Here is a 230,686-nt window from a genome sequence, read left to right as displayed (position 1 = left end):
CCGTGGTATTAGGTGCTTCACCTAACCCGGCAAGATACAGCAACATGGCCGTAACAAGGCTCACCGCCAAAGGACACCCGGTAGTAGCTATCGGCAAACGCGCTGCCAGCATCGGCGATACGCCGGTGATCACGGAACATCCGGCACTGGAAAACGTAGATACCGTTACCCTTTACCTGAATCCTGTATTGCAGCAGGAGTATTACGATTATATCCTTCAGCTGCATCCCCGCCGCATAATCTTCAATCCCGGAACGGAAAATGAAGAACTGGCAGCAATGGCCACGCAGCATAATATTCAGCCGGTAGAAGCCTGTACGCTGGTAATGCTGAGCACAGGACAGTTCTAGCTGATCATCTCTCTCAAAAAAATTAATTAAATTATAATAAAAGCTGTTAGTTATGGCTAACAGCTTTTTCGTATATTCGAAGAATACATACCCGTTGTTCTTACCCAATGGATCCATTCCATTTTGTTGATCCGTAACTAGCTTGGCATTACTTCATTCGGCTGGCAATATCATCTGACGCATTCGCATGTTCACTATTTAATTATGCTCTTTATGCAATGGAGAAGATTTAATGGAGAGGCCATCCACCTTCCGGTCAAGGAAGAAGTGCGACAAGCCATTATTCGCGAAACAGGCCTGGGCTATCGCCTGAAAGTGTGCATTGGCACCGATTCCCAGGTAAAGGGAGTGGATACTGAATTTGCTACAGTAATCGTTTTCCTGCGGGAAGGTCACGGCGGATTTATGTTTATCCACAATGAAAAAACCAAAGACTGCTATTCCATCAAAGAACGTATGCTGGTGGAAGTAGCCAAGAGTATTGAAATTGCGTATGAACTGTGTGACCTGTTTACCGAATACGATGTAGACATGGAAGTACACGCAGATATCAATACGAATCCGCAATTCAAAAGTAACCTGGCCCTGCGTGAAGCCATGGGTTACATCCTCGGTATGGGCTTCGCTTTCAAAGCCAAACCCGAAGCTTTTGCCAGTAGCAGCTGCGCTGATAAGGTGGTAAATTAAACCAGCCGAACGCACCTGTAATATTGTACCTCTCTTTACTTTTATGATGTGATTTCTCACGTCAGGTGATTCCCTCTCCCCTATCCGGCCTCCTTTCTAGCTATTCCTGTAACATTTCCTTTTCTCCTTACACTTTATATACGGTTTGTACTTTATGCCAATAAAAAAGGTCTAACGTGTATGTGTACACGTTAGACCTTTTTATATAGACGGAACCCTTACTCAGGCAATGGCCCTGAACTGTGCATTCAGTTCATCAATATAAGTGAGGATGGCATCTCTGCCGGTTTTCTTTACGGTAGAAGTAACGAAATTAGGTGGCAGGAACTGCCAGGTTTCGCGCATCTTGTTTAAGAAAGTTTTTACGTTGCGGCTTACTTCTGCCTGCGTGCTTTTATCGGCTTTTGTAAATACCAGGCTGAAAGGAATATTCCAGGCACCCAGCTGGTTCACAAACTCCAGATCTATTTTCTGCGGGGCATGACGACTGTCGATGAGCACAAAAACACTGACCAGGTTGGGACGTTTGCGCAGGTAGTTTTCGATCATTTGTTCCCATTGCCGGCGCTGAGACAAACTTCTTTTAGCAAATCCGTAGCCGGGCAGATCTACCAGGTACCACAACTGGTTTATAACAAAATGGTTTATCAGCTGCGTTTTACCGGGTGTTCCGGACGTTTTAGCCAGTTTCTCGTTGTTAGCCAATATATTGATCAGCGAAGACTTCCCTACGTTGGAACGGCCTATAAAGGCATATTCCGGCATATTGGGGGTGGGACATTTCTCCCAATCCGGGCTGCTGATAAGATATTCTGCTGACTTAATAATCATAATGATATTACTTTGTTCCATTAAAAATCCCGCTTCTCCTGATTTGCTGTCCGCCATATGCCTACATTTTCTTTAACTTTGCGGCCTATGTCAGAAAATGCAAATGTTCAGAAGATCGTTCCCTTTGAAGGGTCAAAATTAAGCAAGAAGGAGCAGATAGCATCCATGTTTGATGATATTGCTTTCCGTTACGACTTTCTTAACCATTTTATGTCGCTCGGAATCGACGTTATCTGGCGTAAAAAGGCGCTTTCCTATTTAAAGTCCCTTCAGCCCAAACAGATGCTGGATGTGGCTACCGGCACCGGCGACTTCGCCATCATGGCCGAAAAGCGCCTCCGTCCTGACAGCATTGTGGGCATCGATATATCTGAAGGAATGCTTTCCCATGGCCGCGAAAAGATCAAAAAACTGGGGCTGGACAACAAAATTACCCTGCAACTGGGCGATAGCGAAACAATAAGTTTTCCGGAACAGACGTTTGATGCCATAACAGTAGCCTTTGGTGTGCGCAATTTTGAGAATCTGGAAAAAGGGCTGTCTGAAATGAGGCGGGTACTGAAACCGGCGGGCAAATTGGTGATCCTTGAATTTTCCAATCCAACAGTTTTCCCCATTAAACAATTATATAATTTGTATTTTCGTTATATCACGCCCCTGATCGGGAAATGGATCGCCAAAAGTGAAGCTGCTTACAGTTATCTGCCGGAATCAGTGAAAGCATTTCCGCAGGGTGAAGCGATGAAAACAATATTAATTAACACAGGTTTCCAGGCCGTTACATGCAAAACGCTATCCTTCGGCATATGTTCCATCTACTGCGCTACGCGCTGATATTCCTGTTAGCAACGATTGTGCTGCCGGCAAAAGCACAATCAAACCTGAATATGGAGGAACACGATGCAAAGCCCTACTACTTTGGAATTACACTGGCTGCCAACCAGTCCTATTTCAAACTTACGCACAGCACGGCCTTCCTGGCTGATGACTCCATTATGGTGGCCGAGCCCCTGAAAACAATGGGCTTCAACCTGGGATTACTGGCCAATGCACGCCTGAGCGAGCATTTTGACCTGCGTTTTAATCCGCAGCTCTTCTTCGCTTCCAAAAACCTCTACTACCGCGATACCTATCCCAAACCACAGGATACCGAGAAAAAGATTGAATCCATCCTGCTGAGCTTCCCGCTACAAGTAAAGTTTAAGTCAGACCGCATCAACAACATGCGCGTATATGTGATCGGTGGCCTGAAATATGACTACGATCTGGCCTCCAATGCACGCGCACGCAGAGCAGAGGACCTCATCAAGATCAAAAAAAGCGACTACGGCTATGAAGCCGGCGCCGGCTTTGAATTTTACTTCGAAAGCTTCATCTTTTCGCCTGAGTTCAAGATCAGCAACGGTCTTGGCAATGTACTCGTGAAAGATCCTCACCTTCGCTATGCAAATGTTATCGAAAAGCTGCAATCAAGAATGATCGTGTTTTCGATTCACCTTGAAGGGTAAATCGGAATTATCTATTTTTGTTGTATGCAAAATTATCTCATCAGAAATATATCGGTAGTAAATGAAGGGCGTACTACGGTACAGGATGTGTTGATCAGCAACAACCGCATTGAAAAAATAGCCTCCAACATAACTGCCAGTGGAAATTACACAGAAATTAACGGAGAAGGAAAACATCTGCTGCCGGGCGTTATAGACGACCAGGTGCATTTCCGGGAGCCGGGCCTGACAGAAAAAGCCACTATTTATACAGAAGCACGCGCAGCCGTGGCCGGTGGCACTACCAGCTTCATGGAAATGCCCAACACCAAACCCGCAGCCCTTACCCAGGAATTACTGGAAGATAAATATGTCATCGGAAAACAACATTCCCTGGCTAACTACTCTTTTTTCATGGGCGTTTCCAACGATAATGTGGAAGAAGTCCTGAAAACGAATAGCAAAAAAGACAGTGTTTGCGGTGTGAAAATATTTATGGGTTCTTCCACCGGTAATATGCTGGTAGATAATTATCTCACCCTGGAAAAAATATTTTCCGGTACTGAACTCCTGATTGCCACACACTGTGAAGATGAAAAAATCATCCGTGCCAATATGGAACAGTTCCAACGCGAAAAAGGCGACCAGCTCACCGCTGCCGACCATCCGCTCATACGCAATGTGGAAGCCTGTTTCGAGTCGTCATGGACGGCCGTTCAATTTGCCAAAAAACATGATGCCCGCCTGCACATCCTGCATATCTCCACCGCCAAAGAATTACAACTCTTCAGCAATATGATGCCGCTGGCAGACAAACGCATCACCGCCGAAGTGTGTGTACATCACCTGCACTTCACCGCAGATGATTATGCACAATACGGTAATCTCATCAAATGCAACCCGGCTATCAAAGCACCGGAAAACAAAACCGCCCTGTGGCAGGGACTCCTGGACGACCGCCTTGATATCATTGCTACAGACCATGCGCCGCATACCTGGGCAGAAAAACAACAACCCTATCTGCAAGCGCCATCCGGTGTGCCATTAGTGCAACACAGCTTGCTCCTCATGCTGGAATATGCCAGACAAGGTGCTATCTCCATAGAAAAAGTAGTGGAAAAAATGAGCCATGCGCCGGCTATCTGCTTCAACATAAAAGAAAGAGGATTTTTACGCGAAGGATATTTTGCAGACTGTGTAATCGTAGACCTGCAAGGCAATACATCCGTGAACAAACAAAATATTTATTATAAATGCGGCTGGAGCCCATTTGATGGTCATACCTTCCCCGCAGCCATCACACACACTTTTGTAAGCGGCCACCTGGCTTATAACAATGGTAAATTTGATGAATCTGTAAAAGGGAAACGACTGGCGTTCAATTCCTAATCCGATTTGGGGATTTACGGATTGTGGAATTTTTCATTTCTGGCATCTATCTGCATATATTAACCAAAATGTCGTTGCATGCAATTGGACAAAACATCCTATAACGACCTGTCTATTTTCAACAGGGATGAAGAATATTCCCTTTTTAACCGGCTGAACTTCACGACCACCGCAGGTGGACGCGAATACCTCCGTCAACTGTTCAGCTCTCCCCTTCAGAACATTGCAACCATTGAAAGCAGACAGAAAGCACTGAAATATATACTGGAACAGGAAAGTAACTGGCCCTCCATTATTTCCAACGGTACTATTGTGGTGGTGGAAAATTATATGGAAGCGCAGATAGAGCCCATTTCAAATACGGAAGGTGTTGCACTTCATATTCAGGCTGCAATTAATAAAACCATGTATGCCCCTGATTTCGGGTACATAAAATTCTCTTTTACACAACTGGTAAATCTGCTGCGTGGTTTCCGCACTTTTGTAAGCGTATTCAATTCAGACGAGACACCAAAAGTGCTAAAAACCTTGCTGGACAGGGCGGAGCAGCTACTGCACCGGCAGGATTTCAGTGATATTTTACAGGCAGAAGAAGAAGGTAAGCTGAACTATGTACAGATCATGCGCTATGATAATTATGTCAGGAGAAGACATAGAAAAGTAGTGGAAGAACTGGTTACTTTATATCATCAGTTAGATGCCTTCTATGGCATGGCCAAAGCCATGAAGCATTATAACCTGCACTTCCCTATGTTTTCCGGCAGTACGCAGCCGCTGATAAAAGCATCGCAGCTCTATCATATTATTTTGCCTGAACCGATAGCCTATGATCTTTCGCTGGATGAAACCAATCACTTCATGTTCCTCACCGGCGCTAATATGGCCGGCAAAACAACATTTATCAGGGCAGTAGGTATTGCAGTGTTCATGGCGCATATAGGCATGGGCGTGCCTGCGGAGCAAATGGAGCTGAGCTTTTTCCATGGTATTTCCAGCAACATACAGGTGCAGGATAATATCTTTAAAGGTGAAAGTTATTTTTACAGCGAAGTATTACGGATTAAAAATACCATCATACAGATCAATAACGGCAAAAACTGGCTGGTACTGATAGATGAAATGTTTAAAGGCACGAATGTAGAAGACGCTAAAAACTGTTCCCTGGCGGTTATCCGCGGATTGCTGCGCAGTACTAACTGTCTTTTTATTTTATCTACCCATCTCTATGAAATAGCGGATGAACTGCGTGATGAAAAAAGAATTCTCTTCAAATATTTTGAGTCTGAAGTGTTTGATGATAACCTGCATTTTACTTATTTGTTGAAAGATGGTATTGCAAAAGAGAAAATCGGTTATTTAATATTGAAGCGGGAGAAAGTGCTGGATCTGCTGAACCAGATTGGCTGACGATAATTTATTCCTATATTAGTAGCTGTTAACCCAGCTCCATATGATTGTTAAAACCTTTGGCAGCGCCATTCAGGGCGTAGATGCCATTACCATCACGATTGAAGTAAATGTTGCTTCACAAGGAAACAAGTTATTTATTGTAGGGCTCCCGGATAATGCCGTAAAGGAGAGTGAGCGGCGTATTGAGTCGGCCATCAATAACCTGGGGTATCCGATGCCAAGAACCAGGACTGTTGTGAATATGGCGCCAGCAGATATACGTAAGGCCGGCGCGGCTTACGACCTGCCGATAGCAGTTGGTATGTTGGGGGCTTCCGGTCATGTAAGCGCCACTACTTTCGGGGATTACCTCATGATGGGGGAACTATCGCTGGATGGCACTTTGTTGCCCATCAAAGGTGCATTACCCATGGCGATACAGGCCCGCAAAGAAGGGTTCCGCGGATTCATCGTACCTGCACAGAATGCCCGTGAGGCAGCCATGGTGAGCCAATTGGAAGTATATGGCATTTCACATCTCGCCGATGTGTTGCGCTTCTTTGATCATCCGGGCAGCCTGCCGCCGGAAAGCATAGATGCGCGGGACGATTTCTTCTCCGCACAAGGCGCATTCGATGTTGATTTCAGCGATGTAAAAGGGCAACACAATATCAAGCGTGCGCTGGAAATAGCCGCTGCCGGCGGGCATAATGCCATATTGATCGGACCACCCGGTGCGGGCAAAACCATGCTGGCGAAAAGATTACCCACCATACTCCCTCCCCTCACTTTGCAGGAAGCACTGGAAACCACCAAAATCCATTCTGTTGCCGGTAAACTACCAGAGCATGCGTCGCTGATTGCACGCAGGCCCTTCCGGTCGCCACACCATACCATCAGCGACACCGCACTGGTAGGCGGTGGCAGCATTCCACAGCCCGGTGAAATTTCACTGGCGCATAACGGGGTGCTTTTCCTGGACGAGTTACCTGAGTTTAAACGCAAAGTACTGGAAGTGATGCGGCAGCCAATTGAAGAACGGAGAGTTACGATTTCACGGGCCCGCACCGCCATTGACTTCCCTGCCGGCTTCATGTTGCTGGCATCCATGAATCCCTGCCCCTGCGGCTATTTCAACCATCCTGAAAAAGAATGTACCTGTGCCGCCGGGATGGTGCAGAAATACCTCAACAAAGTTTCCGGCCCGCTGCTGGACCGCATTGATCTTCATGTGGAAGTAACACCGGTATCTTTTTCATCATTATCAGCTCCACATAAAAGTGAGCCAAGTGCGTATATCCGCGACCGTGTTATCGCCGCGCGTGCGGTACAGGCAGCCAGGTTTGCTGCTTCACCGGGCATTTACAACAATGCGCAGATGAATAGTCAGCAACTGGCAACCGTATGCGTGGTGAGTGATGCCTGCAATACACTATTGAAAAATGCGATCAATAAACTAAAGCTCTCTGCCCGCGCGTATGACAGGATATTGAAAGTCAGCAGAACCATTGCCGACCTGGCAGCAAGTGAAACCGTGGAAGTAGCGCATATGGCAGAAGCAATACAGTACCGGAGCCTGGATAGAGCGGGATGGGGGAATTAAAATAAATTATGCTGCCTCCGTCTTTTGGTACTCGTCACTTAGTTTTTTCTGTAGCTCCGGTGGTACCGGCGCATACTCTGCGAATTGCGATTTGATCTTTGCTTTACCCTGGGTTACGTTGCGAAGTGCGGAGAAGAGTTTATCCAGTTCTGCCTGTGGGATGCGCGCTTTTATGACCTGGTACCCGTTTAGTGTATCCATGCCCGTTATGATGCTCCTGCGGCTTTGTAATTCACTCATAATATCGCCCATCATAACATCGGGAGCGGTTGCCTCCAGGTCAAAGACGGGCTCCAGCAGCTGAGGAGCAGCCTGGTGGAAAGCTTCCCGAAAAGCCATCATACCGGCTATTTTGAAGGAAATATCGTTACTGTCTACCGGGTGCATTTTACCATCGTATACGCTTACCCGTATATCACGTACATACGATCCCGTTAGTGGGCCTTCCTGCATTTTTTCCATCACACCTTTGAGGATGGATGGCAGGAAGCGGTTGTCTATAGCACCGCCTACAATACAATTATTAAAAACGAGCTTGCCGCCCCATTGCAGCGGCACTTCTTCCGTATCACGAACGGTATAATCTTTAAAGGGAGGCATCCCTTCATACCAGGGTTCTATCTTCAGAAATACTTCTCCAAACTGTCCTGCACCACCGGATTGCTTTTTATGCCGGTAAGATGCCAGCGCCGGTTTACGGATGGTTTCACGGTAAGGTATTTTTGCTGCGTGGAAGTCTACCTGCATCTTATAGATATTTTCCAGCCGCCATTTTGTAATGAGCAGGTGCAGGTCGCCCTGGCCATGGAGAATCACCTGTTTCAGTTCGCGGTTGAATTCCACTTCCAGGGTAGGATCTTCCATGTGAATTTCTGCCAGTACTTCGCTCAGTTTCTCATCATCTCCCTTATTCTTTGCTTCAATGGCCACACGTGCTTTGGGAGAAGGGAAGCGGATGGGATCTATTTGTTGCGCACCAAAACTTTTATCGCACAGGGTTTGATTAGTCAGCGTATTTTTCAGCTTCAGGGTACACCCGATATCTCCGGCACGGAGGGATTCCACGTTGTTACGGTTCCTGCCATCAGCAATAAACAGCTGGCTGATACGTTCGGTGGTATTCCCTTTTTCATTGATCAGCTCCATGCCGGGCCTGACTTCGCCGGACATCACTTTAAAAAAAGAGAGACGACCGATATGCGGTTCCTGTAATGTTTTGAATATAAATAAACAGGCGGGTCCGGCAGGATTGCAGGGCACTTCCTTACCTGCTTCCGTCATTTCCGGTGGCATTTCCACCGCAGACGGCGCTACATTATCTATAAAGCCCATTAACCGGCCACTGCCCATGTTGTTTTTGGCAGATAAACAAAACACCGGGAAAACCTGGTGTTTCAGCATCCCTATTTTGATGCCCTGTCGTAGTTCGTCTTCATCGAGACTGCCTTTCTCGAAATACAGCTCCATGAGGGTGTCGTCATTTTCTGCGGCCTTTTCCACGAGTGCGTTATGCAGTTGTTCCGCCCTTTCCTTTTCATCGGCGGGGATGGGTAGTTTTTCCGGTTTGCCGCCATTTTCCGGGAAGCGGTAGAGGGTCATTTTCAGGAGATCTATGATGGCATTGAATCCTGGGCCCTGGTTTACCGGGTATTGCATAACGGTTACTGCATTTCCCAGGATGCGGGTGGCATCTTCCACGGTTTTATTGAAATTGGCCTGTTCGGTATCCAGCTGGTTGACGGCCAGGATGGTGGGTTTACGGTATTTATCCACATAATCCCAGATCAGTTCCGTACCTACTTCCACTCCGTACTGGGCATTGAGTAGCAATACAGCGGTATCGCATACACGAATGGCCGCAATTACTTCACCGATGAAGTCTTCCAGGCCGGGGGTATCTATTATATTGATCTTATAATCTCTCCATTCCGTATGCATACAGGTAGCATATACGGAATTGCTGCGTTCGTGTTCTATGTCGTGGTAATCAGATATGGTGTTTTTTTCTTCTACAGTTCCGCGTTTACTGATAATACCGGCTTCAAACAGCATGGTTTCGGAGAGGGTGGTTTTGCCGCTTTTGGGTGCGCCTAGCAATACGATGTTTTTAATATGTTTCTCATCATATGTTTTCATATGTGGAGGTTTAATAAAGTAATCGTTAATCACCGTGCCCTATGAAAGAACTTACTACTATTAAGTTACCATTTTTTGCGTAAAAATTGACGAGACTTTTACTCTGAATATGTTGCAACATACAGTAACTTTGTCCACCAGGAAATCTGATATATGAAATTATTACTACATTATTTAAAGAACTATAAAGGACTTATTGCGCTGGCCTTGCTGCTGGCTACTGTTAACCAGTTGTTTTCCTTAATGGACCCTTACATTTTCGGTAAGATCATTGACCAGTTTGCCTCTCATCCGCATGCCATCGGGGATATTGCCCGTGGGGAGAGCAGTTATCTGAAAGGAGTATTACTATTGCTGGGCGCTGCTATCGGCGTAGCCATGGTATCCAGGATAGCGAAGGCTTTCCAGGATTATTTTGTGAATGTGATTGTGCAGAAATTTGGCGCGCAGGTATATACAGACGGGTTAAAACACTCACTACGCCTGCCTTACCAGCAGTTTGAAGATCAGCGCAGCGGGGAAACGCTGGCTATCCTCCAGAAAGTAAGAACAGATTGTGAGAAATTTATCACCTCTTTTGTAAACGTGCTGTTTGTGGCCATGATAGGGGTCATTTTTGTGATGGTGTATGCTATCAGTGTGCATTGGACCCTGGTGCTGGTATACCTGGGAGGTTCTGTTTTGCTGGGTTTGCTGATGAATGTACTGAGCAGAAAGATAAAGGTGATACAGAAAACAATTGTAAAGGAAACCACCGCGCTGGCGGGTTCCACCACGGAATCCCTGCGAAATATTGAGCTGGTAAAAAGTCTTGGGCTGACCCAGCAGGAGATCAGACGGCTGAACTCTACTACGCTGAAGATCCTGATGCTGGAACTGAAAAAGGTACGCAGCATCCGTAGTATCAGTTTTGTGCAGGGTACTTTTGTAAACCTGATGCGGCAGGCCATTCTGTTTCTGCTGTTGTTTTATATCTATCGTGATATTGTTTCCATTGGTCAGCTGATGACCTTACAACTCTACTCCTTCTTCATTTTCGGACCTTTGCAGGAGCTGGGTAACATCATCCTGAACTACAGGGAAGCACAGGTATCGCTGTTGAATTTTCAGGGGATTTTAAATACGCCGGTAGAAGAAATGCCAGCCAATCCTGTTAAGATCCGGCATATTGATGAGCTGTTGTTCAAGCAGGTGGGTTTTAAACATCTCACCGCCACCACCAAGGCTTTGGATCATGTTAACTTTTCCGCGCAGGTGGGAGAAACGATTGCTTTCGTAGGCCCGTCCGGTTCCGGTAAAACCACGCTGGTAAAGCTGTTGGTAGGATTATACAAACCCAATGAAGGCCATATTTTCTATAACGGCGTAGATGCCAATGACGTAGACATGGAAGAACTGCGTCACCAGGTGGGCTTTGTAACACAGGATACGCAACTGTTTGCGGGTACTATCCGGGAAAACCTGTTGTTCGTGAATCCGGGCGCAACGGATGCGGATGTAATGGAGGCGTTGAGCAAAGCGTCCTGTTATTCTTTACTGGCAAGGGCCGACAAGGGACTGGAAACGGTGATCGGTGAAGGTGGTATTAAAATTTCGGGGGGAGAAAAACAACGTTTATCCATTGCCCGTGCCTTGCTGCGCAAGCCGCGGTTACTGGTGTTTGACGAGGCTACGTCTGCCCTGGATTCTATTACGGAAGAAGAAATTACGAAAACGGTGCGGCAGGTAACGGCCAGCAAGCAGCATATTACCGTTATGATCGCCCACCGTTTGAGCACCATCATGCATGCAGATCGCATTTATGTACTGGAAAAAGGACGTATCGTAGAAATGGGTAAACATGCGGACCTCCTGGAAGAAAAAGGGCTGTATTATGCCATGTGGCGCCAGCAGATCGGCGAGCGTAAGCTGGAAGCAGTGTAATAAATTAAAAGGCTTACTTTTGCCCGAATTATCAAAAATCAAATGGAACATAAGCGCCCGAATTATTTCCTCAGCATGCTAACAATGAAGTGTCCGAAATGCAGAAAAGGAAATATGTATAAAGATCAGAATCCTTTTCATGTGAGGTTTTCAAAGATCTTCAACATGTATGATAACTGCCCGGTATGCCGACAGAAATTTGAGTTGGAAACAGGGTTCTGGTTTGGAACAGGGTATGTGAGCTATGCTTTATCAGTTGCCTTCAGTGTATTTAACCTGATCTGGTATGCGCTCATTTTTGGTATCACGTGGAGAGACAACAGCATTTTTATATGGCTGGGTGTAAACGGCGTATTGCTGGTGCTTATACAACCCTGGCTGATGCGGATTTCGCGGGTTATCTATCTTTATTTCTTTGTGTATTATGATGAAAGTACAGAGAAGCTGGAGAAGCCGGAACACCATCATCATCACTAGAGAATGTTATCAGAAAAATATTGGAAAAAAACAGGGGGCTGTGGAGACAGCCCCTTTCTTTTTCAACCAAAATCTGAACCATTTGGTGGTCAGAAAAAACTTGACTCAGCAAAAAACCAAAATAAATGAGGGAAAACTGCTCTTGCAATTCGCGGCGGGACAATCAATCACACACCTTTTTTAAAAGTGGAGCTAAACTACAAAATCCTTTAATATTACATAACTAATTTACATAAGTGGTAGCTATCCAGCATCATTTTTTACAAAAAAATATTTCGAAATTATCTTGATCTCAATAGAAAATTGTATTTTCAGTAAAAGAACGAAAACCATATCAAGTCCGGGTCATTAATTGTTCACCTATAGGATTTAATTCTTAGAAGAAAAGCCCATCCGGCATTTACATCCTGCACTCATCTTGCATGCCTGTTGTTTTAACATTAAACCAACAGTCACATGTCATTTAAAGCAACTATCAGTATTAACGGGGAAGAAATGAACGTATTGGAATGTCAATTCGTTTTCACCCAAACGACAGACCATAACGGAAAGCCCGCCACCCGGCCCCAGGGAGGTATTGTAGCCGTTGTTGTGGAATCAGGCGGAGATACGCATCTTTTCGATTGGATGATTTCCAATACGCAAACAAAAAGCGGCTGTATCACCTTTCTACGGCGGGACGCGCTTTCGCGGTTGAAAGAGCTGCATTTTAAAGATGCTTACTGCATTGAATACGCAGAACATTTTAAGGCGAGCGGAGAACAACCCATGCAGATCAGGATAAAATTATCCGCCAGGGAACTGGTGCTGAATCAGTCTGCCTACCAAAACCCATGGCCCTTGTAAGGCCCCTGCATCCATCATTTAAACCCCTCACAAAATAAAACAGGTTGTCATGCCATTGAATACCCATACTACCATATCTATCGCGGGGAAGGAATTCCGGCACTTCCAGACACTGACCATCCAACAAAGTATGAATGGTCACCACAGCTTTGAACTGCTGATCAGTTATGACTGGCTACATCACGGCGGGAAAGGGCTTTTTACCGGCAGCCGGGAGCTGCTTGGCCAGGAAATCAGCATCCACATTATTCCCGTTGAAGCTGCCACGGCGCCGGGAGAGCTCCGCTTCAACGGATTGATAACAGCCGTACACGCAGGTAAAGAAAGCGACGGTACCCAGGGATTTTGCCTGGTAAAGGGTGAAAGCCTTACCATCCTGCTGGATAATAATCCACATATACAGGTGTTTGAAGCGCAAACACTGGGCACTATCGTAAACGGCCATATGAAAAATTGTGGTCCCCTCGCCGGCAATGCACTGATAGCCCCGGTGAACACCGCTACCCATCCCTATCTTGTGCAATACAGGGAAAGTAACTTCGTTTTTCTGCAAAGACTGGCAGCACGTTTCGGCGAATGGTTCTTTTATGACGGGCAGCGAATCATTTTCGGCGCTTATACCCCTGCCAATATAAAGCTGTTACACCCGGTGAGCCTTGTAGACTTTAACCTCCAATGGCAGGTGAAATCCGGTAACACGACTGTGAACCACTACGACTACCGGCAAGACAGTTGTGTAACAACAACTACCATGACATCTACGGGCAATATGAATCCTGATACCGCGCATGCATTGAAGACGGGCAACAGACTTTATCATCGATCATCCTGCAATAAATCCGGCGAATCCTTTCACGGGCCGGCAAATGCGCAGGTAGCAGCATGGGCGCAGTTACAGCGCAAACGCCATATTGCGGGACTTGTACAACTAAAAGGGCATAGCAAACATCCGGGTATTCGTATAGGCGATACCGTTTGTACCGGTGAATCACTCCTTTCACGGGAGCAGCACGGAGAATTTACCATCACGCAGCTGACGCATCACTGTAGCGGCAACGGCATGTACTACAACAGCTTCACCGGTATTCCTGCGGACAATAACGTATGTGATGTGCGCACAAACACCGTCCCTCCCTGTGAGTCGCAGAGCGCCGTGGTAACAGAAAATCATGACCCCGAAGGACTTGGCCGGCTACGTGTAAGGTTCAGGTGGCAGCAGCAGGGCAGCACACCCTGGATCCGGTTTATATGCCCGCATGGTGGCGGTGGCAAAGGGTTTCACTTTATGCCCGAAACAGGGGAAGAAGTTTGGGTGGGTTTTGAAGGAGGAAATCCTGAGCTGCCTTTTGTAATGGGCGCAGCATATAACGGTAAGGCACATACGCCATTTGGCGATGCCGGCAATAACCTGAAGGTAATCAAAACCCGCAGCGGGCATACCATTATGCTGGATGACAGTACCGGCGAAGAACAGATCATTATCAGCGACAGAAACGGTAACGCCATTAGTATGGATACCCAGGCACGGAATATCACCATTACCGCACCCGAAGAACTACTGCTGAAAGCACGGAATATCCGCATACAGGCAACAGAAAATATAGAGATGCATGCCGGCGAAAATATTTCGCAAGGCGCCGGAGAAGATATGAACGCCTATGCCGGCACCCATGCCACACTGATGGCAACACATATTATGCAGCAAGCGCGCGAAAATTTCACCCGTACCTCCAAAACGCTGAAAGAAGTGGCTGAATGCATAGACATCAACAGTATAAAGGAAAATATGGTGCTGGCATCTTCCAAAACAGTAGATATAAAAAGTGTAGAAAAAATAAAATTATTCTGACATGACTGCTACCAAAACGAAAGCCCTGCAACACTACCGGGTCACGCATACGCTCGTACACTATATAGGGAGCGAGATGCCGGCAAACACTATCACTTACACTGCATCCCTGCGACTACAGCGAAAAGGGTTACTGGCAAAGATCGAGATCGACCGCCGCGCCTTCTTTATCATGGCGCCGGAGTCGATCCTGGATGAACTCAGCATACGCACGCTGCAAATTTTATATCCCCTGCAAATCAACCATCAGGCCGATGGCACAGCTGTTACCATTGTTAATAAAGACGATATACAGCTACGCTGGCAAGCCATGGGCCCGCTCATAGAAGCACCCTCCGGCGACGACATTACAGCTAACCTGTTGCAGCAGGCGCACAACAGGATCACCAATCATATGCCGCCTGATCATATTTTACAGCACGACCTCTTTATACAGACCTACCTGCTATCGAAACGAAAAGATCAACCCGCGGAGATTCCCATGCGGGATGTAACCTATCAGGTTGTCAAACAAGTGAATACCATCCACGAAAACAGGGAACGGGAAATGCATATCATTGGCAAGCTACCCGATGAACAGGCCGGAGAACTTTACTACAACTGCGTTACAGCACCTGACACATCGGAATTCATTTCTTCCAGGTGTGAAATATTTCATTACCTCGGGCAGCGGCTATCCCTGCGGGAGCAGCTGTTAATAATGCCCATACATCCATCCTCAAAATTAAAATGATGCGCTATGCAACGTATATCCGACACCGTGAAGCCACAGGCCGTGGAACCCGTATTCCTCGTATGCCAGGGAGCACTATGCCGCTGCGACAAAGCCGTACTGCCGGCTTACCTGCTGGTAACGGCTCACCGGAAATATTATATCAATGATACTGAAGGCACCGAAAAACTCATCGCAACAGATCAGGATAAAGATACCAGGTCGCTGAACTTCGGCAGCTGCATGGCAACCGGAAAGCCGGAGCCCTGTATGGCGCAACTGCTGTGGCAGATAGACAACAAGGAACAGCGTCTTCTCCTGAGCAATGGCGCCTATCCCCTTCCGGAGAATGCCAAAGCCATCTGCACCGCACGTGGCGGCAAAATATCCATCCTGCAACATGGACAACTCCGGCAGCCGGGAGCTGCTGCATCGGATCATATAAACGTACGTGCGGTACCGTTATCCTTCCCATCGCTGACAAACGAGGATATTAAAACCTTGCGTAAACCCCGGCAGCTGCGGCCGGTCATCGTTACACAAATATGTTGCGGCGAAACAGGAAGTGAAGAAAATAGTGTGGTATATGTGCGTCCGGATACAGCAATACTTTTTGAAGTACAGTCCTACGGTAACGAAAATCCATATCCTACAGCAGAAGAGCAGGAACAGGTATGTTGGGCCATCTACCAGGCAGGTGTACAGCTTTATAGTTTTGGTAACCATGGTCCTTCGCTGACAGCGGTATTTGATAATGGAGAATATACCGTAGAAGCTTACGGCAGCGGGTCCGAAACTGTAAGCGCCTTTGTGCGTGTATACGCCGCGTCTAATAAAATAGCCGGGATCGATGGGCCCGCGGCCATCCATAGCAACAGCCCGCAATCGTACAAAGCACGTTTTACGATGGAACCAACACCCGCAGAAACGGCACTGCTGCGATGGTTCCTGGCAGATAAGAACGATCACCTTGTCACTACGCTAACCGGTAATCCTATCTTCGAATACTCTTTTCCACAAGCCGGGAATTATACCCTTCGCCTTCAGTATGGAGAAGATGCGGGCGCCAGAGTCTACAAGATTATCAGCATACAACCCGATAAACCCATCCGGCTGAAAACTACGCACACGGTTATACGTCCCGGTGACACGGCAACGTTTACTTTAATACTACCATCCGAAGATGCTGCCCCGCAGATCCACTGGCAACAAACAGACGAAACAGGCCACACCACAGACATTCCCGCAGGGCAGGGCAAAACAGGTATACAACTATCGTTTGCGCTGCCAGGAAAATACATCGTGACTGCTGCTACGGGCAGTCGTCGCACAGAAAAAGACCAAGTACAGATTATCGTATGTAACAATGCTGTAAAAGCCATTATACGCGACAGAAAACCCAAATCAGGCATCCCATGCACCTTCACCGCCAGTGAACTCGTATTCCCCCGGCTCAATGCAGCAGAATCATGCAAGCTACGCTGGATACTGGAAGGCCCCGAAAACACCAACATCTACGGCGACCAAACATTTACACACACCTTCGGAAAGCAAGGGAAGTATACCCTGTATGCCTTCTTCTATGATAAAACCAAAGAAGGCAGGCTCACCTTTGATATAACTTCGGCAGCTGTCACTTCCGGAAAATGGATAGACAGCGACGGCAACATCATCCGCAAAGCCGGATATGGACAGGATGTTTGTGCATACTTTGAGCATACCGGCATGGAAGCGGAACCTGTTACACTGGAAGTATATAATCAGCAACTTCTGCGCAATCAACTGGTATACACCCGCAACATCATATTACCCGCTACCACTAAAGTATATTTCCATATCCGCCTCAATGATGAAATCAAAAAGAAGATAGCCGCAAGCGACCTGGACAAACAAGGATTGCTATCTTTTAAAATCAAGCCCAACAACACCTTGCAGGTGAAACATCCGGATCAGTCGTTCCCATTAAAAGCTACCAACTACCTGCTGATAAACGACATCCCGAAAATTCACAAAGCCTACTTCACCGATATGCAGGATCACAAAGAATATTTTATCACGGATACCAAACGCGAAATCGCGCTGAAGGTATATGCCACAAACCTTGCAGAGAAGCAACTGGACATCACCCTGCTCCTGGCGCGACCATCCCATAAACTACAGCAGCCACTGACAGTATATTCCTACACCGAAATATATCAACTGACAAAAAACGATAGGATACTCGAATCCGGTAAATATACCATCAACACAAAAGGAGAACTGCTACTGAAATTAAACCTCCATCAACTGCCCAAAGAAAATATCAGCAGCGCAGTATATGCCCTGATAAAAATGCCGGATTTCAACGCAGTATATACACGCACCCTCATTGTGTACAGGGAAGATAAAGTAAAACTAAGAGAGGCCGTGAAAGGCAGGGCCACCGTGGTTGTAGAACGCGTGCCCATGTGTACGGAGAAAGAAGACTGTCGCTCATTGGTATGGGGAAGTAAAGTAACCTGCGCATTCAGAATGAAAGTGATTGAAATTGCAAAAAAACTCAAAGCCGATCCCAATCACCTGATGACATGCATGGCCTTTGAAACCGGTGGGTCGTTTCTGCCCTATCAACTGAACGGCTATAATAAAAAAAATACACCAACGCCCGAGGAGCTCACTGATAAGCAGCTTGAGAGAAAAGCGGTAGGATTGATTCAGTTTACCCAAGTGGCAATACGGGATCTTAACAAAAATAAAGGCGCAAACATTACGAAAAGAAAGTTAGCGAATATGTCCGCTACCGAACAACTGGACTATGTCTATCTCCACCTGAAAAATCATACCGGGAAACTTAATACACTGGAAGACTTTTACATGGCTATTCTAAACCCGTCATTGGTAGGAAAGAGTAATGAATACAGTGTATTTAGCCGTAATTATGACCAGCAGCATAATCTAACATGGTATGAAGAAAACAAGGGGTTAGATACAGATAATAATCTTACTGTTACCAAAAAAGAAGTAAGTGCAATAATACATACGAAATACGCCGCCGGTCTTAACTATAAAAACGGTTGTGATGCAAGCTGTCCATTGCATCCTGAGAAAGGCAAATCAACAAAGCGCGACTGGCATCATCCCACCGATAATATACAATTGAGAGGCTGGTATACAACCTGGTCACCGGAGCGAAGTAAATACGGAATAATAACGTCCAGGAAAAGTGGGAAACACCAGGGGCTGGATCTCTATGCGCCTGTAGGTTCTAATGTCTATGCATGTGTAGCAGGCATTATTACAACAGTGTATCTGTCCACCTCTTATGGAAATGTAATTGTTCTGAACGGCGATTATAATGGAACAAATTACTACTTCATGTATGCGCACTTAAAAGACAAAGGCATTTTCAAGGGTGGCGATGCAGTAGATGCCGGTACAGTGATTGGGCATACCGGTAAAACCGGGAATGCTTCAAACCTCGCTATCAATCAGGAACACCTGCATTTTGAAATAAGAACCAAAGAAAAAGTAGCGATGGGTTTTGACGGACGCCTGGATCCATTGGAAATTATAACAGAACTCAATAATGATAAAATTATTAATCCAGATGAAAAACAACAAAATCAGAAAAATGTATAAATCTCTCCCGATTGGGTTATATCTATCTGTATTATTTACAGGTTGCATTAATAATAACACAAAAATGGAGCAGCCTACGGATAGCATTCAGCAACTTGCATTACCCAATAACAACAATGCTGAAAAGATACCATCCATATGGAATGGCGAGTATTATTTCAGTATGAAGACTGAAGAAAGAATGAACAATCTCAACGTTGGCATAGTCTACACCCTTTTAGTTGAGAACGATAGTTGCACCTATTCTGCAAACGGCATACAATATGCATTTACAGACCGGTGCAGTTTAACAGAGATAAATGATACCCTCGTTGGTAATTATAGTTATTCAATAGATCGTGATGTGGATTATCATGCTGATATAAAACCATTGTTCAAAATCTTCAAAAAAGGGGAACAGTATTTTATCAGATCAGCGGTACTCTTCTCCCCCCTCGATACACAAACCATACAATTAAAGTACAATAGAGAATACCATTAACCATCAATAAAAAATTCGATAGCTTTATACCCAAATATCGCTATATCGTGAGTAAAGCTATCATCCTGTTATCACTATCTATACTTCTCTTTGGTGCCTGCAAGAATAATAACCAGCGCGCAAAGGCGCCATCTGCTGCCGGGGAAAACGCCCGTGTGTTCAAATTGGTCAGTGGTGACACAGATAGCTCCAGTGCCGCATTTAGTTTATCAGGCATTACCGTGTCCTTCCTTAATACGCCGGATTCCATGCAAACGATCCTGATCAACGGGGGAGGGAAACGCCTGGTCAATTATATCAGGGAAATAGATAGTACAGAAACATTCTTACCAACACCTTATTTATCGATCAAAGGAAAAGATACGATGGTTTCGTTTTCTATCTCTCATGAAAATAAACAAACGGAATTTCTTTTCAACATAAAAAATAACAAAGCTACACACACCAAAATTGTTGATACCACCTACAAAAAAGGCCGGTCCTAAGACCAGCCCTTCTAAAGTAACAACACTGACAAACACTATTTAAAATCAATAGGAATGGCCAGTTTAACACTAAAATTACGCCCTACATTATATACACCTGCGCGACCGGTCACCTCGTTAACAGGTGCATATTTCAGCCGGCTCAGGTTATTCTGATAAGCCACATCTGTGAAGTTGTTTACGGCAAAATGTAGTGAGAATAATACTTTACTTTTCTTATTTACAAAATCCGACCCGAAACCTGCATTGAATAATGTATAGCTACCGGTAGGGGTTTCTGTTTCATAGGCGGAGAACACATCATTTTTTGCGAAGTTCATATCCATCTGTACGCCTACATAGGCATTTTTCAGAGGGCCACCTACTTTTTTGAATCGACCTTTCAATTCCGATAACCATCTGTTAGCAGGAATGTTCGGAAGATATTTTGTAGAATCCGTAGCATGACTGGCAGTTCCTTTTACATAAGAAACCGTGTTCTCAAAGTGAAGCCAGTCAATAGGATGCGGGTGTATATCCAGGGTAAATTCGCCGCCGTAAAGGTTAGCGTCTGTTTGCTGATATTTGAAAGCCGCATAGCCTGCATCATTGTCAGTAGCAGGAATAGAATCTGCGCCGGCAGCATTAAACAGCTTGCGCGAAAAGATGAAGTTGTTGATATGATTGTAGAACAGGCTGGCAGAAAGTGAGATGTGCTCGGTATTGAAATCGATCCCGCCATCTACCTGTGTGCTCACTTCCGGTTTCAGGTCCTGGTTACCGTATTCATATTTGATCGTGCCTTCATGTACGCCGTTCGCAGATAGCTCGGCAATGTTCGGAGCGCGGAAACCGCGGGCAGCATTGAGTTTCAGTACAACACGATCACTGGCTTCATAGCTAAGACCTACACTACCGGATATATTAGAGAAGTTCCTGTTAAAGCCAGCAAATTTTGCATCGCCGGTAGAAGCAGGCTTTCCTTCCTCATCCAGGAGCAATGCTTTGGAATGAAGGGAGCGATTGTCAAAACGCAGACCACCGCTAAGTGTCAGTTTATTGAAAGTTTTGCTGGTTACTGCAAATGCGCCGAAGTCGAAAAGATCATATGCAGGCACCAGGTATTCTTCGCCTTTGTTTTCATTTTTCTGCTGCATACCATTTACGCCTACGGTTGTTTGCCAGCCGCTCATTTCCGGCAGGTAGTATTTCAGGCCGTAGTTGAAAGTCTGCAATTTGAGGTACAGCTCCGGTTCATTGGGATTTAAAACATCTCCATATTCACGGCGCTGGTTCAGCTGGTAGCCCAGTGTCAGACCTAAGCGGCCGCCGTTATTGAGATACAGGTTGTTATCCCATACCACTTTCTGGTGGTTGATCTGTTGCTTGGGTACCATTATGCTATACGATTTATTATCGCTGCCGGTGGCTGTTGCTTCACCTTCCGTACCGTTATCGTTGATCAGTTTCAGGAACCTGCCGGTGCTGTCGCGTTCTCCTTCTACCAGGCCCAGGTGCTGATTGAAAGAGGTAAAGCTCAGGCGGGAGTTACCCCATTGTTTATTAATACCGATGTTGGCGCCGTAGTTGGTGTTATTGAAACGGGAGTTAAACACATAATCATCATACTTATTCTTATAATCGTGTGCCTGTTTCTGTGTTACATAAGCGCCCCAGCTGAAGCCGTTGTTATTCCCCGCGATATCGGCATGATACGCCATCAGGCCGTTGTTGGTCTGATAGTTGGCTTCCACATTCCCTTTAATATGTCCTATGGGTAACGGTGCCGGGGGAACGATGTTGATCACCCCTGCCAGTGCATCCGAGCCGTAGGTGAGGGAGCCCGGTCCTTTCAGGACTTCTATCTTGCTAACATTATAATCGTCTATCTCAATCCCATGTTCATCACCCCATTGCTGGCCTTCCTGGCGTATGCCATCTCCCACTACTACTACGCGGTTATAGCCCAGTCCGCGGATAAAAGGTTTGGATACAGCAGGGCCGGTAGACAACTGGCTTACACCCGGCACTTTAGCAATCGCATCAATGATATTAGTAGAGATGTTATCGTCCAGGTAGTCGCGGCGGATGATGCTGATAGGCGTTGGTGTTTTCTTCACAGAAGTAGCCAGGTTGGCGCCGGTGATCACCACTTCATTTTTTTCTATCAATGTTTCAGATAACTCAAAATTCTTGCTGGTAACTCCGCTGATAGTGATGATTTCCGTATGTTGGCTATAGCCGATATAATGTACTTCCACCAGGTATTTTCCTTTAGGAAGATTTTTGATAGTATAATTTCCCTGTGCATCTGCTGCGGCACCTACGCGGAGATCCGGGAGATATATGGTAGCGCCGGGTAATGCAGTATGGGATGATTTGTCTACCACTTTTCCGCTCAAAGCGTTTGAGTACACCCCGTCTTCAGGGTTTACGCCGGCGTAGGCCGACGGAAGGGCCATCAACATTACACTTAATACACCAAGTATCAGTACACGCAAATAATGCATATATAAAAAATAAAAAATCAGTAAATAAGAATGAGCTGTTATTGCTTTGGGCAATAATTAAATTACACGTGAATCAATCATGATTACGTATCGGAAAAATCAGGAAAGCATTGCAGGAGGTGCCCTGGGAGAGAGATCGCGGTGAAAAGTATGCGTTATTTCCGGTAACGGGCGCGGGCTAAAAACCCATATTACTTGTTGAACCGGCGCTATATAATAAGTGGTATACTGATCGTAAGGTTCTATGGTTATCTGCAGGAAATCGCAGTGACGGTGATGATCAGAGATCGTTGTGCCTCCAATCGGCGAGTGCTGATCCTGCGTATCATGGTGACCAACAAACTCGTGTATAAACTCGCGCGGAACTGTATTGAGGGTAAATACCCCCAACAGAATGACCGCTAATATTTTTTGTATGTAGTTTTTATACACGAACCCAAAGGTAACAAACTTTATTTATTTGCAACAGTGTTGCATGAATATTTTGAGATTTTGTTTCCAGAAAAAGATATACTACTGAAACTGAATATCTAAATAACAAAATAGTTAAATGACTAAATCACTTTATTTGACTTTCAGCATAGGTCTTACCTGTTGTACGGCACCATTCTGAAAACGGGCGTAATAGATACCGGTGGGTAAATATTCCGCATCGAAGGTGAAAGTGTAGCTGCCGGCGGTATGCACTTTATTTACCGGCACACTTACCAGGCGTCCTGTGGTATCGAAGATCTGTATCATCGTGTTACCGTTACCGGTAATATAGGTAATACTGGTAGCGTTAGAGAAAGGATTGGGACTGTTGGTGATGAGATGTTTATCGTCTGTATTCAGATCCGGCAGGCCGGTGATCACACCGCAGGCTACCCCGCTGATGAGTGGCAACCGTTGATAATCTTTTTGCAGTATTTTATTGAGCTCCGTCTGATCCACACAGAACCATTGCTCCAGGATGGAGGCATATACAGAACGGAAATCGTATTGCATGGGTATATTATCTATCACAGAAGTGGTATCGGGTAAGGTAGGCGAGTTGCCCAATACACCCTGCATCACATAATCGCCGAAAACGATCATAGGCGCGGCAGCACCATGATCGGTACCCATACTGTAATTTGACTTGATACGGCGTCCAAATTCAGAGAAAGTCATGCCTACTACCCTGCGGGATGCATGCAACCCTTTGAGGTCGTCCATGAAGGCTTTGATGGCATCAGAAACACCTCCCAGCAATTTAGCGTGCCCGCCCTGCGTGGTATCGCCGGCATCGGTTTGATTGGCATGTGTATCAAAACCGCCGGTACTCACCATGTAGAGCCGTGTTTTTAATCCGCCGGCCACGAGGCGTGCTACGATTTTCAGCTGATCCGCGAGGCCATTATTGGCCGGGTAAGGACCCTGCGCCATTACTTTTGCGGCAGCAGCTTTAATGGATTTCTCGTAGCTGTTGGTTTGTTTGGCTATCAGCCGGATATATTCCAGTTCCTTTCCTGCTTTGGTGTTGGGTACCGGGTCTATTACCCCGTCTATCAGGTTATAAAAATCGGTGGCGCTGGTAATCGCCATCCCTCTGCTGGCATCCTTTCCCTGGAATGCCGGCGATACGATAGATCCTATCTGTATGGCCAGCGGATCAGGATTTTCCGCATTGGGATACTGATCCTGTGGTCCGGGATATTCTTCATCCAGGTAACGTCCACCCCAGCCGCTGGTCAGCACTTCGTTGGAGTCTGACCCGGTGAGCCATATGTCAGTAGCACGGAAGTGAGAGAAGTTGGGAGATGGATACCCAACACTTTGTATAATGCTTACTTTTCCTTCGTTGTATAATTGCTGAATACCTTTCATAGCCGGATGTATACCGGATTTGAGGTAGTTATCCAGTCGCAGTACCTTTCCTTCTTCGATGGCAATATTGGTACGGGCAGCCTGGTATTTGCCGTATACATCCAGTGGGATCACCATATTCAGACCATCGTTACCACCTGTCAGCTGGATCATTACCAACACGTGATCATTATCTGCTGCGGCGCCGCCCAATGCAGCGAGCATAGGCGAGGTACCGAAAGCCTTGATAGAAAAACCATTAATGATGGTTGGCAGAATGGCAGCTGGGGCGGTATATTTCAGGAAATCTCTTCTTTTCATAGAAAGGTTTTTCAGCGATCAGGATAATTGATATTCTGACAGATCCATAATGTATTTGTACAGCGATTGTAAATGGCTGTGTACTTCCTGCTTCAGTGCAGCATTTCCGGGAGATGCTTTATAAGCATCCCAGGCGTTGGTCCAATAGGAATCCGTATTCTGACCACTCAGCAGGATGGTGGTTTTCAAAAACTCCTTCACGGTATCGGAAACGCCTACACGATAAAGGATATCCAACGAATCATTTACCAGTGCCACGGGATCAGCTGGATTGGACAATTTTTCTGCAAAGGCGATGGGGTCAATGCGTAGCCCGCTGAATCCACCATCGCTGATCAGGCTGTCGCTTAGTTGGTTACGCTTGGGTAATGTGTCAGTATTGATCCACAGTTCATGAAAGGCAGGCTCCTGGTAGTAAGCCTCCCATCCGGCCACCAGTGGCGGATCTCCCAGGTTTTGCAACATAGAAGCCATGCGGCTGTGTATCGCGCCCCATTGCTGGTATTGCGTGGGATAATCTGTAGGAAAGGTGATACCAAACTCGCGGCAAAGACCAATACAAAAGTCGGCGGGACTTTTAATCAGGCAAGCCATATTCAGCGGATCAAAAAAGTGTTCGCTGGTAAAAAGTGCGTTGAGTGTAATTTTAATATCATATCCGCTGCTGCGGAAAATCTCTGCCAGTGGAAGGATTACATTATCTTCTGTAGCCTGATCTATATCGTAATACACAAAGAAGCGATATATTTTCCGGCAGATAAATTTCGCTACTTCTGCCTGTGCAAAAATAATATTCAGCAGGTCATCTATTTCAGAAGCGCCGGCAGTACCCGTTTTACCGGAAATCACTTTATTGGAATAAAAACCGGAGAACTGTTTATTGGTAATGTCGTGTTGTGTAGTATTGAAGTAACTGGTGATGGTATCTCTGTCTACCCTGAATCCTGTCAATACACGTGCGGTGGCTCTTACATCATCTTCGGTATATGCGGAGTCGGGGCCTTTTCCTACGGTAAAAAGCTCATGCAGTTCACGTGCATAGTTTTCATCGGCGGCGCCTTTTGAATTGAGGTATCCGTTGAGATATACCAGCATGCCGGGATCCAGCGTAATAGCTTTGGTAAGGTCTTTAAAGTTGCCCAATGCCAGTCTGCGCAGGGTAAGATTATATTGGTAGATGAAGCGGCTGTCATTGACCATGCTTGTTTCGGTCACGAAATGATTGTGCCAGAAGAGCACCATTTTTTCGTGTATGCTTGCCTGTTGGTTGATCATCTGTCCCGTCCACCAGGCTTTATAGGAACCGATCCTTTTTCTTTCGAGGTCTTCATCCCCCATCTTGGCTCTGACCCATGTAGCGCCGGGCGCTACACCGCCTTCATCAACGCCATAGTTATTAACAGGTGGAGCAGGGTCTGGTTGAAGGGTCAGCAATGCATCTACTACCTGTTGCATATCCATGCCGGCGAAAGCTTTGATATTGGCAGGAGTGGCACCGAAGGTGGTGCGTTTCAGGAGATGTATCAGCTGTAATGTTCCCCAGCTGCCTGTATATGGGGCAATGCCTGTGGCAGTGCGGGCAAACGCGGTAGTGGTCCGCGTATTGCGGGCAGGCGATAAGGTTAGGAATTGTCTGCGATCCATAAAGCGATATGGTTGAGTGTGGCGGAAGGCCGATTATGGTGCCAAATTAATAAAAAGTTTAATTCAAACAGCATAAATTATAATGGGGAAGAAAACAGCCGGTTGTATCCGGTTATTTGAACATATAAATATCAAAAGGATAGTTTAATTATCATATTGATAATTAATTGATCATCAATTATATACGTTGCCATTTTTTTGTTTAAACCCGGAAGGAAACCTATCTTTGAAAGATTAATTAACCTAATAAAAAGGCTGCCAGCCTTCGAATGCATTGACAGCCCCTTTTATTGATCAAAAATCAAATTTATGAAACTACCCATCCGCAAAGAACGGAAAATGGATTTCGGTTTATTTGCCCGTTTAGGCAAAATATTTTCGTTGCATTTTTATTGCAGAAGATATTAGCTATTACCTGAACAATTCCTCCACACTATTCCCCGGGGCTTCGCTCCGGGTTTTTTCATGCCAATGGCTGTTCACATTTCTGCAAAAAAAATCTTTTCATCAAAACGATAATTACCGGATCAAATTAATAGATTTGTTATCGGGTGACAAATCTTTAATCAATACAAATGTAATGAAAAAAGATGCTACAAGTCACGTTTATGACATTTATTATTTGACTATGTATAATCTTTTGTTTGTAAATGGACTCCATAACGGAAATCTTGGCAATAATCAGAACTAAATTACACTTACGAAAGAAGGACATTGCAAGAATGACAGCCATTGCGCCCACTACCTACCTCAATTATGATATAAAGGAAGGTACCAAGGCAAAAGAAAGACTCCCTACCAACCACTTTTTTGAAAACTACAGGACCGTCTTTGGTGTTGACCTGAATTTAACACTGAAACAAAAGAAGCTTGTTCTCACCGGCCGTCATGAGCTTGATCCCGCACAATACGCATTACTATTACAACTAGATCATATTCACATTGCAGACCTGCAACCAGGTGAAGTACGCAACATCCCGGTATATGATATCCCTGTAACTGCAGGTATCGTTTCCCTCATCAGGGATGAAAATCATATCACGCCCTCTTTTCATATACAGGTTCCCTTTTTTAATCACGGTGCTTTTGGTGTAAAGGTATTGGGTGACAGCATGTACCCCGAAATCTGTGATGGTGAATATGTGATCTGTGAAGCATTATCATCCTGGGAAGAAATCAAAAACGGCCATGTATATCTCGTGGTGGCGGAAAATGATATCGCTACTATTAAAAAGGTACACATACATCCAACCGAACCGGGCTTGCTGATGCTGGTATCTGTCAATATGCATTGGGGCAACCAGTTGCTGCATGCCGACAAAATTCTGAAAGTATTTAAGATCGTATCTGTTATTAAGAATGACGACACGATCAATAAACTGGCTATTCCTTAGCAGCCGGTAAAATGCAAAGGCCGCGAAGGTAATCCTCCGCGGCCTTTGCAATGTATAACTTATCGCTATTCAATATTCTCAATAATACCTGCGATCCCTTGTCCACCGCCTACACAAGCTGTTACGATACCATATTTCTTCTTCAGCCGTTTCATATCACCCAATAATTGCACGGTGAGCTTGGCGCCGGTACATCCCAACGGATGGCCCAATGCAATAGCACCACCATTGATATTTACGATATCAGGATTGATACCCAGCTCGCGGATTACAGCAATAGACTGTGAAGCAAAGGCTTCATTCAGTTCTACGAGGTCAATATCCTGGAGTGTTTTGCCTGCGCGCTGCAATACCTTCGGCACGGCAGCAACAGGGCCTACTCCCATAATGCGCGGATGCACACCGGCAGATACGCATGCCACCAAACGGCCAATAGGCTTCAGCCCCAGCTCTTTCACCATCCTTTCGCTCATCACAATCACGAAGGCGGCGCCATCAGATGTTTGTGATGAGTTACCGGCAGTAACAGAACCGCCGGCGGCAAATACCGGCTTCAGTTTTGCCAACGCTTCCAGGGAAGTGTCTGCACGCGGACCTTCATCTGTATCTACTGTAAAAGTGCGTTGCTGCTTCTTCCCTTTCTCATCTACATATACTTCTTCCACATTGATCGGTAGTATTCCCGATTTGAAATACCCGCTTTTAATAGCGTTTAATGCTTTCTGATGGGATTTAAAAGAGAACTCATCCTGGTCCTGGCGGCTTACTTTAAATTCATTGGCCACTGCTTCAGCGGTGAGTCCCATTCCTATATAATAATCAGGTGTAGCACTTGCAACGGTGTAATTAGGTACTGTTTTCCAGCCGGCCACAGGTACAAGGCTCATACTCTCGGTACCTCCGGCAATAATACAATCAGCCATTCCGGTCTGGATTTTGGCGGTTGCAATGGCAATCGTTTCGAGTCCGGATGCGCAGTAACGGTTTACCGTCATGCCCGGTACATCGATGCCCAGGGCGCGTACAGAAATCATTCTGCCTATCTGTAATCCCTGTTCAGCTTCCGGCACCGCATTCCCTACGATCAGGTCATCGACCCGCTTGGGGTCGAGCTGTGGCACAGACTGGAGCAATGCGGTGATCACATCTACAGCCAGGTCGTCAGGCCGGTAAAAACGAAATCCTCCCCTTTTAGACTTACCCACCGCGGTGCGGTATCCGGCTACTATGTACGCTTCTTGCATGAAAAAAAATTTATAATGAGCTAACGGTTACATTATCAACATAATGGATATTTATCCACATTTACAGCTTTCTACCAAATTTAATTAAATAAAGTACATAAATGTTCAGGAAGATCCGTTAAATTTGCGCTCACGTTTTTTAACAAATGAATGACTCTGTAGCTCAGTTGGTAGAGCAGCTGACTCTTAATCAGCGGGTCTAGGGTTCGAGTCCCTACAGGGTCACAAGCTAGTAAAGGGTTTCAGCAGACTTACGCTGGAACCCTTTTTTATTTGCATACAAAAGGGCTCAAAGCTTATTAAACGATCTTCGTAATAACCTACCTACATCTCATCTTTTGTTGGCACAATGATTTATTGATGCGCTGTAAAACGTTATGTCTACCAGTACTATTCCGCTTAAATAGCCGACAGATTCTAAGCATAACCTTAACAAAAGTTAACATGCTAATGTTGACATTTCCCCCAATAAATATCCCAGCCGATCGGCTAGGGTATTTATTCTTCATGTTATGATAATCCCAGAATTGCAGACTAACTTATTTTGGGCGCCAACCTAACGACCGCCATCGCTTTGCTTACCGGCAGCATCCTTCGGATAGCGTGGCGTAAACTGAAGTACCTTTCCCTCTGTATCTTCTATAAAGGCATTACAACTTTCCAAATAGTTGTGCATTTCCTCCCTACTGTCACCATAGATATTCTCACTAAAATCATGTGCACGTTGCATCATCCGAATATAAATTTCCGGGTCACCTTGCCGTGTTAACTTACGAAGCGCACCTATATAGTCCTCCCGGTACACCGTTGGAATGATAATTTTCGATTCTCCCGCCTTTACCAGTTCAGCATTCATCATGACCCTTGCCAATCGACCATTACCGTCCAAAAAAGGGTGAATTTCACTGATCATAAACATCATAAAAATTGCCTTTGAAAATGGTACAGGTAATATCTTATAGAAATCGAAGGCTTTAAGCAGGGTTCCTCTTACCAACTGATGTTCTACAAATTTCGTATTACCGGCATAGTTATCCTTGTCCTTAAGTACACCTGGATTCTTACTTTGTCTTGCAGAAAGCAATATCTTATGTCTGTATTGTAAAATATCCAGTAGATGTTCACCCGAGGTCGGCGTGATTTCCATTTCCGTGCGATTGGATACCAATTGAAATGTCCCGAGTATGTCATGGGAATCCTCATCCCTGGCAGCAATCGGAGTCTGTGTTTCAATGATCTGAAGTGCTTCGCTGATATCAAAGATTGTTCCTTCGATATAATTGGAAAAATAGCTTTCATAAAAAGCCGTATTAGCAAAAGATTGACTGCTTGTATTGTGGTCCGGCCTCCTTACAAATTGCTTTTGCTGAAGTGCAGCAAAAAGTGCTTCAAACAAGGCCACTCTAGGTCCGTCATAAGGCACTCCGATCGCCCTGGCCTTAGCAGCACCTGAAACAAGTGACTTGGAGCTATGTGTGCTTAACAGGGAACTAATAATAGCATTAAGCTTTTCAAACTCCTCCGTCATTAAGAGCATTGGCGCTATTTCTCTTGCGCTGTCCCTGAGTTGGTTGATCGCATCTTCCCCATGAACGCGTATTATGCTTTCCAGCTTTTCTTCCAACTCTGCCCGGCTCAGTGTCTTGGAATCCGGACCAGGCCTTCGGGATACCTGTAGGTTTTCCAGAAAAGCCCGCGCCTGCTGGGAGACGAAAAGTTCACCAATAAACCGGTTATCACCTTCAACCGGTCCCATTCCCTTCTGAATACGCAGGGTTATACCAGGCAGCTCAATTTTTCTTGTATACGTATAAGTCAGAAACAGGCTCCCAGAACTGGTCGGTTTAAATTCAAATGCGGAGCGATGGCTTAGCACCGCACCTTTATAATTCTGCCCAAGGATAGGAAGGATATTGCGGCGAATGATTACTTCCGGCGCAACATCCAACTTACCGGTATAAATCCTGGGCGCTATTTTCTTTATTTTTCCGTCTCTTTCCCACCGGTTTATTTGCTTGTTTATTTTATCATCAGAAGAACCATAAATAATCTCCTGCAAGCGCAAAGGCATATTATTTTCCATTATAATCGCAATTATTCTCAAAATAAGCGATTTTTTTCCAATAAAATGGATATATCGGCGATTTTTTTCCAACATAAAGAAAAAAGAAGATCCTTTTGCCGATTTTTTTCTATTATAAAGGGGAGTTTAGAGAAAAACGCATATTTTTTCCATTTAAAGACACCATAAATGGCACTTTTCAATGCTGTTCCCGGTGTGCTTCTAATACCGGACTTATTTTGTTTGACGATCTGAACAATTTCAACCATCAGGTTAGTGAGCAATAAAATTTTTTGCGCCCGCATTTTCTCAAAACCATCATACAGAGCTTCCCGGTAGCTCAATACCTCTTTTGCTACATGGGTGGCCGTCCCTTCTTCCAATATAAAACTATACTTAATGATGAAAAAAAGAGATTTTTCGACATAAAAAACAGGAGATGTTGAAACAAACACCATACAAATAAGCTAAATGTCGAAAAATATCATTTTCCCTTCCTGATCGCTTCTTCATAGGTTGTTAATCCTTCACGCGTAAGCGAAAATAAAAAGATCACACCAATAAAACCAATGATTGCCAGCACAGTTAAACCAGCTACGTCATTATTCCACATTTGGTCTACCCAGTTTTTTAAATTTGGCGCAACAAAACCACCTAAATTACCTACAGATCCAATTAAAGCCGTCCCAATTGCAGCTGCACGACCAGATAAATACTGGGTAGGTAAATGCCAAAACAAAGGTTGTACGACAATAAAACCGACAACTGCGAGTGAAATCATGAGCATAAATTGAAAGATATGTGTCATTTGTGTTGAAAGACCAATGCCTACAACAGCACATGACAGCATTAAAATTGCCATGCTATTCCAGTTGGCTTTTTTATCTGCAATTCGGGTAATGATAGGTAATAAAAATAGGGTACAAATCCACGGTATAGCACTGTAATATCCAACCGTTAAACCGACATGTATATTTAGTAATTCAGCCAATTTACTTGGTAAGTAAAACAAAACACCATAAACACTCATTTGAATGGTGAAATAAATAAACACGAAACGCCAAACACGCCAATCGGTAAATACACGTTGATTGTTTGAATTTTCTGTTTGATCTTGTGGAGACTGGTCTTTTGCCAAAGCCTGATTTAATAATCGTTTCTCATGCTGTGTTAACCACTTTGCCTGATCAGGTTTACTGACTAAAACAAAAAAAGCGATGATTCCAACAACAACAGTTAGCGTCCCCTGAACAATAAACATCCACTGCCAGTTCTTAAAACCGAACGTATAACTTGAATCCAGTAACCAACCCGAAAATGGTCCACCTATCACAAATGCAATAGGCACACCGAGGTAATACCAGCCATAGGCTTGTCCTCTATATGTTTTAGGAAACCAATAGGTTAAGAAAAGAATAACTCCAGGTGAAAAACCAGCTTCGGTCGCACCCAATAAAAATCTCAAAATATAAAAGCTCGTTTGGTCATGTACAAAAATCATGGCAATAGAAACCAGTCCCCATGTTACCATGATGCGGCTTAACCATAGACGTGCACCAACTTTATGCAAAATCATATTGCTTGGGACTTCAAACAAGGCGTATCCAATAAAGAAAATGCCTGCACCAAGTGCATATACAGAAGCACTGATTCCTATATCTATCTCAATATAATGCTTCACAAAACCAATATTAGAGCGGTCTAGCATTGCCAAAGAGAACATCAGCACAATTAACGGCAATAAACGAAACTTCACTTTTCGAATCAGTTTTGTTAATTGAGAATGCGCTACGGGCATCTTTTCCCTGATTGTTTGCATATCAATTTTCCTTTGGCTTAAAATTATACTTATTATTCATTGTGAAGGTTTCATTTCTATCGAAAAAACAGGCATTTTCGGAGGCATATATGCAGCATTTTTAATCACACAAGACGCAATAAAATACTCATATAATATAATAAGCTACATATTCAGTCACACGCCCTTCTTTTGAGCGGAGAACCATAAATAATCAATCATGGATAAATGGTGAGCATACTCACATAGAATAATAAATCCCGACAGAACCACCTTCCTGGATTAGATTATGCATCTTCCACATTTTCTATTGAATAGCGAATAATACATTAAATGATTCCAAATGTTCAACTTAAAATCGGCTCAGCCAAATCAAAGTTTAGAATTACTTTTAAAAGACATACTCGGAAACTAAAAATCTTTGGAAAATCAACAAGCGGAATTTAAGGAATTTCTTAACGAAAAGGGGGTAGTTACTGAAATGGGATAATGTCATCTTTTTAGTTTTCCTACTTTCATAAGACTTTGTGGCTGTTTAGGTTTAGGTTAGTCAACCTTTTCTGTGCCTAAATATTGTTGATAGGAACTGTCTTTCAATTGGTTCAATCGTCTTAAATCTACCAATAAAGAGTTCTAGTTTTATTCCAACTAAAACAACAAAAGCCTCACAAAAATGTGAGGCTTTTGTTGTTTTAGTTGGAATAAGAACAGCCCGATTGGCCGTCAGATATTTGTTCCATTATCTATTGTTAGTTTCCAATTGAATAAAGTTGCTGTCTCACCCGTTTTAATAAACCCATTCTTTTCAAGCACTTTGAAAGAAGCAGTATTGGTCTTATCGGTTGAAGCAATTATTGATTTTACGATAGGTTGTATTGCAACCCATTTAATCATTCCACTTACAATTTCTGTCATGAAACCTTTATTGCGAAATTCATCATAGGTTCCATAACCAATTTCCACTCCTCCTGCTGCATTGGGTTCTCCATACATGCATATATCACCAACCATTTTGTTATCCGTTTTTGAAATCGCTGTCCAGATTGTCAAATACAAATAGTTTTTGGTTTTATCTGTCACATTTGGAAAAATAGTTTGTTCAAATGCTTCTTTCAGATCAGTGGAGACTATTCGTGACGACTTATTCAGGTTCAGTTCAGTTTCCAATGAATTGTCGCATTGCACATATTTTACCAACTGGTCGTATGTTAAGGGTTTCAAAATAAATCTTTCGGTCTCCACGATTACGCCATTTGTAACTTTTGGAGACAGGATATTAAATTCCGGCGCATATTCGACCATTCCTGAAACACGTTGCAATACGTCAGGTACTAATTCCAACGCCATGAAATTTTGTGGCGGAACATTAAATGGAGGTTCGATATGCCATTGGTCGGCAGGAAGGAAGCCAAATCTTGGATAATAATGCTCGTGGCCTAGTACTATGACCGCATTGTATCCCAGTTCCGTAGCTTTTTGAAGTCCTTCTTCAACCAGCTGTTTTCCAATACCCTGTTTTTGAAACTCAGGTAGAACCGAAAGAGGAGCTAAGGCCAAGGCAGCAGTTGCTTGCTGCCCGTCACTTATGATTTTAATTTTAGTGAAAAGTAGGTGTCCTACAATTTTATTTTCAAAAACTGCAACGAGGGACAGGCTTGGTATAAAAGCAGCACTGTTTCTTAGTCTATCGACTAAGAAAGCTTCTTCGGCTTGATTGAAAGCCAGGTTGAGTAATTGAAAAACAGCTGTTTGGTCTTCGCTATTTTCTTCACGTATCAATATAGTGGATGGTATTTCCATTTCCTTTATTCTTTTTTAGCAGCGTTTGAAAGCACAATTGGCCTATTGGCCATACGCTCAAACTGCAACAATTATTAATTAAGTTAATTGTACAAAATATTTATGCCACAGGAAATGACACATTACAATAACAAGGATGTCTAACCTGTGGCTAGACTGCTATTGCAGGCAGAGAATATGTAAAACTACTGAAGTTCATAAAGTGCAAATATATAATTCTTTTTTGGGGTTCAGATATTTGATAAGCCATATTTCTTTATCGGATTCCCACGAAGGTGGGGTTGAAAGAGGTTTATAAGAAGAAATATAAATCGGTTTCCCAAAGACTTCATGTTTGAAATGAGTAAAGAAGCGTTTGAAAATTGGAGGACGCAAAGTGCGACCTCCAAAGAAGACCGTCAGGGCTTGCGTTATGCGCCATTTTGCTTTACTGAGCAGGGTGTAATTCATGAAGATAAGGAATGCCATGATATTTAGCCAGACTAATAAATATCTTTCAGAATTTGGGAGATCATCAAACTTTTTCTTTTACATTATTTATTCAAAACAACTATCACAGACATTTTACTACCTGCGAACTTCCTCTATTTGAAATACAAGAAACACAAAAAAGAAATACTTATAGTAAAACTTTCAATAAGTTAACAATAGATAACAGTTCTAACCCCATTCTGGCACAGTTTTATCATTTACTATAGCGGAACAAGAAGCTTAAACCGCCTGCAGACGCTTAACTTCCATCAATTCATCATGCATACTCAAACCTTGCGATCATGAAAACGTTAAAATATCTTATCCTGACAGCAATCCTTATATCGGGATTAAGCAGTTGCCTGGTGGTCCGCGACAGGCCGGGATATCGTCATCCCCGTCCTCCTCACCATCATCATCATGGGCATGGACATGGATACTACAGGTAAATAGCACTATAGAAAACAGCAGCCTTCGAGTCCATAGATTTGAGGGCTGCTTCGTTTCCGGTATTCCTGCCGGCGGCCAGCAATAGGAGAAGTATAAAGGAGATGCCATTTGCAACGGCGCAAACAGACGATCCTTTATTATTGAATCATTGTTCTTAGCCCGATATAATTCCCATATTTTTCCGCCGCCTGCCAAATGATTTTCTTTCGCGCAGCTTTAACGGGCTCAAAGAACTGCGTTTCTATAATAGTAGTATCCTTTTTAAAACTGCGTTTCCATATCCCTACTACTTTTCCGTTTACCACAATGATGGGTTTAAAAATGCCATTTTTTGTAAACGCATGCGGTTGATTTTCCAGGGAGATGGAAGCCGTTCTATTATTATAACTAATTAAAAACTCGTCAAACGCCGGTAAAAAATGAATTGTTTCCTTATCATCCTTTTCAACCAGGCCCTTATCTTTAAACCAATACGTTAGTGTACCAATCTGAAAAGATTGAAAAGCCGGCTTTATTAATTCCAAGGCCAGTTTCCCCTCGGTGATGGATAAGCCTGTCCACCACACAAAATCAGATAAGGTTGCAGGGCCATGACTTGTAAAATATATTTTTGCCAGCTGGGCCAATGCTTCTTCTCTGTCTATTGCTTTTATGGCTGGCAATCTTTCATCCAGCAATGCGTATGTATGCTGTTTGCCCCGCATTATTCCATTGCACAAAATACCATCAAGTTCAGCATTCATTGTAATCCAAGCGGGATGAATACCTGCTTCAATAAATTTTTTGACATTCAATTCCAGTAAAATCTCTTCCCGCGTCAGGTGGTTATTTCCTGTCAGCAATTTTTCCATCTTTTTATTTAATCCACGCAAAGTCTTATCATCTAAATTTGACTTTCTAAATTGTGCGCTTAAAAGTTTCTTCCCATGAAGCGTGGTAATTTGCAGCATCCAGCGGATATCATTGGCTGCTACAAAATGCCAGGTACCCCGGAAAACATGCGTACGGATAATCTCCGCCTTATTGATTGCTGCTTCAATTACTTTTTCTGTGGTATGGAGTCGGATGCCAATACCCCATTTAGCCATTGCATAATCCTGCGCCTGCATGGCGCCAAAGTAACTCACCAGCTTTTGCGGCGTGGTAAGCGTTGAAGTTAAAAGTTGTTGGTTGATGAGACGTAAATGGGCTACCTCGTTATTTGTCATGGTTTTTAGCGGCTATTTATAAGAAAGGTGATGCTATCATTTCAGTGAAATTAGGGATAACATAGCAAAAAATAAATAGTTGTATCCATACATTTGTCCCGCCTTTTATTTCAATTTTTGCAATACTTCGTTCAAAATTCATACATTCATATCCAAGCCGATCATAAATATGCCTGTGTTGTTCCGTCTTATATAATATTATGCATATTCATAGCCATCATACGGATATTGAATTATTGCAGCTGCTGAAGGCTGGAAGGGAAAGTGCGTTCACTGAAATCTATCATCGTTATTGGGATAGGCTTTTTGCGATTGCGGTAGCCAGGATACAGGATCCCGATGAAGCGGAAGAAATTGTCCAGGAGATCTTTGTGTCTCTCTGGAGAAGGCGGGAAGAGCTGGAAATCACCTCGGGATTAAGCGTATACCTGGCGGTATCCGTGAAATATCGTGTCATCAAGATATTGGCGAAGCTGCATCAACAACGAAAATATAAAGATAGCCTGGATGCCATGACACTTGTTGATGATTCCACCCAGGAATGGCTGGAATTTGAAGAATTAAAAGAGCGTTTAAGTAAGCTGGTTGCGGATCTCCCAGAAAAGTGCCAGCTGGTATACCGGTATAGCCGGGAAAAAGGATATACACAAAAACAAATTGCCGAAGAACTGAATATTTCTGAAAAAACCGTGGAAGCCCACCTGAGCAAGGCTATGAAAACATTACGCGCCGGGTTAAACCAGGTGTTTTTCTCCTTTTTTCTATAATTTTTTTCTCTCCGACTAAGGGATTGCTTTCGCTGAAGGGACTTATATGTAAAGATCCTCCATGCAGTCCGATAACAATGCACATCGTTACCAGGAATTAGCCGCTAAATGGCTGGATGGAAGTATTACGCCAGAAGAGGAAAAAGAGTTTGCGGATTGGTATAATGCCACGCCCGACAAGCCATTTATTATTCCGGAAAGCTTTGCTGTCAGCGAAGAACAACACAAACAACGGTTGCTTCGCAAAATCAGGCAGGATATCCGGATGCAGGAGCCTAGTGGGGCACGCATCATACCGTTGCGTAAATGGGTGGCAGCGGCAGCTGTTGTGCTGGTGGTGTTTTCAGCAGGATACTATGCTTTACTGCACAAGGCCGCGCCGTCCACACAAATGGCGGAGGCAGATACCGCCCGCCTGAAGGATGTTCCTCCGGGTGGTAACAAGGCCATACTCACGCTCGCCAATGGCGCACAGATATTATTGGATAGTGTTGATAACGGTGTACTCGCCACACAGGGCAATATCTCTATTATTAAATCACAAAGTGGCCGGTTGGTGTTTGATATCAGTAAGCAAACCGCTGGTCAGAAAGCGGCTAAAGAAGATGCACAAATCGCTTTTAATACACTCAGTACACCAAAAGGTGGTCAATACATCATTGTTTTACCGGATGGCACCAGGGTATGGCTCAATGCACAGTCATCCCTTCAGTTTCCTACCGCATTTACAGGAAAGGAAAGAACGGTACAGTTAAGCGGGGAAGCTTATTTTGAGGTAGCTAAAAACAAAAACAAGCCTTTTCATGTACAATCAAATGGGGCTGATATAGAAGTATTAGGTACGCATTTTAATGTGATGGCCTATACGAATGAACCGGTGATGGAAACAACATTGCTGGAAGGAGCCATCAAAGTAAGTAAAGGTGACAGAAGTGAGACCATCCATCCCGGCAAACAGGTACAGTTATCTGATCAGGGTATGCGTACACGTAATATTGATACGCTGGAAGCTGTGGCCTGGAAAAATGGCATCTTTCAATTCAATAACACCAATCTCAAATATATTATGCGGCAGATTGAACGCTGGTACGACGTAAAGGTTGACTACGCCAGCATGCCGGACAAACGCTATAATGGTATGGTGTTTAGAAATTCCAACTTATCTGAAGTATTAAAAATGCTGGAAATGGCCGGTGGGATTAGATTTGAGATGGAAGGCCGCACTATCAGGGGACAAAAATAAAATAGCAGCATACAAAAAAGGGGTCAACCAAAATATCAATTATCATTTAATTCCATCATTTTTATGAATGTCAATGCGTTTTGCAAAAGGATACTTATGCGATGTATCCAAGTATTTACCTGGAATTTTCCGCCTAATCTTAAAATTTACCGGATCATGAAACTCACCGCTATCGCTCTTACCGTTTTGTGTTTGCAAGTGAGTGCTACGGCCTTTTCCCAGCGGTTTAGCCTGTCGGAAAAAAATGCAGTACTGGATAATGTTTTGAAAAAAATAAAAGCGCAAAGCGGGTACTTGTTCCTCTATGATTCGGAACTGATGGAGCTGTCGAAGCCCGTTACCGTAGAAATAAAAAATGCACCACTGGAAGAGGTATTGCAGAAATGTTTATCGGGCCAGCCTTTTACTTATGAGCTGGTGAATAAAACAATTGTCATCCGCCTGAAAAATGTGGAGGAGAAAAAAACAGACCTGGCTCCTGCCCTGATAGATACGGTGGGCGGGGTTATCACCAATAATACCGGCATCCCCGTTCAGGGAGTATCGGTAGGCATAAAAGGTACCACCAAAGGTACCATTTCAGATGAAAGAGGAAGATACCGGCTACAACAGGTAAATGAAGACGCTGTACTGGTATTCAGAATGATCGGCTTTCAGAGCTTTGAAGAACCGGTTGCTTCCAGGAGCCAGGTGAACGTCGCTTTACGACCCGAACTCTCCAAACTGGATGAAGTGATCGTAGTAGGATATGGCACACAAAAACGGTCCGATCTCACGGGCTCAATTTCCTCTGTAAGGGGCGAGCAACTGAGTGCGCAGGCTATCCGCAATCCTGTGCAGGCGCTAACAGGGCTAACGCCTGGCGTACAGGTAATGCAGAATTCGGGTGAACCAGGAAGTGCTTTAAGCGTACGTATACGTGGTGGTAATTCATTAATTGGCGGCAACGAACCGATGTATGTCATCGATGGTTTTCCAATAACCGGTACCCTCGATAATATTAATCCGAACGACATCTTATCTATAGAAATTTTGAAAGATGCCTCCGCAACAGCTATCTATGGATCGAGAGGTGCGAATGGTGTGGTGATGGTTACTACCAAAAAAGGAAAAAACGGTCGCACACTGGTTGAATATGATTCCTACTATGGTTTTCAGCAGGTGACAAAGAAAATCGATATGCTGAATGCACGTGAATTTGCAACACTTGCCAATGAACGCGCAGCAAATGATAACGGCACACCTTTCTTCACGGATGCAGAGATCCAGTCATTCGGAAAAGGAACCGACTGGCAGGATGAAATATTTCAGACAGCACCCATTCAAAATCATTCCCTGTCTGTTTCCGGCGGCAACGATAAAACCCGGTTTAGTTTATCTGCAAGCTATTTCGACCAAAAAGGAGTAATCATTAACTCCTACTATAACCAGGCACAGTTAAGGGCTAACGTAGAACATAGCATCAGTGACAAATGGAAAGTATCGTTCAATAATATTGTAAGTCGTACAAAAAATAATTTATTATTCAGCGAAAATTCAGAACGGGGATCCGGGGTACTGAGCGGCGCACTGATATCTCCGCCGACTGTACCGGTGTACAATGAGCAAGGCAATTACAGCAATGTAAGAAAGTATTCCTTTAGTCCCGATATTGCTGAAAACCCCGTAGCGATGGCACTTGAAAGAAAGAACGTCACTACCAGGAACGCATTACTCACCAACTTATTTATTGAGGGCAAGCTAACCCCTGACCTGGTGTTGCGCTCTTCTGTAGGTATACAATATGAAAACTCACGGGTAGACTTTTATTCTCCTACCATTTTCCAGCCATCTGCTACCGGAAGTGCCAGCATTAGCTATGGTGAATCCATGAATATTGTGAATGAGAATACTTTGACTTATACAAAAACAGTGAACAATGATCATCGTTTCACGTTGCTGGGTGGTCTTACATCCGAGAAAAATACAGCCACAGGACTCGGTGCCAGTGCAACAGGTTTCCTGACCAATACACTTGAAAATAACAGCTTACAGTCAGGTACTTCTCCCGGCATTCCTACTTCCAGCATCAATGAATATGCTATTTTATCCTGGCTGGGCAGACTGAATTATTCCTATAAAGGAAAATACTTACTCACTTCCAGTATCCGTGCTGATGGTTCTTCCCGTTTCGGTAAGGCAAACAGATGGGGTTATTTCCCTTCTACCGCTCTTGCCTGGAGAGTGAGTGAAGAAAATTTCTGGCAGGGTATAAAACCAGTGGTAAACGACCTGAAACTGAGAGGTAGCTGGGGTGTAACGGGCAATACAGCATTATCTCCCTACCAGTCGCTTGCTATTTTATCCAGCGTACAAACAGTCCTGGACGATAACCTCTATATTGGTTTTGCACCGGGAAGCATCAAACCCAATCCTGATCTGAAGTGGGAAACAACCACACAGGTAGATGCAGGGGTAGATATCGCTTTATTCAACAGCCGGTTCTCGCTCTCTTTTGATTATTATTCAAAGAGAACAAATGACCTGTTAAGCTCTGTACCGGTATCTTCTTCCTCAGGGTATACCACCACCATCAGTAACCTGGGTGCTGTGCAGAACAAGGGAATAGAAGCCGCTATCAATGCCAACATCTTACAGGATGGCGCATTTAAATGGGACATGGGCGTAAATATTTCCAGGAACCGTAATAAGGTACTTACATTAAGTGGCGGAACAGACATCTTTGGCGTTATCCTCGGAAACACGCTGCCAGCCATGAGCTTAGTGCGGGAAGGACACCCGATAGGTGTTTTCTACGGATATCTTGAAGATGGCCTGGATGATAAAGGCGCTATTGTTTATAAAGACCTGGATAAAAACGGGGTGATCAACAGTCTTGACAGAACCATCATAGGAGATCCTAACCCAGACTATGTACTGGGTATAAATTCTCACATGAGTTATAAGAATTTTGATCTCAGCATTTTAGTTACCAGTGTACAGGGTGTGGATATATTGAACTATAATTTATCCAATGTGGCAGATGGTTTCAGTTTTGGTATCAATCAGATAAAAGATGTTTTAGGAAACTACTGGACAGAACAGAATCCGGATCCGCACGCCAAATATCCCAAGATCAGCAAAACCACCAGGTACCAGGGTTCCGACCGTTTTATTGAAGATGGTTCTTATGTAAGGGTTAAAAATATACAATTATCCTACACACTTAAAAAGGACAAAGTAGTATTAGCGGGTTCGCAGATCTACGTAGCGGTACAAAATGCGTTTACGTTCACGAAGTATTCTTTTTATACACCAGAAATCAATACCAGGGGTGCAGGGATTTCAAGGGGAATTGACCAATTCGGCTATCCGGATGCGCGATCTATTATGATTGGATTACGTGTAAAACTTTAATGCTAACTCATTTAAACAGGGGAAAATGATGAAACCATATAATTGTCTCATACTACTTTTTTTACTTTGCCTTACATCCTGTAGTAAATTCCTGGATGAAGTACCTGAAGACAGGCTGGCAGAAGTAAATTTTTATAAAAATCTGGATGAAGCCCGTTCTGCTGTGAATGCTGTTTATGCCCCTTTAAGACCCGGTATATTCAGAGGCCCTTATTTCCTGCAAGTGGAAATCATGGCAGATTATGCAGAAGGCAGGGGATCTACCTCTATTATCGGAGAGTACAAAGGACTGGATGTTGTTAACATTTCACGCGTTGCCGCCATCTGGGATGGTTTTTACCGGAGCATCCGGAATGCCAATATTGCGATTGAAAAAATTCCCAGTATTACAAATGCCAGTGAAACAGATAAGAATGCATTGGTAGCGGAAGCCAGATTCCTGCGGGCATTCAGTTATTATCACCTGGTCAGGAACTGGGGAGCCGTGCCTTTATACCTGAGTACAACGCCACAAAGCACTGCACGCAAACCGATAGCAGAAGTATACGCCGCTATTGTTGCCGATCTGGAATTTGCAGCGACCAACCTGCCTGAAAAGGCTGCACAATATGGCAGACCGGGCATCCAGGCAGCGAATGCACTGCTGGCTGATGTGAGCCTCACTGCCGGCAACTGGCAGGTAGCAAAAGATAAAGCAGCAGAAGTAATCGCTTCCAACCAGTTTTCACTGGTGAATATCACCAAAACAGATGATTGGGATAATGTTTTTGGTCCTACTGTAAATGGTTCATCAGAAGAAATATTCTATCTTAAGTTTAATCACCTGGATGGCTGGGAATGGCCACACAACTTGTTATGGAGCGAAACAACATTTTCTCCTTTCGGTAACTACGTGATCTATTCCACCCTGGATAACCGTTTTCTGAATGCATGGGATAACCAGGATCTGCGCAAGCAATGGGATATCTTCACTACCTACATCAACCGGAAAACAGGAAAACTGGATACCCTCCCGGTTTCTACGCCGGTACTTTTCAGCAAATGGAGAGATCCGGGTGCTCCTACTACTGTTGGTCATGCAAATGATTATCCTTTTTTAAGATATGCTGATGTATTGCTCATTTATGCAGAAGCAGATGCGATGGCAGGCGGAAGCCCGTCAACAGTGGCTGTTGAACGCCTGAATATGATCAGAAGAAGAGCTTATGGTTTTCCTGCCACTTCCGTTTCTCCCAAAGATTATCCTACTACCGGCTGGACATTGGATGCATTCCGGGATACGGTATTACAGGAACGCGCCTACGAACTTTTTATGGAAGGAAAACGTTGGCTGGATCTGAAACGTACCGGCAAAGTTAAACAGGTGATCAAAGCCAATTTAGGAAAAGATGTACAGGATATTCACCTGCTCTGGCCTATTCCTCAGCAGGAAATTGACACCAATCCTGAACTCAGTCAGGCCGATCAGAATCCCGGTTATTAATAATTAATCAACGTATGAATAAATATATTGTCCTCATAGTTTTGGTTTGTTTAGAACTGGTTGTAAAGGCACAGGAGACGGAACGCTCCTGTGCCGCTGTGAGGATGAAAGCAGGCGTCCCTGCTTTGTATATCAATGATACCCCTTACCCACCGTTTGCTTATATGTCGTACCTGGGTGAGGAAAAGTATTACCGTGAAGCAGCAATAGCAGGTATACATCTCTACAATATTCCCGCTTACCTGGGAGACAGGGGCATTAACTCCACTTCAGGTATCAAGCCTTTCAGAACACCGGTATGGCTGGGGAAAAACACCTACGATTACAAGGGTATTATCCATGATTTTGAGGAGGTACTGCGTGCAGACCCGGCGGCTAAAGTGATTATCCGCTTGCACCTCGATCCACCGGTATGGTGGGAGAAAGAAAACCCGGATGCGGTTTGCAGACTTCCCGATGGCAGCGGATACCGCACCAGTTTTTCTTCCCCAAAATGGCAACATGACGCCGGGGAAGTACTGAGAGAAGTAGTAAAATGGTTGCTGCATTCCCCTTACAGCGCGCACGTAGCAGGCGTGCATGTAGCGGGTGGGTTTACGGAAGAATGGTTTTATCATTACAAAGACCATTTCTATGATGAAAGCAATGCACGCAAAGTGGCATTCAGGAAATGGCTCCGGCAACATTATGCAGATAATACAGATTCGCTCAGGCATGCCTGGAATGATCAAACCATTACCTTTGATCAGGCATTGCCAGCAGATATCAGCGGCACAGACAGGAAACGGGAATGGCGTAATGCGGCCACTGACCAGCGTTACTTCAACACTTTCGATTTTCAGGCTACCACGATTGCAGATCACATCGCCTATTCCTGCAAAATCGTAAAAGATGCCAGTAATAACTGTCTGCTTACAGGCGCATTTTATGGCTATCATTATTTCGTGTCCGACCCAAGAAGAGGACACGGCGCACTGGCCAAACTACTGGATTGTCCGTACCTCGATTACCTCTCCAGTCCCAATGATTATAACCGTGTTGCGGGAGAAGACTGGGCCCCGATGGCGGCCATTAAATCCGTTCAACTGCATGGTAAATTATGGCTGGCGGAAAATGATACACGCACTACGCTCACTACTTTATTAAAAGAGCGCGCACCGGCAATAGCGCCTCCGGGCGAATGGTACACCAACGGTGTGTGGATAGGACCTGATAAGATGTCAACATCTGTGTCGCTCCTCCGCAAAAATCTCGCCCGCATGCTCGCTTATGGATATGGTGGCTGGTGGTTTGATATGTGGGGTGGCTGGTTTAGTGACCCGGCGTTATTGGCCGTATTACACGAGGGGCAGCAATATTTCGTTGAATATCCCGATGCCGCCTGTCCGCAAATGAAGCCGGAAGTAGCGGTAGTAGTAGATGAAAGATTACAGGAGTGGGATAAAGATTACGGCGGACTTACCGGAGAAATTACCGGCAACCGTTATGCGCTGGGAAAGACCGGTGCACCGTACGATCTATACCTCCGCACCGATTTAAATAAAGTGTCTGCAGGACAATATAAGGTGATCTGGCTCATGGGGATAATGGACCCCAATGAACAGGAGCTGACTTTGATAAAGAAATGGGCTGCTAAGGGCATGATGGTTTTACAAACAGATGGATATGGTACAACGATCTATTTCAAAGAGACAGGAACGCAGCCCACTTTCAGCAAAAAACTTCGATGGCCGGCTTCCGCACTCGGAAAGCTCTGGGATAGCGCCGGTGTGCATCGCTATCTCAACACAGAAGATGTAGTATATGCCGGACGCGGATGGCTGAGTGTACATTCCGTTAAAGGGGGTAAGAAAGAATTGAAGCTCCCCTTTTATGCACAGGTATCAGACCCGGTGACGAAAAAAATAATTGCCGGCAATACCAAAACAGTAACCCTGGATATGGAGCCAGGCGCTACTATTTTACTAAGGGTTGTTCCTGAAAAAAAACAACGCAAACACTAAAATAATATTTCATGATAACAAACAGCTATAGTAAGCACTCCTTCCGCCAGGTAGTAAAATTAGTGCTGACTGTATGGATGATGCTCTTGTCAACAGCAGTATACGCAGCACCCGTACCGGATACCGGAAACATACAACTGAACAATGGCAAGCTGCGGCTGACATTCAATAAAAGTAACGGTGGATTTATTGCGATGGAAGATATGGAAAAACATACCATGATCAGCCACACCGAAGCCGCCGGCTCGTATACCCCCTGGGAACTTTCCCTGTTAAAAGATGGGGTCAATCACAAGCTGGATATCCGCAACTTCAGTGACTTCCGCTATGAAACCAGCTCCCCGCGTACCCTTACGCTTACCTGGAAAAACGGGCGCGACATACAAAACAATGATTTTAAAGTAACCGTTACCGTTACACTGCAGGAGAACAAGCCTTTATCTTCCTGGCATATAGCCGTGGAGGGATTGAAAAACGAAGTGATCTCCAGTGTGGTCTTCCCCAGGGTAGCAGGGTTGTCGAATACAGCAGAAGAATACCTCGCAGTGCCTAGCTGGATGGGAGAATTGCTAAAGAATCCCGGTGCAGCACTGGCCGGTATGAAAGGCGCCACCAAAAAATTTGAGTGGGTTTCTCCCGGTCATCTTTCTATGCAATTGCTGGCTTTATACAACAAACAGGGAAAAGGATTCTATGCCTCCTGTGATGATGTGTCGGCCTATAGAAAAAACATGGCGGTTTTACTGGATAACGGCGCACTGGTGTATCAGCTGGAAAACTTTCCCGCACTTGATTCCCCACAGGTTGCCTATAAACAGCCCTATAATGCCATTGTAGGGTCTTTTCATGGCGACTGGATAACAGCAGCAGAACAGTATCGCGAATGGGCTGTCCAGCAAAGCTGGTGCGCCGATAGCCGTCTTACCAATAATGCAACACCCGAATGGCTGAAAAACACCGCCCTCTGGGTATGGAACAGGGGAAGATCAGAACAGGTGCTCAAACCGGCAGTGGATCTCAAAGAGCGTTTAGGCCTTCCCGTTAATGTGTTATGGCATTGGTGGCATGGATGTTCCTATGATGATGGCTTCCCGGAATATTTACCGCCACGGGAAGGAAAAGAATCATTTATTAAAAATGTGAAATGGTCGCAGGAGCATGGTGTGAAGTCGCTGGTATACATGAACCAGTTCCAGTGGGGTACATCTACCCAAAGCTGGAAAGCGGAACAACCATACCCCTACGCCCTGAAAGATAGCAAGGGAAATCTCAGTTCACATGTGTTCAATATTTTCAGCGGCAAGGCACTCACCATTATGTGTGTAGGTACTTCTTTCTGGAAAAATAAATATGCTGCACTGGCAGACAGCGTAATCAATGACTACCATGTGAACGGGGTGTATATGGATCAAACCTGTTTAAGCTATCTGTGCTTTGATAAAAGCCATGGACACACCATTGGTGGTGGAAATTACTGGGTGCATAACTCTACTGCGCTTTCACAACAGATCAGGTCAAAAGTATTACCTGATAAAAAAATTGCACTGGCAGGTGAAGGTGTTGGAGAGAACTGGCTACCTTATGTTGATGCCTTCCTGGTTTTACAGGTAAGCCGCGAACGGTATGCCGGCACACAGGACTGGGAGCCCATTCCATTCTTCCAGGTGGTATACCATCCTTATGGTATCACCTATGGTAATTATTCTTCCTTACTAACCCCGCCTTATGATGAGCTGTGGCCTGCTGAACATCGTCCCGCCAACACCTTACAACCGCTGGATACTATTTTTAACAAACAATTCCTAATGGAACAGGCCAGGTCTTATACCTGGGGCATGCAGCCGATGATCTCCAATTACCTGCCTAACCTGGCAACAGAAAGGAAAACAGAGATTGATTATCTCCTGACACTCGCAAAAGTGAGGAACAAGTGTTTAAAATATCTGCTGCATGGAGAGTTCCGGAGAGCGCCGGAAATGGTTATCCCCGAAGAAGAATTAAGTATCTCCAAGTTGTCGATCTATGCCGGACAAAAAGAAAAGGTAACCACCTTTCATAAAAAATATCCGGTCATTTATAGCTCTTCCTGGAAATCAGCAGATAACATGCTGGGCATTGCCATCGCCAGCATCCATGATAAAGTGTACCCGGTAAAACTGAATTTCAAATCCGCAGATTATGATCTTCCTGCCTCCGGTAAAGTTTATCTTGTCAATGCAACAGGCAAAAAATTATTAGGTAGCTATTCAAATGGAAATGTACGGGTAAATTTCCCGCTGCAAACCAGGGAAATCTGCCTGGTCGAAATTGCGCCGGATTGATATAATCGTATCAACAAAAAGGCTTCATCGCTATCGCTGCGATGAAGCCTTTTTTCTTTTCAGCTTAGTCTGCCAGTTCCAGCACCTGTCCTTCTTTCAACAAAATATCTTTCAATGCTGTATAATCTACTTGCTGTACATCTTTTTTTCCTTCAATCGCCAACACCGCCGCAGTAGCAGTTGATTGTCCCAACACCATGAAGGTCCATTCCAGCCGGATAGCGCCATAGGCGATATGACTGGAGGAAGGACAAGTAGGTGTGAGCAGATTGGTACATTCTGTTTTTTTAGGCACCAATGCGCGGTAGGAAACCGGCAACGGCCTCCAGGAACCACTGGGCTCAAAAATAAATCCTTCGTTATAAGCATAGCCGTCTTTAACTATTCTCCTGACACTGTGCACATCAGGAGGCCAGAAAGCCACGCCTACAGGATCTTCTACAGGAGTAGGATTAGGTTTCAATATATGGTGTTCAGTCAGCACATAGTCCGACACCATACGCCGTGCATCGCGCACATAAAACATATGCGGCCAACCTTCATTATCGGTAAACTCATCTTTAGTAAGTCCCCAGGCAGCCCATTCCTTTTGCAGATCAGGGTCCAGTTGTCCTACCTGCGGGTCATTGGCCAGGAAGTAAAAAAGCCCTTCTGTAAATGTCCGGTGCTCATCATACACCCGTTTCCGCGTAGCATAATTACCACCGGGATAATCTACGTTCATGCCGTACAGGTTATGCGACAGGTCGTGCCAGGCGCCCAGGTCAGACTTCCCGTTGGGAACACTTACCCACGGCCGGAGCAGGTGACCACCGGCTTTGATGTAACGGATATAGATTTCGTAATTGTTACGATCGTAGTTTGCCGGCTTCTTAAAGGGAATCCTGTTGGCAGGATTGCTTGTTAAACATGCGCGGAAACAATACGCCTGCAAATGCTTGTCTGCCGCACCGGGCATACCGATCCCACCTTCCTGGATAGTTGCAATCAGGCCGCTTTTCGGATCTTCCGGATTTTTATAAGGATTTACTTTTACCTGGAACTGCGCATGCGTGGTTTCACCACGGATACCATTTAAGGTTTCTCCGTATTGCGCATTGGCTTCCCGGCCAATAGCAGTGGAAATGCCCGCAGCCGCCAGTAAGTCACCTTCATAAGTAGCATCAATGAATACTTTACCACTGATGGTCCTGCCGTTTTCCAGCCGGATCTGTGAGATCGTTGTTCCTTTCTTGCGCACTGCCTGCCGGCTTTCCACCAGGCGCGCATTGATCACAACATCGATCTTATATTCGGCGAGCCAGTCTTTGATCACTTTTTCCGCAACACCCGGTTCATGAGGCCACAGCGCATGATTTTTAATATGCTTCTTCCAGGCATCTTCAAACGCCTGCTCTCTTCCATACACCTTTGCAATACGGCGATAAAATTCCAGGGCTAAACCGCCTACGGCCACACTGTTCTGGAATGCCTGCTGGCTGTCAATATCCGTTACTCCCAAACCATTCACGACGATTCCACCGATGTGGGCAGATGGTTCGATCAGTACGACGGACTTGCCCATCCTGGCCACCTGGATCGCTGCTGTGAATCCACCGGGCGTTCCTCCATATACCACTACGTCGTACCGGGATTGCGCAAATGTTATCACCGACAAAAAACACCAGCAGATCGTTATTAAATATTTAATCTTCATAGCCTGTTTATTGTATCATGATCAATCAGTATCCGTCATTCTGTATTAAAGCATGGTTGGCGTCCACTTCCCGCTGCGGAATAGGAAACAGCATCTGATGGCTTTTAATAGGCGCATTGCGGCTGAAACTGTTCTCTGCTTTTACAGCGTCGAGGAGACGACCGGTACGTACCAGGTCAAACCACCGATGTCCTTCAAAACATAATTCCAGGCGGCGTTCTTCCAGTATGGCATCTTTAAATGCCGCTTTTGATAATCCCGACAAATCACCCAGTCCGGCACGTTTACGCACTTTATTAATAGCAGCATAAGCTTCTGTATCAGGCGCACCTTTTGATTCATCCAACGCTTCGGCATAGATTAACAACAGCTCTGAATAACGCATATACGGCCAACTGGTACCGCCATTCAATCCTACCTTCACGGTTGGATCAGCTAATTTCCAGAAAGAAACGGCCAGCGCCGGATCAGGATTATCAACCGATAACTGAACGGTTTGCTGATTAGCAGGATTAACATAAGAAGTTAAAAAAGTAACTGCTTTACGTTTATCATTCGCTGCATATTCATCAAACAACGATTTACTGACCCTGAAAATACCAAAGCCGTTGTTGGGCACAATAGGTGCGCCACGCGGGGCATAGCCGGTAGTAAATGAATTTCCCTGTATATCTGTTACAAACAATACTTCGAATAACGATTCTTTTCCTCCCCTGTTTGCCAGTGCAAATACATCGGCATAATTATCCCACAAATCATATACGCTCAGGTCAATCACTTCCTTTGCTTTGGCTGCCGCCTGCGCCCAGTAAGGCGAGCCGGATGTATTGCCTGCCCTGGTCAGATATACCTTAGCCAGCAACCCTTTGGCTGCGCCCTGTGTAGCCCTGCCGACGTTACCACCGGTATAGCTTTTCGGTAACACAGCTTCCGCTTCTTTCAGGTCTGCTTCAATGAGATCATATACATCTGCAATCGGTGCTTTAGGTGCTTCCACACCTACCAGCGTAGTGATCTCGGCTGTAACAATTGGTACACCGCCATAAAAACGAACCAGGTTGAAATAATGTAAGGCCCTTAAAAACCGGGCTTCCCCAACGTATTGCTTCTTCAATGTTTCATCCATATCAATACCGGGAATACGGGCAATCACAACGTTTGAAAACTGGATACCCCTGTAGGCAGTACTCCATATCTGCCCGGTATATATATTGGAAGGAACCATTTCATATTTCCACAATGCCACACGATCCGCAGCACCAGTCAGGAAAGGAATACCGTCATCTGCCGCAATAACATTAGGTGTTAAAATATGCTCGTTACGGTATACATCGTATAACATGGCATAGGCGCCGGTTACAGCCGATTCAGCATCGGAAGCATTTTTGTAAAAAGTACTGGATGCCATCCAGCCGTCGGGAGCAAGCTCCAGATCAGGCTTACAGCCTGTTGCCAAAAAAGTGATGACTATAAATATAAAGAGGTGTCGCATGTTCGTGCTATTTTAAAATTTTACATTTAATCCTACCAATACACTTTTGGAGGTAGGATAACCACCATAATCCATACCCTGATCAATAGAAGAACTACCGAAACGGCTCACTTCAGGATCATAGCCTTTGTAATTGGTAATCGTAAACCAGTTTTGCGCAGACGCATAAATTTTCACATCGGCCAGCGACAATTTTTTCAAGAGAGACGAAGGGAGATGATAACCGAGTGAGATATTTTTCAGACGCAGATAAGAACCATCCTCAATGTGGAAGCTGGACAGAATCCTTTGTCCACCCGCAGCATTGGCACGGGGAATTGTTTTACTGGGATTGGAGGCTGTCCAACGGTCCAGTACATCGGCAGACTGATTATTATTACCATTCAGGTTATACAGATCAAAGCGACCGAAGTTGAGGATATCATTTCCATAACTTCCCTGGAAAAACAGGTTCAGCTCTACACCTTTATAAGTGAACGTATTATTCAATCCACCAAAAAACTTCGGATTTCCATTCCCTATTACGGTACGATCCAGGTCGTTAATAACGCCATCGTCGTTCAGGTCGGCATAGCGCAGATCACCGGGACTTGCATTCTTTTGGGCAGATGCATCTATCTCTGCTTTATCCTGGAAGATACCGGTTACTTTTCTACCATAGAAATTACCGAGCGGCTCTCCTACTTTCATCAGTATGGTGCTGCCCCACACGCCCAGGTGTCCACTACCGGAACCTGCGGTGAATTCAGGGCGGCCATCCAGGTTAAGTACTTTATTCCTGTTAAAGGATATTGTAAATGCGGAATTCCACTGCAACGCATGGCCTTCAATATTGATCGTGTTCAATCCCAGTTCCAGTCCCCTGTTTTCTACCTGTCCTATGTTCTGCAATGAACTGCTATAGCCCGTTGTTTGCGGCACATTCACGCTAAACAACAGATCGGATGTTGTTTTGATATAATAATCTGCTGTCAGTTGGATACGATTGTTGAGGAAGCCCACATCTATACCGGCATCCAGCTGTGCATTTTTTTCCCAGCTCAGATCATGATTACTGATACCGCCGGGTACACCACCCACCTGTAAAACCGGGGTACTGCCAAAAGGATATTTTACATTGGAAATGAATGACAGATAACCATAATCGCCTATTTCCTGATTACCGGTTAACCCGTAGCTGGCACGGAATTTCAGGTCAGAGAACACATTTTGTTGTTTCATGAACTGCTCATTGATCACCCGCCATGCAAACGCGCCTGATGGAAAGAAACCATATTTTTTATTAGGCCCGAAACGTGAAGAGCCATCCCTGCGCGCAGTTAAAGTGAGCAAAAACCGGTCGGCATAACCATAGTTGATACGCGCCAGATAAGAGGCTAAAGCCCAGTCGCCGGCACCTGAACCGGGTGTACGCAATGTGGCGCCTGCGGCGAGGTTATTGAATAAAGCAAAATCATCGTTGAAATTTGTAGCATTGGCCGTCACATTTTCCTGGTGATAACCTTGCGACGTATAACCTATCAGGGCAGTAACGTTATGATCTTTTGCAAATACACGGTTGTAGGTCAGTGTATTTTCGTTTAGCCAGTTAATACTTTCACTGGCAGAAACAGATGCATCACCGTTAGTACCGGCGCCCAGTCCTATCTGTCGTGTAACGTAGTAATTTGACTTGGTATTAAAGAGATCTGCTCCCCATGAAGTACGGAAAGTCAATCCATCAATGATCTTATATTCCGCAAAAAAATTCGATAGTAAACGGGTTACGGAAAACTGGTCTGTGATTTCATTGGCGAGACCCAGCGGGTTATCCACCAGGTTGCCGTTCAACGGGCCCTGGTCACGGTAGTATTTACCATTGGCATTGAATACCGGGAAGGTAGGCGCGTAGTTAATAGCAGCATTTGTGACCCCGGAACTGGCGCCACCGTCGGTTTCCGTGCGGGCAGCATTTGATTTGGTATAAGCCCCCTGCATAGAAAGACCTACATTCAGCCGGGAAGTCACCTCGCGGTCAAGATTGGCGCGTAAAGTATATCGCTTAAAGTTTGAATTAGCGATGATCCCCTGCTGGTCATAAATATTTCCGGAGATAGCATACCGCGTTTTTGCTTCGCCACCTGAAATAGATAGCTGATAGCTTTGCAGCGGCGCATTCTGGAATACTTCATCCTGCCAATCGGTACCTTTCCCCAGGCTTGCAGGCAAAGGCTGCGTTGCAGAAGAACCGTCGAAATAGGCGGCACCGCCACCATTGATCCTGGCTTCGTTAATAAATTCCGCATATTGCTGCGCATTCAGCAACGGAATTTTCCGGCGAACAGATTGAACACCGTAATAGCTTTCAAAATTTATACTGGACTCCCCTTTTCTGCCACGTTTAGTCGTTACCATTACCACGCCGTTCGATCCGCGTGAACCATAGATAGCAGTGGAGGATGCATCTTTCAATATCTCTATCGATTCTATATCTGCCGGGTTGATCTCATTGATATCGTGTGTAGGAAAACCATCCACTACATACAGCGGATCATTGCCTGCATTCACCGAGCCGGTACCACGGATGCGGATCGTAGACCCACCGCCCGGCCTGGCCGAATTCTGCGTTACCAGCACCCCGGCGGCACGGCCCTGCATGGCCCTGTCCAGCCCCGTAACAGGCGTGGCTTTAATATCATCTTCCCCGATCCTGGCTACAGAACCGGTTAGGTCGCTTTTCTTTACGGTGCCATATCCTACCACCACCGTTTCACTGAGACGGCCTACATACTCTTTTAGTGTAACCGTTACCGTAGCACGGCCGGCAATGTCTATTTCACGCGGTACATAACCGATACTGGAAACGGTTATAACAGCCGCCTGCGGGATATTTTTTAATACAAACTCGCCGTAACTGTTGGTGCTGGCGCCCTGCCGCGCCCCTTTCACCATCACCGTGGCGCCCGGAACAGGCGCTCCCTTTTCATCGGTCACCTTACCGCTCACAGTAATAGTATCCACAACGGCTACTATCGCTTCCGTCAACATACCGGTTACTTTTACCGGTCTGGTCTTAATAACAATGTTATTGCCGTTTATCGTATACATAATCGGCTGATCCCGGACACACATATCCAGCACCTGTTGCAGCTGCACATTTTTAACATTGATAGAAATGGGAGACGTACGCGAAAGTGAGTTTTCATTATAAATAATAGAAACCCCCGTTTGCGAGATGATCTCCGCAAAAACCTGTTGAAGCGGTTTATTCTTCACCGATAACGACACTTTCTGCGAGTAGCCAACGGCACTCACATGCAGGCAGGTAATCAGGAAAATAAATGCGGTCATTCTCATAACCCGGCATATTTTACTTAGATAATGTCTTTCAACGGTTCCAGTGAACCCGCAAAAGACGGATTTGGTTGACAGCCCAGGTGTTAAAAGGGCTTTTCCTTTAAAATTCATACATTCGTGGAGTTTGGTGATACTTAAAATAGTCTGACAGAGATTATCAGAGCGCCAGATTTCAGCCGGAGATGCTTGCAACATCTCCGGTTTTTTTTATGACGCCCAAGGCATTTAGGAATTTTTTGATTTACGTATTTAGTGATTTAGTTATTTTTTTTGATTTATGGTAATACAATTACTTTTTGTCCTTCAATTTTAAAATGATTCGTACCACCGGCTTCCAGGAAGCGTAGTACTTCCGACAGGCTCTTCGTCCTGCTCATCCCACCGCCATACAGGTCTTTATTAGGTGGTGTCTGATATACGATCTCAACATCATACCACCTGGCTATCTCTCTCAGGATAGCGCCCAGCTCCACATTATTAAATATAAACAGGCCATTCTTCCAGGCGATGACCTTATTCACATCGGTTTCTTTTACAGAAATATGTTGCATAGCAGTTGTTGCAACTGCCTGTTGTCCCGGCTTCAGCATTTGTTCAACAGATCCCTGCGTTACGCGGACTATGCCCTCCAGCAGGGTGGTTTTAATGGCATCTTCATCCGGATATGCCATAATATCGAAATGGGTGCCTAACACCTGTACTTCCAGTCCATTATTTACTTTAACCCGGAAAGGCTGCCCGGCATTTTTTGCTATTTCAAAATAACCCTGCCCGTTTAGTTCCACCACTCTTTCCTTTCCATGGAAAGCCGTGGGGTATTTCAGGCTGCTGGCGGAGTTAAGCCACACCCGGGTACCATCTGATAAGGTAAGCTGAAACTGTCCGCCACGCGGCGTACTAAGCGTATTAAAACCCGTTGTTGTTTCCGTTCCCTGTGCCATATACTGTAACTGGCCTTTGTGTTGGAGGATAGCCATGGGCCCCTGCTGGATCACCTGGTTACCGGCACTGTCAAGATTCATGACAGAACCATCTGCCAGTGTAAGCACCGCCTTATTACTACCGGGTACGATGTGACTGGCTTCCGCATATGCTGCTTCCGGTTGTGCGGACCTGTTTCGCAGGAAATAGGCGCCTGCCCCCAACAACAAAAGGACGGCTGCGGCAGCGCCCCAACGACGAAGCCGGGGATAAAGACGGTGCACAGGTGTTTCCTGCACTGCCTCTTCAGATACAGCAGATTGGCGGATACGTGCAAATAATTCGTCTGCACTCCCCTCGTCCAGCGTCTGATCGGCCACATGACCCGCCAACAATTTCTCCAGCACTTCTTTCACCAGGTCATCCTGCTCACCTTTGCTGATGTTAGCCAGTATCTCAGCCTTTTCAGCTGCAGTACACGTTTTATCATAATAGCGGCCTAACAGATAGGCCATTCTTTCCCCTTGCATGCATAACAGATTGGTGACGATGAATGAATCCCGATACTATACTGACAATCGGGAGAGAACAAAGGGGTAGTAGCAGGAGAAATATTTTTTTAGCGGCTCAACCCAACAAAACAAATCGCCAGGATACTGACAGGTCCGCCGTGTATTCTTATATAATGTTGCATAGACAATATGGCGGCCATCATATGCTTTTTGACCGTTTCCCTGGAAATTTGCAGCTCCCGGGCGATCTCCTCATGTTTTAAACCATCCATCCGGCTCATGCGGTATACCTTTTGCTGCTGCTTTGGTAAATGGTTGATGGCGCGGCTCATCAGGTTCTCCAGTTCTTTATTCAGGAGCGTTTCTTCAGGTGTGTTTCGTTTAATATCAGGCTCGCCGGCATGCAGGTCTTTTAGCAATGTAGTTTCGAATGCTTTTCTTTTGATCCCGTTCAGGACGTGGTTCCGGGTTAAGCGGTTGATATAGGCGGGTAGATTATGCAACGAAGAAAGGGTTTCCCGTTGCAACCATATTTTGATAAATACTTCCTGTACCACATCTTTGGAGATGGTATCGGATTCTGTCATACGTAACGCAAAAGAATAAATAAAATCACGGTATTGATCAAACAGCTGACGGAAGGCGTTTCCATCGCCTTCAGCAATACGTTGCAGTAGTACCCGCTCACTGTCTAAGTTATCTTTATCATGCATTACGTAGGAAAACTGTTATCTTTTCTTGTATCTGGTTTTGGTTGACAGCAGGGCCTAAAATACTAAAAAAACGGGCATTATCTTATTTGTCTCCGGTATTCTTTACCCAACCTGTTACAAGTAAGCGCATCCTTTCTTAATTTTGACAGCAGACAGGCATATCCCGTCCCCGGTATTTTTCGATTTACTAATTATTAAAAGAACTAAAATGAAACGCATTGCTTACCCGATCATCGCCGTACTATTAGTATTCGTTTCTGCCTTTACGTTCATTACTTCCCCGCAATGGAAAATTAACAACGGCTATTCCGTAAAATTTGAAGGTAGGTATGCCGATGGGGTCTTCGAAAAATTAAAGGGGACCATTATTTTTGATGAGCAAAACGTTTCCACTGCAAAATTTGATGTCACCATTGATGTTGCGTCTATCAATACCGGCAACCGGCTGAAAAACAGGCATGCCAAAGGTGAGAGCTGGTTTAATACCGACAAATACCCGGTCATTCATTTTGTATCATCCTCCGTAACAAAAGAAGGCGCTGTATACGAAGCCAAAGGCGAACTGGAAATGCATGGCATTAAAAAGAACTTTATCATTCCATTTACATTCAAAAATAATGGGGGCAATGGTGTTTTCACGGGCAACTTCAAAGTAAACAGAAGCGATTTCGATATTGGTGTACCCAGGGGAGATGAATCAGATTTCACCAAGCTACAAGTAGTGGTGCCGGTTACATCAAAGTAGCAGGTTGTGTGAACGGTGCATTTTACCATCACCACTCACACAACCTGCGCAAATAGCTACTCCTGCTTATTGCTGCTTTTCCGTTTGAACAGGTCCGCAGTGACGCCAGTTATCTTTTCCATCGTTATGATGCCATGCAAAACGCATGAGTATAACATTGGCGCTTATAAAAAGCACGATAGCAAGGATAGCAGCTACCTTGGTAATCACAGTCAGTCCGCGTTTCTTTGAGAACCCGCCAAAAACATAACCGATAATAAATACCATACAGGCTACAAACAGTATCCTGATTATAATGATGAATGGGAATATCATGATCATTAAATTTATCGGTGAAGAATTATTTGTATTTACTTAAAAGCGCCTGATTTTCTGCTTTCCCCCAATGTGGCGCAACTCCGGCTGTTGCTGTGGAAAGCTTTGCCAGACTTTGTTCTGCCAGTTGCTTTGCCAGCGTTTTATCGCCACCCCACATTTTCGGGGTATAGTATTTCACCCATGCTTCCACGTATAAAACCCTTGGATTTTCCGGATTCAATTGTTTTGCCTGCTTCAGACACTGGTCAGAAAGCATCCCGTATTTGCGGCCATAAGTCATGGGATTGATAAACACTTTTGTACGGTATACCATACTTAGTACCGTGTACACTTCAGATAGTTCCGTTTTTTGTTTACTGCTATCCAGCAGCGACCGGGCCGTTTTTATTTGTTCCTCCCCCCTGTTGCTGTAAGGTTCTATCCTTTCTCCATCATCTTCATACAGGAAGCCGATTTTTGCATTACAAAAAGCAGCGTAATAATAGGGCAGCCACGCAGTTTTCTGTGATGCGGCTATCGCTGAAAAATCCTTTTCCAGGGCTTCATAATCCTTTGCTGAAGTGGCCTTATCCAGTGCGGATACTGCATTTTCGAGGGTATTACTGGTACTCCCATTTTGTGCATAGATACCGGTTAAAGCCAGTGCTGAGACAAGGAAAGAAATGATTAACTTTTTCATACGGTTGTTGTTTTATTAATTGTTTACAAATTTTTTTTACAGATTATCATTCAGAAAATCGTCCGTACGGTCTATACCAAAACTCATAAAGACACCGATAAAATAGTTCCGGGTAGCAGGTAACGTAACGGGCATCTTGTTACGCCCATCATAACTATAGTTGTAACCAAACACCTGCCTGGTGCCCAGCAGATTATTTACACCAAAGGCGAAGCCTGAAAAATCCTTTCGCTTCCAATGCTTAAAGAAAGATGTCAGGTAAGCAACATGCAGGTTCATCACACTGTAAGCTTTGGTAGTTCCCTGGTCGTATAACTGCCAGCTATTGATAGCAGGATTATAACGGATATCATAATAGGGCCTGCCGGCGGCCACTGCATACGATACATTCACACTGGTGGAGATACTTTGAATAAATTTTTTGATAGCGATAGTCCCCGTATGCGGCGCTGCAAACGAAGGGCTCAGTGCATACGGATAATTCATGAAATCCCTTTTGGTATCGAGGTAAGTATAGGTGATCCAGTAGTCCAGGTTTTTGATGGATCTTTTATCCCGGAAGAAAAATTCCAATCCTTTGGCGTAGCCGGTACCGGCAGTGCTGATACCGGGCGATGTTTTCACGAGATCGTTATAATGTTTGTAATAGGCTTCCACGCGAAAGAGGCGGTTACTTATCTTTTTCGTATAGTTGAGCACGTAGTGTGTGGCGCTTGAAAAATTCAGGTCGCGGTTATGATATAAAAAATCATTTTGTGGTTCCTGGTAAAAAATGCCATAGGCTACATTAAACTGACCACCATCCGGTAAGCGATAGGCCAGGCTGATACGTGGCGCAATCACCCATTTGCGGAGCAGCGAAGAATATTCCATTCTAACACCTGTTTTTGCAGCCAGGTTATCAGCCAGGTAAATATCGCCTTCGGCAAATGCCGCCGTCAGGTTATCGGTAAGCGCCAGTGCACTATCATTGGCAGTTCCTTTATCTTCCGAATAAAAATGTTCCGCACCAAAACGGATGGCCTGTCCCTGGGAAAAATTTCGTGTAAACACCATACGGGCCTGCGCAAAATTGGAGGTGATGCGGCTGTAGCGGAACTTATCCTTAAACGGCGCTTCCGGTAAACTTACCTCCGCACCTTTGGCATCTACCAGGTTATTATTGGTAGTAATCCGGTTATAACTGTAAGTCAGCCCTATATCCATCTTCCAGTCATCATTCAGCGCATTGCGATAACTGAGATTGCTGTAGCTGCTCTTTCCTTTCACCCGGTAGCCCGACCGCAACGCAGCACTGTCTATATCGGGATTATACATGCCCACATCACTGACATCCCAGGTTGTATAAAATTTCAGCATACCGGTTTTGCCGGTCTTAATCCTGAAATTAGCATCGCCATCTATGTATTCAGGCCCTGCAAAAAAATCAGGTTTTTGCGGCACAACGGAATTATAGATGCGCTGACTGCTATAATGTAAGTCAACGCCATAACTGCTGCGGTTGTTTTTTGTCAGCTGCTGGAACCCGATGCCGGTATTGGCCGGGAAGAGGCTGAAACTCGCGGATGATTTCTCCGGCAGGTCCACACTCTCCATAATCAGGGCGCTGCTCATAGCCTGGCCATATAAGGCCGAATAACCACCGGAGCTGAACAAGATCCCTTTAAACAAAAAAGGATTGATACGGGCATATTGCTGAATACCGGGAACGGATGGGTAGTTCGGATTTCTGAGCAGCGTGCCGTCAATAAATTGCTTTGTTTCTTCACCGGTACCACCGCGCACAAACAAGCCTTCTTTATCCCCGATCTGCTGTGCACCGGGCAGTGAACGCAGCGCCTGTGTAATGTCGCCATTACTGCCTGCTACCGTCACAGCATCGATGGGTGTAAGGGAGGCCCCTTTGGCCTTATCGCTGGCTTCGAATGAACCTGCACTTACCGTTACTACGTGCAGGGTGCGCGTACGCTGCCGGGGAATAGTATCCAGGTGATGAAGCGAATCCGCCGCCTGTTGCTGCCCGAAAGAAAAGCGACCGGCACAGGTTAGTAAAAGAACCGGCAACAAATATTTTACTGCATAGTTTTTCATGGCCTGCAATGTTATTTACAGGTAAAACTAGCGGGTATAACAACTGCTTTTTTGGAGAGTAGATGACACCGGAAAGTGTCGCGACAAAAAGTAAAATTCTGGTAACCTATTTTTCTGGGCGGTTGATCATGCGGGTAATATTCTCTTTGTAAAACTCGCTGACGGGCACTTCTGTTACCCCGATACATACAAAGTCACGCTTGATGGAAGTGATCTTTGCAACCGCCGCCAGAAAGGATTTATGCGTGCGTACAAAGGCAGCAGCAGGTAGTTTTTCTTCCATCGCTTTCATGGTCATACGCGTAAGTACAGGTTTTGGGGAAGACGACAGGTGGATCCTGATATAGTCTTTCAGTCCTTCGATGTAAGTAATATCTGACACGACGATCTTCACAAGGGTATATTCCACATTGACAAAAAAGTCCGTGATCTCTTCTGTGGCAGCGGGTTGTTGTTGCAGCCGGAATAAATCATTGGCGCGGTTACAGGCTTTCAGGAAACGCTCAAAACTAAAAGGCTTCAACAGGTAATCAGCTACCTGTAAATTGAAACCTTCCAGTGCATACTGCTCGTATGCGGTAACAAGAATAACAAGCGGCGGATTTTTTAACGATTGCAAAAACTGCAACCCATTCAGCCGGGGCATTTGTATATCAAGAAAGATCAGGTCAACCTGGGTGGTTTGTAACACCTCTGCCGCTTCCAGCGCATTTTTGCAGGTCTTCACCAACTGCAAAAAGGGGATCTGCCGGATATTATCTTCCAGCAGGTCACGAACAAGTTGTTCATCGTCAACAGCAATGCAGCGTATCATGTTAACTTCAAAGTTAAGGTAATATGAAACAGGTTATCATCGTTATTGATAGTCAGGGTATAGTTATTTTTATACAACAAGTCCAGCCGTGACTTCACATTCAACAACCCAATACCTGAACTATCGTCCTTGCTCTCACCAGGTTCATTATCGTACTGATTCAACACTTCAAACAACAGTCCGCCATCCTTTACCGTTAATTTTATGTTGATCCACGGATCTTTTAAACCCACCCCATGCTTAAATGCATTCTCCACGAAAGGGATGAGTAGCATGGGTTCTATGTTGCAATGATCAGCCGATTCATCCAGCACAATATTGTTGTCAATCTTCACATCATTTCCAAAACGCAGTTTCTGTAATTCAATATAACTGTTCAGGTATGTTATTTCTTTTGTTACAGCTACTTTCTTTCCCTGTGAGTCATACAACATATAACGCATCAGGTCAGAAAGCTTGATGAGAGAAGGTTCCAGCCGATCAGATTTTTTTCTTGCGAGCGAAACCAGGTTCGTTAAAACGTTAAATAAAAAATGCGGACTGATCTGTGAGCGCAGAAATTTAAGCTCTGTAGAAAGCTGTGCTGCCTGCTTTTCTTTCTGTTCTTTTTCAAAACGTGCCCGGTCAATTATTTTACGATAAATAATACTGATGATAAATACAACAACAGAAGGCCCGAATACAAATTTATAAGCGCCCACATTTTTCAGCAATTCCGGAAACCAGGCCGCCATGATGTGGTATTTCAACTGAAATGACCCAACCAAAAGCAACACAGCAGCGATGATATACAGCCACCAGTAACGCCAGTTGAGTAACCGCGGATACAGCAGGTAAGCATTGCCATAAAAAATGATGATGTGGATAAAGCCTGCCAAAGTGAAGAACAGTCCGGGTATGGGCCCGACCCTGTAATCATTGTCTGCTGTAGAAACAAAGTAAGGCAGCAGCAGCAACATGCTCCAGATGAGCACATGAAGCGCGATCATGATATGCCTGTACCTGATATTTGCTTTCAATTGATCTAACACTCCTGCCGATGATTTAATAGTAAGTTTACAATAAATAATGGTACAAAGTTACCCGATCCACTATTTATCGGGAAGAAGAAGCGACCACACCGGGAAATGTGTAGACATCCCGGCAAAAGCATTCCTGCATATAAGGGGGCGTTTTATCATCTCCCTAAAAAATATAACATAAAACAATAACGGCAGACAAGCGCGCTACGCCCGTCTGCCGTATGTATCACCTCAACCAGACCATCATCAATCCGGGTCGGCTGGTGTATTCGGATTATCATTTCTTTCTACAAACGGATAAGGGAAATAATTGCTTTTCCGTTCAGCTTCCGGGCGGCCAAAACGCCGGCTGTCCTCCAGCTCCTGTGCGCCCATAAACAATTCAATACGCCGGTGTTTATAGATCAGTGTCAACAGGTCCTGCTGTGTAAGCGCCACTACCGGCGGCAGACCAGCACCTACTCCATACGGATCTTCACCGGGTGTTTTGGTCACTACTTTATTCAGTTCTATCAGTCCTGCTGGGACATTATTCATACGTGCATAGCATTCTGCTTTTATGAGCATGATCTCTCCCGGCAGGAAGATAGGAACGGTATCCAGGTTACTTTTAAAGAAGCCGTTGATACTGAAACGGGGTCCTTTCGACGGCCGGGAGATGTAGAATGGTACGCGCTTATCCGACAGGTCCGGTTGCAGTGCTACCGGCAGTCCCATGCTCGAATCCACTACCTGGTAAATATTATTGGTAGCCGTTACCAACGCATAGATAGGATTGGTGATCTGCGCATTATAGACGAACGCAGACTTTCCATCGGCCGTGAGGACTACTTTACCCGCGGCATCCAGTGCCGTGGCGTAATCGCCTGCATACAAAGCATAGCGGGCTTTCAGCGCATATAACGTGTTAACGATATTGATGCCTTTGGGAATATAAGCGCCGAAATTACTACCTATAGGCGTTGCCGTTACTACGTTGATCGCATTGTCCAATACGCCTACTGCCCTGGCGTATCCCTGTTTACCAGGAATAAATTTCACATCGGTGGTAACTGAATCGGGTTTGCCGATTGTATCAGGCACCTGTTCCCAGAAATTAGCCTGTACCCCCAGCGCCAACGCTTTGAAGATAGACGTGTAGGCTATGAGCCCGCTGGCATAGCCTTTATCGGTTACAACGGTGTTTGTATTCCTCAATACATTGTCGGCTTCATACACGATCTTATTTGATACGCCCCACATGCCGGTAACAATGGAATTGGTATTTAAAATGGCCTTGCCGCCGGTGCCTACCTGGGCTTCATCTGTATTACCGGGATTGGTAACATAGGTTTCACCGGTGAGTAAACTACCGGCTGTAACAGTAGTATACAATAACCCTACCCGCGTACTGGCGTACCAGTTCTGCAAGCCCACCGCCACATCTGTGAGTGCGGTCGGGGAGCTGTAAGCCTGTGTTGACGAAGGTCCGGAAGGGTCCTGGTAATTCTTTTTACATGCAGCCACCGCTAACAACAGCAACGCAGTGATCGTACAATATTTATATAGCTGGATATATGGTTTCATGATTGACCTTTTTAATGGTTTAGAATTTTGCACGGATACCAACATTAAAGGTTCTTGGTATCGGTACCGAACCAAAATCAATACCGCGTAATATGGTACTTTGCCCTCCTGCATTCAGTTCGGGGTCATATCCTTTGTAGTTATCCCAGGAAATAAGGTTACGGCCACCCACACTTACTGTGAGGTCACTCAACCCTTTTATTTTGTTGAAACTATAACTCAGCGATACTTCCCGCAGTTTTACAAAAGAGCCGTCATCAATTCTAAACTCCAGGATATTGTAAACGCCTGCAATATACCCGCGTGGTATCTGCCCTCTGTCTTCCTGTTCTGCTATTTTTCCATTATCAACACCCTGCCGTGTTCTGTAGTCGGCATTAAATACATCGGCGCCCTGCAAGGCATCCAGCTGAATATGGAGCCCCAGTTTTTTATACCTGAAATCATTCGTCAGCGTAGCGGTGTATTGCGGATTGGGATCACCGATCTTTTTATTCAATGCAGATGCTGTTTTTGGTGGCAGCCCTGTTGCAGGATCCCGCTGTGTTTCATAAGTGAGCGGGCCTGTTTGTTTACCCGCTTCTGTTACCGGTATACCGGCGGGGTTTTTCAGGATGTTGCCATTTTCATCGCGGGCGTAGAAGGTGCCATAGAAGAAGCCTATCGGCTCACCATTGGCGATACCAATCGGCGCACCACCATTTGTATTATATAATACCAGCGACTGCCCGATATCCACTGCTTTGTTGGTGTTATGATTGAAGATGGCGGTCAGGTCCCAGTTAAAATCGGTGGTCTTCACCGGGGTGGCGTTCAGGATCACTTCAACACCTTTATTTTCCAGCGTACCGATGTTGCCCTGCACGAAGGAGTAACCATTTGTAGGCGCCACCGCTCTGCTGATCAGCAGGTCTTTTACCCGCTTGTTGTAGTAGTTAACGGATAAGCCTAAACGATTATCAAAAAAGGCGAGGTCAGCACCTACTTCCAGTTCCTGTTGTCTTTCCGGCTTCACATCCGGATCTGTATAAGTGGTGGAAGACTGGAAGGAAGAAGCGCCGATGAAAGCCGTAGCAATGTAAGTATTGAACCTGCCATAAGCGGGGATACCGGTAAGGTTACCGGATTCGCCGTAGGCTGCACGCAATTTCAACAGGTTCCACCAATGTGCTACTGAAGACTTCTCCCAGAAATCTGTTCCTGATAATACATAACTACCGCTCAACTTGGTATACAACTGGTTGCGTTCATTTTCACCAAATACGGAAGATCCGTCCAGACGCAACGCACCGGTAAGAAAGAGTTGATTGCGGTACTTAAAATTCTGTTGGATATATTCACCGGAAATAGACAACTCCGTGCGCTGATCTGCGCCGGGAATGATCGTGGTGGCCTTATCCGCTGTTTGCACAAAAGGCGGTAACCCTCTGCCCTGCTGCAAAGAATAATGCATGCGCTGGTATTGCAAAGAATACCCCACCTGTGTAACGGAGGCCAGGTTATCGCTGATCTGCCAGTTATAGGTTGCATTCAAGTCATGATTGATCATGAAAGAGGTGTTGGAACCTGCGCTGGCATACCCGTTCTGTGTAGGGTCCAGGTTAGGGCCGCCGCCGTAAAAGCCAGGGCTCACATTGTATGCGAATGCCGGCATAAACGTTGTGCCGTCCTGGTTATAGTTGTCTATACCGAGGCGATAATCTATCGTTAAATCCTTGATGGGATTCAGCTTGATACCGGCGCCTGCAATCACCCTGCCTACCTGTTGTTGTTGTCTGAAATCTTCTATAACAGAGGTGGGGTTTACACGTCCGCGTTCGCCCACTGCCATCAGGTTACCCAATGCATCTCTTTGTCCTATGTCGTAATAGTTACCGATAATGGTGACGGAGTTCATGGGAGAATAGAACGTATTACCATCGGGTTTTTCATGCGATTTACTATAGATGTAATTAAGACTGGCGCTGAAGCTGATCCAGTCATTCAGCTCCTGGTCCAGGTTTATGCGGAAACTGTATCGGCTGTAATCCGTATTTTTTATAATGCCCTGGTTATAGAGATAGCTGGCAGAAGCAAAATATTTTGTTTTGTCCTTCCCACCTGCTACTGAAATGTTGTTATCAGTTCCTACTGCTGTGCGGAAAATGAAGTCCTGGTAATCATACCGTTTTACATCCGTTGTAGTGGTTACTGCCGGTGTCAGGATATTTTGTGTAGAAACATCCGGCGGGCCGCCAAATTTAACAGGCGCTTCATTCACATCCAGTTTTTTCCGGAGCTGGTTAACGGAAAAATTGGTAGAGAAATTAACTACCGGCGCACCGGCGCTTCCTCTTTTGGTGAAGATCTGTATAACACCGGCGTTGGCCCTGGAACCATAGATAGCAGCGGCGGCGGCACCATTCAGCACTTCCACGCGTTCAATATCTGCGGGGTTAATATCTGCCAGCCGGTTCTGTCCTACACTACCAACGAATGTACCGCCGGCGTAGCTGGGATCTGCATTGGTAACGCGGGTAGTGGAGTTATCGATAATAACGCCATCAATAATATATAAAGGTTCGGTAGAACCGGAGATAGTACTGATACCACGCAGTTTTACAGAGATGCCACCGGAAGGATCACCGGAGTTCTGTGAAATCTGTGCGCCGGCTGTTTTCCCCTGCAATGCCGCCAGCACGTTGCCGGTACCGCCTTTATTGAGTTCATCGGCTTTTACGGTGCTGATGTAGTTACCTAACTGTCTTCGTGTCGTTCCTTCTGAAGTACCGGTCACCACAATTTCATCCAGTTTTGACACGGATACTGCCAGTTGTATATCCTGTGTAACGGTGGCGCCTGCACGCAATGTTACGTTACTGTCTTTTTGTTTGAATCCTACGCCGGAAAAAGCCAGCGTATAGTTGCCGGGAGGCAGGTTTACGCTGATGTTGTACCGGCCGTCTGCATCTGTTTGTGTGCCTAGCTTTGTAGTTCTGATGGTTACGGTAATACCTGGTAGTGGCGAACCGGCCTCGTCTGTGACCCTGCCGGATATTTTCGTCTGCGCAAATGCCGCAGCTGCGAGGCAATTCATAAATAGTAAGAGCAACAGGCCCTTGCATCCCACTATTCGCATTAATAGACGAATTCTCATAAAAAAAGATTTAATAGTTACGTGTTTTGTTTGTTGTAAAACACAGCTTTGGGTGGCTGTTGCTGGTTGATGATTTCCTATAAGATCCTGATTCCCTTATTGCTATATGGCTGTAGCTTCTTTGCCTTTGGTGGTAATTCTGTAATCAATATATCTATGGCTTCCGTATTACAAACTTTCAGGTGTTCTACTGTATTGAGTTTCTCCGAGATACACAATGCGACTACTTTCCTGGAAGTGGTTACCATTGCCTTTTTTACCTGTACTACATCCCAGTCGTTATCCGTAAGTCCTTCCTTTACATCGAGGGCGTTAACGCCCAGGAAACACAGGTCGGCGCGGACATCCCTGATTTTTGAAATGGCTTCTCCGCCTACGGTGATCTTTGAATTTTTTGCGAGCCTATCACCAATGACAATCACATCTATATTTGGATGATTTGCATATTCGAAAGCAGCCGGCAGGCTTACGGTAATAAAAGTAGCCCGGAGCTCTGCGGGTAGTATCCTCGCCAGCTGTACAATGGTCGTTCCGCCGGTTGTTAATACATACATGCCGTCCTTGATTAACGTGATGGCTTTTTGTGCGATGGTCCGTTTCTCATCTATAGCATAAACATCCTGTGCAGCAATGCCCTGGTGAAACGAATTGGATAATCCGCCGCCATGTACTTTAAGGATCTTCCCTTCCAGCGCCAGTGCTGTCAGGTCCCTACGGATTGTATCCTCAGAGACCTGCATCTGCTCACTCAGATGAGACGACAATACCTTATTGTGCAGGTTTACCTCGTGTAAGATATATGCCTGACGTTCCCGTTTTAACATGGAGGATGGTATTCTATGACTAATTTCGGCAAAAAAAATCACAAGACAAGTATAAAAGCGCATTTTTTTGCCGGATTATGCAGGAAACGGGCAGAAAAAAGAGGCGACAATGCACACTTCATACCACCAAATCCTTGGCAGCAGGGGTTATTATCAAATAAAGCCTATAAGTTTCCTTTTTTCATTTCGCTGACAGCATAGCCTGCTGCCCTGGCGGTTAGGGCCATATACAGAAGAGAGGGGCTCTGATTGCCGGTGCTGGCCATCGCAGCGCCGTCTGTTACAAATACATTTTTGCAATGATGCAGCTGATTCCATTCGTTTAGCAAAGAGGTACGGGCATCGCTGCCCATGCGACATCCACCCATTTCATGGATGTCCAGGCCGGGAGCCTGTTTATTATCATGCTGCTGAATCTTTTTACAGCCTGCCTTGTCCATCATTTCCGCACTTTGCGTGAGGAAATCTTTGATCATCCTTTCATCATTATCATCATAGTCTACAGACATGATCAGTAAGGGAATGCCCCACTGGTCCTTCTTATCAGGGCTTAACCTTACATGGTTGGTTTCTTTCTGAATGGTTTCTCCCTGCATGTACATATAGGTTTTCCAGCCACCGGGTTCTGTCAATGCATTCTTATAATCTGCGCCAATTTTTTCTGTTAATAAATCTTCGTTTACCCGTCCCCGGTAGGCGCCCATAAAAGTGGTAAAGCCGCCTACATAATCCGTATCCTGCCGTTGCAGGTTGCGGTAGTTGGCAAGAATGGGTTCTGTAGGATTCCGTCCGTAATAATATTTATCTTCCATTCCTTCCATTTCTGCACTCACAGAAGCCCTGTAATTATGAAACGCCACGTATTTTCCCAGCAACCCGTTGTCGTTACCAAGCCCATTCGGAAAGCGTTTGCTGGTAGAGTTGAGTAGCACGAGATTACTGTTGAGCGCAGCGGCATTTAAAAAGATAATGCGGGCAAAATAATCTGTTATCTGTTTTGTGTTTGTATCAATCACCCGTACGCCGGTCGCTTTTCCTTTTTGCTCATCGTAGATAATGGAATGCACTACAGAAAACGGGCGGATGGTCAGGTTACCTGTTTTCTTTGCCCATGGCAATGTAGAAGAAACAGAACTGAAATAACCACCGAAGGGACAACCCCGCATACATAAATTCCGGGCCTGACATTTTACCCTTCCCTGTTGTAAATGTATTTCCTTTGGCTCTGTAAGATGTGCCCACCTTGCATGTACCAGGTGACGATCTTTGTAATTAGCCCGGATCTGCTGCTGGATATGTGCTTCTACGCAATTCAGTTCAAACGGTGGCAGAAATTCACCATCAGGCATGGCGGCGATACCATCACGGGTGCCGCATACGCCTATAAATTTTTCAACGTGTGCATACCAGGGTGCTATTGTTTCATAATCTATGGGCCACCCGATACCGTATCCGTAACGCTGCGGCGCCGTAAATTCAAAATTGCTCCAACGCTGGCAGGCGCGGCCCCAGGTAAGGGATTTACCCCCTACCTGATAACCACGTATCCAATCGAATGGTTTTTCCTGTATGTAAGGATGGTCATTGTCTTTGATAAAAAAATGCGCGGTGTCTTCCCCGAATCCGGCTGCTTTGGAGATCAAAGGATTTTCCTGTAAAAATTCCTTTGTCATCTGTCCCCGGTGTTTAAATTCCCAGGGCGCTTTGGTAGCGGTAGGATAGTCTTTGATATGTTCTACATTCCGGCCTCTTTCCAGCACCAGTGTTTTCAGTCCCTGCTCGCACAGCTCTTTGGCTGCCCAGCCTCCGCTGATACCGGAGCCGATAACAATGGCATCAAAAGTATTTTGCTGTACACCCTTTGCATTAACGTTAACCGGCATAAAATGAAATTACAGATGATCAGATATTTTTTTACTCATATTCCCTGTACGCACCGAACCTGGCCAGCCGGTCTTCTCCCAGCTGGGCCGGTATAGGCAGGAAAGGCATTTTCAGTTTTTCACACAGCTGCATCCATAATCCTGTGCGCGTATAGGTTTGATGCACCGGCTGAAAATGCGTGGATAACAACAGGTTTTTAGCCTGTTGCAACATGCCCTGGTCTATCAGCAATTGTATCCTTCTTTCAATAATCCATTCGTCTGTCAATGCCGCCACTTTCGTTAACCAGCTTCCCCTTTCAGCGATTGTTTGTAAACCCATGTTGCGTAAAACCTTGTCTCTTTCCACGATGATCTGCGGATGTATCTGCAGCCAGGGTTCGTTAATGGCTTCAAATGCTTTTGCTGCGCCCTGCATATCTCCCTTCAATTTAAGCAACCTGGCTAACAATACCTTCGCTAATCCGGTTTTAGTGGTAGATAATATGTGCATCGCATCCTCATTTCTTCCCCTGCCGGCCAGCCATGCGCCATAATAAAATTTCCAGCGGTCCTGTATATTGCCACTGGTTTTCTCTATAGCCCGTTTAAAAGGGGCATCCAGCTGTTCCATACCAGAAGGCGCCCAAAGGAGCTCTTCTATTCCCGGAGGATCAGGTAAAGCGGCATTCGTTTTATAAGCGGTTATCAAACCGTTCCACACTTTCACTTCTCCCTTCCGTGCCCATTCAAATAAAGGAATATCTGCTACTGGTCTTAAATGATTGGCGGGCATCTTCAGCGAATAAATATCCAGCTCTTTATCGGTAGGTATCCAGTATTCCACATGCCACCCCGTTTGTTTGGGTTGCAGCTCCTGCTTAATGGATTGGTCGCCGGCAGGACCTCCCTGCAACTCTACATAGGGTTCATGACGGGCAGTACTGAGGGTGGCCCAACTGCTATCGCCCGCTCTTCCGTAGCTCCACAACTTAATACCGGGTGCTATTTTATCGGCTGCAATATGATAAAGTCCTGTTCCCAGAGAAGGGGTAAAAGCACCAAAAGCATTTACATCCTTTGTTCTCCAGAAGTAACCGGTCATCTCTTTAATATCCTGTTCTGTTTTTGGGCCCTGTCCCGCCCAGTCTATCGTATCTATTACGGATGCATGCGAGAGTACACTTCCTTTGGGAAAATCGTATCTGGTATCCGCAGCAGAAGGCATGGCCGCATTGGACCAGCTCATCCAGGGATAGGCATGGGTACCGGGATTATGATATTTCACCCGTTCCGTTAAAAAATGATCATCCTGACCTAATGAATATTCTACAGACCATTGCATACCAAAACGCAGTTCCCTTTCGCCACAGGTAACATACACCCTGTCCTGTGTACTATCAATTCTGTAAAGCACCTGCTCGTTCTGTGAAGGAGAATGTGAAATAGGAAAGCTGACTTCGATACCACCGGCCACAAAATAAAAACGCGGCAATATCCTTGTATACCGCACCACACCGGGTGTATACAACACTTCCTTCCCTGACGGTTTGTGGATCATAGAGATAACTTTTCCGCCCAAACCGGGACAGATCGTCACTTTCATCCGATCATTTTCCAGTACTACAAACTGGTATTTTTTCAATACCGGCCGGTTGGAAGTTTCTGCATAACTAACATAAGGATACACGCCATTGGGGTCCAGTGCGGTTGGTACCGGCCCGGTTGGCGTCAGTACATGGGTAAGTATATAATCTTCATATTCGCTGTAGTGCACTTTACCAGGAAGGTTGTTTCCCAGGCAACTGCTGCCTGCATATAATGCAAGCAGCAGCAATAATAATATCCTGATCTTCATAATACTGTTTACGTGTTTTACATTCAACGGGCCAGTTTATTACTTAATGTTTCCATCATACTTCTTCCTTTATCCACATCACCCGTAATTTTTTCTTCTACATAAGCATGTTCGTTGCTGAAGATTTTCAAATGTTGTGTAAAGTCCTGCCACAGTTTTTTTACTTCTTTGTCTTTGGATGATGCAGCCAGTTTTTTTAAGATCTGTATCTTTTCAAAATCCACGATCCCTTCCCGCATCTTTTCAAAACGGATGCAGCTGTTGCCGCCGGGGTAAATCATGAAGCAATCGCCGGCAGCCCAGGTACCATGACGGGCATCTCTCATCGGATCTTCCGGCCATGCATCATATGCCCAGCGAAGAAAGCCGTCATAGCCACGTGAAGCTGCATACCAGCTGATCCACCTGCCTTCTATGGGTGGAGAAAAAACGAAGTTATTGGGGAAAGGCGGATTACAGCAAACATAAACAGTGGTAGAAGCGCCCCTGGCGGAACGTTGCGCCTGCTCTTTCTGACTGGGTTCTTCGCCATACAGGTAGGAATAGTCATCCAGGAGGGTATCCAGTTCCTTATGCCAGTTGCCCGCATAAGTAATGCGCCATGCAGATGAATGCGCCTTAATCACTTTTATCGCGTCCAGTGTTTGCTGCAATTCATTTTCATTAATGCCCAGGTATGTTTTTCCAAACCATCCTTTTTGTTCCAGGTGCTTTTTAAAATCGGTTAGGAACACGTGAAAGTTTTCCTGGTATTTTGCAGTGCCGGGTGCCCATGATTCATACACATAATTACCGGTGGCAGCATCGAGGTAGCGGAACCTGTTGCCCCAGGGTACTGGCGTGTATACAGTGATGGCCTTATCAATTCCCATCTTCATCGACATCTCCACATATTCATCAAAAATGCTGTAATCAAATTTCCAGTCGCCGTTCTTTTCTTTTATCCAGGCGATCATGCCTTCTTCCAAACGGTAAGAGTTATCGGACCAGGGAGAATGCACACCGTAGGTGGTAATATATTTTCCACCGGCATCGGCGTATAACTGCATATGTTGTTTCAGCAGTACTTTATGTTCTTCAGACCAGGGCTTCAGATGATTATAAGATGCTACTGCCCATGGATTCTGCCACAGGTCAAGCCGGTATCCCCAGTCGTGCGGCGTCGGCAGCAGCTGATTCTGTACATTAATTTTTACCTGTAAGGTGGCGGTATGCTTTGTTGTATTTACGGTGACGGTGCCTGTATAGGAACCCGGCGCTGTATTCGACGGCACATCCAGTGATAGCCATACCGGTCTTACCGTTTTACCGGGTACTTCAAAACGTTCAAAGGGCTCAAACCTGTCGGGCATCAGGAAACCGTCTTTATAGGGCGACTCGCCACATACAACATCTTTTGCTGCATAAGGATAGTTAGATAATACATACCGTATCATGTTGAGCTTTACCTGTCCGCTGCTGATCGTTTTCCCATCGGCATTTACCAGGTCGCTTACATTAAAGCGCACCTGTTGCAGGGTGTCTGTGGCCCATACCAGTATTTGTGTGTTGAGTCTTTCTCCTTTCCAGCCGGTGGCTTCCCAGGACTGGGATGCCTGCTGTACGGGCACTTCAGTTCTGAAGAAAAGTTTATCTGTTGAACCGAAGGAAACATTTAATCCTGGCTTGGTGGCTGTCCATGCCTGTTCATCTACGGTTTTATCAAACGTATATTCCGGTGCATAATGTCCACTTAATACCGGCAAACGGGCAGCGTCCACCTGTCCTTTATGCTGCGCAAACGACGTCATTGAAAAGAAACCTGCCAGGCTACAAATCAGTGCTATTTTCTTCATACTACTTTTAATTTTGTTAATAGGTAAATAGCTCCCGCCGCTTTATAGCAGCGGCGGGAGCGTTGCTGCAAACTGATGCAGCTTATATCAGCAAGCGGTTATTACCAACCGGTATTTTGTACGAGTGTTTGATGTGATAACTGGATCTGTTGCAATGGCAGCGGGTCCAGATAATGTTTGGGCAGGAAGTGCCGTGATGCCGCAGGCTCCGCAATGATAAATCCGTTGTTATCCACTTGTATGTCTGTGCCAATCCGGAGATCAGGATATCGTTGCTGGTAGGCGGTACCCGTGAACTTAACACCCCTGATAGCTTGTGGCATAGTGGTTTCCGCAGTTTTCCAACGCCTGAGATCATCTCTTCTGAATCCTTCAAAAGCCAGTTCCACCGTGCGTTCCCGCCGTATTTCATCAAGCATATTTAATCCATTGGCCGACACAAAAGCATTGGTCAGGGCCGGCATGTTTACTCTTTTCCGCAACACATTAATGGTGCGGTTAAGATCCTGATCCAGGATGGCGCCGTTCTTTTCATACAACGCTTCCGCCAGTATCAGCAGTACTTCTCCATAGCGGAATTCCTTAAAATCATAGGCACCCAGGAAAGTAGCTGCTTCAATGGTTTCATCGAGGAATTTCCGTAACATATAACCGGTGCGGGTGGCATTTGTTCCGGTAAAGCCCGGAAAAGTAGGCTGCCAGATACCGCCTTCAAAGAAGATGGTGCTTCCCGGCACAATAAAGGTCATGGCCATACGGGGATCGCGGTCCTGGAACTCACTGGTAAGGGTGCTATATCCCTGGAATAAAGAAGATTTTGTTGTCGGTAACCCATCTTTCGAAAGATACATGTCTGCCAGGTTCTTGGTGGGTACCATCGCATTAAACCAGAGTTCACGGGTCCAGTTATGCGTAATCCTGTTGGCATAATATCTTCTTGCAAGAATCACTTCCCGGCTGTCATCTCCCTGGAGGATAAAAAGATATTTATAGCTGTCTGCTCCCTTACCTTCATACAATCCATATTCACCGGAGGTGATTACTTTATCTGCTGCATCAATAGCGATGTCAATATATTTGGCGGCATCGCCTTCATTGTGATACCTGGCCCAGGTGCCCATATAAAGAGCAGCCCTGGCTCTCAGCGCCAGTGCAGCGCCCTGTGTAACCCTTCCTATTTCAGCTTCTCCCAGATCACTTTGTTTCGGTAGTTTATCGATGGCGCTTTCCAGATCACCCAGCAGGAAATCCATGATCTCCTTTTGCGAGGCCTTTGGTGTGTATAGTTCCGGCGAAGTGACTTCCAGTACTTTATCTATTTTTGGAACACCGCCAAAAGCTAACAGCAACCTATAATAATTGTAAGCCCTGAAGAACAGAGCTTCTCCCACCCAGCGATCCAATGCAGTGCCTAAGCCTGATTCCTGTGCTTTTGCCAGCAGGTAATTTGTTCCCCTGATCTGTTTATATGCAATATCCCATATCGGTGACGTGGCCTGCGGCAGGAAAGATCCATTGCTGACAGCATTCGCGCCTGAACCGAAAGAGATATCGGCATTGTTATCTACATAACGGGTATCGGCATTATTACTTCCGGTGGACGGCACTTCCCGCAAACCATAATAAAAATCGGTAGCCGCTAACTCGAAATCTTCCGGTCTTTGCCAGAAAGAGGCGTCTGATATCTGATCTTTTGGTGTAAGGTTCAGCGATTTCTGACAGCCTCCCAGCAGCAAAACAATCGGGAGGTATTTATATATATTGAGCAATATTTTCATAACTGATGATTTATTTTTTGGTCGGTCAAAAGGTTATGTCAAGGCCAAAAGAATACAAACGCTGGAATGGATAATTAAAACCATTCTGCGATGATTCCGGGTCCCATCCACCTTTTACATGATGGATTTCTGCCAGATCCTGACCGCTGAAATAGATACGTGCCTGCGCGATGGAAACCCTTTGCAGCACTGGTGCCGGCAGGGAATAACCAACGGTCAGGTTTTTCAATCTTACATAAGCAGCATTGATTTCCTGGAGCGTAGAAGGTTGGTAATTCCAGGTTCTGATATTACCATGCGTGAGCCTTGGATAGGCGGCGTCAGGGCGGTCTTCATTCCATGTCTGACCATAATAAAATTCAGGTGGTTGTCTCCACCAATCACTCCATGGCATGGCGTATTCACCTTCCCTGAACATCACCCTTTTACCAACACCCTGCAGGAAGATACCCACATCAAAATTCCGGTACTTTGCATTCAGGTTTACACCGTAGCTGTAACGGGGAGTAATGCTACCTACATTCACCACATCACCATCGCTGCCGGCTTTATCGCTGTAAGGGCTGATCTTTCCATCACCATTCACATCTTTAAACATCGCATCACCTATACCAATATCCGAAGGCACGCCATCCAGTTTTTTATATTCGTCCAGCTGTTTCTGATCACGGATAAGGCCATCAAAAACATAGGCGAAATAGGTGTTGATCGGGTAGCCTTCCCTGATCATATTCAGTCCGGGTACATAAGTATCTGCACCGCCGTAGTTTACAATCTTATTCTGTGCATCGCTGATGATCACGCGGGCAGAATAATCCAGTTTTCCGATTTTATCTTTCCATCCCAGGGAAGCTTCAAAACCCCAGGTTTTTAACTCTCCGGAATTGGAGTAAGGAGCAGTAGCGCCCAAAAGGGAAGGATAAGTAACCGGTATCAACAGGTCCTTATTGGTTTTTACAAAGTAATCGAAAGAGAAGTTCAGCCTGGATGCCAGTACGGAAGCATCTATACCGATGTTGCGGTTGATCAGTGTTTCCCAGGTTCTGTTTAATGACACCATGCCTGCGAGTGCAGCAGATTGATTCTGCCCGCCCGGACCCAAAGGATATGGACCACTGATATTCAGGAGCTGGATATAATCATACAATCCTACGCCTTCCTGGTTGCCGGTTTGGCCGTAGGAGGCCCTTAACTTCAGGTCGTTGAATAAACCTGACTCTTTTATGAAATTTTCTTCAGACAAACGCCAGGCCGCTGAAACGCCGGGAAACAACCCCCATCGTGTTGCCTGCTGAAACCTGGAACTGCCATCATACCGGAAATTGGCTTCCAGCAGGTATTTATTATCGAAGCTATAGCTGACCCTGGAAAATGCAGAGCTGATAGCCCATTGGGTTCCGCGGCTATCATTCTTCATATTCTGGGTACCACCGAGGTTCATGGACCACAGATCCGCTGTTACAAAATGATCCCTGTAGGCGCTAAACCAGCTGTCATCGTTTTCTTCATGCGCCATACCGGCCATCACATTCAGCTCATGTTTTCCAAAGTTCTTATTGTACTCAAGATAGCCTGTGAAGTTCCGGTACTTTGCTTCCCTGCTTGTAAGTGTAAGGGAACCCAGCTCCGGACTGCTGGCAATACCATAGTAGGCAAGGCCTCCGTCCCAGTTGTAAAGGGGTACTGCTTTGGCAATATCCTCGTCTTTACCGGTCTGGTAGTTAATGCCCGCTTGCAGGTTGAGTTTCAGGTCGGAGGTAATATCAGCGATTAATTTGAAATTGGTATTGATGTTCCGCGTATTAAAAGTAGCGGTAGCGCCCTCTTTGGCCTGTGCTACAGCGTTACCCCATCCACCCTGGGCGAAGAATTTACCGTCCGGTGTATAAACGGGGTGATTGGGCATTCCGAAAATAGCTTCGGTAATATTCCATCCTCCCATGCCACCGATATCTGTGCGTCGCTGATCTTCAAAAGAAACTTTTGATTCCAGCCTTAACCATTTAAAGAAATCGTAGTTATAATTCATCCGCAGGTTGTAACGGCGGTTGTTATCATTCGCATATCTTACAACGCCCGCCTGGTTACTGTAGCTGCCCGACAAATAATAACTCGAATTATTGCCGCCGCCGGAAACATTCAGGCTGTGCTTCTGCTGAAAACCGTTTTCAAACACGGCATTTTTCCAATCGGTATTGGTAAAGAAAAGCATCCAGCCACCATACAAAGGATGGGGAATGGGGTTAGAATCGTTGCTCAATATTTTTTGCAGCATATCCTGCGTGTACATAGGTGCGGAGCTGTTGTGAATATTAGCTTCGTTATCCATCACCGCCATTTCGTAGTTGGTAGGGCTTTTCATCATGCCCGTTAATTTTGAAACAGCGAAATTGTTACTGTAATTGATACTGGGGGTACCTTTTTTTCCTCTTTTGGTGGTGACCAGCATAACGCCGTTAGCCGCCCGTGCGCCATAGATGGAAGCAGAAGCATCTTTTAATACGGTGATGGATTCTATATCATCAGGGTTCAAAAGATCAAAGCTGCCAGCAATACCATCTATCAGTACCAGCGGGGAATTACCACCGTTGGTAGATGAATATCCCCTTACATTCAGATCAAATCCTTCACTACCGGGTTGTCCGGATGATCTTTGCACAACGAGGCCGGGTACCTGACCCTGTAAGGCTGCTACTGCGTTGGTAATAGGCCGCGATTTGATTACGTCGGCATTCACCACAGAAATGGCGCCTGTGAGGCTTTGTTTTCTTTTGGTACCATAACCAATTACCACTACGCTTTCCAGTGATTTGATGTCGGTCATTAAATTGATATGCAGGCTGGTGCGGCTACCTACCGCCACTTCCTGTGACAGATAACCGGTATATGAAAATACCAGTGTACGCCCCGGCGATAGTGACAGGGTAAATCTTCCGCTGGCATCTGTTTGTGTACCCGACCTGGTATCTTTTACCAATACCGTTACACCTGGTATAGGCACGCCTGTGGAATCTGTTACTACGCCCGACACAGGTATCACGGTGTCTTTAGCAGCGGCAGGTGGGGCCGGTGACCGGCCCGGGGAAGTATTTTTAATGATGATATTATTGTTCTCTATCGTGTAACCGACAGGCTGGTTCTTTAAGCATATATCCAGCACCTCGCGGAGAGACAGTTCCTTAACATTGATTGTAACTGGCTGCGTACCGACAAATAATGTTTCATTGGCAACGATGGAAACACCTGTTTGCCTGGAAATTTCCAGAAGTACCTTGCGAAGCGGCGCATCCTTTACGGCAAGTGTTACATCCTGTGATAATCCGGCTGCACTGATATGTAAGCAGGCAGCGAATAAAAGGAAGGTGGTCAATTTCATCTGCATGACAATTCGTCTTTTTAAAGGCGAAGACTTACTAAGCTGATAAAGTCTTTCAGCGGTCTTAACGAATCCGCGCCAGACGGATTTACTTCGCTGATCATGTTCTTCAATGCCCCTGGTGAACCTGGTTGATATTAGTTCGCTACTAAACGTGGCTTTTCTGCAAAAATTTAAATGCATACTTTTGTAATGTTTGGTAATGACGGAATAGGTAGTCTTTGACTGGATTGTTTTTTTTCGGCATTATCCAATAGTTCGCCGGAAGTGTTGGTAGCACTTCCGGTTTTTTAATGGATAACCCTTTCCCGGAGAATTAAGTCTTCATAACGTGTACGTGTTTAATTTTTATCTGTTTACAGTATCTCTTCTTATTTCATTTCAGGTACAGGTGTTTATTATATTATCTATTATCCTATGCTTTTTAAAGAACGGTTACCTTTTTTCCTTCCATACTGAAATGAAGCCCATTTTCTTCCAGCAGGCGCAGGATGTGTGATAGTGGCATGTTCCGGCTGACACGTCCGAAGAATTGTTCCGAAGGATGTTTGTTGCGGAACACCACCTCTACATCATACCACCGGGCTACCTGACGCATAATAGTGGCCAGGTCTGTATTGGCAAATTCAAAAAATCCTGTTTTCCAGGCAATCACCTGGTTGATATCGGCTGCCTGAACAAACAGTGCATTGCTGGCATTGTTTAATACAGCCTGCTGGCCCGGCTCCAGGGTGGCCTGGGTAATGCCTTGTTTTACTTTTACTGCGCCTTCCAGCAGGGTGGTTTTTACGGTACTTTCATCTGCATAAGCCATAATGTCGAAGTGGGTACCTAATACCTGCACCTCCATCGGCTGCTTTTCAGGTCCCTTTTCTTCTCCCAGCGTATGTTGTCCCTGTTCCGGTAATACCCTTACCTTAAAAGGCTGATTGGCATTTTGTGCTATTTCAAAATATCCCTGGCCGTGCAACTCCACTACCCGCTCTTTTCCTGCAAAGGCAGTAGGATACCGGAGAGAAGAGGCGGAATTCAGCCACACATTACTTCCATCCGGTAAGGTGATGCGAAACTGGCCGCCCAGCGGAGTGGCAAGGGTGTTGTAGCTCACTGTTGCCGTATTATTACCGGTGTATTGCAAGCGCCCATTATACTGATTGATAGTGGCGTTGCCCTGCTTAATCACCTGGTTACCGGTACTGTCGAGCGTTATGGTGGACCCATCTGCCAGTAGCAGGGTAGCTTTACTGCCACCCGGCAACACATCGGTCCTGTTATCTGCTGTAGCAACCGATGGCTGCGACCTGTCGGCAGACCACCAATAAAATCCCGCAGAAAACAGGAGCAGCACGGCTGCTGCCGCTGTCATACGCCACCACATTGTGCGACGTCGGCCAACAGGCAATTCCTTTACAACAGGTTCACTATGGGCCAGTATCCGGGTAAATAATTGTTTGCTCTGTACATCATCCAACACCCGCTTTCCAGGTTCAAACACCTGGTAGGTCTCTTCCATCAGCACTTTCACCCGCTGTTCATTTACCGGATCATTTAACAACAACATCAATTCATCCAACTCTTCCGCTGCGATTGTCTTATTGAAATATTGAAAAAATAAATAGGTCAGTCTTTTATCTGACATGCAGTTATATTAAAAAAGGATGATAAAATAGCTTGTCTGTAGTAAAGACCCGCCGGGTAGGAAAAAGGGGTAACGGGAGAAAAAGATTTTTCCGGGCGATTATAAAAAGAGGGCAGGTTGTCCGCAAAACGGCGTATACCTATTTGCAAAAATGGACAGAAGTATCAATAATATAACCGTATCCATATGCTGATGCACATATTGGGTAATGGCGCGCAGGGCCAGTTTGATGTGTTTTTTGGAGGTTTCTGCAGAAATACCCAGCTGCGCTGCTATTTCCTCATGTTTTAAACGTTGATGCCTGCTCAGTAAATACACCTTCTGCTGCTGGGGTGGCAGCTTGCTCACGGCTGTTTCTATGAGTGTGCTATAGTCATTTTCCGGAGCGGTATTCATATATGTCTCTTCTTCAAACTGCCTGGCCCATTCCCGGTGACGCACTTCCTGGTTAGCCTTTTTACGCAGACAATTAAAAGTATGGTTCCTGCTGAGAATGAACAGGTAGTGGATAAAATTGTTGAGCCCCGGCAATGTTTCCCGTTTCATCCATAGCTTGATGAAAACATCCTGTACAATATCTTCGGTCATTTCCTGCGATTCGGTAAGCCGGAATATATATTCCGCCAATTGCTGATGATACGCATGGAAAAGGTCCTCAAAAGCTTGCTGGTCACCTTTGGCCACCAGTTCAAGCAATACGTATTCGTTATGGACGGCTCTTATAGACAATTTCTGTTCGCTATTCTTGTTTCAACATAAAGCTAAACAAAACCAGGATTTAACGGAAAAAGGATTAGCAGGATGGGTGGAGGATATATGAGCGTAATAATATAATTATACTACTTTCATATCTCCTCCACCCATCCTGCTAATCCTTTTTATCCGTTAAATCCTGGTCTGGTCTTTATTTAGCGATAAACAGCATCGCATCTGCCACTACAACACCGTCCGCCTTATCATTATTTACTTCTACGTAGGCTTTTTGGCCTTTTGATAAACGATAGGCGCCCAGGTCTACCCATTCACCGGAAGTTTGTCCTTCTACCCGGATAGCATCCGCTGTTATCTTTACCTCATTAACCTTTTTACCGTCAAAGATCTTCACCAGGGTGGTACCGGACAGGTTAGCCACCTTTGGTACATAGGAGTAAATGTGATAGGTTCCATTCCGGATAATTTCCGGAGAGAAGCGGATCGACTTTGCCACACTGCCCTTACTATTATCTGTAAACATAGAGGGACCGTAGCTTCCTCTTTTGTCCTTTTTCCAGTCGCCGGTGATGGTTACGTGCGCGGCATCGTCATTATCCACCAGTATTTCGGGGATGCTGTTATCTGCCAGCGGGTTGGAGGTGAGTCGTTCCCGCACTTTTTTAATGGGCACATCCTGTACGGATGAATGATGCTCAATAGCCTCTACCGCTGCTGTGGCAGCAGATTGACCCAGCACCATAAACACCGGTTCCATCCGGATGGAGCCATAGGCGATGTGGGTGGCCGACAGGCAAACAGGTACCAGCAGGTTTTTACAATCGGTCGCTTTCGGGATGATGGACCGGTACGAAATGGGATAAGGACCAAAGCCACCTATCTGTACATCGCCTTCATTCTTCACCATACCGTTTACGACTATACGCTGACAGTTATGTGAGTCCATTGTATAAGCCGCCATACCTACGCCATCTGTTACCGTTTCCTTTCCTTCGCAATTGGCTTGCGTCATTACATAGTCTCCGATCATGCGGCGTACTTCCCTTACATATAACTGCGGAGACCAGTGACCGTTATCGGTGTATTCATCTTTAGGATATCCCCATTTCAACATTTCCTGGCGCAGGTGCTGTGGCATGCGCGCATCGTGCCCGATGAAATACAATAGTCCTTTGGTATAACTTTCATGGTCGCTGATGATCTTTTTACGGGTAGCATAATCTGCTTCCGGATAGTTATAGTTCATCCCGATCATATCTGTTGAAAAAGCACCGTTGTTGTTGATATCCGTTTTTTTGTTGGGCATCAGATCAAACTTCAGAAAAGCCCACAGATCTTTCGCCGGTGTTTTATCCAGTACGCGCAGCAATAACTCGTAGCGGGAAGCATCGTAATCCTGTGGCTGTGTGATCGGCACCTGGTTGGCAACATCGCTGGTTAAGCAGATCCTGAAATTATAGGACTGCACTTTTTTATCGCCGCTACCCTGCGCATCCAGCTTTTCGGGGCTGATACCCCATACCAATCCGCTCTCCGGTTTGCCGGGTGTTTTGTAAGGATCTATGCCATCGGGAAACTGGTGTTTGTTTCTCAGCTGTACACCGTTGTAGGTTTCATTATAATCACTGTTGGCTTCGCGGCCCACAGTATAAGGTACGCCGGCTTTTGCCATCAGGTCGCCCTCATAGGAACAGTCGATGAACATTTTAGCGCGTACCACCTGGGCATCGTTACCTTCCACGGTAATTTCCGTGATGTAGCCGTTTTCCTTTTTAGCGGAAGTGATATGATGACCGTACAACACGTCTACTTTTGCCGATTTGATATACTGTGCAAAAGTTTCGGAGGCTACATGTGGTTCAAAAATCCATTGTTCAAACTTTCCGTAGTGGGTACCGATGCGGCGGTAAAAATCCCTGGAGATACCACTGATCGCATACTTGTTGCCGATGTCTGTATATCCCAGACCGCCGGAGGTAAGCCCTCCCAGATGTTTAGTGGGTTCTATCAGCAGTACCGTTTTATTTAATTTCTTAGCGGTGTAAGCTGCTATTACACCTGCCGAAGTCCCGCCATATATACAAACGTCCACTTCTTTCGGAGCGCCCGCAAACAGCTGGCTGCTTACTATTAGCAGACAACCCAGGGCTGTTACAATTCTTTTTACTTTCATAATCATTTGATAAGGTTAGTAACCGGGATTCTGATCCTTGATGGGATCTATTGCTTTATTATAGTTGTATTCGATCCTGGGAATAGGCCACAGCATATGTTTGTCTGCAACGGTTATTCCTTTCACGGCTTTGATCACGTCTTTGGCAATACCCATACGCTTCAGGTCCAGCCAGCGTTTCCCTTCAGAACAATCTTCATACCCTCTTTCTTTTACTACCAGATCAAGAAAAGATTGTGCAGACGAATAATCACTCAACTTAAAATCTACAGTAGCATCTGCAACAAGCGGGTTTTTACCATAGGCCCGGCGATGTACCATATTCAGTTTTTCCATGGCATCGGCAGTAGGCCCGTTGTTGGCCCTGCTGGCTGATTCTGCATAAAATAACAGCAGATCCGCATACCGGTACATCGGATAATCGTTTCCTCCAGCGGTGTTTGTGACCTTATCCGTGAATTTTTTACTGAGAATAGTCGTATTGGAAAGACCGAACGTTTGTGCGTACCAGTTAAAGATATAGCGCAGATCCTGTTTATCCCAGTTCTTTACAAAAGAATTTTCCTCTGAATCGCTATAGAGTGTATAATAGCCACCAGGAGGATAATAAATAGTACCGGGATAATGTGTATACATAGGATATTCGAAGCCCTGACCGGAAGGTGTTCTGGAAAATTTCAGGTAAAATATTTCTTCCGTGGAGGACTGTACGTCAGGCCCAAAGATCTTATCAAAATCATCCGGTACCATCACATTCACCAACGAAAATTTATTTGACCCGATCACTTCCAATGCTTTATCACGTGCTTTCGGATAGTCATTCATATTCATGTAAACGTCTGCCAATAAAGTTTTTACCGCCCATGTGGAAGGTGCTCCGGGCAGCCGCGGAACATCCGGGAGATTAGCTTCTGCATATAACAGGTCTGCTTCAATAAAATTATAAATTTCTTCCTTTGTACTTCTTGGGAGATTAACGGAATCCATGTTATTTTCTGTGCGCAAAGGAACACCGGCCCAGTTTCTCACCAGGTGAAAATATAATAACCCCCGCAGGAACCGGGCTTCTCCCAGGAATTTACTGCGGTCGGCGTCATTCAGATTTGTTCCCAGCGGCGTTCTCTGAATAACAATATTCGCATTACGGATCGCCTCATAGAATGTAGTCCACATCCCATCTGTACGGGTAATATTGGTATTATCCAGTCCAACGTAATCATTGAGCGGTGCATGGCTGCCACGGCCATACATATACTCCGTATATATTTCCAGCTGGATCTGGTATAAAGCGCCCATACTGCCACCGCCGCGGATAGGTGTATAAATGGCATTCAAACCTGCCTGCACTTCTGCCGGATTATTATAAAAGTTCTCTGCTGCAATAGACTGCGGATTTTCTTCCAGTAATTTCTCACAGGAAGAAAATAACAGCAGTGCGGATATAAAGAGGATATAATATTTCATATAAAAGATTGAAGTATGAAGAAATCAAAACCCACATCTGATGCCGACCGTTACGGACTTATTGGTGGGATAAGTAGCATAATCGATTCCTTGGTTGATAGAAGTATTTGCACCAGGAGCAAACGTGGAACCGAATGCATTTATTTCCGGATCATACCAGGAATACTTTGTGAAAGTGATGAGATTTTGTCCGCTTACATATACCTGTGCTTTTTTAAACCATTTCAGGTTCATTTTTCCTATAGGAAGATTATAGGCGAGCTGAATATTTTTAAAGCGCAGGTAAGAGCCGTCTTCCACAAAACGGGTAGACATATTGGCCGATAAAGTGCTGGTAATTTTCGGATATTTTGCGGTGGTATTTTCCGGTGTCCAGTGGTCGTATGCCACATCAGCCGGCAGATTCAGCCCCATACCCAGATCGAGTGTAGCCGCTTTATTCAGGTTGAAAATATCATTACCCTGCGATCCCTGGATAAACAGTGACAGTTCAAATCCTTTGTAGGCAGTCACAGAATTAAATCCATACGTAAAATCAGGATTAGGATCGCCGATGTATGTTTTATCTGCTGAACTGATACTACCGTCTTTGTTCAGGTCTGCATATTGCAGATTGCCTTTGTCGGTGTAGCCATTTTCCACATAGCCATAGAAAATACCGTATGGCTGACCTTCTCTCAACAAGTTGATATAATCATTCAGAGAGCCGGTATACAATGCATTTCCGAAGATATCCTGTCCGTCATACAGCTTTACTATTTTATTACGGTTGAAAGAAATATTGGCTACCACATTCCAGGTAACTTCTTTTTTCAGCACATCTGCTTCCACTGAAAACTCCATGCCTTTGTTTTCCATCTCCCCAACATTCCGCAACGTAGTACGATACCCCATAGAAACGGGTAACGGCACTGTATTCAAAAGATTTTTTGTACGCTTATGGTAGAAGTCAGCCGTCACCCGAATCAGGTCACTGAACAACGCTACATCTACACCAAAGTCTTTCTGGTAAGTGGTTTCCCATTTGAGATTACCGGGCAATACCTTGTCTGGTGCAAAAGAAGTAGCCAATGCATCCCCGAAAATAGTATTGCCAGCCACCAGCTGATTAAGGGTCTGATAAGGATTGATGGCCGTACTACCGGTAGCACCGTAACTGGCCCTTACTTTCAGATCAGATACCAGCGATGATCCTTTCAGGAATGGCTCATCAGATGCACGCCACGCAATAGCAGCAGAAGGGAAATTACTCCATTTGTTGCCTGGTGAATAACGGGAGGAACCATCACGCCGCATACTAACCGTGAAAAGATATTTATCCTGTAACGTATAGTTCACCCTGCCCAGGTATGACAACAGCACCCATTTTTCATAGGAGCTTTTGGGGATACCGGGTGTACCTGCACTGCCTAATGCACCTGTGTTTACAACATCACTCAGGAAGTTGATACCGGAACCTTGTACGGTTGTGGTCACATAATCCTGGTAAGTAAAACCAGCGGTTACATTGATCCGGTGTTGTCCCAGTTGTTTATTATAATAAATCACGTTTTCGTTGAGCAGGCTGGTAGACTGCCTGGTGTCCACCTTTGCATCACCTACTGAATTGGTAGATGGCTCAATATTCTTATAGGCATCCGTGCGGTCATTTAAATTATCAATACCACCGGAGATCCTGATAGAGAGATCTTTCCAGGGCTTGATCGTCAATGCAGCATTGGAAAATACGCGGTCGCCTTTTATACGGTCCGTGTTCTCATTGAGCGGTACCATCGGATTGATGATGGCATTGGAGATAAACGGATAGGCGGTTGTTAACCGGCGGTAACTACCATCCGCCAGGTAAGGTGTGAGTGTGGGAGGCGCCATGAGCATGGCGGAAATCAGGTCACTGCCCCTGTTGCCCAATCCGGAGTTCTGACGGCGGCTGTCGAGTCTTGTTAACGTAGCATTGTAGGAAACGGTGAATATTTTGCTGATATCGTGTTCTACACTTCCTCTTAAAGAATATCTTTTATAATCACTGTTGCGGACAATACCATCCTGTAAAAATACACCACCGGATAAAGAGAAGCGTGTTCTTTCACCGCCACCGTTTACGGTTACATTGGTATTGTACATGGGCGCCTGGTGCATCACCAGATCCTGCCAGTCAGTACCGGGATGCAGCGAAAAAGAGTCGATCATTTCCTTTGTAAAGAATGGCGCCTGGTTATCATTTACAGCCCGTTCGTTATACAGGGTGGCATACTGTGCAGCGTTCATCAGTTTCATCTTTTTTGATACTGATTGTACGGTATAGCCTGCGTTAAAATCGACAGAAGTGCCAGGTGTTTTCTTACCGCTTTTTGTAGTAATGATTACAATACCATTGGCGCCCCTGGAGCCGTAAATGGCGGTAGAAGAGGCATCTTTTAATATTTCAATGGAAGCGATATCACTGTTCTGCAAAAAGGTAGGGCTTCCGTTGTAAGGAAAACCATCTATTACATACAGCGGATCGTTGCCGCCCATGATAGAGTTGATTCCTCTGATACGCACGCTGATAGCGCCGCCGGGGGCACCGTTGTTCTGTAGTACCTGTACACCGGCAGCCCTGCCGCTCAACGACTGCATGATATTGGTAGCAGGTGCTGCGGTAATGTCTGCGGATTTTATTTGTGACACCGCACCGGTGAGATCACTCTTTTTGGCGATACCATAACCTATCACCACTACTTCTGAAGATTTATTGATCTCTACTTTCAGTGCAATGTTCAGCAACTGGTTATCCGTAACGATTACTTCCCTGGATTCATATCCAATGTAGGAAATGACCAGGGTAGTACCTGTGGATACGTTTAGTTTAAAGAAGCCGTTTACATCCGTTTGTGTGCCGGTTTTGGAATTTTTGATGATCACCGTAGCACCTGGCAGCGGCTCTCCGTCTGCGCCGGTAACCTTCCCCCTTATTTCCATCAGCGGTGGCGGTGCTGCGATAACGGGTACCCGTGTGTTGGTTATAAATTCCCGGGGCTCTATCACAATATTTCCCCCCACAATGGTGTATGTCAAAGACTGATCTTTCAGACATAACTCCATCACCTTTTCCAGGGGAGAAGATTTTATGTCGATACTTACTTTTTTCGACTGATCCAGCAGATGATGGTCAAAAAAGAACACGTAGCCCGTTTGCCTTTCGATAGCCCGAAAGACTTTTTCCAGTGACGCATTCTTTTCAGATAAGGTTATGTTCTGAGAATAACCTGTTGCACTCACCTGCAAACATGCGCAAAATAAAAGGATGGCAGATAACTTCATAGCCATTAGCGTTTTGGCGATCCACCGTGGTTGACAATCCGGTCGCCTGCAAATAGAACTAAAATGCATACATTTGATTTGTTTGGGTAAAGAATTCCCGCCCCGGTATAAAAACCAGGTGGAGAGAGTCGTGGAACGATTTTCATGGGTTGCCCAGATATCTGCCGGAAGTGCTCGAACACTTCCGGTTTTTTTGGGCCCCGCTGTGCGATTAAACTTTTTTCATAACGGTTGTATTCATGGTATTACGATGATCTTTTTTTTCTCGATTCTGAAATGGACTTTGGTTAGCTCTAATATCTTTAATACGTCTTCTATACTGCTGTTGCGCGAAATCTTCCCGCCAAATTCCCTGGCTGGCACGTTGCCCTCGTAGCTTACATCCACATCATACCAACGGGCTATCTGCCGCATCACGCCGGTGAGGCGTTCATGATTAAACTGGAAGTAACCATTTTTCCAGGCCACTATTTCATCTACATCTACATTACTAACGACGGTCATTCCCCCGGATGATTTAAGCCTGGCTTGTTGTCCCGGGCTCAGTTTTGTTTGGCCGGAGGCGGTATTTACATTTACCGCACCTTCCAGCAGGGTTGTTTTAATGGCCGATTCATCGGTATAGGCCATTACATTAAAATGCGTTCCCAGCACCTGTACTTCCATATCATTCACCAACACACGGAATGGCTTGTTGGCTATTTTCGCAACTTCAAAATATGCTTCTCCGGTTAACTGCACGCTTCTGTCGTTACCTGTAAACGCGGTAGGATAACGGATAGAAGAAGCTGCATTCAGCCATACGTTGGTGCCATCGGGTAAAGTGAGGCGGAACTGTCCGCCGCGGGGAATGGTCAGGATATTATATTGCATGGCCTGAGCGGTTCCTGTACCAGCGGCATTGTAGGCCAGCTGTCCGCTATCGGGCTGGATCACCTGTACGTTGCCCTGTTGCGCCAGCGCACCGTTGCCGGTGTTGCCCAGTGCTATTTTACTGCCATCTGCCAGCGTGAGTACCGCCTTGTTACTTCCCGGCTTCACGTCGTGTTGCGGAGCAACGGGTATATCCGATAATGGAGCGGCCGTTTTTTTAGAGAACAGGAAAGTGGCGCCGGTAACAATAGCGGCCAATATAACCGCAGCTGCCGCCCAGCGGGTCCACCTACGGTAAGCGCCGCCAACGGGTTTTAAAGGCAACTGCGCGTTCTTCTCCTCCAGCACTGACCGTAACACCTGCTTCATCCTTTCGGGGTCAGATAAGCCATGCGCAGCCTTGTTCAGCAACAATGCTGAAATAGCTGTGTCCCACTGCTCCTTGTCACCCTCTTTTTCCAGTGACGCCCACAGTTGTGCCGCTTCTTCTTCGCTCAGATCTTCATTGAGATACCGCGCAATTAACGCTGATAGCGATTTTGACTCCATAAAAAGAATGAATTACATGCCCTTACCGGGCCGGTTACTACTTAAAGACGCATAACCTTCGTAAAGGGAGGTGCCGGCAGGAAAATTTATTTTGATACAGTTGTAATAAGAGAGAGAAGTACGGTGATATAATAGATGGAATCTATTTTCCGTAGCGAGGCTAACGCCTGTACGATATAGCTTTTGATGGTAATCCTGGAAACGCCCATCATGGCGGCAATTTCTTCGTGCCGCATTCCTTCGAAGCGGCTAAGCCGGAAAGCCTTCTGCTGCTGGGGAGGTAGCCGGCGGATGGCTTTATGAATCGTTTGTTCCATTTCCCGGAATTCAGCGCGCTCATCGCCGCCAGGGATACTGTTTTCTTTAAAATAAGCCCGTAGATATTGCTGATAGGCATCTTCCGAAGCCAATTTCCGCAACCGGCTGTAGATCATGTTGCGGGCGCTGATAAAGAGAAATCCTTCCAGTTTTTCGATAGCAGTGAGTTGTGCCCGTTTCTCCCATAACATCACAAAAATGTCCTGGGCAATATCTTCCGCTACTTCGGGTGATTTTGTGAGCAATAAAGCAGTAGAGAATACCGCATCCCAGTGACGCTCAAAGATCAGTTGATATGCTTCCTCATCTCCGGCAGCAATACGGCTCAATAACTCTTTTTCACTATATGGACTACTATGCATCGCTGGCTGGCCGGTTGCATTTTCGGTTAATGTTGGCTGATCCCCCGGAATTTTAAAAATAGTAAAAAAAATACTTCTCCCTCCCTATTTATTATCCAGCCACACCACTTTCTGTTCCGATACATGATCCTGTCCGATAATATCCTTGTACAGTGTCGGTCTTCTTGCTTTCAGGTACCGGTATCCGCCTGCCTGTGTAAGTTTTTCAGGGGTGATAACGGCGATGGCGATATCGTTGTCCAGTTTTCTGCATTCGACAATAATATCTCCAAACGGATCAAGGATCATTGCACAGCCATTCTTCAGCTGGTCATCATCCATCCCGATAGGATTGGAGAATACCGCATAAATAGCATTGTCATATGCCCTTGCCGGTAACCATTTCATCAACCAGCTTCTTCCTTTCAGTCCGTCAAACTCCAGTCGCAACGAAGTTGGATCTGCTTCCCGGTTGTACCATAAAGCAGGATCAACAAAACCCGCTCCCGGCCGGGACGACGGCGTACACATCGTTACATGTGGCATGAAGATAATATCGGCGCCCAGCAGTGCGGTGGCTCTTACATTCTCAATGATATTGTTATCATAACAGATTAAAATACCGCATTTCCATCCCAGCAGGTCAAAAACAATATATTCATCTCCCGGTGTCAGGTGTGGATTTATAAATGGATGGAGCTTTCTGTATTTAGCCACCAGCCCGTTTTTATCCACACATACATAAGCCTTGTATAATTTATCTGCTGCGTCTTTCTCAAATAGTCCGGCTAAAATAATGATATCGTGTTCCCTTGCGATTTGAGTCAGTTGGATAATACTGGGGCCATCAGGAATAAATTCCGCCACCTCCAGCAGCTGTGCTTTGGAAAGTGGCCGGGCAAACGTATAGCCGGTAATGGAGCATTCATGAAATGCGATCACCTGCGCGCCTTCAGCAGCAGCCTTTGCCGACAGCTCACTGATCACCTGTAGGTTGTAGGCCTTATCATTACTTTTATTTTCGAATTGCGCGGTGGCTATTTTTATATTTTCCATGGTATTATATCTATATCAATAACTAAGTACCTTTATCTTCTTCCCGGCTTCGCAATCTCTGATCAGTTCTGCTAACCGCTTTTCACTGGTGGCGGCCTGTTTGGCACTCATCACCCAATGAGTAGCGGGTTTTCTGTAGGATGGCGGCATCGACTGAAAATATTCCCACGCTTTTTTATTGGCTTTGAACTGCGCCTCAAATGCCGCAGAAAATTTCACTTCTTCTTTTTCATGGGAGTAAACTCTCGACCTGCTTTCCTCGCGTTTGTTGAAAGCGGCTATGCCCGCAGGCATCATCAATCCCTGCCTGGTAAGGTCTTCCACTTTTTTGATATTGACAGCACTCCAGATGCTTCTGGGTTTTCGTGGCGTAAAACGGATGTAATAACTTTCCGCGTCAATTCCTTTGCGTACGCCATCGATCCAGCCATAGCAAATGGCTTCATCCACTGATTCGGACCAGGACATACTCTTTTTGCCGCTACCTACTTTGTAATAGCCTACAACCAGTGCTGTTTCTTTATGGTGATGCTTTTTCAGCCAGCTGCGGAATGCAGCAGATGTCTCAAAAAAAATGGGTTCGGTATTCATTTTTCAAGGATGCTTTATGCTGCAAAAGATAAACATTTTTCTGACATCACCATTTCACATCCCATAAAAATGCGGGCTATTCAAAGGCTGTTGCTTTGCCAGGCAGGCGGTCTTTTAGGATATTAACCCATCCAAATCCTCCTCCTTTAAAATGGGTTTCACAAAAACCTATCTATTTGTTAGCTTTGGCCGAGAACCAGCAAACATGAAAGATTACAAAAAGTACTTTAACATACCAGCACTTCCGGAAGAAGTATTCGCAGCATTGACCAATCCGGCTACCATACAGCTCTGGACAGGTGAACGCGCGGAAATGTCCACAGAACCGGGCTCAGAATTTTCCATGTGGGAAGATAGTATTGTAGGCAAAAACCTCGAATTTGAGGTCGGCCGGAAAATTGTGCAGCAATGGTATTTCGGGGAAGATGAAGAAGCGCCTTCAATCGTCACTATTATCCTGCACCCGGGCAAAAAAGGGACCGATGCGGAATTGAGACATACCAATATACCAGATGAAGCCTATGAGGATATTGTAGACGGATGGCAGGAATCGTATTTTGGTGCGCTGATAGATTTTTATAAGGAGTAGATTGAACTGTATATACTCCGTATCCGATAGTAAAGCCAGCCTGATATTTCTGAAAACAGGTGGATTTAGTGTTAAGCATAAGTTAATGCCGGGCTATATCATGCATTTACCAACAATAATGATACGTTCACGGAATAAGCCATCGCACTAACGCAGATGCATATATCTTTGGTTCAGGTTTTTCATAGGATATGGTTAAAATATTAGGGGGCGGTATTCTTACCATCCCTTTTTTTATTCCCTCAAATGCACCTCCACACTAAGTTCCACACAATCTTACATGCTCTCTGATACAGCCGGCTAACCGTTAATGGTTGGTTAACGCCGGGCTATTTCATGCATTCACTAACAATAATGATACGTTCACGGAATAAGCCATCGCACTAACGCAGATGCATATATCTTTGGTTCAGGTTTTTCATAGGATATGGTTAAAATATTAGGGGGCGGTATTCTTACCATCCCTTTTTTTATTCCCTCAAATGCACCTCCACACTAAGCTCCACACAATCTTACATGCTCTCTGATACAGCCGGCTAACCGTTAATGGTTGGTTAACGCCGGGCTATTTCATGCATTCACTAACAATAATGATACGTTCACGGAATAAGCCATCTCACTAACGCAGATGTATATATCTTTGGTTCAGGTTTTTCATAGGATATGGTTAAAATATTAGGGGGCGGTATTCTTACCATCCCTTTTTTTTATTCTCTCAAATGCACTTCCACACTAAGTTCCACACAATCTTACATGCTCTCTGATACAGCCGGCTAACCGTTAATGGTTGGTTAACGCCGGGCTATTTCATGCATTCACTAACAATAATGATACGTTCACGGAATAAGCCATCGCACTAACGCAGATGTATATATCTTTGGTTCAGGTTTTTCATAGGATATGGTTAAAATATTAGGGGGCGGTATTCTTACCATCCCTTTTTTTATTCTCTTGGAAGGACTTCGCAATAATGGAATATTCACCAGCCAGATCAACCACATTCAAAGAAGTAAATTTCAATACTACTGATAATAAAAAAATCACCTCTTTTATTGCTATAGATAGCCTATTTCTAAGTTAGCTTAGATACTAAGGCCAAAAAAATTTGGCACACCGCACTTCTGTGAGAAGAAAGCATCGTAGGCAAAAACCTCGAATTTAAGGAAGACAGGAAGATTGTACAGCAATGGTATTTCGGGGAAGATGAAGAAGCGCCTTCGATCGTAACTATTATCCTGCACCCGGGCAAAAAAGGGACCGATGCGGAATTGAGACATACCAATATACCAGATAAAGCATACGATGATATTGTAGACGGATGGCAGGAGTCGTATTTTGGTGCGCTGATAGATTTTTATAAGGAGTAGAGGGGAGCTGTAATGCTTGTTAATTTAGGTTAGATTTTTTGACAAGTAGAGAGCCCCTCAAAATACATCTCGCTTTTAGCGACAACTTATAAAGTAAAAGTACTCAAAGGAGTGCTTTTACTTTGCCTTAGGCTTCTTTCCTTTGAGAAAGTCATTAAATACAAATCATTTCCAGCCGTTTTATTCTATTGGCCATAACCGGTGAATCTATGTCATATAAATATCAAGTAGGAACAATTAATTAAAAATGTTTTGTTTAAAACAAAACATCAATGATATTTTATAAAAATATATTTTTTGTTTCATTGGGAAAAATTACGTTACTTAGGCTTGATGATGATTTAGAGTAATAGTAATTAACCTGATACCTATTATAATGTCCCGATTTTCAAATTGTATATTGCGTGCTATCGATCTCTTTTAATGCTCAACATCAGAATAAAGATCTCAAAAATGCCATTATTAGAATCATTCTCCCTTATGTAAATTATGCATCAGTACTTAGAAACTAACCAGGATTTCAAGCCCGTTATCAAGACAAGTATTATGTACTATCATGATATCTATGATATTGCATCTGCTTAAATAATCAAAAATATATAACGAAAGCCTGTAAAAAAGATAATGAATCATTAAGGTTTTCAGAATCTTGCTACTATACTTTAGTAGTATAAATAATTAAGCTTATTACACTCTAACTATCCAAAATGTAACGAATATGCGAGCCCTTTATACCTTGTTTCTTTTCCTTATCGTCACAATATCTTTTGCCCAGGTAATGCCACCTCGTGAGTTTTACACAAACCCCAAAGTTATACCTAATTCTCCCGAAGCAGGTTCTCTATTTAAGATATCAGATCTACCTTTAGATTATACTTCGGGTGCAGCAAATATTCAAATTCCTTTGTGCAATATTTCTATAGGGAAGATTAATGTGCCAATTACGATAAATTACTCAACAGGAGGGATAAAAGTACAAGACATTGCCAGTATGGTCGGATTAGGTTGGTCACTAGACTACGGCGGTATCATTACCGTTCAGGATGAAGCGGCTACACAGTTTAGATTTGCCAATGCACCTGTTAAAACACAGGGACAGGCATTGCCTGTAAAGAATCATTATGATTATCTATGGAAAATTGCAAATGGATATGCACAAAAGGAAAACCCGATATATTATTTTAAATGCGGAAAGCTTTCAGGTTATTTTTTCTACGATATAGATGGAAATATTCAAACATGCTCTGATAATGAAGGACTAAAGATAGTAAACGTTACAGGAGGCCTTACAGTTCCCAACAGCTTTAAGATTACATCGGATGAAGGCTTGGAGTATTTATTTAATATTCCCGAATTGTCTTCCGTGCAAGGTAATTCGGTTCCTAGTGCTCTCTTATTAGCACAGATAACTGATTTGAGCAGTGGTCGTAAAGTAGTTTTTAAGTATGTATCCAAGCCTACATATAGTATTTATGTTGATAATTATTCACAATACTATACCTATTATAAAGTGTATGCTCAGAATACCTGTGAGTGGCCTGATTATAACACCTTCGCATCCCGAACAGCAACACTGATGAGTACATTGCAAATTGATAGTATTCTTTATGACGGTGGATATACCAAATTCGATGCAAGTAGTGACAGGTTAGATATGGACAAAGTGCGAATAACAGGTATACGGCAGTATGCGCTTAATGGTTTTAAAATTAATGATATTAAGTTTAAACAATCCTACTTCTACAATTCAGAGAACTCCTATGGCGAATCATCAAATTATCGGTTAAAACTGGATTCTATAATTTTTCCCGAACAAACAGCAGCTGAGACAAAATATGCATTTGAATATAATACGGCAGTATTGTTGCCTCCTTATAGAATTGCGCATCCGGCCGTGAACTATTTGGATAATGCTGTAAGTGTTGATTATTGGGGATTTTATAATGGAAAGTATAACAACAAAGGTCTGATTCCAACAGAAATAGCAATCGCACAGGGATTTAATCCCAGTCCCATATATAGCAACAATTGGGGAGATAGAAATTCTGACAGTAATTATACCAGTGCCAATATTTTAAAGAAGATTATTTATCCTACGAATGGATATACTCTGTTTCAGTATGAGAATAACCAGGTTGATAGTAGTATGTTTGGTAAAGTAGTTGGAGGATTAAGAGTTAAAAACATCTCCTATTTCGATCAACCTAATGCTATAAGCCCTAGTTCGAGACGTAGTTTCAAGTACTTAAAAGGATTTCTTCTTAGCGCCATAGATTTTTTCCCGTTTACTTATGAGAAAATAAAGGGATCTCACCAATGCGGAAGCTCCGGAGCGGACGGCTTAGTTACCTTGTATTACACAAAAACTATTTCGGGTGAGCCATTAGGTTCATTTGCATATAATAATAATGTACCTGTATTTTATAAGGAGGTAGAGGAATATAGAACTAACAATGGAAAGGATAATGGAAAAACTTTCTATGATTTTGATTATACGAGTCCTTTATATGCTGGTTGCTTGATTAAAGAATATGGGAATCGCTATTTGATTGATAATAAATGGGAACAAGGACAGTTAGCAAGGCAAATTGATTATAAAAGTCTAAATGGATCTTATGTAGCTGTTCAGAAAACCATCAATGAATATACTAAGTTTAAAACTGCAATGCCGAAAATGGGACTTCACGTATCAAAAAATGATGTAGGAGTAGGCTGTTATGACCTGGTTGGATCCGGTGGTGAATATTTCTATAGTACTTGGATAGATGCCTATTCACAGTACTATTTTGCTTTTTTTGATGCATATAAGTATATTGGGTCTAAGAAGCTGACCAGGAGCATAACTACACTCTATACTGAAGCTGCAGATTCCATTGTTAATCAAACTGATTACTATTATGACAACCCTTCTTACTTGCAAGCTACCCGCATAAAACAAACAAGAAGCCGTAATGATCATGAAGTAACCTTTCTGGCATATCCACCGGACTATGCAGACATGTCAGGTTTTATCAAATCAATGAAAGATGCGAACTATCTGGCATCACCTATTGAAGTTGTAAAATATCGGGATGATGGTAATAACCAAACTATAATTTCAGGGAATGTTTCGATATATGAAGCAACCTCCAGTGCTTTTAAACGCCAGGATCTAGTGTTGGAAAATGAATCACCTGTCCCTATAGCGAATTTTAAATTCTCCAATCGTGCTGCCGGGCAAGCTTACCCATCAGGTATATCTTCTGCTTTTAGCATAGATCCGCGATATAAACAGGTTCTATCCTATGATACTTATGATAATTTCGGAAATCTAACATCCTTTCATCAAAACAATAACGTTCAGGAGACATTTATATGGGGTTACAAGGGGCTATATCCCGTAGCCAAAATCATTGGAACCGACTATAATACAGCTATACAATATGTTAATCTATCGGTACTCAATAGTCCTGCTACCACTGAGACACAGATGAGGACTGAATTAAATAAACTTCGGATTAATCTTCCTACAGCGATGGTCAGTACATATACCTATGCACCAATGGTTGGTATAAGCAGTGAAACTGATCCTTCTGGGAAAACTATATTTTATGAGTATGACAAAGGTAATAGATTAAAACTGATACGAGATCAGGACGGAAAAATACTGAAACAGATTACATATCAATATCAGCAACCAATTAATTAAAATTATTTGTGGGGAATTAAGACTTTGGTAGACAATTTTTTAATTGTTAACTGAATGTCTAAAAATAAGTCTAAAAGGCAATCTGACTTCAGCAGGAAGCTTAGAGCGACACCGTATCAAACTGAATACGGCGACCAACTGTATCTAGGATATAAATAACCTCTGAGAGAGACCTCAAAAAACACCCAAAATAGTCGCTTCATATTTTCTATGATATCCAGGGCTAATGACTATATTTCAAGTATTACCGTCCATGAAACTAGAATTGCATATCTCTCTTTTTTAGATTATCTCTACAGTATCATTTACTCGAACAAAAATATCCAAGATCATAACTGAACTACGCAAGCAAAAAGGCTCGTCAAAAACAGACCTGGCTGTTGAGAGTAACGTATCCAGAGAGATTATAGGCAAGTATGAGCGCGGGGATGCTACGCCATCTATCGATTTTGCAAAACGGATTGCTGACGCGCTGGGCGTATCGCTGGATTATCTCGTGGGTGAAGGGATTAACGCTCACTTTGATAAAAAAACACTGCAACGTATCCAGGACATTGAGAAGCTCGACGAGGACACTAAAGAGAAGGTGTATTTTCTCATCGATAATAATATCATCCAGAACACTAAAGCAAAAAAAGCTTTTAACTCATAATAGAAGAGCCGCAAGGCATTGCCTGCGGCGCTTCTTCTACATCTCTTTATTTCTGATAATGTTCTTTATACCATTTATGCCACTCCTCCCAATCCCTTTTACTAAAACTCAACTTGCCTAACAGAGTCCCATCCGACTTCGATTCTATTTTCGTTTTTTCTTCCATAAACGCTATCTGCTGAGTACAGCAATAATAAATAGTGTCCGTTATATTAGCATTAACAACGGAGTCTAATATTTTAAAGTGATAATCAAAAAGGGAATCGCGCCCATTCTTAGTTGAAGCACTATCCTTTTTTTGTGCAAGAGTACAACTCGAACAAATGAACACCAAAATAAATGGTAAAGTATTTTTTATCATTATTGATCAACTTTAGTGATATTCCCGTTTTTAAGATGTATTGTAACTGTTTTAACTTCTCCGCCTTTGCTATAATTGACTTTAACACTACCGGTAACCCCTCCAGCATCAACTTTAACATTATTAACCTGAGAGCCATTATCTCTCTTATAGCCTGTTATCGTTTCTTCTGTGCCCAATGCTTTTTTATGAGCATCTGTATAATTCGTTCCGTTCAGTTGCTTGTCTGATTGTTCTACGATTTCATGTGCAAGAGTGCTAGGTGCAGACATAACAGGGCCTTTTCCAAATGATGATATATCACTAACATCAATTTTACCTGATGCGTAACTACCGCCAATTACGCTTTTGTCATTCTGAACAACCTCAACATTAACCTTTCCCGTTTCTATAACTCCTGACACATCTTTGTAAAAAGCTTTCTGCTCTGCCGTCATTTCTCCCTTTTTCCCCGTCGGACTTAAGGTTACGTTGCCATCCTTTGCTACATTAGTTTTATAAAACCCTCCTGTCCCTGTATTCGTTATTTGGGCATATTGAGTTTTGGCCGCCTGACTTCCGCTAACAATTAATGTATCTCCTAAAAAATCGGAGCTTTTGATCGGATTATTACCCATACTTGCATAAGGACTTTCCCAGTCTGTTGGCTTCGGATCTATTTGCCACCATCTTCCTATCTGCGGATCAAGGTTTCTATAAAACGCATCATACTGATTGAGGTCTAAATCCGTCGTATGCTCTATACCGTTGAACTCTTTTCTGTTCTTTGAGTATTGTGTCCCTTTCAACGCATTTGAACTTATCCCCGCCATCGTCAACCCAAACGGATAATAATGTGTCTCCTCCAACAAAGGCCCCGAAGTAACGCCTAGTATCACATTATCAAAGAACACATCCTGCTCCGTTTCATTGCTGGTGTATACATATAGAAAACCGCTTTTTGTAATCGGCATCTTGTCTACTGCCAGCGTTTGCAACTCATCAGGGGTTCCTTTTACCTGCTTTACACCACTGTTGTCGTCTACTAAATTAAACTGATCATCGAACAAAACAAAATTAAGGTAAGCTTTGGGTTTATCCTGCCGGTTCTGATCCGGATCCTTTTGCTTGAGACGCTGGTAGTTATTATTATAAAAGTCATTCGTAAAAGGAGTATTGTTATCCGGACTAGTTGCTCCATGATCACTGCCACCGGAAGCTGCACTACCAAAGGCTTGTACTAAACCAGCTATCATATCCTCTGCGGGGGGTGGTGTTTTACCGGTTACAGGGCCTTGCGATTTGTAAAATGCCTTAGCACCTATCTGAATAGTGTCGCCGGCCATTACCCGCAAAACCAGGGAGGGTCCAATCTTTTTACCATCTGCTTTGGCATTGAGTTTGGCTACAAAGGAATTTTGGTTTGTTGTTTCGTCCTGGGGATAACCAACAGGTTTATCTGCCCGTGTTTCATCCACATTGCTAAATAGGGTCGTCTCAACCGGCGCTTTCTCGGTTTCCATGGTGGCGGCATACATACTGAACTCAGTTTGTTCTGTCAACACCATGCGTACATTACCCAGGTGATCCTTTACAAAATAGTCATACTTATAGCCAACCGGAAAACCCGGTTTGAATATAGCGCGGATACGGCCCTCTTCATGACCAGCAAACTGTAGTGTATCATTTTGATACACAAAACCACCTATATAATCGGTTGTTGTGACTTTCGCCGGTGTTACCGTATTATCTGTAACTATCTTTCTGAGTTTGGTACCGGCTGCATCATACTGATAGGTGATAGTACCCTTACCGGTTATGCTGATACTTTGTGGCAGGTTCAGGTGATTATAGGTGATGCTGCTGATACTTTTATTCAAATCCTGCTTAAGATTGCCATTTGGATCGTAACTATAATCAACATCTGTTTTATTGCCATCTATAAAATCTCCCAGTTTCGCAGAGCTGGTATTGATGGGATCAGCAACTGCTTTTAATCTATTACTATTGGGAAAATAACTGTAAGTCAGCTGATCAACCATCTCCGGTATAGTGCTGGTTTTACCTTTCTGCGTCATGCTACCTATATTACCATTGGCATCATATGTCAGGTTACTCACTGAAAAGTCCGTGACGGACTTATCCCAGACGGTACCAACGCTGTTCGCCTGCGTATAATCTGCCAATGTTATACGGTTAGCTTTGTCATAGCCATAACCATAGGCGCGGGCAGCGCCATCAGCACGGCTTTTCCATTTGGCTCCGGCGATATTCCCGTTGAATTGATTCGCAGTAAAGCCATAGTCATAACTCAAATCCTGACCAAACCAATTACTCGTGCTATTGTTAATAGCAACGAAATTTTTATTGATACTTTTAAGCCACCCACGGATATTGTATTCATAGTTCAGTGTTTCAAGCTGACTAGTAGTACCGGTTACGCCTAAACGCTTTGCTTTCAGCTGCCCCAATTCATCATAGCTGTTTAAAGCGATGGTTCTCAGAAGTGTATCATTGTCATTCAGTCGTTTCTTTAGGGAGTCCAGACGGCCAGCTGCGTCGTAGTGCATCATAGTCAGCATGGTGGTCTGGGGGGTAGTGCCGCTACGCTGGTTTTTATGACGTACATAAGTGCTCAATAGCTTACCATTGAAGTCATACAGACTGGTTGCGATATCCAGTCCTCCGCTGATATTATCTGACAGCGTCTGAATCACCCTGCCTTTGTCGTTATAATAAATGGTGGTTGTTAGCCATTGATTCGTATCAAGTACCTTTACTTTTGTGCCTGTCACCATGCCCTGTACCATATTACTCTGCGTTGCTGGCAGCGGTTCTGCATAAGGGTTACTGCCAGCCTGCGGTTTGGTAATATCGGTACTGGCATAGTTCTGCTTTCCGGCAAAATCATAAGCACTATAGAAAGTATAAGTCAGTGGTGTTAACGCGCTGACCGGAATATTGGGCAAGGGGTTGGTAACCGTAATAGTTGTACTACCATTATTAATGGCAGTATTAATTTCTGCCGTAATCTCTGCTCCCGTGCCCGAATCAAATCCATCCTGCAAAGTGATACTATTCGTTGCCTGGTAAAGATTTTTTCCATCGTAGTTCCCAAGTACCAGATCAGCAATACCAGGGAAAGTATAGGGAATAGACTGTGTATTGGAAGTGGCGCCATCCATGATTGTCTGTAACCCGATGCGGTCCTTTCCAGGTGCGTTATATAGGGCCGTCATTGTTGGCCGGTTCAAACCATCATAAAAGGTAGTCATCCAGTTATTCAGTCCTTTCATATTACCATCCCGTGAAAACACAAGGCGGTCACGCACATCATACACCATTTCTGTGGAGTCAGCGCCCGGCACTTTCTTCACGATCATCCGGTTACGACCATCATAACGATAAATAAAACAAAGCTCAGCTGCAAGGGCAGGACTGATAACCCACGTACTGGTAATGGTTGCTAATGCCTGGGGAGAAAGTACAAAACGCAGATTACCCAGATCATCGTATACATAGTAGGTACATAACCATCCCATATGAGCGGTACCGGGTGTGGTAGCCAACTGCACTTTCTTTAATATAACCTTGCCTTCCTTGTCTTTGTATTCCACCAACTGGCTACCAGCTTCGTCAATAGTTATATTTTTATACAACTGGCCAGCAGCATAGGTTCTACCACTTGCACTCGTGGGGATGATGCCGTTAGCAGCCAAATCCCAGATCCTGACAGAATCAGCAACCGTATTCACCAGGTACTGGCTTTGCATAGGGCGATTACCACCTCTCTCCACTGATGATAGATCATTCTTTGCCCAGCTATTACCTGGTGCATATGTTTTGAGTACACGATTCAAGGGAGACGCTTCATAATCAACGCGGCTATAATAAATACTTTCTCCACCTGCACCTGGCATTAGGGTTGCAGACTGATAAAATGCCTTCTGCCCATTGAAAGGATCCGTTTTGAACTTACCATCGTTAGTGCTGCCTGATTGTGGTACATAAGGCAGGTATTTGAATTGTTCCCGGCCGAATTCGTCATAGATCACAGGAGCAACTACATCCTTTCCTGTAATACTGGTTCCCTTTGATACTGTTTGAAGTGGTCTGCCCAGTCCATCAAAATACTGGGTGGCCTGCTTAACTTCTGATACAGTGCGGTTAGTAGCAACAACCGCAGCTGTATCGGTTGTAGGCATACTGGGCTCCCACGTACGAATATAATTGATTGTTGTATTGGTATAAGCTGCCGGAACACCCACAGGCGTAGCTGCAGGCCGGGCGGCGCCACCAGGAGACTGGGCTTGCAAACCAGCGCATAATAATACCAGCAAACTTGTTTTTACGATATAGGAGAACATGTTATTCATATATATACTTTTCAATAGGGTCCTTATTGGGTAACAGGCTTTTGATATTGGTAGTCGTATTGCTTTATAATCTTACCATTTGAGTCTTTTATAAGTCTTAAACGGCCCAGGGAATCATATTCATAATATGTAACTTTCCCCACAGGATCTATTACACTGGTTGCACCAACCAGGAGCTTATAGGTATAGGTTGTTACCAAGGCGTTTTGCAGGTTGGTCCGCAGCTTTTGCAACTCCGTCTGCAACGCCTGATCATTAGCAGGATTGTCCAAAATACTCTGGCTAATATATTGCTTAGCCGTATTATAGTCGCTGCCAATAATGCTGGCCACGGGATACTGAGAATTATAACCCCATAAGTAGATTTCGGCTACATTATTTATTTTCTTTTGTTCTATTACATTTCCAACAACATCATATTTTATATCAACCTTCGGCTGATATGCGTTCGGGAGAATTCCACCAGGGTCTGTTTGGCTAATTATTTGGGGACCGCCAGGTAATTCCAGTTGAAATATTTTCACCGGGGTAATTATATTATTGCTTGTATCAAACTGCGTAAATGTCCCCCCTGTTGTAAGTGTACCTTTCAATGTACGTTGTTCCACTGGCACAGCAACCATATGAGTCGATTGCATTTTCTGCAACCAACCATTACCAGAAATAGTATAATCAAATGGATAAGTATATGAATCAATTAGTGTATCCTTTTTACTGTCAATAACGCTTTTTTTGCGGAGTAATGAATTGAAACTATTCCCACTACCACTTGCATAAGCGTAATATGTAGTTGTTATAATAGAATCGGTAGATGTATAGATTCTCTCAGTAGATTGCAATGGTAATATTGACAAAGAGCGGAAGGCCGGATAAAAATAATTCGTCGCTCCATATATTTTGGGGAGCCCTTTCAGACAAATTTGAAAAATGCCATTGGAACTCGCATAAATCCTGTCTCCCCATATAATTCCACCTATCCCCGTACCGACACCCTGTTCAGTATACGTGGTTTCAAGTTGCTTTACAATCTTGTAACCTCCAGTTAAAGCGTCAAAAGAATAGTCAATAGATTTTGTCAGCTTTCCATTTGCCTGATCAAAGAAATTTTTAACCCCTGCTGGCTTAAAATCAAAAAACAGATCAATACTCAAATTGTCATTAGGGATTCCTGCACCAGGTATATTAAATATAGGAAGATTAGATAATCCAAGCGGCATCATTTCACTTCCGTTGGATGTGTAATACATTTTGTAAATATTGGGTCTGTAACTGCTATTCACATATGCCTCCAGATGCCTAATCTTCCCTTGTTCAATGATAACACTATCATATCCAATATTAGCACTCGCATCTGACGTTGATTTAAGCATAAGTTGATAGGGCACAACTCCTAAAGTGGCGTCAAAATAATTGGGCCGCTCCATCATCTTTCCCGTAGAATAAAATTCAGGGATACCATTATGGTTATTATCCGCAGTAAAATGATAAATATAGTTGATGGATGATGCTAAATTGCCATCAGAAATATAGCTGGAAATGTTTCTGATTCTCAATCCGCCTGCATATTTATACATAACACTATCCGTATTCTGATCATTCACCCTAAGCCAATCTCCTGTTATATTATAGTATACAGCATTCTTGTCTACATCATTGCCACCAAAAGATATTTGTACCGTATAATTCCCGACAGGAAGCCTTCCCCTGATGGGAGTTGGAGAATAGGTGTTGTCTCCATTATTGGTTAATTGGCTATAAGCGTTGAAACTTGTCTGCCCCACTACTGTTCCCCCGGCATTTTTAAGCGTGATAACAGTGTTGGTAGTAGAAGGATAAGTGTTACTTCCTCCCTTTAATATTTTCAATCGTAGCGTAACCAGTGCCACTGCATCACCAGGTAGAATATCACTGGCAGATATATCCAAACTGAATGATTGCGTATATCCGGGTGGAATGCCGGAAACTCCTGTAATAAAGGCAATACTCTTGTTATTGGGGGTATAATCATAGAAGCCGGAATTAGGATCATGCACAAAAGACTTCTTCTTGTCATAGGTATTCTGTTCAAACGTAAATTGGGTATAACCACCAGTAGGATAAATTATTTTCTCAAGCATAAATGCTTTGCTGTAATTGGTGTCGATTTCCCTGTTTGCGCCGAAATTATGCATATAATATCTTTGCGGAATCTCGCTATATAGTATATTGCTATTACTGAAATCATTAGGATTATCCGGTACGCAATCATAAACAGGGGGTGCGGCAACACGTATCAGACCAGGAAAGGCCCAGTACAGGTCTGGCAATATCTTCTTTCCATTGGATGCATTGTTGAAATATCCCCAATGATCACGGGAAGTACTGTTTTTTACAGGAAGAAGGTTTTCATTATAAATGAATTTATGTGAAAGCGTGAGTTGATTGTCGGGTGAACTTTCTCTTAGCTCAGTTAATTTTAATCTTTTTGTGATCCAATTGCTGTCTGGTAGTCCTGATGTGTTGTACCATAGCGCACCTCCTAAATCGAGCGTGTTACTAAGTGGGGCATTTGCAGTAAAATAGTCCTGGATCAAATTTATCTTCTTTATTGTCGCCCCTTTTGAATCTATCACATTTACCGAAACTAGCCTTTTATCTCCCTGAAGATCCAATCTGCTATCATAATTAAAATATACATTGCAATTTGTAGATGTAATACTGCTCAACAACAAATTTCTATAATTATTACGTGGAATCACACTTTCCATAGGTAATGTATCAAGAATTGTAGGAGCGCCTGGTTGTACAGGGATTGGATACTTACGTACTGACGGTTGATTGAGGGTGTATGTATACCCGGTTTTCGATTGTGTATAATTAAAATTAACAACAGTACCTTTCACCGTTTTGATTTTAGTCAGATACCATGCTGTAATATGATTCCGTGCAGGCACAGAACCTCCGCCAGGACCCGCTTCAATTTCACAACTTTCAAATTGATCAAAATAATAAATTGTTCCGTCATCTGTTGTAGCAGATATTGTACAGTCTATTCCAACCCTGCTCGCAGTAGTGGTGTCATTAACCGTATATGGAGCAATTTTGAATTTTATCTTAATATTAGAAGATGGATCTTCAAAAATCGCCGCCGTATCCTTTTTTTGCAGCATAAACTTCCCACTATTTCCAAGAAGATTATAATAAAAAATATCCGGCTCCAAATCAAGTGTAACATTGGTCATACTCGGATCTACTGTGAGTCCAAGTTTATTTGATATATCATAAGTATAACCTCCAAAGCGAAGACTCAAAGCATTTACAAGTGGTAAATAAGGAAATCCTAATAAGTCAAAAGAATTCGGTCCTAAACTCTGTTGCCACAAGTCATCCAATCCTAAAACATTCCTACTGATGGAGCCTCCGGCGTTTAAGCTCCACCCCAACCCAACTCTTGATGCCTCTTCATCAACTTTAATACCACCACCATGATAAGAGATAGAAATGGGCACCGTCAGGTCTTTCAACTGGATAGTATAGAGTGGAATATTAATATTTGGTACACCCGTGTATGTACCCACTTTAAAATCTCCATATTTCTGTATGGAAGCTGCGGTGGGCGACGGGCCAATTACTTTAGACAATTGAATTTCAGGAGTTGTTTGCCCGACCCCTCTATAAGATATCAACATTAATACTAGAAATATATATCTCATAACCCTATTTACTATTTAATCAGGTCTAATATTTCATCTTCTAATAATCCTTCGATCCCAGAGAACTAAAATCTTTCTCGTGCCTCTCTTAAAAGTTATACCCCATCCTCACTTTCACCGGGTCCGTTCTCGGCACATGCTGATTATATAAAAAATCAAACAGCACCATCATATTTCCTTTCATTTTGCTATTGATTTTATACTTCTTACTGATCCCGATCAATCCACTCTGTGTCCATTGCTGCCCTACGCCTTCAGGCAATGCGATATAGTTGGGCTGATAGTTTTGCTCATAGCCGCCATTAAGAAAAAAAGTTCCTTTCAGTTTCCAGTCTATGAAGGAGCGTATGCCCATACCCTGACTGCTAAACCGGATGTTATCAAAACCGGTACCCATGCCTAGTTTATAGGCAAGGCCCGCACCTATACTCCCATTTTTATGAAACTTATAAGCTACCTGCCCAGCCAGATCACCGGTGGTGGGGAAAAATTTATTACTACGTTGAAACTGAATATTACTGCCGAACTCCAACCGTTGCAGGAAACTTTTTGTCTTCATTTCATTGGGTTTGAAATCCGGCATCTCTGCGGCATTATCAAGATCCGGGAACTTACTTTTCAATTCATCAAATTTGCTGCGGGCTTCCGCCATCTGCTGACTTACAACAGCTCCTGCATTAGGGCCGCTACCCAGCCGTTGCTGGATCAATTGCTCCACCTGGACACGGGTTTGTAATCCTTCCAGGCTCTGTGCGGCTGCATCGCCGGTTGGCATATTAAACAGACTTGCCAACTGTGAATGTTTTTGCATAAAGTCATTAAAAGCAGGTATTTTCTTAATGATGCCCATCGCCTGCTGCTCTGCCTTCTTTCTATCTTTAAACACCTCTTTATATTCCTTTATCTGCTGTGCATAGTAGTAAGCCTCCTTATTCATCTTTTGCAGATCCTTGGTAAAGCCTGTATACTGACTCAACTGCTCCTTCAGCAATTGTTTACGTTCACGGATAAACGCTTTTACCTGTTCTGCCTGTTGTAATTTATCTTTCAGGTTGTCTACAGCTTTCATAGAACCATTCAACTTATCTGTGATGCCCTTTGACTGCTGCAATAAATCTTTCGATTGCTTCAAAAAAGCGAGCGAATTACCAAGACTATCCAGATAAGGGCCGCCAGCCTGCGTTAACGGGCCTGCATACTTATCCAGTTTGCTATGCATTTTAGCTTTAAGACTGCCTAAAGAATCAATGGAATGCGCAAAAAGATTATTTGCTTTAAGGGAGTCAATACGGCCCAACCGCCGCTTCAGCTTTTCTTCCTGCTTCATGAAGCGGCTCAATACTTTATCACTACGCGCAGTAATCTGCCGTTCCAGCTTATCTGATTTTTGCTTTACCTGTGAAAGATACTTTCCGGGAACCTGGTCTATTTTATGGATCAGGCTATCCTGCGCGTAAATAACGCTGGAAAGAAAAAAAAGCATAATTACCAGTGAAGATAAAAGTTTCATACACCTACATTAACATAAAATTTAAAAAACTACCTGGGTCTCTCCTGATGCAAAGCCTGTAATACTTCCACTTTCTTATTCAGCTCAATAATATAGAGCGTCAGCTCTTCCACCTTTAACATAAGCAGCCTGTTCATCTCTCCTACGTCTGACCCATCGGTCATTATTTCTTCCTGAGAAGGTATATCCGGTAAGCGTTTATTATTCCTGACAAACCTTTCTACATACGATAATGAAGGAAGAGGATAGTCTGCTTGAAATACATAATCCGGCCAGGGACTAAGCTGGGTTATTTTCAATTTTCTTGCGCCAATAGTCCCTTCCACCAATAATTTATACTTGGTAGGATCAAAGTTCAAACCACCTATAGCAATTGAATTCTTCACATTCAGATTCCCCAACCATCCAGGTACATTACCTGATCAATATCAGATGAATAGTCAATAGCTCCGGCATCATGTGCCAACCATCGGAATTTGAAATTGTGATTTTTAACACCTGTCAGCCCCATATTTATAGAACCATTGGTCTGATGAATGAATCCGGATCTGAAATTGGCACTAAACAAACAGGTTGTTATTTTATTTGCATACACATTTGGAAAATCAATGGTGCTGTAAGTGACAGTTTGCGCTTTCACGTCAATAGTTGCCATCAATATCAATAACAGTACAAACCCTTTCATACCTTACTATTTAATTTCAAGTTTTTCCACCCGGCTTCTTAATAAATTATTCTCCTTTTTCAATTCTATCATATACAGTGTCAATTCCTCTATTTTTTGAAGTAGCATTTTGTCCATATCACCCAGATCTATTCCATTGTTATTTACTTCTGCCTCAGATGGGATACCCGGCAAATGTTTATTGTCAAGAATAAATTCTTCTACAGCAGTAAGAGAAGGCAATTGATATTCAGGATGAAATACATAATCAGCCCAGGTGCTTTGTTGTACCTTTACCTTGCGGGCGCCAATAGTGCCTTCTACGGCCAGTTTATGCGGCCCGGTGGTTAAGGTTCCAATGCCCACGCTACCAGCAAAATAATTCAGACCTCCTCCGTTGAAATATGCCGAATGGTTATAACTTGAACCCATTGTGTTCACATAGGTATCTACGGTTGTTTTAAAAGAATGGGCAGGCCCGCCTACCTCCTGAAAAGGGAGTGGATTCAGAACCCCATCATAAATTACGGGGCTCACATTAAAAGTACACGTATAATTATAGGTCGTATTTCCCCTAAGCCAAATGATAATACGGGCATTAGCATTACTCACTGAAGCATCTCGCCATCCTGCTATAAATGGCTTATATCCTAAGTTAGGGTTATTATATTGGCGCAAGTCCGCATCAATAAAACCGGAACCACTTCCCCAATTAGTAATATGGAACCGGAATATGGCTGTCATTGATCCGCGCCAGGAACTATCAAGATGAACATTTGAACGACCAATCTGCAACTCAGGGGCAACATTGGCGTTCCACCCCGCATCCAAAAAAGTAACAGGATAAAATTTATCTATGCCGCCACTCACTTTAAAAGTCCCTGTAACACTTTGAGCATAAGCCATGTGGCTAATGATCAACAAAAAAACAAAAAGCAAGGTTTTATAAACTTTCTCCATACAGGTTTTATCTTTTATAAAATTTGAAGAATTATTGTTGCTGTATTATTCTCTCAAGATCATCCACCCTGCTTTGTTGTTTTAATGCCTCTTTCTTCATATCAATGATATAAAGTGTCAATTCTTCTATTTTTTGTAATAATTTACTGTTCATATCTCCGAGGTCTATGCCTTCCTCTTCAGCTTCCTTAGCAGATGGAATACCCGGGAGATGCTTGTTAAGGGAAATATATTTTTCTACGTCCGTTAAGGAATGAAGTTGGTACCCAGGATCGAATACAAAATCCGGCCACGTGCCATAAGACTTAACCTTCAGCCGGGTAAAAATGCCGCTGCCATTCACAGCCAGTTTATATCCTTTGGTATCTGTAGTACCAATGCCAACATTCCCGTCTGCCTTTACTATCATTAAGCTCTCACCATAATTACTCACTGCTAATACATTATTATTTAATAGTTTGCTAGCGGTTTTAGTCCTGCCATCAAGGACAACAGCAGCGCCACTGGCATCTGCTGTTGATGGTACAATATCCTCTGCTATACCGGTAACGTATATCCCGAATGGTCGTCCGGGTGCATAGGATTTGCCAACCAGGCTGGGAATGAAAGAACCAGGAGCACTGGTGTTATTTATTATGCTCAGAGATCCATCCGCAGCCGCAACATTTGTCTGTACGAATGTTGCAAATGGACTCCCCTGTACTGCTGTGACATGCAGTTTTGCGAGCGGGCTGACTTCACCTATGCCTACATTTCCATTGCTCAGAATTCTCATTTTTTCAGTAAGCAAATCCTGCGACCTTCCGGTAGAGGTCGAAAAAACAAGGTCCATTCCCTGGATCAGTGCATTATTGGCATAATAGGTATTAATCCTTTCAGCTCTTATTCTTGCACCTATCTGATTCGGATCAATATCGCGCCAGGTATGAAAATCTATATTATATCCCCCACAAACACCATTAACAGGGACTTCTATTTTCCCCCGGTCATTGGCGGTCCCAATTCGTATAGAAGAAACACTATCTGTCGCCAGCGTTGCAATTTGTAACTTCCCTTGAGGGACGCTTACTCCTGTGCCAATACCTACATTACCTGTTGTGGGAAAGGTGTTATTTTGAGCACCACTGTTTTGGGCAAACAAAAGAATAAGGGCTGCAATTATTTGATATTTCATATTTGAGGGTATAGGAACTTTACAGTACTAAAACTATATCTAAGAGAATCCGGTTCTAATAATTACGAAGAATAAGGGTATTCAAACATTATAGGCTTTTTAAACAAACTTTGAAATAAAGGAACCAATAAAAAGGGACAAATCATATACAACCATAGTTGTAATTTATAGACATTCGTAAAAAAATGGAATCACGAAAAAACTACAGCGATGCAAAGTAATTGTATCAGTGCTTTTGCTCCAGCATTTCCATGCGTTTATTTAATTCCAGGTTATTATTCTCTAAACGAATAATGTACAATGTCAGCTCCTCTACTTTCTTTAACAGCAACCGATTCATTTCACCAAGATCCAATCCATCAGCCTTCACCTCTTTTTCAGAAGGGATTTCCGGCAAATGCTTATTCACCCGGATAAAGTTGGCTACCGCTTGTAAAGACGGAAGCGCATAATCATCATGGAATACATCATCAGCCCAGGTTTCCTGGGTCACCTTTACCTTGCGGCCGGCTATTGTTCCTGCTACAGCCAGCTTATATCCAGTTGAATGCGGTGTTCCAATGCCCACATTTCCCGAATTACTGATAGTTAGTAATTGTCCGCTTTGATTACTGAAATTGAATCCACGCTGTGAAGAATTATTATTAAAATTTACCCCATCATCATTTAGCCCTATATTCAATGTATAACCGGAGCTGGAGGTTCCTGTGGCAAACATTATCTGCTGTTGGCCATTCACAACATGCAAACGCGCACCTGCATTTGTAACACCTATCCCTACGTTACCTGCAGGAGAAATGTTCATATCTGTTCCAGTCCCATCGCCACCCAACAGAAGCCCGGCAGCGGTAGTTCCATACAGCTGTGCATCTGCCCTTGTAAACCCTATACTGTAGGCTGTACCACCTTCCGTTAATCCCAACCTAAAATCACCCCTTACATCCAGCAACTTTGTCGGAGCATCAGTGCCAATACCCACCTTTCCGGGAAGTAAAGGATATGAATTTTGTTGTGCATATACCTGGGTAGCAGAAAACAGCATAATAATACTTGTGCAAATAGCTCTCATACTTTTTAACACATAATATACAATTATAATATTAAATCGCAAAAAATCTCCCCGACCCATCAGGCCAATCCTTAAAATCAAAAAAATCCTGGTCTTATTCCACCTTATACTTAAAACTTTTATCCAGCCATTCGAAACTGATTTCCGCTTCCAGGATAGGATGTAGTTCCAATCCGGTCAGACCGCCTTTTTCATATGCGGCGGCTACGATGCCCTGTTGATGTGGTGTCAGGTAGGGGGCATGGGTACGCAGGAAATTGCGGCAGTTTTCTTTAAAGTCGCCGTCAACAATTAGGTCAGGGGTATTGGCATCCATGTTGGTTACAGCTTCCAACATCTGCGAAAAAATAAAGTCCTGCAGGTTTTTAGCGAGAATGACTGCTTCATTTTCATCACGCATTACCTGTACAATCGGAATGTCTTCTCCGTTTTGCAGATTATAATAAAAAGCGTACCAGTCGCCGGTGCTGTTAAAGGCAAATGGTACGAAGCGGTGCGTTTTATCAGCTAAAGGAAAACCATCTTCCAGTTCTTCCGACATGCCTTCACCATCCATCAGTTCAAAGTTGTTGGCAAATAGTAGCAGCGGCGGTGATCCTTTTAATCCGGGGTATACGTCATTGATCCATTCGTGATTCAATTCACCCCAGTCAAGCATTCCGTCTTTGTATAGTCTTTTATATAAAGATGGATAGGTAAAATGATATTCCTGTTCCAGCTCTTCCAGTATGGTCATCTCTTAAAATGTTTTCTACCGGCAAGGTAAATCTTATTTAGCGGCTGCAATGGCTTTTCCGAACGACCGTTCTCCCTGTTTGTTGTAAGGATTCATGATAAAGGAAAGGATGCTGCCGTCTTCTTTTAACTCTATTACACGGAAACCGCGGTAGCCGGTTCCCCAGCTGCCACCGATGTGACCATCAAAAAGGAAAGGTATTTTATCGTTGAGCATTTTCACGCTGTCTTCATCATGGTCATGACCGTTGAATACGGCCCTTACATTAGGGTATTGCTGGATCAGCGCCTGGAATTCGGGGCAGTCTACGGCGTGCTTGGTCCATTTAACCGGCGTGATGTGCAGGAATATAAAGATGTTGGGGGCATGTTTGTATTGGTCCAACTTGCGGGTAAACCAGTCCATATCCGGACAAAGATATTTGCCGGTGATGTCGGCGGTGTCGCCCAGCAGGATGACCTGGTCTTTTACCACTACGTCGTGGTTCAGGGGGAAGCCCCAGGCCTGTTCCCAGGCTTCCGGCGTAACCATGTCGTGGTTGCCACGGGTGACGAAAACGCGGGGATGGATTTTTTTCAACAGGGCGGCGGCAGGTGACAACAAGGCCGGGTTGTTATGGATAACGTCCCCGTTCAACACAAAAAACTCGCAGGGATGGCTGCTTTCATAGGCATGAAAGGCCGTTTGCAGCTCCTGGTAGAACAGGTCATACTTTGTATCAGGCTGACCATAATGCCAGTCGGACCCGATGGCAAAACGGAACACCGTTTTACTGTCGAAATGTTGGCGGGTGGCTGCGGATACTATTTTTCCACAAGCCTGAATGACTATAGCGGCAGATACGCCCCTGAAAAAATCGCGTCTGTTCATCATACAATAAAAGTAAAAATTCAACCGGTGATTATATCATCTCCGGAAGAGATTAATGAAAAGATAAAATGATGACAACCCCCGAAAAAAATTGTCTCCCTGGCAAACATATATAACATCTCCATCATAAAATACAAAAAATATTGATCCATGGCTGATGCAGACTTTCTTCCCTACTTCCCAAACTTTCAATTTATTCAGAAAGAATTGTAATCGGATTGTTAATTTGACCAAAAACATGCATTTTCTTCCCCTGCTTAACTGTTTTGATTGTAACTTTGCCCCTCGAATAAAAAGAGGGTTATGTTTAGTAGCAAGCGTACGTCTGAAACAGGTCCGGATGTGGTTTTAATAGGCGCCGGTATAATGAGCGCCACACTGGGAATGCTCCTGAAAGAGCTCCAACCCGAACTCACCATTGCAATTTATGAGCGACTGGATATGGCTGCCGCAGAAAGTTCCGACGCATGGAATAATGCAGGTACCGGCCATTCCGCATTTTGTGAACTGAACTATACTCCGCAGAAGCAGGACGGATCAGTAGATATCAAGAAGGCTGTAAATATTGCTGAACAATTCGAAGTCTCCAGGCAGTTTTGGGCCTACCTGGTAGCAAATAATATCGTTTCCAACCCACAAACCTTTATACAAAGCATTCCCCATATGAGTTTTGTTTGGGGAGATGAAAATGTGGATTACCTGAAAAAGCGATACAAAGCCCTGCAGCAGTGTCACCTTTTCAATCGGATGAAATATTCCGAAGATAAGACCCAACTGGAACACTGGATGCCGCTGGTAATGGATGGTCGGGACCCTTCACAGAAAGTAGCGGCTACCCGCATGGAACTGGGCACCGACGTAAATTTTGGAGCACTCAGCCGCGCGCTGTTCAACCACCTCGAATCACTGGAAGGCATCAGCCTCCATTTCAATCACGATGTACGTGACCTGAAAAAAGCAGAAGACGGTAGCTGGCAGATCAAAGTAAAGAACCGCGAAACCCGCGAGAAACAAGTCATTAAAACAAATTTCGTATTCATTGGCGCCGGTGGTGGCTCTCTGCCCCTGCTGGAAAAATCAGATATACCGGAAGGAAAAGGCTTCGGCGGTTTCCCGGTAAGTGGTCAATGGCTGCGTTGCACTAACCCGGAAATAATTGAACAACACCAGGCAAAAGTATATGGCAAAGCCTCTGTAGGCGCGCCGCCGATGTCGGTGCCACACCTGGATACCCGCATGATAGACGGAGAAAAAGCATTGCTGTTTGGCCCCTACGCCGGATTCTCCACCAAATTTCTGAAAAACGGGTCTGTGTTTGATCTTCCTTTATCTATCAAAGCCAACAACATTCACCCCATGGTGTCTGCCGGCCTGGATAATATCCCCCTCACGAAATATCTCATCGCACAGGTACGCCAGAAGCCGGAAGACAGGCTGGATGCCTTACGTGAATATTTCCCCGAAGCACAGATGGAAGACTGGGAACTGGAAATCGCAGGTCAACGTGTACAGGTGATCAAAAAAGATCCTGAACATGGTGGTATCCTCGAATTCGGAACGGAAGTGGTAAGTGCGGCAGATGGCTCCCTGGCCGCGCTGCTGGGCGCTTCTCCCGGTGCATCTACCGCCGTTTCTATCATGCTCAACCTGTTGAGACGCTGCTTCAAAGAAGACCTGGAAACAGAAGCATGGCAGATCAAGCTGAAAAAAATGATCCCCTCTTACGGGCAATCACTCCTCAATAATCCAACGCTCTGCAATGAACTCCGCAAATGGACCACTGAAGTCCTGGAACTGGAAGAGATGCAAACTGCATAAAGAAAAACATACTAAATAACACCCCGGACCAAAACGGTTAACCGTTTTGATCCGGGGTGTTATTTTAATTTAATAAGGACTCCTACGGCAATGCCCACACGTAATATGGACTTTCCCCCTGGTTTACGCCTGGTTTACGCCTGGTTTAATGCGAGTTTAATGCGGGTTTCAGTTCTGCTATAATTGCCGGATGTTGGGCGGCCACATTATTTTTTTCGCCGGGGTCTTTGCTGAGATCATAGAGCTGCGGCAAGGTGTCGTTACCCAGTTCAATGTTCACATTGCGGTCTATCCGCGGACCTTTACCCGGTTGAATATACTTCCACTTTCCTTTAATAATACTGAGTGCGCCGGCATGTACAATGATAGATTCCCGGCCCTTTTTATCCTTGCCGGTAAAGGCTGCCAGCATATTATAACTGTCGGGGCCAGCTGCTTTGCTGAGTGACTGACCGGTCAGTACAGAGAAAGAGCGGAGCAGGTCCAGCTGACTTACCAGTGCAGCGGAAACACCGGGCTTCACTTTACCGGGCCAGCGTACAATAAAAGGGATGTGGGCACCACCATCGAAGTTACTGTACTTGCCACCCCGGAACGGGCCGGCGGGTGTATGTCCATTCAGTAATTCCACCGCCTGATCCTCGTAACCATCATCTACCACGGGGCCGTTATCGCTCGTAAATACCAGGATTGTATTTTGAGTGAGATGTAAACTATCCAGCGTATGCATGATTTGCCCTACCGTCCAGTCCAGTTGCAGGATGGCATCACCACGTACACCCAGACCGCTTTTACCCAGGAAATCTTTACCGGGAACGCGGGGTACATGAATATCATGTGTAGCAAAATATAGAAAGAAAGGATTGGCTTTGTTGTCGATAATAAAATGTTGCGCTTTCGCGGTCAGGGTGGCGGCAATGAGGTCATCTTTCCACAGGGCGGCCGTACCTCCCTGCATAAATCCGATGCGGCCTATTCCGTTTACAATAGCGTTGTTATGTCCGTGCGATGCTTTCATCACGAGCAGCTCGGGGTTATTTTTCCCGGTAGGCTCATCACCTATCGGTGCGATATAACTCACTTTAATAGGGTCTTTGGGGTCAAGGTTGGCTACGTGATGATTTTCTACGTATACACATGGAACACGGTCTGCTGTAGCCGGCATAATCCAGCAATAGTGAAAGCCAATTTCCAGTGGACCGGGTTTCAGTTCCCCGTTCCAGTCGGGCCCTTTCTGATCGCCGATGCCCAGGTGCCATTTGCCTACCGCGCCGGTGGTGTAGCCTGCGCTTTGCAGCATGGAAGGTAGTGTGGTCATGGCAGTATCAATGATGAGTGGGGCGTCGCCGGGTGCGATGCCGGTTCCTTTTCTGCGCCAGGCATATTGACCGGTGAGGATGGAATAACGGGAAGGTGTACACGTAGCAGACGAGGCGTGGCCATTGGTAAACCGGATACCCTGCGATGCCAGCCGGTCTATATTCGGTGTATGCACTTTGGTGGCGCCGTTGCAGCTGATATCTCCATAACCAAGGTCATCTGCATAAATAAGTACAATATTAGGCCGCTGTGTTTTTGCAGCATTCCCTTTTTGCTGTGCCTGTACCAGGCCGGCTATACAAATTGCAACAACGAGTGCAAGACCGGATTTCATGTTCACCATACTTTCTTTATTTTGATAAATGCAGATACTACTAAGATAATACCTGTTCTTACTAAATCAATATTCCATGATATTTTGTGAAAAAAACACAACAAAAAAGCAAAATCAGTACAATTTGCGATAGCTGAATATCCGATCTTTAATCATAGATTCACAAGGGTTATCAGCATGTTTTGAAAAAAGGAAGCGCGATGCGCTTATTTTTTACCAACTTTATGCAAACGATTGCAGTAAAGGTATTTAAAGAGATGAATAACCCGTATCATTGGCCCGGCTCTCCTATAGCATAGATCAGGTTACAATAACATTATTAAACCATCAACATCGCGTTATGAAAAAACTGGGTTTCCTGCTGTTTGTGTATATCTGCGCAACACAAACTATTTATGCTCAAACCACCGCATCATCGCATGACCAGCACATGAAATGGTGGCGGGAAGCACGCTTCGGCATGTTTATCCACTGGGGCGACTACGCCGTACTGGGCGGCAACTACAAAGGCCACCAGGTAGGCCGCGGCGCAGAATGGATCATGAACCGCGCTAAAATACCCGTAGCCGAATACCAGCAATATGCCCGGCAATTCAACCCCATTAAATATGATGCAGACGCCTGGGTAAAAACCGCCAGAGACGCCGGCATGAAATATATCGTGATCACCGCAAAACACCACGATGGCTTCGCCATGTTCAAATCTGCTGCCAGCAAATGGAACATTGTAGACGCAACCCCTTACGGCAAAGACGTACTTACTCCGCTCGTAGCCGCCTGCAAAAAATATGGTATCAAACTGGGCTTCTACTATTCGCAGGCGCAGGACTGGAACAATCCCGGCGGCGCTGCTGCCCGCAAAGTAGCCACAGAAGGATGGCCAAACCCTGACTCCGCAAAAATAGATGCATACACCCTCGCCCACACCGGCCACTGGGACCCGGCGCAAACCACCCGCGCTATGTCTGATTACATCGACCAGGTAGCTGTACCACAGGTGAAAGAACTGCTTACTAATTATGGCGACGTTGCTATTTTATGGTGGGACACCCCTACTAACATGACAGATGAATACGCACAGAAATTACAAGCCGTACTCGCGCTGCAACCCAACATCATCACCAACGACCGCCTGAAAAGACCCAACTTCCCCGGTGACTATAAAACACCTGAACAGAAAATTCCCAACCAGTCTGAACTCGATGGCCGCGACTGGGAAACCTGTATGACCATGAATGGTACCTGGGGCTATAAAACCTACGACCACAAATGGAAAAGCACGGAAACACTGATCAGGAACCTGGTAGACATCGCCTCCAAAAATGGTAACTACCTGCTCAACGTTGGCCCCACCGGTGAAGGTGAGTTTCCGCAAGCCAGCATAGACGGTCTCCAGGCAATCGGAAAGTGGATGAAGGTAAACGGTGAAGCTATTTATGCCACCCAGGGAAGCCCACTGGGCGCACTGCCATGGGGACGGTGCACCAAAAAAGTGAACGGCAACAAAACAACTTTATACCTGCACGTTTTTGAATGGCCTGCTGATGGCAAACTGGTTGTCTCTGGTCTGAAAAATAAAATTACACAGGCAAAACTGCTGGACGGTGGTAAAAAATTAAACACAACAACCGGCGCAGATGGCCTCGTGATCAGCGTTCCGGCGCAATCCCCCGACCCGGTGGTAGCTGTTATAAAAATTGAAGTAGCCGGCATTTTGTAAATGAGACATGTGATAGCAATTACTCATTTGCTGTCACATGTCCAATTATATCAATTCCGGTCCCAGCATACTAAGCGTAATAACCCCTAATACAATCAGGGTGATCACCACATACAGGTAATCTTTCTCTATTAAAAATGCAATAACGGAAAAGAGTATACGAATAATAGGGGTAGCAATGAGTAATACCACTCCCAACTGGATAATATCGCGTCCCTGCCCGGCCATTACGCCGTGCAAAATACCGGGGAGGTTGTTCAGTCCTTCGCGGACACCCGTAAAAGTGCCATACGCCGGTTGTTCATGCCCGTGACGATACAGGTAAATAATGCCGCCAATGGAAACCACCACGCTCGACACGATCACGCCTATACGTAGCTGCCAGCCTATCAGCTGCTGAATGTCTTTGTCTGCCCAGTAATGTTTTGAAAATAACCGCTTCATCGTCTATAATTTTCCGGTTAAACCATTATAAATCATTTGCAAAGCCAGCAAAGTGATGACCACATTAAAAACGATCCGTAGCCATTTTACATTGGCTTGTACCAGTAACCGCGAACCGGCAAAGGCGCCAGCCAGCACGCCCAGCACCACCGGCAGACACAAGCCGGGACTGATATAACCCCGTTGCAGATACACCACCGCACTGGCCGCAGCCGTAACGCCGATCATAAAATTACTGGTAGTAGTAGACACCTTAAACGGAATCCGCATAATATTATCCATTGCCAGCACCTTCAGAGCACCGGAACCTATGCCGAGCAACCCCGACATCACACCGGCAAACATCATCATAAAATAGCCGCCCGGCACATGCCTTACCTTGTAGGATACCACACCGGTACCCACAGGATAGGAGCTGTTGAGCCGCAACTGACGCGCCAGCTTACTGACATCTTCATCTGTAATGCTTTCCTTCTTACGCTGTAACGACATGACAGCAGAGAAGATCAGCACAATACCAAAAATAATAGCCACCACATTGGTAGGAATGAATACCGCAATCAGCGCACCCGCCACAGCCCCCGTAGTAGTGGCTATTTCCAGGAACATCCCCAGCCGGATATTCGTAATGCCCTCCTTCACATAGGCAGATGCAGAACCGGAAGATGTGGCGATGGAAGCTACCAGCGCCGTACCTATCGCATAACGTATATCTACATGAAATACCAGGGCCAGCAGCGGAATGATAACTACACCGCCGCCCAGTCCGGTCAGCGACCCCAGGAAACCCGCAAGGAAGGCGCCACACAATAGGATCAGGGTAAATGATAAAATCGTCATAAGCGAGGTTTGGTTGGTGCAGACCAGGAATTACAGGCAATAAATGCCTGGCAAATAGCCGATCTTACAAAAGTAAGCAGAATATGATTTCAACAATCCGGCAATCTATAAGTAACTTGCACCCTGATAATTAACTGATTTTTTATGATAAAGGTGGGTGAGTACAACCTGTTAAGGGTGAAAAAAGAAACTGATTTCGGGGTATATCTCGAAGGTATTGAACAGGAAATCCTGCTGCCCACAAGGTTTGTACCCGCAGGCACCCAAATTGGCGATGAACTGGAAGTATTCCTGTATCATGACTCCGAAAACCGCCTTATCGCCACCACCCAAAGACCCTTGGGCATTGTAGGCGATATCGTAAACCTGACCGCTCTAAGCGTTACCAAACAAGGCGCATTCCTGGAATGGGGCCTCATGAAAGACCTGTTCGTGGCACAATCACAACAGCTCACCCGCATGGCTCCCGGACAGGAATACCTGGTGAAAATATACATCGACGAACAAACCGGCCGCATCGCCGCCACGGAAAAAATAGACCGCTTCCTCAGCAATGAAAACCTCACCGTAAAAGAACTGGACCAGGTAGACCTCCTGGTATACCGCCGTTCCGATATCGGTTATGTAGTAATCATTAACAACCAACACACCGGCATCCTGCATCACAGCGATTTATTCCGTACCATCGAAGTAGGAGATAGACTCAGCGGCTTTATCAAACAGATCAAAGAAGACAGAATTGACGTGATCCTCGGCCAGCCGGGATACAAACGTGTTGAAGATGAAGGAGAGAAAGTATTAAGACTACTGGCGGAAAACGATGGCTACCTCCCCTACCACGATAAATCCTCACCGGAAGAGATCCAGGAATTTTTTGGCATGAGTAAGAAAACATTCAAGATGACCATCGGCACTTTATACAAACAACGTAAAATAACTTTTACGAAAACAGGTATCAAAGCTGCAGAGGAAGAACTACCGGAGTAAATCAGTGCCAACAACAATTACACAACCGGAAAACTTATCAGAAAGCTGGTTCCTTCGCCAGGCGTGCTTTCCACGGAAATATTCCCTTTATGCTGGAGAATAATATTCTGGGTGGCTGTGAGTCCTAACCCCGTTCCTTTGGTTTTATTGGTAAAGAAAGGTTCAAATAACTTGGCGATATTTTCTTCGCGGATACCACTACCGGTATCGGTTATACGTATATACACCCGGTCCTGTTCATGATAGGTATGAATGCTTAGTGTACCGTCTCCTGCTTTCATGGCTTCAACACCGTTGATGATAATATTCAGCAGGGCAATCAGTACTTTATCTTCATCTGCCATGATCTGCCGGTCAGGCTCACTTAACTGCTGCACCACTTTAATATTATTGAGTTGCAGCCGGTCGGCTGCCAACTGCAATGCTTTGGCAGCAAGCTCATTCAGGCCCTGTGGCAGCATGTTTAGCTCAGACATCCGGGTTGATTCCAGCAGCTCCGTCACCAATTGATTAATACGGTGACAGTTCCGTTCCATAATATCAAGATAAAGCTGGGAGTCTTCCGTTTGCATAACCGGCTCAGATTTCAGCTGTGATACCGCCAGCAGGATATTTGTCAGCGGGTTACGCACTTCATGCGCCACCAACCGGGCAATACGGCCCGTGATAGCAAACTTTTCCTGCTGTTGTTTTTCCTGCGCCTTGCGCTTACGTTCTGTAATATCCTGGATGATGCACAGGTAGAGTTGTTTTTTTTCATCGAGCAGGGTGGCATTCACAATTACATCCAGTAAATGCCCCTCCCGGGTGTGGAAGATATATTCCTGCTGCACTACACCCTGTTCGCTGCAAAGCTGTTCCAGGAAAGCGTTTATCTGCCCATCCTGGGCAAACAGGTTTTGCAGCCGGTGATTATACAGCACGGCTTCTTCATATTTTAATATCTGTAGTGCAGCAGGATTAGCCGCCACTATTTTATGTTCACAATCTGCCAGTAAGATGAGATCATTGGATTTTTCAAAAATACTGAAGTACCGTTTTTCACTTTTTTCAATGGCTTGCAAATGGGCGTATTTATCAAGGGTATACCTGATAGCACGTTCCAGCAGCGCAGCATTAATTTCACTTTTCACAAGATAATCAGCTGCACCTGCCAGCATCGCTTCTTTATCGATATGGTAATCTCCTTTGCCGGTAAACAGGATAACGGGGGCTTTATAGCCCAGGTTGCGGAAATGGTGCAACACATCAATCCCTGTATTGCCCCCCAGCCGGTAGTCTACCAGGTACAGGTCATGTACCCGGGTTTCAATAGCCATCAACCCTTCCTTATAGGAAGACGCCCACTGCAAAGCATACTGGTCTGGTGAAATATCCTGTAGCAGCGCGTTTACGAGGAAAAAATCATCCTCGTCATCATCAATCATTAATATATGCTTCTTATTATTTATCGCCATGTCTAACAGGATAGTTCTGCTATATTAACCAATAATCATGCATCTTTTATCATCAGGTATCAATATGTACATCACTATCTTTCAACACCACATTTCTGCGTGGTAAAAACCAGGCGGGAACAAGGGTAACCAGGAGTATAATCAGGGAGATAATAAATCCTTCGCGCAACGCCAGGTGATGTGATTGCAGCGATGTAGCACCGGCAAGCACATAATTGTTGTAAGAGTTTTGTGTTACGATGGCCAGCACAGCTATGCCGATGGCGCCTCCTACCTGTTGCATCAGCGTACTGATAGAAGAGGCCATCGTCACTTCACTGGGCCGTACAGCACTGAGTGTAGCCGCGTTCAGTGGCGCCACTAAAAGTCCCATTCCTACTCCTCTCACAATCATCGTGATGATCACAAACCAGATACTGCTCCCCCTGTCCAGCAATGAAAATAAATACATGGAAACGGCGAGTAAGGCAATACCTGTCAGCGAGATTTCCCGTGACCCGTGCTTATCAGACCATTTACCGGCAAAAGGCATTAAAGCCGCCATAAAAACGGAGTTTGGCAAGATGAGCAACCCGGAAGCTCCTTCCGAAAAACCCATCTGTTCCTGGAGCAGGAACGGCAGCAGGAACAATCCACCAAACAAAGCCGCCGAACGGGAAATCGTAACAAGGATACAGCTTACAAAAGAGTAGTTCGTAAAAAGATGCAGGTCCATAATAGGCTCCTTCTTCCTGCGATCTATCCAGATAAAAACAAAAAGGGATATTACAGCAACAGCCAGTGTAACAATAATTTCCGGAGATGTAATGCCCAGCACTTCCGCCCGCGCTATCCCGTATTGCAAACATACCAGGAACATGGTCAGCGCCACAAATCCTGAGATATCAAAAGGTAATTTCAGTTTAGGCTGACTGCGTAATACACCCAGGTATTTGAACGCCAGGATAACAGTCAGTATACCGATAGGGAGATTTATGTAGAAGATAGATGGCCAGCCAAATTGCTGGGTAAGAATTCCACCCAATGTTGGCCCCATGGCCGGCCCTACCAGGTTACCCAATCCCCACCAGCCCAATACAGTGCCTCTTACCCTGGCTGGAAATACATACGATATGATGGCCATGGAAGTAGGCGCCATCGCACCGCCGCCCAATGCCTGCACCACCCGCCCTGTAAGCAGCCAGTCCAGGCTGGTAGAGAGCGCACATAATAACGACCCGATTGTAAACAGGGAAATAGCACCGATATAAAGATTAAAAAAACCGATCCTGTTCTTGAGCCAGTTGGTAAGGGGCATCAGTACAGAAAAGCTCAGCATATATACCGTAATCACCCATTCAATTTCACTCAGCGTACAGTTAAACTGCTTGCTCATAACGGGAAGGGATATATTAACAATGCTGGAATCTATACCAGCCATTGTAGTACCCATGATAATAACGATCAGTATTCCTGTTCTGTTAATATCTCTCATACCCTGTCTTTCATCATAAATATCAGCTGGGCTTTTGCTACCACAGGATTCAGCGGATTACAGTTGATCATAAAAAGATAAGTAGCCAGTTCCGACAGTTGCCAGTCTGTTACCATCTCTCCGTCTTTATAACAATAAATCTTTTTGAAATTAAAGTTTACCGGGATCTGAAGGGCAGCACAGGCATGCATGGCCCTGTCCAGCGGCTCCTGTTCCATCCCTTGTTCACCATAACCCAGCTCCTGCATGATCTCACTGGCAGTGTACAACAATGGCGGGTTCCTTAACTGCGTAATTCTTTCTGTAGCGATCACTTCTTCCAGATAATCAAAAAGTTTAAGCATGACCCTTCTCATTTAATTGTGATAGTTGCTGAAACAATTCCTTTTCCTTTTCAGTGAGCTGTGTGGGTATGTGTACAACAGCTTTGATATAAAGATCTCCGGCAGCGCCTTTGTGATCATAGGCAGGCAATCCTTTTCCTTTTAACCGGAACACTTTCCCGCTGTCTGTTCCTGCCGGGATGTTCATATTTAATGCAGCGCCGGGTGTAGGTACCGTTAGCTTACCTCCCAGTACGGCGGTATACAATGGTACGGGCAGATCCGTATAAATATCCTGTCCTTTTAGTTCAAATTGCGGATGGGGGGCCAACTGTATGGTAATGAGCAGGTCGCCGTGTTCGCCTTCTTTCCGGCCGGGGGAACCTTTGCCTTTCAGGCGGATCACCTGTCCTTCATGCAGGCCGGGTTTTAATTTGATATTGAGCCGGCTGCCATTTACTTCCACCTGCCGGGTAGCGCCACTGTAGGCATCTTCCAGCGATACTTCCATAGTAGCCTGCACATCCCGGCCCCGGGCAGGACCCTGTTGCTGCCGGCGGCCACCACCGGAGAAATGGCTTCCAAACAACTGTTCAAAGAAATCAGAGAAATTCCCTTCCCCGCCGCCATTACCAAACAGGTCTTCCATATTACCCTGGTAGGAACGGCCCTGTCCCTGCTGCCGGCCGCCATATTGCGACCAGTCATAATCTTCCGGACGGCCACCATGCTGCTCGTAATATTTGTAGTTTTCACCGAACTGATCATACTTTCCCCGCTTCTCTTTATCACTCAGCACTTCATACGCTTCATTGATTTCTTTAAATTTTTCTTCCGCCGCCTTATCACCCTGGTTCTTGTCAGGATGGTGTTTTACGGCCAGCTTACGGTATGCTTTCTTGATCTGTTCCGCTGTTGCTGTCTTATCCACACCCAATACTTTGTAGTAGTCTTTAACTTCCATAAGTATAAAACATGTTTTATCTGAAACTTGTTCAAGGCCGCAAGAAACATACCGGAAAGCATACATACGAATGACGGCATTACGGGTAGCCGTACGCGAAGATTCATCGCTATACAACTGCCTGTAATGCCGTCATTCGCCGACCGGCACTATTTTAATACCCCGGATTCTGGATCAGTTTCGGATTAAGGGTGATCTCCGTAGCTGGTATCGGGTAAATACGCTTATTGATATCCCCGTCTGTTTTAAATTCCCAGCCACTTTCAAACTTGCCGTAGCGGATCAGGTCATTCCTGCGCCAGGCTTCCCAGGCCATTTCACGGGCACGTTCCTCCAGCAGTTCATTGACCGTTATGCCACTTACCAGTGGTGCATGCGCACGTTGCCTGATCTTGTTTACCAATACATCCGGTGTCTGCAATTCACCATTTACCGCAGTGGCAGCAGCGCCTCTGCTAATGGCTTCCGCCTTCATCAGCAATACATCTGCCAAACGGAATACCGGCACATCATTGTTGGAATTACGATCCTGCGGATGCGTATTTTTGTCAGGATAATATTTAATGGAACGCACGCCCCTGGCTTTACCCAGTTCATCGTTACCTACATCCATCGCGGTATCGCTGATCATAGGCATCTCCGGAGAAAAGGTGAGCTGCCATTTGATGGCTTTATCCGGATCGGGGCCACTGTAGCTGTTATCTAATCCTTTATTGGTAGTACCGATCAGAATGGGTGTTCCATCAAAATTAGTCTGGGGTCCGGCCAGCCACGTATCATTGCGTACATCACCGGTGAGATTAAATCGCTGGTAAAAAGAAGCAATCGTACTCATGGCAATGCTGGGGCGGAAAGGAAGTGCATACTTTTCCTGTAACCCGGTATGCAGCCCAAAGCGTGAAAACTGATTTCCTTTGATCACATTGGCATCATAGGGAATCGCAAAAATGGTTTCCTTGATCTGCGGCCCGTTTTCAGGTGCAAAAATAGCGGCATAGTTATCATCCAGTGAATACTTCCCACCCGCCAGGATACTGTCTGCCATAGCTACGGCTTCGTTATACATCGGCTTGCCGGTATACACCTGCGCATTGAGATACATTTTTGTCAGCAAGGCAAATGCAAACCATTTGGTGGGTTTGGAATAAGTGAGCTGTCCGGTTTCCTTGCTCAGTAAAGGCACTACTTCTTTCAGCTCCTGTTCTATAAAAGCGAAAACAGCTGCACGATCTGACTGCTCAGGTATTTCAGTGCCGCCAAATTTTGTAATAATAGGCACTTTACCATACAGGTCCATCATAAAGAAATAGTACAATGCCCGCATTGCACGCGCCTCTGCTATTGCCGGCGCTTTGAAATCCGTATCCGGTCCGTTTTCAAACAGGGCAAGAATCCGGTTACTGGTATTGATACCGCCGAAGCCCCATTCCCATACACTTCTTACAGTGGGATGATCTTTGGTCCAGGTATGTTTATGCAGAAAACGATACTGCCCGCCATCGTTGTAGTTATTATCCCGCGCAGGTATAATCGCTTCATCTGTAGACAACTCCTGCATACGCCAGTAGTCTATAGCATAGCTACCGCTCAGTTGCGTATAGATGGGGCCCAGTGCTGCGATAAACCCATCTGCTGTATTAGGAAAATTCTCCTTCACATACTCCGACTCTACTTTCACATCCAGCTTGGTACAGCCGGAAAGCAACAGTAAACATATAGCCGTACCTGTTATAATGATGTTTTTCATGTCAACAGTTTTTGAATTAAACATTAGAAAGAAGCATTTAAACCCACCAGGAATGAACGGGTTTTCGGATAGAAATTATTGTTGTCGATACCTGGTGTAAGCCCGCCCATATTTACTTCCGGATCAATGCCCTTATACTTCGTAATCACGAACAGGTTGTTACCGGAAACGTATACACGTAAACGGCGTACATAGTTATTATGCACCGGTATGTTATACCCCAGCGTAGCATTGTCCAGTCGCAGGTAAGCGCCGCTTTCCAGGAAGCGGTCAGAAATATAATGGGCGTTTTTATCCTCAGCTTTATCTACCAGTGAAAACCGTGGTATATTCTGACTGGCCGCATCCGCAGGGCTGTTCAGGTTCGCCAGTGTAGCATTCAGTATTTTATTACCGGATACGCCGCGCAGGAAAAAGTTAAGATCGAAATTACCATAGTTAAAACTGTTGCTCCATCCATAGGTCAATGTAGGCTGTGCATTACCGCTAAACACCAGGTCTGTGAAACTGGGTATGGTTGTATTGCCTCCATTGGCAGAAAGGAATTCAGACACCCCGTCTTTATCTTTGCCTACATATTTCCAGAGATAAAAAGAGCCCAGTGCAGCACCTTCCAGCAACCGCTGTGATTTGTTGCCGGATTGTCCTTTTCCACCCAAGTCAGCTGTTTCCACATAGGTGCGGGAAAAGATATCGTTGGAAAGTGATTCCACCCGGTTATTGTTATGGGCTACGTTGGCGGAGGTGGTCCAGGTAAAAGCGCCCGTCTTTAATGGTACGGCATTCACCTGCAATTCAATTCCCTTGTTGCTCATCGTTCCCACATTGGCCAGCATGGTATTCACAAAATATTGGGTAGTAGGTACATCATAACTATAGATCAGGTCAGTGGTACGCTTATCATAATAGTCTGCAGTAAAGCCCAGGCGGCCTTCCAGTACGGTCAGATCAAGACCGATATTGGCCATGCCGGTACGTTCCCAGCGCAGGTTAGGATTTTCATTCTGCGTAGGCCCGATGGCATTCAGGAATTTACCATTGTAATAAAATTTGCCTTTCAGGTCATTCCGAAGAATGGCAATCAGGGGATCAAAGCCGAGAGAGTTACCGGTAACGCCATAGCCTGCACGTAGTTTCAGATCATCGATCCACTTTACACCTGCCAGGAAGTTTTCTTTGTTGACCTTCCAGGCCGCAGAAACAGCGGGGAAGATACCCCAGCGGTTATTAGCACCGAATGCAGAAGAACCATCCTGCCTGGCAGATACCTGGAAAATGTACTTTTCTGCATACTGATAATTCACACGACCATAAAAAGAGATGAAGCGTAAGGTCGTGATCCGTTGCGTACCATAATTAGGATTAAATCCTTCTACAGGGCTTCCCAGTCCCAGGTTGTCGCCTTGTGTGGCGTCGGAAACAAAGCCCTGGTTGGAAGTCTGGAAACCATCATTCCTGCGCTCTTCCTGCCAGGAATACCCGGCTAACAAACGCAGGTCATGTTTACCAAATATCTTATCATAGTTAAAATAACTCTCCAGTACTTTACGTGTGTTGGTAAAGGCGCTGCGTGTAGCTTGTCCTTTGGTGTTCTGCGATATGCCCGAAGCACGTTTATTATAAATATCGCGGTTAACCTGTTCATCCTGTAAAGAGAGACTTACCGTGTATTTCAATCCCGGCAACAGTTTCAGCTCTGCCCGTGCATTCCCCAGCATAATTTTATCCTTACTCCGGTCGGAATTATTATCGATCAGGGAAACCGGGTTCAGGTAATCTCTTGTACGGGAAAAATCTTCTTTATAGGTACCATCCGGATTAAGAATATTGACCGTAGGTAAATAGTTCAGCATATTCTGGAATACCAGGTCGGGAATACGTTCCTGTGTACCGATGCTGTTGCTGACAGATAAGTTCAGTTTCAACAGATCATTGAATGCACGTTGTTCCAGGTTAGCACGTACGTTTAGCCGTTCCAGTGAGGAACCTTTTATAATACCATTATTCTGAAGATAGGTAACACTTCCGTCAAACACCGTTTTTTCATTACCGCCGCCAAAAGAAATGTTATGATTATGGGAAAGACCTTTGCGGGTTACTTCATTCTGCCAGTCTGTATTCACATGATCTTCATACTTCGGGTCGAGGCTTTTGCCGTTATCCTTCAGATACTGGCGCAGTTCATCACCAGTGAGCATATCAATGCGGTTAGATACCTGTTCCAATGCGGCGTAAGCATTGTATGACACCCAACTCTGACCAGGTTTGGCGCGGCGGGTCGTGATCATAATCACGCCGTTGGCAGCACGCGCGCCATAAATGGCTGTGGAAGCCGCATCTTTCAATACATCCATAGATACAATGTCGGCAGGAGATACCAGCTGAATATTGGCACCCGGCACCCCGTCAATGACATAGAAAGGTTGCTGTGCTTCTCCTTCCCGGAAAGTGGAAGGCCCTCTGAGAATCACTGCCGGTGAGGCATTGGGATCGCCACTACGGGTGATATTTAATCCCGGCACTTTTCCCTGGAGTAACTGCTCCGGAGAACTGAATACACCGTTATTAAAATTCTCTGCCGATACATGCGATACCGCACCCGTGAGGTCTCCTTTTGTAGTTTGACCATAACCCACTACCACCACGCTGTTGAGCATACTGGCATCGGATTTCAAGCGGATGGTAACCGTCTTTTGTCCATTCAATGGCAGCCGTACAGACTTGTACCCTATGTAACTGAATAAGAGGGTATCGCCTGTATTATCCGCCTGCAAAGAGAAAGCGCCCTGCGCATTGGTTACACTTCCCTGCGATGATCCTTTTACCTGTACACTTGCCCCTGGTATGGGCAGCCCTGTTTCCTGATCCGTCACCGTACCCGTCAGGGTACTTCTCATTTTTTCTTTACTGATGATGATCACCCCTTCTGTGGTTGTAAACCGGAACCCGCTTCCTTTCAGCAGCTCCCTCAGTACTTCATCCACAGACTGGTTTTTGAAATCGTGGTTCTCCACACGATGATTTTTCAGTACAGCCACATCGTAGACGATATCAATACCGCTCTGCGTTTGCAGCAACTTGATGGCATCAGACAGTAAGCCTGCTTTTACGTGCAGCTCCTGTATTACCGTGGACTTCTGTTGTGCCGCTATGCTTCCGCCAAGGGACAGCAAGAGTGCAACAAAGAAGAGTCTTCTACCTGCGTTAATAATACGTACATGCATATAGAGATGATTTATTCTACAGTGTAAATACCTGCTCCTGCAGGTTTGATGATTACCTGGTGGTCGGTCAATTCTTCCAGTACACGAATGATCTGCGGTACGCGCAAGCGGGTCTGGAATGAGCCGCTGATACGCCTGGCCGGTAACTTCCTGACAATAAATTTTACGGGATAATAATTTTCAAGCAATGCCAGTACAGTTGCTACCGGCATATCGTCAAATATGATCTGGTTGTTTTTCCAGCCACCTATATAGGCCGGATCTATTATTTTATGTTGCGTCTTATAGCCGGCCCTGTCAACAATCAGTGCTTCCCTGGCCGTGAGTACATCCAGCACCTGCGCGCCTTTACTCACCTTTACCTTACCGCTGCTCACGGCCAGTTCCAGTTGCTCACCGTAAGCCCTTATATTAAAGGAGGTACCCAGTACCAGTACCCGGAGGCTGTCTGTATCTACCGTAAATGGCCGCTTCGTGAGAGGCGCCACTTCAAAAAAGGCCTCCCCGGATATGAGTTGTATGCTTCTGTTTGCAGCAAAAGGCACGGCATATTTAAGGATAGAGTTAGCGCCCAGCCAAACCTTACTACTGTCCGGCAGTAGCAATAGCTTCTTCTCTCCGATAGCCGTACGGAGTTCCTGGTAAACGATCACCTTGTCGCGATGGATCATATAATAGCCAAGACCCAATACCCCCAGCATACAGGCGGCAGCAGCTACATTTCTCCATAGATGTCTTACCCGGGGTGCATTTCCCGTACGTTCTCTCACGGTAGCCAGCATCCTTTTACGTAACCGCTCCTTGCTGCGCCGGTTCAGGGGATTCCCCGGCCAGGAAGCGTCTGCAGCCAGTATATCCAGCCAATCTTCCAGCAGCTGCCCGGCGGCCGGATCAGGTTTACCATCAAGAAACCTGTCTATTAATGCCTTAACGTTTGATCGGATCAAGAGGTGGTATTTATAACTAAGTACCACAACCCATCGATTTTAACTATCGGGAAAAAGAAATTAATATCCGGGTAATATTGGAGGGGATTTTTTGGTTTCCGGCTACTCATACGAGCATCAACAACTTATTGAGCAGCGGCCGCGCTTTTCGATAGGCGTTTCCCAGCTGGTTGCGGACGGTTTGTTCGGCGGTACCGTTTTTATCAGCAATTTCACGGATACTCAATTCATCAAAATGATAGGATACAAAGACTTGTCTTTCCTTTTCAGGCAAATGTTGCAGGTCTTGCTGCAACTGGTTGATGATATCTTTATTGATGAGGGTGCTCAGGGTGAGTTCCGAGCGGAGCTCACTATGCAGGATAAATTTCTCCAGATGTTTCTCTTTTAATCCGTCGTTCCGGAACTTGCGAAGAATCTGCTTGCGGACGGCGCTGAAAAGGTAATAACGGATGTGGGTATGGATTTCCAGTTGCGCCCTTCTGTCCCATATATCAGTAAACAAGTCCTGGATGATGTCTTGCGCATCATCCTGACTCCCCAGTATTTTGGCTGCGTACGTGTAAAGGCCCTCCCAATAGGTATTGAAGAGTAGCTCAAACGCGGAAAAATCACTGACTTGTAAACGTGCTAACAGGTCAGTTGGTAATATTTCAGGCATAACATATAGAATAGCCTTAAAAGTATCTTGGAGTAAGATAAGAAAAAAGGGGAGAGTTAAAACATATCAATGTGTTAACATAGGGTTATCGGGTAAGGGAGATGTTATTCTACTTTAATCACCATCCTTTTTGTATGGATGCCGGCCACTATACCATAGCCATTCACCACATTCGTAAATACAGTCACCGGTTCCGCTGCAATACCGGCGCCATTGTCCTGCTGCGCAGCAACTGTTTCCAGGTAATTACAGGCGCTCTTCGTGAGTGTGCTGACTTCCACCATCAGGTAGCTGGTATTGATAATGGGGTCCTGTGTTTGTAGTACAAAGTTGACCTGCTTCCCGTTGAACCTTTCATCATGCATGATCAGGCTGGTTTTGTCAAAGCTGGTGATCACATCCACCAGGTTATTATTAAAGGAAGGGTCCAGCCGGAAGAAGCGCAAGGTATCCGGTTGCTGATCCGGGCCATAGGCAAAGATGCGCACACGGTAATAGTCGGCCGCACCCGGACGGTCTTTCAGGGTAAAACGCACCCGGTTGCTACCGCGCTGTGCAGTGGCTTCTCCCACCTCCGGTGCCGAAGGAAGGGTATCTCCCCCCATTACCGCCGGCATGCCGGCAACGGCTGCACGAATGGTATACTGCTTTCCCAGGACAGCTTTCTCTGCGGAAACAAAATAACGGCGTCCACCAATCTGCTGCTGCTGCACCGGCGCCATTACCACACCATCCTGTTCCAGGGTTACCGCCGCATCTTTTATCTCTGTAAAACCATTTTCATCATACACAATGGATGGCACACTACGTGTTACACGCACATATATAACACTATCGGGTTGTATCAGGCTATTGATCACAATTTTATCGCCCTCATAGGGCAATTTAAAATTAACCCGCTTTTCACAACTGCTGAAAACAGATACTAACAGTATAGCATATACGAAAATATGTTTCATCCTTTTTCTTTAAAACCTGATTGAATAAGTGACACTTGGCAGAATAGGCAGTACCGTTACCTTTGCCAGGTACCGTTGCTTTTCCACCTCATCTTTTTTCATATAATAAAAGAACGGATTCTGCTGGTTATATACATTGTAAACACTCAGGTTCCAGCTTTTACGCCAGTACTTTTTCTGCTTGCTGTAAGTGATACCCACATCCAGCCGGTGTATATTTTCTGTTCTGTAATTATAGCGGTAATCATATCTGTCCACCACCTCATGACTACCACTACCAGGGTCCCAGGGCGAAGCCCCGGTAGTACCCTCATAGCTGGAAACAGGCAACGTAAGCGGTGCGCCGGTAGTATAATGCCAGGAGCCGGACAACTCCCAGTGCTTGCCCAGTTGCTGCGTCAACACCAGCTCTATATCATGCCGGTGATCGTATTTATAAGGAAAGGTCTGGTTGTTGTTAATGCCCGGAAAACGGCGCGTACTCCAGGCCAGCGTATAACCGATCCAGCCGGTTGTTTTCCCTTTCTGTTTCCGGATCATTACTTCTCCGCCATAACTCCAGCCTTTTCCTACCACCACTTTTTCATCCCAGTTAACCAGGTCCTGATTCACAAAACCACGATCGCTGGTATACTCAATCATGTTAAACATGGATTTGAAATATCCTTCCATCGAAAATTCATAGCTGCCGTTGTTACTGGTTTTGGCTAACCCTGTAGCCAGCTGTCTGGAAAACATCGGCGCCACACGTTGCGTAGAGGGTACCCATATATCCATAGGTAAAGAAATGCCATTGTTGGATAAGAGATGAATATACTGTGTCATATGCGTATAAGCCCCTTTCAGCGCCCAGTTGCGCGGCAGCATATACCGGAAGCCCAGCCGGGGCTGTACCGATTGGTACAACCGGCCATTTACCAGGAATGCAGATGCATGCACGCCCAGGTTAACGTATAAGCCTGTACGAAGTTGCCAGTCATCTTCTGCGTACAGTATAAACTCCAGTCCCTGTGTTTTTAATGCACGGTACGTTGTATCCAGCGGCGGTATGCCACTGCTTTTATCTTCAAAATCAGTCATGCCGGGTTTAAAATAATGCCCCGTCACCGCTGTACCAAAACGAATGGAATGACGCGGGTCCGGCCGGTAATCAAAATCTATTTTTGCACTGGCATTTTTCATCCGCGAAGAATAGGTGCCATACTGATCAGAGCTTTCACGGGAAGCCGGCAGCGAATATTTAAACCCATATTCCGTGAGGAAAGCATACTCCGAATAATTCAAGGATGCATTGGAAAAAAGCTGTGGCCCGTAAATATGATTCCAGCGCAAAGCCCCGATGGTATTGCCCCAGCCCAACCGGAACCGGACGCTCTCTGTACGGATCTTTGTAGGGTCTGCCGGTACATCGGTGTTGTCCGGTACCTGTTTAACCAGCAGGTTATCTTCTCCCTTATATAAACTCAGATAGATGCGGTCCTTCGGAGAAAAAATATGATTGATCTTGGCATGTACATCATAAAAAAAAGCATTGAAAGCGCCATCGCGACCAAAATCATTTTCTGATCTCAGGATGTTATAAATCAGGTCGGGATAAGAGCGGCGGCCGGAAATAATAAACGACGTTTTATCTTTTACAATAGGTCCTTCCAGGTTGAACCGGGCGGAGATCATACCAACACCCACATCGCCGTGATAATTTTTCATATCGCCATCTTTCATTGTAATATCCACCACAGAAGACAAGCGTCCCCCGAAACGCGCCGGGAAAGCGCCTTTATACAGCTCTGTAGATTTTACTACATCTGCATTCAGCAAGGAATAGACGCCGAAAAAATGTGAGAAATTAAATACCGGCGTACCATCCAGCAGGATCAGGTTCTGATCGGGACTACCACCACGCACATGGAGACCACCGGCGCCGTCCATACCACCACCTACGCCCGGTATGGAATGCAGCGTGCGCATAAGATCCGCCTCGCCCAGCAACTTCGGCATGGATTGCACCACTGATTGCGGGATACTCATCTTGCTCATCTGTGTCTGATCCTGTAATTTATTCCTATCAATAGCCGTCACCACGACCTCCTTCAAACTGGCCACCGGCAATAACGCCACTGTCAACAACTGATCACCGCGATGGGTAACCGGTTGCAGGTAAGTATCATAACCGATATAAGAAACGGCCAGGCTATTGGTATCTTTTATGGTGGTGATGCTGAAATATCCAAACTGGTTGGTAGTGGTACCCTGTTTCAATGCCGGCGACCAGATAGTGGCTCCCGGCAATTTTTCCCCGCTGAAGGCATCCTGTACATAACCGCTGATAGTGCGGGTAGTACGGATGGCCGGCTGTAATACCAGCTGGTCGCCTACACGGGTATAACGGATCTCATCGGGCACAAACAGCTCCTCCAGCACGCTCTTCAGGCGCTGGTGATATACGGTGACAGTAACTTTGCGGGATAAGTTGACAAGTTCCCTGCTATATGAAAAATGGATGCCATATTCTTTCTCCAGTAATTCACACACTACCTGTAAAGGCTGGTCCTTTACCACTACGGTTACTCTTGTTTGCCAGTCCCACCCTAAAACGCTTAACGGTATGCACATCAGTAACATACCTGTTAGCAGTTTCCTGGCTAATAACATAATACAGATATTATCGGGCTAAATTCCTACTTCAATTTATATTGTCTTTCTCCTGTTTTCTCCCAGTCCGCATTCAGCGTCAGGGCCAGGGCGCTGATGACATCGTCAATTTTCTCACCGTTGAAATGGGTGCTGACAGTCAGTTTGAGCAGAGACGTATCGTCTACTTCCACTTTCACATCATATACTTCGGTGATCGTATGCAGTACTTCTTCCAGGGGCGTATCACGGAATGTCATCGATCTTTTTGCGATATCAGTTACGTGAGCGGCTATACGAAAAGCCGGGCGGCTGTCATCTTTTTGCAACAACATCCCTTCCGTGAGTACTACACTATCTGCTTTATCATGATCTATCACCATTACTTTACCACTACTTACATGCACGGTCAGCATGGAATTACCCGGTTCATAGCGTACCAGGAAACGGGTACCCAGCACTTTCACTTCGGTATGCCCCAGCAACACTACAAAGGGTTGGGCGGCATTACCTGCCACATCAAATGTAGCAGCGCCGCGGAGACTCACTTTCCGGTTACTGCTATTATAACCCCTGGCTACTTCCAGCCTGGAAGCAGCTAATAATTGCACACTGCTGCCATCCTGCAAATGTGCCGTTTGAGGGCCTGCATATGTTTGCGCCGCAGGTGTGTTTACAAGAAACCACCAGCCTGCGCCCAGTATTATTAAAAAAGCTGCGGCTATTTTCAGCCAGGTGTAGCGCGATTTTACAACACGCAGTGGTTGCTTTCCAACCACTGTCTTTTCTCCTGGCTGCTGCGGGATGTCCATTTTTCCGTACAACTGTTGCCAGGAATGGGCCGTATCCGTTTCCATACCGGTGGGTTGCGCTGCGGTAGCTGTTGCCAGCACTTTACGCAAGGCCCCCAACAAGGCCTGATTGTCCGCATCACCTGCCAGCCACGTTTCTACCCAGGCACGCTCCGCGGTATCTGCTTCATCCAGCAGGTACTTGCAAAGCAAGGTATACAGTGCCTCATCAGGAAATGTAGGTGTCATGCGCAGTTGTATGTTTTAGTCACCGCCATCAGGCGGATTCAATAAATAGACGCATGGGAAATGGTGTATCCCCTATGCATCCTGTTTTTTCTATAAAAAAAATCCGGTAAGTAAAGGAAGATACTCTTTCAATTCCTGGTGTAGGATCCGGAGTGCTTTACCCATTTGATTTTCCACTGTTTTTACGGAAATGTTCATGGTGGCGGCAATTTCTGTATACTTCAGATTTTGCTGACGGCTCAGCACAAATACCTCGCGGCAACGCGCCGGCAACCGTTCCAGCGCCTGCCGGTACAACCCTTCCAGCTCCCTCACCTGGTCAGAAGCCTGGGTGGCCGTTTCACGGGTAGTGCCATAATCTGTTTCCCTGTCTGATCTTACACTATCCTTGCGCCATTGGCTGATAGCCGTATTACGGATGGCGGAAAACAGGTACGCTTTTACAGAACCGGTGATCGTAATCGTATCCCGTTTTTCCCATAACCGCAGGAATACCTGCTGCACAATCTCCTCAGCTTCATGGGAATCTCCCGTGTAGTGAGTGGCAAAGGCAATGCATTGAGCATGGTTTTCCCGGAACAATAATTCAAATGTTTGGAGTTCCAACATGATGAGCGCCAAAGATAACTATGATTTATGTGATTCCGCAAATCAGGAGAATCACAAAAATCACATAAATCATAGTTATCTTTAACCCCGCAATGTACAACCTGATCAAAAATATACTGTTCCGGTTTCCGCCGGAGAACATTCACCACAGCGTAATGCGTGGGATGAAAACCATTTATGCGCTACCGTTAGGCAAAAGCTTACTGAAAGCCTTTTGCGGCGTAAAAACAAAAGGACTGGAACGTGAACTCTTTGGCCTTCATTTCCCCAATCCGGTAGGATTGGCCGCCGGCTTTGATAAGGATGCCCGGTATATCGACGAGCTGTCATGCCTCGGTTTTGGATTTGTGGAGATAGGTACCGTTACCCCCTTGCCGCAGTCCGGCAACGATCAGCCCCGGCTGTTCCGTCTGCCGGCAGACAAAGCCCTGATCAACCGGATGGGATTTAATAATGAAGGTGCGGTGGCAGCAGCTAAACGTTTGCAACACAAAAAAACAAATATTATCGTAGGAGGTAATATCGGGAAAAATAAAAACACCTCTAACGAGGAAGCTGTCAGCGATTATGAGAAATGTTTTCATGCGCTGTATGATGTAGCAGATTATTTTGTGGTGAACGTAAGTTCTCCCAATACACCCAACCTGCGCGCCTTACAGGAGAAAGAACCGCTAAAGCAGCTCCTGTATCACCTGCAATTGCTGAATGCGCAAAAGCTGAAGCCCAAGCCCATCTTACTTAAAATAGCGCCTGACCTGACCATTGAACAACTGGATGACATCATCGAAATTGTGCAGGAAACCAAGCTGGCGGGCATCGTAGCAACCAACACCACTATTGGCCGGGAAGATTTAAAAACTTCCGCTACCACTGTAGAAAATATAGGCGCCGGTGGACTGAGCGGGCTACCGGTAAAAGAGAAATCAACAGCGGTGATCCGTTACATCCACACCCAAAGTAAAGGCAGCATTCCCATCATTGCAGCAGGCGGCATTTTTACGGCAGCCGATGCACAGGAAAAACTGGATGCAGGCGCTTCCCTGGTGCAGGTATATACCGGCTTCATCTACGAAGGTCCAACAATCGTGAAAAAGATCTGTGCCGGTTTGCGTAAATAATATCGCACCATCTGAATTTTAACCTATATGGAACAATTTCTTACCGCAGAGTCACTCATCAGTCTCTTCACCCTGATACTGATGGAAGTTGTACTGGGCATTGACAATGTCATCTTCGTTTCGATTGTCATGAACAGGCTGCCCCCCGAAAAGCGACCAGCCGCACGCCGCATCTGGATGTTCACGGGCATAGCCGTACGTATCATCCTGTTGTTATGCATCGGGTACATCGTAAAGGCAGTAGATCCTATCTTTCACATTGGCAGCCACGGTTTCAGCCTCCGCGATCTTATCATGCTGGGCGGCGGACTTTTCCTGCTCGTTAAAACCACGCTCGAAATCCATCATAAGTTGGAAGGCGATGAGGAAGGAATCAATATCAAAAACGGTAACAAGCCGGCGGTTTCTTTACTGAATGTAGTAGGACAAATCATTCTGATTGATACCATCTTCTCATTCGATAGTATCATCACCGCAGTAGGGTTAGCCAAACAGGTACCCGTTATGATCATTGCAGTAGTTATTGCCATGATCGTCATGTTCCTGTTTGCGCCCAGGATCAGTGACTTTATCCATAAACATCCAACACTCAAAATGCTGGCCCTCTCCTTCCTGGTAATGGTAGGCGCCATCCTGATTGTAGAAGGCTGGAATGCGGAAAAAGCACATGATCTCCACTTGAAAAACTATGTGTATTTCGCAATGGCATTTTCATTCGGTGTGGAAATGTTGAATATGAGAGTGCGGAAAGGCAGTAAACCCATTGAATTAAAAGAACCCACGTTGACGAAAGTGGAGTAACCCGTTCAGGGATTTTTTGATTTTTTGATTTACGAATTTTGGAATTTAAAATGCAGCGAAGATGAGTTTTTGTTATCAGATCATCTTCGCTGCATTTTAAATTCCAAAATTCGTAAATCAAAAAATTCGTAAATTTTATTGGTTGGTATTCATGATCGTCACCGCCACCATGCCGGCTGTTTCTGTGCGCAGGCGTGTTTTCCCCAATGACACAGGCAGGAAGCCCTGATCCAGTGCCAGTTTTATTTCTTCCGGTGTAAAATCACCTTCGGGGCCAATGAGTATAATGGTATCCTTACCAGCCTGCAGCTGATGCTGCAATTCTTTTTTCTCTTCAGGAATACAGTGAGCAATCAGTTGCTGCGGATCTTTATTGCTTTTCACCACTTTATCAAAAGCCTGCGGCGCCTGCAGATCGGGCAGATAAAACTGCCGCGATTGCAACATGGCAGACACTAATATATTTTGCAGCCGCTCTGCTTTTATTTTCTCTTTCTCTGTTCGCTGGCTCACCAGCGGAATAATAGTTTGAATCCCTATTTCGGTCGCTTTTTCCAGGAACCATTCTATGCGTGAAGCACTTTTTGTAAAGGAGATGGCTATACGAAGTGCCGGTACAGGCGGAGGCACCGTTTCACATTGGGTGATTTTCACCCCGCAACGCTTCCGGTTATCATCTGTAATAACAGCCGTAAACTTATGCCCACGACCATCTGCCAGCAACACACCATCCCCCTTTTCATGGCGGAGTACCTGGATACAATACTTGGAAGTATCCTCATTCATGGTGTATTCAGCAGCATCCGGCTGTATATCAGGCGCGTAAAAAACAGGCAATTCCATGTGCGCAAAGGTAAACCAGGTTAACAGGATTTAAAAAGGATTCTGTAAATCCTGATCCAGTTTTTTTGTTTTGGTATGGAACCGTACAAAGAGTAATGCCGAAGCGACCAGCAACCCTAACAGCAGCGCCCACCATACCCCTTCTACGCCGAAGCCCAGGGTTATGCCCAGGTAATACCCCAGCGGCAAGCCAATCACCCAGTAAGCCACCATCGTGATCAGCGTAGGGACACGCACATCACCCAAACCCCGGAGGATTCCCAACCCTACTACCTGTGTACCGTCAAATAACTGGAAGAAGGCTGCAATCACAAGCAACCCGGAAGCAATATGTACTACCTGCGGATCATTGATATACATCGTTGGCAACAACTGGTTACCAAAGGTAAACAGCAGCGCAGCGCCTCCCATCAGCACCAGCACCATGTGGTAGCTGGCAATCGCCGACAAACGCAACGATTGAAAATCTTTCTTCCCGAAATTATTACCACTCCTGATACCTGCCGCTGCAGAGATCCCGCTGGCCATCATATAGGTCATAGCAGCCAGGCTAAGTGCTATCTGGTGCGCAGCCAGTTCGGCAGCGCCCATCCAGCCTACCATGATGGCAGCGCCACTGAATGCACTCACTTCAAAAATGTATTGCAGGGCTACCGGTGTGCCAATGCCGAGGATCTTTTTTATTGTCGCCGCCTTCAGCCGGGAGAGACTGAAAACACGCAGGTAAGGTTTGAAACGGGGTGCACGCAATACATAAAAAGCCATCGTAATACCCATGATCAGCCTGTCGATAAAAGTAGCGATACCCACACCCACCACACCCATACGCGGAAAACCAAAAAAGCCATACACCAGCGTGATACCAATGACAATGTTGATCACATTACCTATGATACTGATGTTCATCGCCTGCCGTGTAAAGCCCAGCCCTTCGGCAAACTGCTTAAAAGATAAGAACAACATCAGCGGAATAAAAGAGAAGCCCAGGTAGCGTAAAAACGGCCTCGCCTGTTCCGCTACATCCGGCTCCTGTTTCAACAGATTAAGGTGTGTACTTCCTATATAAATAACTGCGGATAACAATATCCCAACAATCATATTAATAACGAGACTATGACTAAGCAGCCGGCCGATAGCATTTTTGTTGCCACGACCATTTTCCTGTGCGATCAACGGAGTAAGACCATAAGAAAACCCGATACCTGTTACCATAAAGATGGTAAACAAACTGTTGCCCAGCGATACAGCCGCCAGCGGTACCTTACCGGTATGACCAATAATAAGACTATCTGACAATCCAACCAGGGTATGCCCCAGTTGTGAAATGACTACGGGGTAGGCTAAACTGAAATTATCCTTGTAAAAATCTTTGTATTTAAAATAAAGCTGTCTCATTAGACCAGGATTAGACCAGGATTTACAAGATTGTAAGGATTGTAAGGATGGATGTTTTGTTTTTATAACGGATGTAATATCTATCCTTATCATCCTGCAAATCCTAATATAAAAAGCCGGCGATCATTTGATGCCGGCTCTTATGCAATTATTAATTATTTATTTGCTAAAATGGTGCATCTTCAAAGCCTTCATCGAAGTTCATATCATTCATCTTGGACCCTTTCTGTATATACAGTTTCGCCTCATCATTACCGCCGCCGCTATGCTGCTGACGGATACCTGCGAAGGGACTGCCACCACCGGGGTTTTCAAGGCTGCCATCATCTTCAAAGCGTTGGAATTCCAATACAGCCCTGAGTTTGATAGTGTCCAGCTGACCGTTACGGTGCTTGGCTATACGAACGTGGGTTTCTCCTTTGTTGGATTCACCCATTTCATTGGTATTGATTTCGTAGTATTCAGGACGATAAAGGAACATTACCATGTCCGCATCCTGCTCAATCGCGCCGGATTCACGGAGATCACTCAACTGCGGCATCTTGTTACCGTCTTTACGTTTTTCCACATCACGGCTCAACTGCGACAGGGCGATAACCGGTACCTGCAATTCCTTTGCGAGCCCTTTCAGATCGCGGGAGATCTTACTGATCTCCTGTTCACGGTTAGTACCGCGTCCATCGCTGCTACCACTCATCAGCTGCAGGTAGTCAATGATGATCACGCCTACGCCGTGGTTGTGTACGAGCCTGCGGCATTTGGCGCGTAGTTCAAAGATGTTGAGCGCCGGTGTATCATCAATGAAGATAGGAGCTTTGGCCAGGCGTTCAATACCATGGGTCATCAGCTTCTTCATTTCATACTCTTCCAGTTTACCACGCGAAATCTTTTCCAGTTTTATCTCCGATTCGGCCGAGAGGATACGTTGTACAATCTGACCGGAGGACATTTCCAAAGAGAAGATTGCCGCGCCTTTCGGGAAGCGGGGATGCAGCGCCGCATTACGCGCCAGGTTCAGGGCAAAAGCGGTCTTACCCACAGACGGACGTGCCGCAATGATGATCAGATCCGTTGATTGCCAGCCATAGGTAACCGCATCCAGCGACGGGAAGCCCGAAGGCACCCCTGTAATATCATCTCCTTTATTACGCAGATCTTCGATCCGCTTCATGGTATTTACCAGGACGCGGTCAATAGAATCATAGTTTTTCCGTAAGTGATTATTCGTGATCTCAAACAGTTTTGACTCTGCGCTGTCGAGCAGGTCAAATACATCGGCGGTATCTTCATACGACTCCGTCAGGATTTCACCGGAAATCCTGATCAGTTCACGCTGAATGAATTTTTGCAGGATGATACGCGCGTGTGCTTCTATATTTGCAGAAGACACAACCGCATTGGTAAGTTTCATGACCGTAAACGGACCACCTATTGCTTCCAGGGAACCCATTGATTTGAGTTCTTCTGTAACGGTGAGAATGTCTACCGGCATTGATTTGGCCGCCAGTCTTGTCATGGCGGAAAATATCAGCTGGTGTGCTTCTACATAAAAACATTCGCCTTTCAATATTTCAATTACAATATCAAAAGCACCTTTCTCCAGCATTACGGCTCCCAAAACAGCTTCTTCCAATTCTTTAGCCTGTGGTGGTATCTTGCCATACACCAAGGATGACACTTCAATGGACGGTTTTCTACGCACATTGCGGTCTTTCTTAAGATTGAGATCCATTTATGGTTAGTGTATTAAAAAATGTTAATAAAAGGTTACTGTCAATGGCCTTTCCAGATATTTTTACAATTATTTGCATGCATTTATTTCCGCATTCTACAACGATTCCTGCTTTAAGAAATTGTAAACTTTTTCGAGCCGTACAAACTAAGGTAAAGGCATTTTTTTAATTAACGCCTTTTATTTGACCATTAAATTTATTAAGCTTCACGCACAGATTATCCACCAGCAAAATGTCAGTTATCCACTGACGCTACTATGGTTATCCACCGAAACAAGAAAAAATTCCTATGCAAAGGTCAGATTATTCACACACATTGTGCAAAAAAAAATTTAAGGCCGTAAAAGCATCCAGTCAGGAAGTAAAAAATCACCTGCTCTTCATCAAAAACCTTCAAACATTGCTCAATTACGTATAGCCGCTCCTGTAAGTCCCTGTTAATCATAGCAAAAAACGCACTCCGATACTATTGATCCGGAGAACCGCACATCGGTAAACCGGCGTTTAAATCCCGGCAAAAAAATGCGTTAACCCGTAATGGTCACCGTATAAAACGAGGCGACGGTTTCCGGGATCATCCCACGATGGTTTCCGCGGAGAGAAACCGGGATGATCCAACGAGGATATCCACAATAATCTCCGTAGAGATATCCACGGAGATAAACCGGTGATAATTCCGCATGAAGACCTCCACGGAGATTAACCGGATTTACCGCCATAACCGGGGTTAAAACCCCGGCTTACCGATGTGCGGTCCTCCGGACCATCTTAGCGAAAAGCCATTCTGCTCCTGGTATCCTGATCCGGAAATACTACTTATAAATGCAGATAAACATTTATTTATCAGATATTAATCGTTGTACCGTTGCCTTCTTTGCGGCTTTGCGTGAAACTTTCTTAACTTTACGCTTCTTTATAAATTGAGCTGACAAATGACGATTTCATACAACTGGCTTTGTGATTATTTACCAGTAAAGCCTACACCGGAGGAACTATCCACTATTTTAACACGTATAGGCCTGGAAGTGGAAAGCCTCGAAAAATTTGAAGCGGTGAAGGGTAGTCTGGCAGGATTGGTGATAGGTGAAGTACTGACCGCAGAACAACACCCCAACGCAGATAAGCTGAGGCTCACAACAGTTAATACCGGCAACGGAGCGCCCCTCCATATTGTATGTGGCGCGCCCAATGTGGCCGTTGGACAAAAAGTAGTGGTAGCCCCTATCGGCGTCACTATCTATCCCATTGGCGGCGAGCCGCTGACCATGAAAAAAGCAAAGATCCGTGGGGAAGAAAGCCAGGGCATGATTTGCGCTGAAGATGAAATCGGGCTGGGCAATAGTCACGACGGCATTATGGTGCTGGACGCGGCTTTACAACCAGGTACCCCTGCCAGCGAAGTATTCCGGCCTGCCCAGGACCATATCTTCGAAATTGGTCTTACCCCCAATCGCATGGACGCTATGAGTCATGTCGGCGTGGCGAAAGATGTTTGCGCTTTCCTTAATAATATAGAACATACCCATAAATACCAGGTAATACTGCCGGAAATAAAGGCGCTGCCCGTTGCAGCTACTCCTTTAGCCATCAGCGTTACTATCGAAAATACAGATGCCTGCCCGCGGTACAGCGGAATCAGCATCACCGGTGTACAGGTAGCCCCTTCGCCGGAATGGCTAAAAACACATCTTGAAGCCATCGGTGTTCGTCCTATTAATAACATCGTGGATATTACCAACTTCATCCTGCACGAAACAGGTCAGCCCCTGCATGCTTTTGATGCAGCGGCGGTAAAAGGGAATGCAGTAGTAGTAAAAAATCTCCCGCAGGGTACTCCTTTTATAACACTGGATGAGAAAGAAAGAAAGCTGGACGAAACAGACCTCATGATCTGCAACGGCGCCGGCGAAGGCATGTGTATTGCCGGTGTATTTGGCGGCATCCATTCCGGTGTAACCGATACCACACAAAATATTTTCCTGGAAAGCGCCTTTTTCAGCGCCGGTGGTATCCGTACCACTTCTTTCCGTCATGGACTGCGTACAGACGCCGCTTCCCGCTTTGAAAAAGGAGTGGATATTTCCAATGTTGTATTTGCACTGCAACGCGCTGCCTCCCTCATCTGTGAGCTGGCCGGCGGTAAAGCAGCTTCGGAGATCATTGATATTTATCCCGTAGTAAAACACAAAACGGAGGTCACCACTACGTATGCCTATATACGTAAACTCAGTGGCAGTAACTATCCTGCTGAAAAAATCAAAAATATTCTGCGCAGCCTCGGCTTCAATATCCTCTCTGAAACAGCGGAAGGACTCCGTGTATCCGTGCCGTATAGCAAGCCGGATATCAGTCTGCCTGCCGATCTCGTAGAGGAAGTGATGCGTATAGATGGCCTGGACAATATAGAAATCCCGTCCCGGGTAACGATCTCTCCCGCTATTTCCGCTCAGCCGGACGGAGAAAAAGTAAAGGAGAAAATCAGCGATTACCTGGCAGGCAACGGTTTTAATGAGATCTTCACCAACTCCATTACCAACAGCAAATACTTTACGCCCGAAGTACTGGAGCATACCGTGAAAATGATGAACAGTCTCACCGTGGAACTGGATATTATGCGTCCTTCCATGCTGGAAACCGGTTTGGAGAGTATTTCCTATAACCTGAACCGTAAAAATGAAGACCTGTTCTTCTTTGAATTTGGTAAAACATACCGGGTAAAAGAGAAAGGCTACGGTGAAACCAATCACTTGGTACTGTATCTCACCGGTAAAAAAACAGCTGAAACCTGGATGCACAAAGCCAGCCCGGTAGATTTCTATTTCCTGAAAGGTTTTGTCAGCAATATCCTGCGCCAGCTGGGCTATAGCAACCTGCAATGGGTGGAAAGTACCGATCCGGGGCTGCAACCAGCCTGGGAAATCAAGGTAAAAAACCAGGTAGTGGTCACCCTTGGCGGCGTAACTACACAGAAACTGAAACAGTTCGATATCCGGCAGCCGGTATGGTATGCCACTTTTAATTGGGATAAAATACTGGGACTCTTGCAAAAAAGTGATAACTTTTACAAGGAAATATCCCGCTTCCCTGCCGTTCGCCGCGATCTGGCACTGGTACTTGACAAGGAGGTTAAATTTGCTGCTGTGGAAGCAGCTGCACGGACCGTAAAGTCGCAGCTGTTGCAGGAAATAAATCTTTTCGATGTGTTTGAGAGCGAGAAACTGGGGGCGAACAAAAAATCCTATGCAGTGAGCTTTACCTTTCTGGATACACAGAAAACACTTACTGACAAGGAGATTGACGGGGTAATGGACAAATTGGTTAAAACATTTGAAACGCAGTTACAAGCGGAAATAAGAAGATAAAGAAAGATGGTTTTAGAGCAGTACATTCAACGCGTGGAAGAAAGATTGCAGTTGCTGGTGAAAAAGCTCCAGTTGCTGCAAACGGAGAATGTATCGCTGAAGGAGGAAGTTAAAATACAACAGCAGGAGCTGCAAAAGCAGCAACTGGCAATACAGGGACTGGAGGATAGGCTGCAATTGAGAAAAATTGCAGACACCGCCCAGGGTACCACTTTAGCAGAAGAAGATGTAGCCTTTAAAAGGGAAATCCGCGGTAAAATCAATGATTATATCAAAGAAATTGACCGCTGCATTGCCTTATTAAATGGCTGATATTAAAATAATTACAAATGACAGATCACAGTATTTTTTGTGCTGTACTGTCTTTCGCAATTTCTAAAAGATCATGGATCAACTCATTCCTATCAATATTATCGTTGCAGACCGCTCTTACCGGATCAAGATAAAACCGGAAGAAGAAGAAGAGCTACGCCGTATTATGAAAGAAGTGAATGAGAAGATCATTGATTTTAAGACTTCTTATGCTGGTAAAGACCTGCAAGACTATATTGCCATGGCCCTCATCATGTATGCAACTCACCCCGTTACCAGCGGAGGTAAAGCACAAGCTATTACGGCGCCCTTCCTCCAGGAGAAACTGGAAAAGCTGGAAGAAATCATCAACCAGGCATTGGGTTAATCACGTTACCCCTTGCTAAACAATGACTTAGCTAATTGGCTATTTATCATGTATTAAACACGCTTTACTGCTATTTTTTTGTATTTTCGCGGGTCAGTTCTCGCCCCTGTTGCGTTTTAGCAGCAAAAGGGGTAGGAGGATGCAACATAAATCAAGTATAAATAATTCATATGGATGTTACACTTTATACGACAATAGCTGCTGTAGTGGCATTGATCTTAGGGATAGTGCTAGGTAAGGTGATATTTGCCAAAAATACACAGCAAAAAATCGAAGACGCTGAGCAACAGGCTAAAAAGATCATAGCCGATGGCCAGATCAGCGCCGAAAACCTGAAAAAAGACAGGTTACTTGAAGCCAAAGAGAAATTCCTGCAATTAAAAAGCGAGCACGAGAAAGAAGTATTGCAGCGTACACAGAAACTGGTTGAATCAGAAAACCGGATCAAACAGAAGGAACAGGGACTCAATCAGAAAAACGATCAGCTTCAGAAGCAATTAAATGAAAATGATGCGATCAAGGAAACGCTGAACCGACAAATGGAACTGGTAACCATTAAGCGTACCGAACTCGAAAAACACCAGGAAGAGCATATCCGCCGCCTCGAAAAAGTAGCTGGTCTGACAGCAGAAGAAGCCAAACACCAACTGGTAGAAAGCCTGAAAGAAGAAGCCCGCTCACAGGCACTCTCGCACATCCAGGAAATCATCGAAGACGCCAAGTTAAAGGCCAACAAGGAAGCGAAAAAAATCATCATACAATCTATTCAGCGTACCGCTGCCGAGCAAACCATCGAGAACACCATCACCGTATTTACGCTGGAAAGCGATGAAATAAAAGGTCAGATCATTGGTAGGGAAGGACGTAATATCCGTGCCATCGAAGCCGCTACCGGTGTAGATCTGATCGTAGATGACACCCCTGAAGCCATCGTATTATCTTCCTTCGACCCGTTGCGCCGCGAAATTGCCCGTTTGTCACTCCAACGCCTGGTACAGGATGGACGTATCCACCCTGCACGTATTGAGGAAGTGGTAGAAAAAACCAAGAAACAACTGGAAGAACAGGTAATGGACATCGGTGAAAGAACCGTGATCGAACTTGGAATCCATGGCCTCCATAAAGAACTGGTACGTTTGGTAGGTAAGATGCGTTTCCGCTCCTCCTACGGACAAAACCTGCTCATGCACTCCAAAGAAACCGCTAACCTTTGCGCGGTAATGGCTGCTGAGCTGGGACTGAATCCCAAACTGGCCAAACGCGCAGGCTTACTGCATGATATTGGTAAAGTCCCGGATGAAGAAACTGAACTGAGCCACGCCCTCCTCGGTGCTAAACTGGCTGAGAAATATGGTGAGCATGCCGCAGTTGTAAATGCTATCGGCGCCCACCACGATGAAATGGAAATGCAGTATGTTATTTCCCCCATCGTTCAGGCCTGTGATGCCATCAGCGGCGCCCGTCCAGGTGCCCGCCGTGAAATCATGCAAAGCTACCTGCAACGTATCAAGGATCTGGAAAACCTCGCCCTCGCCCACGACGGTGTGGAAAAAGCGTACGCTATCCAGGCTGGCAGGGAATTACGTATCATCGTAGAAAGCGATAAAGTATCAGATAATGATGCCGACCGCCTGTCTTTCGAGATTGCCAACAAGATCCAGACTGAAATGCAATACCCCGGACAGATCAAAGTAACGGTGATCCGTGAAAAGAGAGCCGTAAATATTGCCCGGTAATTTTCGATTTTGTTATTCCGTTATTTAAAAATTTAGAAATTGTAGCTTATATTGGAAGTCCTCCGGTGATACCGGGGGACTTTTTTATTTTTCCGGTACAGCTCTTCATATCAGATCTTTTAAATAAAAAATCTAAAATCTGTAAATAAACAAGGAACATGAATAAATCCATTTTAAAAATCGCCCTTTGCGCAGCCCTTATGTTGGGCGCCAGTGGTGCTTATGCACAAAAAGCCAAATCATTGTTTAACGGAAAGAATCTCGACGGCTGGAAAATATACGGTACAGAGAAATGGTACGTGGATAAAGGTGAATTGATTTGCGAAAGCGGTCCAGATAAGGAATACGGCTATCTCGGCACCGACAAGGAATTCAAAAATTTTGAGCTTACCGTACAGTTCAAACAGGAAGCCAACGGCAACAGCGGTGTATTCTTCCACTCTTCACTGGATGGTACCAAGATCGCAGGCTGGCAGGCAGAAGTAGCGCCTCCGGGCATGCACACCGGCGGTATCTACGAGTCTTATGGCCGCGGATGGCTGATACAGCCTGACAAGGAAAAAGAACAATACCTGAAAATGGGCGAATGGAATACCATGAAAGTGCGTGTATCCGGCGACGTTGTTACCACCTGGCTGAATGGTCATGAAATGATCACCCTGAAAGATGATAAAATAGGCGCTGCCAGCGGACAGATAGCCTTGCAGATTCACTCTGGCGGTGGTATCAAAGTAAGATGGAAGAACATTAAGATCGTAGAGTTAAAATCATAAAGATCTATACAGATAAAGTAATACTTATTACAGGCGCCAGCTCCGGGATAGGCCGGGAGCTGGCGCTTTTGCTGGCAAAAGAAAAAGCGCGGCTGATCCTCGCTGCCCGCAACCGGGAAACGCTGGAAGCCGTACGCAGCGCCTGTCTTGCACATACACCTCATTGCGAAGTGCTGGTGATGGATGTTACCAATGAAACCCAGGTAAATGAAGGCGCCCAACAAGCCATCCGTTTTTTTGGTAAAATAGATGTGCTGGTAAATAATGCCGGTGTTACACAACGGTCCAAACTTATAGATACGCCGGTAAGTGCTGTAAGGCAACTGATGGAAGTCAATTTCTTTGGTCCGGTGATGCTCACCAAAGCATTGCTGCCGCATTTCCGGGAGCAGCAGTCGGGCCAGATCATTGTGATCAGCAGCATGGCCGGTTTAATGGGCTATCCCTGGCGCTCCGGTTACAATGCCGCCAAACATGCACTGCAAGGATACTTTGAGACACTGCAAACAGAACAACCTATCCCCCGCTTATATACCACGCTGATTTGTCCGGGCCGTATTCACACGCCCATCACCTATGCCGCCATCACTGCCAGCGGCGAGCCATACGGTAAAATGGACCCCGGCCAGGCAAAAGGTATTCCCGTAGCCGTATGCGCCCAACGCATCCTAAAGGCCATGCATACACGTAAAAAACTGGTACTGATTGCGAGGGAAGAAAGGATACTTCTCTGGTTTAAAAGATTTTTTCCGGTCCTGTTTTACCTGATTGCACGCAAAGGGAATTAATTTGCAGCAAATTCAACGATGTATGAACCTGTTACTGCAACAAATAACTGCGGCTACTGATTACCTGCAATCCCTTTCTTTCGGGCAACCGCGTGTAGGCGTAGTGCTGGGCACCGGTTTAGGTGAGCTGGTAAATCATATCAGAATAGCCCATAGTATTCCTTATCAGCAAATACCACATTTCCCTGAATCTACAGTAGAGTCACATAAAGGGCATCTTATTTTCGGATATATCGGGGATACCCCCATAGTGGCCATGCAGGGACGCTTTCATTATTATGAAGGGTATACCATGCAACAAATTACATTTCCGGTGCGGGTGATGAAGGCATTAGGCGTTCAACAACTGCTGCTCAGTAATGCTGCCGGCGGAATGAATCCTGCTTATAAAAAAGGGGATCTTATTTTATTGAACGACCATATTAATATGCAACCGGAAAACCCGCTGCGCGGCCTTAATTCGCCCGCATTCGGGCCCCGTTTCCCTGATATGAGCTGTCCCTATGATCCGCAGCTGGGCACAAAACTACAGGCCGTAGCTGCCGCCCAGGGTGGCGCATTGCAATCCGGTGTATACGTATCCGTTATGGGGCCCAACCTGGAAACCAGGGCAGAATACCGTTTCCTCCGTATGATCGGCGCCGACCTCGTAGGCATGAGTACCGTGCCGGAAGTGATTGTGGCTAACCAGCTGCAACTACCGTGTGCAGCGGTTTCTGTTGTTACAGATGAATGCGATCCCGATAACCTGCACCCCGTTTCTATCGAAGAAATTATTGCCGTAGCCGGAATGGCAGATAAAAAACTGAGCAGTATTTTTGCCGGCGTCATCGCAGGATTATAAAAAACGAGGGGCCGGCAAGATGCCGGCCCCTCGTTTTTTATAACTTTTATTATTGCTTGTTATCATCTTCTTCTTTATCCTCATCTTCTTTATCTTCTTCATCCTCATCATCATCTTCCTCGTCATCTTCCTCGTCATCATCATCATCATCGTTATCACCGTCATCATCGTCTTCCTCCTCCTCCGTTTCTTCGTCTGTAATTTCTTCATCCGTTGCCGGTTCGTCTGTACCGGTGGCGGGAGATTCCTCTTCATTTGCAGCGGCCAGGAATTCATCGAACGGGATGATTTCATCATCGGGTTCCGCGTTTTCATCCTCTGCAGCGGTAGCTCCTTCTTCGTCTTCCATCAGGCCGTAATCGGATCTTTCAATGGTATCCAGTTCGTGATCGGGGTCCAGTAGCTCGCCTTCTTCGGATACCATCATGGCATGTAAGGTATCGGCATCGGGGGTATGTGTATTGTTTTCACCGCGACCAATGGTAGCGGTTTCATCGTTGATAAGGGTAGGCTGCACCATTTCCTCGTCGAAAAGCTCTTTGAGTTTTGGCAGATCTGCCGGGGAGTTGATACCAAAATAATCCATAAACCCGCGGGAAACAGTGTACAGCAAAGGCTTTCCGGGTAGTTCCTCACTACGGCCGGAAATAATGATCAGTTCCTTTTCCAGTAATTTCTGAATAGAATAATCGGTACTCACACCACGGATATATTCAATTTCCCCCTTGGAAATAGGTTGCCGGTAAGCGATGATCGCCAGTGTTTCCAGTGCTGCGGTAGATAACCTTTTCAGGAATTTATCGCCGTTCAACTGGGCAACGGTCTGGTAATATTCTTTTTTGGTCATGAACTGATAGCCGCCGCCGCTGCTCCGTACTTCAAAAGCATAAAATTCGGAGTTGTATTTTTCCCGGATGGCTTCCATCGCTGCCTCAACCTGGTCCAGCGTGGCGCGGTCTTCCAGGAAGGCCAGTGCATTATTCAGCAAATCCAATATTTCCAGCATTGGTAGTGGCCTGTCGGCTGCAAAAATAAGTGCTTCCACATGCGGGATAAGCTGTGATATTTCCATATGTTAAGCGGAGTATGGATTTACAAAAAAGGTCAAAGACCGAAAATACAGCCTTTGACCCTAATCTGAAAATATAAATATTCCCTGTTGACGTAGTGTGAATAAATTTCTTGGTCCTGCTTAACCCGCCAGTGCAGCTGCACCACTCACGATTTCTGTCAGCTCCGTTGTAATGGCGGCCTGACGTGCACGGTTGTAAGAGATCTTCAGGGAACGCAGCATTTCGCTGGCGTTTTCTGTAGCCTTATCCATAGCAGTCATACGGGCGCCATGCTCGGAAGCATGCGAATCCAGGATGGCTTTGAAGAATTGTGTATTCAGGATCTTAGGCATCAGTTCAGCTACCAGTACCTCTTTTTCCGGTTCGAAGATGAAGTCAGCTTTCATTTTGCTGCTATCCTGGTTTTCCACTTTGGAAATAGGCAGGAACTGCTCTGATACAAAAATCTGGGTAGCAGCGTTTTTGAATTCGCTGTAAATAATTTCCACCGCATCATAAGTACCATCAATGAACCCGTTCATCGCTACGGAAGCAGCTTCTTTTACGTGTTCAAAGCTCAGACTGGTAAAGATCTGCCAGAATTTATCGTTTACCTTATACCCATTCTGTAAAAAGTGGTCATAGCCTTTTTTACCGATAGGCATAATTTCTACTTTGCCCTGCTCAAATTGTTCTGCATACTTTTCGCGGATAACACGTTTAGCTGCTTTGATCAGGTTGGAGTTGAAGGCGCCGCACAAGCCCCTGTCTGAAGTAACGACTACGATCAGCACTTTTTCAACTGCACGTTGCGCTGCCAGCGGCGTGTCAATATTGCCTTCGCTGTTGGAAACAATATTCTGCAACATTTCCTGGAGTTTCAAGGCGTACGGGCGCATCAGCAAGATAGCATCCTGTGCACGTCTTAATTTAGCAGCACTTACCATTTTCATGGCTTTTGTGATCTGCTGACCAGATTGAATAGATTTGATTCGGTTTCGAACTTCTTTAAGCTGCCCGGACATATATTTTAATCGATTACGAATTACAAATTATGAATTACGACCATTCATCCAAAGGCATACACCCCTGAATTTGGCTGCAAAGGTAAGCAATGACAGTATAATTAGAAAGCCCTGTAGGAAGATAATTAAATCTTTCTCTATCTAAATACAAATCATTTGTTTATAAATCATAATATTTATAATGTAATTGTAGTTCCCAGCACCTGTAAAAATGCAGCAATCCACTGCGGATGGGCAGGCCATGCCGGAGCTGTCACCAGTTTACCATCTACTACCGCTTCATATACATTAACAGATACGAACGTACCACCCGAAGCCGTTACCTCCGGCGCCACAGCCGGATAAGCTGTCAGCTTTTTACCACGCACCACATCAGCAGCCGTTAAAATCTGTATACCATGACAAACAGCTGCCACCGGCTTATCTGCTATAAAGAAGTGTTTTACCAGCTCCAGTACATTTTTATTCAGCCGCAGGTACTCCGGCGCACGGCCACCGGCTATCACCAGGGCGTCATAATCCCCAGCAACAATATCTGCGAAAGTAGCGTTGAGCACAAAACCATGACCGGGCTTTTCACTGTAAGTCTGATCACCCTCAAAATCATGGATCGCTGTTTTTATTTTTTCACCGGCTGCTTTATCAGGACACACCGCATGTACTTCATGACCAACCATTTGCAGCATCTGAAAAGGGACCATTGTTTCATAGTCCTCGGCGTAATCGCCGGTCAGTAATAAGATCTTCTTCTGTGCCATAAATCTGATATTTTTTAGCTTATGAAGATACGACACCAGGATTAAAAGATTAAAAGATTTACCGGATGGGTGTTTTGTTGTTTAAAAATTAAAAACAACAAAACACCCATCCGGTAAATCTTTTAATCTTTTAATCCTGGTCAATAGCCTGGGTTCTGCGGAAACGGATTCGAAGACCTGTCTATCTGTTCCTGCGGAATAGGCCGCAGCATATGTCTGGGCTGAATATTAGCCGCAGCTTCCGGGTTGTGTTGCTGTACTCTTTCCAGCAGCTTACCGGTCCGTTTCAGATCAAACCAGGCAAATTGTTCGCCTATCAGTTCGCGGCCTCTTTCATCCAGGATAAAGTCGATATTCATAGCAGCGGCACTTACTTTCATAGCCTCCTGGTTAGCGAGTGTTTCGGTAGGCGTAGCACCGGGGCGGGCAGCTCTCATACGTACCACATTTACCAGGTCGGCGGCGCCTTGTTTGTCGCCTTGCATCATCAGTGCTTCCGCTTCTATCAGGTAGGTTTCCGCCAGCCGGAAGGCAATAAATGGTCTTACGCCGGAAGCCTGATTATCCGGACGCAAAGCATCCTGGAATTTATTCAATGAAGGATATAACTTCTCCGTATAGTTACGGGGTGGTACCAGCAGGTATTTTTTGCTGGCGATCTCCTGGTCAGTTACATCTTTACCGGGAAGATAAATAGCCGTATCCCCCGTTTTTAAGGTAGCCGTAGGTGCATTGGTATACCAAACAGTGGTGAAGAACTTTTCATAACGCACATCGTATGTCCTGTCTTTATACAGGGTATCTATCAGGAATTTTGTAGGTCTGAAACGCTTCCAGGGCGTACCATTGGGTAAGTCGCGTTTCATACCGGTCAATACATCATACTGCATCAGGAAAAAGCGGCAGGCATTATTATCGGGATAACCATACAGGGGATCAGTGGTAAACTGCACCGCCCAGATTGTTTCGGCATTATTTTCTTTTCCCTGTGCCCATACTTGTCCGGGATCAGGCAATAGTTGAAAACCATAATTCTTGATGACCATGTCGGCATACTTCGCAGCATTGCTATAGTCTGTAGGCTGCGCCTGCGGAGAGGATGCGCGGGTTAAGTATACACGGGCCAGCAGGTGTTCGGCTGCTGCTTTGGTGGCGCGGCCCCATTCAGCCTGGTTATCCGGCAGGCTTTGTTCGGCTGTCAGCAGATCCTGAATAACAGCCTCGTAAACGAGACTGGCAGAATCACGATGTGCTTCCGTAACGATCGCGGTGTTTTCGTGTAGTCGTAAGGGTATGTCACCAAATAATTCCATCAGCACAAAATGATAATGAGCGCGGCAAAACAGGGCTTCCGCTACTCCCCTCTTCTTCGTGTCTTCATCCAGATCGGGGATCTTGTCTGCCCGGTCTACCACCACATTACAGGTGTTGATCGTTTGATAGAAACTATTCCACACTTCCCTGAGATGGGAGTAGCGGGCATCCAGCTGGGAAGTATATTGATTGGCAAATTTAAAATCACCATCCGAGCCATTCGTATAGGTATCGGAACCTGGTACGGTCAGCGTCATCCCGCGTTCGGAGCTGTAAAAATTCCGCATGGATACATACGATCCGGTGACGGCTGTTTGAAAACCACTTTTAGTATTATAGAAAGCATCAGTCACATTAGTTACCACTTCTTCTTTCAACATCTTGTTACAGGAAGTGGCAGTCAAACCGAGCAGCGTTATTCCCAACACTATATTTTTCATACGTTTACTTTTAAAGATTTAAAATCAGATCATCCCATTATCAGAACCTTGCATTTACACCAAACTGGATCATCCAGGTAGCGGGTGCATCAATGCCTATCACATTCACATCTTCCGGATCAACCCCTTTCCATGTTTGGCGGTATGGTGCGAGGATCAGCGGCTGTTTTACGCTTACATTGAAACGCAGTTCCTGCATCTGCATACGCTTTACTACCGGATCTGGCAGGGAGTAAGCCAGTGTTATATTCCTGATCTTGAAGAAGGAACCATCGAAATAACTGAGTGATTGATAGTTGCTGGGTCTTTCCTGGTTGGCATTAGGACGGGGAAAATCATTGGATGGTGTAGTGGGTGTGAAATAATTAATATTCAGATTATTATAACGGCCAAAGAGCGTGTTATAGTTCTGATAGAAATCACTCTTGATCATACTACCTACCCGCGCAAACGCTACAACAGACAGTTCCAGCCCTTTCCAGGAGAAACGTTGCGTAGTTCCGCCAGACCATTTAGGTTGCGGAGAACCCAGGATCTGCCGGTCGTTTGCATCAATTTTTTTGTCATTATTCACATCTTCCAGCCTGATTTCTCCTGGTTTCAGGTTGTACAATGCTGCTTCCTGTGCATCTTTTGTTTGCCAGATACCTATCTTCTTAAAATCATAATAAACATAGGTAGGCTGACCCACAAACCAGGCGTTACCCACATCGGCAGTCCGTCCGCCGCCAATGGACAGGATCTCAGAGGTGTTGCGGAAATAGTTCACATCCATTTTCCAGCCGAAACCATCGGGGTTGTCGATCACAGTAGCGCCGATACCTATTTCAATACCCTTGTTACGGGAAGATCCCACGTTTTCCAGCACACTGTTAAACCCGTTGCTGTAAGGCAGCAGATGCGGCATCAGCAAGTCCGTTGTTTTCTGGTTGTACCATTCGAAAACACCGGTAATACGGCCGTTGAAGAAGCCGAAATCAAGACCTATATCCGTTGACGTAGTCGTTTCCCAGGTAAGATCAGGATTGCGCAATTCATTGGGCACAAAGCCCAGAGAGCCTTTTCCAGCAAATGAATAAGGTATCCTGGCTAACTGACCTTGCGTAGCATAGGGTGCAATACCGGTGTTACCGATACGTCCGAAGCTGGCGCGCAGTTTCAGGTTATCCAGTATGTGCTGGCCTTTCAGGAAATCTTCATTGATAATATTCCAGGCGGCGGCCACGGAAGGGAAATAGCCCCATTGTTTGCCCGGTGCAAAGCGGGAGGACCCATCTGCACGCAGGGTGAGGGTTAAGAGATAGCGGTCATTAAATCCATAGTTCAGGCGACCCATGTAAGACAGGATGGTCCAGGAGCTCAGACTGCTGGTTACCCCGGTTACATTCAATGCCTGGCCCAGGTTATAATATTCCTGCGTTTCTACGGGAATCCCCCTCACGTTTGTACTGGAAATATCTACATTCTGGCGCTGTACGCTGTATAAACCGGTAAAGCCTATACTGTGTTTTTTGATGACTTTATTATAGGTCAGTACGTTTTCGATGGTATAGGCAATGGTGGATGCATTGCCTTTGCTGGCGGTGGCATCGCCGCCGCCTATCAGCAGGTTGGTATTATTTTTACCCTGGAAAATGCCATAGTTATAATGCTGTATGTCCGGGCCTACGTTCAGCCTGTATTTGAGGCCGTCGGTAATTTCCACTTCGCCGTATAAGCTGGCGAAGATGCGGAAGCGTTTCATGTTTTCCACCCGGTTATTATTGGTGTAATCCAGTAATGGATTGGGTTGCTGGTTATCACCTGTGGGATAGGTAATGAGATTACCGGCGGAATCGTAGGGTGCTGCGATGGGCAGCATTTTCAGGGCATTGTCGATACCGTTATAGGTTTCACCGGTACGGGTACTATAGGAGCCTAACAGGGACGCACCTACTTTTACACGGTCGCCGATCTGCTGGTCTATGCCCAGGTTGAGGTTATAACGTTCATAACTCTGCAATTTCAGCACGCCCTGGTCTTTAAAGTAGCCTATGCCGACGGTATATTTTGTTTTTTCATTGCCGCCTGCCACGCTCACCGCATGATTGGTCTGATACCCCGGAGAGATCAGGAGCTTCTGCCAGTCTACGTTTGTTCCTTTCTTTATATTCGCCAGCTCCACGGGGTTAAAAATTTTCGCATCGGAAGAGTCGGGATTATTATCATTATACTTACCGATTGTTCTGCTGGCTTCGCGGCGCATTTCAATAAACCGGCCGGCATCCATCATATCGGTTTCTCCCAGTTGCTGTACATAACCATAGGAGCCGCTGTAAGACACTACCGGTTTGCTCACCTTCCCCCGCTGGGTGGTGATGAGTACAACGCCGTTGGCCCCTCTGGAGCCATAAATAGCGGTGGCGGAGGCATCTTTCAAAATATCCATGGATTGTATAACACCGGTGCCGATGTCGCTGAGGTTACCTGCATACGGGATTCCGTCTACCACATATAGCGGGTCGTTGCCGGCGTTGAGGGAGCGGCTTCCGCGGATACGGACCTGTGGCTCGTCTCCCGGCTTGCTGCTGTTATTGATTACTTCCACACCGGGCGCGCGTCCTTGCAGGGCCTGTTGCGGATTGGTGACCGGTACATCCTGGATAGCCTTTGAGCTGACGGATGAAATAGATCCGGTCACATCTTTTTTCTTTTGCTGACCATACCCTACCACGACAATTTCCTCCAGTTTTTTCTGATCTTCTTCCAGGGTGAGACTAATAATGCTGCGGCCTTTGACAGGTTCTTCGCGGGTGGTGAACCCAATGAAGGAGAATGTCAATACCGTGTTGGCAGCATCTTTTACAGTCAGTTTGTAATGCCCTTTAATGTCAGTCTGGGTTCCCAGCGATTGTCCTTTTATGGCAACTGTTACACCTGGTAGTGGCGACTGGTCTTTGGCATTTACATTTCCTTCAATGGAAATGGACTGGGCGTGTGATAGCTGGTGAAATAGCAGGCATAATGCTACACAGCATGTACGCAAAATTGGTTTATTCATAACGGTGTTTTTCAGATATGGTTTGGGTTATTCTTTTCTGGTTCCTTTTTGGTTGAAATTATCTTGAGGGCCAAAATAAGACATTTTTAAATAAATGCAAACGATTGCAAAATAAATTCTGCTGAATGGGCGTATTTAGTAGGTTTGGTCAGAAAGCGTAAAAAAAATACTTATTTAATCTTTGCAATCGGTTGTAAAAATCATTTTCATTGTTTATTTTGGACACCTTATTCCGGTTTAGTTATGAAAAAAACGATCCTTTTATGTGGCAGCTTGCTTCTTATATGCAGCGGCCTCTTTGCGCAGAAAGCCCAGTGGCAGTCGCTTTTTAATGGTAAAGACCTCAAAGGCTGGAAACAGCTGGGAGGGAAAGCGATATATAATGCCCAGAATGGTGAGATAGTAGGCACAACCGTGCTGAACACGCCCAACTCTTTCCTGGTAACAGAAAAAGAGTACGGTGATTTTATATTGGAGCTTGAATTCAAGCTGGGAAAGGAGTTTAACTCCGGTATCCAGTTCCGCAGCCAGAGCAGGGCAGACTATCAGAATGGCCGGGTGTTTGGCTATCAGATGGAAATTGACCCATCCGACCGTAAATGGAGCGGTGGTATTTATGAAGAAGGCAGAAGAGGGTGGCAATACCCGATGGAGCTGAATCCTGCCGGTCAGCAAGCCTTCAAAAAAGATGGCTGGAACAAGTACCGCATTGAATGCCGAGGTAATGAAATGCGTACATGGGTAAACGGTATACCTACCGCCCACCTGGTGGATACCGCACTACCAAAGGGTTTCATCGCTCTCCAGGTGCATGGCATCGGCACAAAAGCGGCTGATGACAATAAAAACATCTACTGGAAAAATATCCGCATCATAGAAAATCCGGGGGCTAAACAATATTCTCCCTATGATAATATCTATGTAGTCAATAATGTGGATAACACGATTTCAGGCCAGGAAAAAAAGAATGGTTACCAACTGCTGTGGGATGGCAAAACCTCCAACGGCTGGAGAGGGGTATACAAAAAAAATTTCCCTACAAAAGGCTGGGTAATGAAGGATGGTGTATTTACCATTGAGCATTCCAACGGTAACGAAGAAGGCAGCGGTGGTGATATTGTCACCGAGAAACAATATGGTGCATTTGAACTGGAGTTTATGTTCAAACTCACGCCTGGCGCGAATAGTGGAGTAAAATACTTTGTAAGCGAGACGTACGAAACAGGTGGTAAATCAGCTATCGGGCTTGAATACCAGGTGCTGGATGACGAAAGACATCCGGATGCCAAGCTGGGACGCGATGGAAACCGTACCTTGGCTTCTTTGTATGACATGATTACAAGAAAACAAGAAAAACGTGCCCTGCACCCCATTGGAGAATGGAACAAAGGTCGTATTATTGTGTATCCGAATAACCATGTAGAACATTGGCTGAATGGTTTTAAAGTGTTGGAGTATGAACGTGGGTCCCAGGCATTCAAGGATCTGGTGGCCATCAGCAAGTATAAAAACTGGAAAAATTTTGGTCTGTGGCCGGAAGGGCACATCCTTTTACAGGATCATGGTAATGAAGTTTCGTATAAAAGTATTCGTATAAAAATCTTGAAATAAAATATTTTTTATCTTTTTTTTCATTGTTCACTGTTCTAAATAAGCATTCCGATTCTTCGGAATGCTTTTTTTATTGGGTTATTTTCCTGTTTTTATTTAGCTTCCAAAAAGAATTCTCCTCCGACACCCAATCACCAAATCAAAAAATAATCAAATGGCTAAACTAAAAGGTTGTCTGATCCTGGTGGGAGCCCTCTTTGCAGGGGCCTGTCAGCAAAAAGGCAGCCATAGCAATCCATCCGCCATGCAGGACTCACTGCATCACCTGGCTGCTGCTTACTACGATGCTAACATGGCCTTAAACCCACTACAGGCTACCTTCAACGGCGAAAATCAATACAATGACCAGTTGCCCGTTGACATCAGCGAAAGCTATCGCGCGCATGCCGACTCCTTCTTTGCCGCCTGGCAGCAACAGCTGAAAGGTATTGATACGGCAGTCTTATCCGGTAATGACCGCATTACCTACGACATGCTGCAACGTGAATTTGAGATCAACCGCGAAGGACTAACTTTTCATGATCACCTGATGCCGGTACAACAGTTTACCTGTTTGCCGCTCACCCTGGCGCAACTGGGATCGGGGTCTTCCGCCCAACCATTTAAAAACAGAAAGGACTACGAAAACTTTATACATCGTATGCAGGGGTTTGCCGTATGGACCGATACCGCTATTGCCAATATGCGCCGCGGCATTGCTACCGGCTATGTGTTGCCGAAATCTCTTGTGGTAAAAACGATTCCACAACTGGCAGCCCTGGCAAAAAAAGATACCGGCAATGTGTACTATGCTCCCCTGAAAACATTGCCCGACTCCCTGGATGCAGCTGCAAAAGCCCAGCTGACCAAGGATTATACAGCCGCCATAGAAAATTATATCCTGCCATCATACGCCAAACTGCACCAGTTTATGGAAAAGGAATATCTTCCTAAAGCACGTGCCAGCAGCGGCATCAACGGGATACCAGATGGCAGCGCCTATTATACCTATCTCATAAAATACTGGACCACCACCAACAAATCGCCGGAAGAAATTTTTGAACTGGGAGAGAAAGAAGTAGCCCGCATCCGTGACGAAATGGAAGCGGTGAAAAACAGCACCGGTTTTAAAGGCGACCTGCCCGCATTTTTTTTATCAGTACGTACGGATAAAAAGTTACGCATCTTCAAAACTCCCGCTGCCATCCTCGACTCATTCAAAGCGATTGAGAACAAAATTATGCCGGGCGTAAAAAAGATGTATGGTCATTTCCCAAAAACAAAGTTTGAGATCAGGCAAACAGAAGCCTACCGCGCGGCCTCCGCTTCCGCAGAATATATGCCGGGAAGCCCGGATGGTACCCGTCCCGGTGTATTTTATGTACCCATACTGGACGCCACCAAATTCAGCTATACCGGTATGGAATGCCTGTTCCTCCACGAAGCGATTCCTGGTCATCACTTCCAATTCTCGCTGCAACAGGAAAACGATTCGCTGCCTAAATTCCGTCGCTTCTCCTGGATCGGCGCCTACGGCGAAGGATATGCCCTCTATTGTGAAAGCCTGGGTAAAGAACTGGGATTGTATACCGACCCTTACATGTACTTCGGCCGCTTGTCCGATGAAATACACCGCGCTATTCGTTTAGTCGTGGACGTTGGTTTACACACCAAAGGCTGGACCCGCGAACAGGCCATCAAATATATGATGGACAACGAACCGGTATCCGAACAGGAAGTAACCGCAGAAATTGAACGCTACATGGCCATTCCCGGGCAAGCCCTCTCCTATAAAATCGGTGAGATCAAAATCCGTGAGCTACGTAACAAATACACGCAGGAACTGGGTGATAAATTCAGCTTATCCTCTTTCCACGATGAACTGCTGAAAGATGGTTGTGTGCCGCTTTCTATCCTGGAACAAAAAATGGCCCGCTGGGCAGGACGATAAAATTATACGGGTGCCCTGGATATTAAACGGGGCACCCTCCTTTAAAACGCCCGGTGATTTACTATAAATTCACAACCGGGCGGTAACGATGCCGCTATACTGCGTAACTTTTCAGGATCTTCATTATCATCAGCAGAAATATAAAAGCTTTTTAAATCTTTGAGGCAGGAAATACCGGAAAGCCCATCCACTGTGATACCCGATCCTCCCAGGTAGAGCAACTCCAGGCCTTTAATCTGATACAGAAATTCCAGGCAACCATTATCTATTCCTTTGCAGTTTTTCAGCCTCAGTTCCTGTATCTTTTCAAGCTGCGTCAAATGCCTGATCCCCTCATTGGTAATATCTGTTCCATCAAGGTCCATCTGATAAACAGATCTGACAACTCCGACCATCTTTAAAATCCCTTCATCATCCACATGGTATCTTCTGAAATTTAGGCGCTCCATGTGGGTGGGAATTTCATTCAAGTGAGCAGGGACATTAAAATAGAAAAAGTTTGACCAATATAACTCCTCCTCAAGTTTTGCTTTTTTCTTTTTTCTCATGGTACGGATTCTTGCCAGGTAAGATAATTAATAATTGCGGCAACTAACGACAAAGCCGCCTACATCCTGCGATGTATGCGGCTTTGATTTCGTCATGGTGTCTACTGAGATCAGGCCCCCTTTGCGGGGAAGAACGGGGCTGATGGCATCAACTTATTTCTTTCTCACCCTACCTGTCTTCAAAATATTCCCATACTCATTGATAAAATCGAGGTCTTTATACCTGTTCTTATAAGCGCCATCAATGTACACGGCAAAAGTAGTGACATGCCTGATACCGGCCTGTTCGTAAGTACGGATATCACTGCTGCATACATCGGGATGCCAGTCTACTTTCACCGCGGGCTTTTTCCATTTGCTTTGTAACGATACATCCAGCCAGTATTCCAGCACCTGCGCAGTGTCGGCAGGGAAAACCTGCAGGTTTTCTTTCAGCAGTTCCATCGTTTGGCCATGTGTCAGCATGCCGCCACTTCCCTGCTTGGGGGCAACAATGCCTGCGGCGCTATCTGACAATGGTTTGTCCCATTGCCGGTAGATGGGTGCAAATTCCAGGAAGATGCCGGGCTCCGGTTTAACTTTTTGCGGAGGAGGCATTGTATTTACATAGGCCAGATGCGCCAATGTAGCATTTGGATCTTTCCTCCGTAATGCCCTGATCATGGCATTCTCGATGATAAGGGCCTGCTCTGAATCGCTCAGGTCTTTGCAGGAACTGCATTTGCACATAGGCACCGCATCATCGATCCAGTAAAAATACCTGCCCGTAGTAGGGGTGAGTACTTCCGCATACTTTACGGCATTTTCCGCAATGATATCCAATGCATCTTTTGAACTCACGCAGCAATTAAAATCCGGTACCCTGACACCCTGTTCATTCATCCTGAACATGTCGGGTTTCTTTTCAAAAAGATTGCGGGGCAATAAATCCCGCATCGCATGCAGTTCATGCTCTACTTCAATTTTATATTTCCTGCAATCGGCCAGGAATTGCTGCCCCTTTGGTGATGTGATAAAGGCAGATACCTGTGATGGCGTGATATGCGTACCAATGGTTGTTAATCCCGCTTTATGGGCCAGCAACGGCCAATCCAGTGACTCCAGGTCTTCTACAGCCAGTACTACCCCTCTTGTTTTAAGTTTTTCAAATGCTGCTGTAGCAGAGAATACATTACTAAACAATCCTGGTATCAATAACGCACCTAATGCCGGCGTTGTACGGGTTAAAAATGTCCTGCGATTGAATAAATGATTTGTTGTGTTCATTGCCTGTTCGTTTTAACGTGTAAATAATTTGTATGTTAAAATGGATGATCAGAATTCAAATAATCCCAAAGCAGCAGGGATGTGAAAATCAGGTTCCGGTACGCCGGGGTTGATCCAGGAAAACCAGTTAAAATCTGTGGCTGTTTTATCCGCCCTGAAAACACCCACCCTTATTTTGCTGCCTTTCAGTGATCCTCCGGCACCAACGAGGTCCCTGAAAAAACGAAGGGGAATACTGCCGGATACCTGGTACCCGCGGTCATGAGCGGATGCGGAAATGACCAGCCCTTTTAAGTTCCAGGTATTATTGAATATCCGGTAGTAAGCAGCCTGATAATCCAGCACCTTTCCATTGGGAGACATTTCCAGGCAATAATAATCCTGCAGGGTATTGTCTTTTGAAAAAAACATTTCTACCCGGTCTCCATCGGCCACCGCCAATTCGTTTTCAACCTCAAAACTCACCGGTGTGGTATCCTTCACCATGAACCTGAAATAAAAGTGCTGGCTGTCATAACAAGCCCGGAATGAAGTGCCGCCATTCATGTGTTGCCACGGTTCATACAGCGGACTGATTTCCGCGCATTGCGCCCACACCGCTTCAGCTGCCTGGTGAATGTTCATGGTGTTATCCGCTATCAAACGAACCTTGTAGGAAAGAAGGCTGTCTGCAGGCTGTAAATCCTTGATAAAAAAAGTATCGCTATGAAAATAACAGAGACATGAAAATAACCAGGCGAGCATATATTTTTGTTTATCGGATGAAAAGAAATCTGCATTATTTTCTTGGCCAGCCCGGATTCTGCATCAGCTTTTCATTCAATGAAAGTTCATACGCAGGAAGCGGATTCAGGTAATCTCTTTCCGGCTTGAACTGGTATCCATTGGGCAATGCAGCCTTGTAAGGATCAAGGTATCCCTGAGCATCCAGGCTGATACTGGTGTTGGGAGGATAATCGCCGGGTACGAACTTCGCACCTTTAGGGCGCCTGTTCACGATCAGCTGATCTGCTTTCCAGCGTAACAGGTCATTGAGCCGGAATCCTTCACAGGCTAATTCCACTCTTCTTTCCCTGCGTACTTCATTCACGATACCTGTTAAACCGGGGAAGTCCCAGTTAGGATCAGCTACTATTTTTGTGAGCAGGAGATGCGGCATGCCGGCTCTGTCTCTTAATAAATTGATGCTGATATCCAGGTCGGCCTGGGTTAATACACCCAATTCAGCTTTTGCTTCTGCATAATTCAGTAATACTTCGCCCAGCCGGAAGATGATCGGTGCAGTGGTAGACATGAAGTCGCCCTGTTGCAATGTTTTATCGGGATAGCACCCTTTCTTTATCTGGTAACCGGTAACATCCCTGGAATCGCCGCCGAGGTTGACGGCTGCTTTTTGAAATTTTGATAAGGTATCACCACCACCGCTGTAATCAATCGTAATCGGATCGCCGGGTACAAAAATCAGTTGCCTCAGTCTGGCATCCCGGTTCTTTACTACGTTTAATAATCCGTTATCGCCCTGGTAAAGTGGACTGGCTGCAACAGGCTGTCCGTCTGTACAGAGGTAGCTCTGCACCAGCGACCGGGTAATGCCTGTATTACCCGCAATGATAGCCAGATAACGCTGACCGTTATGAGATGATATACCCAGCTTGTATTTCCGCCAGAAAATAATCTCGCTGTTGCCAGACAAATCAGATTGATTAAATAACAGGGAATAATCTTTATCAGGATTTCCATTATTGAAGATGGCGAATTTTCTACCGTCCATCAACGTTTTAGCTGCGCTGGCAGCTTGTTCCAGGTATTTTGCGGGGTTGGCGCCTTCCACACCAAAAGCAGTTCCCTGGTGGTATTTTTCCCAGGTTCCTTCAAAAAGCGCCACGCGTGATTTGAAAGCCAGGGCAACAGAACGGTTGATACGAAAAAGTGGCGCACTCTCTTTGTCTTTCAATAAACTGATCGCCTTATCGAGATCTTCAAGTATATGATCTGCAATGACGCTTCTCGATTGTCTTTCCTGGTATAATTCTTCCGAATTAGTGGTCAGTGCTTTGTCGATCCAGGGAAGGTTTCCGAAGCGTTGCAACAGATCAAAATAATACCAGGCCCTGAAAAAATATCCTTCGCCCATGTAATGATCTTTCTCTGTGCCGCCACTTGCCTGCGGGGCCTTTTCAAGAAAGAGATTAACAGAACGGATATTACTCCAACCCCAGCCACCATCGGTGTTGGGGAGTGTTGTTAAACCCGCCAGCCTGGTATTAAACAGGCCAGGGGCCATATTATCACTATTGTTATCTACCCAGTATGGTCCCGCATTATGGGAGCCCCAGTCGGGCAGGGAAGCATAAAAATTATTCAGGTAAACTTCCAGGTCGCTGGTTGTTTTCCAGAATTCAGGTTCGGAGATCTGATCCATAGGACGTTGATCCAGGAAGCCTTTCTGGCAAGCCGTAAATAATAATCCTGCTATTAAAAAGATATAGTATGATGACCTTATTTTCATTTCAAAAAGTTTAGAGATTAATATTTACACCGAATGAAACAATGGAAGACAAGGGATAGATTTTACCCTGTCCATAGGTGCCGAAAATACCCTCCGGATCAAACATGCCTTTGATCTTTGAAAAGGTTAACAGGTTTTCACCGGTGAAGTATACCCGTACTTTTTTAATGGAAGCTTTACTGAGCAGTCTGTCAGGAAAGGTGTATCCCACCTGCAGTGATTTAAGCCGCAGGAAAGCAGCGTTTTGCAGATACAGCGAAGACACTTCCCTGTTTTTTGCACCTTCGCCGCTGAAATAAGGACGTGGATAATAGCCGCCGGTATTGCTTTCACTCCAGTAATCCAGGTGCTCCTTAAAAGTGCTGTTTTGCCATACATCTCCCAGTTGTCCCCAGAAAACATTGCCGTTAAACCATACATCGCGTTTTCCCACACCCATCCAGAACATGGACATGTCTATGCCTTTCCAGGCCAGGCCAAGATTCACGGCATAGGAGTATCTCGGTGTGGCGTTGCCGATCACACTCAGGTCACCATGATCATTGAGCGTTCTGTCGCCATAATTGATTACGCCGTCGCCGTTCAGGTCTTCATACCGCACATCTCCCGGATGCCAGTTTGCGTAAAAGAGCGATTGACTGGCATGTTTGGCGATTTCGTCCTGGGACTGAAATAATCCATTGGATGTATACCCCCATATATCTCCCTCCCGCTGTCCTTCGTAATTGCTGGACAAGGTTTTGTTGGGGTTATTCCATTTCGTGATCTGTACTTTGTAATCTGAAATGGTGAACCTGACATTATATTTCCACTCTCCGATAGCATCGTTCCATCCAAGGGAAGTTTCCCAGCCGGTATTCAGTTTTTCGGCATTGTTTTCCAACGGTACAGAAGTGCCCAGCACCGCAGGCAGTGGATAGGAAGTCCCCAGCATGTTGAAAACACGTCTTTTGAAATAGTCAAAACTTACATCCAGCCGGTTATTAAAGAGCGTTGCATCCAATCCGACATCCATTGTTCTAACGGTTTCCCAGGTTAATCCTGCGCTGGCAATGCCCGGTGCACCCACACCGACCGGACTTGTTTCCCCATTGATCCAGTACACCTGTTGCGTAATGGGCATTATTGGCATATACAGGTAATTGGCTACATTCTGATTGCCCAGGGAACCATACGACGCCCGGAGCTTCAGGTAATTGATATAGGGCTTTATTGGCTGCCAGAAAGGTTCGGCTGATATGCGGTATCCGCTGGATACGGAAGGAAAGAAACCGGAACGTTTTCCATCCTCGAATCTGGATGTTCCATTCCTGCGCGCATTCATTTCAAGCAGGTATTTTTCTTTGTAATCATAATTGACGCGGAAGAAAGCACCTTCAGTAGCCCAGTGGGACATATAATCCCGTGTGGTCATATCGCCGGTGGCAGTAGAGATGGCTGGTACATTATCTGTAATCAGTTTATTCTTCAAACCATATACACCACCATAATACTGGTACTCCCGCTGATACCCCAACAATACTTTGACGTTGTGATCATTTAACTTTTTTTCGTAAGAAGTGGAGATATTGTAAGTCCAGTAATTATCTACATCACTGGTCTGCGCAATATCGTTAGGTGTCCGGGTATCAAACGCCACATAGCGGCCACCATCCGGGCCTGTAGCCTGTACCAGGGCATGATGCGCGGTGTTGGTAAGATTGGCATTTTTCCAGGAATAGTCTCCTTTGATCAGCCAGTTCTTTACCGGTTCCAGCACACTTTCAAGTCTTAACCACAATTCATTGTTGAGCTGAACATCGCGGCCACCTTGCTCATACACGTTTACGCGCGACATCTCACTATACTCGCCATTCGGATATTTCAGCGGATCCGTAGCATACCTGCGCGTGAGATCATGCCACATAACCGTGCGGTTAAGCCCATAGCCATCATTGGGATAATCTGATTTAGACCTGGCGTATTTGGTAAGGAAATTCACCTGCATCCACTTGGTGATTTTCGTATTTATCTTGGCATCTATATTATATCGCTGGTACTGTTCGTTGCCATATTTCATTTGTCCACCGTGATCATACAATCCTGCGGAGAGATAATAAGTAAGGCCATCTTTTCCTCCATCTACGGTGAGGTTATGTTTCTGGCGGAATGACCATTTTTTGATGAGTGCCTTGTACCAGTCTGTGCTGGCGTTGGCGTATTCATGTTTTCCCCATTTGCTTGGATCGAGCGGATCGGGGGCAGTTCCCGGCGTATTCTCCGGATCGTTCATGTATTGTTTGATCTTCTCAACAATATCATCGGAGAAGAAAGGCGGCATATCGGAATTGCGGGTGGCATCGTTCCAGGCATTGGCAAACTCCAGTCCGTTAGCAGGTTTGGGTAGCCTGATGGGAGTAGCCCATTCTACGTTGGAGTTATAGCTCAGGTTCGGTTTACCATCCGTGGAGCCACCTTTTTTGGTAGTGATAAGGATCACACCATAGGGGGCATAAGCACCATAGATAGCCGCAGAGGAGGCATCTTTCAATACTGATATGGATTCTATATCGTTTGGATTGAGCTGGTTAATATTCATGGGCATCCCATCTACCAGGATAAAAGGAGAACCCATTCCGCGGATATTAAAATTCATCGTAGCATCCGGCTCTCCACCGGAATTATTAGTGGAGATATTTAGTCCGGGAGAAACGCCCTGCAGCATTTGTCCCACGTTGCCTTGCGGACGGGAAGCAATCACTTTGCCGCTGATAGCTTCCACGGCGCCGGTTAAGTTCGATTTTTTCTGCGTGGCATAACCAGTCACCACTACTTCGTTTAAACCGGCATTCGCCTGAACGAGCAAAATATTTACGGCATCCATATTGGATGTCACCGGAAGTTCTCTTGATTCAAAACCGATGAATGAAAACAACAGGATGGATTTCCGGTTGGGTACCTGGATGGTAAAATGTCCACCGGGATCGGAAGTCGTCCCTCTTCTTGTACCCTTGATGGTAATGCTCACGTTGGGCAACGGCTGACCTTTTTCATCAGATACATATCCTGTTACCCTGTTCATGGTGTCTGCGGGAAGGGATGATTGCTTTACCACTATAGGCATGATAACGATATCATTGTCTTCAACGGCATAGGTGATAGGCTGGTTTTTGACACAGATGTCCAGCACCTGCAATAGTGTAGCATCTTTTACATCAATCGTGACCGGCGTTGTATGCACTAACCAGCTTTCATCATAGATAATGGAAACACCGGTTCGCATGAGTAGTGTGGAAAAAACCTGTTTCAGGGGGGTGTTCTTCACTGATAGCGTGACTTTCTGCGCGAACCCGGTGGCGCTCACATGAAGACATGTAATAAGGATAATGAATGCGGTCATTTTCATAACTCGACATATTTTGGTTGATATCCTATGCGGGCATAGGACCTTTTCTTTAAATTTTAAATACATACTTTTGCGATGTTTGGTGATACTTAAATAGTCTGACTGAGATTATCAGGTTTACCAGATTTTTACCGGATCCTGACCACGAATCAGGACCCGGTTTTTTTTGTTGGCGCTTATTTGTTTTTTGGTTTCATATATGTGTGTTTTAAATAGAACAATGAGGTAGCTTCGGTGATGCGCATAGCACGCCCTTTCCCTTATATAGGAACAGAGATATTTTTAAATTAACTACGATTTAAGGCATTACAATTACCTGCCTGCCTTCGATCCTGAAATGATTGGTTCCTCCTGCTTCCAGGAAACGTAATATACCGGACAGGCTCTTTTTCCTGCTGATGCCGCCACCATACAGCCTTCCATTGGGTGGTGCATTGTACACGATTTCAACATCATACCATCGTGAGATCTCCCGGAGAATAGCGGGCAGATTCATGTTGTTGAATACAAAAAATCCGTTCTTCCATGCCACTACTTTACTGACATCCACCAGCGATACGGCTATATTGGTGTCCTTATCATTCAAAACAGCCTGCTGGCCCGGTTGCAGCACTTGAGCTACTGCTCCCTTCCTGACTTTCACCGCACCATCCAGCAAGGTGGTATTGACGGCTGTTTCATCCGGATATGCCATGATATCAAAGCTTGTTCCCAGTACCTGTACTTCCAGGTCATGTACTTCCCCCTGGAGGTTTTGCCGGCCGGGAATCTTTACAATAAATGGCTGGCTGGCATTCGCTGCAATTTCAAAGTATCCTTGTCCCTTTAACTCCACCACTCTATCCTTCCCCTTAAAGGCAGTGGGATATCTTAACGAAGAGGCAGAATTAAGCCATACTTTACTACCATCAGGCAGTGTGATGGCAAACTGGCCGCCACGGGGGGTGGTCAGCACATTATAACTAACAACAGCTTCCCCTCCCTGGGGCGCATATTCCAATTGCCCGTTATTTTGACGAATAGCAGTATTGCCCTGCCTGATCACCTGCTGCCCTGTGCTATCCAGGGTAACGGTAGCACCGTCTGCTAATGTGAGTACCGCCTTGTTGCTGGCAGGGAGCACGTCTGCGACCGGCACATGACTTTGCCCCTGTTGCGGGATATGTGTACGTTGTGGCCAGAAGAATAATCCTACAGAAAGCAATACCGCGATCACCGCAGCAGCAGCCCACCAGCCGTAAGGATGGAAAACCATCCGGCGGACCGGTATCCTTTTGGGTACAGCTTCCTCCGCAATCGTCTTCAATATCCGTTCCTGCACGGAAATACGCGATGATTCCAACGTATACGCCTGCTGAATACCCTCCCGGAGGCTGTCCGGTTCCACCAACGAGAGAAAGTATTGCCTGTTTTGCAGATCCGCCTGCAGCCATTCTTCCAGCTCCTGCGCTTCTGCCGGCAAAAGCTCCTCATTGAGGAAGCGGAATATCAGTTCGCTTATTCGCTCCGATTTTTCTGTCATAATGAATTATTCCGGTGATGTCCTTAAAAGGAACACACAAACAATACAATCGTACAAGCCCAATTTGTATCTATTTTGAAAACCAGGGGAAAAAAGTGGAGAGCATGCCCATACAAATGATCAGTTCATCCTTACTGAATAGCCTTCTCAGGGCTTTCAGCGCAGTGACTTTCTGATTTTTAACCGCCTGTACAGATATCTTTAAATGATCGGCAATAGCAGCATTATTCATTTCTTCCAGGAAAAACATTTTAAGAATATGTTGTTGTTGGGGTGGCATTTTTCCGATCTCAGCGATAATCCTGTGGTGAAGGTCCGCATATACTTTGTCCCGGAAATACTGATCCTCGTATTCCAGTTCATTCAATGCAAACATTTCCTGCTGTTTTCTTGTCATGCTTTTTTGCTGGCGCAAATGATTCAGGCAGGTATTGCGAACGGTAATCCTTAACCATTGATGGATCTGTGCAAGGCTTTCAAAGGTATGCGGCGTTTGCCAGAGCTTTACAAAAGATTCCGCTATAATATCTTCCGCAATTTCCAACACAACAAATCGCCGGGCAAAAGACAGGAGCCCGATATAGTAGCGGTTGTAAATAGTTGTAAAAGCCGTAGTTTCTTTATTAGCAAACCCGGTCAGCAGTGCATTTTCGTTATGGTTGATATGATCCAGCATTCCCCGGAAAGCCTGTCCCCCTGGCAGCATATTTTGGTTCACTGTTTAGCCCTGAAAACACCAAAATAGCTAAATTAATATTAAAACACAATAATGGTACTGCATGGCAACTCCGTAAATGATCACCCGGGGGAATGTTCCGTTTTGTTAAATCCTTCGCTTCATAGCATGGTAGGGCGGGAATCCTGTTAAATTTCTATTAAAAAAAAATAACGACATCAATACCATCGGCCTCTTCACGGGGAAAACAATCTGACCCGATTTTTTATCCATTTTATTCGCTAATTTTATATAGCAGTTTTCATACACTATTTACAGCACGATGAACCTAACCACGTATTGACATATATTTATATGTTAAGAGGTGGGTAATAGCTTTGACACATACCGTTCGGGAAAACGGTATTAATAATGGACGCTTTTAAACCTGCTGCTATGTTTGACCACACCCTTAATTTATGCCAGTCATTACCGGCTGTTACCACACAAAAAAAATGGGACAATGAACTACGGTTCTTTGTAGGAGAGAAATTATTTTGCATGATATCCCTGGATCCTCCCCATCGCGTATCCTTTAAATGTAGTCAGCCGCAGTATCATCAGCTGATCTCAAGACCTGGAATTGTACCGGCGCCACATCTGGCGAGGTATCACTGGGTACAGGTGGTAAAGGAAGATATACTGCCTGCGCCGGAACTGGAAAGCTACCTCCATAATGCATACGAACTGATTGTAAGCAGTCTCCCGCTGATAGAGCAGGAAGCCATCAACAAGACGAAAGTGAATGCATAAGTGATCATTGAACAAACGCTTTATTTACGCCCCCAGCGTAAAGTAAATATCGTATAACCCAAAAATAATCAGTGTCAGCGCAAAGATCTTCTCCAGCAGCGGCGTATTCATTTTCACCGCTGTTTTAGCGCCCAGGTAAGAAGCAGGGAAAGCAGTGAGCGATAACAACAACGCAATATTCCAGTCTATATGTCCCAGCCACCAATGCGTCAATGCACCAGGTATAGATAAGAGCGCAGATAAAACGACCGCACAGGCCAATGCCTGTTTAACCGGCATTTTCAACCGCCTGATAAAAAAGGAACTGAATAATACACCTCCTGCATTCGCGAGGAGTCCTGACAATAAGCCGATAACCAACGCAGCCCCGATTAGTCTACGGACAGGAATATCCGCACTGCTCACCAGCTTTTCTACCGATGCGTCCTTATTGCGCCAAAAAGTATACATCAACGATACACCCACGCACATAATAAATACGGCCGTCATGATCATCAGCGATTTTCCGGGAAGATAACTACTCAAACAGGACCCTGCAATGGTGGCAGGTACCCCCAAAGCTGCGCCCAGCAATATTACCCGCTTGTTAAACAATTTTTCCCGGCTATATACCGCTGTAGCAGATAAAGTACTGGAAATAGATGCCGGTAACGGTGATGCCAGCGCAAAAAAAGGATTCACCCCCGCAAAGATCTGCAAAGCAGGTGTACTGATAGCACTGCCGCCCTTACCCAGCAGGCCCGATAAATAACCGACTACTACTCCTATCATTAGTACTGACAGGTAATCAGATTGTTGTAAATACTCCATTCTCATTCATCCCTCCGGAACGTTCACTATGGTGTGTGGTGTGGGTTAGGTATAAAATTACAGGTGGGCCAAAATTAAGCGAACTGCTACCGGCAGACAAATAATAACAATAACTATAAGTTATGGGAGATAACAATATATTATATTTATTGCTAGTCTATAAAGCTACTGAAATAATGGTTATTTTCATTCTTGCAAAACCTAGTTATATTGTTGTATGATGCATACAGTTGATTTTCCATATGCAGGTTATTCGGTGAATTGGGTATTTAAAGACGCAGATGACCATCTTTACAAAGACTATAATGTGACGGGCATCCCCGATGAGCGCATTTTTGAGGATATGCGCATCGTGCTGATGAACTGTATGGATACCCGCTTATTATTTCCCACACATCTAATGACGCCTGTCAAATACGAGCTTTCCAGTCCCGGTACCGACCTCGATCAGATCATGGAGGAAATCAAATTATTGGTGGGAACAAGAAGGATCATGGGGAAGATAGATATCTGCGGATATGGTTTCGTGGATATGCCCGGTGCTTCTCCGGCGCTACAGGAAGGACTTATTTTAATCAAAGACTTCAACTTCTCCGAACGGAGCTTTCTTATCTCCACCGACAAAAGCATCTGGATACCTATTGCTATCGATACTTCTTACCGCTATGTATGGCAAATAGAACTGGCGGAAATGAATGCGCCCCGGCTGGAAAAATGTCTGCTGAACATCTACAATAAAACAAATATCGGCGTATATCCCGGCCCTAACGATATTGCCAGAGCCACTCCCATGTGGCAGCGGGGTTTTAAACTATACCCATCCAGGGAAGTGCTGGAACGCTCCTACAGCGAAGATCCACCACCACCCTCTTTTGATATTGCGAAATACTTTTTGCCGCCAAAACGATAAAATATTTTGAGATTTTTTGATTTACGAATTTAGATATTTGAAATGCAGTGAAGATAACCGTGTAGGTCTCCGCTGCATTTCAAATCCCTAAATTCGTAAATCAAAAAATCTCAAAATATTATTACACTTTAGGCATCCATCCCTTCTCATATTCCCGTTTCCACATTTTCATGGCTTCCTCATCGTGGAGGATATGACCGTTTTGCGGATCGGTGTGCAGGATGCGGCCGGTGCGATGTGCGATGTTGCCCAGCAGGCATAACAGGATGCTGCGGTAGCCAACGCCGACTTCAGAATTCAGGGTAGCTTTACCACGGATACTTTCCAGGAAGTTGTTGATATGAATAGCATCATAAAACTCGCCTGCCGGACTAACGGTGTTGGTTACACTCTGATTAGGATTAGCAGCCTGTTTCACGTCTTTCACCACTTTATTTTTTTTGTCGAGAATCCGGTAGCTGTCGCCTCCTGAGTTATATAGACTGCCATTTTCGCCAAAGAGGGCAAATCCGCGACCGCTGCCCTCCAGGTTAAAAGGATCGCAGCTGCGGCCTTCCCAGGCGATGGCTTTGTTGCCTTCAAATTCGAAGTTGAGCGTTTGTGTGTCCGGTGTTTCCCAATCGTCGGGTGGGTAGGCATAGCGACCGCCGGCAGAAGTTACTTTCGTAGGAAATTCCACATCCATGAACCAGCGTAAGCAATCCAGTTCGTGTGTAGCGTTGTTGCAGGTTTCGGAGGTACCCCATTTCCAGCGCCAATGCCAGTCGTAATGAACAACGTTATCCTGGTATTCCTGCCGTGGAGCTGGTCCCTGCCACAGATCCCAGTCCAGTGTAGCCGGCACGGGTATTTTTTTGCCGATGCCGATTGGTTTGCGGTCATTTACATACCAACCCCTTCCGTAATGCACTTTGCCGATAATGCCTTCTTCTTTCACTTCTTTGATGGCCTGTTGCATATTAGGCCAGGAACGGCGCTGGTTGCCCATTTGCACCAGCCGGTTGTATTTTTTGGCGGCTGCTATCAGCAGTTCGCCTTCCTCCGGATTATGTGCACAGGGCTTTTCTACGTATACATGTTTGCCTGCAGCGGTGGCCATAATGGCTGCTGGTGCATGCCAGTGGTCGGGTGCAGCGATGATGAGGGCATCAAAGTCTTTCCGTTCCAGCAGCTTGCGGATATCTTTAATAACGGTGGGCTTGCGCTGCTGAGCGCCCGCAACAGCTTTCAACCCTTTCTGGATGGCGCCGTCTTCCACATCGCAGATATAGCCTATTTCGGCGCCGGGTAATTTAGCCGCCACCTGTGCCAGCCAGTTGCCACGGGAGTTAACGCCCATCACCCCTAATACCAATTTGTTGCTGGGTGCATTTTTCCCGAATACAGGGAAGTTGAGAATGGTTAGCCCTGCTCCTAAACCGGCTACAGAACCGGTTTTAATAAAATCTCTTCTTTTCATAACGGACTTGTTGATTTATTGGTTAATGCGTTTATTTATAAAGGCGTTGATCAAAAAAGCAATCGGTTGCATGAAAATAGAAAAATAATCCGGAGTCCGGGCGTTTTTTTGATAAATGAAATAACGGAAATGGCTACACGTTAGCAATATTGTTAGCCCGCGGGTTATTTATGCACTAAATGATTCCATATCACTTCATATACATCAGTTGCCTGTAACCGGGTTTTGGAAAATGGTTCGCTGCTGATCACCACCGGATGATACACCGGGTTTTCTTCCACCCTGCCATGTGAGCCTTTGATGAGCGTGGCATCCAGCGGAATTACATTCATCAGGTAGCGGAATCCCAGTTTCTTTTTGAGGAGTTTGCCGGCAGCCTTGAGCTTGATCAGCGGGTCGGCAGGATTCATAAACATCTCCACCGGATCATACCCCGGCTTACGGAAAATATCCACGATACGGGCGAAATCGGGTGCTTTCTGATCATCCAGCCAATAGTAATAGGTAAACCAGCTGTCGGCATCCGCTACTGCGATGAGATCACCGCTACGCTCGTGGTACAGGTGATTTTGCCGCTTACCTTCCCGGTCGAGCACCAGCTGTACACCGGGAACATTTTCGAGGATGGAACGTACTTTTTTATAACAGGAAGGATCGTTGATATAAATGTGCGCAATCTGATGATCGGCCACTGCAAAGGCTTTGGAAGCACCAGGGTCCAGCAGTTCCAATCCTCTTTCCACACGAACAGACAGTAGTCCTTCCTGTCTTAATAGCCGGTTCAGGTGAATCGGATTATTTACATTGGTAATCCCATATTCAGATAATACAATGGGATCGCACCCTTTCTGCTGATAGTAGGTGATCAGCTGTTTGCAGACGTCATCAATTTCTTTGATCTCTTTTGCATTATGAACCACATCCTGCCCAAATTTCTGTAAACAGTAATCCAGGTGCGGGAGATAGATAAAAGTAAGCGTAGGATCGTGTTGTTTATCTGTGAGAATGGCGGCATCCGCAATCCATTGTGATGACTTGATACTGGCAGTTGGCCCCCAGTAATTGAACAGGGGAAACTGGCCGAGTTCCTTTGTCAGGTAATCACGCAGCGTATCCGGCGATGTATAGCAATCGGGTACTTTACGGCCATCAGAAAGATAGTTGGGGCGTGGGGTCAGGGAATAATCCACATTCGCGTACATGTTGTACCACCAGCACATCTGTGAGCAGGTAAAAGAAGGATCCAGTTTGCGGGCTTTATCCCAGATCTTGGGAGCATCCACCAGCTTGTTGGACTGCTTCCAGAATTTGATCTCGCTATCTGTACGGTCATACCAGCCATTGCCAACGATGCCATGCTCACTGGGCCACTGCCCGGTGAGATAGGTGCTTTGCACGGATGTTGTGAGCGCGGGTAACATAGGCGTGACCGTAGCCAGATGCCTTTCCCGCGTATAAGCCTGCAAAAAAGGCATGTGCTCCAGAATAGAGGAGGATAGCCCAACCACATCAATTACTACTGTCTTTCTCATAGATTCTTCACCGTTACATTTCCGGTATAAAGCTATAATTACATCGTCACAATTCCAACTGTTCCTGTGTTGAGCTGTTGCTTTATCCAGTTCAGCTCGCGGGAAACGGACAGCGACATTTCCTGCCTATACGCTGCCGGCAGCACATCCCAGGTATATGTTTCCACTTCCATATGGCTGGTAAAGGGCTTTTCCCGCTGCAATGCCAACGTCTGCACAATATCATCCTGGGTGGATTGCAATACATCAAACCTGTCTAAAAACACCGGTACATGAAAATGGGAACGCCATTCAACAATCTCTTCATTTGCAGCATCAGCCAATGCTTCCGGCAAATCGGGGTAGTGCGTAAATCCGCCTGACTTCTTCCTGGCTATTACCTGATGCAGGTAAGTGGGCTCGTTAAATTTGCGGAAAGCATCGATCACTTCTTTGCGTTGGTCCGTACCCGTTGGCAGGTCTGCTTTCAGTGCTGCACTGATCTGTAGCTTCCCTATTTTGAGACCGTGGTGTTGCAGGCGTTCCAGCACGCGTTGCGGCGCTTCATATACCAGGGCAAAATGACAAACATCATAGCAGAGTTGCACATGCGTTTTAATCATGTCTGCTGCTGTTTGGTCATCTACATCAAATTTATCTTTCATAAACGGAATACCGTAGGGCAACAACTCTTCAAAATACCAGCTGATATATTCGCTGGTATTTTCCAGGAGGCCATCCGGTTCCGGTTCTACATCCAGGTGTAGCAAAGGCCCGCCACTACGGTGGATACGTGCCAGTTGTTCCACTACCAGCAGCATATTGAGCGTAGCACTTTCTGTAAAGGAATTTTTCTCTTCTTCGCAACGGTTGCACCAGTATTTGTAAGAGAGCGGTGAAGTAGAAATACCTCCTTCCATACCGGCTGGCAGCAAGGCCGCCAGGATCCTGAACAGGCGGATCGTGTAGGCTACGCGGTCTGCCTGTGTCCAGTCAGGTGTATGTACCTGGTCTTTTACCACTACATTATGAAAGCCGCCGTAAGGAAAACCGTTCATGGTAAATACATAACAATCTTCCTGTTTCAGCCACTCCTTAAAAGCATTCAGATTGGCTTCCTTGGCCAGTTCCAGGCTGGCGGAATTGGCAACCCGTAGCCCGATACCAAAAGGCTGGTCAGGGCTTACCTGCTGTTTGATAGCAGGTATAAATTTTTTGAGCTGTGCAAAATGATCCGGCCAGTTTTCGCCGGGATGAATATTTGTGCAATATGTGAGATGTCCGTAAGGTGTTTGCATTATTGTAATTTTTTGCAGATATCTACTGCTTTGTATAACAAATCCAGGTCCATATGATGCGTTTCTTCTCCTTTGCCGATGGCACGCAGGAGCGAAATGGTCAGGCGTCCTCCCAGGTGTTCGCGAAATTCTTCCAATCCTATCACCACGGGAGATGGTTCGGTATCCTGTCTTTCCAGCAACGGATGCCAGATAGGTAATTGCATATTTTTGAGTACTGAAATGATGCGTTGCATGGAAGGTTCATCGAGCCAACCTAACAGGCACGAATATACGCTATCTAAAGCAATACCGATAGCTACCGCCTCTCCATGACGCAAGGAAAAGTTGGTGAGTTGTTCCAGCTTATGCGCACTCCAGTGGCCGAAGTCCAACGGACGGGAAGAGCCGCTTTCAAACGGATCACCGCCACTGCCTATATGCGCCATATGCAGTTCGGCGCAACGGTAGATCAGCTCCTGCATAGCCGGTATATCGCCTGCAGTCATGGCCACGGCATGCTCCTCCATCCATTCAAAGAAGGGGGCGTCGCGGATCAGGGCCACCTTCACGGCTTCCACCATACCGGAGCGCCAGTCGCGGGGATCAAGGGTTGGTAAAAAGGTGGCATCATTGAATACAGCCGCAGGCGGCGCAAAGGAACCCAGGAAATTCTTTTTCCCCTTATAGTTTACGCCGTTTTTAACGCCTACGCCGGAGTCGTTTTGTGATAGCACGGTGGTAGGCACCCGGATATGTTTTACACCCCGGTGTGAAATGGCTGCTGCAAACCCTACCAGGTCCAGCAGGGAACCGCCGCCAATCCCTATTACATAGGAATGCCGGTCAATTCCGTATTGATCAATAGCATCCACCAGTCTGAACAGGAGTGGCAGGTCATTCTTCACACTTTCACCACCGGTGATGGTGATCATTTCAGGCGCCAGCTGAAAGCCGCGTACCTGACTGAGGTAGCCGCTGATTTGCCGGGGCAGGTCCGGATGATGCGCTACCACACCCCCATCCAGGATAACCAGTAATTTTTTCTGAAAAGCATCTTCCGCCCTGGATTCCAGGAACGCTGACAAACAGGTATTGGAAAGATCAAATAGCTGACTGGTAAAGAAAACCCCGAAAGAAAAGTTGACGTTAAAATTTTGTTGAATGTACTCCATGGCTTATCCGCGAACAATCTGTCTTAAAAATATATAGCCTTTAAAAGTACATAGAAATAATGTGAAATCATACAAAGAATAAGGCTCCGGGAACGGAGCCTATTTTTGGGGTTCTACCTGTTGTTGTTATCGGTATGCAAATAAAGCATGGTTCATTCGTTAACCGGACACAAAGAAACCTTATTTCGAAGCCCTGTTTGACGGTACAAACCATTATTTAAAAAATTGCGTACTTCTACGGATGCCGGGTGCCCGGTCTGGAATACGCGCCGGTAAGGCATTCCGGCAGCAACCCGGGAAAAGTACGTAATCCCCCTCCTTCCGTTTATCCAATAACCTATTGTGTATTACAACAGAAATAAAGAACTTTACGCGTCTACCTGATGATTGTCGTCTGTACAATCATTCGTAGCACTACCAGAATAGGATAGTTGTTTGTCCGGATGATGAATATAGGAGCCCCATATTGTTAACCCTGTAACATCGGTTGTTTATCGTACTTCTTTTGTTGCATTGCTGCGTAAATGTCAAGCACTGAGCCTGGCCGGAGATGTTTATTTATCCCCTGCTGTGGATTGTTCATTGTGTATGCGACCCGGTAATCGTTCATTATTAACTGATCAGCCACAAGGCTGAGTAAGTGTATTATGCCATGTTAAAAAAAGTTGTAGCCTTTTGTTGTTTTATTAGCTGCGTTTGTATGCAAAGTCAGGCCAGTCATACCCCGGAGCAGGATAGTCTGCTGAAAGTGATCCAACAGAAAAAGCCCGATACCAGTCTTGTGAGTACGCTCATTGTATATGCCTGCACCTTTCTGCCAGACAGCCTGGAGAAATCGGACAAGATCTTTAAGCATGCCTTAAAGCTCAGTCAGCAGCTGAACTACCCAAAAGGGAAAGCCGATTTCGCCTGTTATTACATGTATATCCAGGATATGCGCGGGGAATATTTGCAGTCGTTGTACATGGTGGAACAAGCTGTTATTATCTACAAATCTTTGCGTGATACCACTAACCAGATGCGTGCTATCAGCTATTGCGGCAATGAATACCAGCAGGTCAGCAATTTCCCGGCGGCAGCAGAGCGTTACCTGGAGGCGCTGAAACTGGCGGATGCTGCGGGTGACAGCCTGTTTGCCGGCATCATGACCAACAACCTGGCGTCTGTTTTTATCACCCTGGAAGATTATAAAAAAGGATTTGAATATGCCAACAGGGCCTATCAGCACGGTGTCCGCATCAACAGCAAACGACGCATGGCCTCCGCACTGGTAAACATGGGCACCAGCGCCAGCCGTCTGAAACGTTATGAGGAAGGAGAAGGTTATTTTAAAAAGGCCATGCAACTGGGCAGACAAATCGGCGACAGTACTTATGTACTCGATGGGTTGATAAATACCGCCAGCATCTATTCCGATCAGGATAAACATGACCTGGCGCTATCGCAATATGAAACAGCATTAACTGTCTCACAAAAATTCCCTGCACCTGATTATCTCACTTATATATACCTGGGCTACGGACAGGAATTATTTAAGACAAAAAAATATGCTGCCGCAGATACCTTTATCAAAAAAGCTATTACACTGGCAAAGCAAAACCAGGCGGGCGACGAACTACGGCTCGCCTACCTCACAGCCTCCGATATCCAGGCCGAGCAAGGGCAATACCAGCGCGCTTTTGATCTTAGAAAATCGTATGAGGCCCTGAATGATTCCCTCGTAGGAAATACCACCCGCAGGAATGTACAGCAAATGGAAATGCAATACCAATCAGAAAAGAAGGACCGCGACCTCACGGAAAAAAAATTGCAGCTCACCCAAAAAGACCTGCAACTACAACAAAAAAATATGTGGATCGTCATCTTCCTCGTCAGTGTTGTACTGTCGCTGGTATTGATCTTTTACGGATGGCAACGGCTAAAACACCGGCACCACCTGCAACAGCAGCAACTGCAAACACTGGAAATAGAAAAAACCGTGCAGGTGCTGGAAGCCATGATGCAGGGCGAAGAAAAAGAACGTACCCGTTTATCCAAAGATCTTCATGATGGTGTAGGCGGTTTATTATCTGCCGTAAAAATGCATTTCGGCGCCTTAAAACATGAACGCACTTTCTTACAAAGTGATACCGGTTTTAATCACGCACTGGGCATGCTGGATGATGCCATTGGGGAAGTAAGAAAAACAGCGCATAACCTTATGCCCGAACTCCTCGCCAGAATGGGACTGGCAGAGGCGTTGCACTATTACTGCCGGAATGTGAGCCACTCAAAAAAGCTGAGCATCAACTTTTATACTTCCGGTAACATGCAACGTTTCAAAGGAAATTTCGAGTTGTCTGTTTACCGTATTGTGCAGGAACTGATCAACAATATTATCAAGCATTCCCACGCTACAGAAGCACTGGTGCAACTTACACAGCATGATCAGTTGCTGACGATTACAGTAGAAGATAACGGCATCGGCTTTCAGCACGCAGCAGCACTCAATTCCGGCATGGGACTAAACAATTTACAATCAAGGATAAAAGCATTAAACGGCCACCTGGAACTTGACGCTTCCACAGGACGCGGCACGACTGCCTATATTGAATTTAATATCGCCATCATGCAACTGATGGAAGTATAATTTTATTTTAACAGCTACCTACATGCAAATTAAATTAGCCATTACAGATGACCATCTGCTGGTTATTAACGGATTAAAAGCCATGCTGGCGCCCTTCTCCCACATTTCCGTGGTGTATGAAAGCAATGCCGCCTCCGCACTGATGGCCGCTTTACCCCTGGCGCAACCCGATGTATTGTTACTGGATATACAGATGCCCGAAATAGACGGCCTGGAACTATGTAAACTGGTACATAAAAAACATCCGCAGGTGAAAATTATTGCGCTCACCAATTTTACGGAGTCCCATTATATCAAGCAAATGCTGCGTAATGGCGCTACCGGTTATTTACTTAAAAACACAGACCAGGACACGCTGGTAGAGGCCATCGAAAAAGTAAATGCGGGAGAACAATTCCTTGATGCGAGCATCAAACATCAACTATTGCATGAAATGATCACCGGCCAGAAATCTTCCGGGTACGATATTCCGCTGACCCGCCGGGAGAAGGAAATCCTGACGCTGATTGCAGAAGAACATTCCAACCAGCAAATAGCGGAAATGCTCTATATCAGTTTGCGCACCGTAGAAACACACCGGCTTAACCTCACACAGAAACTAGCCGTAAAAAATACAGCGGGGCTGGTGAAAGAAGCGATAAAGCGGGGGTTGATTGATTGAGGAGGCTTTTCATTTAGGGATTTTTTGATTTACGAATTTTTTGATTTTGAGATTTAAAGCGAAGATCTTCGGAGGATATTTTTCTTTAAATCTCAAAATCAAAAAATTCGTAAATCAAAAAATTCCTAAATATTCATGTTATGGAAAACATCTTGCCTAGTAACATGGAGATGGGTAACAGGATCAATACGGCTAATGCAAAAGGCAGGGTGGCGAAAGCGGCTACCCATGCGGCATTCATGACCACCAATGCTACGATGCCTGCTTTCACTGCTTTGCCGATGTTGGGGCCTGAAGGGTCCTTCCTGGCATTCAGCAGTGGTTTCATGATCATGTATGCAAATAGCAGGATAAAGGGCAGTGCGGTCAGGAATTGCTGGTGCATGGCAGCTAATACGCCCATGGTGATGAATACTGCCGCATAACAGGCAGCAGTGATCTGCAAACTTCGCTGACTACCACCATGAACTTCACCGCGGCTGATATTGGTGACCGCAGCGATATATATGATGGGGATGAAGCCCATCCACCAGTAGGTTTCAATAGCAGCGGGTACGATGCTGATACCCAGTAGCAGGTTCAATCCGCGGCAGAGGCCCATATTCAGCGGTCCCCATACAGGGTGATGTTTCCCCCATTTATTATAGCTCAGGGCAGATGCAGCTGTGGCGAGGGCCAGCCAGCCGGCATATCCATTGAGCCGCCCTACGGAAAAGGCCGCAAGGATGCCCACAAGGAGCAGGTAGCTGCCCAGGATAATTGCCTGTGTTTTTGAGATCACGCCGCTGGGAATGGGTCTTTCCGGACGTTCCACGGCGTCGAGCGTTGCATCAAATACGTCGTTAAATACTACACCGCCGCCGTATAAGCCGATAGTGGCCAGGCAGAGGCATACAACAGGAAGGATAAGGTCCAGGGTACATGTATGGAAGGTTACATGTAAAAAATAGCCGGAAATGGCCACACCAGCTAAGATATCTGCAATCGCAGTTATAATATTTGCCGGGCGCATCAGGCGTAGGTATCCAATCACTTTGCTAACAATGTAACTCACCGTGTAAACAGGTTTTCATTTGGTTAATTGCCAGCAGTAACGAAACTGCCAGGCATTACCGGATGATGGTTGTATTTTTATCAATTCTGGGTTGCTGACCACCACGTAAAACGCTGCTTCCATTATATTTTTCACTCTGATCAATATTTCCGGCGATGTCAAAATCAGCTTCGTTCAGTTGTCCGCTCTGTGCAAATGCTTTCACGGCATTGGTGTAAGTTACCAAATGAATGTCATTCAAGTCAATACCACTTTCGTGCATCAAAGCAGCCGTCTTAGGAACGGCCAGTGGATCGCTGATACCCCAGTCTGCAGCGGAGTTGACCATGATACGCCCGCTTCCGTACTGTTTTACAACGGCTACCATGCGCTCATTACCCATTTTGGTAAAGGGATAGATGGTAAACGCAGCCCAGAAGCCACGATCCAGCACTTCTTTCACGGTTTCCTCGTTATTATGGTCTACAATGATCATGTGAGGCTCCAATCCATGTTCCAGTGCGATATCCATGCTACGCTGGGTACCTTTTTTCTTGTCGCGGTGCGGAGTATGGATCTGTACCGGCAATCCGGCTTCTTTTGCCAGCTCCAGTTGTGCGCGGTAATATTTTTCTTCCAGCGGCGTCTGGTCATCAAATCCGATTTCACCGATACCTACTACGCCTTCTTTATAAATAAACTGTGGTAATATTTCCATGACAGCTTCTGCCAGCTTTTCGTTGTTGGCTTCTTTTGAATTGAGGCCGATGGTGCAGTAATGCCTGATCCCGAATTGAGAAGCGCGGAAACGCTCCCATCCAACGAGGCTGCTGAAATAATCGCGGAAGGTATCAACGCCGGTACGTGGCTGTCCCAGCCAGAAAGCGGGTTCAATAATACCTACTACACCGGCATCCGCCATGGCCTGATAATCGTCCGTAGTGCGGGCGGTCATGTGTACATGCGGATCAAAAAAGCGCATTCCTTTTATTTTATCGAGGTATGCAGGACTATAAGTAAGGGGTTGAAGATCTTTTTCTGTTAATTCATGAATACCACACATATCATCAAATATTTTTGAATTTTCTGATTTTGTTATTTTGTTATCCTGTTAGCGATGACTTCCCAGGAAAGGCTGCCATCTGCTATTTCAGCGGCTATCGCCGGTGATTGTTCCAATAATTGTTTTGCGGGAAGATAAGTTGATTTTGCACATACCAGTGCAGCGGCGCCTTTCTCTGCCGGATCTACGGAATGCCAGATACGGGTGATGTCTGCCATATTATCTGCCTGGATAAAGTTTGTCAGCATCCGCCATTGCATGGGAGATACTGATCTTCCGGCAGCCCAGCGTTCGTGTGCAAAATCGGTCAGGATCTGTGCGAGTACTGCGTTGGTGCGTTCATCTAATCCTATTACCTGGTGTATCGGCTTATCTGTAAAGATAGCCTTCATAATCAGCTGATTCCATGCGGGTTCGTCGAGATATTTTGCCGGGTAAGGGTTGTGCAGCATGATCGCTTCCTGTACGATGCCGATGTTGGAACGGATGCCTTCAGCGGTGCGCAGCTTCCATTCTTCCGGCCAGGCCAGTAGCGGTAATGCGCTGTATAATGCCGCCAGTTCATTCATTTCAGCGGCGTTGAACAGGTTTTCCAGGGTGTTCAGGTATACCTCTTTATTATTGACAGGCAATTGCAGGAGCCACCATACCCTGGCGAGGCGATCTAACGTCCATCCCTGTACGAAAAGACCGGGCACTTCCTGTTGCAGCAACTGATGTGTAGTTGTTGTTATTGCAATGATCTCTTTACCTGTAAAGCGCGGAATGGCAGTAAAGGTTTGATTAAACTGCGGTATAGCCCCGGTTTGTTGCAAGAGTTGCAATCGTTGTTGCAACCACGCAGTTGCTTTTTCACTACTGTTATTTTCCAGGATCGTTCCAAGCAGCCTGCTCACTTTATCCTGATCGTATACATATTCCCCCACTGATATATCCCGTTTAAAATGAGAATGCCGATTTTTGAATAAAAATAGCCATGATTACTCAGATTGCGCGCATTTTCAGGATAATATTTGATAGGTGGTCATAAAAATAAAAGAGAGGCATTGCTGCCTCTCCTTCCGCCATTCTAAAACCTGACTGTTCATCAGGATATCTTTCTATCACCTTGCTAACGGCGGTCTGCAAGGTGTTAATTGCTGTATTATTTGGACGCCTGTAATATACATATTATTCTACTTCTCTTCCAAATAAACAGCGGTTTTTTGTCGTTGCTACGGATGTTTTGCATTGTTTAGCAAGACTATAAACGGTTGATATTCTTTCCACTCCGGTTTATAGTCATCCTGTATAATAAAACCCCTGGCATAGTTTCCTAGTATGATATCGAGGTCCCCATCCTGATCATAATCTTTCACATCCATACAAATCCAGTGCCCTTCTTTTTCAATGGGTGGTGCATGCGGTACAAAGTTAAATGGTGTACCTGCTCCTTCAAAGAAAATAAATTTCTCACCGGGATTATTTTTCATATCTGCAAAAAAAGCGATGGTGGCGATATCAATTTTTCCGTCCTGGTTAAAATCTGCTGCTACAGCTTTCGTACAACCATTTATAGGATAAAACCAGGCCTGCCGGTATCGGGAATTTCCTTCATTTACGTAGACGTATAAACCATGATAAGGTTTAAGGATCATAGAAAAATCTGCATTATCTCCGCAGGTATACAGGATATCCAGTAAGCCGTCTCCATTGAAATCGGCCAGTTGAAAACTGGTAGAACCATTCATAGGAGGGAATCTCAGCAGGTTGGATGATTTAAATCCACCTTTATGATCATTTTCAAACAACCATATTCCTTCATCACCGGCAGCAAAGAGTACCATGAGGTCTGTCCAGCCGTCGTGATTAAAGTCACCTGTTACTGCATGAATAGCGCCGGGCACTTCCCAGATGGTTTGTTGTTCATACTTGTGATCAGGGAGTTGTTTCAACCAGTAAAGGCCGCCCTGATTATGACCAAAAGCGCATACTACCAGGTCCATGAGACCATCTTTATTAATATCTGCTTCCACCGTTTGTACAGGACGTTTGAGAAAAGGCATCAGATCGGACTGTTTGCTTTGCGGATCATTCAGATTGAGGCGGGTAATAATACCGGCGGACACATCCAATGCACGCATGTTACCGATTTCGGTGAGGATAGCTTGTTGCTGACCGGCCGTATCTTTTGTAAACAGTATATCAACAGCAGGGGAAGGCAGTTTGCGGCTATCTATCACGCGGAGATCCCTATCCCAGCGGGTAAGCGTATTGTTGCCATCGCTGGTCAGCAAATCACTGTTTGCAGGATTAAAAGCCACCATGGTGGTAGCGGCCACGAAGAGGCTATCCTTGATTTCAGGCGTTTTCAGGGAGAAAACAGCCCAATCATGCTGTAACTTAACTGGTGGTTTGGCGGAGGCCAGTTTCTCCGGTGCATGCTGCTCATAATATGCCACGAGTTCCGTCCATTCATTCATGGTTACAAGGGCAGGCTTTTCGCCTGGCATTGGTGGGTAATACTGATCCCCGCTCCACACCCTGATACCTAATTTGAGCGCCATTGCCGGCAAAACATGCTTCGTCCAGGTTTCTTTATCAAGCATTGCAGGGGATACGGGCAAATGACAACTTCCACAATATTTATCTGCCAGTGTTTTTCCTTTCTCTTCTTTTACGGTTGTATGACATCCGCTGCTAATGACCAGGCAGGAAGCCATCAGGAATAAAGCAGCGGTACTTAGTTGCTTTATTGTTGGTTGATTGGGCATGGGTTCTGTTTTCAGGCAAACACAATATAAAGAAATACAAATTACGGAGTTGCAGGAAGATGGTAGCGAATAATCTTCGCATCTATCTATCTACAACTCCGTAATCAGTAATTTATAATTATGCTAGTAGCCTGCATTCTGTTTCAGCACGCGTTCACTTCCATTTAAAGTCAGATCGATCTGACGTTGTGGAATCGGGAAATATTCATTTTTACCTTTGGTAAATACTGCACCGGTCAGATCAGGAATTTTAGCAGTCCCTACTTCGTATGCATAAAATGCATTCAACACCTGGTCAGCAATTCCCCAACGGGAGAGATCAAAGAAACGATGACCTTCTTCAGCGAGTTCCAGTTTACGTTCAAAATAAATGGCTTTTAATGCGAGCGTTTTATCTGAAAACTCCGGATAATCACCAATTTTATAATTCGCGGCCATCACGGCAGGATCAAAACTTGTGGTGCCGGGAACATATTTATGCAGCCATTCTGCAGGATTATTCTTCATCCTGTCGCGCACCCTGTTTACCATCGCAGTAGCCACCGGCATATTTCCTATCTGGGCGGCGCATTCTGCGTTCATCAGCAATACGTCCGCGAAGCGGATAAGATTAACGTTGATAGCTGTACCAGGCGCCCAGGAATGTGCGTCATGATACTTATCCTGGGTAGCTTTCCAGTACATCATTTTCTTGGGAGAATAAGGGCCGCTATAAGCCTGATCACGCTGCCAGGAAGCACCGGCATGATATCCCCAGTCATGATAAGGCAATCCACGACGGCCTACGGTCCAGTCCAGGCGTGGGTCCAGCAAACCAGCATCTGGTGTAAAGGCGTCTGAACTGCTGATATTCATATCAGATTTTACAGCGTGTGAATTATAATCGTCCAGGTAAGGCAAGCCAGCCGCATCCACCCTGTAAGAGTTAACAAGATCCTGTGATGGCTGGAAAAATCCGCAGCAGGTGGTAGGGCCACCATAAGGGAAGTTCAGCATTTCGCCCGGATTGGCATTCGCAATACTACCTGTACCATCATTGGCTGTCATTTCAATATAGAATACAGCTTCCGGGTTACCCAGTTTGGCGGCAGCATCGAAATTATTCTCAAATCTCGTTGACAGGTTATATCCAACACCGGCACTGGTTTTACCTTTTACGATAGCGTCCTGGAACAAGGTAAATGCTTCCTGATATTTTTTCTCATAGAGATAAGATTTAGCCAGGTAGATTTGTGCGGCCCATTTATTTACCCTGGCTACGTCTCCACCCTGTGTTTCCGGCAGGTTATCCATGGCAAATTTAAAGTCGGCCTCAATAAATGGCCAGATATCAACTTCATTTGACACTTTTACATTACTGGTTGTATCTGAAATATAAGGCACATTGTTAAAGAACTTCTTCAGTTCAAAATAATAATGGCCACGGAGGAAACGGGCTTCTGCTTCTACCTGTGTTTTTTCAGCATCGCTCATGTCGGTGGCCAGATGCATTTCTTTGAGTGTCAGGTTACAGCGGTTAACGCCTTCGTATACGGCTTTCCATTTGGTATTAAAGAAATCGTTACTGGCATTATACGTGCTGGCAGCAATGGAATTGATCGGTTCCTGGTCACCGGCATTACTACCTTTATGTGCTTCACCGCCCACAACACTACCATATACCCAATTGGTGGGCGCTGCCCGCCATGGATCACCACCACCAAGTGCGGCTCCATCTCCCTGGCCATCCAGTGCAGCATAAGCACCTATTAATAAATAAGTAACCCCTGCTTTATTTGCCACGATCTCTTCAGAAAGTGAGCCTTGCGGAGCACGTTCCAGGAAGCTCTTTTTACATGCGGCGAAAAAGCCTGCGAGCATTCCTATAATTAGAATCAGACTTGAATATCTTAATGCTTTCATTTGTTTAATTTTTACAGTTCAACAAAAGATCCAGATCAAAATGTAACATTCACACCTACCAGGTATTGACGTTGGTTAGGATAAGCACCTTCATCTAATCCGAAAGCCTGTGAGTTACCAGCTACTTCAGGATCAATACCTGAATACTTGGTGATAGTAAATACATTTGCTGCCTGTACGTATACCCTGAATTTTTCAATCCCGATGTGTTCCAGCATATACTTCGGGAGTGTATACCCGATCAGCATATTCTTTGCACGGAGATAAGAACCGTTTTCAACGAAATAAGAATTAGGAGAACCAGATGCACTGGCATGGGATGCTATTTCCTGGATAGGAGCTTTGGCATTCTTGTGTGTAGGTGTCCAGGAATCATATAAGGCTGTTTTACCTTTAGCCCCCACGAAGGAAGGATAAAAATCAGTCCACCAAAGTACCTGGTTCCATATTTTGTTACCCTGCACTCCATAGAAAAATGCGCTGAAGTCGAAATTCTTATACGTTAAACCAACATTAAGCCCATAAGAAAATTTAGGATTTGGATTGCCAAGATAGGTTCGGTCATCCGCATCTACTTTACCATCGCCATTCGTATCTGCATATTTGAAGCGGCCCATCGCTGCCTCCAGCTGGTACTCTACCAGGCCCGGATGTTTGGCTTTAGCAGCAGCATTGGCAGCATCTACCTCTTCCTTGCTATCCCAGAAACCTACAACCTTATAACCATAGAATTCACTGATAGATTGTCCGATAGCGTTTCGGATAATAGGAGATCCGAAGCGGCGGCCTTCTAGGTCGAAATAAGGAGCGGATTCAGAAATTGCGAGAATCGTATTTTTATAAGTGGTTAAAGTTCCGGTTAATTCCAGTTTGAGATCTTTGGTAAGATTGTTTACACTGGTGATGGACACATCCCATCCTTTGTTCTTCATTTTAGCTACGTTAGAGAAAGGAACAGTAGCAGCACCGTATACACCGGGCAACTCAGGATTATACAACAGATCCCTTACTTCTTTCTGATAGTAGTCTATTGTAAATTCCAATGCGCCTTTAAATAAGGTTGCATCGATACCAATGTTGGAGTTTACGTTACTTTCCCATTTAGCAGCGGGGTTACCCAGTTGGGTAAGCATGAAACCCTGGCTGGTAGTAGCTGCACCATTGATACTGTAAAAAGAGGACCTTCTGTTAAAGCCATAAGCAATGAACTGATTGCCGGGCGCTACGTTAATCTGGTTACCCATAATACCATAACCACCACGGATCTTCAGATCTGAGATCCAGCTGATCCCTTTCATGAATTCTTCCTGGGAAATACGCCATGCAGCACTCACCGCGGGGAAGTTACCATACCTGTTGGCGCTACCAAAGCGGCTGGAACCATCCCGACGGATCAAGGCACCGAGGAGATAGCGGTCTTTGAAAGCGTAATCCGCTCTTGCAAATAAGGAGAATAATCCATCTGAGCCAAAGCTACTACCATTGGTAGGTGTACCGGTACCGGTGGACAGGTTCGCAAAGTTTGGATCGAACGAAAAATAATCAGTGGTTGTTCCGGTCACATTGCGATAGTGGTTATCAAATGCTTCCGTACCTATCAGTACTTTCAGATCGTGCTGCTGATTAAAATTCTTATGATAAGTTAACGTGTTGGTCCACGTCCAGTCATAACCATTCCCCGCACCTTCTGTAAATGAATTCACGGTATTATTTTCCGCATTTTCATATTCCGGCAGAACAAAATTGTAGTTATCGAATGAATATATTTCACCACCAAAACTGGTTCTCAGTGTAAAGTTTTTGAGGATATCTGCTTCTGCAAATACATTTCCCAGTAACCTGCTTGCCTGTGCTTTGGTTCTGCCAAAGCGATCCTGTATAGCAACCGGGTTACGGGCATTACCAAGATCGGAACCACTGGAACCCGCATAGTTACCTTTGATATCATACACCGGGATGATAGACAGTTCACGGAAAGCCATACCAATACCGCTACCTTCTGTAAGGGCAGCGATCTGCGGATTGTTGATCAGGGAGTATTCCATATTCTCGCCTATCCGGATATGATCTGTTATATTGAAAGTACTGTTGGAACGGATTGCATACCGCTTGTTGTAGGTATTGGTGAGCGTACCCTGCTGATTGAAATAATAGAAGGAGAAGAAGTAACTACCAATATCACCACCACCGGAAACAGAAATATTGTGACTGGTAATAGGAGCTGGTTTAAAGATTTCATGAAACCAGTCCGTACCTTGTTTGTTAGCTTTAGATATGCGGTAAAAGGTAGCGGGATCACCAGCTGATTTATATTCCGGGTTTACAAAATACAGATCAGGATTTGTAAGCGGGTCTCCTTCTTTCAATCCTGCCGGAGCAATATAATCAGGTACTACCGGTGTAGCGCCATTACCATATTGCTTATCACTAAGTGCTAAACCTGAATTGGAAAGTGCCAGCCATTTCAGGTCACCCTGTTCCTGGGGGTTCAGGATACCCCATGGATTTCCGCTATGGGGCCTTTGTGTACCATAATAACCATCATAGGTTACCTTTACTTTACCGGTACCTCTTTTGGTAGTGATCACAATTACGCCATTGGCAGCACGCGCACCATAAATAGAAGCGGCGCCGGCATCTTTCAACACCTGCATGGTTTGTACGTCATTAGGATTCACATCCGTAAGGTTAGATACGGGTACGCCATCAATAACATACAAAGGCGTGTTGTTACCAAAAGTATTGATCCCCCTGATTTTTACCTGGGGTTGCTCTCCTGGTTGTCCACCTCCCAACACGGTAACGCCTGATACCTGTCCCTGCAACTGGCTGGCGATTTGTGAAGTTGGTTGTTTGGTAAGATTCTCCACTTTTACAATGGATACGGCACCAGTCAGGTCTTTCTTTTTCTGACTGGCATAACCGGTTACGACTACTTCTTCGAGGGAGCCGACTTTTTCTGCCATTAAAATATTGATCGGGCCACTGCTTACAATGACTTCCTGTGGATCATATCCCACAAAGGAGAAGATCAGTGTTTGACCCGATTTAGCCTGCAAACTAAAATTTCCACTAGGGTCAGTAGCGGTGCCCCGGTTGGTACCTTTAATATAAACTGTAACTCCCGGCAGCGCATTGCCTGATGCTTTATCAGACACTTTCCCCGTAACGTTCGTTTGTGCAAATGCGTTACTGCCTGACAGTAACAGCAGAATTCCGCAGAGCACGGCTAGTGCTTGGTAAAAATGTTTTTTCATAACGTGGTTTAAGGCTAACGTTTAAGAAAACTTGTTAAGAAATAGAGTACCTATCATATATCTCACCACTGATCAGCACTTTTTTTACATAGAAATCCTGTTCCGTGCCACGCATGTTTGTAGCAAAGTAATTTCATGTTAATATGTAAAGCATAATTCACTCAATACACACGCATGATGCGCTACGTGTGATCAAATAAAGTAAACGTGACTGTGCAGCAGTTAAAACATAACTACCAGAATGGAGTTCATACGTTCAGTATGATTGCCCCAAAGAAAGCTCATCTCATGACGAATAGCGTTTAAGATCGCTTAACTGAAAAGAGTTTTAATGTCAATAAATTAATAGTGAGAAACACATTTTTGTAGTTCTTAAACTATAATTCAGATTTTGGTTAATAATTCAAATTTTGGTTCTCAAGTGGAATTATGAGTATTACAGGCCGAATATATAACAATATTTTAGCTCAAACAAGTGTTGTTTTAACATTTTTTTAAAATACAACGGTGTTTTTTCCTGCTTTCTTTTCGCAGGCCGCACCTGAAAAAGAAAGAATGGGACCTTCCATATATAAAATAGTACAGGAAGTCCTTCTTTTATGTATGTTTAAGATCTAATTTCTGTTTCATGAAAGTGTTTAATATTTTCTTTTGTGTGGTGTTTATCATTTTTGCGGGTTTACAATATAACGATCCCGATCCGTATGTATGGATGCCTATCTATCTCTATGCTGCCACTTTCTGCGCATTGGCAGCCCGTCACCGTTTTTACCGCAGCTGGTATATCGGTGGTATACTGGTGTACCTCGCCTATGCAGTCTATTTATTTTTTACAAAAGATGGCGTTGTAGATTGGATGCAGCAGCATCAGGCAGAAAATATTGCCCAAAGCATGAAGGCCACCAAGCCATGGATAGAAGATACCAGGGAATTCTTTGGCCTGTTTATATGTATTGCGGTGCTGGGGATTAATTATGTCTATTCAAAAAGAAGGAAAAGAAATATTTAGGGATTTACGAATTTTTTGATTTTGAGATTTTGGGATTTAAAGCGAAGATCTTCGGGAAATATCTTTCTATAAATCTCAAAATCAAAAAATCAAAAAATTCGTAAATCACATCTCTATGTGTTGGGGCCCTCCATGCAACACCGTCTCTTTTCCTCTCCATCTGAATTTGCCGGTGATGCCAAAGGGCAGTGTAACGGTACCGGATACACGATTATCATCAAAGTTGAGTGCTACTTCTATCATGCCACCATCAGGATGGGGCATAGCAGCGTTTACCTGTTTCAGGTTGCCTGGAGCGGGCGCTATCAATGCTGTTTTAAAGCCATAGGAAGTTGACTGGATACCGGCGGTTATGCCCAACAGATATATATTGGCGACGCAGGTAACAGATTGATACAGGCTGCTATTTTCTTCCTGCACCGGGTGCCAGGGCGCCAGTTCTGACTGGAAGGTGCCGGTAGTGCCTGTTTCCTGCATGGCCCTGAAAATATAAAACTTATCACGGAGTGATTCTTCCGGCAATGCTTTTTCTTTTACCATCCGCTGCATTACATTTTTCACCTGCCTGGGCGGTACTGCCTCTGCCAGTACAGCCATGGCATTGGTGTAGCGGGAGAACGTTTTTTTACCGGCTGTTTCTGCATACAATCCTTTACCTGCATCAAAACAATACCTGTACACCACTTCTCTTAACTTATCGGCTATACGCACATATGCCGTAGAATCGGCGGGCTTATCGCAGTAACCGGCAATGGCGGCCGCCTGCCGCAGCGAATACAGGTACTGGAAAGTAAGGGGCGCAATAGCCGCGCTGTCGCGGTAAGGCATATTCCCCGGTAGTCCTGTCGCCGCATCCCTGTAGCGGGCAAACCAGTCGAGGATATTACGAACACCGGGATATAGCTGTTTTGCCAGCGCCTTATCTTCTTTAAAAAGCAGGTAATCCTGGATGGCAACGATCCAGTCAAATGCAGCTGCAACGGATACCTGCATATCATCGGCAGGATACCGTGTACGGATCAACCCTTCGGGAATGCGTGACTGGTCGAATTGCCGCAGTGCATTCCGCAACAATTGACCGTCTCCCGAAAAATACAGGATACCCAGGCCGTGAATATGCGCGTCCTGTATATATTGCAGCTGTTCCTGCCAGAGATCATTATACAGGTTGTCCTGAGCCCCGGCGAAGGCGATGCGCCGGGCCGTCTGCCAGATCGTATCTGTTTCAGGCGAGGCGGAAAAGGCGGCTTTCTCCGTCAGTCCATACTGCGTATATACGTTGTAGTAATCTTCCAGGGTGAGGGACGATTTTCCGGTTTCAATGTCCAGTTGTACATACCTGAAGGTGCGGTAGCCAACAGGTGTAAATTTTCGGCGGTTACCGCCATCGGGGCGGATTACATCCTGCACGATGGTTTCATTGTTGTAAGGCGCCCGGTAGGTTATCCGTACCGAAGCGTCCAGTCCTCCACTCAGCAGTAGTTCGGGGAAACCGGTAGTCAGTTGGCCACGGTCCAGCAGCAATCTTATTTTTCGTTGAGCCGGTATCGTTAGTGGCTTGATTCCTTTTAAAAAGTCAGCCGGCACAGTGACTCCTTCCTGTTCTGCGATCCGGGTAAAGTTTTCGCGCTGATGTTGGAGTGGTCCGACCGGCCGTGGCGACAACATACGCCAGCCCAGCGCACTGGTGCCTTGCAGGGTAACGGGGGCAGCTACTGCAGCCTTGTCCCAGCAGGAGTCGTTATAGGTAGCCTCCTGCCAGTCCCAGGGATGGTATTCCGCTACGATACTATCGCCGGGATAGGCGCCGTAAAAAGCGCCGGGAGCGGTTATTACCGGCTTACAGTACACCGCACCATCTTCCATGGTCTGCCAGGGTGTGCTGCCGGTATTGATGATGGCTGCCTCACGGGCGGTATGCCCCTGTATCAGCAGACCGGTAGCCTGTGTAAGTTGTCCACGTGGTTTATCCGGGCCGTAATTGATCACTTCCGCGGCGATTACATTCGTCCCGTATTTAAGGTAAGCACTGAGATCGAGGGTTTCGTAGTACCAATTGGCCAGGTCCGACCGGGCGGGTCCCATGGCCACAAAGCGGCCGTTGACATACAAACGGTAACGGTTATCCGCAGTGAGGTGAATGAGGAACGGACCGGAATAATTGGTGAGTGTAAATGTTTTACGGAAAAGATAGACCCCATATAAGGCAGGGGCCGCTTCTGTACTGGTGATCCAGCGGGCATCCCATTGCGCAGGCGTTTCACCAGCCACTTGCTGCGATTGTGCCTGTACCGGCCACATTGCGCCTGATAACGGCAGCAGGAACGCTGCTATACATCGTTGCAGATATTTCATAGTAGGGAGGTTGTATACAAATATATAAAATATATTTAATGAGAATAAGGAGATTTTGTAATATGGCTATTTAGTTTTCCAGAGAAAGGCCTCACCCAGGGAGATTGTATAACGAACACGACTAAACGAAATCAAAGCACATATGGCTGATATTTACCCGTAGCAACGGCGTGAAAAAATGTTCGTACATTTATTTACCACAAAATTTCACACATGAAAAAGGCCGCTATATCCCCCGCTCTTGAATATTATGACCGCTATGTAGACCACGTGCCGGACATTGACCTCTCCGTTGCGCTGGATGAATCATTACAGGCACTACAGGCACTCAATATTGCACAACTGGAGCCACAGGGCAATTATGCCTATGCACCCGGCAAATGGACGCTGAAAAATGTATTCCAGCATATCACGGATACAGAAAGGGTATTCGCCTACCGCACCTTACTGTTTGCACGCCACGATAAAACATCACCACCTGGATTTGATCAGGACCTGTTTGCCGACAACACCTTCATCGATAACCGCAGCCTGCAGGATGTACTGGATGAGCTGATCGCCGTACGGATTTCCACCATCGCGCTGTTTAAAAGTTTTTCCGATGACACCCTCCTGAGAACAGGCATGAACTGGAAATATGAAATGAGTATCCTCGCAATGGGCTTTACCATTGCGGGGCACCAGCTCCATCATTTGCAAATCATCAAAGAAAAATACCTGTAAAAGTCAATGTTCTTTCAGATGAGAATGCCATTTTATTTATCTCACTAAAAAATGCATTTTAACAACCCCCTACTGATACCCGCTAACATTTTTGTTAGTAGTTAACAATTAACACCCCTCTTCTTTTATCCAGGCTACCAGTCTAGCTTTGCAGGCATAAAAACTATTTTTATGAAACGTCTGGAAAATAAGATAGCCCTGGTAACAGGAGGTAGTCGCGGTATGGGTGCCGCCATCGTTAAACGTCTTGCAGCAGAAGGTGCTATGGTAGCATTTACCTACACAAAAAGCACAGAGAAAGCTACGGCACTGGTCACTGAACTGAAAGAAAAAGGGCAGCGCGCATTAGCGGTGGCAGCCGACAGTGCTGACTCCCAGGCTGTGATTGCAGCAGTAGATCAAACCATCAAAACATTTGGCCGTATAGACATACTCGTTAATAATGCCGGTATGGCGGTGATGAAACCATTTGATGATTATACGCTGGAAGACTATGATCTTACCATGGCCGTGAATACCCGCGCTGTGTTTGTGGCTTCACAGGCGGCGGCGCGTCATATGGAAAAGGGCAACAGCATTATCACGATAGGCAGTAGCATGGCCGACAGGGTCACTGCCCCCACAGGCACCCTTTACTCCATGAGTAAATCGGCGCTTACTGCCTTCAACAAAGGGCTGTCACGCGATCTGGGATCACGTGGTATTACTGTCAACCTGGTGCAGCCCGGTCCTATCGATACCGAGATGAATCCGGCTGATGGCCCCCATGCAGCTATGCAGCGGCAGGGTATTTCGCTGGGGCATTATGGCGATGTGGAGGATGTTGCCTCCCTGGTGGCTTTCCTCGCCTCTCCCGAAGGAGGCCACATTACCGGTACTGCTATCACAATAGATGGAGGATATAACAGTTAAGAAAGGGAAAAGCCATAAAAAAGGGGAGGAATTCGCAATTCCTCCCCTTTTTTATGAAAATAATTTGCCGGTATTAAAAATACACTTACCTTTGTTGTATATACAACAGTTGTATTTGTAATTATGAAACTGGAAGATGAAATAAAACAAACAAGATTCAAAGATGAATACCAACGTGCCATGCTGAACATTGTATTTACAGCTAACTGGCTGGAAGTAGGCATATCACATGTATTAAAACCGTATGATATCTCTTCCCAGCAATTCAACGTATTAAGAATCCTCCGCGGCAGCAGCCCAAAACCATTAAACCTACTGGACATCCAGGAGCGCATGATGGATAAAATGAGCAATGCTACCCGGCTGGTGGAAAAGCTGCGCCAGAAAGGACTCCTTACACGCAACCAGTGTGAATCGAACCGGCGCAAGGTAGAAATCGAGATCACCGATAAGGGAAAGGCGCTTTTAACAGAACTGGAACCTATAATCGACAAAAATCATAAGCGTCTCACTAAAAAAATTACCAAAGAAGAAGTGAGCATGCTGAACGAATTACTGGATAAACTGCGTGATTGATTTTTTTTGCCTTAATACTTGTATAGACAATATTTGTACACACTTACATATCCAACACACATGTTAAAACGTTTATTACAAACAGACAACAGTCTCACCGCCTTTATAGTGCGCATAACGGTAGCATTGGTCATATTACCACATGGCGCACAGAAATTACTGGGCATGTTTGGCGGCCACGGTTTTAAAGCCACCATGGATTATTTCACACAAGGAGGCACACCGGCCATACTGGCATTCCTGGTTATATTTACCGAGAGCATCGGCGCACTCCTGATCCTTATTGGCTTCACTACCCGAATCTGGGCGATCATGAGTACTGCCATCATGATGGTAGCCATTTCCATGCATGCTGCCAACGGCTTTTTTATGAACTGGACAGGCGCACAGCAAGGTGAAGGATTCGAATATCATTTACTGGTCATCGGTATCAACATTGCCCTGATCATAAAAGGTGCAGGCCGCTGGTCTGTAGACCGTCAACTCACTAAATAATTTATCAGTTTAATACAACACAAAAAACAAAAATGAAAAAATCGTTATTCTCTACAGCCCTGCTGGTATTAGCCGGCCTTGCCACTTTTGCACAAGTAAAATGGAGCGCAGATCCTGCACATACCTCCATTGGTTTCAGCGTAAAACATCTGGGCATCAACTATGTTCAGGGACATTTTGCAAAATTCACCGGTGCTATTGAAACTACCGACAGCACCAGCTTTCAGAATGCCAAAGTAGATTTTTCTGCCGATGTAAACAGTATCAGTACCGGTGTTGAACAGCGTGATGGTCACCTGAAAACAGATGACTTCTTCAATGCAGCCGAATTTTCTGAAATCAAAGTAAAAAGCGTTTCCTTCAAAAAAGTAGCTGGTAGCAAATATGTAATGTTAGCGGATGTAACGATCCGGAACACTACAAAACGTGTAGCCTTCGACGTTAATTACAACGGTGTTGTAAGAGACCCATGGGGTTTGTGGAGAGCAGGTTTTACGGCTAAAGCAACGATTAACCGTTTCGACTTTGGTGTGAAATATGCCGACAAATTACCTTCCGGTGTTTATGCAGTAGCGCCTACCGTGGAGATCCTGGTAAATGCAGAAATAGTTAAACAATAATCAACTGCTTATATTTTATATAAAAAAAGGTTCCGGTGTAAGCCGGAACCTTTTTTTACTTCTTCTTCTTTTTCTTCTTCTTCGTCACGTTCTCCATCTCCTTATTATGTTCATCCAGCAATAGCTGCCAGTTATCATTCGGAATATCTTCGGAGAAACTGACCGTTTCCCGGTAATCATCTTTATTGATCTTCATCTCTGTAATATCCTTTCCCAGGAACTGCTGGATTTCATCCAGTATCGGTTTTTCCTCTGTACTACAGAAAGATACGGCCTGGCCTTTATGTACGCCACGACCTGTACGACCTACACGGTGTACATAGTTTTCGGGGACATCCGGCAGGTCATAGTTGACCACGTAATCCACATTGGGAATATCTATACCACGGGCATTCACATCTGTTGTGATGAGCACTTTGATCTCTCCTTTTTTGAATTCGTCCATTACCTGCAGGCGGTCGTCCTGTACTTTGCCTCCGTGCATAGTAAGACTTTTTACGCCGACCCGTTCCATAGCGGCAGCCACACGTTCTGCGCGCACTTTGGTGCGTACGAAGATCAGTATTTTGCTGTCGGGAAATTCTTTCAGGAGGCGTTCAAGGAAGAAACGCTTATCATCCATTTCCACGTAGGCAACGGCGTGGCTTACGTTTTTAGAAACGGGGTCCTGCGGGGAGATCTGAATACGGATCGGGTTATTTACCACTGAGTAAGCCAGGTCTTTAATATCCTTGTCCAGCGTAGCGGAGAAGAACAGGGTCTGGTGATTACGGGGGATATGTTTGATCACATCCCGGATATCGCGGATAAAACCAAGATCCAGCATATGATCTGCTTCGTCGAGGATGAGTGTTTGTACCTTACTGAGATCAATATGATCCTGGTTAATCTGATCAAACATACGGCCGGGTGTGGCGATGAGTACATCCACGCCCTTTTCCAGTACCTTGATCTGCGGGCCCTGGTCTACCCCGCCTACCAGCGCGAGGATGCTGAGATCGGTGTATTGTCCTATCTGCTGAAATACTTCTGCAATCTGTATCGCCAGTTCCCTGGTGGGTACCATTACCAGGCATTTCACCTCATATTTTCCTTTGCGGTATCTCCGGTCCTGTTGCTGGAGGCGGTGCAGGATGGGTATGGCAAAAGCAGCCGTTTTACCCGTTCCTGTCTGGGCAATCGCCATTACGTCATCTCCTTTCAGGATAGAGGGAATAGCCTTAAACTGAATGTCTGTAGGGCGTTTGAAGCCCAGTTCAGCCAAACTGTCCTTTATCTCGGAAGAAATACTATACTGTTCAAATTTCATGTTCGGTCATTGATCATCGGCGATGTGCCGGGTCACAAAGATAGAACTTTGCCCTATGACTTCACGAGTTGTATTTCCATATTGAGCTTCACTTCATCGCTGAGTACAATACCCCCTGCTTCTGTGCTGGCATTCCAGCGCAGGCCGTAGTCTGCCCGGTGGATACGCCCTTTCAGTGCAAAGCCTGCTTTGTGCTGTCCCCTGGGGTCTACCGTAACACCATTATGGATCACTTCCAGTTCAATAGGATGCGTTTGATCCTTGATGGTCAGATCGCCCAGCAGTTTGTACTGCTCTTCATCTATTTTCTTCACTTTCCTGGATACAAAACTGATCTTCGGAAAATTGGCCGCATCAAAAAAATCACCGTTCCGCAGATGCTCATCCCGCTGCTGATTCTGTGTGTTGATGCTGTCTGCCGCCGCTTCAAAGGAAATGGAAGCATCATGAAAATCGTCGCTTTCAGTTTGAATACTGCCGGTAAAACGTGTAAAATAGCCACTCACGTTTGTAATCATGAGGTGTTTTACTTTAAAGCCGATTTCGCTGTGTGATTCATCAATTTTCCAGTTTGCCATAACACATTTTTTTTGTTTGTAAAGACCATACAAACATAAGTGTTGTAACAGCAGCAGCTGTTGGATAATATACCGGAAATGATGGACGATTTGCACATGACGAATAAAAATCAGGGGGCGCATCACAGTGCAACTATAATTCATTAGAAATAAATTAAATTTAACTCCAATAGAGCGTACATGCCATTTACGATTTCACACATAGCAATAGTAGTCCCTTTCACCTGCCGGCCACACAAATACCTGTCGGCCACAGGACTCATCATAGGCAGTATGGTACCGGATTTCCTGTATTTCATCTTACTAAATCCCTACTTCAACGGAGGACATCAATGGTGGGGCATTTTCGTATATGACATCCCGTTATCCCTGCTGCTGGCCTTTCTGTATCATAACGGGGTAAAGCCGGCACTGATCAGCCAGCTACCGGCCTGGGCCGGTAACCGGATCGGCCATTTCCGGTCATTCAACTGGGACCATTATTTCCAACGCCACTACCTCGTGGTTATCGCTTCGGTCATCCTGGGCGTGCTATCGCACTTCTTCCTCGATGCCTTTACCCATGGCGATGGATACTTTGTAGGGCTGCTTCCATTTTTGCAGCAGGATGTCAGCCTGTTTGCCCATCCAATGAAAATGTGGTATCTCCTGCAATACATCAGCTCCATCGCCGGACTGCTGATCATTCTTTACTTCTTCCTGAAAATACCGGCAAAACATAACAGCAGTAAAAGCGGCATCCTCCGGAAACTGGGCTACTGGCTATTGGTGGCCGTATTTACTGTAATTATCCTGCTGTTCAATCATCAATTCCATTATATAAAATGTGAAGGGGCAGATTACCTCGCCGTGATCATGGGCGGCTTTTTTTATAGTTATTTTGTAGTGATGATGAGCGTAAAAAAACTAACTTCCCCTTCAACTATCAATAAAAAAAGTTTTTTACAATGACACGATATGTTGCGTTTCTCCGGGCTATCAATGTGGGTGGAAACAGGATGGTAAAAATGGAGGTACTGCGGGAACTCTTCGCCAAAGCAGGATTTAAAAATATTACCACCTATATTCAAAGTGGTAATGTCATTTTTGAAAGTGCCTCCACGGACACGGCTGCCATTGAAGCTAAAATTGAAAAGCAAATGCTGAAAGCACTGGGATTTGAAATACCCGCCTGCGTTAGAAGTTTTAAGGAGATGGATGCCATTTTGAAAAATAACCCATTCCCCGGGATTGTTCCGGACAAAGAGATACAGATCTATGTGGCGTTTTTACAAACAGTACCCGGTGCAAATGCGCAGGAAATCCTCACCTCCCTGCAAAGCGCAGCAGAAACTTACCATATCAATGGACGCGAAGTATATATCCTGTCGCGCAAAACCCTGATGAAGACGCCGTTTTCCAACAATTACCTGGAGAAAAAACTGGGCGTAGTCAGCACCACAAGGAACCTGGCCACTGTAGGCAAAGTGCTGTTATAAGAGGACGCCGGTATCTTTTCAAAAAAAATTCCCCTGATCTGTAAGTTTTGTTTGTTATCCTGCAACTAATCCCTGCAAATAGCAAGTGTATGTTTTTTCAGCATATCCAATTTAATACACGCAAATGAGTAAGGAAGAATTTCTGTTCATCATCGGGGAGCATCAGGGTATCCTGCACAAGATCTGCCGCCTGTACCGCGATACGCCGGAAGACCGGGAAGATCTTTTCCAGGAGATGATCTATCAGCTGTGGAAATCCTTCCCTGCTTTCCAGGGACAGTCGAAAATCACCACGTGGATGTACCGCATTGCGTTGAATACCGCCCTGGCAGCCTTCCGGAAGCGAACGCCGGACATAACGTATACGGATACACTACCCGAGCAGGTAGCCACCACGCCGGACCCGCCGCATGCATTACAACAGGAACAACTTTTTGCAGCACTGCGGCAGTTAAGCGACGCTGAAAAAGCGATCATCGCACTTTACCTGGAAGATATGACCTACCAGGAAATAGCCGGTATCACCGGCATAGATGAAAATTATGTGGGCGTAAAACTAAACCGGATCAAAACAAAGATCAAAAACATCCTGAAATTATAAATCATGACACAAGATCCTTTAAAATCAGCCTGGGACAGCGCCACCACGCCATCCAGGGAACTGACAGCACTGCAAGCCATTGTGGATAAAAAAAGTTATCCCGTACTGAAAGACATCAAAACACAGCTGACGATTGAAAGCATCAGCTATGTCGTTTTTCTGCTGGTGTACTATGACTTTTTTGATGGCGATACCAAACCGCTTTATGCCAATATATTGCTGGTAGCTTCTTTTTCTTTTATGTTGCTGCACAACCTCGCAGGCTACATCGTGGCCAAACGGCCGGCCGCCGGCAGTGACCTGATCCAATCGCTCAAAGTGCAGCTATCCCGGTTGAAGCAATACGCCACGGTATCTGTCACCTCCCGTGGATTGGGTTTCGCCGGAATGATAGCGTTCTTTTTAATCAACATCCGCTGGACAACCGGCACCTACTGGACCCTGGCTGCGGTAGTACTGATCCTTGGCGTACAGCTCTTCCTGCTGAGAAGAATATGGACCCGCCGGATCCAAAAAATCAGCAACACTGTAGCGGAATTAGGCAATCATGGAACTGCCTGAAACAAATCCACATCCGGCCAGCGCGTTGTTTTATCATTCACCGCTTTCCATATCAGGCCATCGAGATCATTAAAAAAACCTTCTTCTGCGCGGGTATTGCACAACAACACCCAACTGAACCCATTCCCGGCACGTACAATTTCGCTGGCGGTACCCGGCAACGAGCCTGAATGCCACCAGTTATGATACACATTTACCAGCCAGCCCAATGCATAATTCGGGTTGGCTGTGGAAGGTGTAGTCATGGCCATTATAGAAGCCTTGCTCAATACATCAGGCCTGGTGGGAAATCCATCTACACCAGCCAGGAACCGCGCCAGATCAGTAGCAGAAGCGATCCATCCACCATGCGCATCCATCCGGGCCACATCAAAGTCGTATGGGTTTTCCCCATGCTGACCATAATATTTCACTTCCTTCTTTTTCCTGTCGGCCATAGTATTGCCACCCGTTTGCATAGTGGTAATGCCCAACGGCGCCAGGATAGCCGACTTTACATATTGCTCATAGGACAGGCCGGTTACCTTTTCAATTACTCTCCCCAATACACAGTATCCGAAATTGGAATAGGCGTAAACTGTACCGGGGGCATATTTCAGGGAAATGTGATCGAGCGTCCAGGCAATGAGGGCGGGAGCAGTCATGCCGGGATTACTGAACATAGGATCTTCACCGTTATTACTCCAGCCGCCGCCGGTGTGTTGCAGCAGTTCCCTGATGGTGATGGCTTTTAACCAGTTGCTGTAAGGCCGTGTACCGTAGCTGGTACCCAGTATTGCACCGGGACCAAACACGTTATCATCCAGTGAAAGTTTTTTTGCTTCCACCAGTTTTAGTATGGCCGTTGCCGTTATTGACTTGGATACGCTGGCAATACGAAACAGGCTGGCCGGTGATACTTTCTCACCGGTAGCCTTATCAGCGGTACCGTAGCCGCTGGCGTATACGAGTTTGCCATTGCGGGTGATGGCCACCGACATACCTGGTACCTGGTACCGGGCCATAAAGCTGTCTACTACCTCATCTACCTGCGGAATACTTTTGCCAGGTACGGGCATATGTATACGCAACGACTGGCAGGACACTTTTTCCAGGAGGCCGAAGGAAAAGCAGCCGGCAATCAGGATGCTGAAAAGCGGGAAGTTCATAACTAAAGTTAATTTTTTCTTCCCATTACAGTACCGAAGGTTGCCGCTGTTAAGGGATATCTTTCTTCTTGCAGAGCCGTTCAATTTCTTTCAGCAGGGTTTTCTTTTCTGTTTCAGATTTTGTCAGGGCGATGGCTTTGTTATAATAGCCGATAGCTTTGTCAATATGGGTGTCGGCAAATAAATAGGCCAGTAAAGAATGATAATAGTTGCTCTCAACCAGGTGCAGTTTCTCCGCTTCTTTTATTCCCTGTTCATTTCCATACACTTTGGCAAAGGCAAATGTCCTGTTTAGTGCTGTCATGGGAGAATATTCTATAAGGATAAGCTGGTTGTACAGTTGTAAAATATGTTCCCATTTATTGTTATCTGTGGGGGTTGTATGCCAATATGCAATGCCTGCTTCCAAATGGTATTTTGAAATTTCATTTCCTGAGCAGGCATTCACCAAATAATAATTACCTTTTTCGATCAGTTCTTTGCTCCACAAATTTTTATCCTGCTGTTCATACAGAATAGTTTCTCCTGCGTCATCCGCCCTGGCATCGAGTCTCGAACTTTGAAAACACATCAGGGCAAGCAGGGCATTGCATTCAGTGGTATTCGTCAATGGATTTTCGGTCAGGATAAGTGCCAGTCTGATGGCTTCAGAACAAAGATCTTTCCGGATCAGATGATTGCCGGAAATAGAAAAATAGCCTTCATTAAACAACAGGTATAAAGTTCTTAAAACCGTATCAAGCCTTACGTGTATGGTGGCTTCCTGTAATAGCCCGATTTGAAAATTATCGTTGCGGAGGTTTGTCCTTGCCCGCTGCAACCGTTTTTTTATGGTGGCTTTTTTTGTGAGGAATGCATTGCCAATTTCTTCCACACTGAACCCACAAAGGATTTGAAGCGCCAGGCAGATTTGTGCCTCCTTCGGGTTGGTTGGATTACAAACAGCAAAGATCATAGCCAATTGACTATCGGCAATTGTTTGCAGTGTAAAATCAAAGTCCTCTTCAGCCTGAAATTCATTTGTTTTAATAGCCCCTTTTATATGTGTTTCAAAAAGGGTAAGCCGTTTGAGGTAGTCTTTCGTTTTGTTTTTAGCCACGGTATAAAGCCAGGCCGTAGGGTTTACAGGAATGCCTTGTACACTCCATGTTTCGGTTGCTTTTAAAAATGTTTCGCTGGCAATGTCTTCCGCTATTTCAATATGCTTCAGGCCAAAATGACGGCATAATACTGCCGTCATTTTAGCATACTCCAACCTGAATAAGTGAGGTAAAAGCTCCTGATGCGATGTCACCTTTTCTTCCATTAGCTTTAACTGTTATCGCCTGGTGTTAATATGGCTCTTACTTCAATATTCCCCCCAGCCTGGAGAATAGGGTTACTTTTAGCCAGTTCAATAGCTTCTTCAATGGTCGCTGTTTTTACAATCATATAACCACTGATAAATTCCTTGATTTCCGTGTAAGGGCCATCCGTTATTACATTGCCGGGCTTCAGGGTTTTCGCTTGGCTAACAGACAGCCTGTTACCTTTGTCGGCCAATTTGTTTTGAGCGGCAACGCTTCCTAACCAGTTCATCCTTTCCTGCAATTGTTCAGGAGATGGATTAGCATGAGGATTGCTGCTGTTTCTGAAAATTAATACGAACTCTTTCATCGTTTTAAAATTTTATTGTTTCGTCTTAATGACGATTGAAAGCTCAGGAAGGGGACAAAATATTTTTATTTTTTGGGTCATACAAAGCGGTAATGGCCGCAAGGCCGCATGGATCTATCAAACTAAGTTAGCAAAATTTCATTCATTTCATGCTTAACAGCGCATAGACCAACATCAACGGCTGCTATCAAAAGGAGTAGCTCCCTGGCGGGATTTCTGGTAAAATTGCTACATTCGCTGCATAGCAAAGTACATTTCCTATGAATTTCTACACTGCATTAGCATTACCGGTATTTCTCCTGACGTTTCAGGCTCCAACAGTTTATGGGGAAGGTAAAGGGGGCAATACTGAAATAATTAAAGAGATAACAGCTGCCCCTAAACCCAAAAACCGCGTCTCTTTTGGCCAGGGTATTGACCTCATTGTAAGAGGGCTTGGGCTGAATATAGACAATATCAGGTTTATTAAAGAACCCAAAGCAACTGATTATTTCGTCTATGCAAATAATAAGGCATCCTATGCACATTCGCTTATTATAGCTGCCAACAACGGTATAAAACTAAACCGGACCATCAAACCGGAAGCAGCGATGACCAGGGAGCAATTTGCATTGAGCCTGTTGCAGGGTATTCAGACTACGGGGCAATACCCTACCAATATGATGTGGCTGCACGTAGGTGATGAAGCCAGCTTTTCGGAAGAAACATTGTCCGCCGTACAAACGTTGATTAAATTCAATGTAGTATCGCTGGAAAATGAAAAGTTCCGCCCCAAAGCCTATATCACGCCGGAAGAGGCAGCAAAGATGGTAGAAAATGCCGCCACCTTTATACAATCCCATAAAACGGCGAATGCCGAAGCTGCAAAGCCGCAGGACGAGGTTACTTTTACATCGGTTCCTGTAAACGACAGTGTTAACACCATTACTATTTCAAGAGGAAGCAAACCAAATTCCGGTTACCAGGTTGCTATCACCCGTATTGTTTTTTCAGAAAACGGCGAGGCTGTGATCTATTATAAACTTACAGATCCTGCTCCGGACAAGTCCTATCTACAGATGATCACGGAACCCACTGCCGTTACTTTTGTATCATCTGCCTACCACATTACCCTGGAAAAAGAGTAAAAAAGTCTGTGCTTTCATCATCCGGTTATTAAGATCATAAACATGATCCAATAACCGGATGATGAAATAATGCAACCAAAAAAAAGGCCCTGTTATACACACAAACCATACATATATTGGAAGCATAACCGCACAAGGGCTTCCTTTACCGCTTATCCCACGCCGGTATCCCTGATTTTCCTATCAAGATAAAAAAAATATGGTCCGACCGGATAAAAAACAGCTCAAAATCCTTTACAGTAAATGATTTACATTTTTTAATGTGGATTATAATTGTTAATCATACAATTATTAAAAACAAATTACTACATTGTGTATGAAAGGCCCTTTTTACGGATTTTCACGTTTAAAAAAATAATTGTTAATTATACAATTAATAAACAAATAAACAGCTAGTAAACATCATCTTTTCAGAGATTAATTCCATCGTTATTTTCAATCAAAAAAAATAAAATTCTGTATACAGCATATTAGCCGGCACAAATGTATACGTCGGTATAAGTCAGACAAATTCCATTATATGCGTTCCGGATCAGATAGGACCGGGACTACTCAATAAAAAAAGACAGGCATAAATCATCAGCCCAGGCATCCATAACAACAAGGTTGTAGCTGGTATTCATTGGATAACACCCTCATCATCGGGGTGGTGGCGGAGCTATGCGCATTACCTATGTCCGGTTCAACAAAACATTCTTTAGTACACTCAATCTTTTTACCAATAAAATTTTACGTCTGTGAAGAAAATTTTACTGCTGATTTCTTGTATCAGTATTATCGGAAGCCAGATTGTCTTTTCGCAATCTGCAGAAAAAGCGGCGCCCGGAGTTGGAAAAATAAAAACATCTCCTCCTGTAGCCAGGCCATTGTTTAAAGACTTCATGGGCATTAATGGCCACTATACCTTCAAACCGGAACTGTACAACCAGGTATGCCGGCTTGTCCGCAACTACCATAATATAGACTGGGATGTAAAGAAACTGGGTGCACCGGTTACCATACCGGAAAGTGCGAATCATGTAAACTGGAAGGAAGATGTATATGGTCCGTGGAAAAAAGCGGGCTTTGAAACGGATATCTGTATCCAGTTCGGCGCTTTCGGTACCAACTCCCCCAGCTATGAAGCTGCCTGGGCAGGACAGGAGCGGTGGACATATAACTATGGTAAAGCCATGGCCGCTTATTATGGCCCTTCGGGCAGACATAAGCTGGCTACCTCTTTTGAGATAGATAATGAACCTGGCACCCGGTTTAATCCGGCCCTGTTCAGAACCGTTTTCAAACAAATGGCCCAGGGTATCCGTGATGGCGACCCTGCAGCAAAGATCCTCACCCCTACCGCACAGGCGCGTAACGGAGATGACTACTCGCAGGATTTACGTGGTATGTATGCTGAAAAAGATATTCTGCCCCTGTATGATGTGATCAATGTACACACGTATTCCACGATGGATAAAACGGAGGCCACACAAAACAACTGGCATCGCAGCTATCCCGAAGATACTTCCATCGCTTACCTGAAAGTGATCGACGAAACCGTTGAATGGCGCAATAAAAACGCGACAGATAAAGAGATATGGGTGACCGAATTTGGTTATGACGCCTGTACACCGGAAGCCATGAAATACCGCAAGGACTGGGCGCTGAAGCTCAACTGGCAGGGTGCTACCGATTTACAGCAGGCGCAATACCTTGTTCGTTCTTTCCTCGTTTTTGCGGAGCGTGATATCAGCCGCGCCTACCTCTACTACTATGACGACAATGATGAAGCATCTTTCCATGCGGCTTCCGGATTAACACGGGAATTTAAACCAAAAATGTCTTTCTGGGCAGTGAAACAGCTGTACAAAACACTGGGCGATTACCGCTTCAAACGCGTTGTGAAAAAAGATATCGGGGATTTGTTCGTATATGAATTTGAGCATGATACAGACCCTACACGTGTAATCTGGATGGCCTGGTCACCAACCGGAGCTAAAACCTTTGAAAAAGATACTTATGTAGCCCGTGAAATCAAAACCACATTGAAAGATCTTCCAGGCACACCTACTGAAGTAGCAGGCATGGCCACCGCCGACGGGAAAGCACCACAGGCTGCATGGAAAAAGGCTGGCAAGTCTGCCATCACACTTACGGTAAGCGAACGTCCTACTTATATTATAATGAAGAAGTAACGAAATATTAAATGACCGTCAACCAAAGATCATAAATATGAACAGCATCCTAAATTCCATTTATTTATGAAAAAAATTGTACTGCCGCTATTTATAGTTTTCTGTCTTCCCGGGAGTGCCCTTGCTGACAATGGCAAAGCACCGGAAGACATGATGACCGGCACACCCCGCACAAATCACACTGCATTTTCAGTCAGGAGTAAACCGGCTGAGGTAATTATTACAGGTACTGTAAGAAGCGAAAAAGGCGAGAACCTGCCTGGTGTAAGCATTCAGGTAAAAGGTGGAAAATCAGCTACCGTCAGCAACGACATGGGCAAATACACTATTAAAGTGCCTGATGAAGAAGCCGTGCTGATATTCACCTACATGGGCTACATCACACAGGAGCGCAAAGTAGGTAATGCTACCGTATTACATATTACTTTGCTGGAACAACTGGAAAAACTCAATGAAGTAGTGGTGGTAGGTTATGGTACGCAGAAAAAAGTATCCGTAACCGGTGCTATTGCTACTGTTACTACCAAAGACCTGCTGCAATCGCCCGTAGCTAATATCAGTAACTCACTGGTAGGACGCATGTCGGGTCTGCTGGCCACACAGTCCAGTGGTGAACCCGGCAATGACCAGTCAAAACTAAGGATCAGGGGTGTCGGAACATTTACCGGATCACAGGACCCTTTGATTATGGTAGATGGTATAGAAGTAGCCAACTATAATAACATTGATCCAAACGAAATTGCCAGCGTCACTATTTTAAAAGATGCCTCCTCCACCGCCATTTATGGTGTAAGAGGCGCTAATGGCGTATTGCTGATCACCACCCAAAGGGGTAAACTGGGAAAACCACAACTCAGTTTCACCTCCAATGTGGCGCAAACCAGCTTTACCTCAGTGAGGACACCGATGAACAGTGCGGATTATGCCACGTCTTACAACGCCGCTAAAAAATACGATTCCTATATAACGGGAAGTGTATACACGCCTACTTATAGTGATGAGGCTATTTCCAAATACAGGTCAGGAGAAGATCCTATATTTTATCCTAATACCAACTGGTACGACCTGCTATTGAAAAAATCTTCCCTGCAAACACAAAATAATATCTCTATCAGCGGAGGAACGGAAAAAGTAAAATACTTCGTTTCCGGCGGATTGTTTACCCAGGAAGCCCTGTTTAAGAACACTACCCTGTCACCGGATTTCGATGCACAGGTGAAATTTAAACGGTATAACCTCCGGTCCAATTTCAATTTTGATATTACCAAACGGTTGAAAGCTTCCCTCGATCTGTCACTGCAAACAGAAAACAGAAGAGGCGCCAACTGGAATACCAACCGGGTTTTCCAGGGCCTTGGAGACGGTAATCCTTTGTATTCTCCCGGTGTAGTAGATGGTAAGGTAGTACAGCTGGGCATGCCCGGTCCGGTAAATCCCATTAATATTATGCTGGGCGCCGGTTACAAAAAAGAATACCGCAACTACCTCAATGGTGCGGTAAGAATGGACTACGACCTGGACATGATTACCAAAGGCTTTTCTATCCACGGAAAAATATCATACCAGAACTTTAATAATAAAAACGATATCTATTCTAAAGGACTGGTTGACTACCTGGCTAAAAGATTACCGGATGGCAACATTGTTTATATTCCACAAAGCCTGGATGATGCTTTCGGGTTTGATGAAGTAATTGGTAAAAACAGGAGAACTTATTCTGAAATCGGACTGGACTACAACAGAACTTTTGGCAGTCATACCGTTACCGGCTTATTGCTGTACAACCAGAGCAAACTATTCGATCCTAACCTGGCTTTCCTTGTACCCAACGGTTACCAGGGCGTTGTAGGGCGTGCCACTTATGATTACAAAGGCCGTTACCTCGCAGAATTTAACATCGGCTACAATGGTACGGAAAACTTTGCCGAAGGCAAACGCTTTGGCTTTTTCCCTGCATACTCACTGGGCTGGGTGCCTTCCCAGGAAGCCTTCTTTCCTAAAAATGATGTGCTGACATTTATAAAAATAAGAGGTTCCTATGGTGAAGTCGGAAACGATAAGATCGGAGGCGCCAGGTTCCTTTACAGACCTACCTCCTTTACTTATTCCAACAACCCCGGTTACTATTTCGGAGAAGCCGGTAGCAATTTCACCCAATATAACACTGCCGTAGAAGGTGCGTTAGGCAACGGGGATCTTACCTGGGAACGTGCACTGAAAAAGGATCTGGGTATAGAACTCTCTTTCTGGAAAGATAAAATTACCATCACTGCCGACTGGTTTAATGAAAACAGGGATAATATCCTTGCTTCCAAACAAAATATTCCTGCTATTACAGGCGCTATTCTTCCGGCATACAATTTTGGGAAGATGGTGAACAAAGGTTTTGATGCCGACATCGCATTTAACAGCGAGGTGAATAGCTTCCGCTACTGGGTAAAAGCCAATGTCACTTTTGCACGCAACAAGATTGTATTCATGGATGAAATACCGCAACCTATGCCCTATCAGAACCGCAGCGGACAACGCCTCGGTCAGTACTTCGGGTTAATAGCAGAAGGTTTGTATAATTCCTGGGCTGAAGTAAATGATGCCAACAGACCGGTATCACAATGGAATAATAATAAAATTCAACCCGGCGACATCAGGTATAAAGATGTAAACGGAGATGGAAGAATTACGGATGATGACAGAGTGCCTATCGGTTATTCCAACTTCCCTGAAAAAATGGGCGGTTTATCCTTCGGTGGAAGTTTCAAAGGATTCGACTTCTCTGTCTTGTTCCTGGGCGCCACCAATGTATCGGTACACATGCCAAGACTTGCCATGATCGGTTTTCCGCTCAATAGCGGTGCTATCAACAACCTGCTGAGCAGCTGGAGCCAGGAGCGTTATGATCAGGGGCTGCCCATTAATTTCCCGCATTTATCTATAGGTTATGAAACACAACAACACAACTATAAAGAATCGACCTATTGGATCAGGGATGCCAGTTATGTCCGTTTAAAAAACATGGAAGTGGGTTATACATTACCCGGTAATATGTTGAAGAGAGTGGGCATCAGCTCCGCGCGCTTCTACCTGAATGCCAATAACCTCCTTACCTGGAGCGATATGGACCCCGGAATAGATCCTGAAAGTCCCAGCGAGATTGATGGAACCGAACCTTACCCATTAACAAGGACGGTTAACGTTGGTGTTAATATTAAATTTTAATAAGGGCGATTATGAAAAAAATAACAACTTATTATATCTGTGCACTGCTCTGTGTTTCTATCCTGTCCTGTAAAAAGGCATTCCTGGATAAAGCACCGGGGATAGATGTTACAGAAAACACACTTTTCTCTTCCAAAAGCGAATTGGAAATCTATGTGACCAGTCTTTACCGGCATGGTATCCACCACGGTTACTGTACGGAAGACAGGAGCCTCACCAATGCGGCCTCCTACGATATCTCTGCGGGCGCCACAGATGAAGCCGAATATGCTGTATCCTGGCTGGTTTCACAGCGGTGGAACTCCGGAAATATAGATGCGAATGATATTGTAAACCTGGAAGATTACCGGTTTTATCTCCGCTGGACTGCTATCCGCATGAGCAACATTATCCTGGAACGCACGGGTGAAGTTCCCGGCCTGGATGATGCATACAGAAACCAGGTGTTGGGAGAAGCGAAGTTCGTACGGGCGTTAAACTATATGGAAATGGTGAAACGTTATGGTGGCGTTCCGATCGTGGACAAGCGTTTCCAATTGACAGACGACCTCAAAGTTCCAAGAAGCAGTATAGAAGATTGCTTCAATTTTATTGTCAACGATTGTACGGATGCAATAGCACTTTTGCCTTCTACCTACCCTTCTACCATGAGAGGCAGGGCCACCAAAGGTGCAGCGATGATGTTGAAAGCGAGAGCCTTGCTATACGCTGCCAGTCCGCTCTTTAATACCGCACAGCCTTATTTGAATTTTGGCGAGAATAACAAACTGATATGTTATGGTAATGAAGATAAAAACCGCTGGCAACTGGCAGCAGATGCCGCCAAAGCCGTTATCGACTGGGCCCCTGCCGCCGGTGTTATCCTGATCACTGACAAAGGTGTGAATCTCAACTATAAATACGAATGGTCCACTCCTGACAACGCTGAAGTAATTTTCGCCAACAAATCATTTGGCCCGAGAAGCCCCTGGGAATTACCCTGGGCAGTAATGAAGCCGAATGAAATCGTCAACCCCGGATGGGGAGGTTTATGGGCCACACATAACTTTGTACGTAAGTATGAAAAGAAAGATGGTACCCCACAAACCTGGAGCGCAACAGGCGGTAATGATCTCATGAAAAAGTACGATGAACTCGATCCCCGTTTCAAACAAACAATCGCGTATCATGGCTCCTACTGGAACAGGGAAACACCTGTGATGGATTGTATCAATGGAAACAGTATTGGTTCCTGGATGCACAAATTAATTCCGGAAACCCTGGACAACGGTTCTCCACAAATACCCAGCTGGCAGATCTTCCGCCTGGCAGAAGCTTATCTGAACTATGCAGAAGCATTGAATGAAGCACAAGGACCGTTACCAGCGGCATACGACGCGGTAAATATCATCAGAAAGCGTTCCGGTATGCCCGATCTTCCTACCGGACTCAATCAGGACCAATTCAGACTGCGGGTAAGAAATGAACGTGACATTGAACTAGCCTATGAAGATCAACGCTTCTGGGATATCAGACGCTGGATGATTGCAGAAAATGATGGTGTCATGAAAGGAAATTTCTGGGGACTAAAACTCTCTGAAGTTCCTAACAGCACGGAGATCCGCTATGTACCTTATGTGTATGAAGTGCGCACCTTCCTGCGTAAAATGTATTTACATCCTTTTATAACATCGGAAGTAAACAAAGGTGACCTGGTACAAAACCCGGGTTGGTAAGGTGTAATGACATCCGCATTTTCTACAGTAAAAAAGAAACTTTATGAAATCTACATATTACCAGGGTATCTTTTTAATCCTGCTTTTCAGTACCGGGTGGAGTAAAATTTCTACCGCCCAAACACCTTCCGGCGATTCTGCCATACAGGTGAATAATAAAGACGCAGCCGTGCATATTGCATACGGCTCACAACCCGCCTGGATGGTAACAGGCGCCCTTTCTACGGTAAAGGGAACCGAATTGCAGAAATCCTTTAACACCAATCTGGCCAACACGCTGTTTGGCAGATTACCAGGTTTGACGGTAATGCAAGGCAGCAGTGAACCAGGCGCCAATTCGCCCGCATTGTACGGACGCGGTGTTAATACTTTCGGCGCTGCCGGCCACAATCTTTTAGTCATCGTAGATGGTTATGAAAGCACTTTTGAACAACTGACTACGGATGAAATTGAATCCGTATCATTTCTGAAAGATGCTTCCGCAACCGCCCTGTATGGCAGCAGAGCAGCTAACGGCGTATTGCTGATCACTACGAAAAGAGGTAAAGAAGGCCCGCTGGAAGTAACCTTCAGCACGCAACAGGGTTTTACCAATGCAATTGGTCTTCCAAAATTTTCAAATTCATATGACTATGCCCGGCTTTATAATGAAGCATTGGTAAACGATGGCAAAACCGCTTTATACACGGAAAATGATTTGCAGGCCTACAAAACAGGTAGTGATCCTTACTTTCATCCGGATGTAAACTGGTATAAACAAACATTAAGAAATACGGCGCCTATCTCCAACTACAATTTAAATTTCAATGGTGGAAGCAGCACCGTCCGGTATTTTGTAGCATTAAATGCCATGAATAGCCAGGGTTTGTATATCAAGGCCGGTAACGAAAATGAAGAAAGTACCAATTCAAAATTCAGCCGGTATAATTTCCGTTCCAATGTTGATATCAACATAACGAAAAGGCTCACAGCGTATGTAACACTGGGTGGTACGGTAGAGGACAAAGCCAATCCGGCGGGCAATACCACGGGAGGGTTATTTGACCTGATGGCAGCTATTCCGCCTAACGCTTTCCCGGTATATAACCCTGACGGAAGTTTTGGTGGCAATGCACGATTTACCAATCCGCTGGGCAATATGCTGCAAACAGGCTCCTATACTTCTAACGGCAGATCCCTTCAGTCCGCGATAAAGCTTACCCAACAACTGGACATGGTGACGCCTGGTTTGAGTGCTTCGCTTGCCTTCTCTTCGAATAACTTTTTTACCAGCTACTCCAATAAAAGCAAGCAGTATGAAAGGTTCTCCATTTCAAAACAAGGCAACGATACGGTGTATACCAAATTCGGACAGGAAACATCCCTGACAGGCGATGAAAGCCAGTCGGACCAATGGCGCAACTATGCACTACAGGGTTTTCTTGATTATAACAGGAGCTTCGGACAGCATGATATAAGCACCATGCTCATGTACAACCAGGATGTTTATGAAATCAGCGGAAATAATCTTCCCTACAAACATATAAATGCAGGTGGCCGGTTTACCTATGCCAACAGTCGCAAGTACATCGCGGAATTATCATTGTCATACATGGGCTCTGAGAATTTCCCCAAAGGCAACCGCTTCGGTTATTTCCCCGCTGTATCAGCAGGCTGGATCGCTTCTGAAGAAGCTTTCCTGAAGGAGAGTACAGTGTTCAGCTATTTAAAAATAAGGGCCTCCTATGGATTAGTTGGAAATGATAAGATAGGCGGACAACGGTTTATGTTTGATCAGCTATATCCCTTTGGTGCTTCTCCACATTTTGGTACCGGGAATACAGGAACAGCCGGGCTCGCAGAAGGAACGCCTGCAAATACCGGTGTTACCTGGGAGAAAGAAAAGAAAATGAACTTCGGCCTGGAAGCCACTATTGCCAAGCGTTTACAGGTAACATTGGACATCTTCAAACAGGACAGGTATCACATACTGGCACAGCCTAACCTCACGGTACCGCAATATGTAGGCGTTGATTTGCCTACCACGAACGTGGGAAAAGTAAACAACCAGGGATTCGAAGCTATGCTGCGTTACAACAGCAACCCGGCTAAAAACCTGCAATGGTTTGTGGAAACCGGTGCATGGTATGCTAAAAACAAAATAGTGTACAACTCCGAAAGTGTGCAGTTAAACACCTACTTATACCAGACAGGCCGCGCTGTGAATCAGCCTTTTGGCCTGGAAGCCATTGGCTTCTTTAAAGATGAGCAGGATATTACTGCCAGTCCCAAACAAATTTTCACACCTGTTCAACCGGGAGATATAAAATATAAAGATCAGAATGGAGATAATGTAATTGATCAGAATGATGCTTACCCGATTGGCAAAACGGCGCTTCCCACGCTTACTTACACCCTGCACACCGGTTTTCAGTTCAAAGGATTTGACCTGGATGCACTGTTTCAGGGCGTAAGCGGCAATACCATTTACCTGGGTGCAAACTACCAGGCCTTTCAGAATAACGGACCCGTTAGTCCCATGGCACTTGGAAGATGGACACCGGAAACAGCGGCAACGGCTACTTATCCCAGATTATCATCTCAGAATAATCTGAATAATTACCGTTACTCTTCTTTCTGGCAGCGGAATGGCAGCTTTATAAAATTGCGCAGCCTGGAAGTAGGTTATACGCTTCCTCCCAACACGCTCAGCAAAATTCATATTAACATGCTGCGGGTATTTATCAACGGTACTAACCTGTTTTCAATTGACGGTATAGATGGCAACATAGATCCTGAAACACTTTCAGTTGGTTATCCGGCAGTAAGAACACTGTCTGCAGGAACTAGGATCCGGTTTTAACTGAACATTTAATACAAAAAAAATGAAAAACAATATTTTCATCTTTCCTTTCATCGCGCTCATCCTGTTAAGCGTAAGCGCCTGTGAAAAACTGGACCGGGAAGTACTGACCAACAAGAGTGAAAAGCAGATTACTTCTTCCTATCAACAAACCGGTTACAGGCAGGCATCGTTATATACGGATCTTCCGGAAGGGTTTCTGTATATAGACAGGGCCATGATGGCATCTGCTACTGATGAAGCGGAACATACAAACGAAACAGCTGCCATACAAAAGTTTAATAACGGTTCCTGGAATGCATTTGACAATCCGGATAATGCCTGGAGCAGGTATTATAAAGCGATACGCAAAGTAAACCAGTTCCTCGTATCATCCGATAGTATTGACCTGGAAGTATACAGGCTTGATCCAAGTCCTTCACAACAGAGTGTTTATAATACCCGGATCGCAGAAATACGCAGGTGGAAATACGAAGCACGTTTTTTAAGGGCGTTTTTCTATTCCGAATTGATAAAGCGTTATGGTGGTGTACCTATTTTTACAGAAGCACTATCCCTGACAGACGATTTCAAAAGCATAAAACGCAATACACTTGCAGATTGTATCAAGTTTGTAACGGATGAATGTGATTCTGCCGCAGCAGCGTTGCCGGTTGTTTATGCAGACATTGACCTGGGAAGGGCTACCAAAGGTGCGGCACTCGCCCTGAAAAGCCGGGTACTATTGTATGCCGCCAGCGATTTATTCAATACGCCCTCCTGGGCCGGTGGCTATGGCCATCCTGAACTGATCTCCCTCACCGGCGACCGGCAGGCCCGCTGGCAGGCCGCAGCGGCAGCAGCAAAGGCTGTTATTGATCTTGCAGGTTCCAGCTATTGGCTGCATTACGATTACAGAAGCATTTTCAATAACTACAACATCCCGGAAATCATTCTTACCCGCCGCAATGGTGGTAGCAACGAGTTTGAAAAAGCCAACTATCCGATTGGTTTTGATCTGGGAGAAAGCGGAACAACGCCATCACAAAACCTGGTAGATGCCTATGAAATGAAAGACGGTACACCTTTCAACTGGGAAAATCCGGTACAAGCCGCCAATCCCTATGCCAACCGTGACCCACGTCTGGATCTGAATATCATCACCAACAATACCTGGTATAAAAGCCGCGGCGTGGAAATATGGGCCGGCGGACAAGATGGCAAAGGCATCGCCAACGCTACTAAAACCGGGTATTATCTCAAAAAATACCTGAGTGAGTATACCAACATCTTGTTAAACAATACGAGTGTACACAGCTGGATACTGATCCGCTTACCGGAGATGTACCTGAATTATGCTGAAGCACTGAATGAATACAGCCCCGGCAATGCGGATATCAAAACCTATGTAGATATGGTGCGCTCCAGACCTGGCATTGATATGCCGGGAGTGCCTTCCAACCTCTCACAGGCGGCTATGCGGGAAAGGATTCGCAATGAACGCAGGGTTGAATTTGCATTTGAAGATCACCGTAGCTGGGATGTACGCAGATGGATGCAGGGACCTGCCTACCTGGGTGTGCCACTCCGCGGTGTAGACATCACTAAAAATACGGATGGCTCATTCAAATATGTACCCATCGTTGTTGAGAACCGCGTGTTTGATCCTAAAATGTATTTGTATCCTATTCCCCAGGGAGAGCTGACCATTTCAACAGAACTGGTACAGAACCCGCTGTGGTAATGGTTTATATCTTAACATACCAAATATTACATCATGAGAAATAGTTTCGTCAACAACATAAAAATACTGGTAGCCTTATCGGGATTTGTTATTACGCTGGCTTCCTGTAGTTATAAAGAGATAGTAGATGCAGACTATCCCGATCAAAAAATTTACATGCCCGCCGCCGTTAATGGCAACTATATAATAGCCGGTGTTTCGCCGGCTAACAAACCTTTCAGGTATGTGGTAGATATGGCTGCTAAAAAATTCAATGTTCCTTTAAGCGTGTACCGGTCCGGTATTAACAACAACGGAGGATTTACGGTAGATATAAAAGTGGATACGGATACCATTACGCGGATGATTGATGCCAGCATATTAACCGGCACGCTGCTTTTGCCTGCCGACAAATACACGATTGAATCTGCCGTTGATATGGCAGGTGGCAAAGAGTGGGCTCCTTTTACCCTGAGCGTTGATCTCGATTTCCTGCGCAACAATCCGGGTCAGCTGTATGCATTGTGCGTGGGGGTTAGCAGTCCGCAGAAGGAAGTCAATCCTGCGAACTGTAAAACAATTATAATTATTGATCCGAAAATCACTTTACCGGTAGCGGGTTTTACAAGTACTCCCGTGGAGGATGATCCCAATACTATTCAGTTTACCAACACTTCCGCGTATGCTCTTGAGTATTCCTGGGATTTCGGAGATGGAGGGAAAGCTGATGTTCCGTCACCTGCGCATACCTATACTACTGCCGGCACATACACGGTGAAGCTCACCGTAACAGGTATTACAGGAGAAGAAAATAAATCAACAATGGATGCTACGGTAACCATTCCATAGCTGGCAACGTTGAAAGCGCATCCAAAATTATCTACTTCCGCCAATCTGAAGTAGTCAACAAAAAAGCCGTCTCATTCCCTGAGACGGCTTTCTTTATTATGCACTTAATTATACATCGTATTACTTCCCTGCGAACAACGCTGCCACCGCTTCATTACCAGTAATGGCCTTCGCCGGCCTGGGATGATCTGCATTAAATACGCATAACTTTTCTTTAGGGATAATTTTTACAAATGACTCGTCAATACTGCCATTTTTATCTTCCACCTTGCTGAGGTTTAATCCCAGGTGTCTGGCAAAGAAATGATACACCGCCTCTCTTTTTGAGATGCCATAGTCATGTTTTTCATTGGGTAAATGCACATTCTCCACCTGGTTAGCTGCCTTGTAAAATGCATAGATATCCCTGATATACGGGTATTCAACCTCCGGGGTATTCTTTGTCCAATCGTCCCCGTCGGAAACGAGCAGCATAGGCCGTGGCGCCGCACAGGCAGCAATCTCCACATTATTCGTCTGAAAACCGGGCGCCTTATGAATGGGCATACCGCTTTCACAAACACAGCCACCAAAGAAATGAGCAGCCACCATGACTACAGGCGCCGAAACAGCAATCCTGTTATCGATAGCAGTTAATACAAACGATTGGGTTCCTCCTCCGGAAGCACCGGTAACGGCTATACGTTTTGCATCAACATCTTTTAATGAAACTAAAAAATCAACCGCCCTGATACTATTCCAGGTTTGTAGCTTTACCAAAACAGGGTTCTTATGATCGCTTTGGGTGGATTCCCCATAGCCCACCATATCGTATGCAAACACCACTGCTCCCATCCTGGCCATCGCAGCACAACGGAACTGCATGTCATCCCGGAAACGGCCATCGTCCCAATGGCCATGCGGGCACAAAATGCCGGGGACTTTGCCGGTCGCTTTCGCTGGCCTGTACAGATTGCCCGTTACCCAAAAACCAGGTCTGCTTTCAAAGGCTACATTTTCAACGGTGTAGCCATCCATTATTTTCTTATCCCGGATTATCGGGTTAAGCGGTGTTTTTGCAGGCATCGGATTCAGTCCGGCGCCCTGCAAAATATTTTGCCGGATCTTATCTTTCCTCGTTTCCCAGCTCTCTTTATCATGATAGCTGGTGGCAAATTCCTGCAATTTTTCTTTCCCTTCTGCTTCCGTCCAGTATTTACCCTGGCAAAGCTGGCTCTTATCTACCTGCGCATACGCATCCCTGTTGAATAAGAGCAACATTGTAATGAAACAAACCGCAAAAGTAGTGGTAGCATGTTTTGTCATCATGGCATAATATTTTAGATTTATTTTTTCTTATTTAGATATTTAGTTTCAGCAGTATATCTTCTTCTGAAACTAAATATCTAAATAAGAAAATAAATAAATCCAAAAATATTATTAACGGGTCGATTTCATTTCACCAAACAGGTACCCGACCACTGATTCCGTCAGATCTTTTTGTATGGACGGGGTAAACGGGCTGACCGTTTCTACTTCATAGCCGCCATGTTTGAACTGGTCCTCGCTGGGAAGATATCCCAACCACCCGTTGGTATAGCCGAAATAGAAGGTATATGGAAACGGTGACTTATCGCGTATATCATTGGAGATCTCGCAAAATAATTCAACCGGCGCACTCCATATAGCGATATCTTCATTGATCTTCAAAAACCGTATGGGTAACAGGATGGTATGATCACCTGCCTGGGAAGTACGGGTGTATTTACCCATATCATCCGGCCAGCCCAGCTTTTCTTTCCGGGGTGTTTCCACCGTCACTGAACCCGTGTTTAATTTCACTGCAGCTGTAGTAGAAGTAATCTGCTTGTTTGCGTCCAGGATCTTGTCGCCCAGCAGCACGCGGAACTCTCCCAGGTGACTCGACTGAATACTGGGATATGTACTGTATATAGGCGCCAGGTTACCGGCAGCACCGTTTATAAAAAGAAGCGGAACACCGGTTTTTTCTTCTACATATTCAGACACCAGTCCCGGTACATCTGCGCTGATATCCAGGTTTGTGCCACCCAACACCGTTCCATGTATCGCATAATTTGAAATCAGCACCAACGGCGTACCATCTGCTTTATCAATCCGCATTAAACCGATGCGGCGATCTACCGGTCCATCCGGATTCATGCCCAAAGATGCTTTACCATCTACATCAATTGCACGGCGATTCATGTTAGCTTGCGAAAATCCCCAGCCAATGCCCAATTTTGCTGCAACAAGATTTTTGCGGGCTTCAATAATCCCGTTAATTAATTTTTGCTCCACCTCTTTGGTATATGCAGTATCTACATCATGTTTGTAACGTTCTCCCATAAACACAGCCGGCAACCCCGGAACGCCCACTTCAGGCGCAGAGTGTGTATGCGTGAGCGACCACCAGAAATTCAACGGGTTGATGCCCAGCTGCCGCTGCAACAGCGATGCCACATGATCATACTCTGAAGGTGATATAACACAGATATCGGATGACACTAAAAAGAACTGGTTTACACCATCATCCAGCGCAATGATCCGGTGATAGATGCGGTCATGGATACCAGTGGACTGCCTCGCCTGATAACCCAACAACATTTTTGGACTATCCGGTGTAATATCAACTTTTACCACAGCGGCTCGGAAAACGCCCGGGGCTTTGCTGCCAGGCGTTTCCGCAGACAGCCCTTCGGTTGCCAGTAGAAAAACCAGCATCATCATCAGTCTGCAAAAAATACCCGTTTCTGGTTGATGCCTGGTAGGTGGAACGGCTGTTAATTTAGCGTGCATTTTCATAAATAGTATGTCTTTGAAATACAATTATTGGAATTCTCCCTTACGGGTGCTATACATTAGTTCTGTCTTAAAAAAGTCAACAGGTCTGCCATTGCCTGCTTATCAATATTTTTTTCCAGCCCCTGCGGCATAGGCGAAATGCTCAGTGATTTTAATGACTTAACATCCTGCCGGTTAATAAGCCGGTCCATCTTTCCATTACTTTTCACGGTGATAGCGGTAGCTGTTTCGGTAGCAATAATTCCCTGAACAGATTCGCCATTATTCAACTCAATCTGCCAAAGGTCATAGCCTGCTAATATGGACAGGTTCGGGTCCAGTATATTGGCCAGGATATCTTCTTTTTTCCAATTGTGAATGGTTCCAAGATCCGGTCCGAAAGACACGCCTGATCCTCCTTTTACCTGGTGACAAATAGCACAGTTCTGCATGTACACTTCTTTACCTTTTAACGGATCTCCTTTCATTTCAAGCGCAGCCTGGTATTCTTTGTTGATTGTTTTTGCCTGTTCCTGGTTTCTTGTAAATAATTTCCTGGTACGCTCCCGCAGCTTTTCATCCCGCACCTGCATCAGCCCTACACTGGTGTTAAAGCTCACACTGCTGGTGAGTATCTGGTTTTTCTCCATTGCGTCTATCAACAGTGCGATCCTTTCCTGGTTGTGCAGAAATACGCTGATGGCAGCCTCTCTTATTTCAGTAGTCATCACCGGCCATTGACGTATCAAGTATTGCGCACCTTCTGTAGATGGAATGGTGTTGATGGTTCGTAACGCTGCAAGCTGCACCCGTGGCTGTTCCTGGGGAACGATTAATTTTTCGAGAAATGACAGATGCGGAGTAGCATCTCCCAAGGATATAAAATCTATTGCATCCGCTCTTTTTTCATCGGGCAACTTTGTATCACCTGCAATGGTTAGCGCCTGGGCAATAGCCGCCGCTTTCACCAGGTCATCTGATATACCGGTTGATTTCAACAGTTGAAAAGACGCGTGCCGCAAGTCATTTGACGGACTGGTAAAAAACGTGTGAATAAGCAGTTGCTGATCGGGTTCTGCAACGGTCAGCGGTGACTTCCTGTTTTTCATTCCCTGGGCCAGTCCTTTCATGATGGCGGACTGCCACGCTTCTGTTTTAGGAGATGGCGTTCCTGTAGATTTCCGGATCAGTTCATGAATAACTGTCGCACTGTCGCTACCGCCCATCATGGTGGTCAATCGCTGTACCAATGAAGCATACGCAGGAACATCCTGCTGATACTTGTTAAGGATTACCTGCAACAAAGATCCTGTTTGCGATGAACCGGCAGATAGCGCCGCGATCTGTACCCACTTATCATTTATATCGGTAAATAATAGTTTATTCCTGGCCTGCGCTGCTTCAGGTGTATTTAAGAATCCCAATGTCAGCAGCAATTGAAGCCGCACTTTATGGTTGGGATCTGCCTGTAAGGACAATAATGTTTTGGCTAATTCCGGTGCTGCATCGAGGTGCAGTTCCGCGAGCTTCACCGCATTTTCCCGTACTCCCGCTACTGTATCTTTTAAAGCAGCTATAATTTGTTCCGGTCTGAGTTCTCCCATTCCTTCCAGTGTCCACAATGCATGCAGGCGGCCCAGATCAGATGAGGGGTTCTGCGTCATAGCAACAAGAGCAGGAATGGCCGATTTATCTGAGCGGTCTACTAATAAACGCTGTGCATTTGTTCTCCACCAGGCGTTTTTGTTGGAAAGATAGGCTACCAGTTCTTCGCTTTTCGCATCACCCAGTTTAAGTCCCTTCATCCAGGCTGCTGTAGCGCCGTTTGTGGGTGTAATGCGATATATCCTTCCCTGTTCAACGCCGTCATACAATCCGCCGGCGGCCACTACTTCCGCAGACAACCACTCAGGAGATTCAATGACCCGTCTGTAATAATCAAGTACGTACAATGCGCCGTCCGGTCCAACATACATATTTACCGGCCGTGACCACGCATCCGTAGAAGTAAGAAATTCTTTGTTAGGAAAAATTCTGCTGGCTACAAAACTTGCACCGCTGTCTTTCAGCACATCCACGTGGACCAGGTTACTTACGGGTTCCGCAACGAAAGTGACATGTTGATTGAAGGGCGCCGGAAAAGCATCTCCCATGTAGTCTGTAAGTCCGCAGGCGGAAGTCATTACACCTACATTCGTGAGCAACTGGCGGTCAGGATTTGTTGTTGTCGGAAATACTTCCGCAGCATCCAGGTGATCGGACATGGATTGGGTGGCATCTGATACCAACAGGTTGGGATTGCGTTCAAAATAACGGTTTGCAATCACTTCCTGGTAACCCTGGTTGGAGTTGTTGCAACCAAACAGGTGGCCCCACTGATCAAAGGTTTGACCAAACTGGCAACGGCTGGAAAGCATTTCGAGTTTGGTACGGTCAGGACGAAAACGGATAGACCGCCCACCGGCATTTTGCGGCAGCCGGACAGCATTAGAATCAGCCGGATAATAAATAGCTGTTCCTTCGTCCCCAAATTCTTCCATATAATCCCTGGTTTTCACCACCCCTTCATGCGCAGCATAGATCCAGTTATCCAATCCGTATACAGGGCTGTTCAGGTTATGCTGTGGATTGGTGAGACCAAAGCCGGTCAATACCGTATCCACCACTTCCGCCTTGCCATCATTGTCAGCATCTTCGAGGTAAAGTATATTCGGCGAGTCGGTCACCAGTATACCTTTTTTCCAGCGTAAGATCCCTGTCGGCAGCATGAGGTTATCTTTAAATACGGTGCGTTTATCCATGACGCCATCGCCATTGGTATCCGTTAGCAGAATGATGTTTCCGGTGCCGCTTTTATCAAGCGGGTACCCGTGCATTTCAACTACATACATACGTCCATACTCATCAATTTCCATGTCTACAGGAGAGGAGATCAGCGGTTCGGCAGCAATCATTTCAATTTTAAATCCATCTGCCACCTGCATGGTTGCAAGTGCCTCCGACGCCTTCACCCCTCCGGAGGAGGCAGCTGGCGTGCTATTGCGGCAACCGGACATAATCACGAAACATATGCATATATATATTAAAGACGGATGAAAACGAGGGAAATGATACATGTTAAATTTGCATTTTAATTTGAAATTGCATGTTGACGGTCTATTTTTTTCGTTTGGATTTTACGGGAGATGGGTTTGTTTTCATGTCTCCATGTAAATATCCGACAACCGATTCTGTCAGATCTTTTGCAGCAGCATCCGTAAACGGTGAAACCGTTTCCACTTCATATCCTCCGTGCGGCCATTCAGATGCAGTTGGCATATAACCAAACCAGCCATTGGTATACCCAAAATAAAAAGTATAGGAAAAAGGTGAGCGGTTGCGCACTTCATTAGACACTTCACAAAACAACTCGATAGGCGCACTCCATATGGCTATTTCTTCATTGATCTTCAGGAAACGAACGGGTAGCTTCACCATATTCACACCTGCCCTGGTAACGCTGTACTTCGCGAGATCCGCAGACCAATCCATACCCGGCTTCCTGGGTGTTTCTACCGTTAACGCACCTGTTACCATTTTCAGGTTATCGATTCCTGATTTAATTTTTGCATTGGCTTCGAGAATTTTGTCTCCCAACAATACCCTGAACTGACTTAAATGTCCGGCTCTCCAATTCGGGTAAGTACTGTAAATAGGTGCCAGGTTACCAGCAGCACCATTGATATACAGCACCGGTGCGCCTATTTTTTTCTCTACATATTCCGCAACGATTCCCGGCGCATCTCCGCTGATATCAAGATTAGCGCCGCTCATTACGGTTCCGTGCATGGCATAATTAGCTATCAATACCAAAGGGCTTCCATCTTCCTTATCCAATCGCAACAATCCTATCCGGCGATCAACTGGTCCGTCGGGATTGAGCCCCAGAGAGGCTTTACCATTTACATCAATTGCGCGGCGGTTGATATTTGCCTGTGAAAAACCCCAGCCTACACCGAGACGGGCAGGAACGAGATTTTTACGGGCTTCCAGGATGCCATCCACTAATTTCTGTTCCACCATCGCCGTATAAGCAGCGTCTACTTCGTGTTTGATACGATCTCCCATATAGATGCCATACAAACCAGTAACCCCCACTTCAGGCGCCGAATGCGTATGCGTGGTTGACCACCATATATTCAACGGATTGATGCCGTATTGCTTCTGCAACCTGGCAGCTACCTTATCATATTCCGAAGGAGAATACAGACAGAGATCAGATGATACAATAAAAAATTGTGTGGTTCCATCATCTATTGCCACAATGCGGTGATAGATCTTGTCCAGCACGCCTGTTGACTTCCGCTCCTGGTAGCCCAGCAGGTACTGCGAATCCGAAGGTGTAATATCTACCTTCACTACCGCAGCACGCAATTGCGCACTGGCTGCCGGCGCAACAAAAAACGTGGCACCTAACAGCAAAAGCGAAAAAGAAATCCAACGGTCTGCACGCTGTTTAAAAGAAACTTTATTCAAATCAATAACTCCGATACTTTTCATATGACTGAATTTATTTAAAAAAACACCTGTCATTGTATGTCTGCCATACCGCATTGCCCCCCAAACAAGGGGCAATGCAGTGGACAGGTGTATGGTTAATAATTCGGGTTCTGCACTAATTTTTTGTTCTTATCAATGGCCGACTGAGGGATAGGATACACGTAATTTTTCTCAGGATAAAATATCCGCTTTCCTTCCGCAGCGGGTATAATTGTATACACGCCATTTTCTATGAGTATGGCATGTAAGTTACCGTTCAGGTTTGTTTCTGCAATCTTCCACCTGATCAGATCGAACCAGCGTTTTTCTTCAAAGGCCAGTTCTATTCTACGTTCGTGGCGTATGGCCGTACGCATCTCCACCTGGTTCAAACCAGCTGGTAATGCAGGCAATGCTGAACGCTCCCGTACCAGTCTTATCGCTTCATACACGGAAGGATCCGGACCTACGGCTTCGTTCTGTGCTTCCGCATAACTCAGCAATACTTCCGCATACCTGAATATGATAAAGTTGGCGCTGTTCTGTTGGTTATTTCCATTGATAGCATACTTCGGATTCAATCCTTTCAGCAAACAATATCCTGTATTGGTAGACTCGTTAATATTACTCAGATCCGTTTCATTTTTACTACCGACACCATGACGGGTAACTATTTCATAACCCAGCCATTTTGCGCCATCGTAAATAACTGACTGGTAAAACCTTTGTTCTCTGCCTACATAAGGATTTTGCGGATTATAGCCTGAAGCGGGATCGGTGATAGGAAGTCCATTCGCCATTTCATAGTCATCCACCAGTTCCTGGGTAGGGTTAACACCGCCGTATGCACGCTGTATACCACCCACGATCCACGTTCCCTGTAAGCCTTCCCGGCCTCCTCCGAGTGAGGTTCCTCCTAAATATTTCTTCGCAAAGATCGTCTCCACATTATCATTGTTCTCTTCAAAAAACTGGGTATTATAATCCGCGAATAAAGTATATTTATTGAGATCCATTACCTGTTTGTTCGTAGCTGCTGCTTTCGCCCATTTGGTTTTATCATTGGATGGATTCTTCAATGTACTGGCTGCAAAAAGTTCACACCAGCCTTTCAGCGTGAGTGCCGCGCCTTTTGTAGCTCTTCCTGATTCTGCTGTCAGGGGAAGATCTTCAGCGATAGCTGCACATTCGTCTGTAATGAATTTGAAGGTTTCTTCATCGGTATTGCGCTCCCTGAATATTTCATCCCCATCTTTCTGACTCAACACATCTGTAATAATGGGTACGCCTCCATAATATGTCCATAATATATGGTAGAAGTAAGCCCTTAGAAAACGGGCCTCGCCCAATCTTTGTTTTTTCCAGGCTTCATCCAGTGTGGAAGCATTCACCTGCGCGATGAATACATTGGCGGCCCTGATATAATTGTATAATCCCCAGTAACTTGGCGCATTGCTGGGTGTATATACGGAAGTAGCATACAGCACCCTGCTGGCCGTTCCACCCACGCCGTTCATGGCATTATCTGAAAAATTCTCCGTTGGATCATACGTGGTAAACGGGCCTTGCAACTGGGCGTACACATTATTCAAAAACAGGTCCGCATTACCGGTGCTTTCAAAAAGTGTAGCCGCTGCCACCTGGTCCTTTGGAGCTACTTCTAAAAATTTATTACAGGAAGTTACACTTACCGCCAATAACAGCAGTGATGCAACCTTTATATGGAGGTTTTTAATTACGTTGTTCATCATGCAATATTTTAAAATTCTTAAAAGGTGATATTAACGCCTACACTAACAACTTTCTGCTGGGGATAAAGATTTGAATACGGAGAAGTGCTTTCCGGATCAAAATTCTTCAGCTTTGTCCAGGTAAAAACATTCTGTCCGGATACATATGCCCTTGCATTCTGACTACCGATTTTCTTCGAGATAGTCGTAGGAATGGTATAGGAAAGCGTCGCACTTTTCACCCGCACATAGCCGCCGCTTTTCATCCAGAAAGAAGATGTCTGTGTATTGTTGGTGGTTGGCCCGGAAGTGATCCGTGGATTCAATGCATTCGGATTCTCAGGTGTCCAGTAGTTCATATTTTCTACGAGCGCCGACATACCATTATGAAATGCCCAGGCATTTTGCCTGTCCAGGTAAAGGTTTGTTTTTGCTGCACCCTGAAATAATACATCTATTGAAAACGCCTTGTAACGTACAGAGGGAGTGATACCAAAAAGAATTTGCGGTACAATCGGATCTCCAATCTTTGTAAGATCATTATCGTTGATCTTTCCATCTCCGTTTAAATCCTCGTACCGGATATCACCCGGTTGTACGGCGCCCCATGGTTGTGTAGCAATTCCTTCTTTCAGTTCACCTGTACCTTTAAAATCATCTACCTGGAAGAAA

General features: G+C 45.3%; 165 protein-coding genes and 1 tRNA gene (2 of these 166 only partly in view). 64 read left to right on the top strand and 102 right to left on the bottom strand.

The features are described 5' to 3' along the window. Both ABQ275_RS01070 and ABQ275_RS01065 read left to right on the top strand, forming a co-directional pair. Positions 1 to 350, top strand: partial view of a CoA-binding protein gene (locus ABQ275_RS01070; protein ID WP_349316409.1) — the 3' portion only. Its footprint begins 28 nt before the window's first position; only the last 350 of its 378 coding nucleotides appear in the window; its start codon lies beyond the left edge, outside the window; the stop codon is at positions 348 to 350. Positions 351 to 563: 213 nt separating this feature from the next. Next, the gene (locus ABQ275_RS01065) at positions 564 to 1,037 is read left to right on the top strand and encodes a ribonuclease H-like YkuK family protein (protein ID WP_349316408.1); all 474 of its coding nucleotides are present in this window, start codon (positions 564 to 566) and stop codon (positions 1,035 to 1,037) included. Between the two features lie 222 nt (positions 1,038 to 1,259). Here ABQ275_RS01065 and yihA read toward each other — a convergent pair whose 3' ends face one another. Beyond that, positions 1,260 to 1,925 carry a ribosome biogenesis GTP-binding protein YihA/YsxC gene (yihA, locus tag ABQ275_RS01060; RefSeq protein ID WP_349316407.1) on the bottom strand — a complete coding sequence of 222 codons (666 nt, stop codon included), beginning with the start codon at positions 1,923 to 1,925 and terminating at the stop codon, positions 1,260 to 1,262. Between the two features lie 30 nt (positions 1,926 to 1,955). Between yihA and ubiE the strand changes: the two genes are divergently transcribed. From ubiE to ABQ275_RS01035, 5 genes are all read left to right on the top strand, one after another. Beyond that, on the top strand, positions 1,956 to 2,702 hold the full coding sequence (ubiE, locus tag ABQ275_RS01055) for a bifunctional demethylmenaquinone methyltransferase/2-methoxy-6-polyprenyl-1,4-benzoquinol methylase UbiE (RefSeq protein WP_349316406.1): 747 nt from the start codon (positions 1,956 to 1,958) through the stop codon (positions 2,700 to 2,702). Next, on the top strand, positions 2,675 to 3,376 hold the full coding sequence (locus ABQ275_RS01050) for a porin family protein (protein ID WP_349316405.1): 702 nt from the start codon (positions 2,675 to 2,677) through the stop codon (positions 3,374 to 3,376). The genes ubiE and ABQ275_RS01050 overlap by 28 nt, the downstream gene beginning before the upstream one ends. A gap of 24 nt (positions 3,377 to 3,400) precedes the next feature. Then, entirely contained in the window at positions 3,401 to 4,744 is a 1,344-nt protein-coding gene (locus ABQ275_RS01045) for a dihydroorotase (RefSeq protein WP_349316404.1), read from the top strand. A 78-nt stretch (positions 4,745 to 4,822) separates the two neighbouring features. Next, positions 4,823 to 6,151 carry a MutS-related protein gene (locus tag ABQ275_RS01040; protein WP_349316403.1) on the top strand — a complete coding sequence of 443 codons (1,329 nt, stop codon included), beginning with the start codon at positions 4,823 to 4,825 and terminating at the stop codon, positions 6,149 to 6,151. Between the two features lie 43 nt (positions 6,152 to 6,194). After that, positions 6,195 to 7,736 (top strand): YifB family Mg chelatase-like AAA ATPase, encoded by a 1,542-nt coding sequence (locus tag ABQ275_RS01035; protein WP_349316402.1) that lies wholly within the window; start codon positions 6,195 to 6,197, stop codon positions 7,734 to 7,736. A 6-nt stretch (positions 7,737 to 7,742) separates the two neighbouring features. Here the strand turns inward: ABQ275_RS01035 and ABQ275_RS01030 are convergent, their stop codons facing one another. After that, on the bottom strand, positions 7,743 to 9,872 hold the full coding sequence (locus ABQ275_RS01030) for an elongation factor G (RefSeq protein ID WP_349316401.1): 2,130 nt from the start codon (positions 9,870 to 9,872) through the stop codon (positions 7,743 to 7,745). Positions 9,873 to 10,025: 153 nt separating this feature from the next. Here ABQ275_RS01030 and ABQ275_RS01025 point away from each other — a divergent pair, with 153 nt between their 5' ends. The 8 genes from ABQ275_RS01025 (at position 10,026) to ABQ275_RS00990 (ending at position 20,263) form a co-directional block, all read left to right on the top strand. Beyond that, a complete protein-coding gene (locus ABQ275_RS01025) occupies positions 10,026 to 11,795 on the top strand; it encodes an ABC transporter ATP-binding protein (RefSeq protein WP_349316400.1) in 1,770 nt (589 codons plus the stop codon). 42 nt (positions 11,796 to 11,837) lie between these two features. Beyond that, a complete protein-coding gene (locus tag ABQ275_RS01020; protein ID WP_349316399.1) occupies positions 11,838 to 12,272 on the top strand; it encodes a DUF983 domain-containing protein in 435 nt (144 codons plus the stop codon). Positions 12,273 to 12,728: 456 nt separating this feature from the next. Then, positions 12,729 to 13,118, top strand: coding sequence for a type VI secretion system tube protein TssD (gene tssD, locus ABQ275_RS01015; RefSeq protein ID WP_349316398.1), 390 nt, complete (start codon positions 12,729 to 12,731; stop codon positions 13,116 to 13,118). Between the two features lie 49 nt (positions 13,119 to 13,167). After that, positions 13,168 to 14,967 (top strand): phage baseplate assembly protein V, encoded by a 1,800-nt coding sequence (locus ABQ275_RS01010; protein ID WP_349316397.1) that lies wholly within the window; start codon positions 13,168 to 13,170, stop codon positions 14,965 to 14,967. A 1-nt stretch (position 14,968) separates the two neighbouring features. Then, positions 14,969 to 15,700 (top strand): hypothetical protein, encoded by a 732-nt coding sequence (locus tag ABQ275_RS01005; protein ID WP_349316396.1) that lies wholly within the window; start codon positions 14,969 to 14,971, stop codon positions 15,698 to 15,700. Between the two features lie 6 nt (positions 15,701 to 15,706). Next, on the top strand, positions 15,707 to 19,297 hold the full coding sequence (locus ABQ275_RS01000; protein WP_349316395.1) for a peptidoglycan DD-metalloendopeptidase family protein: 3,591 nt from the start codon (positions 15,707 to 15,709) through the stop codon (positions 19,295 to 19,297). Next, the gene (locus tag ABQ275_RS00995; protein WP_349316394.1) at positions 19,266 to 19,778 is read left to right on the top strand and encodes a DUF5991 domain-containing protein; all 513 of its coding nucleotides are present in this window, start codon (positions 19,266 to 19,268) and stop codon (positions 19,776 to 19,778) included. The genes ABQ275_RS01000 and ABQ275_RS00995 overlap by 32 nt, the downstream gene beginning before the upstream one ends. Before the next feature lie 47 nt (positions 19,779 to 19,825). Next, positions 19,826 to 20,263, top strand: a complete 438-nt coding sequence (locus ABQ275_RS00990; protein ID WP_349316393.1) for a hypothetical protein — start codon at positions 19,826 to 19,828, stop codon at positions 20,261 to 20,263. Positions 20,264 to 20,298: 35 nt separating this feature from the next. On the opposite strand, the gene ABQ275_RS00985 is transcribed toward ABQ275_RS00990, so the two are convergent. From ABQ275_RS00985 to ABQ275_RS00970, 4 genes are all read right to left on the bottom strand, one after another. Next, positions 20,299 to 22,752, bottom strand: a complete 2,454-nt coding sequence (locus ABQ275_RS00985; protein WP_349316392.1) for a TonB-dependent receptor domain-containing protein — start codon at positions 22,750 to 22,752, stop codon at positions 20,299 to 20,301. Positions 22,753 to 22,851: 99 nt separating this feature from the next. Beyond that, on the bottom strand, positions 22,852 to 23,184 hold the full coding sequence (locus tag ABQ275_RS00980) for a hypothetical protein (protein WP_349316391.1): 333 nt from the start codon (positions 23,182 to 23,184) through the stop codon (positions 22,852 to 22,854). A gap of 132 nt (positions 23,185 to 23,316) precedes the next feature. Then, complete coding sequence (locus ABQ275_RS00975) at positions 23,317 to 24,900, bottom strand: DUF1501 domain-containing protein (protein ID WP_349316390.1); 1,584 nt, start codon at positions 24,898 to 24,900, stop codon at positions 23,317 to 23,319. A gap of 18 nt (positions 24,901 to 24,918) precedes the next feature. After that, positions 24,919 to 26,544 (bottom strand): DUF1800 domain-containing protein, encoded by a 1,626-nt coding sequence (locus ABQ275_RS00970; protein ID WP_349316389.1) that lies wholly within the window; start codon positions 26,542 to 26,544, stop codon positions 24,919 to 24,921. Between the two features lie 671 nt (positions 26,545 to 27,215). Between ABQ275_RS00970 and ABQ275_RS00965 the strand changes: the two genes are divergently transcribed. Next, entirely contained in the window at positions 27,216 to 27,938 is a 723-nt protein-coding gene (locus ABQ275_RS00965) for a S24 family peptidase (RefSeq protein ID WP_349316388.1), read from the top strand. A 65-nt stretch (positions 27,939 to 28,003) separates the two neighbouring features. Here ABQ275_RS00965 and ABQ275_RS00960 read toward each other — a convergent pair whose 3' ends face one another. Further along, the gene (locus ABQ275_RS00960; protein WP_349316387.1) at positions 28,004 to 29,182 is read right to left on the bottom strand and encodes an acetyl-CoA C-acyltransferase; all 1,179 of its coding nucleotides are present in this window, start codon (positions 29,180 to 29,182) and stop codon (positions 28,004 to 28,006) included. A gap of 152 nt (positions 29,183 to 29,334) precedes the next feature. Here ABQ275_RS00960 and ABQ275_RS00955 point away from each other — a divergent pair. Continuing rightward, positions 29,335 to 29,407: transfer RNA gene (locus ABQ275_RS00955), tRNA-Lys, on the top strand. A gap of 331 nt (positions 29,408 to 29,738) precedes the next feature. On the opposite strand, the gene ABQ275_RS00950 is transcribed toward ABQ275_RS00955, so the two are convergent. From ABQ275_RS00950 to ABQ275_RS00935, 4 genes are all read right to left on the bottom strand, one after another. After that, a complete protein-coding gene (locus ABQ275_RS00950) occupies positions 29,739 to 31,265 on the bottom strand; it encodes a Fic family protein (protein ID WP_349316386.1) in 1,527 nt (508 codons plus the stop codon). Between the two features lie 17 nt (positions 31,266 to 31,282). Then, a complete protein-coding gene (locus tag ABQ275_RS00945) occupies positions 31,283 to 31,702 on the bottom strand; it encodes a hypothetical protein (protein WP_349316385.1) in 420 nt (139 codons plus the stop codon). Positions 31,703 to 31,728: 26 nt separating this feature from the next. Beyond that, positions 31,729 to 33,063: an MFS transporter gene (locus ABQ275_RS00940; protein ID WP_349316384.1), complete on the bottom strand. Its 1,335-nt coding sequence runs from the start codon at positions 33,061 to 33,063 to the stop codon at positions 31,729 to 31,731. Positions 33,064 to 33,765: 702 nt separating this feature from the next. Next, positions 33,766 to 34,842 carry a GNAT family N-acetyltransferase gene (locus ABQ275_RS00935; RefSeq protein WP_349316383.1) on the bottom strand — a complete coding sequence of 359 codons (1,077 nt, stop codon included), beginning with the start codon at positions 34,840 to 34,842 and terminating at the stop codon, positions 33,766 to 33,768. Positions 34,843 to 35,615: 773 nt separating this feature from the next. Between ABQ275_RS00935 and ABQ275_RS00930 the strand changes: the two genes are divergently transcribed. After that, positions 35,616 to 35,762, top strand: a complete 147-nt coding sequence (locus ABQ275_RS00930; protein WP_349316382.1) for a hypothetical protein — start codon at positions 35,616 to 35,618, stop codon at positions 35,760 to 35,762. Positions 35,763 to 35,900: 138 nt separating this feature from the next. Here ABQ275_RS00930 and ABQ275_RS00925 read toward each other — a convergent pair whose 3' ends face one another. Then, positions 35,901 to 36,851: a winged helix DNA-binding domain-containing protein gene (locus tag ABQ275_RS00925; RefSeq protein ID WP_349318813.1), complete on the bottom strand. Its 951-nt coding sequence runs from the start codon at positions 36,849 to 36,851 to the stop codon at positions 35,901 to 35,903. Between the two features lie 320 nt (positions 36,852 to 37,171). On the opposite strand from ABQ275_RS00925, the gene ABQ275_RS00920 reads away from it, so the two are divergent. From ABQ275_RS00920 to ABQ275_RS00895, 6 genes are all read left to right on the top strand, one after another. Further along, positions 37,172 to 37,738, top strand: coding sequence for an RNA polymerase sigma-70 factor (locus ABQ275_RS00920; protein WP_349316381.1), 567 nt, complete (start codon positions 37,172 to 37,174; stop codon positions 37,736 to 37,738). A 61-nt stretch (positions 37,739 to 37,799) separates the two neighbouring features. Further along, complete coding sequence (locus tag ABQ275_RS00915) at positions 37,800 to 38,981, top strand: FecR domain-containing protein (RefSeq protein WP_349316380.1); 1,182 nt, start codon at positions 37,800 to 37,802, stop codon at positions 38,979 to 38,981. Between the two features lie 96 nt (positions 38,982 to 39,077). Next, on the top strand, positions 39,078 to 42,377 hold the full coding sequence (locus ABQ275_RS00910; protein ID WP_349316379.1) for a TonB-dependent receptor: 3,300 nt from the start codon (positions 39,078 to 39,080) through the stop codon (positions 42,375 to 42,377). 25 nt (positions 42,378 to 42,402) lie between these two features. Continuing rightward, positions 42,403 to 43,860, top strand: a complete 1,458-nt coding sequence (locus tag ABQ275_RS00905) for a RagB/SusD family nutrient uptake outer membrane protein (RefSeq protein WP_349316378.1) — start codon at positions 42,403 to 42,405, stop codon at positions 43,858 to 43,860. A 14-nt stretch (positions 43,861 to 43,874) separates the two neighbouring features. Beyond that, positions 43,875 to 45,863, top strand: a complete 1,989-nt coding sequence (locus ABQ275_RS00900; protein ID WP_349316377.1) for a beta-galactosidase — start codon at positions 43,875 to 43,877, stop codon at positions 45,861 to 45,863. Between the two features lie 11 nt (positions 45,864 to 45,874). After that, complete coding sequence (locus ABQ275_RS00895; RefSeq protein ID WP_349316376.1) at positions 45,875 to 48,184, top strand: DUF6259 domain-containing protein; 2,310 nt, start codon at positions 45,875 to 45,877, stop codon at positions 48,182 to 48,184. A gap of 64 nt (positions 48,185 to 48,248) precedes the next feature. Here the strand turns inward: ABQ275_RS00895 and ABQ275_RS00890 are convergent, their stop codons facing one another. The 5 genes from ABQ275_RS00890 to ABQ275_RS00870 form a co-directional block, all read right to left on the bottom strand. Continuing rightward, a complete protein-coding gene (locus ABQ275_RS00890; RefSeq protein ID WP_349316375.1) occupies positions 48,249 to 49,880 on the bottom strand; it encodes an FAD-dependent oxidoreductase in 1,632 nt (543 codons plus the stop codon). Positions 49,881 to 49,905: 25 nt separating this feature from the next. Further along, positions 49,906 to 51,372 carry a RagB/SusD family nutrient uptake outer membrane protein gene (locus ABQ275_RS00885; RefSeq protein ID WP_349316374.1) on the bottom strand — a complete coding sequence of 489 codons (1,467 nt, stop codon included), beginning with the start codon at positions 51,370 to 51,372 and terminating at the stop codon, positions 49,906 to 49,908. Positions 51,373 to 51,384: 12 nt separating this feature from the next. Further along, positions 51,385 to 54,708 (bottom strand): TonB-dependent receptor, encoded by a 3,324-nt coding sequence (locus ABQ275_RS00880; RefSeq protein WP_349316373.1) that lies wholly within the window; start codon positions 54,706 to 54,708, stop codon positions 51,385 to 51,387. Between the two features lie 275 nt (positions 54,709 to 54,983). Next, a complete protein-coding gene (locus tag ABQ275_RS00875; protein WP_349316372.1) occupies positions 54,984 to 56,159 on the bottom strand; it encodes a FecR domain-containing protein in 1,176 nt (391 codons plus the stop codon). Between the two features lie 89 nt (positions 56,160 to 56,248). Beyond that, positions 56,249 to 56,854, bottom strand: coding sequence for an RNA polymerase sigma-70 factor (locus tag ABQ275_RS00870; RefSeq protein WP_349316371.1), 606 nt, complete (start codon positions 56,852 to 56,854; stop codon positions 56,249 to 56,251). Between the two features lie 208 nt (positions 56,855 to 57,062). Between ABQ275_RS00870 and ABQ275_RS00865 the strand changes: the two genes are divergently transcribed. Continuing rightward, entirely contained in the window at positions 57,063 to 57,599 is a 537-nt protein-coding gene (locus ABQ275_RS00865; protein ID WP_349316370.1) for a YceI family protein, read from the top strand. 66 nt (positions 57,600 to 57,665) lie between these two features. On the opposite strand, the gene ABQ275_RS00860 is transcribed toward ABQ275_RS00865, so the two are convergent. The 22 genes from ABQ275_RS00860 to ABQ275_RS00755 form a co-directional block, all read right to left on the bottom strand. Beyond that, entirely contained in the window at positions 57,666 to 57,914 is a 249-nt protein-coding gene (locus ABQ275_RS00860; protein WP_349316369.1) for a hypothetical protein, read from the bottom strand. A 25-nt stretch (positions 57,915 to 57,939) separates the two neighbouring features. Next, entirely contained in the window at positions 57,940 to 58,596 is a 657-nt protein-coding gene (locus ABQ275_RS00855; protein ID WP_349316368.1) for a hypothetical protein, read from the bottom strand. Between the two features lie 36 nt (positions 58,597 to 58,632). Beyond that, positions 58,633 to 60,687: a TonB-dependent receptor plug domain-containing protein gene (locus ABQ275_RS00850; RefSeq protein WP_349316367.1), complete on the bottom strand. Its 2,055-nt coding sequence runs from the start codon at positions 60,685 to 60,687 to the stop codon at positions 58,633 to 58,635. A gap of 106 nt (positions 60,688 to 60,793) precedes the next feature. Beyond that, a complete protein-coding gene (locus tag ABQ275_RS00845) occupies positions 60,794 to 61,501 on the bottom strand; it encodes a LytTR family DNA-binding domain-containing protein (protein WP_349316366.1) in 708 nt (235 codons plus the stop codon). Next, the gene (locus ABQ275_RS00840; protein WP_349316365.1) at positions 61,498 to 62,532 is read right to left on the bottom strand and encodes a histidine kinase; all 1,035 of its coding nucleotides are present in this window, start codon (positions 62,530 to 62,532) and stop codon (positions 61,498 to 61,500) included. The genes ABQ275_RS00845 and ABQ275_RS00840 overlap by 4 nt, the downstream gene beginning before the upstream one ends. Positions 62,533 to 62,769: 237 nt before the next feature. Further along, positions 62,770 to 64,089, bottom strand: coding sequence for a RagB/SusD family protein (locus ABQ275_RS00835; protein WP_349316364.1), 1,320 nt, complete (start codon positions 64,087 to 64,089; stop codon positions 62,770 to 62,772). A gap of 19 nt (positions 64,090 to 64,108) precedes the next feature. Further along, on the bottom strand, positions 64,109 to 67,225 hold the full coding sequence (locus ABQ275_RS00830) for a SusC/RagA family TonB-linked outer membrane protein (protein WP_349316363.1): 3,117 nt from the start codon (positions 67,223 to 67,225) through the stop codon (positions 64,109 to 64,111). A gap of 77 nt (positions 67,226 to 67,302) precedes the next feature. Further along, the gene (locus ABQ275_RS00825) at positions 67,303 to 68,049 is read right to left on the bottom strand and encodes a DeoR/GlpR family DNA-binding transcription regulator (RefSeq protein ID WP_349316362.1); all 747 of its coding nucleotides are present in this window, start codon (positions 68,047 to 68,049) and stop codon (positions 67,303 to 67,305) included. A 164-nt stretch (positions 68,050 to 68,213) separates the two neighbouring features. Beyond that, positions 68,214 to 69,932: a GMC family oxidoreductase gene (locus ABQ275_RS00820; protein ID WP_349316361.1), complete on the bottom strand. Its 1,719-nt coding sequence runs from the start codon at positions 69,930 to 69,932 to the stop codon at positions 68,214 to 68,216. A gap of 31 nt (positions 69,933 to 69,963) precedes the next feature. Continuing rightward, entirely contained in the window at positions 69,964 to 71,769 is a 1,806-nt protein-coding gene (locus tag ABQ275_RS00815; RefSeq protein WP_349316360.1) for a DUF5107 domain-containing protein, read from the bottom strand. Positions 71,770 to 71,792: 23 nt separating this feature from the next. Next, positions 71,793 to 73,604, bottom strand: coding sequence for a glycoside hydrolase domain-containing protein (locus ABQ275_RS00810; protein WP_349316359.1), 1,812 nt, complete (start codon positions 73,602 to 73,604; stop codon positions 71,793 to 71,795). Positions 73,605 to 73,705: 101 nt separating this feature from the next. Next, entirely contained in the window at positions 73,706 to 75,382 is a 1,677-nt protein-coding gene (locus tag ABQ275_RS00805; RefSeq protein ID WP_349316358.1) for a RagB/SusD family nutrient uptake outer membrane protein, read from the bottom strand. 25 nt (positions 75,383 to 75,407) lie between these two features. Further along, entirely contained in the window at positions 75,408 to 78,764 is a 3,357-nt protein-coding gene (locus ABQ275_RS00800; protein ID WP_349316357.1) for a TonB-dependent receptor, read from the bottom strand. A 418-nt stretch (positions 78,765 to 79,182) separates the two neighbouring features. After that, positions 79,183 to 80,397, bottom strand: coding sequence for a FecR domain-containing protein (locus tag ABQ275_RS00795; RefSeq protein ID WP_349316356.1), 1,215 nt, complete (start codon positions 80,395 to 80,397; stop codon positions 79,183 to 79,185). Positions 80,398 to 80,496: 99 nt separating this feature from the next. Beyond that, positions 80,497 to 81,126 (bottom strand): RNA polymerase sigma-70 factor, encoded by a 630-nt coding sequence (locus ABQ275_RS00790; protein ID WP_349316355.1) that lies wholly within the window; start codon positions 81,124 to 81,126, stop codon positions 80,497 to 80,499. Positions 81,127 to 81,301: 175 nt separating this feature from the next. Next, complete coding sequence (locus ABQ275_RS00785; protein WP_349316354.1) at positions 81,302 to 83,281, bottom strand: FAD-dependent oxidoreductase; 1,980 nt, start codon at positions 83,279 to 83,281, stop codon at positions 81,302 to 81,304. A 15-nt stretch (positions 83,282 to 83,296) separates the two neighbouring features. Further along, entirely contained in the window at positions 83,297 to 84,745 is a 1,449-nt protein-coding gene (locus ABQ275_RS00780) for a RagB/SusD family nutrient uptake outer membrane protein (RefSeq protein ID WP_349316353.1), read from the bottom strand. Positions 84,746 to 84,769: 24 nt separating this feature from the next. Continuing rightward, complete coding sequence (locus tag ABQ275_RS00775; protein WP_349316352.1) at positions 84,770 to 88,045, bottom strand: TonB-dependent receptor; 3,276 nt, start codon at positions 88,043 to 88,045, stop codon at positions 84,770 to 84,772. Between the two features lie 237 nt (positions 88,046 to 88,282). Next, on the bottom strand, positions 88,283 to 89,467 hold the full coding sequence (locus ABQ275_RS00770; protein ID WP_349316351.1) for a FecR domain-containing protein: 1,185 nt from the start codon (positions 89,465 to 89,467) through the stop codon (positions 88,283 to 88,285). 86 nt (positions 89,468 to 89,553) lie between these two features. After that, complete coding sequence (locus ABQ275_RS00765; protein WP_349316350.1) at positions 89,554 to 90,147, bottom strand: RNA polymerase sigma-70 factor; 594 nt, start codon at positions 90,145 to 90,147, stop codon at positions 89,554 to 89,556. Between the two features lie 84 nt (positions 90,148 to 90,231). Then, positions 90,232 to 91,182 (bottom strand): nitrilase family protein, encoded by a 951-nt coding sequence (locus ABQ275_RS00760; RefSeq protein WP_349316349.1) that lies wholly within the window; start codon positions 91,180 to 91,182, stop codon positions 90,232 to 90,234. A 15-nt stretch (positions 91,183 to 91,197) separates the two neighbouring features. Beyond that, positions 91,198 to 91,773 carry a YdeI/OmpD-associated family protein gene (locus ABQ275_RS00755; RefSeq protein ID WP_349316348.1) on the bottom strand — a complete coding sequence of 192 codons (576 nt, stop codon included), beginning with the start codon at positions 91,771 to 91,773 and terminating at the stop codon, positions 91,198 to 91,200. A 205-nt stretch (positions 91,774 to 91,978) separates the two neighbouring features. Here ABQ275_RS00755 and ABQ275_RS00750 point away from each other — a divergent pair, with 205 nt between their 5' ends. The 4 genes from ABQ275_RS00750 to ABQ275_RS00735 all read left to right on the top strand — a co-directional run bounded on the left by ABQ275_RS00750 (position 91,979) and on the right by ABQ275_RS00735 (position 98,069). Next, the gene (locus tag ABQ275_RS00750) at positions 91,979 to 92,362 is read left to right on the top strand and encodes an SRPBCC domain-containing protein (RefSeq protein WP_349316347.1); all 384 of its coding nucleotides are present in this window, start codon (positions 91,979 to 91,981) and stop codon (positions 92,360 to 92,362) included. 1,136 nt (positions 92,363 to 93,498) lie between these two features. Further along, complete coding sequence (locus tag ABQ275_RS00745; RefSeq protein WP_349318812.1) at positions 93,499 to 93,729, top strand: SRPBCC domain-containing protein; 231 nt, start codon at positions 93,499 to 93,501, stop codon at positions 93,727 to 93,729. A 718-nt stretch (positions 93,730 to 94,447) separates the two neighbouring features. Continuing rightward, the gene (locus ABQ275_RS00740) at positions 94,448 to 97,417 is read left to right on the top strand and encodes a hypothetical protein (protein WP_349316346.1); all 2,970 of its coding nucleotides are present in this window, start codon (positions 94,448 to 94,450) and stop codon (positions 97,415 to 97,417) included. A 286-nt stretch (positions 97,418 to 97,703) separates the two neighbouring features. Next, complete coding sequence (locus ABQ275_RS00735) at positions 97,704 to 98,069, top strand: helix-turn-helix transcriptional regulator (protein ID WP_349318811.1); 366 nt, start codon at positions 97,704 to 97,706, stop codon at positions 98,067 to 98,069. Between the two features lie 360 nt (positions 98,070 to 98,429). Here the strand turns inward: ABQ275_RS00735 and ABQ275_RS00730 are convergent, their stop codons facing one another. From ABQ275_RS00730 to ABQ275_RS00685, 10 genes are all read right to left on the bottom strand, one after another. Further along, positions 98,430 to 102,785 (bottom strand): DUF6443 domain-containing protein, encoded by a 4,356-nt coding sequence (locus tag ABQ275_RS00730; protein WP_349316345.1) that lies wholly within the window; start codon positions 102,783 to 102,785, stop codon positions 98,430 to 98,432. A gap of 23 nt (positions 102,786 to 102,808) precedes the next feature. Continuing rightward, entirely contained in the window at positions 102,809 to 106,477 is a 3,669-nt protein-coding gene (locus ABQ275_RS00725) for a hypothetical protein (RefSeq protein ID WP_349316344.1), read from the bottom strand. A gap of 88 nt (positions 106,478 to 106,565) precedes the next feature. Continuing rightward, positions 106,566 to 107,987, bottom strand: coding sequence for a hypothetical protein (locus ABQ275_RS00720; RefSeq protein WP_349316343.1), 1,422 nt, complete (start codon positions 107,985 to 107,987; stop codon positions 106,566 to 106,568). A 29-nt stretch (positions 107,988 to 108,016) separates the two neighbouring features. Further along, on the bottom strand, positions 108,017 to 108,373 hold the full coding sequence (locus ABQ275_RS00715; RefSeq protein WP_349316342.1) for a hypothetical protein: 357 nt from the start codon (positions 108,371 to 108,373) through the stop codon (positions 108,017 to 108,019). Between the two features lie 2 nt (positions 108,374 to 108,375). Continuing rightward, on the bottom strand, positions 108,376 to 108,672 hold the full coding sequence (locus ABQ275_RS00710) for a hypothetical protein (RefSeq protein WP_349316341.1): 297 nt from the start codon (positions 108,670 to 108,672) through the stop codon (positions 108,376 to 108,378). A 6-nt stretch (positions 108,673 to 108,678) separates the two neighbouring features. Next, positions 108,679 to 109,611 carry a hypothetical protein gene (locus ABQ275_RS00705; RefSeq protein ID WP_349316340.1) on the bottom strand — a complete coding sequence of 311 codons (933 nt, stop codon included), beginning with the start codon at positions 109,609 to 109,611 and terminating at the stop codon, positions 108,679 to 108,681. A gap of 31 nt (positions 109,612 to 109,642) precedes the next feature. Further along, positions 109,643 to 110,785 carry a hypothetical protein gene (locus tag ABQ275_RS00700; RefSeq protein ID WP_349316339.1) on the bottom strand — a complete coding sequence of 381 codons (1,143 nt, stop codon included), beginning with the start codon at positions 110,783 to 110,785 and terminating at the stop codon, positions 109,643 to 109,645. 226 nt (positions 110,786 to 111,011) lie between these two features. Next, a complete protein-coding gene (locus tag ABQ275_RS00695; RefSeq protein WP_349316338.1) occupies positions 111,012 to 111,854 on the bottom strand; it encodes a hypothetical protein in 843 nt (280 codons plus the stop codon). A 94-nt stretch (positions 111,855 to 111,948) separates the two neighbouring features. Beyond that, on the bottom strand, positions 111,949 to 112,590 hold the full coding sequence (locus ABQ275_RS00690; protein ID WP_349316337.1) for an SMI1/KNR4 family protein: 642 nt from the start codon (positions 112,588 to 112,590) through the stop codon (positions 111,949 to 111,951). 33 nt (positions 112,591 to 112,623) lie between these two features. Continuing rightward, positions 112,624 to 113,463 (bottom strand): metallophosphoesterase, encoded by an 840-nt coding sequence (locus ABQ275_RS00685; RefSeq protein ID WP_349316336.1) that lies wholly within the window; start codon positions 113,461 to 113,463, stop codon positions 112,624 to 112,626. A 300-nt stretch (positions 113,464 to 113,763) separates the two neighbouring features. On the opposite strand from ABQ275_RS00685, the gene ABQ275_RS00680 reads away from it, so the two are divergent. Continuing rightward, positions 113,764 to 115,278 carry a malate:quinone oxidoreductase gene (locus ABQ275_RS00680; RefSeq protein WP_349316335.1) on the top strand — a complete coding sequence of 505 codons (1,515 nt, stop codon included), beginning with the start codon at positions 113,764 to 113,766 and terminating at the stop codon, positions 115,276 to 115,278. 145 nt (positions 115,279 to 115,423) lie between these two features. Here the strand turns inward: ABQ275_RS00680 and ABQ275_RS00675 are convergent, their stop codons facing one another. Further along, positions 115,424 to 116,941 (bottom strand): arylsulfatase, encoded by a 1,518-nt coding sequence (locus ABQ275_RS00675; RefSeq protein ID WP_349316334.1) that lies wholly within the window; start codon positions 116,939 to 116,941, stop codon positions 115,424 to 115,426. A gap of 331 nt (positions 116,942 to 117,272) precedes the next feature. Here ABQ275_RS00675 and ABQ275_RS00670 point away from each other — a divergent pair, with 331 nt between their 5' ends. Continuing rightward, positions 117,273 to 118,652, top strand: coding sequence for an alpha-L-fucosidase (locus tag ABQ275_RS00670; RefSeq protein ID WP_349316333.1), 1,380 nt, complete (start codon positions 117,273 to 117,275; stop codon positions 118,650 to 118,652). A 45-nt stretch (positions 118,653 to 118,697) separates the two neighbouring features. Here ABQ275_RS00670 and ABQ275_RS00665 read toward each other — a convergent pair whose 3' ends face one another. Together ABQ275_RS00665 and ABQ275_RS00660 are read right to left on the bottom strand one after the other, a co-directional pair. Then, positions 118,698 to 119,096 (bottom strand): DUF1634 domain-containing protein, encoded by a 399-nt coding sequence (locus tag ABQ275_RS00665; protein WP_349316332.1) that lies wholly within the window; start codon positions 119,094 to 119,096, stop codon positions 118,698 to 118,700. A gap of 3 nt (positions 119,097 to 119,099) precedes the next feature. Next, positions 119,100 to 119,936: a sulfite exporter TauE/SafE family protein gene (locus ABQ275_RS00660; RefSeq protein WP_349316331.1), complete on the bottom strand. Its 837-nt coding sequence runs from the start codon at positions 119,934 to 119,936 to the stop codon at positions 119,100 to 119,102. 144 nt (positions 119,937 to 120,080) lie between these two features. Here ABQ275_RS00660 and ABQ275_RS00655 point away from each other — a divergent pair, with 144 nt between their 5' ends. Then, positions 120,081 to 120,923, top strand: coding sequence for a S1-like domain-containing RNA-binding protein (locus tag ABQ275_RS00655; RefSeq protein ID WP_349316330.1), 843 nt, complete (start codon positions 120,081 to 120,083; stop codon positions 120,921 to 120,923). A gap of 17 nt (positions 120,924 to 120,940) precedes the next feature. Here ABQ275_RS00655 and ABQ275_RS00650 read toward each other — a convergent pair whose 3' ends face one another. The 12 genes from ABQ275_RS00650 to ABQ275_RS00595 all read right to left on the bottom strand — a co-directional run bounded on the left by ABQ275_RS00650 (position 120,941) and on the right by ABQ275_RS00595 (position 136,959). Continuing rightward, the gene (locus ABQ275_RS00650) at positions 120,941 to 122,380 is read right to left on the bottom strand and encodes an ATP-binding protein (RefSeq protein WP_349316329.1); all 1,440 of its coding nucleotides are present in this window, start codon (positions 122,378 to 122,380) and stop codon (positions 120,941 to 120,943) included. 52 nt (positions 122,381 to 122,432) lie between these two features. Next, on the bottom strand, positions 122,433 to 123,854 hold the full coding sequence (locus tag ABQ275_RS00645; protein ID WP_349316328.1) for a DHA2 family efflux MFS transporter permease subunit: 1,422 nt from the start codon (positions 123,852 to 123,854) through the stop codon (positions 122,433 to 122,435). Continuing rightward, positions 123,851 to 124,198, bottom strand: coding sequence for a hypothetical protein (locus ABQ275_RS00640; protein WP_349316327.1), 348 nt, complete (start codon positions 124,196 to 124,198; stop codon positions 123,851 to 123,853). The genes ABQ275_RS00645 and ABQ275_RS00640 overlap by 4 nt, the downstream gene beginning before the upstream one ends. Further along, entirely contained in the window at positions 124,191 to 125,141 is a 951-nt protein-coding gene (locus ABQ275_RS00635; RefSeq protein ID WP_349316326.1) for a DnaJ C-terminal domain-containing protein, read from the bottom strand. The genes ABQ275_RS00640 and ABQ275_RS00635 overlap by 8 nt, the downstream gene beginning before the upstream one ends. Positions 125,142 to 125,295: 154 nt before the next feature. Continuing rightward, positions 125,296 to 126,888: a RagB/SusD family nutrient uptake outer membrane protein gene (locus ABQ275_RS00630; protein ID WP_349316325.1), complete on the bottom strand. Its 1,593-nt coding sequence runs from the start codon at positions 126,886 to 126,888 to the stop codon at positions 125,296 to 125,298. 23 nt (positions 126,889 to 126,911) lie between these two features. Next, positions 126,912 to 130,112: a TonB-dependent receptor gene (locus ABQ275_RS00625; RefSeq protein ID WP_349316324.1), complete on the bottom strand. Its 3,201-nt coding sequence runs from the start codon at positions 130,110 to 130,112 to the stop codon at positions 126,912 to 126,914. An 11-nt stretch (positions 130,113 to 130,123) separates the two neighbouring features. Beyond that, positions 130,124 to 131,059, bottom strand: a complete 936-nt coding sequence (locus ABQ275_RS00620; RefSeq protein WP_349316323.1) for a FecR domain-containing protein — start codon at positions 131,057 to 131,059, stop codon at positions 130,124 to 130,126. Positions 131,060 to 131,165: 106 nt separating this feature from the next. Continuing rightward, positions 131,166 to 131,720 (bottom strand): RNA polymerase sigma-70 factor, encoded by a 555-nt coding sequence (locus ABQ275_RS00615; protein ID WP_349316322.1) that lies wholly within the window; start codon positions 131,718 to 131,720, stop codon positions 131,166 to 131,168. A 104-nt stretch (positions 131,721 to 131,824) separates the two neighbouring features. Next, positions 131,825 to 132,679, bottom strand: coding sequence for a DUF4249 domain-containing protein (locus ABQ275_RS00610; RefSeq protein WP_349316321.1), 855 nt, complete (start codon positions 132,677 to 132,679; stop codon positions 131,825 to 131,827). Between the two features lie 9 nt (positions 132,680 to 132,688). Further along, the gene (locus ABQ275_RS00605) at positions 132,689 to 135,331 is read right to left on the bottom strand and encodes a TonB-dependent receptor (protein ID WP_349316320.1); all 2,643 of its coding nucleotides are present in this window, start codon (positions 135,329 to 135,331) and stop codon (positions 132,689 to 132,691) included. Positions 135,332 to 135,357: 26 nt separating this feature from the next. Next, on the bottom strand, positions 135,358 to 136,350 hold the full coding sequence (locus ABQ275_RS00600; protein ID WP_349316319.1) for a FecR domain-containing protein: 993 nt from the start codon (positions 136,348 to 136,350) through the stop codon (positions 135,358 to 135,360). Positions 136,351 to 136,440: 90 nt separating this feature from the next. Beyond that, positions 136,441 to 136,959, bottom strand: coding sequence for an RNA polymerase sigma-70 factor (locus ABQ275_RS00595; RefSeq protein WP_349316318.1), 519 nt, complete (start codon positions 136,957 to 136,959; stop codon positions 136,441 to 136,443). 92 nt (positions 136,960 to 137,051) lie between these two features. Between ABQ275_RS00595 and ABQ275_RS00590 the strand changes: the two genes are divergently transcribed. Together ABQ275_RS00590 and ABQ275_RS00585 are read left to right on the top strand one after the other, a co-directional pair. Beyond that, the gene (locus tag ABQ275_RS00590; protein WP_349316317.1) at positions 137,052 to 138,077 is read left to right on the top strand and encodes a quinone-dependent dihydroorotate dehydrogenase; all 1,026 of its coding nucleotides are present in this window, start codon (positions 137,052 to 137,054) and stop codon (positions 138,075 to 138,077) included. 27 nt (positions 138,078 to 138,104) lie between these two features. Beyond that, entirely contained in the window at positions 138,105 to 138,878 is a 774-nt protein-coding gene (locus tag ABQ275_RS00585; RefSeq protein ID WP_349316316.1) for a TerC family protein, read from the top strand. A 135-nt stretch (positions 138,879 to 139,013) separates the two neighbouring features. Here ABQ275_RS00585 and ABQ275_RS00580 read toward each other — a convergent pair whose 3' ends face one another. The 3 genes from ABQ275_RS00580 to dnaB form a co-directional block, all read right to left on the bottom strand. Beyond that, a complete protein-coding gene (locus tag ABQ275_RS00580; protein ID WP_349316315.1) occupies positions 139,014 to 139,721 on the bottom strand; it encodes a 16S rRNA (uracil(1498)-N(3))-methyltransferase in 708 nt (235 codons plus the stop codon). Positions 139,722 to 139,751: 30 nt separating this feature from the next. Then, entirely contained in the window at positions 139,752 to 141,116 is a 1,365-nt protein-coding gene (locus ABQ275_RS00575; RefSeq protein WP_349316314.1) for an MATE family efflux transporter, read from the bottom strand. 166 nt (positions 141,117 to 141,282) lie between these two features. Beyond that, complete coding sequence (gene dnaB, locus ABQ275_RS00570) at positions 141,283 to 142,848, bottom strand: replicative DNA helicase (protein WP_349316313.1); 1,566 nt, start codon at positions 142,846 to 142,848, stop codon at positions 141,283 to 141,285. 933 nt (positions 142,849 to 143,781) lie between these two features. On the opposite strand from dnaB, the gene pheT reads away from it, so the two are divergent. From pheT to ABQ275_RS00535, 7 genes are all read left to right on the top strand, one after another. Beyond that, positions 143,782 to 146,211, top strand: coding sequence for a phenylalanine--tRNA ligase subunit beta (gene pheT, locus ABQ275_RS00565; RefSeq protein WP_349316312.1), 2,430 nt, complete (start codon positions 143,782 to 143,784; stop codon positions 146,209 to 146,211). A gap of 6 nt (positions 146,212 to 146,217) precedes the next feature. Continuing rightward, entirely contained in the window at positions 146,218 to 146,523 is a 306-nt protein-coding gene (locus tag ABQ275_RS00560; RefSeq protein ID WP_349316311.1) for a hypothetical protein, read from the top strand. 73 nt (positions 146,524 to 146,596) lie between these two features. Further along, positions 146,597 to 146,890 carry a cell division protein ZapA gene (locus ABQ275_RS00555; protein WP_349316310.1) on the top strand — a complete coding sequence of 98 codons (294 nt, stop codon included), beginning with the start codon at positions 146,597 to 146,599 and terminating at the stop codon, positions 146,888 to 146,890. Between the two features lie 170 nt (positions 146,891 to 147,060). Continuing rightward, on the top strand, positions 147,061 to 148,626 hold the full coding sequence (gene rny, locus ABQ275_RS00550) for a ribonuclease Y (RefSeq protein WP_349316309.1): 1,566 nt from the start codon (positions 147,061 to 147,063) through the stop codon (positions 148,624 to 148,626). Between the two features lie 158 nt (positions 148,627 to 148,784). Continuing rightward, positions 148,785 to 149,399, top strand: coding sequence for a DUF1080 domain-containing protein (locus tag ABQ275_RS00545; protein WP_349316308.1), 615 nt, complete (start codon positions 148,785 to 148,787; stop codon positions 149,397 to 149,399). Beyond that, positions 149,393 to 150,187: an SDR family oxidoreductase gene (locus ABQ275_RS00540; RefSeq protein WP_349318810.1), complete on the top strand. Its 795-nt coding sequence runs from the start codon at positions 149,393 to 149,395 to the stop codon at positions 150,185 to 150,187. Before ABQ275_RS00545 ends, ABQ275_RS00540 begins: the two co-directional genes overlap by 7 nt. Before the next feature lie 22 nt (positions 150,188 to 150,209). Continuing rightward, the gene (locus ABQ275_RS00535) at positions 150,210 to 151,031 is read left to right on the top strand and encodes a purine-nucleoside phosphorylase (protein ID WP_349316307.1); all 822 of its coding nucleotides are present in this window, start codon (positions 150,210 to 150,212) and stop codon (positions 151,029 to 151,031) included. Positions 151,032 to 151,080: 49 nt separating this feature from the next. Here the strand turns inward: ABQ275_RS00535 and scpB are convergent, their stop codons facing one another. The 5 genes from scpB to ABQ275_RS00510 all read right to left on the bottom strand — a co-directional run bounded on the left by scpB (position 151,081) and on the right by ABQ275_RS00510 (position 158,660). Next, on the bottom strand, positions 151,081 to 152,103 hold the full coding sequence (gene scpB, locus ABQ275_RS00530; RefSeq protein WP_349316306.1) for an SMC-Scp complex subunit ScpB: 1,023 nt from the start codon (positions 152,101 to 152,103) through the stop codon (positions 151,081 to 151,083). Between the two features lie 120 nt (positions 152,104 to 152,223). Beyond that, positions 152,224 to 153,108 carry an ATP synthase F1 subunit gamma gene (gene atpG, locus ABQ275_RS00525; protein WP_349316305.1) on the bottom strand — a complete coding sequence of 295 codons (885 nt, stop codon included), beginning with the start codon at positions 153,106 to 153,108 and terminating at the stop codon, positions 152,224 to 152,226. Between the two features lie 176 nt (positions 153,109 to 153,284). Then, positions 153,285 to 153,866 (bottom strand): DJ-1/PfpI family protein, encoded by a 582-nt coding sequence (locus ABQ275_RS00520; protein WP_349316304.1) that lies wholly within the window; start codon positions 153,864 to 153,866, stop codon positions 153,285 to 153,287. 140 nt (positions 153,867 to 154,006) lie between these two features. After that, positions 154,007 to 155,620 (bottom strand): RagB/SusD family nutrient uptake outer membrane protein, encoded by a 1,614-nt coding sequence (locus tag ABQ275_RS00515; RefSeq protein WP_349316303.1) that lies wholly within the window; start codon positions 155,618 to 155,620, stop codon positions 154,007 to 154,009. Positions 155,621 to 155,660: 40 nt separating this feature from the next. Next, positions 155,661 to 158,660: a TonB-dependent receptor gene (locus ABQ275_RS00510; RefSeq protein ID WP_349316302.1), complete on the bottom strand. Its 3,000-nt coding sequence runs from the start codon at positions 158,658 to 158,660 to the stop codon at positions 155,661 to 155,663. 243 nt (positions 158,661 to 158,903) lie between these two features. Between ABQ275_RS00510 and ABQ275_RS00505 the strand changes: the two genes are divergently transcribed. Continuing rightward, positions 158,904 to 160,271 (top strand): DUF1080 domain-containing protein, encoded by a 1,368-nt coding sequence (locus ABQ275_RS00505; RefSeq protein ID WP_349316301.1) that lies wholly within the window; start codon positions 158,904 to 158,906, stop codon positions 160,269 to 160,271. A 154-nt stretch (positions 160,272 to 160,425) separates the two neighbouring features. Then, entirely contained in the window at positions 160,426 to 162,201 is a 1,776-nt protein-coding gene (locus ABQ275_RS00500; protein WP_349316300.1) for a DUF885 domain-containing protein, read from the top strand. 41 nt (positions 162,202 to 162,242) lie between these two features. Here the strand turns inward: ABQ275_RS00500 and ABQ275_RS00495 are convergent, their stop codons facing one another. The 7 genes from ABQ275_RS00495 to ABQ275_RS00465 form a co-directional block, all read right to left on the bottom strand. Beyond that, a complete protein-coding gene (locus tag ABQ275_RS00495) occupies positions 162,243 to 162,749 on the bottom strand; it encodes a hypothetical protein (protein WP_349316299.1) in 507 nt (168 codons plus the stop codon). Positions 162,750 to 162,902: 153 nt separating this feature from the next. After that, positions 162,903 to 164,015 (bottom strand): DUF4838 domain-containing protein, encoded by a 1,113-nt coding sequence (locus tag ABQ275_RS00490; protein ID WP_349316298.1) that lies wholly within the window; start codon positions 164,013 to 164,015, stop codon positions 162,903 to 162,905. Between the two features lie 48 nt (positions 164,016 to 164,063). After that, positions 164,064 to 164,759, bottom strand: a complete 696-nt coding sequence (locus tag ABQ275_RS00485; RefSeq protein ID WP_349316297.1) for a carbohydrate-binding family 9-like protein — start codon at positions 164,757 to 164,759, stop codon at positions 164,064 to 164,066. A gap of 34 nt (positions 164,760 to 164,793) precedes the next feature. Continuing rightward, on the bottom strand, positions 164,794 to 166,524 hold the full coding sequence (locus ABQ275_RS00480) for a RagB/SusD family nutrient uptake outer membrane protein (protein WP_349316296.1): 1,731 nt from the start codon (positions 166,522 to 166,524) through the stop codon (positions 164,794 to 164,796). Positions 166,525 to 166,534: 10 nt separating this feature from the next. After that, positions 166,535 to 169,909, bottom strand: coding sequence for a TonB-dependent receptor (locus ABQ275_RS00475; RefSeq protein ID WP_349316295.1), 3,375 nt, complete (start codon positions 169,907 to 169,909; stop codon positions 166,535 to 166,537). A gap of 298 nt (positions 169,910 to 170,207) precedes the next feature. Further along, on the bottom strand, positions 170,208 to 171,431 hold the full coding sequence (locus ABQ275_RS00470; protein ID WP_349316294.1) for a FecR domain-containing protein: 1,224 nt from the start codon (positions 171,429 to 171,431) through the stop codon (positions 170,208 to 170,210). 70 nt (positions 171,432 to 171,501) lie between these two features. Continuing rightward, positions 171,502 to 172,149: a sigma-70 family RNA polymerase sigma factor gene (locus ABQ275_RS00465; protein ID WP_349316293.1), complete on the bottom strand. Its 648-nt coding sequence runs from the start codon at positions 172,147 to 172,149 to the stop codon at positions 171,502 to 171,504. Positions 172,150 to 172,518: 369 nt separating this feature from the next. Between ABQ275_RS00465 and ABQ275_RS00460 the strand changes: the two genes are divergently transcribed. Next, complete coding sequence (locus ABQ275_RS00460) at positions 172,519 to 172,899, top strand: MmcQ/YjbR family DNA-binding protein (RefSeq protein WP_349316292.1); 381 nt, start codon at positions 172,519 to 172,521, stop codon at positions 172,897 to 172,899. Positions 172,900 to 172,923: 24 nt separating this feature from the next. Here the strand turns inward: ABQ275_RS00460 and ABQ275_RS00455 are convergent, their stop codons facing one another. After that, entirely contained in the window at positions 172,924 to 173,715 is a 792-nt protein-coding gene (locus ABQ275_RS00455) for a sulfite exporter TauE/SafE family protein (RefSeq protein ID WP_349316291.1), read from the bottom strand. A gap of 211 nt (positions 173,716 to 173,926) precedes the next feature. On the opposite strand from ABQ275_RS00455, the gene ABQ275_RS00450 reads away from it, so the two are divergent. Continuing rightward, positions 173,927 to 174,619, top strand: a complete 693-nt coding sequence (locus ABQ275_RS00450; protein WP_349316290.1) for a hypothetical protein — start codon at positions 173,927 to 173,929, stop codon at positions 174,617 to 174,619. A 121-nt stretch (positions 174,620 to 174,740) separates the two neighbouring features. Here ABQ275_RS00450 and ABQ275_RS00445 read toward each other — a convergent pair whose 3' ends face one another. The 4 genes from ABQ275_RS00445 to ABQ275_RS00430 form a co-directional block, all read right to left on the bottom strand. Further along, complete coding sequence (locus ABQ275_RS00445; RefSeq protein ID WP_349316289.1) at positions 174,741 to 176,078, bottom strand: Gfo/Idh/MocA family oxidoreductase; 1,338 nt, start codon at positions 176,076 to 176,078, stop codon at positions 174,741 to 174,743. Between the two features lie 164 nt (positions 176,079 to 176,242). Continuing rightward, entirely contained in the window at positions 176,243 to 177,610 is a 1,368-nt protein-coding gene (locus tag ABQ275_RS00440; RefSeq protein ID WP_349316288.1) for a nucleotide pyrophosphatase/phosphodiesterase family protein, read from the bottom strand. Between the two features lie 38 nt (positions 177,611 to 177,648). Continuing rightward, positions 177,649 to 178,887, bottom strand: coding sequence for a metabolite traffic protein EboE (eboE, locus tag ABQ275_RS00435; RefSeq protein WP_349316287.1), 1,239 nt, complete (start codon positions 178,885 to 178,887; stop codon positions 177,649 to 177,651). Continuing rightward, positions 178,887 to 180,041: a 3-dehydroquinate synthase gene (locus tag ABQ275_RS00430; RefSeq protein WP_349316286.1), complete on the bottom strand. Its 1,155-nt coding sequence runs from the start codon at positions 180,039 to 180,041 to the stop codon at positions 178,887 to 178,889. The genes eboE and ABQ275_RS00430 overlap by 1 nt, the downstream gene beginning before the upstream one ends. A 700-nt stretch (positions 180,042 to 180,741) precedes the next feature. On the opposite strand from ABQ275_RS00430, the gene ABQ275_RS00425 reads away from it, so the two are divergent. Together ABQ275_RS00425 and ABQ275_RS00420 are read left to right on the top strand one after the other, a co-directional pair. Then, positions 180,742 to 182,670 (top strand): sensor histidine kinase, encoded by a 1,929-nt coding sequence (locus ABQ275_RS00425; protein ID WP_349316285.1) that lies wholly within the window; start codon positions 180,742 to 180,744, stop codon positions 182,668 to 182,670. A 22-nt stretch (positions 182,671 to 182,692) separates the two neighbouring features. Beyond that, on the top strand, positions 182,693 to 183,331 hold the full coding sequence (locus tag ABQ275_RS00420) for a response regulator transcription factor (RefSeq protein ID WP_349316284.1): 639 nt from the start codon (positions 182,693 to 182,695) through the stop codon (positions 183,329 to 183,331). 133 nt (positions 183,332 to 183,464) lie between these two features. On the opposite strand, the gene eboC is transcribed toward ABQ275_RS00420, so the two are convergent. From eboC to ABQ275_RS00390, 6 genes are all read right to left on the bottom strand, one after another. After that, on the bottom strand, positions 183,465 to 184,385 hold the full coding sequence (eboC, locus tag ABQ275_RS00415; protein WP_349316283.1) for a UbiA-like protein EboC: 921 nt from the start codon (positions 184,383 to 184,385) through the stop codon (positions 183,465 to 183,467). Positions 184,386 to 184,440: 55 nt separating this feature from the next. Next, positions 184,441 to 185,427 (bottom strand): TatD family hydrolase, encoded by a 987-nt coding sequence (locus ABQ275_RS00410; protein ID WP_349316282.1) that lies wholly within the window; start codon positions 185,425 to 185,427, stop codon positions 184,441 to 184,443. A 32-nt stretch (positions 185,428 to 185,459) separates the two neighbouring features. Continuing rightward, positions 185,460 to 186,353 carry an EboA domain-containing protein gene (locus ABQ275_RS00405; RefSeq protein ID WP_349316281.1) on the bottom strand — a complete coding sequence of 298 codons (894 nt, stop codon included), beginning with the start codon at positions 186,351 to 186,353 and terminating at the stop codon, positions 185,460 to 185,462. Positions 186,354 to 186,641: 288 nt separating this feature from the next. Beyond that, a complete protein-coding gene (locus ABQ275_RS00400; protein ID WP_349316280.1) occupies positions 186,642 to 188,180 on the bottom strand; it encodes a VCBS repeat-containing protein in 1,539 nt (512 codons plus the stop codon). A gap of 123 nt (positions 188,181 to 188,303) precedes the next feature. Beyond that, positions 188,304 to 190,082, bottom strand: coding sequence for a RagB/SusD family nutrient uptake outer membrane protein (locus ABQ275_RS00395; RefSeq protein WP_349316279.1), 1,779 nt, complete (start codon positions 190,080 to 190,082; stop codon positions 188,304 to 188,306). Between the two features lie 35 nt (positions 190,083 to 190,117). Further along, on the bottom strand, positions 190,118 to 193,339 hold the full coding sequence (locus ABQ275_RS00390; protein WP_349316278.1) for a TonB-dependent receptor: 3,222 nt from the start codon (positions 193,337 to 193,339) through the stop codon (positions 190,118 to 190,120). Between the two features lie 628 nt (positions 193,340 to 193,967). Between ABQ275_RS00390 and ABQ275_RS00385 the strand changes: the two genes are divergently transcribed. Then, positions 193,968 to 194,348, top strand: a complete 381-nt coding sequence (locus ABQ275_RS00385; RefSeq protein ID WP_349316277.1) for a transmembrane 220 family protein — start codon at positions 193,968 to 193,970, stop codon at positions 194,346 to 194,348. Between the two features lie 105 nt (positions 194,349 to 194,453). On the opposite strand, the gene ABQ275_RS00380 is transcribed toward ABQ275_RS00385, so the two are convergent. Next, the gene (locus tag ABQ275_RS00380; protein WP_349316276.1) at positions 194,454 to 196,703 is read right to left on the bottom strand and encodes an alpha-L-rhamnosidase C-terminal domain-containing protein; all 2,250 of its coding nucleotides are present in this window, start codon (positions 196,701 to 196,703) and stop codon (positions 194,454 to 194,456) included. Positions 196,704 to 196,916: 213 nt separating this feature from the next. On the opposite strand from ABQ275_RS00380, the gene ABQ275_RS00375 reads away from it, so the two are divergent. From ABQ275_RS00375 to ABQ275_RS00355, 5 genes are all read left to right on the top strand, one after another. Continuing rightward, a complete protein-coding gene (locus ABQ275_RS00375) occupies positions 196,917 to 197,426 on the top strand; it encodes a DinB family protein (RefSeq protein ID WP_349316275.1) in 510 nt (169 codons plus the stop codon). 171 nt (positions 197,427 to 197,597) lie between these two features. Beyond that, entirely contained in the window at positions 197,598 to 198,338 is a 741-nt protein-coding gene (locus ABQ275_RS00370; RefSeq protein ID WP_349316274.1) for a 3-oxoacyl-ACP reductase family protein, read from the top strand. Between the two features lie 123 nt (positions 198,339 to 198,461). Beyond that, positions 198,462 to 198,914: a MarR family transcriptional regulator gene (locus ABQ275_RS00365; RefSeq protein WP_349316273.1), complete on the top strand. Its 453-nt coding sequence runs from the start codon at positions 198,462 to 198,464 to the stop codon at positions 198,912 to 198,914. A gap of 60 nt (positions 198,915 to 198,974) precedes the next feature. Next, entirely contained in the window at positions 198,975 to 199,409 is a 435-nt protein-coding gene (locus ABQ275_RS00360; protein WP_349316272.1) for a DoxX family protein, read from the top strand. A gap of 32 nt (positions 199,410 to 199,441) precedes the next feature. Beyond that, positions 199,442 to 200,029 (top strand): YceI family protein, encoded by a 588-nt coding sequence (locus tag ABQ275_RS00355; protein WP_349316271.1) that lies wholly within the window; start codon positions 199,442 to 199,444, stop codon positions 200,027 to 200,029. A 55-nt stretch (positions 200,030 to 200,084) separates the two neighbouring features. On the opposite strand, the gene ABQ275_RS00350 is transcribed toward ABQ275_RS00355, so the two are convergent. Continuing rightward, positions 200,085 to 201,338: a DEAD/DEAH box helicase gene (locus ABQ275_RS00350; RefSeq protein ID WP_349316270.1), complete on the bottom strand. Its 1,254-nt coding sequence runs from the start codon at positions 201,336 to 201,338 to the stop codon at positions 200,085 to 200,087. Between the two features lie 53 nt (positions 201,339 to 201,391). Further along, on the bottom strand, positions 201,392 to 201,916 hold the full coding sequence (locus tag ABQ275_RS00345) for a YceI family protein (RefSeq protein ID WP_349316269.1): 525 nt from the start codon (positions 201,914 to 201,916) through the stop codon (positions 201,392 to 201,394). Positions 201,917 to 202,096: 180 nt separating this feature from the next. Here ABQ275_RS00345 and ABQ275_RS00340 point away from each other — a divergent pair, with 180 nt between their 5' ends. From ABQ275_RS00340 to ABQ275_RS00325, 4 genes are all read left to right on the top strand, one after another. After that, positions 202,097 to 202,867, top strand: a complete 771-nt coding sequence (locus ABQ275_RS00340) for a DUF4184 family protein (RefSeq protein WP_349316268.1) — start codon at positions 202,097 to 202,099, stop codon at positions 202,865 to 202,867. Next, positions 202,864 to 203,394 carry a DUF1697 domain-containing protein gene (locus tag ABQ275_RS00335; protein ID WP_349316267.1) on the top strand — a complete coding sequence of 177 codons (531 nt, stop codon included), beginning with the start codon at positions 202,864 to 202,866 and terminating at the stop codon, positions 203,392 to 203,394. Before ABQ275_RS00340 ends, ABQ275_RS00335 begins: the two co-directional genes overlap by 4 nt. Before the next feature lie 124 nt (positions 203,395 to 203,518). After that, positions 203,519 to 203,995: a sigma-70 family RNA polymerase sigma factor gene (locus ABQ275_RS00330; RefSeq protein ID WP_349316266.1), complete on the top strand. Its 477-nt coding sequence runs from the start codon at positions 203,519 to 203,521 to the stop codon at positions 203,993 to 203,995. Positions 203,996 to 203,998: 3 nt separating this feature from the next. Next, positions 203,999 to 204,556, top strand: coding sequence for a hypothetical protein (locus ABQ275_RS00325; RefSeq protein ID WP_349316265.1), 558 nt, complete (start codon positions 203,999 to 204,001; stop codon positions 204,554 to 204,556). On the opposite strand, the gene ABQ275_RS00320 is transcribed toward ABQ275_RS00325, so the two are convergent. From ABQ275_RS00320 to ABQ275_RS00310, 3 genes are read right to left on the bottom strand one after another with little or no spacing between them, the layout of a single operon-like run. Next, entirely contained in the window at positions 204,541 to 205,704 is a 1,164-nt protein-coding gene (locus tag ABQ275_RS00320; RefSeq protein WP_349316264.1) for a serine hydrolase domain-containing protein, read from the bottom strand. The two genes, ABQ275_RS00325 and ABQ275_RS00320, sit on opposite strands and share 16 nt — an antisense overlap. Before the next feature lie 49 nt (positions 205,705 to 205,753). Beyond that, positions 205,754 to 207,010 carry a DUF6596 domain-containing protein gene (locus tag ABQ275_RS00315; protein WP_349316263.1) on the bottom strand — a complete coding sequence of 419 codons (1,257 nt, stop codon included), beginning with the start codon at positions 207,008 to 207,010 and terminating at the stop codon, positions 205,754 to 205,756. Between the two features lie 5 nt (positions 207,011 to 207,015). Further along, the gene (locus ABQ275_RS00310) at positions 207,016 to 207,360 is read right to left on the bottom strand and encodes a YciI family protein (RefSeq protein WP_349316262.1); all 345 of its coding nucleotides are present in this window, start codon (positions 207,358 to 207,360) and stop codon (positions 207,016 to 207,018) included. A 260-nt stretch (positions 207,361 to 207,620) separates the two neighbouring features. Here ABQ275_RS00310 and ABQ275_RS00305 point away from each other — a divergent pair, with 260 nt between their 5' ends. The 7 genes from ABQ275_RS00305 (at position 207,621) to ABQ275_RS00275 (ending at position 220,985) form a co-directional block, all read left to right on the top strand. Next, positions 207,621 to 208,487 (top strand): protease complex subunit PrcB family protein, encoded by an 867-nt coding sequence (locus ABQ275_RS00305; protein WP_349316261.1) that lies wholly within the window; start codon positions 207,621 to 207,623, stop codon positions 208,485 to 208,487. Between the two features lie 737 nt (positions 208,488 to 209,224). Beyond that, complete coding sequence (locus tag ABQ275_RS00300) at positions 209,225 to 210,661, top strand: hypothetical protein (RefSeq protein ID WP_349316260.1); 1,437 nt, start codon at positions 209,225 to 209,227, stop codon at positions 210,659 to 210,661. A gap of 66 nt (positions 210,662 to 210,727) precedes the next feature. Then, the gene (locus tag ABQ275_RS00295) at positions 210,728 to 213,877 is read left to right on the top strand and encodes a TonB-dependent receptor (protein WP_349316259.1); all 3,150 of its coding nucleotides are present in this window, start codon (positions 210,728 to 210,730) and stop codon (positions 213,875 to 213,877) included. 11 nt (positions 213,878 to 213,888) lie between these two features. Continuing rightward, positions 213,889 to 215,592, top strand: coding sequence for a RagB/SusD family nutrient uptake outer membrane protein (locus ABQ275_RS00290; RefSeq protein WP_349316258.1), 1,704 nt, complete (start codon positions 213,889 to 213,891; stop codon positions 215,590 to 215,592). A 43-nt stretch (positions 215,593 to 215,635) separates the two neighbouring features. After that, positions 215,636 to 218,434: a TonB-dependent receptor gene (locus tag ABQ275_RS00285; protein ID WP_349316257.1), complete on the top strand. Its 2,799-nt coding sequence runs from the start codon at positions 215,636 to 215,638 to the stop codon at positions 218,432 to 218,434. Between the two features lie 22 nt (positions 218,435 to 218,456). Continuing rightward, positions 218,457 to 220,157, top strand: a complete 1,701-nt coding sequence (locus ABQ275_RS00280) for a RagB/SusD family nutrient uptake outer membrane protein (RefSeq protein WP_349316256.1) — start codon at positions 218,457 to 218,459, stop codon at positions 220,155 to 220,157. A gap of 33 nt (positions 220,158 to 220,190) precedes the next feature. Continuing rightward, a complete protein-coding gene (locus ABQ275_RS00275; RefSeq protein ID WP_349316255.1) occupies positions 220,191 to 220,985 on the top strand; it encodes a PKD domain-containing protein in 795 nt (264 codons plus the stop codon). Positions 220,986 to 221,105: 120 nt separating this feature from the next. Here ABQ275_RS00275 and ABQ275_RS00270 read toward each other — a convergent pair whose 3' ends face one another. From ABQ275_RS00270 to ABQ275_RS00245, 6 genes are all read right to left on the bottom strand, one after another. Next, entirely contained in the window at positions 221,106 to 222,293 is a 1,188-nt protein-coding gene (locus tag ABQ275_RS00270) for an acetylxylan esterase (RefSeq protein ID WP_349316254.1), read from the bottom strand. A gap of 111 nt (positions 222,294 to 222,404) precedes the next feature. After that, complete coding sequence (locus ABQ275_RS00265) at positions 222,405 to 223,787, bottom strand: neutral/alkaline non-lysosomal ceramidase N-terminal domain-containing protein (protein ID WP_349316253.1); 1,383 nt, start codon at positions 223,785 to 223,787, stop codon at positions 222,405 to 222,407. Between the two features lie 56 nt (positions 223,788 to 223,843). Continuing rightward, entirely contained in the window at positions 223,844 to 226,822 is a 2,979-nt protein-coding gene (locus tag ABQ275_RS00260) for a PVC-type heme-binding CxxCH protein (RefSeq protein ID WP_349316252.1), read from the bottom strand. A 100-nt stretch (positions 226,823 to 226,922) separates the two neighbouring features. Then, the gene (locus tag ABQ275_RS00255) at positions 226,923 to 228,305 is read right to left on the bottom strand and encodes a neutral/alkaline non-lysosomal ceramidase N-terminal domain-containing protein (RefSeq protein ID WP_349316251.1); all 1,383 of its coding nucleotides are present in this window, start codon (positions 228,303 to 228,305) and stop codon (positions 226,923 to 226,925) included. A 95-nt stretch (positions 228,306 to 228,400) separates the two neighbouring features. Continuing rightward, positions 228,401 to 230,035, bottom strand: coding sequence for a RagB/SusD family nutrient uptake outer membrane protein (locus ABQ275_RS00250; RefSeq protein WP_349316250.1), 1,635 nt, complete (start codon positions 230,033 to 230,035; stop codon positions 228,401 to 228,403). A 17-nt stretch (positions 230,036 to 230,052) separates the two neighbouring features. Beyond that, positions 230,053 to 230,686, bottom strand: the 3' portion of a protein-coding gene (locus ABQ275_RS00245; RefSeq protein WP_349316249.1) for a TonB-dependent receptor. 2,696 nt of this gene lie beyond the right edge of the window; only the last 634 of its 3,330 coding nucleotides appear in the window; the start codon falls outside the window, past its right edge; its stop codon occupies positions 230,053 to 230,055.

Origin of the sequence: Chitinophaga sp. MM2321, assembly GCF_964033635.1 — a bacterium.
GTDB lineage: Bacteria > Bacteroidota > Bacteroidia > Chitinophagales > Chitinophagaceae > Chitinophaga.
The sequence above is the reverse complement of the archived record's forward strand: the minus strand, read 5'-3'. Positions and strand labels throughout refer to the sequence as shown.

What these genes read in the sequence shown, in the direction of transcription:
- ABQ275_RS00720 (WP_349316343.1), bottom strand. Translation starts at nt 107,987, where the DNA reads ATGAAACTTTTATCTTCACTGGTAATTATGCTTTTTTTTCTTTCCAGC.
- ABQ275_RS00825 (WP_349316362.1), bottom strand. Translation starts at nt 68,049, where the DNA reads ATGTTAAAACGGGAACGTCAGGCATATATCTTACACGAGGTAAACCTG.
- ABQ275_RS00560 (WP_349316311.1), top strand. Translation starts at nt 146,218, where the DNA reads ATGGTTTTAGAGCAGTACATTCAACGCGTGGAAGAAAGATTGCAGTTG.
- ABQ275_RS00375 (WP_349316275.1), top strand. Translation starts at nt 196,917, where the DNA reads ATGAAAAAGGCCGCTATATCCCCCGCTCTTGAATATTATGACCGCTAT.
- ABQ275_RS00690 (WP_349316337.1), bottom strand. Translation starts at nt 112,590, where the DNA reads ATGACCATACTGGAAGAGCTGGAACAGGAATATCATTTTACCTATCCA.
- ABQ275_RS00970 (WP_349316389.1), bottom strand. Translation starts at nt 26,544, where the DNA reads ATGGATCGCAGACAATTCCTAACCTTATCGCCTGCCCGCAATACGCGG.
- ABQ275_RS00680 (WP_349316335.1), top strand. Translation starts at nt 113,764, where the DNA reads ATGTTTAGTAGCAAGCGTACGTCTGAAACAGGTCCGGATGTGGTTTTA.
- ABQ275_RS00940 (WP_349316384.1), bottom strand. Translation starts at nt 33,063, where the DNA reads ATGCAAACAATCAGGGAAAAGATGCCCGTAGCGCATTCTCAATTAACA.
- ABQ275_RS00975 (WP_349316390.1), bottom strand. Translation starts at nt 24,900, where the DNA reads ATGAAAAGAAGAGATTTCCTGAAATATACCGCCCCAGCTGCCATTCTG.
- ABQ275_RS00835 (WP_349316364.1), bottom strand. Translation starts at nt 64,089, where the DNA reads ATGAAACCATATATCCAGCTATATAAATATTGTACGATCACTGCGTTG.
- ABQ275_RS01005 (WP_349316396.1), top strand. Translation starts at nt 14,969, where the DNA reads ATGACTGCTACCAAAACGAAAGCCCTGCAACACTACCGGGTCACGCAT.
- ABQ275_RS00660 (WP_349316331.1), bottom strand. Translation starts at nt 119,936, where the DNA reads ATGACGATTTTATCATTTACCCTGATCCTATTGTGTGGCGCCTTCCTT.
- ABQ275_RS00855 (WP_349316368.1), bottom strand. Translation starts at nt 58,596, where the DNA reads ATGAAAAAGTTAATCATTTCTTTCCTTGTCTCAGCACTGGCTTTAACC.
- ABQ275_RS00850 (WP_349316367.1), bottom strand. Translation starts at nt 60,687, where the DNA reads ATGAAAAACTATGCAGTAAAATATTTGTTGCCGGTTCTTTTACTAACC.
- ABQ275_RS00870 (WP_349316371.1), bottom strand. Translation starts at nt 56,854, where the DNA reads ATGCATGATAAAGATAACTTAGACAGTGAGCGGGTACTACTGCAACGT.
- ABQ275_RS00630 (WP_349316325.1), bottom strand. Translation starts at nt 126,888, where the DNA reads ATGAAAAACATCATTATAACAGGTACGGCTATATGTTTACTGTTGCTT.
- scpB (WP_349316306.1), bottom strand. Translation starts at nt 152,103, where the DNA reads ATGGAAATATCACAGCTTATCCCGCATGTGGAAGCACTTATTTTTGCA.
- ABQ275_RS01065 (WP_349316408.1), top strand. Translation starts at nt 564, where the DNA reads ATGCAATGGAGAAGATTTAATGGAGAGGCCATCCACCTTCCGGTCAAG.
- ABQ275_RS00795 (WP_349316356.1), bottom strand. Translation starts at nt 80,397, where the DNA reads ATGTCAGATAAAAGACTGACCTATTTATTTTTTCAATATTTCAATAAG.
- ABQ275_RS00370 (WP_349316274.1), top strand. Translation starts at nt 197,598, where the DNA reads ATGAAACGTCTGGAAAATAAGATAGCCCTGGTAACAGGAGGTAGTCGC.
- ABQ275_RS01000 (WP_349316395.1), top strand. Translation starts at nt 15,707, where the DNA reads ATGCAACGTATATCCGACACCGTGAAGCCACAGGCCGTGGAACCCGTA.
- ABQ275_RS00575 (WP_349316314.1), bottom strand. Translation starts at nt 141,116, where the DNA reads ATGAGACAGCTTTATTTTAAATACAAAGATTTTTACAAGGATAATTTC.
- ABQ275_RS00865 (WP_349316370.1), top strand. Translation starts at nt 57,063, where the DNA reads ATGAAACGCATTGCTTACCCGATCATCGCCGTACTATTAGTATTCGTT.
- ABQ275_RS01025 (WP_349316400.1), top strand. Translation starts at nt 10,026, where the DNA reads ATGAAATTATTACTACATTATTTAAAGAACTATAAAGGACTTATTGCG.
- ABQ275_RS00380 (WP_349316276.1), bottom strand. Translation starts at nt 196,703, where the DNA reads ATGAAATATCTGCAACGATGTATAGCAGCGTTCCTGCTGCCGTTATCA.
- ABQ275_RS00805 (WP_349316358.1), bottom strand. Translation starts at nt 75,382, where the DNA reads ATGAAAATATTGCTCAATATATATAAATACCTCCCGATTGTTTTGCTG.
- ABQ275_RS00695 (WP_349316338.1), bottom strand. Translation starts at nt 111,854, where the DNA reads ATGAGAGCTATTTGCACAAGTATTATTATGCTGTTTTCTGCTACCCAG.
- ABQ275_RS00460 (WP_349316292.1), top strand. Translation starts at nt 172,519, where the DNA reads ATGGACGCTTTTAAACCTGCTGCTATGTTTGACCACACCCTTAATTTA.
- ABQ275_RS00845 (WP_349316366.1), bottom strand. Translation starts at nt 61,501, where the DNA reads ATGATACGCTGCATTGCTGTTGACGATGAACAACTTGTTCGTGACCTG.
- ABQ275_RS00495 (WP_349316299.1), bottom strand. Translation starts at nt 162,749, where the DNA reads ATGAGAAAAAAGAAAAAAGCAAAACTTGAGGAGGAGTTATATTGGTCA.
- ABQ275_RS00610 (WP_349316321.1), bottom strand. Translation starts at nt 132,679, where the DNA reads ATGAAACATATTTTCGTATATGCTATACTGTTAGTATCTGTTTTCAGC.
- eboE (WP_349316287.1), bottom strand. Translation starts at nt 178,887, where the DNA reads ATGCAAACACCTTACGGACATCTCACATATTGCACAAATATTCATCCC.
- ABQ275_RS00445 (WP_349316289.1), bottom strand. Translation starts at nt 176,078, where the DNA reads ATGAAAAGAAGAGATTTTATTAAAACCGGTTCTGTAGCCGGTTTAGGA.
- ABQ275_RS00900 (WP_349316377.1), top strand. Translation starts at nt 43,875, where the DNA reads ATGAATAAATATATTGTCCTCATAGTTTTGGTTTGTTTAGAACTGGTT.
- ABQ275_RS00470 (WP_349316294.1), bottom strand. Translation starts at nt 171,431, where the DNA reads ATGACAGAAAAATCGGAGCGAATAAGCGAACTGATATTCCGCTTCCTC.
- ABQ275_RS00365 (WP_349316273.1), top strand. Translation starts at nt 198,462, where the DNA reads ATGAAACTGGAAGATGAAATAAAACAAACAAGATTCAAAGATGAATAC.
- ABQ275_RS00625 (WP_349316324.1), bottom strand. Translation starts at nt 130,112, where the DNA reads ATGCATGTACGTATTATTAACGCAGGTAGAAGACTCTTCTTTGTTGCA.
- ABQ275_RS00830 (WP_349316363.1), bottom strand. Translation starts at nt 67,225, where the DNA reads ATGAGAATTCGTCTATTAATGCGAATAGTGGGATGCAAGGGCCTGTTG.
- ABQ275_RS00635 (WP_349316326.1), bottom strand. Translation starts at nt 125,141, where the DNA reads ATGGAAGTTAAAGACTACTACAAAGTATTGGGTGTGGATAAGACAGCA.
- ABQ275_RS00920 (WP_349316381.1), top strand. Translation starts at nt 37,172, where the DNA reads ATGCATATTCATAGCCATCATACGGATATTGAATTATTGCAGCTGCTG.
- ABQ275_RS00740 (WP_349316346.1), top strand. Translation starts at nt 94,448, where the DNA reads ATGCGAGCCCTTTATACCTTGTTTCTTTTCCTTATCGTCACAATATCT.
- ABQ275_RS00645 (WP_349316328.1), bottom strand. Translation starts at nt 123,854, where the DNA reads ATGAGAGATATTAACAGAACAGGAATACTGATCGTTATTATCATGGGT.
- ABQ275_RS01050 (WP_349316405.1), top strand. Translation starts at nt 2,675, where the DNA reads ATGTTCCATCTACTGCGCTACGCGCTGATATTCCTGTTAGCAACGATT.
- ABQ275_RS01035 (WP_349316402.1), top strand. Translation starts at nt 6,195, where the DNA reads ATGATTGTTAAAACCTTTGGCAGCGCCATTCAGGGCGTAGATGCCATT.
- ABQ275_RS00945 (WP_349316385.1), bottom strand. Translation starts at nt 31,702, where the DNA reads ATGGTGTTTGTTTCAACATCTCCTGTTTTTTATGTCGAAAAATCTCTT.
- ABQ275_RS00280 (WP_349316256.1), top strand. Translation starts at nt 218,457, where the DNA reads ATGAAAAACAATATTTTCATCTTTCCTTTCATCGCGCTCATCCTGTTA.
- pheT (WP_349316312.1), top strand. Translation starts at nt 143,782, where the DNA reads ATGACGATTTCATACAACTGGCTTTGTGATTATTTACCAGTAAAGCCT.
- ABQ275_RS00315 (WP_349316263.1), bottom strand. Translation starts at nt 207,010, where the DNA reads ATGGAAGAAAAGGTGACATCGCATCAGGAGCTTTTACCTCACTTATTC.
- ABQ275_RS00860 (WP_349316369.1), bottom strand. Translation starts at nt 57,914, where the DNA reads ATGATATTCCCATTCATCATTATAATCAGGATACTGTTTGTAGCCTGT.
- ABQ275_RS00340 (WP_349316268.1), top strand. Translation starts at nt 202,097, where the DNA reads ATGCCATTTACGATTTCACACATAGCAATAGTAGTCCCTTTCACCTGC.
- ABQ275_RS00555 (WP_349316310.1), top strand. Translation starts at nt 146,597, where the DNA reads ATGGATCAACTCATTCCTATCAATATTATCGTTGCAGACCGCTCTTAC.
- ABQ275_RS00310 (WP_349316262.1), bottom strand. Translation starts at nt 207,360, where the DNA reads ATGAAAGAGTTCGTATTAATTTTCAGAAACAGCAGCAATCCTCATGCT.
- ABQ275_RS00670 (WP_349316333.1), top strand. Translation starts at nt 117,273, where the DNA reads ATGAAAAAACTGGGTTTCCTGCTGTTTGTGTATATCTGCGCAACACAA.
- ABQ275_RS01020 (WP_349316399.1), top strand. Translation starts at nt 11,838, where the DNA reads ATGGAACATAAGCGCCCGAATTATTTCCTCAGCATGCTAACAATGAAG.
- ABQ275_RS00585 (WP_349316316.1), top strand. Translation starts at nt 138,105, where the DNA reads ATGGAACAATTTCTTACCGCAGAGTCACTCATCAGTCTCTTCACCCTG.
- ABQ275_RS00260 (WP_349316252.1), bottom strand. Translation starts at nt 226,822, where the DNA reads ATGTCCGGTTGCCGCAATAGCACGCCAGCTGCCTCCTCCGGAGGGGTG.
- ABQ275_RS00985 (WP_349316392.1), bottom strand. Translation starts at nt 22,752, where the DNA reads ATGCATTATTTGCGTGTACTGATACTTGGTGTATTAAGTGTAATGTTG.
- ABQ275_RS01045 (WP_349316404.1), top strand. Translation starts at nt 3,401, where the DNA reads ATGCAAAATTATCTCATCAGAAATATATCGGTAGTAAATGAAGGGCGT.
- ABQ275_RS00925 (WP_349318813.1), bottom strand. Translation starts at nt 36,851, where the DNA reads ATGGCTAAATGGGGTATTGGCATCCGACTCCATACCACAGAAAAAGTA.
- ABQ275_RS00305 (WP_349316261.1), top strand. Translation starts at nt 207,621, where the DNA reads ATGAATTTCTACACTGCATTAGCATTACCGGTATTTCTCCTGACGTTT.
- ABQ275_RS00915 (WP_349316380.1), top strand. Translation starts at nt 37,800, where the DNA reads ATGCAGTCCGATAACAATGCACATCGTTACCAGGAATTAGCCGCTAAA.
- ABQ275_RS00895 (WP_349316376.1), top strand. Translation starts at nt 45,875, where the DNA reads ATGATAACAAACAGCTATAGTAAGCACTCCTTCCGCCAGGTAGTAAAA.
- yihA (WP_349316407.1), bottom strand. Translation starts at nt 1,925, where the DNA reads ATGGCGGACAGCAAATCAGGAGAAGCGGGATTTTTAATGGAACAAAGT.
- ABQ275_RS00950 (WP_349316386.1), bottom strand. Translation starts at nt 31,265, where the DNA reads ATGGAAAATAATATGCCTTTGCGCTTGCAGGAGATTATTTATGGTTCT.
- atpG (WP_349316305.1), bottom strand. Translation starts at nt 153,108, where the DNA reads ATGTCCGGGCAGCTTAAAGAAGTTCGAAACCGAATCAAATCTATTCAA.
- ubiE (WP_349316406.1), top strand. Translation starts at nt 1,956, where the DNA reads ATGTCAGAAAATGCAAATGTTCAGAAGATCGTTCCCTTTGAAGGGTCA.
- ABQ275_RS00500 (WP_349316300.1), top strand. Translation starts at nt 160,426, where the DNA reads ATGGCTAAACTAAAAGGTTGTCTGATCCTGGTGGGAGCCCTCTTTGCA.
- ABQ275_RS00515 (WP_349316303.1), bottom strand. Translation starts at nt 155,620, where the DNA reads ATGAAAAATATAGTGTTGGGAATAACGCTGCTCGGTTTGACTGCCACT.
- ABQ275_RS00910 (WP_349316379.1), top strand. Translation starts at nt 39,078, where the DNA reads ATGCGATGTATCCAAGTATTTACCTGGAATTTTCCGCCTAATCTTAAA.
- ABQ275_RS00520 (WP_349316304.1), bottom strand. Translation starts at nt 153,866, where the DNA reads ATGGCACAGAAGAAGATCTTATTACTGACCGGCGATTACGCCGAGGAC.
- ABQ275_RS00275 (WP_349316255.1), top strand. Translation starts at nt 220,191, where the DNA reads ATGAGAAATAGTTTCGTCAACAACATAAAAATACTGGTAGCCTTATCG.
- ABQ275_RS00450 (WP_349316290.1), top strand. Translation starts at nt 173,927, where the DNA reads ATGATGCATACAGTTGATTTTCCATATGCAGGTTATTCGGTGAATTGG.
- ABQ275_RS00675 (WP_349316334.1), bottom strand. Translation starts at nt 116,941, where the DNA reads ATGGTGAACATGAAATCCGGTCTTGCACTCGTTGTTGCAATTTGTATA.
- ABQ275_RS00255 (WP_349316251.1), bottom strand. Translation starts at nt 228,305, where the DNA reads ATGAAAAGTATCGGAGTTATTGATTTGAATAAAGTTTCTTTTAAACAG.
- ABQ275_RS00485 (WP_349316297.1), bottom strand. Translation starts at nt 164,759, where the DNA reads ATGCTCGCCTGGTTATTTTCATGTCTCTGTTATTTTCATAGCGATACT.
- ABQ275_RS00475 (WP_349316295.1), bottom strand. Translation starts at nt 169,909, where the DNA reads ATGAAAATGACCGCATTCATTATCCTTATTACATGTCTTCATGTGAGC.
- ABQ275_RS00780 (WP_349316353.1), bottom strand. Translation starts at nt 84,745, where the DNA reads ATGAAATATTATATCCTCTTTATATCCGCACTGCTGTTATTTTCTTCC.
- ABQ275_RS00510 (WP_349316302.1), bottom strand. Translation starts at nt 158,660, where the DNA reads ATGAATAAACCAATTTTGCGTACATGCTGTGTAGCATTATGCCTGCTA.
- ABQ275_RS00885 (WP_349316374.1), bottom strand. Translation starts at nt 51,372, where the DNA reads ATGCGACACCTCTTTATATTTATAGTCATCACTTTTTTGGCAACAGGC.
- ABQ275_RS00880 (WP_349316373.1), bottom strand. Translation starts at nt 54,708, where the DNA reads ATGAGAATGACCGCATTTATTTTCCTGATTACCTGCCTGCATGTGAGT.
- ABQ275_RS00270 (WP_349316254.1), bottom strand. Translation starts at nt 222,293, where the DNA reads ATGATGACAAAACATGCTACCACTACTTTTGCGGTTTGTTTCATTACA.
- ABQ275_RS00905 (WP_349316378.1), top strand. Translation starts at nt 42,403, where the DNA reads ATGATGAAACCATATAATTGTCTCATACTACTTTTTTTACTTTGCCTT.
- ABQ275_RS01010 (WP_349316397.1), top strand. Translation starts at nt 13,168, where the DNA reads ATGCCATTGAATACCCATACTACCATATCTATCGCGGGGAAGGAATTC.
- ABQ275_RS00935 (WP_349316383.1), bottom strand. Translation starts at nt 34,842, where the DNA reads ATGGAAATACCATCCACTATATTGATACGTGAAGAAAATAGCGAAGAC.
- ABQ275_RS00395 (WP_349316279.1), bottom strand. Translation starts at nt 190,082, where the DNA reads ATGAAAGCATTAAGATATTCAAGTCTGATTCTAATTATAGGAATGCTC.
- ABQ275_RS00490 (WP_349316298.1), bottom strand. Translation starts at nt 164,015, where the DNA reads ATGAACACAACAAATCATTTATTCAATCGCAGGACATTTTTAACCCGT.
- ABQ275_RS00345 (WP_349316269.1), bottom strand. Translation starts at nt 201,916, where the DNA reads ATGGCAAACTGGAAAATTGATGAATCACACAGCGAAATCGGCTTTAAA.
- ABQ275_RS00285 (WP_349316257.1), top strand. Translation starts at nt 215,636, where the DNA reads ATGAAATCTACATATTACCAGGGTATCTTTTTAATCCTGCTTTTCAGT.
- ABQ275_RS00700 (WP_349316339.1), bottom strand. Translation starts at nt 110,785, where the DNA reads ATGAAATATCAAATAATTGCAGCCCTTATTCTTTTGTTTGCCCAAAAC.
- ABQ275_RS00750 (WP_349316347.1), top strand. Translation starts at nt 91,979, where the DNA reads ATGAAAGATTACAAAAAGTACTTTAACATACCAGCACTTCCGGAAGAA.
- ABQ275_RS00265 (WP_349316253.1), bottom strand. Translation starts at nt 223,787, where the DNA reads ATGAAAATGCACGCTAAATTAACAGCCGTTCCACCTACCAGGCATCAA.
- ABQ275_RS00355 (WP_349316271.1), top strand. Translation starts at nt 199,442, where the DNA reads ATGAAAAAATCGTTATTCTCTACAGCCCTGCTGGTATTAGCCGGCCTT.
- ABQ275_RS00320 (WP_349316264.1), bottom strand. Translation starts at nt 205,704, where the DNA reads ATGAACTTCCCGCTTTTCAGCATCCTGATTGCCGGCTGCTTTTCCTTC.
- ABQ275_RS00545 (WP_349316308.1), top strand. Translation starts at nt 148,785, where the DNA reads ATGAATAAATCCATTTTAAAAATCGCCCTTTGCGCAGCCCTTATGTTG.
- ABQ275_RS00725 (WP_349316344.1), bottom strand. Translation starts at nt 106,477, where the DNA reads ATGAGATATATATTTCTAGTATTAATGTTGATATCTTATAGAGGGGTC.
- dnaB (WP_349316313.1), bottom strand. Translation starts at nt 142,848, where the DNA reads ATGGATCTCAATCTTAAGAAAGACCGCAATGTGCGTAGAAAACCGTCC.
- ABQ275_RS00290 (WP_349316258.1), top strand. Translation starts at nt 213,889, where the DNA reads ATGAAAAAAATAACAACTTATTATATCTGTGCACTGCTCTGTGTTTCT.
- ABQ275_RS00615 (WP_349316322.1), bottom strand. Translation starts at nt 131,720, where the DNA reads ATGCCTGAAATATTACCAACTGACCTGTTAGCACGTTTACAAGTCAGT.
- ABQ275_RS00785 (WP_349316354.1), bottom strand. Translation starts at nt 83,281, where the DNA reads ATGAAAGTAAAAAGAATTGTAACAGCCCTGGGTTGTCTGCTAATAGTA.
- ABQ275_RS00755 (WP_349316348.1), bottom strand. Translation starts at nt 91,773, where the DNA reads ATGAATACCGAACCCATTTTTTTTGAGACATCTGCTGCATTCCGCAGC.
- ABQ275_RS00430 (WP_349316286.1), bottom strand. Translation starts at nt 180,041, where the DNA reads ATGGAGTACATTCAACAAAATTTTAACGTCAACTTTTCTTTCGGGGTT.
- ABQ275_RS00335 (WP_349316267.1), top strand. Translation starts at nt 202,864, where the DNA reads ATGACACGATATGTTGCGTTTCTCCGGGCTATCAATGTGGGTGGAAAC.
- ABQ275_RS00890 (WP_349316375.1), bottom strand. Translation starts at nt 49,880, where the DNA reads ATGAAGATTAAATATTTAATAACGATCTGCTGGTGTTTTTTGTCGGTG.
- ABQ275_RS00650 (WP_349316329.1), bottom strand. Translation starts at nt 122,380, where the DNA reads ATGGCGATAAATAATAAGAAGCATATATTAATGATTGATGATGACGAG.
- ABQ275_RS00760 (WP_349316349.1), bottom strand. Translation starts at nt 91,182, where the DNA reads ATGGAAAATATAAAAATAGCCACCGCGCAATTCGAAAATAAAAGTAAT.
- ABQ275_RS00420 (WP_349316284.1), top strand. Translation starts at nt 182,693, where the DNA reads ATGCAAATTAAATTAGCCATTACAGATGACCATCTGCTGGTTATTAAC.
- ABQ275_RS00535 (WP_349316307.1), top strand. Translation starts at nt 150,210, where the DNA reads ATGAACCTGTTACTGCAACAAATAACTGCGGCTACTGATTACCTGCAA.
- ABQ275_RS00385 (WP_349316277.1), top strand. Translation starts at nt 193,968, where the DNA reads ATGAAAGTGTTTAATATTTTCTTTTGTGTGGTGTTTATCATTTTTGCG.
- ABQ275_RS00820 (WP_349316361.1), bottom strand. Translation starts at nt 69,932, where the DNA reads ATGCCGGTTAACGTTAATGCAAAGGGTGTACAGCAAAATACTTTTGAT.
- ABQ275_RS00705 (WP_349316340.1), bottom strand. Translation starts at nt 109,611, where the DNA reads ATGGAGAAAGTTTATAAAACCTTGCTTTTTGTTTTTTTGTTGATCATT.
- ABQ275_RS00685 (WP_349316336.1), bottom strand. Translation starts at nt 113,463, where the DNA reads ATGATGAACAGACGCGATTTTTTCAGGGGCGTATCTGCCGCTATAGTC.
- ABQ275_RS00960 (WP_349316387.1), bottom strand. Translation starts at nt 29,182, where the DNA reads ATGCAAGAAGCGTACATAGTAGCCGGATACCGCACCGCGGTGGGTAAG.
- ABQ275_RS00505 (WP_349316301.1), top strand. Translation starts at nt 158,904, where the DNA reads ATGAAAAAAACGATCCTTTTATGTGGCAGCTTGCTTCTTATATGCAGC.
- ABQ275_RS01040 (WP_349316403.1), top strand. Translation starts at nt 4,823, where the DNA reads ATGCAATTGGACAAAACATCCTATAACGACCTGTCTATTTTCAACAGG.
- ABQ275_RS00295 (WP_349316259.1), top strand. Translation starts at nt 210,728, where the DNA reads ATGAAAAAAATTGTACTGCCGCTATTTATAGTTTTCTGTCTTCCCGGG.
- rny (WP_349316309.1), top strand. Translation starts at nt 147,061, where the DNA reads ATGGATGTTACACTTTATACGACAATAGCTGCTGTAGTGGCATTGATC.
- ABQ275_RS00810 (WP_349316359.1), bottom strand. Translation starts at nt 73,604, where the DNA reads ATGAAGAAAATAGCACTGATTTGTAGCCTGGCAGGTTTCTTTTCAATG.
- ABQ275_RS00410 (WP_349316282.1), bottom strand. Translation starts at nt 185,427, where the DNA reads ATGTGTGGTATTCATGAATTAACAGAAAAAGATCTTCAACCCCTTACT.
- ABQ275_RS00775 (WP_349316352.1), bottom strand. Translation starts at nt 88,045, where the DNA reads ATGAAGTTATCTGCCATCCTTTTATTTTGCGCATGTTTGCAGGTGAGT.
- ABQ275_RS00875 (WP_349316372.1), bottom strand. Translation starts at nt 56,159, where the DNA reads ATGCAAGGGGAAAGAATGGCCTATCTGTTAGGCCGCTATTATGATAAA.
- ABQ275_RS00730 (WP_349316345.1), bottom strand. Translation starts at nt 102,785, where the DNA reads ATGAATAACATGTTCTCCTATATCGTAAAAACAAGTTTGCTGGTATTA.
- ABQ275_RS00425 (WP_349316285.1), top strand. Translation starts at nt 180,742, where the DNA reads ATGCAAAGTCAGGCCAGTCATACCCCGGAGCAGGATAGTCTGCTGAAA.
- ABQ275_RS00330 (WP_349316266.1), top strand. Translation starts at nt 203,519, where the DNA reads ATGAGTAAGGAAGAATTTCTGTTCATCATCGGGGAGCATCAGGGTATC.
- ABQ275_RS00815 (WP_349316360.1), bottom strand. Translation starts at nt 71,769, where the DNA reads ATGAAGATCAGGATATTATTATTGCTGCTGCTTGCATTATATGCAGGC.
- ABQ275_RS00930 (WP_349316382.1), top strand. Translation starts at nt 35,616, where the DNA reads ATGAAAACGTTAAAATATCTTATCCTGACAGCAATCCTTATATCGGGA.
- ABQ275_RS00455 (WP_349316291.1), bottom strand. Translation starts at nt 173,715, where the DNA reads ATGAGAATGGAGTATTTACAACAATCTGATTACCTGTCAGTACTAATG.
- ABQ275_RS00480 (WP_349316296.1), bottom strand. Translation starts at nt 166,524, where the DNA reads ATGAAAATAAGGTCATCATACTATATCTTTTTAATAGCAGGATTATTA.
- ABQ275_RS00655 (WP_349316330.1), top strand. Translation starts at nt 120,081, where the DNA reads ATGATAAAGGTGGGTGAGTACAACCTGTTAAGGGTGAAAAAAGAAACT.
- ABQ275_RS00665 (WP_349316332.1), bottom strand. Translation starts at nt 119,096, where the DNA reads ATGAAGCGGTTATTTTCAAAACATTACTGGGCAGACAAAGACATTCAG.
- ABQ275_RS00400 (WP_349316280.1), bottom strand. Translation starts at nt 188,180, where the DNA reads ATGCCCAATCAACCAACAATAAAGCAACTAAGTACCGCTGCTTTATTC.
- ABQ275_RS00640 (WP_349316327.1), bottom strand. Translation starts at nt 124,198, where the DNA reads ATGCTTAAACTTTTTGATTATCTGGAAGAAGTGATCGCTACAGAAAGA.
- tssD (WP_349316398.1), top strand. Translation starts at nt 12,729, where the DNA reads ATGTCATTTAAAGCAACTATCAGTATTAACGGGGAAGAAATGAACGTA.
- ABQ275_RS00605 (WP_349316320.1), bottom strand. Translation starts at nt 135,331, where the DNA reads ATGTTATTAGCCAGGAAACTGCTAACAGGTATGTTACTGATGTGCATA.
- ABQ275_RS00325 (WP_349316265.1), top strand. Translation starts at nt 203,999, where the DNA reads ATGACACAAGATCCTTTAAAATCAGCCTGGGACAGCGCCACCACGCCA.
- ABQ275_RS00995 (WP_349316394.1), top strand. Translation starts at nt 19,266, where the DNA reads ATGAAAAACAACAAAATCAGAAAAATGTATAAATCTCTCCCGATTGGG.
- ABQ275_RS01030 (WP_349316401.1), bottom strand. Translation starts at nt 9,872, where the DNA reads ATGAAAACATATGATGAGAAACATATTAAAAACATCGTATTGCTAGGC.
- ABQ275_RS00765 (WP_349316350.1), bottom strand. Translation starts at nt 90,147, where the DNA reads ATGCATAGTAGTCCATATAGTGAAAAAGAGTTATTGAGCCGTATTGCT.
- ABQ275_RS00360 (WP_349316272.1), top strand. Translation starts at nt 198,975, where the DNA reads ATGTTAAAACGTTTATTACAAACAGACAACAGTCTCACCGCCTTTATA.
- ABQ275_RS00800 (WP_349316357.1), bottom strand. Translation starts at nt 78,764, where the DNA reads ATGCAGATGAAATTGACCACCTTCCTTTTATTCGCTGCCTGCTTACAT.
- ABQ275_RS00770 (WP_349316351.1), bottom strand. Translation starts at nt 89,467, where the DNA reads ATGGAGTCAAAATCGCTATCAGCGTTAATTGCGCGGTATCTCAATGAA.
- ABQ275_RS00600 (WP_349316319.1), bottom strand. Translation starts at nt 136,350, where the DNA reads ATGACACCTACATTTCCTGATGAGGCACTGTATACCTTGCTTTGCAAG.
- ABQ275_RS00390 (WP_349316278.1), bottom strand. Translation starts at nt 193,339, where the DNA reads ATGAAAAAACATTTTTACCAAGCACTAGCCGTGCTCTGCGGAATTCTG.
- ABQ275_RS00440 (WP_349316288.1), bottom strand. Translation starts at nt 177,610, where the DNA reads ATGAGAAAGACAGTAGTAATTGATGTGGTTGGGCTATCCTCCTCTATT.
- ABQ275_RS00590 (WP_349316317.1), top strand. Translation starts at nt 137,052, where the DNA reads ATGTACAACCTGATCAAAAATATACTGTTCCGGTTTCCGCCGGAGAAC.
- ABQ275_RS00595 (WP_349316318.1), bottom strand. Translation starts at nt 136,959, where the DNA reads ATGTTGGAACTCCAAACATTTGAATTATTGTTCCGGGAAAACCATGCT.
- ABQ275_RS00580 (WP_349316315.1), bottom strand. Translation starts at nt 139,721, where the DNA reads ATGGAATTGCCTGTTTTTTACGCGCCTGATATACAGCCGGATGCTGCT.
- ABQ275_RS00350 (WP_349316270.1), bottom strand. Translation starts at nt 201,338, where the DNA reads ATGAAATTTGAACAGTATAGTATTTCTTCCGAGATAAAGGACAGTTTG.
- ABQ275_RS00710 (WP_349316341.1), bottom strand. Translation starts at nt 108,672, where the DNA reads ATGAAAGGGTTTGTACTGTTATTGATATTGATGGCAACTATTGACGTG.
- ABQ275_RS00250 (WP_349316250.1), bottom strand. Translation starts at nt 230,035, where the DNA reads ATGATGAACAACGTAATTAAAAACCTCCATATAAAGGTTGCATCACTG.